Annotated in this window: 188 protein-coding genes, 3 pseudogenes, 1 riboswitch and 1 other annotated feature (1 of these 193 only partly in view); of the genes and pseudogenes, 165 read left to right on the top strand and 26 right to left on the bottom strand. The window is 36.9% G+C overall.

The window, feature by feature from the left end:
- Positions 1-703 precede the first annotated feature (703 nt).
- On the bottom strand, positions 704-2,371 hold the full coding sequence (rnjA, locus tag BN1243_RS05695; RefSeq protein ID WP_062105266.1) for a ribonuclease J1: 1,668 nt from the start codon (positions 2,369-2,371) through the stop codon (positions 704-706).
- Positions 2,368-2,586 carry a DNA-dependent RNA polymerase subunit epsilon gene (locus BN1243_RS05690; protein ID WP_062105265.1) on the bottom strand — a complete coding sequence of 73 codons (219 nt, stop codon included), beginning with the start codon at positions 2,584-2,586 and terminating at the stop codon, positions 2,368-2,370. The genes rnjA and BN1243_RS05690 overlap by 4 nt, the downstream gene beginning before the upstream one ends.
- A 464-nt stretch (positions 2,587-3,050) precedes the next feature.
- On the opposite strand from BN1243_RS05690, the gene BN1243_RS05685 reads away from it, so the two are divergent.
- Complete coding sequence (locus tag BN1243_RS05685; protein ID WP_062105264.1) at positions 3,051-3,824, top strand: Cof-type HAD-IIB family hydrolase; 774 nt, start codon at positions 3,051-3,053, stop codon at positions 3,822-3,824.
- A gap of 114 nt (positions 3,825-3,938) precedes the next feature.
- Here BN1243_RS05685 and def read toward each other — a convergent pair whose 3' ends face one another.
- Entirely contained in the window at positions 3,939-4,496 is a 558-nt protein-coding gene (gene def / locus BN1243_RS05680; RefSeq protein WP_062105263.1) for a peptide deformylase, read from the bottom strand.
- A 126-nt stretch (positions 4,497-4,622) separates the two neighbouring features.
- On the opposite strand from def, the gene BN1243_RS05675 reads away from it, so the two are divergent.
- The 10 genes from BN1243_RS05675 to BN1243_RS05630 all read left to right on the top strand — a co-directional run bounded on the left by BN1243_RS05675 (position 4,623) and on the right by BN1243_RS05630 (position 13,595).
- The gene (locus BN1243_RS05675) at positions 4,623-5,279 is read left to right on the top strand and encodes a YkyA family protein (protein WP_062105262.1); all 657 of its coding nucleotides are present in this window, start codon (positions 4,623-4,625) and stop codon (positions 5,277-5,279) included.
- Between the two features lie 384 nt (positions 5,280-5,663).
- A complete protein-coding gene (pdhA, locus tag BN1243_RS05670) occupies positions 5,664-6,773 on the top strand; it encodes a pyruvate dehydrogenase (acetyl-transferring) E1 component subunit alpha (RefSeq protein WP_062105261.1) in 1,110 nt (369 codons plus the stop codon).
- Between the two features lie 3 nt (positions 6,774-6,776).
- The gene (locus BN1243_RS05665) at positions 6,777-7,754 is read left to right on the top strand and encodes an alpha-ketoacid dehydrogenase subunit beta (RefSeq protein WP_062105260.1); all 978 of its coding nucleotides are present in this window, start codon (positions 6,777-6,779) and stop codon (positions 7,752-7,754) included.
- Positions 7,755-7,806: 52 nt separating this feature from the next.
- Entirely contained in the window at positions 7,807-9,093 is a 1,287-nt protein-coding gene (locus tag BN1243_RS05660) for a dihydrolipoamide acetyltransferase family protein (protein ID WP_062105259.1), read from the top strand.
- Between the two features lie 2 nt (positions 9,094-9,095).
- Positions 9,096-10,508, top strand: a complete 1,413-nt coding sequence (gene lpdA / locus BN1243_RS05655; RefSeq protein WP_062105258.1) for a dihydrolipoyl dehydrogenase — start codon at positions 9,096-9,098, stop codon at positions 10,506-10,508.
- Positions 10,509-10,706: 198 nt separating this feature from the next.
- Entirely contained in the window at positions 10,707-10,958 is a 252-nt protein-coding gene (locus BN1243_RS05650) for a hypothetical protein (RefSeq protein WP_062105257.1), read from the top strand.
- 48 nt (positions 10,959-11,006) lie between these two features.
- Positions 11,007-11,864: a polysaccharide deacetylase family protein gene (locus BN1243_RS05645; protein WP_062105256.1), complete on the top strand. Its 858-nt coding sequence runs from the start codon at positions 11,007-11,009 to the stop codon at positions 11,862-11,864.
- Positions 11,865-11,988: 124 nt separating this feature from the next.
- Positions 11,989-12,267 carry a UPF0223 family protein gene (locus tag BN1243_RS05640; protein WP_062105255.1) on the top strand — a complete coding sequence of 93 codons (279 nt, stop codon included), beginning with the start codon at positions 11,989-11,991 and terminating at the stop codon, positions 12,265-12,267.
- A gap of 172 nt (positions 12,268-12,439) precedes the next feature.
- Entirely contained in the window at positions 12,440-12,634 is a 195-nt protein-coding gene (locus BN1243_RS05635) for a hypothetical protein (protein ID WP_062105254.1), read from the top strand.
- Positions 12,635-12,791: 157 nt separating this feature from the next.
- The gene (locus BN1243_RS05630; RefSeq protein ID WP_062105253.1) at positions 12,792-13,595 is read left to right on the top strand and encodes an inositol monophosphatase family protein; all 804 of its coding nucleotides are present in this window, start codon (positions 12,792-12,794) and stop codon (positions 13,593-13,595) included.
- 48 nt (positions 13,596-13,643) lie between these two features.
- Here the strand turns inward: BN1243_RS05630 and BN1243_RS05625 are convergent, their stop codons facing one another.
- A complete protein-coding gene (locus tag BN1243_RS05625) occupies positions 13,644-13,823 on the bottom strand; it encodes a YlaF family protein (protein WP_062105252.1) in 180 nt (59 codons plus the stop codon).
- A 128-nt stretch (positions 13,824-13,951) separates the two neighbouring features.
- Between BN1243_RS05625 and typA the strand changes: the two genes are divergently transcribed.
- Both typA and BN1243_RS05615 read left to right on the top strand, forming a co-directional pair.
- Positions 13,952-15,793, top strand: a complete 1,842-nt coding sequence (gene typA, locus BN1243_RS05620; protein WP_062105251.1) for a translational GTPase TypA — start codon at positions 13,952-13,954, stop codon at positions 15,791-15,793.
- A gap of 193 nt (positions 15,794-15,986) precedes the next feature.
- The gene (locus BN1243_RS05615; protein WP_084782295.1) at positions 15,987-16,250 is read left to right on the top strand and encodes a YlaH-like family protein; all 264 of its coding nucleotides are present in this window, start codon (positions 15,987-15,989) and stop codon (positions 16,248-16,250) included.
- Between the two features lie 45 nt (positions 16,251-16,295).
- Here BN1243_RS05615 and BN1243_RS05610 read toward each other — a convergent pair whose 3' ends face one another.
- Positions 16,296-16,496 (bottom strand): YlaI family protein, encoded by a 201-nt coding sequence (locus tag BN1243_RS05610; RefSeq protein WP_062105250.1) that lies wholly within the window; start codon positions 16,494-16,496, stop codon positions 16,296-16,298.
- 65 nt (positions 16,497-16,561) lie between these two features.
- Complete coding sequence (locus BN1243_RS05605; RefSeq protein WP_062105249.1) at positions 16,562-17,167, bottom strand: YhcN/YlaJ family sporulation lipoprotein; 606 nt, start codon at positions 17,165-17,167, stop codon at positions 16,562-16,564.
- Positions 17,168-17,357: 190 nt separating this feature from the next.
- Here BN1243_RS05605 and BN1243_RS05600 point away from each other — a divergent pair, with 190 nt between their 5' ends.
- Positions 17,358-18,638 (top strand): PhoH family protein, encoded by a 1,281-nt coding sequence (locus BN1243_RS05600; RefSeq protein ID WP_407638879.1) that lies wholly within the window; start codon positions 17,358-17,360, stop codon positions 18,636-18,638.
- On the opposite strand, the gene BN1243_RS05595 is transcribed toward BN1243_RS05600, so the two are convergent.
- From BN1243_RS05595 to BN1243_RS21335, 7 genes are all read right to left on the bottom strand, one after another.
- A complete protein-coding gene (locus BN1243_RS05595) occupies positions 18,621-20,171 on the bottom strand; it encodes a recombinase family protein (RefSeq protein WP_407638847.1) in 1,551 nt (516 codons plus the stop codon). The genes BN1243_RS05600 and BN1243_RS05595 overlap by 18 nt on opposite strands.
- Before the next feature lie 73 nt (positions 20,172-20,244).
- Positions 20,245-20,853 carry a hypothetical protein gene (locus tag BN1243_RS05590; RefSeq protein ID WP_062105247.1) on the bottom strand — a complete coding sequence of 203 codons (609 nt, stop codon included), beginning with the start codon at positions 20,851-20,853 and terminating at the stop codon, positions 20,245-20,247.
- A complete protein-coding gene (locus tag BN1243_RS05585; RefSeq protein WP_062105246.1) occupies positions 20,850-21,440 on the bottom strand; it encodes a hypothetical protein in 591 nt (196 codons plus the stop codon). Before BN1243_RS05585 ends, BN1243_RS05590 begins: the two co-directional genes overlap by 4 nt.
- A complete protein-coding gene (locus BN1243_RS05580) occupies positions 21,388-22,587 on the bottom strand; it encodes a hypothetical protein (RefSeq protein WP_062105245.1) in 1,200 nt (399 codons plus the stop codon). Before BN1243_RS05580 ends, BN1243_RS05585 begins: the two co-directional genes overlap by 53 nt.
- 29 nt (positions 22,588-22,616) lie before the next feature.
- Positions 22,617-23,201, bottom strand: coding sequence for an ImmA/IrrE family metallo-endopeptidase (locus BN1243_RS05575; RefSeq protein ID WP_062105244.1), 585 nt, complete (start codon positions 23,199-23,201; stop codon positions 22,617-22,619).
- Positions 23,202-23,262: 61 nt separating this feature from the next.
- Complete coding sequence (locus tag BN1243_RS05570; protein ID WP_062105243.1) at positions 23,263-24,147, bottom strand: DUF4352 domain-containing protein; 885 nt, start codon at positions 24,145-24,147, stop codon at positions 23,263-23,265.
- A 102-nt stretch (positions 24,148-24,249) separates the two neighbouring features.
- A complete protein-coding gene (locus BN1243_RS21335; protein ID WP_069201767.1) occupies positions 24,250-24,756 on the bottom strand; it encodes a helix-turn-helix domain-containing protein in 507 nt (168 codons plus the stop codon).
- Positions 24,757-24,923: 167 nt separating this feature from the next.
- On the opposite strand from BN1243_RS21335, the gene BN1243_RS05560 reads away from it, so the two are divergent.
- The 42 genes and pseudogenes from BN1243_RS05560 to BN1243_RS05370 all read left to right on the top strand — a co-directional run bounded on the left by BN1243_RS05560 (position 24,924) and on the right by BN1243_RS05370 (position 52,488).
- Positions 24,924-25,175, top strand: coding sequence for a helix-turn-helix domain-containing protein (locus BN1243_RS05560; protein WP_062105242.1), 252 nt, complete (start codon positions 24,924-24,926; stop codon positions 25,173-25,175).
- Between the two features lie 81 nt (positions 25,176-25,256).
- Positions 25,257-25,559 (top strand): hypothetical protein, encoded by a 303-nt coding sequence (locus tag BN1243_RS05555; protein WP_062105241.1) that lies wholly within the window; start codon positions 25,257-25,259, stop codon positions 25,557-25,559.
- A gap of 15 nt (positions 25,560-25,574) precedes the next feature.
- Entirely contained in the window at positions 25,575-25,841 is a 267-nt protein-coding gene (locus BN1243_RS05550; protein ID WP_062105240.1) for an ORF6C domain-containing protein, read from the top strand.
- 52 nt (positions 25,842-25,893) lie between these two features.
- A complete protein-coding gene (locus tag BN1243_RS22280; RefSeq protein WP_195892073.1) occupies positions 25,894-26,067 on the top strand; it encodes a hypothetical protein in 174 nt (57 codons plus the stop codon).
- Between the two features lie 148 nt (positions 26,068-26,215).
- Positions 26,216-26,476, top strand: coding sequence for a helix-turn-helix domain-containing protein (locus tag BN1243_RS05540; RefSeq protein ID WP_062105238.1), 261 nt, complete (start codon positions 26,216-26,218; stop codon positions 26,474-26,476).
- Between the two features lie 453 nt (positions 26,477-26,929).
- Entirely contained in the window at positions 26,930-27,979 is a 1,050-nt protein-coding gene (locus BN1243_RS22275) for a hypothetical protein (protein WP_062105236.1), read from the top strand.
- Positions 27,980-28,013: 34 nt separating this feature from the next.
- Positions 28,014-28,760 carry an ATP-binding protein gene (locus BN1243_RS05525; protein WP_062105235.1) on the top strand — a complete coding sequence of 249 codons (747 nt, stop codon included), beginning with the start codon at positions 28,014-28,016 and terminating at the stop codon, positions 28,758-28,760.
- Positions 28,761-28,763: 3 nt separating this feature from the next.
- Positions 28,764-28,943: a hypothetical protein gene (locus BN1243_RS05520; protein WP_062105234.1), complete on the top strand. Its 180-nt coding sequence runs from the start codon at positions 28,764-28,766 to the stop codon at positions 28,941-28,943.
- Positions 28,940-29,317 (top strand): YopX family protein, encoded by a 378-nt coding sequence (locus BN1243_RS05515; protein WP_062105233.1) that lies wholly within the window; start codon positions 28,940-28,942, stop codon positions 29,315-29,317. Before BN1243_RS05520 ends, BN1243_RS05515 begins: the two co-directional genes overlap by 4 nt.
- Positions 29,311-29,625, top strand: a pseudogene (gene ssb, locus BN1243_RS05510) (single-stranded DNA-binding protein); the annotation flags it as partial. The gene BN1243_RS05515 and the pseudogene ssb, both read left to right, overlap by 7 nt.
- A gap of 269 nt (positions 29,626-29,894) precedes the next feature.
- On the top strand, positions 29,895-30,131 hold the full coding sequence (locus BN1243_RS05505) for a DUF3310 domain-containing protein (protein ID WP_230200107.1): 237 nt from the start codon (positions 29,895-29,897) through the stop codon (positions 30,129-30,131).
- The gene (locus BN1243_RS05500; RefSeq protein WP_062105230.1) at positions 30,115-30,420 is read left to right on the top strand and encodes a hypothetical protein; all 306 of its coding nucleotides are present in this window, start codon (positions 30,115-30,117) and stop codon (positions 30,418-30,420) included. The genes BN1243_RS05505 and BN1243_RS05500 overlap by 17 nt, the downstream gene beginning before the upstream one ends.
- Positions 30,383-30,868, top strand: a complete 486-nt coding sequence (locus BN1243_RS05495; RefSeq protein ID WP_062105229.1) for a hypothetical protein — start codon at positions 30,383-30,385, stop codon at positions 30,866-30,868. The genes BN1243_RS05500 and BN1243_RS05495 overlap by 38 nt, the downstream gene beginning before the upstream one ends.
- Positions 30,868-31,173, top strand: coding sequence for a MazG-like family protein (locus BN1243_RS05490; RefSeq protein WP_062105228.1), 306 nt, complete (start codon positions 30,868-30,870; stop codon positions 31,171-31,173). Before BN1243_RS05495 ends, BN1243_RS05490 begins: the two co-directional genes overlap by 1 nt.
- A 141-nt stretch (positions 31,174-31,314) precedes the next feature.
- A pseudogene (locus BN1243_RS05485) lies at positions 31,315-32,547 on the top strand (DNA cytosine methyltransferase); the annotation flags it as partial.
- 36 nt (positions 32,548-32,583) lie between these two features.
- On the top strand, positions 32,584-32,775 hold the full coding sequence (locus BN1243_RS05480; protein ID WP_062105226.1) for a hypothetical protein: 192 nt from the start codon (positions 32,584-32,586) through the stop codon (positions 32,773-32,775).
- Between the two features lie 39 nt (positions 32,776-32,814).
- Positions 32,815-33,390 (top strand): hypothetical protein, encoded by a 576-nt coding sequence (locus BN1243_RS05475; protein WP_062105225.1) that lies wholly within the window; start codon positions 32,815-32,817, stop codon positions 33,388-33,390.
- A gap of 119 nt (positions 33,391-33,509) precedes the next feature.
- A complete protein-coding gene (locus tag BN1243_RS05470; protein ID WP_062105224.1) occupies positions 33,510-33,731 on the top strand; it encodes a hypothetical protein in 222 nt (73 codons plus the stop codon).
- On the top strand, positions 33,718-33,849 hold the full coding sequence (locus BN1243_RS22830) for a hypothetical protein (RefSeq protein ID WP_268258062.1): 132 nt from the start codon (positions 33,718-33,720) through the stop codon (positions 33,847-33,849). The genes BN1243_RS05470 and BN1243_RS22830 overlap by 14 nt, the downstream gene beginning before the upstream one ends.
- Before the next feature lie 178 nt (positions 33,850-34,027).
- Entirely contained in the window at positions 34,028-34,204 is a 177-nt protein-coding gene (locus BN1243_RS21330; RefSeq protein ID WP_230200106.1) for a hypothetical protein, read from the top strand.
- Between the two features lie 99 nt (positions 34,205-34,303).
- Entirely contained in the window at positions 34,304-34,477 is a 174-nt protein-coding gene (locus BN1243_RS22270) for a hypothetical protein (RefSeq protein WP_195892072.1), read from the top strand.
- Positions 34,478-34,496: 19 nt separating this feature from the next.
- Positions 34,497-34,949 (top strand): ArpU family phage packaging/lysis transcriptional regulator, encoded by a 453-nt coding sequence (locus BN1243_RS05465; RefSeq protein ID WP_062105223.1) that lies wholly within the window; start codon positions 34,497-34,499, stop codon positions 34,947-34,949.
- On the top strand, positions 34,946-35,488 hold the full coding sequence (locus BN1243_RS05460; protein ID WP_062105222.1) for a site-specific integrase: 543 nt from the start codon (positions 34,946-34,948) through the stop codon (positions 35,486-35,488). The genes BN1243_RS05465 and BN1243_RS05460 overlap by 4 nt, the downstream gene beginning before the upstream one ends.
- 342 nt (positions 35,489-35,830) lie before the next feature.
- Positions 35,831-36,154 (top strand): HNH endonuclease, encoded by a 324-nt coding sequence (locus tag BN1243_RS05455; RefSeq protein WP_062105221.1) that lies wholly within the window; start codon positions 35,831-35,833, stop codon positions 36,152-36,154.
- A 4-nt stretch (positions 36,155-36,158) separates the two neighbouring features.
- Positions 36,159-36,371: a hypothetical protein gene (locus BN1243_RS05450; protein WP_062105220.1), complete on the top strand. Its 213-nt coding sequence runs from the start codon at positions 36,159-36,161 to the stop codon at positions 36,369-36,371.
- A gap of 87 nt (positions 36,372-36,458) precedes the next feature.
- Entirely contained in the window at positions 36,459-36,788 is a 330-nt protein-coding gene (locus BN1243_RS05445) for a P27 family phage terminase small subunit (RefSeq protein ID WP_062110434.1), read from the top strand.
- A gap of 1 nt (position 36,789) precedes the next feature.
- A complete protein-coding gene (locus tag BN1243_RS05440; RefSeq protein WP_062105219.1) occupies positions 36,790-38,430 on the top strand; it encodes a terminase TerL endonuclease subunit in 1,641 nt (546 codons plus the stop codon).
- 19 nt (positions 38,431-38,449) lie between these two features.
- Positions 38,450-39,595, top strand: a complete 1,146-nt coding sequence (locus tag BN1243_RS05435) for a phage portal protein (RefSeq protein WP_069201765.1) — start codon at positions 38,450-38,452, stop codon at positions 39,593-39,595.
- Complete coding sequence (locus tag BN1243_RS05430) at positions 39,596-40,318, top strand: head maturation protease, ClpP-related (protein ID WP_062105218.1); 723 nt, start codon at positions 39,596-39,598, stop codon at positions 40,316-40,318. It begins immediately after the preceding gene.
- An 18-nt stretch (positions 40,319-40,336) separates the two neighbouring features.
- Positions 40,337-41,500: a phage major capsid protein gene (locus BN1243_RS05425; protein WP_062105217.1), complete on the top strand. Its 1,164-nt coding sequence runs from the start codon at positions 40,337-40,339 to the stop codon at positions 41,498-41,500.
- A 51-nt stretch (positions 41,501-41,551) separates the two neighbouring features.
- On the top strand, positions 41,552-41,791 hold the full coding sequence (locus BN1243_RS05420) for a hypothetical protein (RefSeq protein WP_062110431.1): 240 nt from the start codon (positions 41,552-41,554) through the stop codon (positions 41,789-41,791).
- Positions 41,784-42,152: a head-tail adaptor protein gene (locus BN1243_RS05415; RefSeq protein ID WP_062105216.1), complete on the top strand. Its 369-nt coding sequence runs from the start codon at positions 41,784-41,786 to the stop codon at positions 42,150-42,152. Before BN1243_RS05420 ends, BN1243_RS05415 begins: the two co-directional genes overlap by 8 nt.
- 26 nt (positions 42,153-42,178) lie before the next feature.
- Positions 42,179-42,556, top strand: a complete 378-nt coding sequence (locus BN1243_RS05410) for a hypothetical protein (RefSeq protein WP_230200105.1) — start codon at positions 42,179-42,181, stop codon at positions 42,554-42,556.
- Positions 42,543-42,926 (top strand): gp17 family tail completion protein, encoded by a 384-nt coding sequence (locus BN1243_RS05405; protein WP_062105214.1) that lies wholly within the window; start codon positions 42,543-42,545, stop codon positions 42,924-42,926. Before BN1243_RS05410 ends, BN1243_RS05405 begins: the two co-directional genes overlap by 14 nt.
- Before the next feature lie 12 nt (positions 42,927-42,938).
- Entirely contained in the window at positions 42,939-43,547 is a 609-nt protein-coding gene (locus tag BN1243_RS05400) for a major tail protein (RefSeq protein ID WP_062105213.1), read from the top strand.
- Positions 43,547-43,741, top strand: a complete 195-nt coding sequence (locus BN1243_RS05395; protein ID WP_062105212.1) for a hypothetical protein — start codon at positions 43,547-43,549, stop codon at positions 43,739-43,741. Before BN1243_RS05400 ends, BN1243_RS05395 begins: the two co-directional genes overlap by 1 nt.
- Positions 43,742-43,771: 30 nt before the next feature.
- Positions 43,772-44,119: a phage tail assembly chaperone G gene (gene gpG / locus BN1243_RS05390; RefSeq protein ID WP_062105211.1), complete on the top strand. Its 348-nt coding sequence runs from the start codon at positions 43,772-43,774 to the stop codon at positions 44,117-44,119.
- 38 nt (positions 44,120-44,157) lie between these two features.
- Positions 44,158-44,304, top strand: coding sequence for a phage tail assembly chaperone GT (gene gpGT, locus BN1243_RS22460; protein ID WP_230200104.1), 147 nt, complete (start codon positions 44,158-44,160; stop codon positions 44,302-44,304).
- 33 nt (positions 44,305-44,337) lie between these two features.
- A complete protein-coding gene (locus BN1243_RS05385) occupies positions 44,338-48,252 on the top strand; it encodes a hypothetical protein (protein ID WP_062105210.1) in 3,915 nt (1,304 codons plus the stop codon).
- Entirely contained in the window at positions 48,252-48,959 is a 708-nt protein-coding gene (locus BN1243_RS05380) for a phage tail family protein (RefSeq protein ID WP_062105209.1), read from the top strand. The genes BN1243_RS05385 and BN1243_RS05380 overlap by 1 nt, the downstream gene beginning before the upstream one ends.
- A 2-nt stretch (positions 48,960-48,961) precedes the next feature.
- On the top strand, positions 48,962-50,620 hold the full coding sequence (locus BN1243_RS05375) for a phage tail spike protein (RefSeq protein ID WP_062105208.1): 1,659 nt from the start codon (positions 48,962-48,964) through the stop codon (positions 50,618-50,620).
- 2 nt (positions 50,621-50,622) lie between these two features.
- Complete coding sequence (locus BN1243_RS05370; protein WP_062105207.1) at positions 50,623-52,488, top strand: SGNH/GDSL hydrolase family protein; 1,866 nt, start codon at positions 50,623-50,625, stop codon at positions 52,486-52,488.
- 60 nt (positions 52,489-52,548) lie between these two features.
- Here BN1243_RS05370 and BN1243_RS05365 read toward each other — a convergent pair whose 3' ends face one another.
- Positions 52,549-52,764: a helix-turn-helix domain-containing protein gene (locus BN1243_RS05365; RefSeq protein WP_062105206.1), complete on the bottom strand. Its 216-nt coding sequence runs from the start codon at positions 52,762-52,764 to the stop codon at positions 52,549-52,551.
- Between the two features lie 107 nt (positions 52,765-52,871).
- On the opposite strand from BN1243_RS05365, the gene BN1243_RS05360 reads away from it, so the two are divergent.
- The 5 genes from BN1243_RS05360 (at position 52,872) to BN1243_RS05345 (ending at position 55,823) form a co-directional block, all read left to right on the top strand.
- Entirely contained in the window at positions 52,872-53,876 is a 1,005-nt protein-coding gene (locus BN1243_RS05360; protein WP_069201764.1) for a tyrosine-type recombinase/integrase, read from the top strand.
- 69 nt (positions 53,877-53,945) lie between these two features.
- Positions 53,946-54,128, top strand: a complete 183-nt coding sequence (locus BN1243_RS05355) for a hypothetical protein (RefSeq protein ID WP_062105205.1) — start codon at positions 53,946-53,948, stop codon at positions 54,126-54,128.
- Between the two features lie 76 nt (positions 54,129-54,204).
- Positions 54,205-54,289, top strand: a riboswitch (cyclic di-GMP riboswitch).
- Between the two features lie 27 nt (positions 54,290-54,316).
- Positions 54,317-54,442, top strand: coding sequence for an anti-repressor SinI family protein (locus BN1243_RS21535; protein ID WP_084781819.1), 126 nt, complete (start codon positions 54,317-54,319; stop codon positions 54,440-54,442).
- Positions 54,443-54,493: 51 nt separating this feature from the next.
- Complete coding sequence (locus BN1243_RS05350) at positions 54,494-54,889, top strand: phage holin family protein (protein WP_062105204.1); 396 nt, start codon at positions 54,494-54,496, stop codon at positions 54,887-54,889.
- Positions 54,890-54,929: 40 nt separating this feature from the next.
- Entirely contained in the window at positions 54,930-55,823 is an 894-nt protein-coding gene (locus tag BN1243_RS05345; RefSeq protein WP_062105203.1) for an N-acetylmuramoyl-L-alanine amidase, read from the top strand.
- A gap of 32 nt (positions 55,824-55,855) precedes the next feature.
- On the opposite strand, the gene BN1243_RS05340 is transcribed toward BN1243_RS05345, so the two are convergent.
- Both BN1243_RS05340 and BN1243_RS05335 read right to left on the bottom strand, forming a co-directional pair.
- Positions 55,856-56,107, bottom strand: coding sequence for a hypothetical protein (locus tag BN1243_RS05340; protein WP_062105202.1), 252 nt, complete (start codon positions 56,105-56,107; stop codon positions 55,856-55,858).
- Complete coding sequence (locus BN1243_RS05335; RefSeq protein ID WP_062105201.1) at positions 56,085-56,339, bottom strand: transcriptional regulator; 255 nt, start codon at positions 56,337-56,339, stop codon at positions 56,085-56,087. The genes BN1243_RS05340 and BN1243_RS05335 overlap by 23 nt, the downstream gene beginning before the upstream one ends.
- Before the next feature lie 325 nt (positions 56,340-56,664).
- On the opposite strand from BN1243_RS05335, the gene BN1243_RS05330 reads away from it, so the two are divergent.
- The 4 genes and pseudogenes from BN1243_RS05330 to BN1243_RS23120 all read left to right on the top strand — a co-directional run.
- A complete protein-coding gene (locus tag BN1243_RS05330; protein WP_062105200.1) occupies positions 56,665-56,862 on the top strand; it encodes a hypothetical protein in 198 nt (65 codons plus the stop codon).
- Between the two features lie 77 nt (positions 56,863-56,939).
- Complete coding sequence (locus BN1243_RS05325) at positions 56,940-57,995, top strand: FtsK/SpoIIIE domain-containing protein (protein WP_230200103.1); 1,056 nt, start codon at positions 56,940-56,942, stop codon at positions 57,993-57,995.
- Positions 57,985-58,626, top strand: coding sequence for a replication-relaxation family protein (locus tag BN1243_RS05320; protein ID WP_062105198.1), 642 nt, complete (start codon positions 57,985-57,987; stop codon positions 58,624-58,626). The genes BN1243_RS05325 and BN1243_RS05320 overlap by 11 nt, the downstream gene beginning before the upstream one ends.
- A 38-nt stretch (positions 58,627-58,664) precedes the next feature.
- A pseudogene (locus tag BN1243_RS23120) lies at positions 58,665-58,808 on the top strand (PhoH family protein); the annotation flags it as partial.
- A gap of 600 nt (positions 58,809-59,408) precedes the next feature.
- Here the strand turns inward: BN1243_RS23120 and BN1243_RS05310 are convergent.
- Positions 59,409-59,891 (bottom strand): hypothetical protein, encoded by a 483-nt coding sequence (locus BN1243_RS05310; protein ID WP_062110427.1) that lies wholly within the window; start codon positions 59,889-59,891, stop codon positions 59,409-59,411.
- Positions 59,892-60,167: 276 nt separating this feature from the next.
- On the opposite strand from BN1243_RS05310, the gene BN1243_RS05305 reads away from it, so the two are divergent.
- Together BN1243_RS05305 and BN1243_RS05300 are read left to right on the top strand one after the other, a co-directional pair.
- Positions 60,168-60,494 (top strand): Fpa/YlaN family protein, encoded by a 327-nt coding sequence (locus BN1243_RS05305; RefSeq protein ID WP_407638846.1) that lies wholly within the window; start codon positions 60,168-60,170, stop codon positions 60,492-60,494.
- A gap of 107 nt (positions 60,495-60,601) precedes the next feature.
- Positions 60,602-61,831 carry an FtsW/RodA/SpoVE family cell cycle protein gene (locus BN1243_RS05300; protein WP_062105195.1) on the top strand — a complete coding sequence of 410 codons (1,230 nt, stop codon included), beginning with the start codon at positions 60,602-60,604 and terminating at the stop codon, positions 61,829-61,831.
- An 83-nt stretch (positions 61,832-61,914) separates the two neighbouring features.
- Here BN1243_RS05300 and BN1243_RS05295 read toward each other — a convergent pair whose 3' ends face one another.
- Positions 61,915-62,862: a COX15/CtaA family protein gene (locus BN1243_RS05295; protein WP_062105194.1), complete on the bottom strand. Its 948-nt coding sequence runs from the start codon at positions 62,860-62,862 to the stop codon at positions 61,915-61,917.
- A 456-nt stretch (positions 62,863-63,318) separates the two neighbouring features.
- Between BN1243_RS05295 and cyoE the strand changes: the two genes are divergently transcribed.
- The 6 genes from cyoE to ctaG all read left to right on the top strand — a co-directional run bounded on the left by cyoE (position 63,319) and on the right by ctaG (position 69,541).
- The gene (gene cyoE / locus BN1243_RS05290) at positions 63,319-64,239 is read left to right on the top strand and encodes a heme o synthase (RefSeq protein ID WP_062105193.1); all 921 of its coding nucleotides are present in this window, start codon (positions 63,319-63,321) and stop codon (positions 64,237-64,239) included.
- 130 nt (positions 64,240-64,369) lie between these two features.
- Positions 64,370-65,437 (top strand): cytochrome c oxidase subunit II, encoded by a 1,068-nt coding sequence (gene coxB, locus BN1243_RS05285; RefSeq protein ID WP_062105192.1) that lies wholly within the window; start codon positions 64,370-64,372, stop codon positions 65,435-65,437.
- Positions 65,438-65,464: 27 nt separating this feature from the next.
- The gene (gene ctaD, locus BN1243_RS05280) at positions 65,465-67,333 is read left to right on the top strand and encodes a cytochrome c oxidase subunit I (RefSeq protein ID WP_062105191.1); all 1,869 of its coding nucleotides are present in this window, start codon (positions 65,465-65,467) and stop codon (positions 67,331-67,333) included.
- Positions 67,333-67,941 (top strand): cytochrome c oxidase subunit 3, encoded by a 609-nt coding sequence (locus BN1243_RS05275; RefSeq protein WP_062105190.1) that lies wholly within the window; start codon positions 67,333-67,335, stop codon positions 67,939-67,941. The genes ctaD and BN1243_RS05275 overlap by 1 nt, the downstream gene beginning before the upstream one ends.
- A 4-nt stretch (positions 67,942-67,945) precedes the next feature.
- Positions 67,946-68,266 (top strand): cytochrome c oxidase subunit IVB, encoded by a 321-nt coding sequence (gene ctaF / locus BN1243_RS05270; RefSeq protein ID WP_062105189.1) that lies wholly within the window; start codon positions 67,946-67,948, stop codon positions 68,264-68,266.
- A gap of 363 nt (positions 68,267-68,629) precedes the next feature.
- Positions 68,630-69,541, top strand: a complete 912-nt coding sequence (gene ctaG / locus BN1243_RS05265; protein ID WP_062105188.1) for a cytochrome c oxidase assembly factor CtaG — start codon at positions 68,630-68,632, stop codon at positions 69,539-69,541.
- A 113-nt stretch (positions 69,542-69,654) separates the two neighbouring features.
- Here the strand turns inward: ctaG and ytvI are convergent, their stop codons facing one another.
- The gene (gene ytvI / locus BN1243_RS05260) at positions 69,655-70,713 is read right to left on the bottom strand and encodes a sporulation integral membrane protein YtvI (RefSeq protein ID WP_062105187.1); all 1,059 of its coding nucleotides are present in this window, start codon (positions 70,711-70,713) and stop codon (positions 69,655-69,657) included.
- 122 nt (positions 70,714-70,835) lie between these two features.
- Positions 70,836-71,195, bottom strand: a complete 360-nt coding sequence (locus tag BN1243_RS05255; RefSeq protein WP_062105186.1) for a YugN family protein — start codon at positions 71,193-71,195, stop codon at positions 70,836-70,838.
- A 334-nt stretch (positions 71,196-71,529) separates the two neighbouring features.
- Here BN1243_RS05255 and BN1243_RS05250 point away from each other — a divergent pair, with 334 nt between their 5' ends.
- The 10 genes from BN1243_RS05250 to coaD all read left to right on the top strand — a co-directional run bounded on the left by BN1243_RS05250 (position 71,530) and on the right by coaD (position 78,180).
- On the top strand, positions 71,530-71,964 hold the full coding sequence (locus tag BN1243_RS05250; protein WP_062105185.1) for a CBS domain-containing protein: 435 nt from the start codon (positions 71,530-71,532) through the stop codon (positions 71,962-71,964).
- Positions 71,965-72,060: 96 nt separating this feature from the next.
- Positions 72,061-73,158: a CAP domain-containing protein gene (locus tag BN1243_RS05245; RefSeq protein WP_230200102.1), complete on the top strand. Its 1,098-nt coding sequence runs from the start codon at positions 72,061-72,063 to the stop codon at positions 73,156-73,158.
- Between the two features lie 107 nt (positions 73,159-73,265).
- Positions 73,266-73,667 (top strand): YlbD family protein, encoded by a 402-nt coding sequence (gene ylbD / locus BN1243_RS05240; protein ID WP_062105184.1) that lies wholly within the window; start codon positions 73,266-73,268, stop codon positions 73,665-73,667.
- 13 nt (positions 73,668-73,680) lie between these two features.
- Positions 73,681-73,917 carry a YlbE-like family protein gene (locus tag BN1243_RS05235; RefSeq protein ID WP_062105183.1) on the top strand — a complete coding sequence of 79 codons (237 nt, stop codon included), beginning with the start codon at positions 73,681-73,683 and terminating at the stop codon, positions 73,915-73,917.
- A 163-nt stretch (positions 73,918-74,080) separates the two neighbouring features.
- Positions 74,081-74,461, top strand: a complete 381-nt coding sequence (locus BN1243_RS05230; RefSeq protein ID WP_062105182.1) for a hypothetical protein — start codon at positions 74,081-74,083, stop codon at positions 74,459-74,461.
- A gap of 52 nt (positions 74,462-74,513) precedes the next feature.
- Positions 74,514-74,954 (top strand): YlbF/YmcA family competence regulator, encoded by a 441-nt coding sequence (locus BN1243_RS05225; RefSeq protein WP_062105181.1) that lies wholly within the window; start codon positions 74,514-74,516, stop codon positions 74,952-74,954.
- 27 nt (positions 74,955-74,981) lie between these two features.
- Positions 74,982-75,257: a YlbG family protein gene (locus BN1243_RS05220; protein ID WP_062105180.1), complete on the top strand. Its 276-nt coding sequence runs from the start codon at positions 74,982-74,984 to the stop codon at positions 75,255-75,257.
- A 177-nt stretch (positions 75,258-75,434) separates the two neighbouring features.
- A complete protein-coding gene (locus BN1243_RS05215; protein WP_062105179.1) occupies positions 75,435-76,823 on the top strand; it encodes a hypothetical protein in 1,389 nt (462 codons plus the stop codon).
- A gap of 305 nt (positions 76,824-77,128) precedes the next feature.
- The gene (gene rsmD, locus BN1243_RS05210) at positions 77,129-77,704 is read left to right on the top strand and encodes a 16S rRNA (guanine(966)-N(2))-methyltransferase RsmD (RefSeq protein ID WP_062105178.1); all 576 of its coding nucleotides are present in this window, start codon (positions 77,129-77,131) and stop codon (positions 77,702-77,704) included.
- Positions 77,701-78,180: a pantetheine-phosphate adenylyltransferase gene (coaD, locus tag BN1243_RS05205; RefSeq protein WP_062105177.1), complete on the top strand. Its 480-nt coding sequence runs from the start codon at positions 77,701-77,703 to the stop codon at positions 78,178-78,180. The genes rsmD and coaD overlap by 4 nt, the downstream gene beginning before the upstream one ends.
- Before the next feature lie 14 nt (positions 78,181-78,194).
- Here coaD and ylbJ read toward each other — a convergent pair whose 3' ends face one another.
- A complete protein-coding gene (gene ylbJ, locus BN1243_RS05200; protein WP_230200101.1) occupies positions 78,195-79,421 on the bottom strand; it encodes a sporulation integral membrane protein YlbJ in 1,227 nt (408 codons plus the stop codon).
- A gap of 89 nt (positions 79,422-79,510) precedes the next feature.
- On the opposite strand from ylbJ, the gene BN1243_RS05195 reads away from it, so the two are divergent.
- Positions 79,511-80,293, top strand: coding sequence for a patatin-like phospholipase family protein (locus BN1243_RS05195; protein ID WP_062105176.1), 783 nt, complete (start codon positions 79,511-79,513; stop codon positions 80,291-80,293).
- A gap of 29 nt (positions 80,294-80,322) precedes the next feature.
- Here BN1243_RS05195 and BN1243_RS05190 read toward each other — a convergent pair whose 3' ends face one another.
- Positions 80,323-81,534 carry a nucleotidyltransferase gene (locus BN1243_RS05190; RefSeq protein WP_062105175.1) on the bottom strand — a complete coding sequence of 404 codons (1,212 nt, stop codon included), beginning with the start codon at positions 81,532-81,534 and terminating at the stop codon, positions 80,323-80,325.
- Positions 81,535-81,805: 271 nt separating this feature from the next.
- On the opposite strand from BN1243_RS05190, the gene BN1243_RS05185 reads away from it, so the two are divergent.
- The 3 genes from BN1243_RS05185 to BN1243_RS05175 all read left to right on the top strand — a co-directional run bounded on the left by BN1243_RS05185 (position 81,806) and on the right by BN1243_RS05175 (position 83,213).
- Positions 81,806-82,348 (top strand): YceD family protein, encoded by a 543-nt coding sequence (locus BN1243_RS05185; RefSeq protein ID WP_062105174.1) that lies wholly within the window; start codon positions 81,806-81,808, stop codon positions 82,346-82,348.
- Positions 82,349-82,382: 34 nt separating this feature from the next.
- Complete coding sequence (rpmF, locus tag BN1243_RS05180) at positions 82,383-82,553, top strand: 50S ribosomal protein L32 (protein ID WP_062105173.1); 171 nt, start codon at positions 82,383-82,385, stop codon at positions 82,551-82,553.
- Between the two features lie 114 nt (positions 82,554-82,667).
- Positions 82,668-83,213: an RsfA family transcriptional regulator gene (locus BN1243_RS05175; protein WP_062105172.1), complete on the top strand. Its 546-nt coding sequence runs from the start codon at positions 82,668-82,670 to the stop codon at positions 83,211-83,213.
- A gap of 57 nt (positions 83,214-83,270) precedes the next feature.
- Here the strand turns inward: BN1243_RS05175 and BN1243_RS05170 are convergent, their stop codons facing one another.
- Positions 83,271-83,708 (bottom strand): DUF4064 domain-containing protein, encoded by a 438-nt coding sequence (locus BN1243_RS05170; RefSeq protein ID WP_062105171.1) that lies wholly within the window; start codon positions 83,706-83,708, stop codon positions 83,271-83,273.
- A gap of 341 nt (positions 83,709-84,049) precedes the next feature.
- Here BN1243_RS05170 and BN1243_RS05165 point away from each other — a divergent pair, with 341 nt between their 5' ends.
- The 43 genes from BN1243_RS05165 to pyrE all read left to right on the top strand — a co-directional run bounded on the left by BN1243_RS05165 (position 84,050) and on the right by pyrE (position 129,212).
- The gene (locus tag BN1243_RS05165) at positions 84,050-84,967 is read left to right on the top strand and encodes a 2-dehydropantoate 2-reductase (protein ID WP_084781817.1); all 918 of its coding nucleotides are present in this window, start codon (positions 84,050-84,052) and stop codon (positions 84,965-84,967) included.
- Positions 84,960-85,355, top strand: a complete 396-nt coding sequence (locus BN1243_RS05160) for a DUF3397 domain-containing protein (RefSeq protein WP_062105169.1) — start codon at positions 84,960-84,962, stop codon at positions 85,353-85,355. The genes BN1243_RS05165 and BN1243_RS05160 overlap by 8 nt, the downstream gene beginning before the upstream one ends.
- Positions 85,356-85,448: 93 nt before the next feature.
- Positions 85,449-87,077, top strand: a complete 1,629-nt coding sequence (gene bshC, locus BN1243_RS05155; protein ID WP_062105168.1) for a bacillithiol biosynthesis cysteine-adding enzyme BshC — start codon at positions 85,449-85,451, stop codon at positions 87,075-87,077.
- 138 nt (positions 87,078-87,215) lie between these two features.
- Entirely contained in the window at positions 87,216-87,647 is a 432-nt protein-coding gene (mraZ, locus tag BN1243_RS05150; protein WP_062105167.1) for a division/cell wall cluster transcriptional repressor MraZ, read from the top strand.
- Positions 87,648-87,821: 174 nt separating this feature from the next.
- Entirely contained in the window at positions 87,822-88,754 is a 933-nt protein-coding gene (rsmH, locus tag BN1243_RS05145; RefSeq protein ID WP_062105166.1) for a 16S rRNA (cytosine(1402)-N(4))-methyltransferase RsmH, read from the top strand.
- A 27-nt stretch (positions 88,755-88,781) separates the two neighbouring features.
- A complete protein-coding gene (ftsL, locus tag BN1243_RS05140) occupies positions 88,782-89,141 on the top strand; it encodes a cell division protein FtsL (protein WP_062105165.1) in 360 nt (119 codons plus the stop codon).
- Complete coding sequence (locus BN1243_RS05135; protein ID WP_062105164.1) at positions 89,138-91,345, top strand: penicillin-binding transpeptidase domain-containing protein; 2,208 nt, start codon at positions 89,138-89,140, stop codon at positions 91,343-91,345. The genes ftsL and BN1243_RS05135 overlap by 4 nt, the downstream gene beginning before the upstream one ends.
- Before the next feature lie 277 nt (positions 91,346-91,622).
- Positions 91,623-93,491 (top strand): stage V sporulation protein D, encoded by a 1,869-nt coding sequence (locus BN1243_RS05130; RefSeq protein WP_062110422.1) that lies wholly within the window; start codon positions 91,623-91,625, stop codon positions 93,489-93,491.
- Between the two features lie 163 nt (positions 93,492-93,654).
- Positions 93,655-95,112, top strand: coding sequence for a UDP-N-acetylmuramoyl-L-alanyl-D-glutamate--2,6-diaminopimelate ligase (locus BN1243_RS05125; protein WP_062105163.1), 1,458 nt, complete (start codon positions 93,655-93,657; stop codon positions 95,110-95,112).
- A gap of 134 nt (positions 95,113-95,246) precedes the next feature.
- Positions 95,247-96,221 (top strand): phospho-N-acetylmuramoyl-pentapeptide-transferase, encoded by a 975-nt coding sequence (gene mraY, locus BN1243_RS05120; RefSeq protein WP_062105162.1) that lies wholly within the window; start codon positions 95,247-95,249, stop codon positions 96,219-96,221.
- Position 96,222: 1 nt separating this feature from the next.
- Positions 96,223-97,584 carry a UDP-N-acetylmuramoyl-L-alanine--D-glutamate ligase gene (gene murD, locus BN1243_RS05115; RefSeq protein WP_062105161.1) on the top strand — a complete coding sequence of 454 codons (1,362 nt, stop codon included), beginning with the start codon at positions 96,223-96,225 and terminating at the stop codon, positions 97,582-97,584.
- 89 nt (positions 97,585-97,673) lie between these two features.
- Positions 97,674-98,774, top strand: a complete 1,101-nt coding sequence (spoVE, locus tag BN1243_RS05110; protein ID WP_062105160.1) for a stage V sporulation protein E — start codon at positions 97,674-97,676, stop codon at positions 98,772-98,774.
- A gap of 208 nt (positions 98,775-98,982) precedes the next feature.
- A complete protein-coding gene (gene murG, locus BN1243_RS05105) occupies positions 98,983-100,086 on the top strand; it encodes an undecaprenyldiphospho-muramoylpentapeptide beta-N-acetylglucosaminyltransferase (protein WP_062105159.1) in 1,104 nt (367 codons plus the stop codon).
- A 75-nt stretch (positions 100,087-100,161) separates the two neighbouring features.
- A complete protein-coding gene (locus BN1243_RS05100; protein ID WP_062105158.1) occupies positions 100,162-100,941 on the top strand; it encodes a cell division protein FtsQ/DivIB in 780 nt (259 codons plus the stop codon).
- Positions 100,919-101,626 (top strand): DUF881 domain-containing protein, encoded by a 708-nt coding sequence (locus BN1243_RS05095; protein WP_062105157.1) that lies wholly within the window; start codon positions 100,919-100,921, stop codon positions 101,624-101,626. Before BN1243_RS05100 ends, BN1243_RS05095 begins: the two co-directional genes overlap by 23 nt.
- On the top strand, positions 101,623-102,348 hold the full coding sequence (locus tag BN1243_RS05090) for a DUF881 domain-containing protein (RefSeq protein ID WP_062105156.1): 726 nt from the start codon (positions 101,623-101,625) through the stop codon (positions 102,346-102,348). Before BN1243_RS05095 ends, BN1243_RS05090 begins: the two co-directional genes overlap by 4 nt.
- On the top strand, positions 102,349-102,705 hold the full coding sequence (locus BN1243_RS05085; protein WP_062105155.1) for a small basic family protein: 357 nt from the start codon (positions 102,349-102,351) through the stop codon (positions 102,703-102,705).
- A gap of 133 nt (positions 102,706-102,838) precedes the next feature.
- Positions 102,839-104,116 carry a cell division protein FtsA gene (ftsA, locus tag BN1243_RS05080; RefSeq protein ID WP_062105154.1) on the top strand — a complete coding sequence of 426 codons (1,278 nt, stop codon included), beginning with the start codon at positions 102,839-102,841 and terminating at the stop codon, positions 104,114-104,116.
- Between the two features lie 36 nt (positions 104,117-104,152).
- Positions 104,153-105,289: a cell division protein FtsZ gene (ftsZ, locus tag BN1243_RS05075; protein ID WP_062105153.1), complete on the top strand. Its 1,137-nt coding sequence runs from the start codon at positions 104,153-104,155 to the stop codon at positions 105,287-105,289.
- Positions 105,290-105,557: 268 nt separating this feature from the next.
- Entirely contained in the window at positions 105,558-106,481 is a 924-nt protein-coding gene (gene spoIIGA, locus BN1243_RS05070; RefSeq protein WP_062105152.1) for a sigma-E processing peptidase SpoIIGA, read from the top strand.
- A gap of 41 nt (positions 106,482-106,522) precedes the next feature.
- Positions 106,523-107,242: an RNA polymerase sporulation sigma factor SigE gene (gene sigE / locus BN1243_RS05065; protein ID WP_062105151.1), complete on the top strand. Its 720-nt coding sequence runs from the start codon at positions 106,523-106,525 to the stop codon at positions 107,240-107,242.
- Between the two features lie 154 nt (positions 107,243-107,396).
- Positions 107,397-108,173, top strand: a complete 777-nt coding sequence (gene sigG, locus BN1243_RS05060) for an RNA polymerase sporulation sigma factor SigG (RefSeq protein ID WP_062105150.1) — start codon at positions 107,397-107,399, stop codon at positions 108,171-108,173.
- A gap of 139 nt (positions 108,174-108,312) precedes the next feature.
- Positions 108,313-108,588 (top strand): YlmC/YmxH family sporulation protein, encoded by a 276-nt coding sequence (locus BN1243_RS05055; RefSeq protein ID WP_062105149.1) that lies wholly within the window; start codon positions 108,313-108,315, stop codon positions 108,586-108,588.
- Positions 108,589-108,701: 113 nt separating this feature from the next.
- Positions 108,702-109,373 carry a YggS family pyridoxal phosphate-dependent enzyme gene (locus BN1243_RS05050; RefSeq protein ID WP_062110420.1) on the top strand — a complete coding sequence of 224 codons (672 nt, stop codon included), beginning with the start codon at positions 108,702-108,704 and terminating at the stop codon, positions 109,371-109,373.
- A gap of 17 nt (positions 109,374-109,390) precedes the next feature.
- On the top strand, positions 109,391-109,837 hold the full coding sequence (locus tag BN1243_RS05045; protein WP_062105148.1) for a cell division protein SepF: 447 nt from the start codon (positions 109,391-109,393) through the stop codon (positions 109,835-109,837).
- Positions 109,838-109,841: 4 nt separating this feature from the next.
- Positions 109,842-110,102 (top strand): YggT family protein, encoded by a 261-nt coding sequence (locus tag BN1243_RS05040; protein WP_062105147.1) that lies wholly within the window; start codon positions 109,842-109,844, stop codon positions 110,100-110,102.
- Positions 110,103-110,128: 26 nt separating this feature from the next.
- Positions 110,129-110,905, top strand: a complete 777-nt coding sequence (locus tag BN1243_RS05035; protein ID WP_062105146.1) for a YlmH family RNA-binding protein — start codon at positions 110,129-110,131, stop codon at positions 110,903-110,905.
- A 92-nt stretch (positions 110,906-110,997) separates the two neighbouring features.
- Positions 110,998-111,507 (top strand): DivIVA domain-containing protein, encoded by a 510-nt coding sequence (locus BN1243_RS05030; RefSeq protein WP_062105145.1) that lies wholly within the window; start codon positions 110,998-111,000, stop codon positions 111,505-111,507.
- A gap of 55 nt (positions 111,508-111,562) precedes the next feature.
- Positions 111,563-111,791 (top strand) — a binding site (T-box leader).
- A 51-nt stretch (positions 111,792-111,842) separates the two neighbouring features.
- Positions 111,843-114,602, top strand: a complete 2,760-nt coding sequence (gene ileS / locus BN1243_RS05025; RefSeq protein ID WP_062110418.1) for an isoleucine--tRNA ligase — start codon at positions 111,843-111,845, stop codon at positions 114,600-114,602.
- A 367-nt stretch (positions 114,603-114,969) separates the two neighbouring features.
- Positions 114,970-115,293, top strand: a complete 324-nt coding sequence (locus tag BN1243_RS05020) for a hypothetical protein (protein WP_062105144.1) — start codon at positions 114,970-114,972, stop codon at positions 115,291-115,293.
- A gap of 398 nt (positions 115,294-115,691) precedes the next feature.
- Positions 115,692-116,609: an RpnC/YadD family protein gene (locus BN1243_RS05015; RefSeq protein WP_062105143.1), complete on the top strand. Its 918-nt coding sequence runs from the start codon at positions 115,692-115,694 to the stop codon at positions 116,607-116,609.
- Positions 116,610-116,920: 311 nt separating this feature from the next.
- Positions 116,921-117,301: a hypothetical protein gene (locus tag BN1243_RS05010; RefSeq protein WP_062105142.1), complete on the top strand. Its 381-nt coding sequence runs from the start codon at positions 116,921-116,923 to the stop codon at positions 117,299-117,301.
- A 142-nt stretch (positions 117,302-117,443) separates the two neighbouring features.
- A complete protein-coding gene (gene lspA, locus BN1243_RS05005) occupies positions 117,444-117,920 on the top strand; it encodes a signal peptidase II (RefSeq protein WP_062105141.1) in 477 nt (158 codons plus the stop codon).
- Complete coding sequence (locus BN1243_RS05000) at positions 117,907-118,815, top strand: RluA family pseudouridine synthase (RefSeq protein ID WP_062105140.1); 909 nt, start codon at positions 117,907-117,909, stop codon at positions 118,813-118,815. Before lspA ends, BN1243_RS05000 begins: the two co-directional genes overlap by 14 nt.
- Positions 118,816-118,985: 170 nt before the next feature.
- Positions 118,986-119,522 carry a bifunctional pyr operon transcriptional regulator/uracil phosphoribosyltransferase PyrR gene (pyrR, locus tag BN1243_RS04995; RefSeq protein ID WP_062105139.1) on the top strand — a complete coding sequence of 179 codons (537 nt, stop codon included), beginning with the start codon at positions 118,986-118,988 and terminating at the stop codon, positions 119,520-119,522.
- A gap of 187 nt (positions 119,523-119,709) precedes the next feature.
- On the top strand, positions 119,710-120,606 hold the full coding sequence (locus BN1243_RS04990; protein ID WP_062105138.1) for an aspartate carbamoyltransferase catalytic subunit: 897 nt from the start codon (positions 119,710-119,712) through the stop codon (positions 120,604-120,606).
- 1 nt (position 120,607) lies between these two features.
- Positions 120,608-121,885, top strand: a complete 1,278-nt coding sequence (locus tag BN1243_RS04985) for a dihydroorotase (RefSeq protein WP_062105137.1) — start codon at positions 120,608-120,610, stop codon at positions 121,883-121,885.
- A complete protein-coding gene (locus BN1243_RS04980; RefSeq protein WP_062105136.1) occupies positions 121,882-122,973 on the top strand; it encodes a carbamoyl phosphate synthase small subunit in 1,092 nt (363 codons plus the stop codon). Before BN1243_RS04985 ends, BN1243_RS04980 begins: the two co-directional genes overlap by 4 nt.
- A complete protein-coding gene (gene carB, locus BN1243_RS04975; RefSeq protein WP_062105135.1) occupies positions 122,966-126,178 on the top strand; it encodes a carbamoyl-phosphate synthase large subunit in 3,213 nt (1,070 codons plus the stop codon). The genes BN1243_RS04980 and carB overlap by 8 nt, the downstream gene beginning before the upstream one ends.
- Positions 126,175-126,957 carry a dihydroorotate dehydrogenase electron transfer subunit gene (locus tag BN1243_RS04970; RefSeq protein WP_062105134.1) on the top strand — a complete coding sequence of 261 codons (783 nt, stop codon included), beginning with the start codon at positions 126,175-126,177 and terminating at the stop codon, positions 126,955-126,957. The genes carB and BN1243_RS04970 overlap by 4 nt, the downstream gene beginning before the upstream one ends.
- Positions 126,954-127,895 (top strand): dihydroorotate dehydrogenase, encoded by a 942-nt coding sequence (locus BN1243_RS04965; protein WP_062105133.1) that lies wholly within the window; start codon positions 126,954-126,956, stop codon positions 127,893-127,895. The genes BN1243_RS04970 and BN1243_RS04965 overlap by 4 nt, the downstream gene beginning before the upstream one ends.
- The gene (gene pyrF, locus BN1243_RS04960; RefSeq protein ID WP_062105132.1) at positions 127,867-128,580 is read left to right on the top strand and encodes an orotidine-5'-phosphate decarboxylase; all 714 of its coding nucleotides are present in this window, start codon (positions 127,867-127,869) and stop codon (positions 128,578-128,580) included. The genes BN1243_RS04965 and pyrF overlap by 29 nt, the downstream gene beginning before the upstream one ends.
- Positions 128,577-129,212, top strand: a complete 636-nt coding sequence (pyrE, locus tag BN1243_RS04955; protein WP_062105131.1) for an orotate phosphoribosyltransferase — start codon at positions 128,577-128,579, stop codon at positions 129,210-129,212. Before pyrF ends, pyrE begins: the two co-directional genes overlap by 4 nt.
- Positions 129,213-129,394: 182 nt before the next feature.
- On the opposite strand, the gene BN1243_RS04950 is transcribed toward pyrE, so the two are convergent.
- Positions 129,395-129,940 (bottom strand): S26 family signal peptidase, encoded by a 546-nt coding sequence (locus tag BN1243_RS04950; protein WP_062105130.1) that lies wholly within the window; start codon positions 129,938-129,940, stop codon positions 129,395-129,397.
- A 42-nt stretch (positions 129,941-129,982) separates the two neighbouring features.
- Here BN1243_RS04950 and BN1243_RS21970 point away from each other — a divergent pair, with 42 nt between their 5' ends.
- Positions 129,983-130,132 (top strand): hypothetical protein, encoded by a 150-nt coding sequence (locus BN1243_RS21970; RefSeq protein WP_154669799.1) that lies wholly within the window; start codon positions 129,983-129,985, stop codon positions 130,130-130,132.
- A 468-nt stretch (positions 130,133-130,600) separates the two neighbouring features.
- Here the strand turns inward: BN1243_RS21970 and BN1243_RS04945 are convergent, their stop codons facing one another.
- Positions 130,601-132,310: an Rqc2 family fibronectin-binding protein gene (locus BN1243_RS04945; protein ID WP_062105129.1), complete on the bottom strand. Its 1,710-nt coding sequence runs from the start codon at positions 132,308-132,310 to the stop codon at positions 130,601-130,603.
- Positions 132,311-132,446: 136 nt separating this feature from the next.
- On the opposite strand from BN1243_RS04945, the gene BN1243_RS04940 reads away from it, so the two are divergent.
- The 14 genes from BN1243_RS04940 (at position 132,447) to spoVM (ending at position 147,702) form a co-directional block, all read left to right on the top strand.
- Complete coding sequence (locus BN1243_RS04940; protein ID WP_062105128.1) at positions 132,447-135,116, top strand: calcium-translocating P-type ATPase, SERCA-type; 2,670 nt, start codon at positions 132,447-132,449, stop codon at positions 135,114-135,116.
- Between the two features lie 200 nt (positions 135,117-135,316).
- Complete coding sequence (remA, locus tag BN1243_RS04935; RefSeq protein WP_062105127.1) at positions 135,317-135,577, top strand: extracellular matrix/biofilm regulator RemA; 261 nt, start codon at positions 135,317-135,319, stop codon at positions 135,575-135,577.
- Between the two features lie 12 nt (positions 135,578-135,589).
- A complete protein-coding gene (gmk, locus tag BN1243_RS04930) occupies positions 135,590-136,204 on the top strand; it encodes a guanylate kinase (protein WP_062105126.1) in 615 nt (204 codons plus the stop codon).
- A gap of 1 nt (position 136,205) precedes the next feature.
- Positions 136,206-136,397 carry a DNA-directed RNA polymerase subunit omega gene (rpoZ, locus tag BN1243_RS04925; RefSeq protein WP_062105125.1) on the top strand — a complete coding sequence of 64 codons (192 nt, stop codon included), beginning with the start codon at positions 136,206-136,208 and terminating at the stop codon, positions 136,395-136,397.
- Positions 136,398-136,527: 130 nt separating this feature from the next.
- The gene (coaBC, locus tag BN1243_RS04920) at positions 136,528-137,733 is read left to right on the top strand and encodes a bifunctional phosphopantothenoylcysteine decarboxylase/phosphopantothenate--cysteine ligase CoaBC (RefSeq protein ID WP_062105124.1); all 1,206 of its coding nucleotides are present in this window, start codon (positions 136,528-136,530) and stop codon (positions 137,731-137,733) included.
- Positions 137,730-140,135, top strand: coding sequence for a primosomal protein N' (gene priA, locus BN1243_RS04915; RefSeq protein ID WP_062105123.1), 2,406 nt, complete (start codon positions 137,730-137,732; stop codon positions 140,133-140,135). Before coaBC ends, priA begins: the two co-directional genes overlap by 4 nt.
- Before the next feature lie 47 nt (positions 140,136-140,182).
- Complete coding sequence (gene fmt / locus BN1243_RS04910; protein ID WP_062105122.1) at positions 140,183-141,136, top strand: methionyl-tRNA formyltransferase; 954 nt, start codon at positions 140,183-140,185, stop codon at positions 141,134-141,136.
- Entirely contained in the window at positions 141,129-142,469 is a 1,341-nt protein-coding gene (rsmB, locus tag BN1243_RS04905) for a 16S rRNA (cytosine(967)-C(5))-methyltransferase RsmB (protein ID WP_062105121.1), read from the top strand. The genes fmt and rsmB overlap by 8 nt, the downstream gene beginning before the upstream one ends.
- A gap of 123 nt (positions 142,470-142,592) precedes the next feature.
- On the top strand, positions 142,593-143,351 hold the full coding sequence (locus tag BN1243_RS04900) for a Stp1/IreP family PP2C-type Ser/Thr phosphatase (protein ID WP_062105120.1): 759 nt from the start codon (positions 142,593-142,595) through the stop codon (positions 143,349-143,351).
- The gene (pknB, locus tag BN1243_RS04895) at positions 143,345-145,303 is read left to right on the top strand and encodes a Stk1 family PASTA domain-containing Ser/Thr kinase (protein ID WP_062105119.1); all 1,959 of its coding nucleotides are present in this window, start codon (positions 143,345-143,347) and stop codon (positions 145,301-145,303) included. The genes BN1243_RS04900 and pknB overlap by 7 nt, the downstream gene beginning before the upstream one ends.
- A gap of 18 nt (positions 145,304-145,321) precedes the next feature.
- Positions 145,322-146,203 carry a ribosome small subunit-dependent GTPase A gene (rsgA, locus tag BN1243_RS04890; RefSeq protein ID WP_062105118.1) on the top strand — a complete coding sequence of 294 codons (882 nt, stop codon included), beginning with the start codon at positions 145,322-145,324 and terminating at the stop codon, positions 146,201-146,203.
- Positions 146,204-146,207: 4 nt separating this feature from the next.
- On the top strand, positions 146,208-146,858 hold the full coding sequence (gene rpe / locus BN1243_RS04885) for a ribulose-phosphate 3-epimerase (RefSeq protein WP_062105117.1): 651 nt from the start codon (positions 146,208-146,210) through the stop codon (positions 146,856-146,858).
- A gap of 5 nt (positions 146,859-146,863) precedes the next feature.
- Positions 146,864-147,520 carry a thiamine diphosphokinase gene (locus tag BN1243_RS04880; protein ID WP_062105116.1) on the top strand — a complete coding sequence of 219 codons (657 nt, stop codon included), beginning with the start codon at positions 146,864-146,866 and terminating at the stop codon, positions 147,518-147,520.
- Between the two features lie 101 nt (positions 147,521-147,621).
- Positions 147,622-147,702 (top strand): stage V sporulation protein SpoVM, encoded by an 81-nt coding sequence (gene spoVM / locus BN1243_RS04875; RefSeq protein ID WP_062105115.1) that lies wholly within the window; start codon positions 147,622-147,624, stop codon positions 147,700-147,702.
- 169 nt (positions 147,703-147,871) lie between these two features.
- On the opposite strand, the gene rpmB is transcribed toward spoVM, so the two are convergent.
- Complete coding sequence (rpmB, locus tag BN1243_RS04870; protein WP_062105114.1) at positions 147,872-148,060, bottom strand: 50S ribosomal protein L28; 189 nt, start codon at positions 148,058-148,060, stop codon at positions 147,872-147,874.
- 269 nt (positions 148,061-148,329) lie between these two features.
- Here rpmB and BN1243_RS04865 point away from each other — a divergent pair, with 269 nt between their 5' ends.
- From BN1243_RS04865 to trmD, 20 genes are all read left to right on the top strand, one after another.
- Positions 148,330-148,692 carry an Asp23/Gls24 family envelope stress response protein gene (locus BN1243_RS04865; protein ID WP_062105113.1) on the top strand — a complete coding sequence of 121 codons (363 nt, stop codon included), beginning with the start codon at positions 148,330-148,332 and terminating at the stop codon, positions 148,690-148,692.
- Between the two features lie 17 nt (positions 148,693-148,709).
- Positions 148,710-150,377 carry a DAK2 domain-containing protein gene (locus BN1243_RS04860; RefSeq protein ID WP_062105112.1) on the top strand — a complete coding sequence of 556 codons (1,668 nt, stop codon included), beginning with the start codon at positions 148,710-148,712 and terminating at the stop codon, positions 150,375-150,377.
- Between the two features lie 169 nt (positions 150,378-150,546).
- Positions 150,547-151,209, top strand: coding sequence for an L-serine ammonia-lyase, iron-sulfur-dependent subunit beta (gene sdaAB / locus BN1243_RS04855; RefSeq protein ID WP_062105111.1), 663 nt, complete (start codon positions 150,547-150,549; stop codon positions 151,207-151,209).
- A 31-nt stretch (positions 151,210-151,240) separates the two neighbouring features.
- Entirely contained in the window at positions 151,241-152,128 is an 888-nt protein-coding gene (sdaAA, locus tag BN1243_RS04850) for an L-serine ammonia-lyase, iron-sulfur-dependent, subunit alpha (RefSeq protein ID WP_062105110.1), read from the top strand.
- Complete coding sequence (recG, locus tag BN1243_RS04845; protein ID WP_062105109.1) at positions 152,121-154,169, top strand: ATP-dependent DNA helicase RecG; 2,049 nt, start codon at positions 152,121-152,123, stop codon at positions 154,167-154,169. Before sdaAA ends, recG begins: the two co-directional genes overlap by 8 nt.
- 100 nt (positions 154,170-154,269) lie before the next feature.
- Positions 154,270-154,854, top strand: a complete 585-nt coding sequence (fapR, locus tag BN1243_RS04840) for a transcription factor FapR (RefSeq protein WP_062110417.1) — start codon at positions 154,270-154,272, stop codon at positions 154,852-154,854.
- Positions 154,851-155,840: a phosphate acyltransferase PlsX gene (gene plsX, locus BN1243_RS04835; RefSeq protein WP_062105108.1), complete on the top strand. Its 990-nt coding sequence runs from the start codon at positions 154,851-154,853 to the stop codon at positions 155,838-155,840. The genes fapR and plsX overlap by 4 nt, the downstream gene beginning before the upstream one ends.
- A 13-nt stretch (positions 155,841-155,853) precedes the next feature.
- The gene (gene fabD / locus BN1243_RS04830; RefSeq protein WP_062105107.1) at positions 155,854-156,801 is read left to right on the top strand and encodes an ACP S-malonyltransferase; all 948 of its coding nucleotides are present in this window, start codon (positions 155,854-155,856) and stop codon (positions 156,799-156,801) included.
- Positions 156,798-157,541 (top strand): 3-oxoacyl-[acyl-carrier-protein] reductase, encoded by a 744-nt coding sequence (gene fabG / locus BN1243_RS04825; RefSeq protein ID WP_062105106.1) that lies wholly within the window; start codon positions 156,798-156,800, stop codon positions 157,539-157,541. The genes fabD and fabG overlap by 4 nt, the downstream gene beginning before the upstream one ends.
- 77 nt (positions 157,542-157,618) lie before the next feature.
- A complete protein-coding gene (locus BN1243_RS04820; RefSeq protein ID WP_062105105.1) occupies positions 157,619-157,852 on the top strand; it encodes an acyl carrier protein in 234 nt (77 codons plus the stop codon).
- Positions 157,853-157,927: 75 nt separating this feature from the next.
- Positions 157,928-158,653, top strand: coding sequence for a ribonuclease III (gene rnc / locus BN1243_RS04815; RefSeq protein WP_062105104.1), 726 nt, complete (start codon positions 157,928-157,930; stop codon positions 158,651-158,653).
- Between the two features lie 50 nt (positions 158,654-158,703).
- Positions 158,704-162,273, top strand: a complete 3,570-nt coding sequence (smc, locus tag BN1243_RS04810) for a chromosome segregation protein SMC (RefSeq protein WP_062105103.1) — start codon at positions 158,704-158,706, stop codon at positions 162,271-162,273.
- Positions 162,274-162,289: 16 nt separating this feature from the next.
- On the top strand, positions 162,290-163,285 hold the full coding sequence (gene ftsY, locus BN1243_RS04805; RefSeq protein ID WP_062105102.1) for a signal recognition particle-docking protein FtsY: 996 nt from the start codon (positions 162,290-162,292) through the stop codon (positions 163,283-163,285).
- 105 nt (positions 163,286-163,390) lie between these two features.
- Entirely contained in the window at positions 163,391-163,723 is a 333-nt protein-coding gene (locus BN1243_RS04800) for a putative DNA-binding protein (RefSeq protein ID WP_062110414.1), read from the top strand.
- 11 nt (positions 163,724-163,734) lie between these two features.
- Positions 163,735-165,081 (top strand): signal recognition particle protein, encoded by a 1,347-nt coding sequence (gene ffh, locus BN1243_RS04795; RefSeq protein ID WP_062105101.1) that lies wholly within the window; start codon positions 163,735-163,737, stop codon positions 165,079-165,081.
- A 93-nt stretch (positions 165,082-165,174) separates the two neighbouring features.
- Positions 165,175-165,447 (top strand): 30S ribosomal protein S16, encoded by a 273-nt coding sequence (rpsP, locus tag BN1243_RS04790; RefSeq protein WP_062105100.1) that lies wholly within the window; start codon positions 165,175-165,177, stop codon positions 165,445-165,447.
- A gap of 11 nt (positions 165,448-165,458) precedes the next feature.
- Positions 165,459-165,692 carry a KH domain-containing protein gene (locus BN1243_RS04785; RefSeq protein WP_062105099.1) on the top strand — a complete coding sequence of 78 codons (234 nt, stop codon included), beginning with the start codon at positions 165,459-165,461 and terminating at the stop codon, positions 165,690-165,692.
- Between the two features lie 95 nt (positions 165,693-165,787).
- A complete protein-coding gene (locus BN1243_RS04780; protein ID WP_062105098.1) occupies positions 165,788-166,180 on the top strand; it encodes a YlqD family protein in 393 nt (130 codons plus the stop codon).
- A gap of 5 nt (positions 166,181-166,185) precedes the next feature.
- The gene (rimM, locus tag BN1243_RS04775; protein WP_062105097.1) at positions 166,186-166,704 is read left to right on the top strand and encodes a ribosome maturation factor RimM; all 519 of its coding nucleotides are present in this window, start codon (positions 166,186-166,188) and stop codon (positions 166,702-166,704) included.
- On the top strand, positions 166,704-167,135 hold the 5' portion of the coding sequence (gene trmD, locus BN1243_RS04770) for a tRNA (guanosine(37)-N1)-methyltransferase TrmD (RefSeq protein ID WP_062105096.1). The gene runs 276 nt beyond the window's last position; the window shows 432 of its 708 coding nt (coding positions 1-432); the start codon lies at positions 166,704-166,706; the stop codon falls past the right edge of the window. The genes rimM and trmD overlap by 1 nt, the downstream gene beginning before the upstream one ends.

The raw sequence follows: 167,135 nt of genomic DNA, 5'->3' as shown, positions 1-167,135 counted from the left end.
AACGAAAAGCGTAAGCGCCCGTTAAGCGACGTACAAACTTTTTAAGCTTCTGACGAGATAAAGGAAACACGGCGAGGAACGAGCCGATGTTGACTTATCGTAGGAAGAAACTGAAAGTTTGCAAGTCGCTGGGCGCTGGAGCTAGCCAACGAAAAGCGTAAGCGCCCGTTTAGCGACGTACAAACTTTTATAATAAGGATGAACGGCTAAAAACGCGCCATCCTGGCGCAACGCCGTTCTGACCAACGTCCTGTTGGCCCGAGATAAAGGAAACACGGTGAGTCCGATAGGACGAACTGATGTTGACTTATCGTAGGAAGAAGCTGAAAGTTTACAAGTCGCTGGGCGCTGGAGCTAGCCAGCGAAAAGGGGCTGTCCTATAAGTCCCTCGAATAAAACAGGAGGAGAAAAATGACACTTTTTTCTCCTCCTGTTTTTGTGTTTTTTTTGCTTATTACCTGAAAATAGCTGGCGAATGCTAGCTATTTTCAGGAGATTGTGAGCCAAGGCCACAATTCCGAATTCAGTGTGGACCTTTTCAAGACCCCGTAAGTCGCACAGCGACTGAGGAGGCTCAAGCCATGCCCGCGGAAAGCGAGTGCCTTCTGCGGAAATCAACACCCTCGTTTAAAACAACTAAAAAAGGGGCAGCCAAAAAGGGAAGTGATCTTCCACTTTTTGGACAGTCCCTTTTCATTTCTTATTATACTTCCATAATAATCGGCAAAATCATCGGTCTTCTTTTTGTTTTTTCATATAGGAATGGATTGAGTGTGTCAATAATTTCATTTTTTATTTCTGACCATTGAGTTGTTTTTCGATCCATAACAATATTTAGATGTTTTGTAATAAGATTTTGGGCTTCATTAATCAAATCACCAGATTCCCTCATATAAACAAATCCACGTGAAATAATATCTGGTCCAGCGGATATTTTATGGTTGTCCATATCGATGGAGACAACGACAACAACTAAACCTTCTTCAGATAATATTTTTCTGTCACGTAATACGATATTGCCAATGTCGCCTATTCCGCTACCATCTATATACACAGATCCTGAAGGGATTTTACCGACAACTTCAGCAGATTGACTAGTAAGAGCAAGTACTTCTCCATTATCCATGACAAAGCAATTTTCTTCAGGAACTCCGCATTCGACAGCTAACTGTGCGTGTTTTTTTTGCATACGGAACTCACCGTGAATAGGCATGAAGAATTTAGGATTCATTAGTCTAAGCATTAGTTTTTGCTCTTGTTGCCCTCCATGACCGGATGTGTGAATATTATTCAGTGATCCACCTATAACATCTGCTCCTGCTTTATATAGAAGGTTGATTGTTCTATTTACACTAATTGTGTTTCCAGGAATAGGTGATGAAGAGAAAACAACGGTATCACCTGGTTGAATCTGGATTTGACGATGTGTTCCATTCGCGATCCTAGATAAAGCTGCCATTGGTTCACCTTGGCTACCTGTACAAAGGATGGTTACTTGATTTGCTGGCAAACGATTAAGTTGTTGCGGACTAATAAAAGTTTCTTTCGGCGCTCGTATATAGCCTAATTCTTGTCCAATTTCAATCGCGGCATCCATACTTCTACCAAAAACAGCTACTTTCCGACCGTGTGCTACTGCAGCATCGGTCACCTGTTGCAGACGGTGGATGTTTGAAGCAAAAGTGGCGAAAATAATACGCCCATCTACTTTGCGGAAAATATCCTGAATACTATCCCCAACGCGACTCTCTGACATTGTAAAATGGGGAACCTCTGCATTAGTACTATCTGAAAGTAGACATAGTACTCCTTCTTTACCAATTTCAGCCATCTTTGTCAGGTTAGCAGGTTCACCTACTGGAGTAAAATCAAATTTAAAATCACCAGTATGAACAATATTTCCGGGTGGTGTTTTTACGACAATTCCATAGGAATCTGGGATACTGTGCGTTGTCCTAAAAAATGTAACAGATGTTTTACGAAACTTTATTATATCATCTTCTTTAATTTCAATGATTTTAGTATGTCGTAATAGACCATGTTCCTCAAGCTTGTTTCTAAGCAAGCCAATCGCTAACTTTCCAGCATATATAGGAATATTTACTTGGCGTAATAGATAAGGAATTCCTCCGATATGATCTTCATGACCATGAGTAACAAATAATCCCTTGATTTTATCAATATTTTTTTCCAAATACGTATAGTCGGGGATTACATAGTCGATACCTAGAAGTTCGTCTTCGGGAAATTTAATACCGGCATCAATTAAAATAATTTCATCTTGAAATTGGACAGCGTAAGTGTTTTTGCCAATTTCGCCGAGGCCACCTAAGGCAAAGACGGCAGTTTGATCATTTTTTACAAATTTCATGATTCATTAATCTCCTGTAGTTTAAAGTGTTCACTTTGTTTTTCATACTCAAGATAGGGACCTTCTAAAGGTTGAATAAACTCAATATTAAACGATTGATTTTTTAGCTTTTGGCGGACATCACGTTCGCTTTCAGCCTCCATATACACTGATTTAGTGTTTTCGCGAACGGGAGTTTCATCTTTGTTTTCTTGATAGTAAATTTTGAAAATCATGTTTCATCTCTCCTTGTTTCCATTTCATTATATATGTTTTTTTGTAAAGATCCCTATGTATTTGAAAAAAGCGCAAGCGACCTTACGGGTAAAAGCAAGCAACGCCTGTACTAGGACATCTATCTTTCGGAGCTAGATTCGGCACTAGCCAAAAAAAATTACTTTTTATTTCTAATAAAGAATAAGCCCTCCGGTTGTCAGAGGGGCTAGATTGAATGAAAAAATAGGACGTCAAGCGATCGTTTTTTTTCTAAGCAAATCGTTCCACCGTTTTAAAAGCTTTTTCCGTAGCTTATTAAACATTGTGGATCACTCCTTGATTCTATTTTAACCGATAGAGAAAGAAAGTAAAAGCAACTTATCGCTAAAGCACTTCTTTTGTGCATTTTATATGTTTATTATATGCTTTTCGTGAAGACCTATTATGACTCTATAATAGAAATACTTGGAAGTAGGTGGATGCGTTGAATAAAATCGTGTTTTTTGATATAGATGGTACTTTATTAGATTCTGAAAAAAAATTACCTTCTTCTACTAAAGAAGCAATTAAAAGCTTGCAAAAAAAAGGCGTATATACTGCTTTAGCTACTGGAAGAGCCCCGTTTATGGTTCAATCTTTACTAAAAGAATTAAATATTGCGTCATATGTTTGTTTCAATGGCCAGTATGTTATGTTTGAAAATGAAGTTGTTCATGCTCATCGGCTCGATTCTAATGAATTGAAAGAGTTGGAGCAGGAGGCCGCTAAGCATAATCATCCAGTTGTTTATATGACAGAATCAACTCTAAAAGCAAATGTGGAATATGATAGTAGAATTGCAGAAAGTCTAGGGACATTACACCTGGATCATCCAGAGTATGCTCCTGGTTTTTACGAAGAATCTGATGTTTATCAAGCTCTACTCTTTGCAAGAGAAGAAGAAGCAGGTTATATTAAAAATTTTGAGGAACATCAATCCTTTATAAGGTGGCATAAAGAATCAATGGATGTCATCCCAAAAGGCGGATCAAAAGCCGAAGGGATTAAAAAGGTAATTAAGCGACTTGGAATTCAAATAAATGATGTTTATGCTTTCGGAGATGCCTTGAATGATATTGAAATGCTACAGTTTGTTGGAACTGGAATTGCCATGGGGAATGCACTTGATGTTGTGAAAGAACATGCGGATGTAATTACAACAAATGTGGAAAAAGATGGGATTTTAAATGGTCTAAAAAAGGTTGGATTGCTAGAGTAAACATAAAAAGGCTGTCGAGAGAACGGATGTAGACGTATCTTTCGACAGCTTTTTTAGGAATTAAAAAGTGAATAGTGTGCATCATAAAAAAGATGTGTTGTTTTCTTTATTATGCTAATTTTCAACCGCGATAGCATTTTCTGGTAAATGAAAAGGATTCTCTTTATTTATATGATCGTAAAACATTACACCGTTTAAATGATCTAGCTCATGTTGAAAAACGATAGCAGGTAATCCTTTAAGTCGCAATTTCACTTCTTTTTCCGAGAGGGCATCATAGGCTTTGATCGTAACCCTTGCATGTCGTAAAACGTATCCAGGGACATCGCGATCCACAGATAAACAGCCCTCTCCCGATGTTAAATAAGATTTTTCAACAGAATGGCTTACAATTTTCGGATTAACTAAAGCGTACTGATATAATCTTTCATCATCGTCTTCAAGATAAATAACAAACATTCTTTTTGGAATATTTATTTGAGGCGCTGCAAGTCCGACTCCAGCCCGCAAATCATATTTTTCGCTTAATTCAGGGTCTTGACTATTTATTAAGAACTCTTGCATTTCTTTTATAATATTAATGTCTTGCTCCGTAAGAGGAGTTTTGACCTCGTGTGCAACCTGTCTTAAGACGGGATGACCCTCCCGGACGATATCTTTCATTAAAATCATCTAACCACTCCTCATAACTCGAGTTTATAAAAAAGTATACAAAATTATCTTATTTATTCTTTCGAATGTTGTCAAATCTCATGAAGAAAGGTATAGTTTTTTATGGGAGAATATAGGAGGGGTTTGATGAAAAAACAAATCTACGGTCTATTAATGATTATTTTGATTATGATGATGACGGCTTGTTCATCACCCGAAGACAATATTTATCAAATAATCGAAGAAACTGCCGTAAAGGAAGTAGACTTTGAGAAACAGCAAGAGCCGATGAAAGAACTGGAGATAAAGGAAAAAGAATTGTTCGATCAAATTATGGAACTTGGAATGAAAGAACTTGATGAAATCCAACAGCTTGCGGATGATGCTCTTGCTAATCTTGACGAAAGAGAAAAACTTTTGACAAAAGAGCAAGAAGCGATTAATCAGTCTAAAGAAGAGTTCGAAAAGGCTAGTACTGAAATAAGTAAAATCAAAGATGATAAATTAAAGAATGAGGCCTTAGAATTAGACAAGTTAATGAAGACAAGATTTAATGCTTATGAAAGTTTAAATGAAGCCTATTTAAATGGATTAGCTGAGGATCGTAAAATTTATGATATGGTGAAAAAGGAAGATTTGAAGCTGGAGGATTTGGAAAAACAAATTGAAGCCTCCAATAAAGCATATGAAGCTGTACTTATTTCTAATGAAGAGTTCAATGAAGCTACAGAAAAATTCAATGCAGCAAAGTTAGATTTTTACAAAGCAGCAGGTTTCAAAATTTCAACTAGCAACGAAGAGTAAACAGGGGAAACGATTGGCGCGTTTCCTTTTTCACTATGGGCATAATAGGGTAATGTATAACAGCTATAGCAATTTTCTTTTTTTTATAAAACAGAGTAGTGGAATTTATTAGTACAGTTTATTTTTCCTTTTTATGAACACTCCCTGCTAATGCAAATTAATTGACGAATTTCACGAATTCATGTACCCTAAATAAGTAAAAGTTGTTTTACTATTTTTTAAAAATAGATTGATACAGTTAACATTTATCAATTAAAAAGGTTTTCTGTTTTCTTTTCGAGAAATGTGGAAAACTTGTACTGTTATCAAATCCGGAATATGGATGATACTCAACAAATGATTAATCCATTCCAAAATAATAAATAGAAAGGATAGGTGGCTTCAATGGCTTCAAAGAAGACACAATTCGATGCGGAAAAGACGCTCGAAAAAATTGAAAGTCAATTTGAAATGATCCAGATTTTGAATGAAAAAGGCGAGGTTGTAAATCCTGACCTAATGCCAGATTTATCTGATGATGAATTAGTAGAATTAATGCGCCGCATGGTGTTTACAAGAATTCTGGATCAAAGAAGTATCTCTCTTAATAGACAGGGGCGACTTGGCTTCTATGCACCTACAGCAGGACAAGAGGCATCTCAAATCGCATCTCATTTTGCCCTTGATAAAGAAGATTTCATTTTACCTGGCTACCGTGATGTTCCACAAATCGTTTGGCATGGTCTGCCATTATATAAAGCTTTCCTATTCTCGCGAGGCCATTTTGTTGGTAATCAGATACCTGAAGGTGTTCATATTGCACCACCTCAAATTATTATCGGCGCTCAATATGTTCAAGCCGCGGGTATTGCGCTTGGCATGAAAAAACGTAATAAAAAAGCAGTCGCTGTTACATATACAGGTGATGGCGGAACATCCCAAGGTGATTTCTATGAAGGAATTAACTTTGCTGGTGCATATGGTGCACAAGCTATCTTCATAGTACAAAACAACCAATTTGCGATCTCTACTCCTCGTGAAGTTCAAACCGCTGCAAAAACATTAGCACAAAAAGCAGTAAGTGCCGGAATTCCTGGAGTTTTAGTTGATGGAATGGATCCACTTGCTGTTTATGCTGTTGTGAAAGAAGCACGCGAAAGAGCAATTAATGGTGGAGGCCCTACACTAATTGAAACTATGTGTTACCGTTACGGACCACATACGATGGCTGGTGACGACCCAACGCGTTACCGTACTTCTGATACAGATAACGAATGGGAGAAAAAAGATCCACTTGTGAGATTCCGGAATTATTTAACTGAAAAAGGTATTTGGACTGAGGAAAAAGAAAACGAAGTAATCGAGCAAGCTAAAGAAGAAATTAAGCAAGCGATCAAGCTAGCTGACGATACACCTAAACAAAAGGTTACAGACTTAATTTCTAATATGTTTGAAGAGCTTCCTCAAAATTTAAAGGAGCAATTTGAAATTTATACTGAGAAGGAGTCGAAGTAAGCCATGGCGCAAATGACTATGATTCAAGCTATCACAGATGCCCTTCGTACGGAATTACGCAACGATGAAAACGTACTTGTATTTGGAGAAGATGTCGGCGTAAATGGTGGAGTTTTCCGTGCTACTGAAGGACTTCAAAAAGAATTTGGTGAAGACCGAGTATTTGATACACCTCTTGCCGAATCAGGTATTGGTGGACTTGCGATCGGTTTAGCTACTCAAGGTTATAGACCAGTTCCTGAAATTCAATTTTTTGGTTTTATTTATGAAGTAATGGACTCTGTTAATGGTCAAATGGCTAGATGGAGATATCGTACTGGAAATACTTATAATGCACCTATAACAATTCGTTCACCATTTGGCGGTGGTGTTCATACACCTGAATTGCATGCTGATAGTCTTGAAGGACTAGTAGCACAACAACCGGGATTAAAAGTAGTTATACCATCAACTCCATATGATGCTAAAGGGCTTTTAATCTCAGCTATTCGGGATAATGACCCAGTTATTTTTCTTGAACATATGAAATTATATCGTTCATTCCGTCAAGAAGTTCCTGAAGAAGAGTACACAATTCCTCTAGGTAAAGCAGAAGTTAAGAGAGAAGGAAGCGACTTAACAATCGTTACTTATGGAGCGATGGTACATGAATCATTAAAAGCTGCTGAGGAACTTGAAAAAGAGGGCCATTCAGTTGAAGTTATTGATCTTCGTACTATTAGCCCAATTGATGTAGAGACAATTATTGCTTCTGTGGAAAAAACAAATCGCGCTATTGTTGTACAAGAAGCGCAAAAACAAGCAGGAATTGCTGCTAATATTGTTTCTGAAATTACAGAGCGTGCCATTTTGAGTCTAGAAGCACCGGTACTTAGAGTTACAGCACCTGATACTGTATATCCATTCTCTCAAGCTGAAGCTGTATGGCTTCCTAATCATAAAGACATCATTGAAACAGCTAAAAAAGTACTTGAATTTTAATAAGTAATTTTACTATCAAGATTATCATGAATTAAACAGGAGGGTGAAGATCGTGTCATTTGAATTTAAAATGCCAGACATCGGAGAAGGAATTCATGAAGGCGATATTGTTAAATGGTTTGTAAAGCCAGGTGACAAGGTTGAGGAAGACGACGTATTATGCGAGGTCCAAAATGATAAAGCTGTAGTTGAAATTCCATCACCAGTTACAGGAACTGTAGAAGAAGTTCTTGTTGAGGAAGGAACAACCGCTACTGTTGGTCAAGTTCTAATCAAATTTGACGCTCCTGGATATGAAGATCTTCAATTTAAAGGAGATCACGCTGAAGAGGAAACAACTAAGACTGAAGAAAAAGTAGAAACAAAACCTGAAGCAGCTGCTTCCCAAGAAGCTCAATCTGCTGAAGAAGTTGATTCTAATGATCGTGTTATTGCGATGCCTTCGGTTAGAAAGTATGCAAGAGAAAAAGGTGTTAACATTCATCAAGTAACTGGCAGTGGCAAGAATAGCAGAGTATTAAAAGAGGATATTGATGCATTCTTAAGTGGTGGTACAACTGCTGCTAAAACTGCAGAAGCTGCTCCTGCACAAGAAACAGCGAAGGCTACTGGACCAGTTGCTATTCCTGAAGGTGAATTCCCTGAAACTCGTGAAAAAATGAGTGGAATACGTAAAGCTATTGCAAAGGCTATGGTTAACTCCAAGCATACTGCACCACATGTTACTTTGATGGATGAAATAGAAGTGTCAAAACTTGTTGCTCACCGTAAGAAATTCAAAGAAGTTGCTGCAGAAAAAGGTATTAAGCTTACATTCCTTCCATATGTAGTAAAAGCACTTGTAAGTGCACTTCGTGAATATCCGGCTCTTAACACATCATTAGATGATGCAGCGGGAGAAATTATTCATAAGCATTATTACAACATTGGTATAGCTGCAGATACAGAAAAAGGCTTATTAGTTCCAGTTGTTAAAAATGCCGATGCAAAATCTGTCTTCAGCATTTCAAACGAAATTAATGAATTGGCTGTAAAAGCACGCGATGGAAAACTAGCACCAAATGAAATGAAAGGTGCTTCATGTACTATTTCAAATATCGGTTCTGCTGGTGGACAATGGTTTACACCAGTCATTAATCATCCTGAAGTAGCTATTCTTGGTATTGGTAGAATCGCTGAAAAAGCAGTTGTTTCAAATGGAGAAATCATTGCGGCCCCTGTCTTAGCACTATCACTAAGCTTCGACCACAGAATGATCGATGGAGCAACAGCGCAAAATGCAATGAATCACATTAAACGTTTGCTAAATGATCCTGAACTTTTATTAATGGAGGGGTAATAATGGTAGTAGGAGATTTTCCAATTGAAACAGATACAATTGTCATCGGAGCAGGACCTGGTGGATATGTAGCAGCTATTAGAGCTGCTCAGCTAGGTCAAAAGGTAACTATTGTAGAAAAGGGTGAACTAGGGGGAGTATGCCTAAACGTTGGTTGTATCCCATCCAAAGCTTTAATTGCCGCTAGTCATCGTTATGAAACAGCTAAAGAATCTGCAGAGTTCGGTATTACTGCTGAAAACGTTACTGTTGACTTTTCTAAAGTTCAAGAGTGGAAAGGCAGCGTAGTTAATAAATTAACTGGCGGAGTTGGTGGTTTATTAAAAGGTAATAAAGTTGATATCGTTAAAGGTGAAGCATACTTTGTTGATGCTAATACACTTCGAGTTATGGATGACAATTCAGCTCAAACTTATACTTTTAAAAATGCGATTATTGCTACTGGCTCTCGTCCAATTGAAATTCCAACATTTAAGTTTTCGAACCGAGTAATCAATTCTACTGGTGCACTTAATTTGCCGGAATTACCGAAAAAACTTGTAGTAATTGGTGGCGGAGTAATTGGAGTTGAACTTGGAACTGCGTATGCTAATTTTGGTACTGAAGTAACTGTTCTTGAAGGTAGTGCAGAACTATTTGCAGGTGCATTTGAAAAGCAAATGTCTAATCTTGTTGCTCGCACTCTTAAAAATAAAGGTGCGGAAATAGTTACAAATGCACTAGCAAAAGGTGTGGAAGAAAAAGAAGATGGTGTAGTTGTTACTTATGAAGCTAAAGGTGAAACTAAAACAATCGAAGCTGATTATGTACTTGTAACAGTTGGCCGCCGTCCTAATACAGATGAATTAGGTTTGGAACAAGTCGGTGTTGAAGTGACTGACCGTGGTGTCATTAAAACTGACAAACAATGCCGCACGAACGTTTCAAGTATTTATGCTATTGGTGACATTGTGGAAGGCCCGCAACTTGCTCATAAGGCTTCTTATGAAGCTAAAATTGCCGCTGAAGCGATATCAGGCCATACATCTGAAATTGATTATCTAGGAATTCCAGCAGTTGTATTCTCTGAACCGGAATTAGCAACAGTTGGTTATACTGAAAAACAAGCTAAAGATGAAGGTTTAGATATAATAGCTGCCAAATTCCCGTTTGCGGCTAATGGTCGTGCTTTATCTCTTAATAGTACAGATGGTTTCATGAAGCTTATTACTCGCAAGGAAGATGGCTTAGTAATCGGTGCTCAAATTGCTGGAGCAAGTGCTTCTGATATGATTTCAGAGCTTGGCCTAGCTATTGAAGCTGGTATGACAGCTGAAGATATTGCGATGACGATTCATGCTCACCCAACATTGGGAGAAATTACGATGGAAGCAGCAGAGGTTGCATTAGGTACGCCTATCCATATTGTTAAATAAGTTTTTATAATTTAGGAGGCTTTTTCCTGTTGCCAATGGCTCTTGGAAAAAGCCTCCTTTTCTTTTTTTTATGTTAACATCGATTCTCCTTAAGGACTCATCATGTTTCACGTTAGAACGCCTTGCGCTTTTCTGTTTTGTTTCGGCTTATAACTGCATACTATCAATAGAAAAGCCTGTAAAAGGAATGATGTTCGAATGATAGTAAAAACTTATGTAGCTACAATCATTCAGTTAATGTTTTGGAGCGGTTTCCATTTAGCTCAATGGCTATCTGGAAAGGATCATGTTGTGTCAAGAATATTGATATTTGCAGCTTTCTTTTATTTGGCATTTATTATTACGAAGAAAATTGTAGAGTCGAATCGAAGGACATTTATTGTTACACTTTTAAGTATTTTTGCATACGGGTTAATTAACTTAACCCTTCAATTAATATTTGTAGGTTAATATAAAAAGTCTTTATATAGCGGCGGATTTATTTCGGGAGGTACTTGAATGAGAACGCTTATTATTATACTTATTGCAAGCTTCACTTTAGCGGGATGTGGGGATCAAAAGCCACCTAGTATCCCAAAAAATAATCAGGAATCATCAGCTCTTAACACGGATGATCACACGAAGGATATGGACAGGCAAGAAGAAAAAGTAGAGCCGGAACAAGAAATAGATAATAATGCGGAAAAAAATGAAGAGTTAGAAGCAGGGACAGTGGAGCCGAAATATATGGTGAATGATGTATATTCCATTGTACCTATTTCCGATGCGAACCCTAAAGTAGTGTTACTAACAATTGATGATGCTCCTGATCAATATGCATTGGAAATGGCGAAAACACTTAAAAAGTTAGACGCCTCTGCCATTTTTTTCGTGAATGGGCATTTGATTGACACATCAGAAAAGGAGAAAATTATAAAAGAAATATATGAACTGGGTTTTGAAATAGGAAACCATACATATTCTCATGCTGATTTAACGACTCTATCTGCAAAGGAACAAGAAAAGGAAATTTTATCGGTTAATGAGAAAATAGAAGTGCTTACAGGTGAACGACCAAAGTTCTTTCGCGCTCCATTTGGCAAAAATACGGATGTAAGTAAAAAGATTGCTGAAAACGAACAAATGCTGTTGATGAATTGGTCCTTCGGATATGATTGGAATAAGGAGTACATGACAAAAGAGAGCATTGCAGATATTATGGTGAATACGGAATTATTAGTGAATGGTGCTAATCTTCTTATGCATGATAGAGAGTGGACTAATGCTGCATTAGAGGAAATTGTGATTGGTTTAAGAGAAAAGGGGTATGAAACTGTTGATCCGAGTTTAATAAAAACTCAAAGAGATCCGGAATGAAGTCTCCCTGATATATTGAGATAGTCTAAAAAGGCTTTTTAAAATAATAATAAGAAAATAAAAGGCAGAATATGAAGTATCTTGGAAACAGATACTATTATTAGAATAAAAGGGGTGAGGTATTTTGGAATATCAATATCCGTTTTCGATGGATTGGTCTAGCGATGAAGTGATAGAGGTGATTCAATTTTTTCAAATCGTTGAAAAGGCTTATGAAATGGGAATTAATCGAGATGAGTTAATGCAATCTTATCGGAAGTTTAAAATGATTGTGCCAAGTATTGCAGAAGAGAAAAAATATGGACGTGAATTTGAAGAAGCCAGTGGGTATTCCTTGTATAAAACTATACAGAAGGCTAAAAGCTCGCAATCAAATGAGCTCATCCGAATGAGATCAGAATAATGTTTATTTTTGTATAATATAGGGTAAAAAAGAGAAAGTGCTTTTTTCGACAAATTTCCAGTATATGGGTATACACACATATTTGTTCCTCATGTCATAATGTCACATACATTATAATAAGTCATTCCCGAAAGTTGAAAAATGAATAAATCACTAAAGGGGTGTTTCTTCTGTGAAACAAGTGAAGCATGCATATCGAAGAAAAAACCTAAATAACCAAAGACTTGCTGTACTTCGCTTGGAACTAAATTATGAGTTAGCTGTTCTATATGAAGCATTGCAAGAAGGAAATGAAGACAAAAAGTCTAGTTCAAAACGTAAACTTGAGAAACTAAGGGAAGAATTGCTTAAATTGAATGCTCTATGATTAGAGGATATAGTTACTTTAAATAACTGGAAAACGAGTTCCCGTTCATTTTATACAACGGGAGTTCGTTCTTTGTTAAGCGGATTCACTTTACTTGAAATGGCTTAAAGTTTAATCTATTGATAACTATATGTGGTTTTGGATGGAGGAAAAAGCGTTGAATAATTGGATTCATATTGATCAACATGTAAAACAATGGTTAAAGGAAGCAAGAAATGCAATATTAACCTCATTACAAACAAAATTAGCGATTGATACGAAAGCTAATGCAAATGATCTTGTAACAAATGTAGATAAAGAAACAGAGCAATTTTTTGTACATAACATTCATAGTCATTATCCTACCCATAGGATCATTGGAGAAGAAGGGTTTGGAGATATTATAGAAACTTTAGATGGGATTGTTTGGCTCATCGATCCAATTGACGGGACTATGAATTTTGTTCACCAAAAAAGGAACTTTTTTATTTCTATTGGTATTTATGAAAATGGTGTCGGTAAGCTTGGATACCTTTATGATGTTATTCTAGATGAGTTATACTACGCGATAGCTGGTGAAGGAGCTTATTTTAATGATGTAAAGCTTCCTTTACTTCAAGAGGGACGTATTGAAGAAGCTATTATTGGATTAAATCCATTTTGGATTGGAAGCGTTTCTAAAGTGGGAAATGATTCTTCTAAAGCTTTCATCTCTTTGTTAAATGATGTACGTGGGACAAGATCATATGGTTCTGCTGCGATGGAACTAGCATATGTTGCATCAGGAAGGATGGATGCGTATATAAGCATGAGTCTTTCACCATGGGACTATGCTGCAGGGAAAATTATTATAGAGGAGCTGGGGGGGATTGTCACCAATATTGCTGGGGAGGAGATTAATATCCTCGAAAAAAGTTCGATCCTCGCTGCAAGACCTGGTGTTCATGGGGTTATTCTTGACCGATATTTAAAAAACTTATAACAAAAAAGGCTAAACCATCTAATAAATAGTTTAGCCTTTTTATTATAACTAACGTTCTTGTCGCAATTTTTTCTTCGACTTAAATCCGTACATCATTGCAACACATAAAAGTATAAAACAAATAATCATTCCTAAAGAGCTATTCTCTGCAAAAAATATCCCAATTCCAACGATGGACAAGGCTGCAATAGTAGCAAGAATAAAAAAATTCCATTTGATTCCGTTCACATTATCCCCTCCAAATATTATTGTACAAAAAATAATAGAAAATCACCAGTGTATGTGATACAATAGTTCAGTTAATCCTAATTAAAAAGAATACCCTTCTTTTTTAAATAGGTAAGGAGGAAGCTTTTTTGAACTTAAGAGAAGATATTAGAAATATCGCGATCATTGCTCACGTTGACCATGGAAAAACAACATTGGTCGATCAGCTGCTAAGACAATCTGGAACATTTCGAACGAACGAACATGTAGAAGAACGAGCCATGGATTCCAATGCTATCGAAAGAGAACGTGGAATCACAATATTGGCTAAAAATACAGCTATCCAATATAAAGATACAAAAATCAATATTCTGGACACACCTGGACATGCCGATTTTGGTGGAGAAGTGGAAAGAATTTTGAAAATGGTAGACGGTGTACTTCTCGTTGTTGATGCTTTTGAAGGCTGTATGCCACAAACGCGATTTGTTTTGAAAAAGGCGCTTGAGCAAAATTTAACACCTATTGTTGTTGTAAATAAAATTGACCGAGATTTTGCAAGACCTGAGGAAGTGGTTGACGAAGTTCTTGAATTGTTTATTGAACTTGATGCAAATGATGAACAACTTGAATTTCCGGTTATATTTGCTTCTGGCATCAACGGAACGGCAAGTGAAGATCCTGACCCTGCCAAACAAGATGAAAATATGGAAGTTTTGTACGAAACAATTTTAAAGACTATACCTGCTCCTGTTAATAATCAAGATGATCCATTACAATTTCAAGTGTCATTACTTGATTATAATGATTATGTAGGAAGAATTGGTATCGGTAGAATTTTCAGAGGTACGATGCATGTTGGACAACATGTTGCTCTCCTTAGAAGAGATGGTTCGATTAAACAATTCCGAGTAACTAAAATCTTTGGTTTCTTCGGCTTGAAAAAAGTAGAAATTGAAGAAGCTTATGCAGGTGACTTAATTGCTGTTTCAGGTATGGAAGATATTGACGTAGGCGATACAGTTTGCCCAGTTGATCATCAGGAGCCATTACCACCACTTCATATCGACGAACCAACATTACAAATGACTTTCCTTGTTAATAATAGTCCGTTCGCAGGACGAGAAGGAAAATATATTACGTCCCGTAAAATTGAAGAGCGTCTAAGAAGCCAACTTGAAACTGATGTAAGCTTACGTGTAGATAATACTGATTCACCAGATGCTTGGATTGTTTCTGGACGTGGGGAATTACATTTATCGATTTTAATTGAAAATATGCGACGTGAAGGTTATGAACTTCAAGTGTCTAAACCGCAAGTAATCATTAAAGATATTGATGGAGTAAAGTCTGAGCCAATTGAACGTGTTCAAATTGATATTCCAGAAGAATCTGCAGGTGGTGTTATCGAGTCCCTTGGTTCTAGAAAAGGGGAAATGTTGGACATGGTGAACAATGGTAATGGACAAGTTCGCATGATATTCAATGTTCCTGCTCGTGGCCTAATTGGTTATACGACTGAATTCATGACATTAACAAGAGGTTACGGGATATTAAACCATACTTTTGATAGCTATAAGCCAATGGAAAAAGGAAGAGTTGGCGGAAGAAGACAAGGTGTACTAGTTTCGATGGAAACAGGAAAAGCTTCGACTTATGGGATCATGCAAGTAGAAGATCGTGGAACCATTTTTGTCGAACCAGGTACAGAGATTTATGAAGGTATGATTGTTGGTGAGCATACTAGAGAAAATGATATTACTGTAAATATAACAAAAACAAAGCATGCGACAAACGTTAGATCTGCCAATAAAGACCAAACCTCTGTCATTAAAAAGCCGAGGATCATGTCATTAGAAGAAGCATTAGAATATTTGGATGATGATGAGTATTGCGAGGTCACTCCTGCTTCTATTCGATTACGAAAACAAATATTGAATAAAAACGAACGTGAAAAATTAGCGAAAAAGAAAAAATTTGCTGAGATGTAAAAATATGCTTAACATGATGAATATGTTATGATGAACCCGAAGGTAATTACTTCGGGTTTTAAACCCTTTATAGAATTTTAAGGGAGAGGGAATAGTGAGCAACATTTTTAATATAGGATTCATATTAGCACAAGTAAAGACAGATCAATATGCATTGGACCATTTTTCTCCAACACTAAAGTTTTATTATACGATGACGAATAACGCTTCCGTTTCCAATTGGTTGCTCTGGATTACCATTACGGCTTTAGCTATTTTAGTTTATAAACTGGGTTTTGCTAAAAAATTGCCATTATTAAAATCAGCAATCATTTATTTGTTTTTAATTGTCGGATGTTTATTTTTATCTTTCTTAGCAATTTTCTTGCCGATTACAGAAAGTCTAATGGTTGCAGCTTTGATTTTAATTATCTATAAGGTTAGATTAAACAAAGAACGGAAGTCTGGAACGATTTAAATAAGACCCGTACCAATAAAGAATGGTACGGGTCTTATTTTGATTTTAAAAATCGTCGACTTTTGCATGGTGATGGTATAAACGAAAGTTTCCCGTTGAATGTCTAGCCTCCGTTTTTTCCTTTATACGATCACTACATGCACTACACATGAAAGTATGAATCGGCCGATTGCGTAGTTTCTTCGCGGCAGGCGAATCATCTTCAAGCACCATCTGTCGATCACAAATCACACATTGAACTTTCATTCGATCACCCCTAGTGAAATAAAATAGGAAAGTTATTTCACCTTAACTAAAAGTATACCATGATTTTACTGTTTATCAGTATTGGAGTGTTCTTTTTGTTTTTGATTTAAATCTTGTTCATTTTGATTATTCATTTGATCTTTTGAGTCCTGCACAGAATCTTCAGGAGTAGCTCCTCCTTCAGGGGGCGGTAAATCAGGAATAATCCGTCCAACTATATCTGCTAGCTCATTCATAATTCCTCTAATGGGCTTACCTGACTGCATGTCATCCTGAACTTCTTTTAATCTTGCGTTCAAATCTGGATCAGCAACGACAATTGCACCAGCTCCGTGAGGATCATGTTTTAAACTTTCGGATACGGAATATTTTATTGTTCCAACCTGTGACCTTTCAACGTTTGCATCAATATCGATCCCTACTACGGCCATATTTCCAACAACAACTGCTGTTGCCCCGTTTACATTTGGAATATCAGAGGCAAGATTGGCCAAATGTTGAGCTCTTTCTTCATCTGAATAATCATTTTTGTCGTTTGTGTCGATATGACTGTTTTTAACTGAAACACCTTGTGGCAATACATCAGAATCATTCATGTTAGGATTAACATTATTTTGATTGTTGCAAGCCGACAACAGTATGATGAATATCGCCATTATAAAAATGCGCATATAAAGCCCTCCCTTAGTAAACTGATCTTAGCTTTGTTCTTATTTTTTGATTTATCTTCTATCTTTATGCAGGTATTCATATATTTCATTAAAAGTGAACTCTGATTCAATATTAGGTAACACTAGCTGCTATTGAGACTCATAAGCTATAAAAAAGGAGCAGGAGGCATCAATTTTGGGCAAAATTTATGTGTTAGATACTAATGTCTTGCTACAAGATCCAAATGCACTCTTTTCTTTTGAAGACAATGATATTGTGATTCCAGCTGTAGTATTAGAAGAAGTGGACTCAAAGAAGAGGTATATGAATGAAGTTGGAAGAAACGCAAGGCAAATTGCAAAAATGATTGATGGCTTCAGAGAAAAGGGAAAGCTCCATGAAAATATTGTACTTGATAATGGAGGCACTTTAAGAATTGAATTAAATCACCGTTCTTTTAAGCAATTACAGGAAATATTTATAGAAAAAACAAACGATAATCGGATTTTAGCAGTAGCAAAAAATATTGCTCTTGAAGAAGAAGCAAAAAGTAACGGAAGACCTGTTATTCTCGTTAGTAAAGATGCTCTTTTAAGAGTAAAAGCAGATGCCTTGGGATTAGAAGCCGAAGATTTTCTGAGTGATCGTGTTGTAGAGCTGGATCATATATATACAGGTGTACAAGAGCTGCCTATGAGCATTAGCAAAATTGGGCTGTTTTATGAACAAGGAATAATATCTTTGCCAAGTAATGCAAACCAAAAGTTCTATCCGAATCAATTTCTTATCGTCAAAGATGAACTTGGTAGTTCTACATCGGCTTTAGGGATTGTTGATGAATCGGGAATGAACTTAAAAAAGTTGTCTAACCAGAAAGAGTCGATTTGGGGTATCAAACCAAGAAACTCAAGACAAACAATGGCTGCCGAACTTTTATTTAGAAGGGACATTTCTCTTGTTACGCTAATTGGTAAGGCTGGAACAGGAAAAACACTTCTAACACTTGCTGCTGGTCTAATGCAAACGGAGGACCTTCGGAATTATAAAAAAATGTTTGTAGCAAGACCGATTATTCCTGTGGGCAAGGATATAGGCTTTTTACCAGGAGAAAAACAAGAGAAACTAAGACCGTGGATGCAGCCAATATATGATAATCTTGAGTACTTGTTTAATACAAAAAAGCCTGGAGAACTCGATGCTATTTTGGCAGGGATGAGCACGATCGAGGTCGAGGCGTTAACGTATATTCGTGGCCGAAGTATTCCAGATCAATTTATCATCATCGATGAAGCACAAAACTTAACAAAACACGAAGCAAAAACAATTTTGACAAGGGTAGGCGAAGGTAGCAAAATTATATTCATGGGGGATCCTGAGCAAATTGATCACCCTTATCTTGATGAATCTAACTACTTATCTGGTATACATAGATCAATTGCTGAAAGCCCGCATGTCGCAGGGCTTTCTTTTTATTCAGTATTTAAGGTATAATTGAATTACAAACTCATCTTGTCTTTTATGTGTTTCGTCACGATAGAAAGTCGCTTTTTCAAGAATGGACTTGAGAAGGCGATTTTTTTTAGTTGCATTTTCAGTCTTTCTGTATGCTTCGATAGCTGCCTTAATCGCAGGTACGTATTCAGTATAATTTTTAATTTGTTCAATTTCTTTTTGGAGATCTTCCTCCAAAAGCGATAGCTCATTTTCAAGTTTTCTAATTCGCTCACCAACACTTTTTTGACGATCTAGGAACGTTTCCACGGTATAAATACCTTGCTCCAATAAATCATGTAGGTTGTCCTTTTGCGTAGTAAGATTTTTTAATTCCTGCTTTTTATTGTTTATCGCTTTCTCTTTAAGGAAGATCAAGGAATTTGATTCTTTCTTTTTTTCGAACATATCCTCATTAAGTTTAAAATCATCAACAATCTGCTCTAACCCTTCAAGAATTCTTTCTTCAACAAGAGGAAAGGTAGCAGACCTCTGTTTTCCTTGACACGCAACATTTTGACAATGTATATAGGCATTCGGTCGCTTAGGAGGCTTAGTGTATTTCATAGTCATTCCGCAAATTGAACATTTTAATAATCCCGCAAGAGTATTTTTTAATTCATTATCCTGAGGGACTGATGGATTATACCGATGTTTAATGACATCCTGCACGTTTTCAAAAAGATCTTCCGAAATAATGGCTTCATGAGAATTTTCATTCACAACCCACTTTTCCTGCGGCAATTTCTTAGGAACGTACTTCCCATCTATTTTTACATTTTTTTGTTTTCCCCAAACAATTTTCCCTATATAAACTTCGTTTGTTAATATTTGACGTATGGTAGCTGTTCCCCAAGAGTCTTTCCCCATTGGAGACTTGATGCCAAGTTTCTGCAATTCTATAGCAATTCTTTTTCTGCCCCAACCGTTCAAAGTCAATTCGAAAATCTTTTTAACTATCCAAGCTGTATCAGGATCGGGATATAATTTTAAATGTTTGTCTCTTTTGTAACCAAATGGGGGCCTGTTAGCGATGTGCCGACCTTCAGTGGCACTTTGCCTACGACCACGCATTAAGCGTTTATTTGTCGTTTTTAGCTCTTCTCGAGCGAATAATGATTTTATACCAAATACCAATTCCCAAGACTCTGATTCAGGATCGTAGACTTCACTAGGGGTAATTATTTTTGTACCAGACAATCGGAATGTACGATCAATGGCACCTTGGTCAGACATATCACCCCTGCCAAGTCGGTCAAGATCCATTACTAGGACGGCATTAACACGCCTAGACTCAACTTCTCGTAGTAATCTTTGCATAACTGGTCGTTCGCTGATATACTCACCGGATACTACATCTTCGTTTAAAATATCAAGAATGGTAAAATTATTTCTTTTGGCGAGATCTAACAACTGTCTTCTATGTCGCTCCAGAGTATCGTACATATCTCCAATTTCAGCTGCTTTTTTTTCTTCTTCAATATCTTTACGACTTTTGCGAAGATAGATAAAGATATTTCTCAAACAAATCACCTTTTTTTTATGAATTAATGATAAAATTAAAAGTCCTTCAATAAGGACTTTATAATCAAAAGTATAACATTTTTTATTTTAATTGATTTATTCCATTCTCTATTTGCATCAACAATATTATTGTATTTTCTTTATCTTCTACTTTAGTTAGTAATAATTCAAGGTAATTATGTATTGATTTTTGTCTTCTCCAGTTTGCAATATTTTCTAAGTAATCCTTTTCAGGGATTTCTTTTAATGCGGAATCCAGAATAGAAAAATCTATTTTAATAAAGTAGATGAACAACATTTCTTTAATGCGGCTTGGATCTTTATGTAAAATTTCCGCAATTTTTTCGACAGGGGTCGATTTAAATATTTCTGCAATCTCTGAATAAATCCTCAAGTTATTTTTTGACTCATCTTTGATTATAGAAAGCAGTTTTTCTTCATGCTCTTTAATTTCTTTCTGGTTTTTTCTGTCGCCTAGAAAGAAAATTAAGAAAGCAACAAAACCTGATAAAGTACTACCAATGAGCGCGAAAGAGGACTTAATGAGAATGTCCACTATATTAATGTTATCTTGATCAATAATTAAGTTTTTATTGATTATAATTTGGATAAGTACAAAACTGATCGTTAAAGAAATAAAAAAAAGAATAATTGCAATTGTAAATACAGCGTTTGTAAGAAGTTTTTTCATATGGAACTTAGCCCTCTAGACAAGGAGCGGAAAATATATTCTTCCAATCTTTCTAACTCGTTATCTAACGGTTGTTTTGCAAGCCTATTCATCTCAAATATCTCCTTTAGAGTAGGGGAACCTAATTTTGCCTCCCCCGATTGTGAAGACTTGATATCAGAGGAGGCTTGATCTTTTAAACGATTCTTCACTTCTTTTAAATAAGGCTGTTTGATTTCAAAAATAACTTTTACATTATCTAAAAACTCTTTCTTTTCCATATCACCATCAAAATAACAATTATAACATTTGAAATTTTTAATTTCCTCATCAGATAATATATTGGTTTCTTCGCATTCACTGCATTCATACCTATACATCCTCTTTAAGGGACCATCTGACGCGGAGAATGCAATAAAAAGATTAATTACATCTTTTGGATCATGTGCAAACTTATAAGAAAAACGATACGGATTTAAATTATTGGCTCCTAGTCTTATTTCTTGATTAAGAAATAATTCAATTTGTGGAGAAATTTCATAAAAGGGAATTATTTCATTCAGATAAGGTATCTTGGAATAAATATTTGCTAATTCTTGAATGAACATAATCTTCTTTTAACCTCCTTTTTTCAGATGGACTATTGTAATAATGAATTTCGATAGATCCATACTTTTCTCTTAAAAATATTTCTACAAACTCAAAGTCTTTTCCTGCTGGAATTTTAAAATTTCCTTCATCAAACTTCCAATAACAAGCAAGTTCACTAACTTCCTTATATTCATGAATCAAATCCTTTAAATTCCAATAAACTTTGGAATTGTAAATAGGGTCTTTTTTTGGATTCCTCGTTGAAGATTTGATAAAGTTTTTATCTAAAAAGGTAAAAGCAAATATAAACCCATTATAAAACTCTGTAGGGTCTAAGTGAAGTGACAAGTCTTGATAAAAAGCTGACTTTACCCTATCAGCATATAGTTCAGGTTCTGACATTTTTAATTCATCTTGCAAAAAGAGTGATATTTTTTGATTTACTACTTCCTCAGTTAGTTTATCCTTCATATGTTCCTTAATTACATTTTCTGCCCTTTCAGATTCTTCTTTAAATATATTATAAAGTAATGACAATACGGTAGACTCATTGTAATCATTAACAACAATATCACCATCAAGCGAGTTTATAAAATTTTTCACTTGAGATAAAACACTGGTTAAATTAGTTGTGCTTTTTGATAAATAATGTCTCCTCATTCTTATTTGCAGTAGTGAATTATCAAAATCGATAACACATGGCACATAAAAATTCGTTTCTTCTTCGCTAGCACCTAGTTTTATAGTCTCCTGCCTATAAAGGAGCAAAATTTTATTTCCTTCGATTCTAATAGAAATAAGTTTCTCTTTTGGTTCTACAACTGCATTAAGATGTCTGTTTAATTGAGGCTCACCATCAAATCTACTAATAAGTTCTTCTGCATCAATTTCACTTTCAATAGGAAATATGTATATATGATCTTGAACATCGAATATTAGTTTTTCGAATAAATCGTTATCGATGTTAGCATCTATATCAGGAAATTCTTCCATGTATTGATTTAATAGTGCTGCGATCTTATCCCAACTATTCCCAACTACCTCCGATGCGCGTAGTTTTTTCATATAATCTTCAATATGGGTTGGTAAAACATCACTTAATATATTTTTTATTTCGAAATTCCTTAAAATAGATGTTCTATAAAGTCGTAATAAATCAGGCATTTACATTCTCCTTTTTATAAAATTGAAATTTAGACATACCACTCCACACTTCCCAATTTCCCTTTAAACGCCATTAACGCATCGACGCGACGATTGAAAATTAATTCCAATCTATACTGTGCAAACGACTCAGATACTACAAAATAATCCGCAATATCACTTATTAACACCGCTTGATCATACGCAAAAGTAAATACATTTCTCATAAATTGAGCTGGCATGAGCAGATAGGCGGCCATTCTCTTAGCTTGGTTTTCAACTTTCGCAATTTCAAATTGGCTTGAGCTTAATTGCGATTGGTAATGGCTATAGATGTGACAAAACTCTTCTGCAAGAATAAGTTTCTTTTCCACAGCTTCTAAGCCAGGTTTCAAGTAAATTGTCCCGCGTCTGTTTTTTGTACTTGGAATGGAGAACGCTTTCAAATGATTGATAGACTCATATTCCACTTGGTCAACAAACTCACTTTCCAGTGGCTTCACTCTAATACCGTATTTCCAACATATATCATACAAATCAATTTCATCAGGGTTATTATAGGAAAAATGAGAGAGAACCTTATTTGCTCGTTCTTCCCAATAATCGGAATTCATATATGTGTTTTCTAGTTGCAATTAAATCACTTCCGTCATTAATTGATTGGAGGAAAGCCCCGTGAAAGGCTTTCCTTATCATTTATTCTACTTCAATCTTCCACATTGCTTTTGTTTCTGTCATAAAATCTGAGTAGTATACTTCGTATGGTCCTTTACCTGAAACACCATAGGCACCACGGCCAGAAACATTTTTTCCGGGCTGTAATGTCTCAGTTAAATAATCAATTGGATATGTCTCCATTTTGGTTCCTTCAGCATCGTAAATTTCAAAGTCATATGCATCAAAGAACAGTTCTTCATCTTTAGCATTTTGAACAGTCATGTTAATAATTAATACTTTTTCTGGATCCTCATCCGCAAATTCATTTCTTTCATCCGTGTAACTTGCATCAGTTAATGTGATAACAGTTCCTTCAATATCAACTTTATCACCTAGGTTGAAAGTGCCAAGATCTTGACCCTCTGCATCCCAATCAATTGGTTCTGTAATTTCAGCAATCGTATAGCCAGTTAGATCTGAAAAAAGAATAGTAGGTTCATTATCCTTAAAATACTTGGAGTGTTTATAAATTTCACGAATAAATGCATCAAAAATAGGTGCTGTAATCGTATTTTCAAGTGTATCGCCGTCAGAGTTATTGAATACTATTTTAATAGTGTTATCATCCGACATTTCAGCCTTATTAATGACAATTTCACCATTTTCATCTTCTTCAGCTAATCCTTCTAAGAATAGCTCAAACTGCTTTTTGGATAGATTGATTTTTTCCCAGTCTTCAGCTGATAAAGATTCAAAGTCTTTACCTTCCAAAGCCTCAAGTCCTGTTCCTTCATTATTGCTTTCAGATTGAGATTCACCTTGTCTAGGTTCTTCAACCTTACTCGCTGGTTTCCCGTCATTGCCACATGCCCCAAGAAATAAAGCCATGACACTTACCAGAGATATTAACCACCTTTTCTTCACTTCAAAAACCCCCTACATATGTAATGGTAAAATATAACTATAACTTATATATAAATAAACACGATCGGAATAGATCGTGGTGTTCAATTGCAATACATTTGTTTAATCGTCTAATTCTCCAAAACCATCATCGAGATCATCTTCATCATCTTCTTGCAATATCTTTTTCATTTTATAAAGTTTGAGAAGTTCTTTGATTTTTTTCTCTGGATTTGTTGCTAAATCATGAAAAAGGATAGGATGTTTTTTTAGTTCTTCCAAAATAACAAAATCCTCAAAAGATAAGTCCTTGTTTGTACTAAGTACATAATTTTGATGTTTCATTGCTAAATCTATCTGTTCTTGAGGAATCCTTAAAGGTTTCATTGAATAGCTTATTTTCGAGATATTCAAGTTAGGATCGTCTGTTCTTCCTAATAAATAGTCAGTTGTTACATTATATAACTCACTAATTGCTACCAACATTTCTGGATCAGGTGAACGAGAACCGTTTTCATAACCTGAAAGAGTATTACTTCTTATACCTAATTTGTCAGCTACAAACTTTTGCAAGTAACCATGTTCTTCTCTTAACTTTTTTAATCGTTTAGGTAATATTCCATTACTCACTCTCAACATTTCCCCTCATAAACCTTTATATAAAGCATTGTATCGCATATCATGATTTTTTAATTAAAAGATCGCGAAAAGTGATAAAAAGAGTTGACATTCGCAAAACGCGATGATATATTATATTTAACAGATCGCAAATTGAGAACTGGAAGAAGGTGAAGGATATGGCTAACATCAATAAAATCACAAACAATTTAAAAGCTTTGAGAGAAGAAAGAGGGATTAAACAAAAGTTTATAGCAGAGAAACTTGGTATAACTCCAAATTATTACTCTCAAATAGAAAATTGTCACAGACCACCGCAATTAGAACACCTATTAATATTGCGTGATCTATTTAATGTAAGTCTAGATGATATTTTTTTTAATGGGGAAATCGCAAATTGCGATAAAGTTGAAGCTAAAGTAGTTAGCTAACTAACCACACAATATCGTCATAAATCTACAAACGAAATGTGCCTAGATAAAGATGGTATCGCCCATTTAGGAGGTGACAAAATGTCTACCAACACAATAGATCTTGAAAAACTCAAAGAACAATACGGCGATGAGCTTGCAGAAAAGTTAAAATACCATTTGAATTTGTACTCTGAAAGGAATTGGAAGTGGAAATTCGAAGTAGTGAAAGAATCAGATCACTTCATAACATTTGCACTAGCCAATTACGGTGCTTGCCACGTATTCGAAATAGCTAAATCAAGTAAGCGAATTACTGATAACTACATTATCGGTTCGCTTGATTGCGAGAAAATCCTAGGAATTATAAATAGCGTAGGTTCATTTTATGAAACACCAAAATAGAAAAGGAGGGCGTCTATGCACAACGGATTAAACAAGGGAGAGCAACGCCGTATTCAAAAATGCATCGCTTCCAGAGTTTATGATTTATGTCCGAATGCCAAAGAGCAACCAAAGTATTTCAGAGCTATTTATCATTCCATTAAACAACGCTTTTCTGTTTCCAGCTATAAAGAAATCCATAGAAATCAGATCTTTGCAGCGATCCGTTATGTAGAAAACTGGAAACCAACAGCTCATTCCCTAAGCGAGAATAGGGGTGTTAAATATGCTAGCAACAAATAGGGTTGTCCACCATGGTGCTGCGCATATGGATATAAAGAAGGGGGAGGACAACATGGATTCCAAAGAATTTAAATTCGGCAATTCCACTGTGATCATCCATTCTCCACTTGTCCATATGAGCAAAACAGAAAGACAAGAGTGGTACGACCGCGAATGGAAAAACGGCAATAAAGTATTGAAAGGAATTGTCGACGCTGTTCAGGAATGTCTGCAAAGCTCTCATTGAGCTTTTGCCTGGTACAAATTGGACAAGCTCTCAATCTCTTAATCCTAGTTTACTAGCTCCTGATATTACTTGTCTGTTCTGTTTGTGAACAAGTGCAGAAAGTGAACAAATTGTTCTGTTTAGAACATTTAAGGGAGGTGATAGGGAAGTGAATATTGGGGCTGTATTAAAAAAAGCTCGTTTGCATGCAGGATTGAGCCAGGAAGAAATCGCAGAAGAACTGTACCTACCAAGAAGTACTATTTCAAAGTTAGAGAATAACAAAATATCGCTAAAAGCTGAAGATTTAATTCGATGGTGCCACGTTACACAAGCTCAAGAATTAATGGTTGCTTTACTTTGCGGAATAGATATTCCAACGATCATTAGTAATTTATCAACATTGTTAGGGGTAATATTATGGGTTTGAGCAAAAATCTTTTACAACAAGACCACTTACATAAAGCTACGCGTGAATCTGTTTGTATTGTAAGTTGTTTACATACTCTTAGATCAGCATACAAAAATTCAGATTTCAAGACGGCCCAAACCATGACAGAAAACATCTCCAGGTCTGTTAATGAATTAAAAAAGCTTAATGATGAAATAGAAAAGCAACTTCAACAGGATTTAATAAAGTCACTTATATAAGGAGGCGTTAGGGTTGGATTTCTTCGATTTATGGTTAGTCGCTTGCGGATCACTCATTCTAGGTATGATGGTCGGTAACGCATTAAAAAAGGACACAAAAAAAGCAGTAAAATGAGCTGCCACTCAAACTACTGCTATACATCCTTGTTATTGCTATAATACCATATTTTATAGCAAAAATGAATACAAATGTCCAAGTATAAAGCCATCAAATGAAGGAGCGATCGGGGTAATGGATAATACGTTAAATGCTTCGGGGTTTGTGATCCAGCCCCGACTCCAATTTGAAAACTTGATAGACAAAATACTGTATCAACATTTTTTAGATGTTGCTAACTATCAAAAAAGCAGGAATTGTGAGAGAGGACAAACGATAATCTCCATCAATAAATTATCTTTAGAAACGGGATGGCCACGCGGATTGATCAGAGGATCCGTAAACAGATTAGTGAAATTGTCCTACATTTCTATCACAACTTTGAAACAGAAAAAAGGTACTTTAGTTACCATAACAGACTATGATTTAATCCAAAACATTGCAAATTATAGCAAAAAAAATAACCAACAGGATAACCAACAAGATGACCAACAAGGCAACCAACAGGATAACCAACAGGAGAGACTTGAAAAATCAAGCGAGAGTAAGGTTACTGGTAGCGAAGAAATTTCTGATAACCAACAAGATGACCAACAAGGCAACCAACAGGATAACCAACAGGTTAACCTTACCTTAACAGAATATATAAACAGCATTATAAACATCAATAAAACATTAAAAGAATATGTCGCCGATGTTTCAGTAAAAAACAAAAATTTGTCAAGTGAAGAGGATATAAAGACTTTTGTTGATTTCGCAGAGCGAACCAACGCTCTCCCTAAAGGATTACCGATTAATATTTTAACAACTTACTTTGATTGTATTCGACGAACTAGAAGAACATGTATAATCTCTGCAAATATTTTAGTGAATTTTATTGAAAAAACGAATAAGTACACCGTTGATCAACTTCATTACGCTTTATGGACACACTGTGAAAAGCATAGTGAAAAGGGAGAGAAATATACACTTGGCATCTTAAGAAATACCGATGTACACGAAGCGAAACGCGGATTGATGAAATTAAACAATAAAGGAGTTGCTAGTATTGCAGGATCTAGGTCATATGCTTCAGCAGTTGGTGAAAGACCATCCAGCACTAGCAAAGAGGTTGAAAGACTCGAAGCACTTGCAAGAGAAAAAGGTTTACACGGAGCGATACGAGACCCTAACTTCGATTTCTGAATCTTGCCCATATAGAACCTGCGATAGTTCCGGATTGATATGGATCAAAGATCATCAAGAAAAAACTGAATTTATGCGAGAATGCGAATGTAAAAAGATAAAACTTTTACGGAAAAAGCTACATAACGCTAAGCTTCCAGAGGAATTTAGAGAAGCAACCGTAAAATCATTCGAAATTGATATATATGACTTGCAGGAATCGAAGGAAAGGGCCACTTCGGCAAAACTAATTGCAGGAAACTTCGTGAAAAAATTCGACAAAATGCTAGAACAAGGGAAAGGTCTTTACTTATACAGCTCCATAAAAGGCAGCGGAAAAACGCGATTAGCTGCAAGCATACTTAATGCGGTAGTGAAAGTTCATGATAATCAAAATAAGCCCATTAGTGTTTATTACTCTTCAACAGCTGATTTGTTGGCAGAAATCAAAAAGACGTTTGATAAAGATTCGAATATCAAAACATCGGATTTAATCGATAGCGTAAAAAATGTTGATTTACTTGTCTTGGATGATATCGGGGTTGAAAAAGTCGGTGATTGGGTTGAAGAGACTTTTACAAGAGTACTGGATTATCGACTGCAAAATTTAAAAGTAACGATTTTTACTAGCAATCTAGAAATCGCTCACTTAGATATAAAATATCCAAACGGCAGGATCAGTAGCAGAATTGAGAAAATGACCTATCCTGTAAAAATGCCTGAAGAAAAAATACGAAGTAAACTAGCGCAAAAAGAAAATGAAGAGTTGCTAGAAATATTGCTGGATGATGGGAGGGATTAGAAAATGTGTGACCGATGCAATGGAACACATGTAGTGCACAACACAGCAGGGAGCATGGCATTTATAAACACATGCCCCGAATGTGGACCTAAATCAGTTGAACAACTAGAAGCTGAGAGCAGAGAGAATAAGAGAAGGTTACAAGAGGCTAGGAGATTGCTAGGGATGGAGGAGACGGCATGAGAGAGATTAAGTTTAGGCAATTTGTATGGAATGAAGATGATGGGCCAAGTGCAGGTGTGATGTTGAGTTGGGATGAATTGCTCCAAGAAAAGGATGAATCGTTATCAGTTATTTTCAAAAATACATTTTCTAATGCGAGTCCATTAATGCAATACACCGGATTCAAGGACAAGAACGGCACGGAGATTTTTGAAAAAGATATCGTTCGCGTAAATAACGAATGGATAGCAGATGTTGAGTTCCAACTGGGGTGTTTTATGCTCGGTGATGATGCGTTGTTAGTAGCCGTTGAAAATAACTGTGAGGTAATAGGTAATGTCTTTCAAGACCCTGAATTACTAGTTGTAACGGAAGGTGAGGGGACATCATGCTAAACAGAGTCGTCCTAGTAGGACGTTTAACCAAAAATGTAGATTTGCGATACACCCCAAATGGCGTTGCGGTAGCTAACTTCACATTGGCTGTGAATAGGCCGTTTAAACAGGATGGAGAGCAAAAGGCAGACTTCATCAATGTTCAAGTTTGGCGAAAACCTGCTGAGAATGTAGCCAATTACCTTAAAAAAGGCTCGCTATGTGGAGTCGATGGACGCATTCAAACCCGGAACTATGAGGGACAGGACGGTAAGCGCGTATACGTTACAGAAGTTGTTGCTGATAGCGTGCAGTTCTTGGAACCAAAACGAGACGGACAAGCCCAATCAAACTATCAGGCTAGCAATCAAGATGATCCGTTTCAGGGGGATGCAGTGGATATCAACTCGGATGACCTGCCGTTTTAGCAAAAATCGAACAGTGTATGAGAGGTGAAAAATAGTGAGTACTGTATCGCCTTTGATTACCTCTGGACCAGGTAGATTACGAGGATCTTAAAAGAGAGTTAGCTATACATCGATGCAGGGCGGTAGATACGGATAGCGACTTAAATGTTTGGTTTTAGGAGGGAATGGGAGTGGGCGACAACGTTAATCAACCTAAACATTATACAACTGGGAATATCGAGGTAATAGAAATTATCAAGGACATTCTAACAGCTGAAATGTATGAGGGTTATTGTGTGGGCAATGTGCAAAAATACATTGCCCGGTACCGCAATAAAGGCGGAGTGGAGGACTTAAAGAAAGCGGCCGTTTACTTAGATTGGGGAATAAAGGTGGCAGAGGAAAGAGAAAATGGCAATCGTGCGTGATGATCATGTCGTTAAAAGTATGGAAACGAGATACCTGACATACGCACCAGGCGAAAGTTACATTGCATGTCAAGATGTAGATTTCGGATGGACGATGAAAAAAACATTGGAATTTGAAAAGCTTTGGCGTAAAGGAAAGACTCTGCACGAGATGAGCAAACACTTTCGTAGACCACCAGTAGAAATTCTCATGATTGCAGTAGATAGAGCAATGTTAGGGCATATAGAGGAACGGGAAGGAGGCTTACTCGGTGAATGTTTATCAAAAGCGCTTGGACATACTCGATGAAATTACAAGACTTAGTAAAGCACACCCTCATTCAAACAATAAGTGTAACGGCTGTGATTTATGTGATCAGATAAGGCTATTGGGCATCGAATACGAAACGTTGAACAAGCATGAGAGAAACAGAAGAAAAGGCATTTCAATGGAAAACGAAACACCGATAGCCGAATCAATATCGTTCCACTTTTCAGAAGAGGAATTGAAAATTATCGAGGGAAACGGACTTACGCGCGACAGGGTTAGAACGCGGATATTAAGAGAAGGTTGGAGCAGGGAAAAGGCGATTAATACTCCAATCACTCGAATGAGTCCAGATGAAGCAACCAAATACAGGAAATTAGCAAAAGAAAACGGAGTAGCGATGGCAACATTCTACTACAGGATTAAGAAAGGTATGAGTCCCGAAATGGCAGCTACAACAAAAGCAAAGAATACACGGAGGATTGTATGATGAATCTAGATCAGTTAACAAAAGCTATTAAAGTTTGGGCTGAAAATAGAAATTTACATTCAGCAGATCCAAGTAAGCAAATGTTGAAACTCATGGAGGAAGTTGGAGAACTTGCTCAAGGGTTTGCGAAAAACAATGGTCGTCAAGTGGTTGATTCCATTGGTGATATATATGTTGTATTAACAATACTTTCTATGCAAATTGGTATGAATATTGAGGATTGCGTCGAGGTCTCATACAACGAAATCAAAGATCGCAATGGAAAAATGATAAACGGAGTTTTTGTAAAAGAAGAAGATTTATAAAAAGGCGGTGTATCCATGAAAAAATGTATCGAGTGCAAAACAAGCATTGCTAGATATTGGGATAAGCACCTATGCGAAGACTGTTTCAGAAAGATACTTTCACAGAAAATTCGTGATGAAAAATGAAATACACGGAAAAATGCAGGAAATGCCATGCATAAAGCAAATCATCCAGACACAGAACATTATCTTGAATCCGTTTGGAATATAGAGCCAAGAGAGGTCGTAAAAGGACGCAAGGTAGGATTATGTTGGTTTTCTCCCGATTGCAGACACTTTTCTAAAGCCAAAGGCGGTAAGCCTGTTAGCAAAGAAGTGAGAGGCTTGGCGTGGGTAGCGATCAATTGGGCTATTAGGGTAAGACCAAGGGTGATCATGTTGGAGAATGTTGAAGAATTTAAAACATGGGGACCATTAAAACTAAACGAAAAAAACGAATGGGTACCGGATCCTGATAAAAAAGGCATGACATTTCAGTCGTTTGTAAAATCTTTTAAAGCATTGGGGTATAAAGTGGCCACTAAAGAATTGAGAGCTTGCGATTATGGAGCACCCACTACTAGAAAAAGATTCTTCATGATTGCTAGATGTGATGGAAAACCAATTGTTTGGCCGTCTACTACTCATGGAGAATCGGATGAAGTAAATGTTCAGTTAGGTCTGAAAAAACCATATAGAACTGCAGGAGACATTATTGATTGGTCAATACCGTGCCCATCAATATTTGATAGAAAAAAGCCCCTTGCAGAAAACACTCAAAAGCGCATAGCTAGAGGTATAAAGAAATTTATCATCGATAATCCTAATCCCTTTATCGTAAAAGATCAAGCTGTGTTTATTCAACACTATTACACACATCAAGGAAAAGAGACCAGAGCAAGCGGACTTGACGAACCATTAGCGACCATACCTACTGCAAATCGTTTCGGATTGGTTACAGCTTTTATTGCACAACATTATAAAAGTTCTACTGGGCACGAGTTAAAACAGCCGCTTGGAACTATAACAACAGTAAATAAGGCTAGTTTGGTACAAGCATTTTTGATCAAGTATTATGGTCAAGGAGTTGGCCAATCATTAAACGAACCCATTCACACGTTACCGACCAAGGATAGATTTGGACTTGTAACCGTTGCGGGACAGGAATATCAGATTACAGATATTGGAATGAGGATGCTGCAACCTAGAGAATTATTCAATGCGCAAGGATTCCCCAGCGATTACATTATTGAGCGAGATTTTGAAGGAAATAAGTATCCGAAAACAGAGCAAGTTGCAAGAGTGGGAAATTCAGTTCCTCCACCATTTGCAGAAGCGTTAGTGAGAGCTAATTTACCGGAACTTTGCAACACAGAATTGAAACTTGCTAGGTGAGAATTGAAAGAAATTGTGTAATAGGAGGGTTGAAAATTGGAACCAAACTATGTAATTCGAGTGTTAAAAAACCACAGGAATAATCTTGAGGATAGATTAGACGAAATAGCGGAGGGCGAGTACAATCATCATTCCAAAGAACAAGTTGAGATTTTTAAACGGAGAATCATCGCAAATATTAAGGATACATCTGATGCAATAAAGCTGTTATCAGAGAAAAATATTTAATGCACATTCCGAAAGAAATTGTGGCATAGGAGGGTGAAGGTGAAAGCGAAGAATATAGTAAGTGCATTGGCAAAAAGGCATGGAGCAACCGATGTTAATACAGCAGGGAAAGAGTGGGCCTTTTTCGAAGAATTAAGGGCAGGCACAGGATACAGAACATTTGATTATAAAAAAGGAAAAGTAAAACCTTTCAACCCCGAACAGCGATTTGACGCTTGGGCAATCAATCTTTACCCATCGAAACAGCACGAAAGAATTGTTTATGAGATAAAAGTAAGCCGTTCAGACTTCCTAAGTGAAATAAGCAATCCTGACAAGAGACAACAAGCATTGGCGTTATCAAATTACTTTTATTTTGCCACACCAAAAGGATTGATTTCAGTCGATGAAATTCCAGGGGAGTGCGGACTAATTGAAGTCAACGATGACCTTAGTTCAAGGATTAAAAAGAAAGCACCTTATCGGGATACAGACGTTTTGACGTGGCAATTCCTTTGCTCAATTGCGAGAAGGGCATGTGTGGCAGAAAAGCAGGTAAATGATTTACAAAAACAGATTCGTGAAGATTACTTGAAAAGAAACACTAAAGCAGATAAAGCGTTCGTTGGAAATTAGATTCCTTTCAGTAGCAATATGAAAAGGGGGATTCGTGAAAATATGGTTCGTGGAGTTTGTATAAATGATGATCAGTCAATTGTTTATATATGCAAGGATTGTCGGAAGGAGTGGAGTCGGTGGGAGTGAAAACATATCCAGAAATGAACGAAATGATTAAGGATATTTTCTCAAAATCAGATGACTTTGGAAGTCAATATGCTGCAGCTAGAATCGTAGAGTTAGAGAATGAAAACAAGCGGTTACTCGCCACTCTGAGAGAAATCAGCAAATGGGATGTAAGGATTGTTAGCCTAATGGCTCAGAAGGGATTGGAGGTGAATAATTATGACACGCGATGAACTCATTGAAGAGTTAGTAAGACGAACTGGCATTGATGAAAATGTATTAAGGTTAAAAAGCGATTTGGAACTTGAAGACCTTTATGATGAGCGAGTATTAAAAAAAGGAATGATCTGAATGATCGAGTATATTTGCAATGAATGTAGAATTACAGAATTACTGTTTGAAATCATTCCCCGAAAAGTTTGTCCAGAATGCAGGAAGTACTTTGAAGTGATAGAACACGAAGAATAAAAAAAGCCAGGATTTCTCCTGACGACCTAGTTTTATTTTACCATAAAATGGGGGGGTTCTGGTGGAAAAGCAAATAAATGTTGCTCATATAGAATTAGATAAAAACGCAACTTACTACGTTAGAGACGGGCAATTAATAAAAGTCGACGATCTCCCAAGGGGTTTTGGTACCCAAACTATCGTGTGGAGAGATGGAGAACCAAAATGCTTTGATATAAAATACACATCTCAAGGATAACTAATTGAATACTGGATGCCAAGCGGAAGAACCGGGGCACCAATTGAACGATCTTCGTTCTTTTGGTGTCCTTTTTTTGTAAAAGGAAGGAGGGGAATTATGAACAAGGACTTGAAGGATCAGCTGAGAGAATGGGAAAAAAAGCAACAGAAAAACCGAAAACCTAGGAAATCCACGAAAGAAAGATTTTCAGAGTCAGATTTAAAGAGCCTCATGGGGGTTAACAGACCTATTTACGGAAGGGGCAAGGGTGGAGCCATTAGACAAAAATAAATTTGGGGGGTTGATAGTAATGAATCAGTTTGATTTCCAATTATCTGCTATTGATCGTAAAGCCACTAAAGAAGAAGTTGAAAAAGCTTTAGAAAAATACAGAATCATGCTGTTGACTCAAGAACTCAATCAACTTCCAAAAGTTACTCAAAGTTTTTCACTCATTCCACCAACTAATACGAATGCTTTCCATTCTTCAACAGAACAGGCAGCTATAAACAACGCCAATTATGAATTAGAAAGAAATAAATACATCAAGAGAGTCACGCTAGCAGTAAATCGTTTAGGCTTTAAAGAAAGAGCTATTCTCATTAAGAGATATATGACCGTTGATGATGTATTTGATTACGAGGTGTACAGTGAATTGAATATGAGTGAACGTTCCTATCACCGATACAAATCTAGAGCCTTTTATAAATTAGCCTTTGCTCTTGGCATTGAAGTATATGTGGAAGAGGTGGCAGGAGCATGAACTTCGTTCAACCGATTAGAGATCCAGAAGTTATTAGAGAAGTTAAGCGACATTTAAAGGAACAAAATGAACGAAATTATATGTTATTTGTAGTAGGTATTAATTCAGGTTTGCGAATTTCTGATATCTTACCTCTACGAGTATCAGATGCCAGAAGATCATATTTCAAAATAACTGAAATGAAAACAAAAAAAGATAAGTATTTGGATATGACTCCGCAACTGCAGAGGGAATTAAAACAATACATTATTGGAAAAGAAGATCATGAATTTCTCTTTAAAAGCAGAGAAGGTATTAATAAGCCTATCGGTAGAAGCATGGCTTATAAGATACTAAGAAGTGCTGCTGAGCATGTAGGGTTAATTGACATCGGGACGCACACCTTAAGAAAAACATTCGGATACCATTTGTATAAGCAAACCGGAGACGTAGCTTTACTTCAGAAGATACTTAATCATTCTGATCCAGCTTTCACATTACGCTATATCGGAATTGACCAAGACGCTATGAACAAGGCAATAAAAGAGTTTAGAATATGAAGCCATCCATTTAATTGGAGGCTTTTATTTTTATTTACTCTTATTAGTTATCCATAATAAAGCAATGTGGAATTCATTTTAGTGATATGTAATTAAACCAGTGGCATCAATGGTTCTAGCCTTACGGCTAGTTCAACACAATATAAGATATGGGTAACTGTAAGGGGGATAAATAGAGTGGCAGAAAAATGGCAGACTTTTGGCAGAATGATGGCAGGATATTCCGTAAAAAGGCTGATAAGATAGTAGTATCGAAAAATATAACAAAACGAAGCAAAGGCACTGCACTCCAATTTTGGGTGCCTTTTTTATTTTCTTAAAAGGAGAGTAGAGTAAGGATCAATGGAATACAAAACACCTGAACAGAAAAAAAAGTTTTATCGTTCATCAGCTTGGCAAGAGTTAAGACAGCAAGCTTTGAGTCGCGACAACTACGAATGTCAATGGTGTAAAAAGGAAGGAAAGGTTACTATTGATTCCATCAAAGAATATGGTCAACGCAAAGAGATAGTCCTAAACGTTGACCATAAATATCCTATTGAACATTATCCTCAACTTGCTCTTGTATTGGATAACTTAGAAACACTTTGCGTTTATCATCACAATGTAAAGGAAGGAAGGATCTTCAAACGAAAGAAACCCAAATGGGATGATGAAAGGTGGTAGTGAAATGGAAAAGAAGTTTGTAGTAGAAGTATTAGAGGCAGCTAAGGAAAGGTTACATGGAGATAATAAATGGATAAACAAACAAATTCAAGAGTTATACGAGCAAGCTGATCAATTAGATTCAAGAGAAACAGAAAATAAAGCAAAAATTAAGGAATTAGACGAGGCTATTTCCCAAATAAAAGGACCAGCAGGTACCCCCCCTCGAATGCTTTAGTCAATTAAAGTAAACCCGGGGACCGGGCAGGGGGCTCGATTGTCCAGATTTTTTCAGAAAAATTCGCGTATAGGGGGGTGGGTGCTTTTGACGAGGTCTCTAAGAATCGATGTCGGCATAGATAAAATAAAGGATCACTTGATGTCTAATATAGATACAAGCAATCCCGTTGAAGTAGAAAAAGTCGGTAGGTACTTACGGCATATTGAGGTATATAGAAGAATGGATCGGACTGTAAAAAAAGAAGGGGTTTCCATCACTGTAAAAAACGGCAGTCAGATTTTTGTGAAGTCCCACCCTCTACTTGCCGAAATGAATAAAGTGAATTCATCGATTATGAACATAGAACGTACATTTAATTTTATTGATGACAATAATGATAGGAAACCAAAGTATTCAGCAAATGATTTGATATAAAATGAAAATTAATAAACACGTCAAATACTATATGAACCAATACGAAACTGGCAAAATCAAAGTCAGTAAGTATCTGGTTCTTTTATTTTCTTATCTGAAAAAATATGTTCTTAATCGTGATGATATTTATTTTGATACAGAAATGCATGAAAAATATATTGCATTTACTGAAAAAAACTATTTCACCTTAATGCCTTTCCAAAAATTTATAACAGCTTTTGTTTTTCTATATTACAAGGATGGAGGACACCCGTTTTTTGAGCAGTTCTTTTTATATAAAGCAAGAGGAGCTGGAAAGAACGGGTTAATATCATCTTTAGTAAACTTTTTTATTAGTGATTTACACGGCATACAAAACTATAATGTTTCCATCGTCGCTAACAGTGAAGAACAAGCAATGACATCATTTAATGAGGTTTACAATGTCGTTAAAACATCGGCTAACAATGAAGTGTTGGAATCATTATTCCATGCAAAAAGATCAGAAATTGTTAGTAGAACCAATGGCAGTAAGATTAAATATCACACATCTAATGCTAAGACTAAAGATAGTTTGCGTGATGGTTGCGTTATTTATGATGAGGTCCATGAATATGCCGATTCCGCGATTGTAGATGTTTTCTCTTCTGGATTAGGAAAGGTTAGACATTCAAGAGAATTCTTTATTACCACTGACGGATTTGTTCGCGGCGGCTACCTAGACGAATTGAAAGAAAGAGCCATTCGAGTTTTAAATGGCGAAGCTTTGGAGGACCCATTATTTGTATTTATGGCCACATTGGATGATGAAGAGGAAATGGATGATTACTCCAATTGGCAAAAAGCAAATCCAATGTTTCATGAGCCGATGAGCGAGTATGCTAAGGACCTTTTCCGGAAAGTCAAAACTCAGTACATTACTTTAGGTAATTCCAAACCATCTGCAAGAATCCGATTCATGACTAAACGAATGAATTGCCCGGCAACCGATCTAGAAACTTCTGTAGCAACTTGGGAAGAAATTGAAGCTACTAGCAGAGAATTAATTGATTTAAAACATCGAAGCTGCGTTGGTGGATTAGACTTTGCATCTGTTAGAGACTTCGTTGCTGTAGGTTTGTTATTTAAAAACGGAGATGACTATATTTGGAAAAGCCACTCGTTTGTAAATAGGAATTTTCTAAGAAGGGTGAACCTTGAGGCACCTATTGAGGATTGGGCAGAAGAAGGATTTCTAACGATAGTGGACGAGCCTGTAATCAATATTAAGCATATCGTTAATTGGTTTGTGAAAATGCGGGAGTTCTATGGGCTAACTACAATTGTTGCTGATACCTTTAGATTGGATTTGGTCAAGACGGCTCTTGAAGCAGAGGGTTTCGAAATTATGTATGTTAGGACAAAAGGGATTGAAGCCTTGCTTGCCCCAAGAGTTGAAACTATTTTCGCGGAACGTAGGGTTATTTTTGGCAATAACCCATTAATGCGATGGTATACCTGGAACGTTAAAGTAATTACGGATCCTAAAGGAAATCGTACCTATGGTAAAAAAGATGAAATCAGAAGAAAAACCGACGGGTTCCAAGCATTCATTCATGCCCTTTATCGGGATGATTTAATCGATGAAGAAATGGACTTTATATTAGATGAGATTGAGTTTTAGAAAAATTAATTGAAAGGCGGTGATTATACTGGGGTTCCTGTGGTTTGGCAGTAAAGAAGAAATTGAAATCATGGATGATATTGAACTCTATGAGGATAAAGCTAGAAAAACAGCGCTCAAGCGATTGGCAATCGAATCAGTTATAGGAATGATTTCTAGGACCATTATTCAATCAGAATTCCGTATTAAGCAAAATAAAAAGTACTTAAAAAATGAAATGTATTACCGATTTAATGTAAAACCTAATGTAAATCAGTCCGCAGCTACGTTCTGGAATCAAGTGATAAATAAACTTATTTATAATGGTGAATGTTTGATCATCAAAACGGATACGGACGATCTTCTAGTAGCAGACAATTATACGAGGGCTGAATTTGCCATTTATCAAGATTCTTTTAGAAATGTTATCGTCAAAGGGTATGAGTTTAAAAGAACTTATAAACGTGAGGAAGTTCTGTTTTTTGAATATGGAAATGACAAACTATCAAAACTGATTGATAGTCTTTTTTATGATTACGGGGAATTACTAGGCAGATTGATAGAATTCCAGTTGCGAAAACATCAAATTAGATCCACCGTAGATGTTGATTCAGCTTTTGGCAAAGGTCAAGAAGCAACTTCTAAATTACAGAGATTCATCGATCGTACTTATAAGGCGATTAAAGAAAAGGCCATAGCTATTATCCCTCAACAAAAGGGACTTACGTACACAGAGCATTCATCAAAGCAAAACACTTCTGGTACGAGTGTTGATGAAATTAATAAAATCACCAATGGATTTATGGACCAGGTCGCCAATGCTGTCGGAATGCCTCTTCCTTTATTACGGGGAGATATGGCTGATATTGAAAAAATCACTAGAAATTATATGAAGTTTTGCATTGATCCTATACTAAAGATTTTGGAAGTTGAAATGAACATGCAGTTTATTTCCCAAAGCGACTTTACGAATGATAAAAAAATTATTGTAAGACGTGTTGCTTATAGGGATATGTTTGATTTAGCGGTTGCGGTGGATAAATTAAGATCTTCTAGTGTGGTGGATGGTAATGAGTTGAGAGACGCTCTTGGTCTCGATCCTTCAGATGATCCGATTATGGATGAGTTCATTTTAACTAAAAACTATCAGAAAGCCAAGGAAGCTCTTGAAGGAGGTGAGGAATGAGTGAATAAATTCGATTTGAATAAAATCCTAAATATCAGACAAAAGTTTGAAATCACTAATCAAGCTGAGAAAGGCTTGAAATTATCTATTTATGGATTTATTGGCGGATGGAGGAATAGCGCTGAAAATATACTGTCGCAGATTGAACATGCCGATGTGAAAGAAATCCATGTGCATATTAACAGTGGTGGCGGATCGGCATTTGATGGTATTGCGATTGGTAACATCCTCAAAAACCATAAAGCAAAAGTTATTATTCATATTGATGGTTGGGCAGCAAGTGCAGCATCAATAATAGCGATGGCTGGCGATGAAATTATAATGCCAAGTAATACTATGATGATGATTCACCAAGCAAGTACGTTTGAATACGGGAATGCAGAAGTATTTGAAAAGACAGCTAAGGATTTGCGGAAAGTAGATAAGGCTGTAACGGCATCCTATCGAAAACGATTTGTAGGCAGTGATGATGAACTCTCTACATTGCTAAAAGAAGAAACATGGCTCAATGCTGATGAAGCTGTTGCCCTTGGATTTGCAGATATCATCGCGGATGAAATTGAAATTGTAGAGCCAGATGGAGACGATGAAGAATTTGAAAATAATAAAGATAAATTAGTTGCTAAATATGCAGCCAATGCCCAACAAAATAAACCAAACCCAAAAGAGCCTGAACAAGAACCTGTTAAACCAAAACAGAACTTGAGCAGACTCTTTTTATAATTTAGGAGGAATGAAATAATGACTATTCGATTTAATAATTTTGAAGAAAAGAAATTAGCATTTGCAAATGCTATGCAAAACGGAACAGAAGAGGAACAAAAAACTGCACTTAACAATATGCTTGAATCGCTTGCGACAGATGTAAAAGCGGATATCATGACTCAGGTACATTCCACAATGAGCGATAATGCAGTACTTCAAGGTCGTGGGCAGAACGTTTTAACTAGCGAGGAAACAAAATTCTTCAATGCCGTTATTGAAGAAGGAGGATTTAAGGATACGGATACTCTTCCGAAAACCACGCAAGAAAGAGTATTTGAGGATATTGTTGAAGCTCATCCTCTGCTAGATGCTATTGGTATTCAAAATTTAGGAGCCGTAACTGAATTTATTTATGGTGATCCAGAAGGCATGGCGGTGTGGGGTCCATTATTCGGAGAAATCAAAGGGCAACTGAACGCTACGTTCCGCAAAGAGAAAATTGAACAGCTCAAATTAACAGCATTCATTCCAATTGCAAAAGATATGTTGAAACTAGGACCTGCATGGGTTGAACGTTATGTACGGACGATTTTAGTTGAAGCAATGAAGGTTGGTTTAGAACGTGGATATGTTGCTGGTCGCGGACTAACTCAAAATGAACCTATCGGCTTATTAAAAAATGTTGATAAAGACACTGGGGCTGTAACGGATAAAACGAGTGCAGGTATTTTAACATTCAAACCTGGGCGCACTACGATCAATGAATTAAAAGGCGTTATGGAAAAATTGTCAATCCGTCCAGTTGGAAAAAACGAAGAAGAAAAAGTTCGTGACGTTGCCGGGAAAGTAGTAATGGTTATGAACCCTTTTAACAGTTTTGGTATTCGCGCTAATGCCACAACTTTAAATGCGAATGGAGTATATGTGACAAACTTGCCATTCAATCCAATACAAACAACATCAGTTTTCGTACCGCAAGGGAAAGTACTGTTTTTTGTTAAAGGCGAATACATTGCTGCAATCGGCGGAGAAATGGATACGAAAAGGTATACAGAAACACTGGCACTCGAAGATGCAGACGTGTTTATTTCAAAACAATTCGCAACTGGTAAACCAAAAGATAATTTTGCTGCTCAAGTATATGATTTAGACCTAGATATTTCCAATGATCCGGATCCATCCGAACCGGAAGGAGCATGAGAGGTGATCTAATTGATCACAGATGAAATAATAAAAGAATTCAAAGACCGTATGCATATATCTCATTCAAGTGAGGATGACAATCTAAAAAGGTTGTTGTCCTTTTCTGTTGCTTATATAAAAGAAAAATGCGGAAACTTTGATATTAACGAAAACGAACGGGCTAAAGAACTTGTCTTTGAACGAACTCGTTATCTTTATAATGATGCCGTTGAGTTTTTCGAAGATAATTTCCTAAGTGATATTATTAGCCTTGGGATTGTGCTGGCGGAGGATGATACCGTTGATTAAGTTTGAATATAAAAAGCCAAGAAAAAACAGCGGTGATTTTCGCACCCCTGTTATTTTTTATGAGTACGTTCCAAACGATGGTCCAGAACCTGGTGAAAAGAAACGTAAGGTCCTGTATGAATGTATGGCTGACATTGATCGGGTTTGGATGAAGGACCTAGAACAAGCGAAAGCAAACGGTACTATTGAAGATTTGACGGTCACGATAAGGGACCCCTTATCAACGTACAGACCTACCAACAAGCATTATATAGAAATTGATGATATTGATTACAGGGGCAAGCATTATAACGTCAAATCTGTACAGCCTGATTTAACTAGAAGGGATTTCATTACGATCATCGCGGGGTTGGAAAAATGAGTGTCAAAACCAGGGGATTAAATCAAATGTTAAAGGAATTGGAAATGAGATTTGGTGAACAAGGAATGCGAAGAATAAGCGATCAAGCATTAGAGGATGCAGCCAAAGAGTTTGTAAAAGAACTAATCTCTCAATTTCAGTCTTTTAAAGATACTGGTGGTTCAATTGACGAAATTACGATATCAGATATTTATGTGGAAAATGGCGTTCGTACGATTAGAATTCACTGGAAAGGTCCAAAGGGCCGTTATCGCATCATTCATTTAAACGAGTGGGGAACCATAAAAAACCCTAATCCAGCAGGTAAGGGCAAAATCGCTAAAGCAATGAAGAGCAGTGAAAAAGCCTATCGAGATGCCGTAAAGAAAGCAATTAAGGAGCACATTATTTATGGACGTGCTTGACATTGTTTATAAAACTCTTATCGCAGATGATTATATAAAAAGCCTAGCTAATAGTCGGATTAAATTTTATGAATATCCCGAAACGGGTGATGTAGACAATCCATTCATCATTATTGATCCCATGGATGATGGCACCCCTATCGACTTTGCGGATAACACTTGGACTAAATTGGAATTTTTAGTTCAGATAGATGTCTGGACTTTGGACAGAAAAACTACTCTAAATCTAGCAAATTCGATTCGCGATGTGTTATGGAAGGAATTGAAATTCCATCAAATCAAAGGCCCCAACGAGTATGACAGCGGTATTTATAGAAATGCCAACAGATACAGAGGATCTTTATATAGGGAAGATTTTAATAATTTATAGGAGTGATGAATAGTGGCAGAAGAAAAAATATACCGTGCAGCTACGGGTGTGGATGAATTTTATTATGGTGAAGTAGGAGATAAATTAGTAGCTGACTATATTGAAAGAGTTAAATTTCTTCAAAATGTCAATGTTGAAATGGCGCAAGAAATTGTTCGGGCGTATGGTGATAACAAAACCGCTGAGATGGCCGTGTCTAGTGGTGATGTTTCTGTAACTTCTCAATTCCACACAATACCTATCGAGGATAAACAGAAATTACTAGGGTTAGAAGTTGTTGAAGGATTGACAGCTATGGGCAGTGGAGATAATCCTCCATATGTAGCCGTAGTTTTTGCAAAGACATATGAAGATGGATCCAAAGAATACGTTGGATTGCCGAAAGGAATTTTCACTCGCCCTAACATCGAAGGTCAAACAAAAGAAGACAGTGTTGAGTTTTCCAGTGAGGAAATCGAAGCGCAGTTTATGGATCGGAAAGTGGACGGATTTGAAAAGGAAAAATCCGTCATTTTTGCTCGTGATAAAAAGGGAGAAACTACGAACCGAGATGCTTTATTCCTGAAAGTATTTGGTAAACCTTATCCATCCGGCACTCCATCTGAACCGGAGGGGGCATAATGTCTAAGATAGACCAAAAGCAAAAATACATTGTTGTATCGGATTTTAAAGACCTGCAAGATAAAGGTAAAATTTATTTTGCAGGGGATCCCTTTCCAAAACCTGCAAATAAAAAGATATCAGTTGCTAGGATTAAAGAATTGTCATCTACAAAAAACAAAATTGGAAAAGTACTAATTAAAGAGCAAGATTAACTTCTTGCTCTTTTTTATGGAGGTAACTACATGGCAAATTTAAAGAGAAACATGATTGAATTGGTAGAAGAGGTTAAAGAAGGTGAGATCGTCACTAAGAAATATTTGACTCCTGTATTCATTCCGTTTGCTGTTGTATATGAAGCTATGGATTTGATGAATGAATCAGAGAACGAAAAAACATCCGAGAGAGACCTCATGGACAAAATGATGACATTTGTTGCTGATAGGGTCTATGGTGGTCAATTTACTAAAGAAGATTTAATGAATAAATTGCACGCACCTGATGCAATTGGCACACTCCAGGATCAAGTCATGTTTATTGCACAAGGTCAGCAAAATGATGAAACAAAAAAATTCTTGGCGAAGAAAGGTTAACGGATGAGGACTTTTCTTTCGCAAAACAAAAACAATACATGGACAAACTCATCCTTGATTTAATGAAACAGGGAAAAGATATAAATGAAGTGCTGAATATGCCTTTCCATTTCATCGTTGAACTTTTAAGAGAAAAGAATAAGCCTAAACAAGAAAAATCCTTAATCGCTGCATTTGGCGGTTAAGGATTTTTTATTACGAAAGAAAGGAGGTAAAACGTGGAAAAGTTAAAAGGTTTATCCATTGAACTTGATCTCGAAACGATGAAGGTCAATAGTGGCCTAACAGATCTTAAGTCTAAATTAAAAAGAGTCAACAGTGAAATGAAGTTGAATTTGTCTGCTTTCGACCGTTCAGAGCGTTCAGTTAAAAAATATGAAACCCAATTATATGGATTAAACAGAAGGTTAGAAGCACAAAAAATCGCTACTGAAAGTGCAAAGAAAGCATATGAAAAAATGGTCGAGGCACATGGTGAAGGATCGAAGGAAGCTGATAAAGCGGCCGCAAATTATAATTATGAGGCAGCAACGCTACGAGATTTAGAAAGACGCGTTGAGAGCACCAAGCAAGCATTCCAAGACTTTAGAAAAGAGCAAGAAATAGCGAATTCTAACTGGACAAAATCTGGTGATGCTCTGATCAATTTTGGCAACGAGTTAGATGTTGTTAGTAGCAAAGCAAAAAGTACTGGAAAAACACTTACAACATATATCACTACCCCTATTGCAGGGTTGATCGGCACTGTTACTACCATGGGATTTAAAAGAGCAGCAGACCTAGAACAAGTTGATTTCATGCTTAATAACATCTTAAAAAGTGAAGAGAAAGCAAAAGGTGTAATGGAGAGAGTAACTGATCTAGTCACAGGTACTTCATTCGGGCTTGCAGAAATCGCTAATCCAGTTGCTTTAATGATGTCATCGAATGCTAAGGAAACCGAAGCTTTACTTTATGCAAATGTAGCTATGGAATTATCAGCAATGAAAAACGATGACCAACTCGTTACTCAATTGTCAAACGTATTCCAAGGAGCTTTATTAAGCGGGAAAATTGACGGAACGATGATTAATCAGTTTGCTACTGCTGGAATTGATATCCTTTCAGTACTCGGCAACAAATGGGGACTGAAAAAGGAAGAAGTCAGAAAGAAAATCCAAAAAGATGGAGTCGACATCAACGAAGTTCTAAATGAGGTTTCGGAAGGAATCCTAAAAGGTACATCCGGTATGCACGGTGATACGATCGCTGCAGGAGGAATGATCGAAAAATCAGGGGAAACCTTGATGGGTAAATGGAAAAACTTTAAAGCATCAATTTCTCAAGTCGGTGCTAGGATGGTACTTGATCATGGGATCTTCGATGGTGTAAAAACCATGCTTGACGAGTTAAGGGACCTATTTAAAAACTCGGATGATTTATTTAAACCGATTTTTCAAGGTCTAGGATCAGCTTTAGAGAAGATTGTGTCTTTTGCCATGATTACAGTAAAGTGGATTAAAGACATGGACGCAGACACGAAAAATCTAATTGGTAAATTCATCGGTTTTTCGGCTGTCATTGGTCCTGTTCTAGTAGGATTGGGTACTTTCGGAGGGATTGTTGCCAAATTATCAAAGTCACTTGGTGGCTTTTTTAAGTTTATCGGAAAATCTAAGGTCTTAGTAAAGTTTGGATCAATCGCCGGAAAAGGGGCAAAGAATCTCGGATTGTTAGCAAGAATTGCTGCAGGATTAACAAATCCAATTGGGCTAGTCATTACTGCTCTAACCTTACTAACAACTGGATTCATCATTGCTTATAAAAGGTCAGAAAAATTCAGAGGTTTTGTCCAAGAGTTAGGCATTAAATTAAAGGAAGTATTTGGGCAACTACGAGATTATATTCAACCAGGCATCGATGCGGTAGTAGGCTTTTTTAATGAGATTAAGGCAAAGATATCTGATTTTGCAGGTTCTGAAGGCGGTCAACTTTCGAAGGCTTTTAAAAATATCGGTAAAGGTTTGTCGACTGCTTTTCAATGGTATGCCGAGGTCATCGGAACAGTTTTTGAGAAAATAAAAACTGTAATTGTATTCGTTATGCCTTTTGTGGAGCACATCATTAAGTCTACATGGTCAGGTATTAAGAGTATAATTTCTGGTGCTTTAGATTTTATATTAGGCGCTATTAAAGCTTTTTCAGGATTATTCACTGGCGACTTCTCTAAAATGTGGGAAGGCCTTAAACAGATGTTCCAAGGTGCTACAAGCATCATATGGGGAATTATTAAATCCTCATTACTGGGGCAAATAATGGGCTTAACTATTAATTTTGTTAAAGGTTTTGTATCCCACATTACAGATATGTGGGAGTTAGTCACCGTTAAATTTACTAATGCAATCGATTGGATCAAAGAAAAATGGTCGTCCATTATTACCTTTTTCGCGAAAGTAGTTAAAGGAATAAAAGTTATATGGTCGTCTGTAACTGGATTTTTTGGAGAAATCTGGCGGAAAGTGACCGATAAATTCAACGCTGGTATAGATTATATTACAACCTTAATCTCGCCCATGATTGATTTTTTCATCAGTATGTGGGGGCCTGCAGAAGAGGCGACAAATACATTATGGGGAAACATAGCCTCTTTTTTGAGAAGAACTTGGGAAAATATAAAGACAATTGCAGGATCCTATTGGGAAATCATTAAAAACATAATCCTTGGACCCATATTACTTTTAATAAACTTAGTAACCGGGGATATGGAAGAGTTCAGGTCCAATCTTACAGCAATTTGGGAGAATATCTCAGGCGCAGCTGCTGATTATTGGTCTGCTTTTAAAGATATTATAATTTCATATATTGAATTGGTTATTGAAAACGCTCGACTGTTAATAACAGGATTTTTCGAATTCGTTTCAGGCTATTGGAAAGCTATAAAGGATACAACGGCAAATGTATGGCAAGAGATAGCGAATCTGATTGACAATTCGTTGCTATTTATTCAGCAATCTATTAGTTCGATTATGAACTTTTTGTTCGACTTCTTTTATAACGGTTGGATGAAAATTGAAGATTTATGGGTAAAAGCAATTGGGTTTATTCTTGGCGAGAACAATAATGGATTCCAGACAATCAAAGAAAATATATCTCAGATAATGAACTCTATTTGGCTTCTCCTCGAAGTAATATGGGATACCATTCGTGAAACGATCGAAAACGCAATTGGTATTATTAAATCCATAATTCACGGGGATTTTTCGGAAATAGGATTTTTTATCAATAACCAAATGAATATGATCTGGAATCATATAAAGTTCGTCTGGGGCGAAGTCGTAAATATATTTAAAAACTCAATAGAATTTATTAAAACTTTCGCGTCCACTAAATTTCAGGAATTTAAAAACATTGTTAGTAAAACGTGGAAGGACATAAAGACTAGCGTTAAGACGACAATTGATGAAGTTTTGGCAAATGTAAAGAACAAATTCGAAGATCTGAAAAATTCCGGTCGAAACAAGATGAATGAAACACATAACCAGATCGTTGAGGTTTGGAATAAAATCAAAACATTCCTCAAAAATATCGACCTTAAACAAATCGGTAAAGATATAATCCAAGGTCTTATCAATGGAATTACATCTAAGATAACAGCTGTAACAAATGCAGTAAAAAGTGTAACAAGCGCCATAACAGGAAAAATCAAGAGTATACTTGATATCCATTCACCTTCAAGAGTTCTTGAAAAACTCGGTATTCATACTGGGGAAGGACTTGAGCTTGGAATATTAGGCACAGTTAAAAACGTAGCCAAAGCAGCAGGAAAAATGGCCATGGCTGCAATTCCTGAAGCAAATGAATTAAATGTTTCTACTGCTACAGATGCAATGAAGCTATTAGCATTATCCGGAAAGGGCGGCGGCGAAGAAGGTCCAAAAGGCGCGCCAACTACGCCAACTAAAGGTGGGAATAACGATGAGTTGTTGCTTGCTATCCTTCAACAAAATGAGTACTTGCAAAGGACAAATGAATTGTTATTGCAACTTTTGGAGAAAAAGACAGATATTTACCTAAAAGATAGACAAGTCGGCGAAGTATTAGACGAAGAACAAGCTAGGCGTACTGGAATGTTTGGAAGGAGGGTGGCCTATTAATGTTCACAGGTATTGAATTTAACGGAAAACATAGTTATAAAGATTTCGGTTTGACTATATCTGATAGAGAAATAGGCAACCCTTCAAAGATTAAGAACACTGAAAGGGTACCCTATTCAGATATAGTTTATGATTTTAGCGAAATATATGGAGGTCAAGAATATAGTGAGAGAATCCTTAAGTATACCTTTGAAATAGCCTATCGAGATAAATCCAAAGATTATTACTTTTATGAAACAGAGGTCATAAATTGGCTAATGTCCACCAATCAAAAAGGAATGTTAAAAGATGACTTAATACCTGGTTATTACTTTTTAGCTGAAATAGAGGACGGACCTAGCAGTAATTTTAAATGGGTCGGTGGCTCGCTTCAGGTAGAATTTACTGCATATCCCTTTAAAATTAGTGAACTTGATGAAGGTAACGACATCTGGGACGAGTTTAACTTTCTTCTTGATTACGCTCAAAAAACTAAATTTAAGGTGAATGGTACTTTACACGTTACCTTATATAACCCTGGTACACGCACAGCCAAGCCTGTGATCAAAGCTACAGAACCGATGACCATGCTAATGGGTAATAAAACATTCAACATTCCTGCAGGAGAGTCGCAATCCTATGACTTCTTACTTCGGGAACCTAAAAACAAGATTACTATAACCGGTAACGGGGAAATATCCTTTCATTTTCGAAAGGAGTTGATCTAAATTTGTATAAAATAACTTTAATCAACGATGGTGCAGAATTAGTTATACACCATCCAGATTTCAATGACTTAAAAGTTATCGACGGTAAAATAAAACAAATCGAGAATGCTGCAGACAGTTTTAGTTTCACGATATTACCCAACAATCCAGGATACGGTTTAATACGTCCGTTAAAAACTCTTATCACAGTCGAAAACATGTTGACTGAAAAGATTGAGTTTGACGGGCGTATTTTAGCACCAACAGACGCCATGAGCGACACAGGTGTTTTTGCCAAGTCCTTTATATGTGAATCTGAATTAGGCTACTTAAATGACTCTTGCCAACGTCATGGTGAATATCACGATATGACGGTGCGGGAGTTTTTTGAGGTTATGATCAAAAATCATAATTCAGATATCGCTCATGATGACATAGATAAAAAGTTTGTGCTTGGTAATGTAACAGTCACTAATAGCACAGATAACGTTTATAGGTACTTGGGGTATGATAACACCTTTGACAGTATAGATGACAAGCTTATTAGTCGTCTTGGTGGGGTAATAAAGGCCCGTAAAGAAAATGGTGTCCGTTATCTGGATTACCTTGCAGAAACTGTTGAGATCAAACAGACAGAAATAAGACTAGCCAAGAATCTTAAGAGCATTACAAAAGAAGTTGATCCTTCCGAAATAATTACAAGATTAATACCTTTAGGAATGTCATTAGAATCAGAAGATGAAGGAGCAACAGATGTTAGCCAAGCAAGATTAACAATTGCATCTGTTAACGGCGGGAAGGACTACCTGGAAGATGAAGAGGCAAGGTCTAATTTCAGCGTAGTAACCAGAAGTAAGATTTGGGATGATATCACAAAACCTTCCATTCTAATGACACGTGGACAGCAGTATTTGCAAGAAAATAATCGTGTCAAAGTAAAATATTTCGTTTCTGCTCTCGATCTGTCCCTACTAAGAAAGGATCCAGATAGCTTTGAAGTTGGATATTACTATCCAGTTATTAACCCCGTTATGGGAATTAATGAAACTTTGAAAGTGATTGGAAAAACTATAGACATCATTAATCCGAATCAGAACGATTTGACAATTGGAGATAAATTCAAGACAACTGCTCAATACAACTATGAAGCTAATAAAGCTCAACAAAATGTAGTTGAGTTACAGCAGACCGTCTCTAGGCAAAGCAACAAAATCGGAACCTTAACTGTTGACTTAACCAGTGCAAAAACAGAATTAGAAGCCACAAAACAGCGACTAGAAAACTACGAGAATATCACAGACGAGGACATTATTAGCATATCTAACTCTATTGAAAGCGTCGTAGGCTCAATCGAGAGATTGGAGCAAATGATTGAAGATATCCCTGGTGCAGATATTGGCTTAGCATGGTTTGACCAAGATGGATTAATGTCGAGTTCTGATTTCGCCAAGCTATATGATATCTCTAAATCTGTAACGAACAATAATCCTAACTTTCCTTTTTATGATTTCGGAGTCTATATATCATATGCATTTCAAGAGTTTGATAAAAATCAAGCTGAAGGATCTGCTCAGAGGAATGGCTATTATTACTTAGTTCAATTACTAGAGGTAATGGCCAGAAAGATAGATAACTATGAATTTAGATTATCGAAATTAGAACAACCAGAAGGTGGTGCTTAAATATGCCAATTCCACAGATTATTAGAAATTTGGCTAATAAAGTTAGAAATGAAATTTACGGTAAAGATGTTCGCGAGGCATTGGCGCAAAGTATGGAAGTAACGGGAGAAACAGCGGACACAGCGAAAAAGACAGCCGATGAACAATTAGAGCGTGTCGATCGATTAATTAAAGAAAATCCGCAACCTTCTGAGGTCGTAGATGCGAGAGGAAATCACCCCCTTTTGGGTGACAGATTAGATTCGTTTACGTCGCAATTGGCAGATAAAGCGAATGAAGATGAGGTTAGAAAAAAGGCTGAACCGATTACCGTAAATGATTTTGACAGTGAAACTCTTGGTATAATTCAAGATGGTGCAGGTGGAACACCTATTAATGTTTTATCGACACCAAAAAGTCACTCCGTTACGGTAGAATCAACTACTTTTTTACAATCAAGCGGAACTAACTTATTTAACAAAGAAACTGCTTCGGTAGGTAAAGCAATATATACGACAGGTGAAATTATTGATAGTGCAGATTATTTTTTAAGCGATTTTATTCCTATTAAACCTAGTACGACCTATATTGCGAAGTCTATGGGTAGTAGAGTTTTTTATAGCGATAATAGGCAGTATGTATCTGGTGAATCTTATTCAGTTGGAAATAAAACAACGACACCAAACAACGCTTTCTTCATTCGTTTTGCTTTCGACAAGTATTCTGCAACGCTTGAAAATCAAATGTTTGTTGAAGGTTCAACGTTACCCAGTGAATATATACCATACGGTATTTATAAAAATGTATCGTTTAGAAATTTAGAATTTAGTCCCAATGCTTTTGATTTTGTAGAAGCTAAGAAGGTAGCAAGAAGTGTTGTAACACCAACCAATACAACATTTTTATACGTGTCGTTACGAAACTTATTCAATAAGAGTGATGTGGAAGTTAATAAAAGTATTACAGCAGGTGGGGTAATATCTGATAACACAGATTACGTTTTAAGTGGCTTTATTCCAGTTGTAGCAGGTAAAAAATATACTGCAAAATCAATGGCAAGCAGAGCTTTTTATAATCACAATAAAGTTTACGTTTCAGGAGAATCATACGCTAGTGGAAATACAACAACCATTCCAAATGGCGTGAGTTATATACGTTTTTGTTTTCCGAAAACAGATGCGACATTAGAGGATCAAATGTTTGTCGAAGGAGAAACATTGCCAAATGAGTATGTACCGTACACTAAGAAACAAGCAGTTACCTTTACAGACGATTATCAATTTGAGATTCCAAGTAGACTAAAAGGCAAGAAATGGAACGCTTTAGGCGATAGTATCACCAATGGGTTACAAGTAACGTCTTATCACCAACAAATCGCAAGTAAAACGGGTTGTATCGTTAGAAATTATGGCATATCAAGTAGTACGGTTGCCGATTACGGAAATTGGGAAATAAACCCAATGGTTTTACGTTATCAGGATATGGATGACGATGCGGATATTATCACTGTATTTGGTGGGGTTAACGATGCTGGGTCGGGAGTGCCGATTGGTTCGATTGATAGTACGGATATTAAGACATTTATGGGAGCTTATAATGTATTGTTGTCTGGCTTAATTGCTAAGTACCCAACTAATTTAATTGCAACCTTTACACCACTACAACAAACAGATTCTCCAAGAAACACCAAACAGATTGCAAATGCTGTTAAAGAAGTGTCTGCAAAATGGGGTATTCCTTGTTTAGACTTATATAGTATGAGTGGGTTTAATAGTGCGAATATGGATTACTATACATTAGATAAATTACATCCTAACACGTTAGGTCATTCAGTCATCGCTGGGAAGATGTTGTCATTCTTAGAAAATAACTTACCTATTACAGCGTAATTGGACTCTTTTGCGACGTAGTGAATATTTAAAACAGCAGTAAAAAAAGAGCAACCATTTTTATTTTGGCTGCTCTTTTCTTAGTTCCAAGACATCAGTTATTTCACAATCTAGAATTTCACATATTTTCGCGAGGTTTTCTAAAGGAATCCTCTTCGTTTGGTTATTACACATTTCACTAATAGAAGGATGTCTGATTCCTGTCATCCTCGAAAATTCGCGATGGGAAAGCTTTTTATCTTCAAGTATTTCATTGAGTTTTATATGTATGTACAAAATATCAACTCCTTTTTTGTTACGTTTAATATAACACGTTGACACGTTAAATGTAACATGTTATATTATTTGTAACGTAAAACGTAACAGTTGAGGAGGATATCACTATGATCAATGATGTAGCAAGACTCATGATGGACTTGAATGTTGTAACCAGCATTGTTGCCCCTGACATAGACGAAGTTAAATTGATGCATAGACTTGAAGAAGTCCTTAGCAATTATGAAATTAAAAGAAAAACAGAATTAGACATCGAAGATGACACATCAGAAAAAGTCGATATGTTTTTGTCAGCTAAACAAATAGAAGGATTAAGTGGATTAACTTTGGAAGGGTATATGCTTGAGCTAAGGCTGTTCTGTAAGTTTGTTAAAAAAGGAGTAGTCCAGATAACCACTTCCGATATCCGAGCTTACCTTGCATCAAATAAAAAATGGCAACCTGGTACAGTTGATAGGAAACTGTCGGTTATAAAAAGTTTTTTCGGATGGCTAGTTGAAGAAGAGTTATTACTAAGAAACCCATCTTCTAAAATAAAATCACCTAAAAAGCCAAAACGTCTTTTGAAGGCTTTAACTGTAGATGAGTTGGAAATGGTTAGAGAATCGTGTGAAACATATAGGGAACGGGCTTTAGTTGAAGTTTTATATTCAACGGGTTGTAGGTTATCTGAAATCGCTAATATGAAGATTAGCGACATTAATTACCAAGATAAAAGTGCAACCATAATTGGGAAAGGAGATGAGGAACGAAGGGTTTACTTAACTTTCAAGGCTCTCCACCATCTAAACAATTATCTAAACACTCGAAAAGAACCACTTGAAGGTGATAGCGATTATGTATTTATCAGGGAAAGAAGGCCGTTCAATCAATTAACAGGCAGGAGTATTCAGAGAGCTATTGATAAAATTGAAAACAGAGCGAAACTGTCTAAAAAGCTAACTCCTCATACATTTAGGCATACAAAAGCATCACTAATGATGGAGAATGGAGCAGAATTAGCCGACGTGCAACACATTTTAGGACACAAAAATCCTAGCACTACTTTAATTTATGCTCACGTATCAGAGGAAAGAAAAAGACAAGCTCATAAAAGGTATCATGCCCAGTAAAGAATTCTTATTTTAGAAGGAATTCCCTTCTCAATATCGTATATAGGTATTAAGGAGGGGGAGGGATCTGTGAAAAAATACTCAGTATTCGTCTTGTTTAAAAACGGGCGACCTGTGGAGATTGAGACAGATACTAATCTTAAAATGGTCATGCCTGTAGAGATCAACGGTGGGAAATTTTTAATTACCGAAGATCAGATAGTTTTAAATGCTGACCAAATCGACATTATTAACATCTATGAAAATAATTGAAGCATCTCATTTGGAGGTGCTTATTTTATAGGTAAGAAGAAGGGTTCCCTCCTTTTGTGTCGAATCATTAATATAACCTAGAAAAAGGCAAATCAATCGAAAGGTTGAGACGCAAAGCTACAGGTCTAAGGTTATAAAACTATGATGGCTGAGCTACCTAAAATACATGCTATTTTAGGAGGTTTGCGGTGATTAATAGTAAAAAGGAATTGGATAAAGAATGGGTTGAGCTAATAAAAGAAGCGTTAGCCATGGGGATACCCACCGAAATGATTAGAGAATTTTTAAGAAGTGACAAAAAAATAATGTTTTAACGGAGCATCTCACTATGAGGTGCTCTTTTAGTTTTTAAAAAGGAGGATATCATGGAAAACATTTTGAAATTCATCGTTGCATTTTTCGGGGCCGCTGCCTCATTTTTATTTGGAGGGTGGTCGCCATTGATACAGATTCTAGTTGTATTCAACGTTATTGATTATGTTATGGGGGTGACGGTAGCAGCTTATCTAGGTCAGCTAAGTAGCAAAATTGGATTTAAAGGTATTGCTAGAAAAGTACTTATTTTGTTGCTTGTCGCTGTAGCACATGCAATTGATACAATCATGGGAGATAACCACTTCATTCGAGATGCGGTTATCTTCTTTTATTTAGCCAATGAACTACTAAGTATCTTGGAAACAGTCGGAAAAACAAACTTACCAATTCCTGATGTACTTAAAAAAGCTGTAGAAACACTTAATAAAAAGGGGAGTAACGAGTAAATCGTTGCTCTTTTTCTAATTTAAAAGGAGGAAAATAATCATGCCTAAAATCATACAGAAAATTATTCCGAAATCACAAACGAGACAACGTCCAGGATACGCGATGACTCCGAAATATATCACGGTACACAACACGGCAAATGCTTCGAAGGGAGCTAATGCTGAAATGCATGCAAGATACTTACTTAACGGGGCAGGTGGACGTACAGCAAGCTGGCACTTTACAGTCGATGACAAGGAAATCTATCAGCATTTACCATTAAATGAAAATGGATGGCACGCAGGCGATGGTAATGGCGCGGGCAATCGCCAATCTATCGGAATTGAAATCTGCGAAAATAGCGATGGCAATTTCGAGCAAGCTGTTAAAAACGCGCAATGGCTTATTTCAAAGTTAATAAAAGATCACAACATCCCGAAAGGTAACATATTGACCCATAAACACTGGTCAGGCAAAAATTGTCCGCATAAATTACTCACAGGGTGGGCGCATTTCATCGGAGGTATTGGCGCGGTAGAAGTTGCGAAAGAAGTGTCCAAACCTAAAGAGGAAAATAAGCCGTCAAAAACAGCGACAGAATATAAAGGTAATTCTATTGTTGACTATCTAAACAGTAAGAAAATCGATTCATCTTTTTCTAATCGTAAAAAGCTTGCAACACAGTATGGCGTTAAAAACTATAAGGGTACTGCAGCTCAAAACATTGAACTATTAAATAAGATGAAGGGCGGATCTGCTCCTAAGGTTGAGGAGCCAGCCAATCCGAAGCCTAAAGGTGATCAGAAGACTAATTCTATTGTAGATTACCTAAAATCGATCAAAGTAGTTTCATCCTATGCCAACCGAAAAAAATTAGCAGCAAAACACGGAATTAAAAATTACCGAGGAACTGCTACACAGAATTCGCAATTGCTTAAAAAGTTACGTGGATAATAAAAAGAGCCCTCACTATGTGGGGGCTTTTATCAAAACGGAAGAATATCATCCATTTTCTTAATCATTTTCAAATGGTAATCCTTATCAATTTCTTTGATCTTGTCTGTAATATCCACACCATCCACAGTTACCTCCTGAATACCTGCAACATCGGGAAATTCGTACCTCTTTCGATTAACTACCTTATATACACTCATTATTGGATCCTGATTATACTTAACCTCCACATCTACATAAATCAAAAACGAACCTCCGTCTTTATCCAGAAATATTATTTTCACTTGCTTGATCATCCTGATCAATCCTTTCGTAAAAATCGGTAATGCTGCAGTCAAGTCTACTTTTCAGAAGATCCTCTAACACATACGCTTTATCAAAGGGAATAAGACTATGCCCCGTTTCATAATTTCTGAGCTGGGCAACACTAACTTTTAATTTTCCGGCAATAAACTTTTTTTGCAAACCACTTTCCGATATCAACTCACCAATATTACTTCTCAACTTAATTAACATATTCATCACCTAAGTACATATTCGTGATTATTTAATTATTCCCTTTCCAAAATTAAATTATTGAGTACAAGCAATTAAATTGATGCGTGTGCATAGGCTATTATCACGATAGCAAAACAGTTGAAAAACAATATCGTAACGAATTCAAATGTTTTAAAATGCACTTTCGTAACAGTATCTACTCATTTAGAAAAGTGCACTTGTACAAGGAGAAAGATTGAATTGATAAGAAAGTAAAAACCTGTTAAGAGAGAGCGAAGCGAACGATTGAGGAGGGGAGGGAAAGGGCGAAAGGGAGGGGAACCGATTTAAAAAAGGGAAAGGAATGAAAAAAATGCTATTTGAACCAATTATGTTAATTGGTGGAGCATCGATTATAGGTGTAGCCATGCTCGATAAGCTTGCTGAAGAATATGGATTCCCTTGGTTGGGAACTATCGTTAGACTAATTTTGCCTTTCGCTGGTTATGCAACTGGGATTTATTTCATTGAAACAAATTTATTGCTGAAGTGGTTACTATGAGTTTCTGGGATAAATTGAAAGCTAGAAAAAAGTTAATCGACACCTTCAGATCAGGAAAGATACATCTAAATTACAAAATGTCAGATGGAACAATAAGAAAGGTATTTCCTAAAATCCATTCATTAAAGATTAGTAATGAAATATTAGAATACGTATTTACTTTACCTAATGGATTAAACCCCAAATTATTAAAAGAGAACTATTTTGTGTTCTTGCAGCACTTTGGTAAATCAATTGAGCTTGAAGGGGAATTTAAAAAGTATGTCCTAACTGTTTATCAGCAAGCTATGACTTCTGAGCTAACCTATAACTTCGAAGAATTCAAAGAAAGCCTAAAAGAACATCGTTTGGGAATTATTGCAGGATTGGACCGTTACGGAAAATATGTATCATTTGATCTGCTAAAACAACCTCATATTTTAATAGCGGGTGAAACTGGTTCAGGTAAATCTACTCAGTTACGTTCCATATTAACCACCTTAATTAAAACAAAGAAACCATCGGAATTGGAATTGTACCTTGCAGATTGCAAGAAATCAGAGTTTCATATATTCCGCAAGGTGGAGCATGTCCAATGCGTGCTCAGTAGTCCTAGAGAAATAAAGAGGATGCTTGGACATATAAAACAAGAATTAGACGAGAGAAGTGATCTAACCGAAGTATTTGAGGTTGACCACATTGATAATGTTCCAGTAGAGCATAAACGTCCTTATATTGTTGTCTGTATAGATGAGTTTGTCATGTTAAGGAAGGATGAAGGAATCATGGATATACTAACTGAAATTGTGGCCATCGGAAGAACTCTTGGAGTGTTTGCTATTTTGTCTATGCAACGTCCAAATGCTCAAGTATTAGACACGACTATTAGGGCTAATTTGACCGTTAGCATGGGATTTAAGTTGAGGGATAAGGTGGAAGCAAGAATCGTTAATACACCCAACGCAGAGAAGATAGAAACAAGCGGAAGGTTTATTATGAACAGTGATAAACTATATGAACTTCAAGCCCCATATTTGAAGCAGGATGAAGCTAAAAGATTACTAAATCTATTTATGGTCTCTAAAGAAGCGAAAGAAGTTAATCAAGAAGAACAACCTATAACTGAAAAGGATGTGTTTCTCGATGTTAACTAAGCGTGATATAGCGATTATAAGCAACTTAAATAAATTTAGAGTAATGGATCGTGACTCAATAGCGGAACTACATTTCTCCAACCTCAAAAATCCATCATATGCCGCTAACAATGTTTTATTGAGACTTCTAAGAGAAGGTCATATAAGCCGTTCTACGACTTTTATTCCGTATGTATACTTTGGGTCAGAAGTTCAGATGAAAAGGGACAGTGCGAAAATAGGTCACTTTCTAGCCATTTTGGAAGTGTATAAAGAGATCAGACGGCTGGGACAGTTGGATACATTTCTGGTCGAGCCAAAGTTCGGGAAAAAAGGAATGGCAGAACCTGATATTTATTGTGAATACCGAAAAACACCTTTCTTTATCGAAGTGCAAAAAAGCATTTACTCCGAAAAACAGATGCAGGATAAATTAAACCGCTATGTTGATTTGTTTGAGAGTAAAGTTATAAATCCATTTCCAAGAATTTTAATATTATCAGAACAACGATATGCTATTGATGATTATCCATTTAAAATATTCCAATCCCATAGCTTTACTTATTTCTTAAGTACATTAAAACAACAAACTGAATTGAATTGTACTAAAGTAAAAAAAGAGCGAGGAGGAGTAAAAATTAAAATTGGATGATGAGAATAGCATATAATAGAAGAAAGAAAAACAACTGTATACCACATAGGTACATAGATGAATACAATAATGGCCTTACCTATATTTTGGAAAGTTTCAAGGATCAGCCGATGGCGGGACATGTCAAACTGATCAAAGGGGAAAGATCCCAACTTGCTCAAATCGCTGCAGATCTACTATAAAAAAGACGGATGGTATTAAGAGGTCACTAAATAGTCCGTGTCTCAATGCCATTGGTTCCTTTTTTTCCACGAACAAGGACATAATAAAGTGTTTCATGTCCCATAGTTGCCGTTTTTATCCCTGAAAGGGGCATGATGAAGCATCTCATGTCCCGTAGCATCCTTAATTCCCTCGGACGGGACTTGATAAACCACATATTAAGTTCCTAATTGAATTTTTGCTGATGGAATATAACTCGTTTTCTAATGAACAAACTTTTATGAATGATTCTGACGAGATATAGGAATTACGAATATGGGAACCTAAAAAATGGACACGAGTACGATACTGCATCGTCTATGGGTCTTTTTGGCATGGAGATTCAGGAGCCACAACCATATTCGCTGTAAACCTCAAGTGAATATTGAAGCTCATGAACGAGAAGGAGCAAGAAATAGACAAAGAAAGGCTTTTCTGTTCAATTTTGAACAGAAAAGCCTTTCTTTTTATTTAATAAACCATTAGGCTACGAAAAACTTTTTCAGTGACCTCTATTAACCATCCGTCTCTTTTAAATAAACGAAGTTTCACTTTTTTTGCTTTTAAAAGCTCATCACAGTTTAATCCACCCGAAACGCTTTCACATTTTTAATCGGTTCTTCAAGGTTAGAACCATCAGGATAAAGAATATGTACTGGCCCATCTTCAAGGCGTTTTCCTTTAAGAGAATACTGGGCAATTATATTATACCCATCATGCAATGGTACAGAGATTTCACCAGAGTTAGTTTCAAACACAAGCGTTTTTGCATCCTCATTTGGCTCAGCATTTTTTAAAAAGGGCTCCAATTTGATACCAAATGTACCAATCTTCATTTTCATTCTCTCTGATTGGCGCTTAGGTTGCGAGTTTGGAAGTATTGCACCCTCCTTAACAGTACGATCCCAATGTTTGGAAACATGGGGTTGCTCAACTTCAGTTTCTTCCCCGTTATTATCGTTAGAAAAGTATATATCTAAATCAATTCGGCGGTCATCAAAGATCCAAGAACCGACATCAAGTGTGATTGGGAATTTCACCTTACCCTTAATCATCATGATCATGCTCACTACTATTTCCCCCTTTTCTTTTAGTGTAAATGATGCGAACGACCGTGACAATTGTAAAGCATCTTAAACAATGTGAAAACTTTTCGAAATCCTCTTTATTATGGACTACTAAGTCCTTTTGCTCTTGCAATTTATAGAGTTTAGATGTAAACTTTACAGATAGTATTGTCTATTTATTTAAAATCATTTTCTATTTCCTTGCCTAGTGTAGGACAGGCGAGTTTTAGGAAGTTGTCAAAGGTTATAGACTGGAATTTTATAAAAATTTAAATGGTTGTCAGGGCATCGCTTTTCATATGGATAAGGGGGATTAATGTGGTGTCAGATACGAAAATTGATCATCGTGAAAAAGCCTATGCATTGTTGAAATCAGACGCTGAAAAGATTTTGCGTTTAATTCAAGTGCAAATGGACAATTTAACAATGCCGCAATGCCCTTTATACGAGGAAGTGCTTGATACACAAATGTTTGGGTTATCCCGCGAAATAGACTTTGCTGTTCGCTTGGGACTAGTTGATGCTAAGTATGGGAAAGAATTAATGGATTCCCTTGAAAGACAGCTATCTACACTTCATGAAGCTTCCATGAAACAATAAGGGCTAACTAATCCATTTAAAATGAAACTCAAACAGTTCACCGAAATTGTTTGAGTTTTTTTAACCTTGGGACCATGGTAAACCAATACATAGATTGGAAGAGTTTTATGTTTAAAAAAATCATGAAATCTTATGATTATTCTATAATTATAATATACATTTTACTTTCGGTGTTTGGGCTTATTATGATTTATAGTTCAAGCATGGTTTGGGCCGTACAACGGTATAATTATCCTGCCGATTACTTTTACGAAAAACAGAAAATAAATCTGTTAATTGCCTTCGTTGTTTTTCTTTTTTTCGCTATATTCCCCTATAAGGCCTTCCGCAATAAAAAGTTTTTAATAGTGATGACATGTGGTGCGGTCTTTGGATTAATCGCTGTAGAGATTATTGGGCATACATCAAACAATGCACAAAGCTGGATTAAGCTAGGGTTGAGAACTATCCAGCCGTCTGAATTTGTTAAAATGAGTGTCATTATTTATTTATCAGCGGTATATGCAAATAAACAAAAGTATATTGACCAATTAAATATCGGTGTTTTACCTCCTGTTTTCTATCTTATTCTTGTCTGTTTTTTAATTAAAATTGAGCCTGATAATGGAACGGCACTCATAACGTTTTTAATTGGAATAGTCATCATTATTTGTTCGGGAATGAGATTTAAAACGATTGCAAAATTGGTTACACTCGGTCTTGGATTAGTTGCTGTGTTATCCCCGTTTATTTACTTTAAATTCGATTCGTTTTTTACTAAAGGAAATATGGGGCGTATAACCGGGTATCTCGATCCATTTGGTACTTACAATCAAGAAGGATATCATCTCGTCAATTCCTATTTAGCCATTGGTTCTGGGGGATTGAAGGGCGTAGGATTAGGACAAGGAATTCAGAAATACGGGTATCTACCGGAGGCCCATACTGATTTTATTATGGCCGTTATTGCTGAAGAACTCGGTGTATTTGGAGTGGCGTTTGTCATTATCGGACTTGCTTATTTAGTCCTTCGCGGTATTTATATCGGCGTTAAATCCCGTGACCCCTTTGGAAGTATGTTGGCTATTGGGATAGCAGCGATGATCGGCATTCAAGCCTTTATAAATTTAGGTGGCATGTCCGGTCTCATTCCGATAACAGGTGTTACTCTACCGTTTATTAGTTACGGAGGGTCGTCGATTGTAATTTTATCAATTGCAATGGGGTTGTTAGTTAATATATCGATGTTTACTAATTTTGATGAAAAATATAAAACAGATAAGAAAAAAGATCATCCTGATTCAGCTACAGTTCAAAAAAAATTTCAACGGCCACAAAGCATGAGAATTCATCAATAAAAAAACTTGCACAATTAAGTGCAAGTTTTTTTATTAGATAAGAAAAGGCTAAGTACGGAAGGACTAGCAAGCATTCATTCTGCTTAAAAAATAATATTTATAGATGTCTTGTTTCCAGACTTTTTAGTTATGGCTTTATTATTCCGCGTTAGTAACATAATAAAATAGCATAACAGTCCAAATAGAAAGGATATAAACACTGCATGAGCTAAAGCTACATAGAGATTAGCACCAGTAAAGATTATGCTAGCACCTGATAGAGCCTGAAGGAAAACTAATGAAAATGCGATGATCCATCCCCAATACATAACTTTTTGGTGTTTGTAATGCTTTATTGCGATAATCATCACATACCCAATCCATAAAAAGATGAGAATGGCAGCTGTACGATGACCCATTTGAATCCATTGATAAATATTGGACGGTAAGGAGATTGCTCCATTATCACAGAAAGGAAAATCTTTACATACTAAACTTGATTCCGTGTGTCTTACAAGCGCTCCAGTGTAAACAACTAAATAACTATAGATCGTTAACCCGATAATATGGAATTTCATTCTTTTGTCAATAACCAACTTCTGCGTATCAAACTTCTTGTCCACTTCAAAAATAAGCATTGTTAGTAATAAAACTGCGGCAAATGATATTAATGAAATTCCGAAGTGTAGTGCTAGAACAAAGTCAGACTGTGGCCAAATAACTGCGGCGGCGCCAATTAAGGCTTGCAAAATTAAAAATCCGATAGACAAGGAAGCGAGTAATTTCGTTTCTCTTATATGCCCAATTGCTTTCCAAGCCCAAATAGCCATAATCAAAACCATAAAACCTGCTGCACCAGACACAAGGCGATGGGAAGCTTCAATAATAAGTTCAGGTGTAATTTCAGAAGGGATTAATTTCCCGTCACAAAGGGGCCATGATCTCCCACAACCCATTCCTGAATCCGTTTTGGTTACTAATGCTCCTCCGATTAGAACGCCAAGCATGACGAGTGTAGTTAAAACAGAAAACCATTTTAAATGACGACTCAAAACTTCACCTTCTTATATTAAGATAACATTTTATAGTTCATATCCGATACTACCTAATCAATTACTAAAAAACAACTGAAAAAATTGTTACAAACCTGCTATAATTAGTTCTTACTGTTGAAAGTAAGGCTTGAATTTGATAAAAATAGATAGACAATTACTAAATAACATTAAATTTGCCATAAATTAGACATAAAACAGCCTGCAAATTGTTCCCAATTTCGTGGAATATATGTTTTAATATTCAATTGGGAGAAGAAATAGGCCGATTTTTTTCTATATGGAAGTCGAAATGTTACAATATGTTGACAAGTTGCGTGAATTCTTTTGAAAAAGGATCAAAAAAGGAAAATAAGTGAACAAATACTGAAACTTCAGCTAAAACCAAGAAAAGTTATCGAAAATGCATTATAGTTGTATATGGAAATCTATTTTTTATAGAGAGGAGGATACGGAATGGGAGACGGTCGAACAATAGCTTCACTTGATGAAGCAGTTGACACACCTACAACAACCACTAGATGGAAAGACTTTACATCGTTGATTAAAATTGGGATAGTGAATTCAAATTTAATTACAACCTTTACTGGATTGTGGCTTGCCTTTGTCTATACAAATCAACATTTTTTAGATTCGTTAGACATTGTTCTTTTCACATTACTTGGTTCATCCATGATCATAGCTGGTTCATGTGCACTAAATAATTACATAGATAGAGATATCGATCCAATAATGGAAAGGACAAAAGGCAGGCCAACAGTAACTGGTAAAATAAGTGGATCAAAAGTTCTATTACTCGGTTTTCTATTGGTTGGCATAGGATTACTTTTCTTATTTTTAACAAATATAACGACTGGAATAATGGGAATAATCGGTGTATTTAGTTATGTCGTTCTTTACAGCATGTGGTCCAAAAGGCTATATGTAAGTAACACAGTTATCGGAAGTCTCTCAGGTGCGATTCCGCCCTTGATTGGCTGGACAGCAGTTGATCCTACATTGCCACCAATGGCCTGGATGCTATTCTTATTAATGTTTATTTGGCAGCCTCCTCATTTTTATGCATTAGCTATGAGAAGGGTTGAGGAATATAGAGCAGCCGGAATTCCAATGCTCCCTGTTGTGAAAGGTTTTGCAGTTACAAAACGTCATATTATGATTTGGGTCGCTTTGCTTTTACCAATTCCTTTTTTCATGCAATCATTGGGAATCCTTTTTGTCATACTAGCGACTGCATTGAATATTGGATGGTTAGTATTGGGTATTATGGGATATAAGAAAAAGGATGATATGAAATGGGCAACGAGTATGTTTGTTTACTCTTTGAACTATTTAACAATCCTGTTTACTTCAATGGTTATTTTTACGGTAATATAGAAGATCTTGTACTATAGGGATCATGTAATTTTATTTAGGGAATTCTTTCTTATTTATAAGAAATCCATATACTTTAAAGGCAGAATTAATTGCCGAAGATCATTATACGAAAGAGGGGTTTGATTACATTATGAAACATTGGCTGCGAAAATGGCGCCTCGTTTCGATTTTCGCGATGTTAGCGCTTGTCCTATCAGGATGCGGTAAGCCATTTCTCTCCGCGTTACAACCGGCAGGGGATGTGGCGAAACAACAATATGACTTAATTCTATTTAGTCTTGGAGTCATGACTCTCGTTATCATTGTAGTCGTGATCCTATTCACGATTGTTGTGGTACGTTTCCGCCGCAAAAGCGATAGCGAAATTCCAAAACAAGTTGAGGGCAGTCATACACTTGAAATTGTTTGGACTGTTATTCCAATTTTAATCATTTTAGTCATTGCAGTTCCTACTGTTGCTGTTACATTTGCTCAAGGTGATGTTTCAGCTATAGGGAAGAAGGATAAAGACGGCAACCCTGAGAATTTAGTTGTCAACGTACGCGCTCATCTATATTGGTGGGAATTTGAATATCCTGATTTAGGAATTGTTACAAGTCAAGATTTGGTCATTCCTACTGAAGAAAAGGTTTATTTCCAAATTCAATCTGCGGACGTAAAGCACTCCTTCTGGATTCCACCACTTGGAGGTAAACTTGATGCCAACCCTGATAACGTCAATAAGTTTTTCTTAGATGTGAAACAGGATAAAGCAGATAATGTAAACGAAATATTTTACGGGAAATGTGCTGAGCTCTGCGGTCCATCACATGCTTATATGGACTTTAAAGTAAAAGCACTTTCTAAGGACGATTTCAATCAGTGGGTAGATGATATGAAGAATGCTAGTGCTCCTGAACCTACTACAGACTTAGCAAGAAAAGGTGAGGAAGTATTTAATAATAGTTGTATGTCGTGTCACGCTATTTCTCCAACTGAAGATAATAGACTTGCTCCAAACTTAACGAATTTTGGGGAAAGAGAAGCCGTAGCTGGTATCTTGGACCATAATGAAGATGAATTAAAAAGATGGATTCGTGAAGGTAAGAAAATTAAACCAGGAAATGAAATGCCTGAATTTAATGAAAAGATGATTAGCAATGAAGAACTAGATGCTTTAGCAGCTTATTTAATGGAATTAAAAGTGCAAAACAAGTAAGAATGGCTGAAAAAAGGAGGTTAAATCGTGAGTACAATGGCTCAAAAACGGGGCTTAGGTTCTATTATTTGGGACTACATGACGACTGTAGACCATAAGAAGATCGGTGTATTATATATTGCCGGAGGCGGATTCTTCTTTCTTATAGGCGGTATTGAAGCATTGATCATCCGTATTCAACTAGCAGTTCCAGATAGTGGTTTTGTTAGTGCCCAAATATTTAATGAAATGATGACGATGCACGGAACGACAATGATATTTTTAGCGGCGATGCCGATATTGATAGGGTTTATGAACCTGATCATGCCGCTACAAATAGGAGCGCGTGACGTAGCTTTTCCATTTCTTAATGCTTTAGGTTTTTGGTTGTTTATGTTAGGTGGTTTGCTTTTGAATACTTCGTGGTTTTTAGGAGGGGCACCTGATGCAGGCTGGACGTCTTATGCATCGTTGGCGATGAACTCACCTAGTCATGGAGTTGACTTTTATGTAACAGGGATTCAAATCTCTGGATTTGGTACGCTAATGGGCGGGATTAACTTCCTCGTAACGATTATTAATATGCGTGCTCCTGGTATGACATATATGAGAATGCCAATGTTTAGTTGGACAACATTTGTTATTTCAGCTTTAATTTTATTTGCTTTTCCACCGCTAACAATTGGATTGTTCCTATTAACATTCGATAGAATGTTTGGAGCGAATTTCTTTAATGTTGCGGCAGGTGGTAATACAATTATTTTCGAACACTTTTTCTGGATCTTTGGACACCCAGAAGTTTATATTTTAATTTTGCCGGCCTTTGGAATTTTTTCGGAGATTTTCGCTACTTTTTCAAGGAAGCGTCTGTTCGGTTATTCCTCAATGGTGTTCGCAACAGTATTAATCGGATTTTTTGGTTTCATGGTATGGGCTCACCATATGTTTACTGTTGGGCTTGGTAATATTGCCAATGCTATCTTTGCAGTAGCATCAATGGCGATTGGTGTACCAACTGGAATAAAAATATTTAACTGGATATTCACTATGTGGGGTGGAAGTATAAAGTTTACAACACCTATGCTTTATGCAGCTGGTTTCATTCCATCATTCGTTATGGGTGGGGTAACAGGTATCATGGTTGCAGTCGCTCCTGCTGACTATCAATTCCATGACACTTACTTTGTAGTAGCTCACTTCCACTATGTTATTGTCGGAGGAGTAGTGTTCGCTATTTTGGCGGCTACCCATTTCTACTGGCCTAAAATGTTTGGAACGATGTTAAATGAAGCACTAGGTAAAATCACTTGGGCCTTGTTCTTTATTGGTTTCCATTTAACATTCTTTATTCAACATTTCTTAGGTTTAATGGGGATGCCACGAAGAATCGCTTCATATGGTGAGGGGCAAGGGCTTGAGCTTGGAAACTTGATCAGTTCTATCGGAGCCGCATTTATGGCTGCTGGAGTTCTAATTTTGCTTTATAATATTATTGCAACATCAGTTAAAAACCAAAAAGTTGGTAACGATCCATGGGGCGATGGCCGTACTATAGAATGGGCACTACCTTCACCACCGCCATTCTATAACTTTAAGCAGCTACCGTTAGTTCGTGGCGTTGACACGTATTGGATTGAAAAAATGGAAGGTAAAAAGGAATTAACACCTGCTGAACCAGTCGGTGACATTCATATGCCAAATGGTTCCATTCTTCCTGTGTTTATTTCTCTTGGTTTTGTTATCGCGTCTTATGGTGCAATTTACCGTAATGAACATGCATGGGGAGATCCAGTATTGATTGCTGGTCTTGTAGTAGCTTTCGGCTCTATGATGCTTAGATCATTGAAAGATGACCATGGATTTCATATTCCAAAGTCTGAGCTAATCGATGAGAAGGATAAGGGGGTTAAGGCATAATGCATGTTGAAGAAAAATATACAGCAAAAACATGGCCTGAGGCACCCGAAAGAGGTACTCTTGAAGCGAAAAACAAATTTTTAGGTTTCTGGTTTTTCCTTGGTGGTGAGACTGTTTTATTCGCCTCATTATTTGCCACTTATTTAGCTCTAAAAGATTCAGCTGTTGCAAAAGAGATTTTCGGACTGGAACTAGCCTTTATTATGACAATGGTATTACTTACAAGCTCGATTACTAGTGTATATGCTATGTATCATATGAAAAACTTCCATTTCAAGAAAATGCAGGCATGGTTGTTTATTACTGTCGCTCTAGGGTTAGTCTTTCTTGGCTTGGAAATTTATGAATTTTGGCATTATACAACTGGTTTGGATTTTGGGTATAAGACAAGCGCTTTTAGTTCCGCTTTTTATACTCTAGTTGGTTTCCACGGTGGGCACGTTGTATTTGGGCTTGGTTGGATTATTGCACTAATGGTTCGTAATGCTAAAAGAGGTTTGAGCCTTTACAATGCGCCAAAATTCTATGTAGCAAGCCTTTATTGGCACTTTATTGATGTCGTATGGGTATTTATCTTCACTGTCGTATATCTAATGGGGATGGTGTGATAATATGGGTAATGAACAATTAAATTCAACTAAATATGAATATCGTCGTAAGAGAAATGCAGAGGAAATGCGTCATCAAGTCATTTCCTTTGCAATCTCAATCTTTTTGACACTATGTGCTTTTGGATCGGTCTATGCTGGGTTTGATAAATGGTTTGTTGTTCCATTTATTCTTTTACTAGCAATCGTTCAAGTAATTTTTCAGCTCTATTACTTTATGCATATGAGTCATAAAGGACATGAGGCACCACAGCTTTTCATATTCGGCGGAGTTATCATCGGATTCGCCACAATCCTAGCATTCATGACAATCGTTTGGTGGTAAATAGAAAAGCGAAAGCGCCTGTTCAGCGACGTACAAACTTAAAGTCTTCTGACGAGATAAAGGAAACACGGTGAGACCAAAAGGCGAACCGATGTTGACTTATCGTAGGAAGAAGACGTAAGTTTGCAAGTCGCTAGGCGCTGTAGCTGGCCAATAGAAAAGCGAAAGCGCCTGTCCAGCGGCGTAAGTTTGCAAGTCGCTAGGTGCTGTAGATAGCCAAAAGAAAAGCTCAATAGAACGAGAAAGCCAGCCATTTGGGCTGGCTTTTTCATTGTTCATCAATATGTCAATTGCACACGTTGAACTATCAATTTTGGAAACGTATAATGAAGGTTAGGAAGTAATCCAAAAGAGGTGAAAAGTATGCCTTTAGGTATATTTGGATTCCGTGCTTTGTGGAGTCCTTATTTTTTGATATTCGTACTGCTTATGATCGCAGCTTACTTTTTTATTACAGTTAAACTGCGACATAAATACTCAGATAGTGAACCGTTAAAACGTGGTCAAGCCATTCTTTTTGTCATTTCTATGGTTCTTCTTTATGTGATAAAAGGTGCTCCAGTTGATTTAATGGCTCATATTATGTTTACCTTTCATATGGTTCAAATGGCTTTTCTTTATCTAGTGATTCCTCCTATGTTGATTATGAGTGTCCCTAATTGGGTCTGGAAAAAGGTCATTAATGTTAGTTGGTTTAAACCGATCTTCCGATTCATGACTAAACCGCTAATGGCACTTATATTATTTAATGGAATATTTTCTATGTATCACATACCATCCGTTTTAGATACAGTCAAACTTAACTTTTTCGTTCATGCAGGCTATACGATCGTTTTATTTATCTTTTCCATGTTTCTTTGGTGGCCATTGGTTAATAAACTTCCAGACGAGTACCAACTACATGGCTTGAAGAAAGTTGGATATATTCTTGCAGACGGGATATTACTATTACCTTCTTGTGGAATGATTATGTTTGCCCCTGCAGCTATGTATGAAACTTATACAAATGGTGAGATGTGGTTAAAAGCGATGGAACTTTGTGTGCCAGGAAGTACTTTATCCGGACTTTCTATAAGTGGTCCAGAGTTGTTTACTAATGTACCTGCAAGAGTGGATCAGCAAACCGGTGCTGTTATTATGAAGGTTCTTCAAGAAATAGTGTTAGGTATCTTTTTAGTAAAGGTCTTTTTTGAATGGTATGAGAAGGAGAAGCGGGAAGGTGACGAAATTACGAAAGCTGCTTTGCTTCAAAGTAACCCTCGTCATGTAGAGTAGTTTTTGTATATTCATTTAAAAGCGTTTATTCAAAGTAATCTTGAATAAACGCTTTTACTTTGTTTAATTAAGGAGACTTTATACATTGATAAGCAATGCGCTTCCGTTTTTTCTTATATCTTGAAGTTAATTTTTATAATATCAGCTTCACGTGCGGACTTAAATAGAATTAGTAATGTAGGTCCAATGATAATGCCTAGTATTCCAAGCAGCTTCAACCCTAAGTACATTGATATTAATGTTGCTAGTGGAGATAAACCAAGATGTTGTCCCATAACCTTTGGTTCAACAGTCCTTCTAATAATGAGTAAAATTACTGCTAAAATAGCAAGCTTTGTTCCCATAGCGATATTTCCAGTCATAAGATGATACAATGACCACGGGGCTAAAATAACGATGGAGCCAATTATAGGAATTAAATCGATTATCCAGATAATTAGCGACATAATTACCGCAACTTTTGGTGCAATTATAAACAATCCAATTAGTGACGCAGCTAATATGATAAGACTTACAAGAAATTGAGCTTTAAAAAAACCAAATACAACTGATGATAATCTTGAAGTCATAAACGTTACTTTTTCCGATGTTTGCTCAGTCATATATTTATAAATGCCTGTTTTTAGTTTAGGAAGATCGAGCATAAATAAAAATAATGCAATTAAATAAACGAGAAAACTAACTAAATAATTCGGGATATAAGATAAAAACGCACTAATTTTCTCGATATTTACATATTGCTTTAAACTGGCTATTAGAGATTCAAACAGAGTGTTGACCTCTTCAGTAAAAGCATTGACAACTTCGGCAGGGAAATCTTGTGCCGCCTTTTCAAAGTGTTCCTCATATTGATGCCACATTTCTGTCACGTTGTTAATATAAATTGGGGCATCCTCAATAAATTTGATTCCCTGTGCAACCACTTTTGTAACAACAAAAAAGGTAACCAATGCCAAGAGAAGAGTAAAAACGGTAAATACTAGAGTAATTGCTAACTGGCGATTTAATTTAAGTTTTCTGTGAATGATTTGAACGATTGGTTCTAACATTATAGCTGTTAAGATGGCAACTATTAGAGGGATCGATATAGGTAAAATAAAGTAAAACAATAAAGCGCCGATGATAATAAATAGTCCGATCATGAAATATTTCTTTTTAATAAGCCTATTCAAAATGGGAACTCCTCTCTATACACAGTGTTCTAAGCTTTATTATATAAGCAGGTGTTAAGAATACACAATTTAAAACAAAATGAGCACGAGCAATAATCTTCCGCTCGTGCTCATTTTCATTATTAGTCTGCAAAGATTGAAGCTTCTTTATAAATCTTGTTCAGCATTTGTTTGCATTGATTTACAAGATGATCTGGAAAGTGCTCATCTTCCCCATATTCAATTCCATGGGGATAATAGTATTTACCAAGAATCGGTTTCATTAGTTGGATATAAGCATCATGTGCGCCCACATCTCCGCTTGTTGCATAACCTTGGACTCTTAAGTAATATGTACCTTCTCTAATTTCAAATTTGTAGTCATAAGTAACTCGCTCGTAGTCCCATTGGCCTGCTCTAACCATGGAATTTTCTTTCATTACTTCATCTAAACGGTTCAAATCAATATGTAATGTTTCAATTTGAGTATCTTCAAATCTCATGGTCATGTCCCTCCTTAGTTTTCAGCCTAGTTTTTGTTATGTTCATGAATACATGCATAAGTACGATAAGTGAAAGCATTGCTAAAAAGAGTATAAGGTCAAATTGGAAAACTTCAGACTCCAAATAAGCTTATAAATAGCATGCCTCTATCTTCCTTTTTAATAATAGTCGAAAAAGCTTGGACTTGCAATGAAATGAAATATTCATTTTTAAAATCGTTGATTATTTCGTATAGTTTTTGAACGACTTGTGAAAGATAGAGTGAAAACTACTTTTAATTGCTTCATACTTGGATGCAAAAAAAGCTGAAAAGTAATGGGAGGATGAGGAAAAATGACACAAATTCGCGATATTATGACTTCAAACGTACAAACATGCTCTATGAGTGACAGTATTGAGGAAGTTGCCATGAAGATGAAAAATGATAATGTAGGCGTTATTCCCATTGTTGAAAATCGCCAATTAAAAGGGTTAATAACCGACAGAGATATCGTTTTACGTTGTATAGCGGAAAAAACCTCTATTTCAGCTAAAGTAAGTGAAATTATGAGTAACCAACTTATTACAGTCACTCCAGAAACCCCTACTCAAGAAGCCGCTAGAATAATGGCGAAAGAACAAATTCGTCGCCTGCCTGTTGTAGAAGATGGAGAACTTGTAGGAATTGTGGCACTAGCAGATTTAGCGGTTAGGGATTTGACAGATGATCAAGCGAAAATTGCACTTTCTGAAATATCGGAACCAGATGAGAATCAACCTTTTCATTAAAAATCTATTGCATTCGTTCAAAACCCTGGTGATTCAGGGTTTTTTTATTTTCTAATGTAGCATAGAAATGATAATATAGGGTAAATATGGTTTAAATTGAATGATATAAATAATATTATTTATGGAGGAGGAATAGGACTGCGTACATTTATCCGTATAACGATTTTAACAACTGTCATTTTTTTTATTATGATTTATTATTATTCTGTTCCTCAAGATCATTCAAAGCCACTGAAAGATGATAATCATTCAATACCACCTAAAATTGATTATTTTATAAATGATGAACAATCGGATGAGACAACACGTCCGAAAGAGGGACTTTCGGTATACATTGGTAAAAAGAGTAAAACTCTAGTAGAGGATTATGGAGAACCTCAAAGAATAGATATTTCTGCCTATGGTTATGAATGGTGGATTTATAAAAGCTTTTATGGTACTTATATGCAAGTTGGTGTTTTAAATGATTCGGTCGTCACAATCTATGCTATTGGCAATCAATTGAATGTTTCTCCTTATAAAATTGGTCAATCCATTGAAGATATCTTTCGGACGACAATCTTAGAAACAGAAATATTAGTATCTAAGGATGGTGGAACCTATCGATTCGAGTTATCGGAAGAAGATTTAAACCTTCGCCCACTTGTCCAATTGGGTGAGATTTTCGTTCAATTGTCGATTGATAAATTTTCAGGAACTTTATCGAGTATTCGATTCTATGATAAGAATACATTAATTACGCAAAAACCATATGAATTGGTGTATCATGGCGATTTATTAGAGCCAGCGGATTTAGATATTCAGGAATGGAAAGAAATTGAAAATGGGGCAGAGCAACAAATATTTGATATTACGAATGTGATTCGAAATCGTTTGGGATTAAATGCTTTGGAATGGGATGATAAATTAAGCAAGGTCGCCTATGATCATAGTAAAGATATGTTTGAAAACAGTTACCTCTCCCACGAATCACCTGAATTTGGATCTCTTGAGGAAAGATTGCAAGAAGAGGAAATTGAATATCAGACTGTAGCTGAAAACATTGCTGAGAAATATATGGATGGTCCCGCTGTAGTAGAGGGATGGTTAAACTCTGATGGACACCGGAAAACTTTATTGGATGAAAACTATTCCAAACTAGGTGTTGGTGTTTTTGGAAAATACTATACTCAAAACTTTATTCAAGAGAAATAAAATAAAAGGCCTTTTCCCAAGGTCTTTTTTTCATTTACTTTTGTCACATGTATCCACTCATTTCATAACCTATATATAGGATTAGTAAAGAGTAGAGGTGATTAACGATGGAAAGAAAAAGTCTGCATCCCTCAGTAGAGCAATTTAAAGAATTTATACAAAAGCACCCTGGATTAATTAAAAATGTCCGTAATGAAGAATATACATGGCAAGAGCTGTATGAAGATTGGTATTTACTTGGAGAAGATGATCCAAAATGGGCGAATTATCAGGGGAAAGAGGGAGTCGGAACTGAGGAAAATCAATCTGATAGTAAATTAAGCTTGAATCAGATTACAAAAATTTTCAAAAATATGGATATTAACCAAGTCCAAGGGCATATACAGCAACTTAGTCAGGCGATTGGAGCAATACAAGGTGTCATAGGGCAATTCCAAGGACAGGAAAGTCAAAAAGCTAGCAGTCAACCACAAACAAATAATCATCCTTTTTCCTTCAGGAAAGATTAGGAAAGGAGTATCAATGAGACAAGAGGTTATGCAATATATTTATTCCAAAAATGAACTTAAGCAGTTTTTAAGGGAACAACCTTATTGGTATAGAAAATTATCAAGGGAACCTACTTCATTGGAAGAATTTGAAATAGCTTCTTTACACTACTTTAAGAAAACAATTCCTCATCGTGTGGAAAAGTTTTCCAACAGCCTACATATGGCTTCCATGATGATGAATATGTTACAGACATTAAATAATACATGATCATAGGAGTGGAGCTAAACCCGGAAAATAGGGATGAAAGAGAACGTCCTTTAATTAAGTTTTAATTTTTACTTCACTCTTTTTTCACTTGTACGAATGATTGCAACAATTTTTATGGATAACCCTCTTTCTTTAGTGAAAACTAAGAAAGAGGAGTGATTTTATGGTTAGAATGATCATCATAATTATAGTATCCCTTATCATCGTTACAGGATGTGTCAATAAAATACCTGAACCAGAGACAATCATTGTAGAAGCTTCAGAGGTGCAAAAAGATCATTCACTTTTTTCTTTCCGGCATATGATTCAGGGCAATGATGTTAAAATTGAGTGTATTGTTCCGACCGTTTCTTTTAATAAAAACGATGATCAAGCTGCTAAAATCAGGTTATATATTGATAATCGGTTTTACAATGAATATGATACCGCTGCATTCGTCGTTAAAAATGTACAAGCAGGTCCGCATAACTTTAGGATGGAGGTAGTATCATTAGAAAATCAATCATTAGGCCTATCTCGTAATTTTCTTGTAACAATTCCGTAGAAAAGTCGCAACTCTGTTAAAAACATGTTAAAATACGATTGGAGGTGAGCACATGCTTGCTACAATCGAGAGTATTCAAATAATTGAAAAAGCTGAATGGCTTGGCAAACAAATCATAAAGTCTGAGATTGCCGAGAATTACAGATTTTATTATAATAAATTGCAAAAAGATCAAGATACACAACGGAGAATCCGTGAATTTACTAAAATGAAGGATCTATATGAAGATGTCCAAAGGTTCGGGCGGTTTCATCCAGATTACAAAGAAATTATGGTAAAAACACGTGAATATAAAAGAGAAATGGATCTTGATGAAAACGTTGCTAATTTTAGAAGAGCAGAAAATGAGTTGCAATCGTTGTTAGATGAAATTAGCGTGTTAATTGCTAGATCTGTATCAGAAAATATAAAGGTTCCTACAGGAAATCCCTTCTTTGAAACTGGTTCTTCATGTAGTGGGGGGTGTGGATCTGGTGGTAGTTGCGGCTGTTAGTTACAAAGCGTATAAAGGGGAAAAAGAATGTTTAGTAATAGACAAGGGGTTATTGTTTGGTTATTCAGCTTAAAAAACGCGAAAGCTTTAAGGCGTTTTGGAAATATCCACTATGTATCTCGCCGAATGAAGTATGTTGTCCTGTATTGTTCACAGGAGGAAGCTAATGGGCTTGCCGAAAAGTTGGCTGCTATGCCATTTGTTAAAAAGGTAGAATTATCATACAAGCCTTTTTTAAAAACAGAGTACGAAAATTCCAAACCTGATAAAGCAAAGGAATATGATTATCGGGTTGGCTTATAGAACGATTAGGCTGTCACTTAAAACGACCTCCCATATGGGACAAGTCTTTTAAGATGTGACAGTTTTTTGTTGTAATTGTACAGGAAGAAGGATAATTGCAATTGCAAGAAGATATCGGCTAGATTTTGTCCAATTTGTGCCGATATAATTAGTAGTATAGCTTAAGGAGAAGTTAAATTGAAAAAGATCTTTTTTTTATTCGTGATCTTAATCGGCTTAGTAGGAAGCTTACTAGTGTACCAATGGAATGTTTATTCTTCGGGGAAAAATAATGATGAAACTAATGCAACACAAAACTTTCGGATTCAACATCGAAAAGGAATGTTCCATATTGAGCAGACATTATCAAATCTAAATGACCAAAATTATAAAATCATACAACCAAAGAATATAGAAGATATCCAATGTTTTACTAACGATGAAACGAGTTGCTTTCAAGGATCTGCGAATGTAGAAGTGAAAAATGGTGAACTTAAATTTACATATTCTATAAAGGCACCTAACAAATCAGAAAGCTTTTTGTGGGAACTTCCGTATATAAAACTTAAGGATGTGCAACTCTCATCTACACATATTCAATTAAATGAATTTGATTGGCGAGATGGAGAATGGGTTAGTGAAGCAGATCGACAAGTTCGAAAAAAAATGAATTTACTTGACTATTATGTTTTTGATCAAACACCCAATGTTCCAGCATTATATTGGCAATCGAAACAACTTGAAAAAATTGAGGTGAATCAAAATCTTGTTATATTTACCTCTCCAGAGTTAAAAAAGTCGCTCGATTTTAAAAGAATGGATGTAGAGAAGTTAAACAAGCAACAGAAATATGTTGTCATTACAGATGAGCATAAAGAAACTGTTTCTGGTCGTCTCCATATTATGAATAAGCCGAGTAATAAGGAAGCACTGGAAAGAGAATTAATGTTAGTTGATTTAGAAAGCAGTTATTCTTTTGCAAAAAATGAAAAATGGCTGCAGGAATTAATAGTTGCCATTATGAACGATTCTCCCCCAAAAGGAGAAAAAGCAAAAAAAATGTTTACGGAATGGAGTAATACCCTTACGAAAGAACAAATAAAGTTATGGAAGGATTTATTTCAATCGATTCCTGAAGGAAAATTAGATAGTGTTATGCTGGATGAAGTTCTTAGCGAGGCAACTGGACACAAAGTCATTTTTTTCGTCTCCAATGCTAATGAGCAAAATCCTTTTTCTCCAATTATTTTTTATGATAGTAGAGATGTCTTTGTTAAGGACGTTCAATTAACTGATATTTATATTTCTCATGTAAAGGACAAGTCTATAATTGAATTACTACCGCTGTTAAAAGCATTAAATTATAGTACGCATATAAAAGATCAGACTTTCATAGCTGAAAAGGGAGCAATCCAATATCAGTTTTATCCAGATAAACGATACTTTGACTTGAATGGTGATCGTTATGGTTCGAAAAATCCTGTGATTGTTACAAAAAATGGTCAAAGCTTTATCGAATTATATTTAATCGAAACATTATTCAATGTTGAAATAGTGGAAGAGGAAGGAAAGATAAGTATTGAATAAATAAAAAAATACCCTGCATTATAAAAATGCAGGGTCCTTCTATGCCGTCTAACGGTTTAGAAGGCAAAAAGGGAGAGGAGAAACCGGAGGAAGAACTTAAGGGGAATGTAAGTCTTCTCCGCGGTTGGCAACAACATCTTTTGATGCTGTTATGTTTATTATCTCCTTAGATAATATTGATTATACGTATGAATTCTAGAAAAATAATAGAATCAAGAAGATTCCAGATAAATGATTCAATGTTGAATAAGTAATTTAACTTATGATAGGATATATGAGAAAAAACGACAAAAAATGGTGACGTCATGCGAGTTATTTCAGGGATTTATAAAGGTAGACAGCTTAAAGCTGTGCCAGGACGTGGGACAAGACCAACTACGGACAAGGTTAAAGAGACAATTTTTAATATGATAGGTCCTTTCTTTTCTGAAGGAACGGTATTGGATTTATTTGCAGGTAGCGGTGCGCTAGGAATAGAAGCGTTGAGTCGAGGAATAGATAAAGGAATTTTTGTGGACAAGGATATGAAAGCAATCCAAACAATAAAAACGAACATCCAATTATGCAACCTTGACGATAAGAGTGAAATCTATCGTAATGACGCCGAACGTGCCTTACATGCAATTAGTAAGAGAAATATACAGTTTGACTATATTTTTCTAGATCCTCCATACCATAAACAAAAATTAGAGTCATTATTAGAACAGATTGAAATGAATCAGTTGCTTAAACCCGAGGGAGCAATTGTGTGTGAACATGACTCAAATGTAGTTCTCCCTATCCAAATTGGTTGTTTGGAACAATGGAAACAAGGGGATTATGGCGCAACAGGATTATCCATTTATAAACTAAAGGGGATAGAAAAGGGGGATACGCCATGACAAATATAGCAGTTTGTCCAGGCAGTTTTGATCCTGTAACGCTGGGACATATGGATATTATTCAGCGTGGAGCTAAAGTATTTGAAGAGGTACGTGTTGTAGTTTTAAATAACTCTGCAAAAAAATCGTTGTTTTCAGTTGAAGAACGGATTCAGCTATTGAAAGAAGTAACAAAAGGAATTCCAAATGTTCAAGTAGATTCATTTGATGGCCTCCTCGTTGATTATGCAGCAGCTGTTAATGCAAAAGCGATCATTAGGGGGTTAAGAGCTGTTTCAGATTTTGAATACGAAATGCAAATAACTTCGATGAACAGGGTTTTGAATGAAAAAATTGAAACATTTTTCATTATGACGAATAATCAATATTCGTTTCTAAGCTCAAGCATCGTAAAAGAAGTCGCAAAATACCACGGGAATATTTCCGAACTAGTTCCATTTGAAGTAGAATTAGCATTAAAAGAGAAATTTAAATAAAAAGAGAATGGATTTCATTTTATGAAGTCCATTCTCTTTTTATATATGATTAAATAAAGAATTAATGATGAAATAGTCAAAATGGGTCCAACTTTAAGTAGGAACTGCAATATTCCTGTCCACCATTCATTTGTTCCAAGGAAAGTCACTGGGATGGCTGTAGGTTCGGAGTCTATATGAAAGTGTCGGACAAATGGCTGCCATAGAACAAAAGCAAATAGACCGGAGAGAAAACCATGCATTATACGCGCGAAAAAAAACGGTTTAAATTTAATATCTGTTTCAGCTAAAATACTAGCTGCCTGGGCATGGACGCTAAAGCCATTAAATCCTAGAATAAAACTTACAATAATTGCCTGTTGTAAAATAGTGGAATCTTGAATTTTACTTGTTAATTGACTACCCAATGTAATTTCAAAGATTCCAGCAATCAACGGCGTTCCAAACTCCTTAGGTAAATTAAAAAGTAGCAGTATATTTTCAATCATAGCTGCTAATAAAGGAGTGATCTCAAGGTGGTAAAGAATTTTATTCAATACAGAAAAGAGAATAATGAAACCACCAATCATTAATAAGGTGTTTATTGAGGAAACAACCGCATCGCCTAATAATTTCCCTATTGGCCTATTATTTTTTAGTCGGGTTTGATGAAGCTGAGAAAAAGCTTCTCTTATATTTATTAATTTGCTTGATTTCCGATATTGACTTTGTTTTTCTTTTCTCCCGTAAAATCTCATAATGAGCCCAACCGAAAAATTTCCTAAATAGTGAGCGATCGCTAAAAGAAAGCCTAATCGTGGATTATGAAAAAAACCGACAGAAATGGCTGCAAAAATAAAGAGCGGGCTTGAAGAATTTGTAAACGAGACTAGTCTCTCAGCCTCTATTTTCGTAATTTGATTTTCTTGTCTAAGTCTGGCAGTTATCTTTGCTCCAGCAGGAAATCCAGTTGCCATCCCCATCGCCCAAGCAAATCCACCAACTCCAGGAACTCTAAATAAAGGCCTCATTAACGGCTCTAGTATGACTCCCATAAATCTTACAACTCCAAAACTAATTAACAGTTCAGAGACAACAAAAAATGGGAATAAAGATGGGAATACGATCCCCCACCACATGTTTAACCCACGGACAGAAGCATCAAGAGATTCTTCCGGAAGAATGATCATCGAGACGGCGATTAAAGCTGCACTAAAAGCCAGTAAGATAGTTTTTAATTTTGATATATTTACATAACTCAATCGGTTTACCCCCTGTCCAACACCCACACAATCAATATACTCATAAAATTGCTAATTAGACCATAAGATGTTGCAGGAGGCGGTCAAAAATGGTGCCTAAAATTGGTTTAGCCTTAGGTTCGGGTGGTGCAAGGGGATTTGCCCATTTAGGTGTTTTAAAAGCGTTAGAAGACCATCATATTCCTGTGAGTATGATTGCTGGAAGTAGTATGGGAGCATTAGTTGGCTGTTTATATGCATTTGGTCATGATCTTCATCAGTTAATTAAATTATCGACCTCCTTTCGTAGAAATTTCTATTTTGATTTTACTATTCCTAAGATGGGATTTATTGAAGGAAAAAGGGTCAAACACTTAATTCAGCTCTTTACGCATAACAAAAACCTCGAACAGCTTAAAATGCCAATTTGTGTTGTTGCTACTGACTTACAAACAGGGGAAAAAGTTGAATTTATGACTGGTAATATTGCAGAAATTGTGAGGGCTAGTATAGCGATTCCAGGGATATTTACACCTGAGAAAATTGATGGTCGGCTTTTAGTCGATGGAGGTGTTGTAGATAAGGTACCGGTTGTCTCCGTTCGTAAAATGGGGGCGGATATAGTGATTGGGTCTGATGTTGCAAGAGTAAATAAGAAAGCAGAAATCTCAACAGTCTATGATGTTATCATGCAGAGCATTGACATATTACAAACGGAGGTAGGGGTTGCAAGAGAAATCGATACAGATATTATGATTCGGCCTCAAGTAGAAGAATATAGTGCGAGAGCATTTAAAAATATTGAAGAAATTATTTCGAGAGGAGAGGAGGAGACGGTAAAAATGATTCCTGATATTAAAAAAGCTATATCTAGTTTTTATAAAGAAAAATAAAAAATCGGGGATATACATCCCCAGAGAATTTACGGGTAAATAATAGGTGGTTGCTCAAATTCTAGTGCGCGCAATTTTGAACGAAAAGGCTCTTTTAATGCATGCGCATATATATCAGTAGCTTTAATATCAAGTGATAGCATGTCATTATCTTGACTTGAAATTTTGGAAATAAGTGTAATAGGTAAGTCCTTTTTTATTTTCCTCAAATATTCTCTTCCATTATTAGTCATTCCAAGTAATCTTATGTATTCGGGGGTTTGCCTGATCATTTGTATAGTCTGTTTTTGAGTGTTATTTAAAATGTGGACACAAACCCGTTGTAACCTTGTCCAAGTATACCGTTTTGTTTTAATTTGTTGCATAAAAGTAGTGAAATTTTCCGATGTGCGGGCAGCTTTTAATAAACGGTTCTCTAGTCCTTCCTCTACTTCGTAAATAGCTTCCAATTCCTTATCGTTCATCGATAATAATTTATATTGTAAGAATGGCCAGTAATGTTCCCAAGTATGATATTGACTAAATTCCTTTTTATAATTGTGTAATTCTTGAAATGTTTGCGAAGGAATAAAAGCATTGATGGCTTCCAATGATTTATTTTGTTGAATAGCCATTCGAATCGAAGTTGCACTAGCAATATTTGACTGATTGAAGAAGGTATCATGATAATTAGCGTTTTTTCTTTTGACAGTATAAAGTTTGATAGAAGGATTTATGACAGAAGCTGCTGATATGTAATAAAATCCGAGAATATTATTTGGTTTTGATAGGTCAATAGTGTCGTGTTTTGGATTAAGCTTTTTAAATGCCTCTGAAAGTGCCTTCGGATAACTCATCCCTGTTTTAATAAAGCTCCGTATAAAATCCTCATAATCGTCTTTATGATTTTCTATAAAATCATAAGTTTGGTAAAAAGTTGTAATATCCCCAGACTCACTTCCGAAGCAAATTTTCTTGCACTTCATTGCATTTAATATAAATACTGCCCCGAAAGCGAATATTTCCGCTTTTTGAATAGTAAAAGCGTAGGGGAGTTCAATAACTAGATCAACCCCTAATTGTAAAGCCATTTTAGTGCGCGCCCATTTGGAAACGAGAGCGGGTTCGCCTCTCTGCAGAAAGTTACCACTCATGATGGCGATCACAATATCGGAGTCGGTGATTTTTTTTGCCATTTGTAACTGATATTGATGCCCGTTATGGAAGGGGTTATATTCGGCAACGATTCCAACACTATCCATTGTTTTACCTCCACCTAGAATAAGAATAATTGTACCTTATCATAACTTATTCATTTGAAAAACAAAACTCAAACAATGTCTCGTGTTATTATTAACAATAAAAATATTATGTAAACATAAAGAATTCATTTCCTTAGTTAAAAGGAAGATAATAGGGTAATATGAAAATGTGGATAAGTTTTCTACATTATTTGTTGTAGTGTAAAGAACATATATTGACAAACACTTTACTGAAAGCTATAATTACTTTTGTTGCCAAGAGGTGATGACAATGAAATGGACAGTTGCTCAATTACAAAAATTTCGCAATCAAAATGTGAATATTGATCAGACTGTTGATGTCTCAGAAAATCTATTGAAAAGAGATCCAGAAATTAGAGCAGTTACACCTATACAAGTCACTGGTACGATGGACGTAAACCGTGAAAAGGTTGAATTTCATCTTCACTTAACAGGTACATTGACTTTGCCGTGTGCCCGGACTCTTGTAGATACAGAATATCCAATTGATATCCATTCATCTGAAGTGTTTTTATTAATGCCAGATGACCGTAAACTGGATGATGATGAGGAAGATATCCACGAGCCAATAAGAGGTGTGGTGGATTTAAATCCTGTTATTGAAGAACTATTGATAGTTGAAGTTCCACTCCAGGTTTTTTCCGATGAAGCATTAAAAGAGGATGTACAAACAGGTAAAGATTGGACAGTCATGACTGAAGAGCAATATCAGCTTGAAAAGCAAAATGCAGAAAAACCGATTGATCCCCGTCTAGCGGGGCTGAAAGATGTTCTGAAAGACAAGGATCATTGACATTAATAGTGACTATTTTAAGGAGGTGTGAATGATGGCAGTACCAGCTAGAAGAACTTCAAAAACAGTTAAAAGAAAACGCCGCACTCATTTTAAATTACAAGTCCCAGGTATGGTTGCATGTCCAAACTGCGGAGAAATGAAACTTGCACACCGTGTTTGCAAAGAGTGTGGAACATATAAAGGGAAAGAAGTAGCAAAATAAAAAAACGTGAAGAGGTAACATCTCTTCACGTTTTTTTTATTTTGCTTATATCTAAACTATATTCTATCTTTCGGTTTCCAGGCATATACTTACAAAAAAGTAGGGGTGATCAAAATGACAACTTCACGACAGGATGCCTGGACTCCAGATGAAGATTTTATACTTGCTGAATTAGTCCTTGCCCATATTCGGGAGGGAAGCACCCAGCTTAAAGCCTTTGAAGAGGCGGGGATAAAGCTGAAAAGGACTTCTGCCGCATGTGGATTTCGTTGGAATTCTAATATTAGAAAACAATATAAAAAGGGAATCGATTTTGCGAAAAAGCAAAGAAAGGAAAGTAAGAAGCAAAGTACTACAGCTTCGAGTGAACAAAATAATGAAGATAATGTGAAAGTTGAGCAAAATGCAGATTCTTCCATTCTTCCAGAAGTAACTAATATTTTCGAAAAGATCGAAAGTGAACTAAAATTAGTGGATCAGTATAAGAATGAAAATAGTAAATTGAAATCGGAAACGGAAATTTTACAACAGGAAAAATTGGAAGTGGAAAAACGATTGGAAACAGTGTCGAAGGAATATCAGCAATTGAGGGAGGATTATCATTCATTGATGTCGCTTCTAGATAAAGCACGTAAAATGGCTATTGAATTAACTGAATAAATATCAAGGGAAAAGGAGCCATAAATTACTTATATGGCTCCTTTTCATGGAATGCGATTAAAAGTTTGTTTGTATATCGCTTGGTTCTACAGGTGCCTTTCTTACAAAACACATAATACCAGCGATTAAAAAGAGTAGTGCCGCAAGGAATCCACTTCCCATTGAAATGAGTCCTACTAAAATAGCTCCAATGATGAACAACCATCCAGCAGCTTTTGGTTTTTTATTTCCTTTGACGAAAATAACACCAATTATACCAGCGATAACACCTAGAATAGCTGCGACGATGATAGCTCCCCCTAACCCAGAGAAAAAGGTGATAACCGCGTCCACCTCTTCATACGAAAGAGTGGGGTCATTAGCGATTTCCAGCATCATCTCACTTTTAAATTCCTCTGATTTAAAAAGTACTAAAAAGAACAATCCAAATAAAAATCCTAATGCACTTAAAATAATACCGATAATACCTAATGTGATTTCTCCAGTTCTTTTCAAACGATTCCCTCCTAAGAATAAGTTACACTTTATTGTACGATTATAAATCGAAATAGTTTCATATTTTCTTTTTTCGATTTTTTGCTCGTTCATTCCAGAAGGATATCAAACAAGAGGATTTTCTGCAAGGTCCTTTTTAACTCTTATATAGATGACACTGACTGAGTCACTAATCCAATTTCCCCCCCCCCATTGTGACTTCCTTCCTGTAGGATAAGTTGCTATATATATAAAGAAAATCCATACGAGAGAAAGAATTCTTTTATCCTAGTTTGTTCGCAAAAAGATACCTGGCGTGAAATAATTTTGTTACAATAAAAATATATTTTACTATTTTTGATATGGGTGATGACGTGAAAATTGGAATTATCGGTGGTGGAGCAGTCGGTCTTTTGTTTGGAGCGTATTATAGCTCTAAATATACTGTAACGATTTTCTCGCGTACGAAAGAGCAGTCTGATGTATTAAATTCGAAGGGAATCATCTTAACAAGGCAGAATAATAGGGAAATCTGTAATGTTGCAGCAAGATCACATGACGAGCAAATATCTGAGCAAAATATGGTCATCGTAGCAGTCAAACAATATGATCTAGATTCTATTCTCCCTATTCTGTTAAATACTCCAAAGCAATGTCCACTCCTCTTCATTCAGAACGGAATGGGTCATTTAGATTTTTTTGAAAAGCTGCCTCATGAAACGATCTTTGTCGGAACTGTCGAACATGGAGCTAAACGAGAGACCGCAAATGAAGTTAACCACACGGGTATAGGTGTTACAAATATAGCACTCTATCGAGGAAGACAGGAAGTGATTGATTTATTTCCGATTGTCGATCACACGTTTTTTCCAATTCAATTTGTTGATCAGGTAGATGAGATGTTACAAGCAAAGCTAATAGCTAACGCTGTAATTAACCCTTTAACTGCAGTATTGAGCGTGAAAAACGGAGAATTAATTAAAAATACATATTTTTTTGCTTTATTTCAAAAACTTCATAAAGAAATAATCTCTGTTTTACCTAATGTTGATGAAAGAGAGTCTTTTAGAAAAGTCGAGGCGATTTGTACGAATACTAAAGAAAATTGGTCATCCATGTATAAAGATATAAATGGTGGAGGAAAAACCGAAATTGATTCGATTTTAGGGTATGTCCTTAATCTAGGCGAGGAGCAGGGCAGAATATTGCCGTTAGCTAAAATTCTTTATACAATGATTAAAGGATTGGAACAGGAAAGGGGCATAAAAAGTGATGGCTAACTTTTTCTCCTCTTTAGCAGCCGTTTTTATTATTGCTCCCGCTCTTTTTTATATTCTGATTTTCCTTGTTGTAAAGAAAACTAGCGGAAACCAACGTAAAGCAAGAGGATATGCAATCAATTTAACTACTTTTATTTTAATTTTTTCTGTACATTATCTTATTTTAGCGATCTGGTCTAAATCATTGATTGGGCTCATTCTCTTAATCATGCTTTCAGTTGGAATTCTATTTGTGCTAACTTATTGGAAAAAGCGAGGGGAAATTATTTACCCTAATGTCCTCGTTGGATATTGGAGATTGACCTTTTTGCTGTTCTCGGTTTGTTATATTTGTTTATTTATTTACGGTCTATGTAAAAGCATCCTTGAAGCAGTGAAGATAACGTGAAGGATTGTTATAGGCAAGAAAATATCATTTCACTGGCGAATTTGCTATACTTTATCTGATTATTTAAGAAATGCACGGAAAGGAAGTTAATCTATGGATATTGAAAGCATTGTCATTCCTGCAACGAACGACTTTGCTTCTCTTTATATAGCACAAAAAGAACCTGTAAAAGGTTTTTTTCATTATGATATAACGGAGAACACTGTTTTTGAAAAAAGGGTTTCGGATCTTTTGAAAAGGAATTTTGATCGAGAAGGACTTGCTAAATGTATAGAGGCATACATGAAGCCATTTCCTTCTTCGGAACAAACAAAAAGATCTTTACAAAAGTTACGTTGTGAAAATTCTACTGTTGTGATTGGTGGTCAACAAGCGGGGTTATTAACAGGACCTTTATATACAATACATAAAATTATTTCTATAATTAAGCTTGCTGAGCAACAAGAGGAACAATTAGGAATTCCAGTCGTTCCAGTATTTTGGATTGCTGGTGAAGATCATGATTTTTTAGAGATTAATCATGTTTATGTAGAAGTTGGTAAGGAAATGGAGAAAATTAATTTTCCAAGAAATCCTAACTTAAAGCATATGGCATCTGATATTCATTATGATAAAGAAGTCATGAGCCAATGGATTGATACAGTATTTCTTCATTTTGGTGAACGGAGCTATACGAAGGAAATGTTGGACACCTTACATACTGCTGTTGCAGCATGTCAAACAGTTACAGAGTTTTTCTCTTATTTGATTATGTCCTTGTTTAAAGAGTATGGAGTCTTAATTATTGATTCAGCTGATCCTAATTTAAGAACGTTAGAAGAACCTTTTTTTTATAAGCTAATTGAGCAGGCTGCTCCTATTACTAAATCCGTCTTTGCCCAACAAGACATAATTAGCGGATTTGGCTTTAACAATATGATTGAAATCAATAACGGCGCAGCCAATTTATTTTACTATAAGGACAATGAGCGTATTCTGCTTAATTATAATTCGGAAGAAGGTATATTTGAATCTGGGAAAGGCCATTTTCAAATTCGAAAAGAAGACTTATTGCAAGTATTGCAAAGTGAACCAGAACGATTAAGTAATAATGTAGTAACGAGGCCCCTTATGCAAGAATGGCTGTTTCCGACGCTTGCATTCATTGCAGGTCCTGGAGAAATTGCATATTGGGGCGAATTGAAGCAGGCGTTCGAATTATTGAAGATGGAGATGCCTCCTCTTATTCCAAGAATGAATATGACCTTCTTAGAATCTGCGGTTGAAAGGGACATTAATGAACTAAACCTTTCCCTCGATGAAATTCTTAAAGGTGGAGTAGCGGGAAAAAGGGAAAAATATTTAAAGGCGAATGCAGATGAGCTGCTGGGAAGTCAGCTTGATGAAATTTCCGCTACATTGGATGAGAAATATCAAGCTATTTTAAAACGACTGGAAGCTTCAGATCGCGGATTATTGCCACTTGCTCAAAAAAATTTGGACTTCCACATAAAGCAAATTGAATTTCTAAAGCAAAAGGCAAATTGGGCGTTAGAACAAAAACATCAAAGTGAATTAGAGAAATATAATCGAATTGAAAGATCACTTAGACCGAATGGAAGTCCTCAAGAAAGAGTATGGAACATTTATTATTATTTAAATATTAGTGGAGAAGATTTCATTCGAAGGCTTATGAGTTTGCAGTTTGTCTTTGATGGCAAGCATAAAATTATTAAAATATAACCAAAATCCCTTCCTTAATTAGGAAGGGATTTTTTGTTTACATGGCATTTTCAAGATTTTTTTAATCGAGATGTAAAAAGTGGTGGTAGAAGGTGGGGGAATGTGGTAAATTAAATATAGAAAGTGGGGGCATGTATCATGTTCATGGGAGAATATCAACATAACATTGATGCAAAAGGTCGTTTGATCATCCCGGCTAAGTTTCGCGATGGTCTAGGAGAGACATTTGTCATTACTAGAGGTCTTGATCAATGTTTATTTGGTTACCCTCTTAATGAATGGCGTCAATTAGAAGAAAAGTTGAAATTATTGCCCATGACAAAGAAGGATGCTCGTGCTTTTACAAGGTTTTTTTTCTCAGGAGCGGTTGAATGTGAATTGGATAAACAAGGCAGAGTTAATTTGCCTTCTTCACTGCTCGGATATTCCAAGCTAGTAAAGGAATGTGTCATTTTAGGCGTATCGAACAGAATTGAGATTTGGAATAAGGAATTATGGGAAGAATACTTTGCAGAATCAGAAGAATCATTTTCTGACATTGCGGAGAACATGATCGATTTTGATATATAGATAAGAAAAGCGCAAGCGCCCGTTTAGCGACGTACAAGCTTTTTAAGCTTCTGACGAGCCGATGTTGACTTATCGTAGGAAGAAGCTGAAAATATGCTAGTCGCTGGGCGCTGGAGCTAGACCAAGCACTATCTAATAAAGAAAGTCATAACGCGGGAAAGGTGAAGTAATCCCATGTTTAATCACACAACAGTAATGTTAAACGAAGCTTTTGAAGGATTGAACATTGATCCAGATGGTCTTTACGTAGACTGTACTCTAGGTGGTGGAGGCCACACGGAGAAAATACTCTCACAATTGTCCGATAAGGGGCGTTTAATCGCCTTTGATCAGGATGAAACAGCAATTGCAAGTGTAAAGATTCGTTTATCAAATCATCTAGAGAAGTTAACGATTATACAAAGTAATTTTCGAAATCTTAGTGAAGAATTGGAGAAAATAGGCATATCCAAAGTTGATGGTGTTCTTTATGATTTGGGTGTTTCCTCGCCGCAACTTGATACTCCCGAGAGAGGATTTAGTTATCATCATGATGCCCCTCTTGATATGAGAATGGATCTTACTGGAGATGTATCGGCTTATGATGTAGTCAATCATTGGCCGTATGAAGAATTAGTAAAGATATTTTTCAAATATGGAGAAGAGAAATTTTCAAAACAAATTGCGCGGAAAATAGAGGCTGCAAGAGAAAAAGCCCCTATTGAAACAACTGGACAGTTAGTTGAACTAATTAAAGATGGAATTCCTGCCCCTGCAAGAAGAAAAGGTGGACATCCTGCAAAACGCATTTTCCAAGCAATTCGAATCGCTGTAAATGATGAACTTCATGTCTTTGAATCATCGTTAAACCAGGCGATTGATTTACTTAACCCAGGTGGAAGGATCTGTGTCATTACCTTCCATTCACTTGAGGATCGTATTTGTAAAAGTGTTTTTAAATCAGCTAGTGAAGGGCCTGAATTACCCCCAGGAATGCCTGTTATACCTCAAGGTTACGAACCAATATTGAAATTGGTTACAAGAAAACCCGTTATACCATCAGATGAAGAATTAGCTAATAATAATCGTGCGAGATCAGCGAAATTAAGAATTGCAGAGAAACTATAAAATAGAATTGGACGGAGGGAGATTTATTTGAGTAATTTAGCACGTAAGCATCAGCCCCATTTTCAAACGATTCAAAAGCCTGAAACAGAAGTTATCAAAGTAAAGCGTCATGCCAGAATTACTCCTGGCGAAAAAATTCTTGCTCTACTGCTTATTGCTTTTATTGGGATAATGGCCGTTCAAATTATCTCTGCTCAATCAAAGATTTATGAAGTGAATAAAGGTATTGAGGATGTTAAAAAAGAGATTCAAGAACAGCAGATATTTAATGGTAATTTAGAAATGCAAATAAGCGATATGAGTAAATATGAAAGAATTGGGGAAAAGGCAAAAGATCTAGGCTTAAATTTAGATGAAGATAATGTCAGGGTTGTTGAGAAAAAATGATTACGAATAAAAAGAATAGAAATATAGGAGCAGCGATCTTTTTTATTTTATTTAGTCTGCTCTTTTTTGTTTTGATGATTAGATTTATAACCATTCAATATACTGGTGAAGCTGAGGGTAAGGAGTTAGCTGCAAAAGCAGCAGAGTTATATTTGCATGAAGGGGTATTAAAGGCACATCGGGGTCATATTTATGATCAAAATGGTCAAGTGATTGCCGAAGATACTGATTCATATACGTTAGTTGCAGTGTTGGATGAAAAATTAACAAACGATAAAGATAAACCGCGACATGTAGTCGATCCTAAAGAGACGGCGACGCAACTTGCTGAGCTTATTGATATGAGTGAAGCTGATATTTACGAACGATTAACGAAAGATCGTAAACAAGTTGAATTTGGAGCGGCGGGTAAAGACTTACCTTATAACGTTAAACAAAAAATTGAGGACCTTAAATTACCTGGAATTACCTTTATTAAAGATACAAAACGCTTTTATCCTAACGGTATTTTCGCTTCGCATTTAATAGGTTACGCTCAAAAGCCGGACCCAGATGAAAAAAATAAACAACCCGTTATTGAGGGAAAGATGGGTTTGGAACAGAGTTATAATGATTTATTAACTGGAAAAGATGGCTCCATACAGTATGAGGGCGATATATGGAATTATATTTTGCCGAACTCGGAAAAACATGTAAAAGAGCCGGAAAATGGCCAAGATATTTATTTAACTCTAGATAAAAAGATTCAAACCTTTCTTGAAGATGCGATGACAAAGGTCGATGAACAGTATAAGCCGGAAAATATTATGGCGATTGTAGCAGACCCGAAAACAGGAAGAATTCTTGCGATGGGACAGCGCCCCACTTTCCATCCAGATACGAGAGAAGGCATTGAGCAATCGTGGCATAATGAGATTATCGAAACAACGTTTGAGCCAGGATCCACGATGAAAATATTTTCATTGGCTGCTGCAGTCGATAAAGGTGTATTTAACCCTAATGATAAATTTCCTTCGGGACAATATCGTGTGGACAGTAAAAGCCCACCGATCAATGATCATAATAATGGTGTTGGTTGGGGACCAATTACTTATTTAGAAGGAGTTCAACGATCTTCTAATGTTGGGTTTGCCTATTTACTAGAAAAAATGGGAACAGAAACATGGCGTGAGTATATGGATAAGTTCAAGTTTGGGATGAAAACAAACATTGCTCTACCAAATGAAGTCCCAGGAAAAATTTTGTATAATTACCCAATCGAAAAAGTAACAAGTGTTTACGGTCAAGGAACGACGGTAACAGCTATGCAAATGGTTCAGGCAATGACGGCTATTGCGAATGATGGAGTTATGATGAAACCGTATGTCGTTGATAAAATAGTGAATCCAAATGATGGAACTGTCAAAGAAACGAAGCCAGAAGTGGCAGGTAAACCAATTAGTAAAGAAACAGCGAGAGAAGTCATTGATATCCTTGAAACAGTTATCACGGGTGAACATGGAACTGGCGAACGGTATAAGATTGATGGCTATCAAGTAGCGGGAAAGACGGGTACGGCACAAATCTCTGATCCAAAAGGCGGTTATTTAGAAGGGCATAACAATTATATTTTTTCGTTTCTCGGACTTGCTCCAGCGGAAGATCCACAATTAATTATGTATGTAATGGTTCAACAACCGAAGCTGAATGTAGAGGATAACGAGAACGGAAGTGTTCCTGTATCGATGATCTTTAACACAGTCATGAAAAGTAGCTTACAATACTTAAATATAGAACCTGAGAAAATCCCTGAAGCAAAAACCATTAATCTTTCAGATTATAAAACAACGAATAGCGAAGTGGCTCTGAAAGATTTAAAGGAGAAAAAAATGGTTCCTGTATTGATAGGGACAGGAGGTAATGTGGCAGCACAGCTACCTGCATCTGAATCGCAAATAATCGAGGGTGAAAAAGTGTTTTTGCGGACAGAAGGGAAAATCACTTTACCTGACTTAACAGGTTGGTCAAAACGGGAAGTGTTGAATTACGCTGAATTAGCTGGTATTAAGGTTGATATTGTTGGTCAAGGTTATGTGTATAAACAAAGCCTTAAACCAAAAACAATTATCCAAGCTGGGGAACAACTTACCGTTAATTTTGAGACTCCAAAAGAAAGTTTGAATAAACTTAAACAATCCAAAGAGAATGATGAGCCAGTAGATTGAAAAAAGGCTGCCATGTGGGAGACCTCTTAGCAGTTGTGCTATGAGTTCTCCCCAACTTCATATTGCCATTTGTATTTCACGTACGGAATATGCGGTTTTATAATGATATAGTTATTGTCGAGCGGCTTGATATTCATATATCACCGCTCTTTTCTTTCCTCTTCCTATCGTTCTATCGAATCAGGATCTCGCATATAGTTTGAACGAGCCCTAGAAAGAGGAGGTCCTTTTTTTGAAACGAGTATCGGCAGTAACAGTTAGAAAAAGACTGTCATTTATGTTGTTGGCAGGCCTGCTAATATTTTTTATTATTGATATTAGATTAGGGTATGTTCAATTTGGTATGGGGAAAGAATTAACAGATCTTGCAAGAGATTCGTGGAGCCGAAATATTCCATTCGAACCAGAACGTGGGAAAATTGTCGACAGGAATGGGGTTTCGATCGCGGAAAACAAAAGTGCGCCTACTGTTTACGTGATTCCAAGGCAAATCGAGGATCCCGCATCGACATCTGAAAAACTAGCAGCAACACTTAATGCATCAAAAGAAAATATATATCAACGATTAGTAAAAAAATCTTCTATAGAAAGAATTCCTGAAGGAAGAAAAATTTCATTTGACAAAGCAAGAGAAATACAAGCACTAGGTTTAAAGGGAGTCTATATTGCTGAGGATTCTAAACGACATTATCCTTTCGGGAGTTACCTTTCACATGTATTAGGTTTTACAGGAATCGATAACCAGGGACTAATGGGATTGGAATTATACTATGATGAAGAACTCAGTGGTGAAAAAGGTTCTGTTCAATTTTTTTCAGATGCAAAAGGAAGAAGACTTCCTGATATGTCAGATGAATTTGACCCACCTGTTGATGGATATGACTTAAAGCTAACGATTGATACAAAAATTCAATCGATTATTGAACGAGAATTGGACAATGCTGAAGCTTTATATAATCCAGATGGAATTATTTCGGTTGCCATGAATCCAAAGAACGGAGAAATTTTAGGTATGGCTAGTCGTCCATCTTTTGATCCTGCTGATTTCCGGGAGGTTCCACAAGAAATCTATAACCGGAATCTTCCGATCTGGAGCACATACGAACCAGGGTCTACATTTAAAATCATTACACTTGCTGCAGCTCTGGAGGAAGGCAAGGTTGATTTAGAGGAAGATCATTTTCATGACCCAGGATTCGTAAAAGTTGGCGGCGCCACTTTAAGATGCTGGAAAAAAGGTGGACATGGTAGCCAATCTTTTTTAGAAGTTGTTGAGAATTCTTGTAACCCAGGATTTGTAGAACTCGGCCAAAGGTTAGGTAAGGAAAAGTTGTTCCAATATATCCGTAATTTTGGATTTGGACAAAAAACAGGTATCGATTTAGCAGGTGAGGGGACTGGGATTTTATTTAAAGTGGATCAAGTCGGACCTGTAGAACTTGCTACAACAGCTTTTGGACAGGGAGTATCTGTTACACCAATACAACAAGTTGCTGCAGTAGCGGCAGCGGTTAATGGGGGTACCCTTTATCAACCTTATATTGTTAAAGAGTTAATTGACCCAAGCACTGGAGAAGTCGTTATGAGAAAAACTCCTGTTGAGAAAAGAAAGGTCATTTCGGAATCTACATCTAAGGAACTCCGTCATGCGCTTGAGAGTGTTGTTGCCCAAGGAACAGGTGGAAATGCATTTATCGAATCGTACCGTGTTGGTGGGAAGACAGGTACTGCTCAAAAAGCAAAGGATGGAAAATATCTAGAAAATAACCATGTTGTTTCATTTATCGGATTTGCGCCCGCAGACGACCCGGAAATTGTTGTCTATACAGCAGTCGATAATCCGAAAGGCACCGTACAATTTGGGGGGACAGTTGCCGCACCTATCGTTGGAAAAATCTTAGAAGATTCTCTTCGCGCGTTGGATGTTAAACCGAGAGAAAATCAAATTGAAAAAGAGAAAAAGTGGAACGACCCAGTAATGATTTCTGTACCAGACTTAAAAGGAATGACAGTGAAAGAAATTCAGCAGCAAATGTATAATTTACAATTAAAGGCAAGTGGAGAAGGAACTACTGTCGTACAGCAAAGTCCTGAACCTGGTGTAAAGGTCGAAGCAGGCTCCCCAGTAAGGGTTTATTTAAAATAAGTTCCGGAGCGGCATGAAAATAAATGCCGCTCCTTTCATGAACAAATAATTAAACAAAAAAATTATTGATTCGTCATAGCTTCATCTTCAAATATTATGTAGAATAGATTAGAATGTTATAGTTGCTTAAGAACACCGTTTTGTTTAGAGAGGATTGATAAATGTGAAATTGCATACACTGTTTGAGTCTTATCCTATAATAAAATTACCTAATTCTAATCCAGAGATTACTGGAATTGCGAATAATCATGTACATATAGCACCAGGGAATTTGTTTGTTTGTATATCAGGTTATAAAGTAGATGGACATAATTTTGCAAAAGATGCGGTTAAAAACGGTGCAGTTGCTGTTGTTGCAGAGAAAGATTTAGATTTAGGTGTTCCTGTCATTAAAGTGAAAGATACAAAAAAAGCAATGGCCATTTTAGCAGATGCTTTTTATGATCATCCGACACAAAAGCTCCATTTAATCGGGATTACCGGCACAAATGGTAAAACGACAACTAGTTATTTAATTAATTCGATTTTTAAGGACTCAGAGCATATAACAGGATTAATTGGAACTCTGTCCGTGAATATCGCCAATCAAGTACACGAAACGAAAAATACGACTCCTGATAGTCTGGCACTTCAGTCAATCTTCCACAAAATGAGGGAGAACGATGTGGAAACAGCTGTCATGGAGGTTTCTTCGCATGCATTGGTACAGGGGAGGGTGAATGGTTGTGATTTTGATGTCGCGGTGTTTACTAATTTAACACAAGATCATCTTGATTTTCACCACACAATGGAAGAATACAAGAGTGCAAAAGCTCTTCTATTTTCAAAACTAGGCAATGTTTATAAAAAAAATCAACTAAAATTTGCAGTCCTTAATGCAGATGATCCGGCTTCTAATTTATTCGCTACAGAAACATCTGCACATGTCGTCACATATGGAATTGATTCTGAAGCAGATTTTACAGCTAGCGATGTTAAATTAGGACATAATGGAGCTTCATTTACTCTTCAGTATCCAGATGGTGCGAAAAACATCACTCTTAAATTGACAGGGAGATTTAACGTTTATAATGCACTTGCATCTATTGCAGCAGCTTATGTATCGAATCTTCCAATTGATACAATCATTCAATCCATTGAAAAGGCTACTGGAGTACCAGGCCGATTTGAATTAGTTGACGGTGGGCAAGACTTCTCTGTAATTGTAGACTATGCTCATACGCCGGATAGTTTGGAAAATGTATTAAAAACAATTAAACAATTTGCAAAAAAACGGATTTATTGCGTAGTGGGGTGTGGGGGAGACAGAGACCCATCAAAACGTCCAATAATGGCTAAAATTGCATGCCAATATGCATCAAATCCCATTTTCACTTCAGATAATCCTCGTAGTGAAGATCCGCTAGCTATATTGGATGATATGGAAAAAGGCGTAATCGGCAGTAACTATGAGATTATTGCCGATCGGAAAGAAGCGATTCATAAAGCAATCCAAGCATCAGAACATGGAGATGTCGTTTTAATAGCTGGTAAAGGTCATGAAACGTATCAAATTATTGGGGAAAAAGTATATGATTTCGATGATCGACTAGTAGCGTTAGCAGCAATAAAGACAAAATAAATATTTTTTGAAAAAAGAAGAATATATTTGGAGAATGAAAACATGAAACAATTTATAAAACGAGAATGTAAATATTTAGAGTTAGACAAATTGTATATAAGTAAGAAACAAGAAGAATTGGAGAGCGGAGAGTAATGATGGAAAAAGTAGTTTTATTTACAGTTATAATGAGTTTCCTGATTACCGTGTTGCTTTCTCCAATATTTATCCCTTTTTTACGAAGGCTTAAATTTGGGCAAAGCATTCGGGAAGAAGGTCCGAAATCACATCAAAAGAAAAGTGGAACCCCTACAATGGGGGGGATTTTAATCGTCCTATCAATCATGATTAGTGTAATTGTAATGATATGGAAATATTCAAGTCCAGGCTGGGAAATATATTTACTTTTATTAGTTACAATCGGATATGGCCTGCTTGGATTTCTTGATGACTTTATAAAAATTGCGCTAAAACGAAATTTGGGTTTAACATCGAGACAAAAGTTAGTTGGCCAAATCGTGATTGCCATTATCTTTTATATTATATTAAGAATGAATGATCTTTCTACCGCTATTACTATCCCAATGACAAACTTTAGTTTCGACTTAGGATGGATTTATGCGTTGTTTATTATTTTTTGGCTTGTTGGCTTTTCTAATGCAGTCAATTTGACAGATGGACTTGATGGATTGCTTTCAGGAACAGCTGCCATCGCATTTGGTGCTTTTGCCATTATCGCTTGGAGTCAATCACAATTTGACATTGCTGTTTTTGCTGTTGCAGTTGTTGGAGCGGTACTAGGATTTTTAGTATTTAATGCACATCCGGCAAAAGTATTTATGGGTGATACAGGGTCACTTGCACTAGGAGGGGCGATAGCTGCTATCTCGATCTTATTAAAGGTAGAAATAATTCTTCTAGTAATTGGAGCTGTTTTTGTTATTGAAACTTTGTCAGTTATATTACAAGTAGCTTCATTCAAAACAACTGGTAAGAGGATTTTCAAAATGAGTCCTTTACACCACCATTATGAACTTTCTGGCTGGTCGGAATGGCGTGTCGTAGTAACATTTTGGACGGTTGGGCTTGTATGTGCGATTCTAGGAATTTATATAGAGGTGTGGTTATAGAGTGAAAAATATAAATGATTACGACTATAAAAAAGTACTTGTTTTAGGTCTTGCAAAAAGTGGTGTTGTTGCTGCTTCTATCTTACACCGATTAGGGGCATTTGTAACTGTCAATGATTATAAGCCATTTAACGAAAATCCCGATGCTCAAGGACTACTTGAGCAGGGGATTAAGGTCATTTGTGGAAGCCACCCAGTTGAACTACTTGATGAGGGGTTTGAACTTATAGTAAAAAACCCGGGGATTCCTTATTCCAATCCGCTAGTAAAAGGGGCGGTCGAAATGGGATTGCCAATTATCACTGAAATCGAGCTTGCTTATCAAATTTCAGAAGCAGAAATGATTGGGATTACCGGAACAAATGGAAAAACAACGACAACAACGTTGATTTATGAAATGCTGGAAAAGGCGAAATGCCAGCCGTTAATTGCGGGTAATATTGGTACCGTTGCGTCTGAAGTTGCTGAGAAGGCGACAAAGGATCAAACGATGGTTGTTGAGCTATCATCCTTTCAGTTAAAAGGGATACAGACTTTCCGCCCACATGTTGGAATTATTACGAATTTGTATGAAGCGCATTTAGACTATCATGAGGATTGGGATGATTATGCACGTTCAAAAATTAATATTACGGTTAATCAGACAAAGGATGACTTTCTGATAGTAAATGCTGACCAACCCGCTCTTATGGAAATGGTTTCTTTTACAAAGGCGAGGATAATTCCTTTCTCCACAAAAGGATATATTGAAAACGGGGCGTCCATAAAAGAGGGAAAAGTCTTTTTTATGGGCGAACCGATTATGGATATAAGCCAAATCGCTCTACCGGGTGCGCATAATTTAGAAAATATCCTTTCCGCGATTGCAGCTGTTAAATTGAAGGGCGTCGATAATCAGTCAATTATTGCTGTATTGTCTTCTTTTTCTGGAGTGAAACACAGAACGCAGTTTGTTGCGGAAGTCGAAGGAAGAAAGTTTTACAATGATTCCAAGGCAACGAATATACTTGCAGCTTCAAGTGCGTTAAAAGCATTTGATCAACCACTAATTCTTTTGGCAGGGGGATTAGATCGTGGTAACGAGTTTACGGACCTTATTCCATCTTTAACAGGGGTAAAAGCACTTATTTTATTTGGGCAAACAGCGCCAAAACTAGAGACAGCTGGACGAGAAGCAGGAATAGAAACAATTATTCATGTCCATAATGTGGAAGAAGCTGTTCCAACGGCATACGAATTATCGAACCCTGGTGATGTTGTTTTACTTTCACCGGCATGTGCAAGTTGGGATCAATATAAAACATTTGAGGTTCGTGGTGATATTTTCATTGAGGCAGTGCATAAACTGGAAAAGAGGAGCTAATTTTTTCGGAGAATACACCAATAGGCAAATCACATCGCGAATAACTCTGAATTAAAGCTCTAAATTTGAGTATCAAGAGGTGTTGTGAATTGCCTTTCAAAAAAACGGCTCCTGACTTTATATTAATTCTTTCCACAACGATTCTTTTAGCCATCGGACTTATTATGGTTTATAGTGCTAGCGCAATATGGGCCGATTATAAATTTTCTGATTCATTTTTTTTCGCAAAGCGGCAGCTGCTCTTTGCTTGTCTAGGAATTATCGCTATGTTTGTAATTATGAACGTTGATTATTGGATACTTAAAAAATGGGCCAAGCCTTTACTCATCATCTGTTTTGTCCTACTAGTGATCGTTCTTATTCCCGGGATCGGAGTAGAACGTAATGGATCAAGAAGCTGGCTAGGAGTTGGGGCGTTTTCAATTCAGCCTTCCGAATTTATCAAATTAGCGATCATTGCTTTTTTGGCCAAGTTTTTGTCAGAACATCAACGCCATATTACAACAGTTAAGAAGGGACTATTACCATCTTTATCACTTGTTTTTCTCGCTTTTGGAATGATCATGTTACAGCCAGACCTTGGAACGGGTACAGTGATGTTAGGGACATGCGTTGTCATGATCTTTATTGCAGGAGCAAGAATTTTTCATTTTGTTGTCCTTGGGTTGTTCGGTGTAGCAGGCTTCGTCGGCCTTATCATATCAGCACCATATAGGATGGCAAGGATCACCTCCTTTCTTGACCCTTGGGAAGACCCGTTAAAGACTGGGTTTCAAATTATACAATCTCTTTATGCAATTGGTCCAGGGGGATTATTTGGTCTCGGCCTTGGGGAAAGTAGACAAAAATTTTTCTATTTACCTGAACCGCAAACGGATTTTATCTTTGCGATTTTAGCGGAAGAGCTTGGTTTTATCGGAGGTAGTTTAGTCTTATTGCTATTCGCTCTCCTATTATGGAGAGGTATTCGAGTAGCATTAGGAGCCCCTGATTTATTTGGAAGTTTTTTAGCAGTCGGAATTATTTCTATGATTGCCATTCAAGTGATGATTAATATCGGCGTCGTTACGGGATTAATGCCTGTTACAGGTATAACATTACCGTTTCTAAGTTATGGAGGTTCATCGCTTACGTTAATGTTAATGGCAGTCGGAATTTTATTAAATATTAGTCGATATTCGCGATTATAACAAAGGCTCCTTTTGGAGTCTTTTTCCTTTTATAATACAATCTCAGTGATTTTAGAGATAAAATAATTAACCATCTATGAACCAACAAAAAATTCCTGTTACATTTATACAACATTCTATGAAGAACCCTTTATTATTAAGTAAAATATAGTAAGATAGTGAAAGAGTTTATTTAAAAAAATAGATCAATTAAGACTGAGGTGGGAATATGAAAATAATAGTAACTGGTGGTGGAACAGGAGGCCATATCTATCCAGCACTTGCTTTAATAAAATCAATTAAGCAGCAACATCCGGAAACGGAATTTTTATATGTAGGCACAGAAAAAGGATTGGAAGCCGACATCGTTCCTCGTGAAAATATTCCCTTCGAAGCTATTCAAATTACGGGGTTTAAACGATCCCTCTCACTGGAAAATTTCAAAACGATCATGCGTTTTATAAAAGGGGTTAACATAAGCAAACGGATCATAAAGCAGTTTAAACCAGATGTTGTGATCGGGACTGGAGGATATGTTTGCGGACCTGTTGTTTATGCTGCAGCAAAAAAGAAAGTACCGTCAGTTATTCATGAGCAAAATAGCGTACCGGGTTTAACGAATAAGTTTTTAAGCCGTTATGTTCATAAGGTAGCGGTTTGTTTTAAGGAAGTAGAGACTTTTTTTCCTAAAGATAAAGTAGTTTTAACAGGGAATCCACGTGCCTCTGAAGTGATGGATGCAAAAACCGAGGGGGTTTTGGAGTCATTTAACTTAAAAACGGGAATTCCTACCGTTCTTATAACAGGTGGAAGTAGAGGGGCAAGACCTATTAATGATGCTGTGGTGAAATCACTTTCTCAACTATCGTACAAACCATATCAAGTCATTTATGTTACTGGCCAAACTCATTATAAAGACGTCAAAAAGGAAGCGGAACTTGTAGGAAGCCATCGAAATATTGCAATCATACCATTTATACATGATATGCAGAAAGTACTGCCATCTATTGATGTTGTTGTTGGAAGGGCTGGTGCAACATCCCTCGCTGAAATAACAGCACTTGGAATCCCGTCAATCTTAATACCAAGCCCCTACGTAACTAACAATCATCAAGAGAAAAACGCAGAAGCGCTCGTCTCACATGGAGCGGCTTTAATGTTGACAGAAAAAGACTTATCGAGCAGTCGTTTAGTGGAGTCACTGGATGTTATAATGCTAGATAATGAAAAACGGAGAACGATGGGGGAAGCTGCAAAAAAGCTAGGAATGCCAGATGCTGCTGACAAGCTGTCGAAAATACTATTCGATCTCGGCAACCATTCAAAGTATTAACTATAGCTTAACGATCATACTTTCCGATTAATTACAGTAGTTCACTTATTTGAAGATCTAAAAGGGGTAATGCTTATGCAGAGAGGGAAGATTTTATCCCTTGAGGACAGGGTCCCAAAAATAAAAGAGTATAGAAGGCGTAAGGCCAACCGTAGGCTAATTTTTCTTTTATCTTTATTCTTTTTGTTAATTGTTTTAGTTGTTTACTTTCAATCTCCACTTAGTCATGTTAAACAAATTAATATTGAAGGTCATCAAATAATGACAACAGAAGAGTTGGAAAATGCATCTGGTATAAAAATTGGAGAAAATTTATGGAAAATCAATAAAAATGAAATAACAAATAAGATATTGGAACAGCAGGCAATTAAAGAGGCTAGTGTAAAACTGGCATTTCCCAATGTTATCAATATTAATGTAAAGGAATATTCTAGCATTGCTTTATTTGTAGAAGAGCAACATTACTACCCTTTATTGGAAAATGGGAATGTGCTAGTAAGAGAACAACCTTTGCCTTTAAATGCACCCATTGTAACTGGGTTTAAGCAGGATGATGTTTTGGAGGAGCTCTCAAAGCAATTAAAGCAAATTCCATCGGACATATTAAATTCTATTTCAGAGATTCACTATGATCCAACAAAGACAGATAAATACCATATTTATTTATTTATGAATGATGGCTATGAAGTTACCGCAACAATTCCGACCCTATCAGAAAAAATAATTCATTATCCAGCTATCATCGGCCAATTAGACCCCGATGTAAAGGGAGTAATTGATTTCGAAGTTGGGTCTTACTTTAAGGCTTATGAAACAAAGGGAGAGGATATGAATGAAAAGGAGGATGAAAGGTAGATATGTGATCTTTTCTTTAGTTTTTTTTGTTTTTGGTTTCATTCTTGCATTCTCCTACAGTCAATCCGCCAAAGATGAAGATCCTTCACCAGTTATTACGGACAGGCAATACATAATGGAGAATAATTTAAGGAATCAATTAATCTCCATTCAAGATCGTAACAGAGATTTGCAAAAAGAGCTTTATGAAAAGCAAGAATCTGTCCGACAAAAAGAAAAGGAATTATCTCAGGAAGAAGAAACATATATGAACTTAGCGAAAGATGCAGAGAAGTTTAGAATGTTTCTAGGAAAAGTGAAAGTGAAGGGACCAGGAGTAGAAGTAGTTCTAGAAGATGGGGATTATCAGCAAAATGAAGATGTTAATAATTATCTTGTTCATGAGCATCATGTTTACAAAGTTGTGAATGAGCTGCTTGTCGCAGGAGCATCCGCTGTTGCAATCAATGGGCAAAGATTAAATCATGACTCTTATATTGTCTGTACGGGTCCTGTTATAACAGTAGATGGTAATCCTTTTCCAGCTCCATTTAAAATAACCGCGATTGGTGATACCGATATACTCACTTCAGCGTTAACATTAAGGGGCGGAGTACGAGATCAACTTGTCAACGATAATATTATCTTTTCAATTGAAAAGAAAAAGCAAATATTATTGGACCCAGTATTAGGTGAATCATCATGAAAAATAAAACAAAAATTTATTTTACGATCATTACCTTCATCGTTGGCTTCATGATCGCGATTCAATTTCAAACTGTGCAAAAACCAAGTTCTAGAGAGTTATCAGATGCTTGGCAGCTTCGAGAGTCTATTAATAATGAAATGGATTTGCAAGCTAAGCTCCTTAAGGAAATTCGATATCATGATCAAAAAATCCAGGATTATAATTTTGAAAACATTGGTAACAAAGAGAACGTACTGGAACAAACTATTTTAGAATTGAAAAAAGAAGCTGGGCTGACAGAATTAAACGCACCTGGACTAGTTTTAACTATTGATAGTATTGATACAGGGATGATCATTGATCCCAATCCTTCGTCTATATCACCAGTCATATTACAAAGATTAATTAATGAATTGAATATGTATGGGGCGAAACATCTTTCTATTGATGGCGAAAGATATATTAATACAACAGTTATTCGTGATATTAATGGAGAAACGAAAGTAGGCACTCATGCGCTTCGCTCGCTTCCATTTCGCATTCACGTCATAGTCGAAAGTATGGAAGTGGCGGAAAAAATGTATAACCGCCTGCAAATATCACCAGTTCTTGACGACTTTTTCATCGATAACTTACAATTAAATGTTTCTAAACCAGAAGAATCAGTCACTGTTCCCGCATATGTGGATCCAATTGTTATAAGAGATATTGAGCCAGTGGAAGAAAAAGGAGAGGGATAAATGTTACTTCCTATTATTGGACTCCTCATAGGGATATTGTTAGGATTGCTAACGGATATAAAAATACCTGATGAATATACCAATTATTTGTCTATTGCAGTATTAGCTGCACTGGATACATTGTTTGGTGGCATAAGAGCATATTTGCAAAATTTATATGATAATCGTGTGTTTGTATCTGGTTTTTTCTTTAATATTATACTTGCTGCAAGTTTAGCTTTTCTAGGAGTTCATCTTGGTGTAGACTTGTATTTAGCAGCTGTTTTTGCTTTTGGTGTCAGGTTATTTCAAAATATAGCTGTAATTCGAAGAATCTTGCTTAATAAATGGGTAAATGCTAGAGAAAATTCCAAATAAATAGTATGATAAACAGGAAATTTCAAATAGATGACGAATTATCTTATTAATGAAGCAAAATTCAAGGATGATCATAAATGAATGAAATAGAAAATAGTAAATTAACTAGAATTTTACAAGGGGGTACCATAGTATGAACAATGAAATTTTTGTCAGCCTAGATATTGGTACATCCACTGTTAAGGTCATTATTGGGGAAATGTCCAATCATTCACTCAATGTGATTGGAGTAGGGACAGCAAAATCCGAAGGGCTTAGGAAAGGATCCATTGTTGATATTGATAAAACTGTTCATTCAATTCGAAAAGCAGTTGAGCAGGCCGAAAGAATGATTGGAATGCAGATCAAGCAAGTCATTGTCGGGATTGCTGGAAACCAGGTTGGCCTTCAGCCTTGTCATGGAGTCGTTGCCGTTTCAAGCGAAAACAGGGAAATAACCAATGAAGATGTTTCAAGAGTAATTGATGCAGCAGAAGTTGTCTCCATTCCCCCCGAAAGGGAAATTATCAATATTCTACCTCTACAATTTATTGTTGATGGCCTAGATGAAATTACCGATCCGCGAGGAATGATCGGAGTACGCCTAGAAATGGAAGGTATTATCATAACAGGATCTAAAACGAACTTACATAATACACTCCGCTGCGTTGAGAAGGCAGGTCTTGAGATTGTTGATATTGTTCTACAACCGATTGCTGCTGCTTCCGCTGCTCTATCAAAAGATGAAGAAAGTTTAGGCACTGCTTTAATTGATATAGGTGGCGGCTCTACTGGACTTACAGTTTTTGAGAACGGCTATATCAAAGGTACTACCGTTATTCCCGTTGGCGGAGATAACATTACAAAAGATTTATCAATTGGCCTTAGGACAGCAACTGAGGATGCTGAGAAAATTAAAAGAAAACATGGTCATGCTTATTACAATGATGCTTCAGAAGATGAAGTTTTCAGTGTACCTATTATAGGAAGTGATCAACATCAGCAATTTAATCAATTAGAGTTGTCTGATATAATAGAAGCTAGAGTTCAAGAAATATTTGAACTTATTCAAAGAGAGTTAGTCCAAATGAATGTGTCTGACTTACCTGGTGGTTTCGTACTAACGGGTGGAGTAGCCAATATGCCTGGGGTAATGGAATTAGCCCAAGATATTTTTCAAAACCGAGTTAGAGTCGCAATCCCAGATTATATTGGAGTACGCGAGACACAATATACTACCGCTGTTGGCTTAATAAAATACGCTTATAAGAATGCAAGATTAGAAGGAAGAGAGATTGGATCAGAGCCAGTTCAATATGAAGCGATCGAAAAAAGACCAGTAAAAGCTGTACAAAATAAAAAGAATGAAATACATCCAGATGAAAAGATTGCCACAAAAGTTAAAAAGTTTTTTGGAAGCTTTTTCGAGTAGGCATCCCAGTCATTAAACAAAATAGGAGGATATGCCATGTTGGATTTCGACACTAATTTAGATTCGTTAGCAACCATAAAAGTAGTTGGGGTAGGTGGAGGCGGTAATAACGCTGTGAACAGAATGATTGAGCATGATGTTCAAGGTGTGGAGTTTATTGCCGTAAATACAGATGCACAGGCACTTAATCTATCGAAAGCAGAAACAAAAATGCAAATTGGCGCCAAGCTTACGAGAGGTCTTGGGGCAGGAGCTAATCCAGAAGTAGGTAAAAAGGCTGCTGAAGAAAGTAAAGAACAAATTGAAGAAGCACTAAAAGGTGCTGATATGGTATTTGTTACGGCAGGTATGGGTGGCGGAACAGGTACAGGTGCAGCACCTGTTATTGCAAAAATCGCTAAGGATCTTGGTGCTTTAACGGTTGGAGTTGTAACAAGACCATTTACTTTCGAAGGTAGAAAACGTTCAAACCAAGCTAGTGGCGGAATAGGTGCCATGAAGGAAGCGGTAGATACTTTAATTGTCATTCCAAATGATAGACTATTGGAGATTGTTGATAAAAGTACTCCTATGCTTGAAGCTTTCAGAGAGGCTGATAATGTTCTACGACAAGGTGTGCAAGGGATCTCAGATCTAATTGCTGTTCCAGGATTAATCAACCTCGACTTTGCTGATGTTAAAACGATCATGACGGATAAAGGCTCTGCGTTAATGGGAATCGGGGTAGCCGGAGGAGAAAACAGGGCAGCAGAAGCAGCGAAAAAAGCTATTTCTTCACCACTTCTCGAAACATCAATTGATGGAGCTCAAGGGGTTTTGATGAATATTTCTGGTGGAAGTAACCTCAGTCTTTACGAGGTGCAAGAAGCAGCTGATATAGTTGCTTCCGCAACTGACCAAGAAGTAAATATGATTTTTGGTTCCGTCATTAATGAGGATCTAAAAGATGAAATTATCGTGACTGTAATTGCTACTGGTTTTGATGAAGCAGTTGTTCAGCCAAAGAAAACTAGGCCTGTTTTAGGACAAGTGAAACAACCGGTAAACCAGGCTTCACATAATACTCGTGAGCATAAAAGAGAGGAAGCTGAACCAGTCCGTACTGGAGGGCAATCTGTCGAGGATACTTTAGATATTCCGACATTTTTGAGAAATAGAAATAGAAGAAGATAATAATGTAGCGATATCTTTTCTATAAAGATAAAATGCTAAACAAAAAAGTACTCCACACGCAAAATGCTTGTGGAGTACTTTTTATATGTAAGCATCCTTCTTTTTGACATACTTCGAACAAAAGAGTGAAAACTTCCATATTTTCCGTTACAGGATGTGACACAATCCCAATTATTTGTGTTCTATACTGTTAATTAACAAGCGAAAAAATAGGACAAGCATAGGATGAGTCTTTTTCTCTACATAGAAATTGAAGAGGGGGAGGGTATTGGTCGTATACTTGGATATTATTTGGATTTTGAACTTTTTAGTGGACAGTTTCCTCTTATGGGCAACCGCCATCTTTTTAAAAAGACGTATTCATCCTATGAGAATTCTACTTGGGGGATTATTGGGATCTTTATTAATACTACTTGCGATCACACCCGTCTCCACCTGGGCGAGTCATCCTCTAACAAAAGCCGTTTTTTCTGTTTTAATGGTATTGATTGCCTTTGGCTATAAAAGGATGTCTACTTATATATCAACCTTATTTACATTTTATTTTTCTACATTTTTGATGGGAGGCATTTTAATTGGTGTCCATTTTTTCCTAACCTTTAACTTGGAACTAAAATCAATCGTGATACTAGAAAGCATTCGAGGGTATGGAGATCCAATTAGCTGGCTGTTTATTATGGGAGCATTTCCGGTTGCATGGTACTTTTCGAAAAAAAGATTAGATGGTCTTACTATGACTAATATTCAATATGATGTTCTTTATGATGTTTCGATTAAAATTAATGGAATTTTAATCGAAATAAAAGGACTCATCGATAGTGGGAATCAACTTTATGATCCGATTTCAAGAAAGCCTGTCATAATCGTTTCTGTTGTACCAATTAAGGATGAGGTTCCAGATGAGATTTTATTGGTGGCCGACGAAAACAATGATTTGTTTACGGCAACAGCACAACTCCCTGTTGAATGGAGTGATCTCATGCGCTTAATTCCTGCCAAAACTTTAGGAAACAATAATCAATTACTTTGTGCATTTAAACCGGAATTTATTTCTGTGAAAGATCCCAATGGAAGGGAAGCTCAAAAAGACGCTTTACTCGTATTCACGACACAAAAATTGTCAAGTGATGATGCTTTTCAGTGCATATTACACCCTAAAATGGCTGTTGATCTAGTACACTCGGCATCTTAAATAGATTTGCTTCATCTAGAAAAGTAAAAGGAGGATTATTTTTGAAACGACTTCGATTACGCATTCAATATTACTGGTATCGCTTCCTAACAAAAATCGGTCTAAAATCTGATGAAGTTTTTTATATAGGTGGCAGTGAAGCTTTACCTCCCCCATTATCGAAAGATGAGGAAGAAGTTTTACTTGAGAAACTGCCTAATGGTGATAAAGCTGCTCGATCGATCTTAATTGAAAGAAATCTTCGTCTCGTTGTCTATATCGCAAGGAAATTCGAAAATACTGGAATTAATATTGAAGATTTAATTAGTATAGGAACCATTGGCTTAATAAAAGCTGTCAACACTTTCAATCCTGAAAAGAAGATCAAACTTGCAACCTATGCATCTCGTTGTATTGAAAATGAAATTCTAATGTATTTACGGAGGAATAATAAAACAAGATCCGAAGTTTCATTTGATGAGCCTTTGAATATCGATTGGGACGGTAATGAATTATTATTATCTGATGTATTAGGGACAGAGGAAGACATCATAACGAAAGATCTAGAAGCAAATGTTGATAAAAAATTACTATTATCTGCACTGACAAAATTATCAGATCGTGAAAAACAAATCATGGAGTTGAGATTTGGATTAAATGGGGAAGAAGAGAAGACGCAAAAGGATGTAGCAGATCATTTAGGTATTTCTCAATCCTATATTTCACGACTTGAAAAAAGGATTATTAAAAGATTAAGAAAGGAGTTTAATAAAATGGTTTAATAAAAATTTTAGCACTAGCAAATACCTAAAATAACCAGGATTAGTAAGGGGTAGGGTGCTTTTAAAGATAAAACCATGGAAAAACCTCATGCATAGATTTTTCTCTCACGGAGATACTTATTTTGTACAACAGCTCCTGCAAGGAGGGAAAAAGTTGAAGCGAAATAAGGTAGAGATATGCGGTGTGGATACTTCCAAGCTCCCTGTACTCAAAAACGAAGAAATGCGGGAACTTTTAAAACAAATGCAGGACGGGGATCTCTCAGCCCGAGAAAAGCTAGTAAATGGTAACTTGCGGCTTGTTTTAAGTGTTATTCAACGCTTTAACAACAGAGGGGAATATGTGGATGATTTATTCCAAGTTGGGTGCATCGGCTTAATGAAATCAATTGATAATTTTGATTTAAGTCAAAATGTAAGATTCTCAACATATGCCGTTCCGATGATTATTGGAGAAATCAGGCGCTATTTAAGGGATAATAATCCGATTCGAGTTTCCAGATCACTGCGTGATATTGCCTATAAGGCATTGCATGTACGTGAACGATTGATGGCGAAAACATCTCGTGAACCTACAGCAGAAGAAATTGCAAAAGAACTAGATATTCCACATGAAGAAGTTGTTTTTGCGATGGATGCTATTCAGGATCCAGTTTCATTATTTGAACCTATTTATAACGATGGTGGAGACCCAATTTTTGTTATGGATCAATTGAGTGACGAAAAAAATCGGGATAGTCAATGGATCGAAGAAATTGCCCTTCATGATGGTTTACAAAGATTGAATGAAAGAGAAAAAATGATTATTAGAAAACGTTTCTTTCAAGGGAAAACTCAAATGGAAGTTGCCGAGGAAATCGGGATTTCCCAAGCTCAAGTTTCCAGATTGGAAAAAGCAGCGATCAAACAAATGAATAAGAATATTCAGTAATAATGTACTTAACAAAAAGAGCTTAATTTCTTGCAAATTCATTTAGCAAGAAATTAAGCTCTTTTTCTCTTATCAATAAAGCTGGATTGCTTCGCATATATATATGATTATATATATATTCTTGAAAGTGGGGATTGCGATGGTTCGAATATCAGAATTTCAAATGAAAGACGTAGTCAATATTTCAGATGGCAGAAGACTTGGAAATGTAGCTGATATTGAAATAAATTTAGATAATGGAAAAATTGAAACAATTATTATTGGATTCTCGGGAAAACTTCTTGGTTTTTTTGGAAAAGAAGAAGAAATTATTATTCCGTGGAATCAAATTGTGAAAGTTGGCGAGGATGTTATTCTCGTTCGCCATCAAGGTCATCAATATATGCAACAACAATTGAATAGCCCTAAAAGTTAATATAACTTATCGTCAGCAGTCATTTATGGTACACTATACTAAAATATTCTTTTCCATGTTATCATAAAATTTGGAGAAATATGTTAATATTAATGATTATGGGAGTTTTTTCTGTGAAAGTAAAAGAAAATTTAACAGTTATTCAAGAGCAGATTAACTCTGCATGTGTTAAAGTTAATAGAAATCTTGAAGATATTACGATTATTGCCGTTACTAAATATGTATCCGCTGAAAGAGCTATAGAAGCAGTTGATGCAGGAATTAAGCATTTAGGTGAAAATAGAGACGATGGCCTGCTTTCCAAATGGAACATACTGGGGAACAGGCCGATATGGCATTACATTGGAAGCCTACAAACAAGAAAAGTTAAAAACGTCATTGATAAGGTTTCATTTATTCATTCCTTGGACAGGCATTCTCTAGCCAAGGAAATAAATAAGCGTGCAACAGGTAAAATTAAATGTTTTGTTCAAGTCAATGTTTCAGGTGAGGAATCTAAACACGGTATACAACCAAAGGATACACTGCAATTTATTAAAGAATTGCAGGTTTATCCTAATTTACTTGTTGTTGGCCTTATGACGATGGCACCATTGACAGACGATGAACAGCTCCTCCGCAGTTGCTTCCGCCAACTAAGGACATTGCGTGATGAAATAAAAGTGATGGAGCTCCCGCATGCACCGTGTGCAGAATTATCAATGGGGATGTCGAATGATTATAAGATTGCCATAGAGGAAGGCGCAACTTTTATAAGAATCGGAACTGCACTAGTAGGTGAATAAATTTAGGAGGTTTATTTATGGGGCTAAAGTCCAAATTCAAAAACTTCTTTCTTCTTGAAGATGAGGAATATGAATATGTTGAAGAGCCAGTAAAAGAAACATTTACAGAACAGGAAAATAAAGCTCCTGCAACTCGAAAACAGAATGTAGTGAGTATACAGAGTGTCCAAAATCAAAAGTCATCTAAAGTGATATTAATTGAGCCAAGAGTATATGCGGAAGCACAGGAAGTCGCAGATCATTTAGTGAATCGCAGAGCAGTTATTGTCAATTTGCAAAGTATTCATCATGATCAGGCGCTCCGCATTGTTGACTTTTTAAGCGGCGCTGTTTATGCATTGGGTGGGGATATTCAGAGGATCGGAAAAGACATCTTCTTATGTACACCTGATAATGTTGAAGTTTCGGGAAATATCTCAGAACTACTAAATAATCATGATTACGATGATACGAGGTGGACTTAATAATATGAATTTTGTCGTTGGCATTATTGCGCAAATTATCACTCTTTATTCATGGGCTCTTATTATCTATATATTAATGAGTTGGTTTCCTAATGCCCGTGAAACAAGTATTGGCCAGTTTCTTGCCAGGATCTGTGAACCATATTTAGAACCATTCAGAAGGTTTATTCCACCGATTGGGATGATTGATATTTCGCCATTGGCTGCTTTTTTTGTCCTAAATTTAGCTGCCTCAGGTGTTGGTGAATTAGCTAGATGGTTTTAATAAAATAATGAGCGTGGAGTGGAAATATGTCTGTCTTATACCAGCATTTTCGCCCCGAAGAAAAGGAATTTGTTGATCAAGTGTTGGAATGGAAGCAATATGTGGAGCAAACGTATTCTCCAAAATTGACCGACTTTTTGGATCCAAGAAAACAATATATTCTTCGTTCTATATTAGGGGAAAACAACGAGGTTAAGTACGAACTATATGGTGGAGCAGATCGGGCCGAGAGTAAACGAGCATTGCTTTATCCCGACTACTATCATTCGGAAATCCAAGATTTTCAGGTTGGTTTATACGAAATTGATTATCCCAAGAAGTTTCTCAAGCTTGATCATCGGATGGTTTTAGGGTCGATCATGTCATTAGGATTAAAACGTGAAAAATTTGGGGATATTATTTTTCATAAAGATATTATTCAATTTTTTATGGCTAAAGAAATGGAAGACTTTGTTTTATTCCAATTGAATCAAATTGGAAAAGCAAAGGTTTCGATAAAAAAACGAAATTTAGATCAAGTTTTACCATCAGACGAAGAATGGAAGGAATACGAAACAACAGCAAGTTCATTACGTCTTGACGTGATTTTGGCTGCCGCGTTTAATATATCCAGAAGTAAAGCACAAGACTTCATTCAGCAGTCACGGACAAAAGTAAATTGGCAAATAACCGAGCAGCTTGCTTTTGAATGTGATGAAGGAGACGTAATCTCCGCCAGGGGACTTGGAAGATGTTCTTTATTAGAAATAAAAGGAAAGACAAAAAAGGATAAACTTCGAGTAACATTAGGATTACTTAAGTAGAAGTAAAAATTTAAAAGATTCTAGCCAATATACGTCGAAATTTTGTATAATATGAATAGACATGTTGGATAGATGATAGTGGAGGTGGGCATATGGCTCTAACACCTGTAGATATACATAATAAGGAATTTGGCAGGGGATTCCGCGGGTATGATGAAGATGAAGTCAATGAGTTTCTGAACCAGGTCATAAAAGAGTTCGAAATCATTATCCGTGAAAAAAAGGAATTGGAAGATAAATTATCTTCTATGGACGAACGCCTTGGACATTTCAGCACAATTGAAGACACTTTACATAAATCAATTGTTGTTGCCCAGGAAGCTGCAGAAGAAGTAAAAAGCAATGCTCAAAAGGAAGCTAAATTAATCATCCGCGAAGCTGAAAAAAATGCGGATCGAATTGTCAATGAGGCATTGTCAAAAGCCCGTAAGATTGCTCTTGAAATTGAAGACTTGAAAAAACAATCGAAAGTATTCAGAACAAGATTTAAAATGTTAGTTGAAGCCCAACTTGATTTGCTTGACAATGATGATTGGGACAAGCTAATGGAATACGACGTAGACTCAACTGATATGCCTGTTCTAAAAGAAATAAGTAAGTGATATTGACGAAGCTTCATTAATTGACATATAATGATGCTTAATTCATTATTTTTATATGTAAATGATGACAGGGAAAGTACATTTTCACTATGTTAGCAGCGATTCAGGGATGGTGGAAGCCTGAAACGATAGGAAAATCGAAGATCACCCTCGAGTTCTTGACTTGAAAGCTTTTTAGCAAGTAAATGATAGCGTACATTCCTCGATACGGAAATCAAAGCGGACAACAAGATTGTTGTCAATTCGGGTGGTACCGCGGGAAATTATACCTTCTCGTCCCTTTTCAGGGATGGGAAGGTTTTTTAATGTTTATTAGAAAGCAAGGAGGAAAATCAGTGGATTATAAAGATACATTGCTTATGCCAAAAACAGAATTTCCAATGAGAGGAAATTTACCTAAGAGAGAACCAGAAATACAAGCACGTTGGGAAGAACAAGAAATTTATAAAAAGGTTCAGGAAAGAACAAAAGATCGTCCGCTTTATGTTTTGCATGATGGACCACCATATGCAAACGGAAACTTGCATATGGGGCACGCGTTAAATAAAACTCTCAAAGATTTTATTGTTCGCTATAAATCAATGAGTGGCTATTGTGCACCATATGTACCTGGTTGGGATACACATGGTTTGCCGATTGAGCAGGCTTTGACAAATAAAGGTGTCAAGCGGAAGGAAATGTCAGTTAAGGAGTTTAGGGAGCTTTGTGCAAAATACGCTTATGAACAAATTGACAATCAAAGAACCGAATTTAAACGTCTTGGTGTTCGTGGGGATTGGGATAATCCGTATATCACCCTTAAACCAGAATTTGAAGCGCAACAAATTTTAGTATTTGGTGAAATGGCGAAGAAAGGCTATATCTATAAAGGGAAAAAACCAGTTTATTGGTCCCCTTCAAGTGAATCTGCCTTAGCAGAGGCTGAAATTGAATATCAAGATAAACGTTCTGCATCGATTTACGTAAGTTTTGCAGTTACGGACGGAAAAGGTGTCTTGGAAGAAGGGACGAATATTGTCATCTGGACAACAACACCTTGGACAATTCCTGCAAACCTCGCCATTTCTGTTCACCCAGATTTGAATTATGTAGTTGTTGAAACGGCTGGGGATAAATATCTTGTTGGAGAAGCTTTATTAGAATCTGTCAAGCAAACAGTTGGTTGGGAAGATGTAAAAATCCTTAACTCTTTAAAAGGATCTGAATTAGAGTATGTTGTAACGAAACATCCAATTTACGACCGTTCATCTCTAGTAATTTTAGGGGAACATGTTACAACGGAATCTGGTACAGGTTGCGTTCATACAGCCCCAGGTCATGGGGAAGATGACTTCTATGTCGGACAAAAATATGGTCTTGACGTCCTTTGTCCTGTCGATGATAAAGGGGTTATGACAGAAGAAGCACCAGGATTTTCCGGTCTATTTTATGATCAAGCGAACAAACCAATTACTGAAAAATTGAAAGAAGTAGGTGCATTATTGCATCTTGAGTTCTTTACCCATTCATACCCACACGATTGGCGGACGAAGAAACCAGTTATTTTCCGAGCCACTGCGCAATGGTTTGCTTCGATTAAGGATTTCCGTGACGATCTTCTAGAAGCGATCAAAGAAGTCAAATGGGTTCCAGGATGGGGTGAAACTCGACTCTTTAATATGGTAAGAGATCGCGGTGATTGGTGTATTTCCCGCCAGCGAGTCTGGGGAGTACCAATTCCTGTCTTTTATGCGGAAAATGGGGAAGAAATTATTACGGATGAAACGATCCAACATGTCGCAGCTTTATTTAGAGAACACGGATCAAATATTTGGTTTGAAAAAGAAGCGAAAGAACTTCTTCCAGAAGGATTTACACATCCGGGCAGTCCTAATGGAAATTTCACAAAAGAAACAGATATTATGGATGTTTGGTTTGACTCAGGCTCGACTCACCAAGCTGTGTTAGTTGAGCGCGATGATTTACAACGACCAGCCGATCTTTATTTAGAAGGCTCTGACCAATATCGCGGTTGGTTTAACTCATCTTTAACAACTTCCGTAGCTGTTACAGGTAAGGCACCTTATAAAGGCGTTTTAAGCCATGGGTTTGTTAATGATGGTGAAGGCCGCAAAATGAGTAAGTCGATCGGGAACGTGATTGTTCCTGCTAAGATTGCGAACCAGTATGGCGCTGAAATTATTCGACTATGGGTTTCTTCCGTTGATTATCAGGCTGATGTTCGAATCTCCGATGAAATTTTAAAACAAGTAAGTGAAGTCTATCGGAAGATAAGAAATACTTTCCGCTTCTTACTTGGGAATTTGGCTGACTTTAACCCAGAAACGGATGCTATAGAGTACAATCAGCTTCGAGAAGTGGATCAGTTCTTACTTGTTCGTTTAAATCGTTTAGTTAAAAAAGTTCGCAATGCTTTTGAAAACTATGACTTTATGACGATTTATCATGAAGTAAATAATTTCTGTACACTTGATTTAAGTTCGTTTTATATGGATTTTGCAAAAGATGTTCTTTACATTGAAGCTAAGGACAATTATGAACGTCGTGCGATGCAGACAGTCATGTATGAAAGTGTCGTAACACTTTCAAAACTGCTATCGCCAATTTTACCGCATACCGCTGATGAAGTTTGGTCGTTTATTCCTGGTGTTAGTGAAGAGAGCGTCCAGCTAACCGATATTCCTGACTATAAGGAATTAGAAAATGCCGATGAGCTTGAAGTAAAATGGTCTAAGTTCCTAGAGCTTCGTGATGATGTTTTAAAAGCTTTGGAAGAAGCGCGAAATAAAAAGATCATCGGTAAATCATTAACAGCAAAAGTAACATTATATGTTAATGACGAAACAAAAGCTTTATTGGATAGTCTTAAAGAAAGTATGAAACAGTTGTTTATCGTTTCCGGCTTTGAAGTCGCTGGCTCGATAGAACAAGCTCCAGAAGACACTTTGAAACTTGAACATGCAGCGATCGTCGTTGAAAAGGCAGAAGGCGAAACATGTGAAAGATGCTGGGTTGTTACACCAGATGTTGGTGCGGATAGTGACCATCCGACACTTTGCCCGCGTTGTGCTGCGGTTGTAAAGGAAAATTATTAATAAGCAAAGAACCCCTCATGGTAGATTCACAAGTGATCTACCATGAGGGGTTCTTTCTTTTGCGGAATTTATTTCTGCAAGTAATCCTTTATACCGAAGCACATAATGAATGTTTAAATCTGTTTATTCCGTTGTTTAAACACTTTTTATGGAAGTTTCAGAAAGGGTGAAACCCTTTGTAATATATTTCCGTCTTGTATTGCAAAGGGAAAATGTAGGCGCTGTAAATAAAGAAGGTATTTTCTCATAAACATGAAAAAGGTAAGAGCAGTAAAATGATTTTCATAAAATTGTTTCTCATAGAGTTATATTTTGTATTTGTACAATTTTATGTTTGGAGAGGGAACTTTGTTATAGGGGGTAGATTATGAGATTACCGTTCATTTTATTTCTATCAATTATGATGTTAACGGGTTGCGGTCAAACAGTCACGGAGAAAGTAGGAGATGACCCTGTGAACGGTTCGGGAAATGATATTTATTCGGTTCAGGAAACACTATTAAAGCTAGCTGAGCAGGGGGAGTTGGATATTTTTGCAGTTGGAATAGATGATAGGGACATTAAGAATAAGAAACTTAATGTTTACCTCACTCAAGAAGCATACGAAAAATGCAAAGATGTTATTCTTCAATACATTCAAGAAGATGATGTTAATTTTTCTATAGGTGAATTCGAGCTTATAGAGCAGTAATTATGAGGGTCTTTATTAATTCCATTCTTAAATTGCAGAAAAGGGAAGAGTGGAAATTATTCGTAAAATCTAGTAAACAAATAAAGTCCTGTCCATCAGTCTGTTAATGATTTAATGAACTGGGGGTAACGGCACAGATTCCCTCTTAGAGGCTCCGAATGATCTACTAGGAGGGGACTTTTTTGTAAATTGTAGCATAGAAATCGCATATGTAGAAGAAATATATTGGGCAACAAAAAAGAAATATATGGGGTCAATACATAAAAATATTTATGAAAAAAGAAAAATGGCTCATATTTTTATATTAGCAATTCATACGATTTATCTTTCCGATCTAGAAGGAAGATCATAGCATTTGTCGAATTTTGTATATAGAACAAAGAAAGGTGTTGATATGATTGGCTCATCAGGTTCCAAAATACGATCAACTTTGGAAGGAAGTGATTACCGAGTTATTTGAAGATTTTTTATTGTTTTTTGCACCAGATTTGTATGAAGAGATTGATTTTTCCAATCCTCCAGAATTTCTCGAACAAGAACTTAAAACTATTTTCCCAGAAGCTGATAGTAATGACAGGGTAGCAGATAAATTGGTTAGAGTCCAGTTGAACGGCGGGGAAAAGCAACTTGTTTATATCCACATTGAAATTCAAGGAGGCTACAAAAAGATTTTCCCGAAGCGTATGTTTCAATCCTTTTACCGCATACTAGATTATTACGATCAAAAAGTTTATGCGCTTGCCTTGCAAACTGGGGAAAGAGCTAAATATAATCAGGACCGTTTTCACTACGAATTTTTTGGAACGGAACTCACCTACCGCTATAACTCCTACGAAATTGCCATACAAGATGAATCCACGTTACTTCAGTCAGATAATCCCTTTGCTCTTGCCATTTTAGCCGGACTGTATATGATCAAAAGTAAAAAGGATGTTCATCTGAAATCTCAGTATAAAAGGAGATTGATGAGATTACTTTTACAGGATAAAATGATAAATAAGGAATATATTCGGAACTTGCTAATTTTTATTGATCACATTCTTCGATTGCCAGAAGAAGAGGAGATAAAAGTAATCGATGAAATCGAACCCATATTGGAAAAGGAGGACAGATTGATGGGACTTTCTTTAGAGGATACGTCGTTTGCCAAGTTTTTTCGGAAAGAGGGATTTGAAGAGGGACTAGAAAAAGGCAGGGAAAAGGAAAAGGTAGAAATTGCTGTGAAACTACTCATAAAAGGAGATTCGATCGAAGAAGTTGTTACTATTACGGGCTTACCGGAGCAAAAAGTGGAAGAATTAAAAGAGAAGATCTAGGTCTCCGAAAACACTCTCATAAAAGGTGCCTGATCCCCAGTCTATTAATGCATTATGACTAAGGGACAGGCACTACTTTTATGAAGAGGCGATAATAAAAAGTTAAAGCGATTGTCAAAACCCCTATATTCAATTGGTCATATCATTTATAAAAATTTTAATAAAGATGTTGCCTAATTAAGGATAACCCTTTCAGTCATATACTGAAAATAAAGGTTATCCTTTCTCTTTTATACTAGAAATACCGAAGCGAAGATTAATGAAACTAATACATAGAGTTTTTCGTCTAATCACAAAAGGGAGTGTTAAGAATGAAGACAATCAGTCTAGTAGTTGTTTCCGCAGTTTTTTTATTAGGGCTATTCGCTTGTTCTAACGAAACAGGAAATAATGGCCAAAGTGTTGGTAATACAAGCGAACAGAACAATATGAAGGATGTCAGAGAAAATGTTTGGGGGCAATTGTCCTCTCAGCAAAAGGAACAAATTGAAGACAGTTGGCAGGATGCAAAGGTGTCTAAAATCACTTTGACTAAAACGATGATGACTCTGGTTGAGGATAAATCATATGAAGGGAAAGAAGTGTATTTGATTGACTTTCCGACAAAAGAAAAGTCTAGATTACCTAATAATTTGATTGTTTATGCTGATTTGGATACGTTCGACTATATTGGCGATGGTCTCGTAGATTAAAATACAAATTTAAGCTGAACGGAATGTGTTTTTACAAAAGGCAATTATGAAATTTATTTAAATGAGTGGAAAAGTTCATACCACTCCTGTTTGTATGCTAAAATACTAAAGAAATGACTCACTTTGAATCGGGGGTTAGGATGTGGCGTTTTACTTAGTGGCCTTATTTATTATTGCGCTTGATCAGTTTACAAAATGGTTGATTGTTCGAAATATGATTCCAGGAGAAAGCATTCCGATCATTCACAACTTCTTTTACATAACTTCGCATAGAAACCGCGGAGCTGCTTGGGGGATTTTGCAAGACCAAATGTGGCTCTTTTATATCATTACGGTCGTTGTTGTGATTGCCATTATTTATTATCTGGAAAAACATGCTAAAGGTAAATTTCTATTTCAACTTAGTCTATGTTTTATATTAGGCGGAGCAATTGGTAATTTTATCGACCGTTTATTTCGAAAAGAAGTTGTCGATTTTATAGATACATACATTTTTTCGTATGATTTTCCGATTTTTAATGTCGCTGATTCAGCCCTTACGATTGGAGTAGGACTTATGTTTATTCAGCTCATATTAGAAAGTAAGGAAGACAAGGAGAAAGCAAATGAAGCAAATTAATCATTATATAACTGCGGAGCAAAAAGGTGAACGTTTAGATAAGGTTATTACAGCCTTGAATAACGAATGGTCACGCTCCCAAGTTCAGCAATGGATCCGTGATGGAATTGTCGAAGTAAATGGGAAGAAGGAAAAAGCCAACTATAAATGTGGTGAAAATGATCATTTACTTATTTCAATACCAGAGCCAGAGCCGTTAGATGTACTGCCTGAAAAGATGGACTTAGATATTTATTACGAGGATGAAGATGTGATCGTCGTTAACAAGCCGAAAGGAATGGTTGTCCACCCTGCACCTGGACATTCCACAGGAACACTTGTTAATGGTTTAATGGCCCATTGTCACGATTTGTCTGGAATTAATGGTGTTTTACGCCCCGGAATTGTTCACCGTATTGATAAAGACACATCTGGTTTATTAATGGTGGCGAAAAATGATTATGCCCACGAGCATCTTGTTAATCAATTAGTAGAAAAAAGTGTGACTCGTAAATACTTCGCCCTTGTTCACGGTGTCATTCCCCATGATCATGGAACAATTGATGCGCCTATTGCCCGCGATAAAGATGACAGGCAAAACATGACAGTCGTAGATGGCGGAAAGCATGCCGTGACTCATTTCCAAGTTTTGGAACGTTTAGATCCATATACATTTGTTGAGTGTGTATTAGAAACGGGCCGAACACACCAGATTCGCGTTCATATGAAATATATTGGATACCCACTTGTAGGAGATCCAAAATATGGCCCTCGTAAAACTTTAGATATGGGTGGACAAGTTCTCCATGCAGGTATACTTGGGTTTATCCATCCGAGAAAAGAAGAGTACATGGAGTTTTCGGCTCCGCTACCAGATTACTATCACGACCTTTTGGAAAAGTTAAGAAGAAAATGATTGACAAGAAATGCATAAAGGACTATAGTATTTGTAGTTACATATGAACCTTTAATTTAGTCCTGTGAGGCTATGAAGGGATACAAAACCAGTTTTGAGATTTTGGATTCGTATACCCTCATGCCTTTCGGTGTGAGGGTTTTTCATTTCTTCAAAAGAGGTGAACCATCGTGGAAAAAACAGTCGTTTTAGATGAAAAAGCAATTCAAAGAGCATTGACTAGAATTGCTCACGAAATCATCGAAAGAAACAAAGGGATTGAAAATTGTATATTAGTTGGGATCAAAACAAGAGGTATCCACATAGCTAATCGTCTAGCTAAGAGAATTGAGCAGATTGAAGGGCAAGCAATCCCCGTTGGTGAATTGGATATAACTCTTTATCGTGATGACCTGACATATAAAACTGAAGATGCGGAACCTGAAGTGAAAGACTCCGATTTACCAGTTAATATTACCGAGAAAAAAGTGATCCTTGCTGATGATGTATTGTACACAGGCCGGACAGTGAGAGCCGCGATGGATGCACTTGTTGATTTTGGTCGTCCTTCTGCTGTTCAACTTGCTGTATTGGTTGATAGAGGACATCGCGAATTACCGATTCGAGCTGATTTTATCGGGAAAAATATTCCAACTTCAAGTCAAGAGCGAATAGTCGTTGAATTGATGGAAGTAGATGACCTAGATCAAGTTAGTATTCAAAAATAAAATATTCCCTTTTAAAGACAGTCCTGTGAGACTGGCAAAGGGAGGTAAATAGGAAGCTGTCTCTAGCTGCTTATTTTTAGTACCCTCTTTGTCACGAAACGGACGAAGAGGGTATTTTTTTAGAAAAGTGGAAGTGCCAGTTGGCTGGGCGCTGGAACTAACATAAAAAATAGGGAGCTGAGAAAGCATGAAACATCTATTGTCAATGAATCAATTAACAACAGATGAAATAATGGAAATACTGCATCTGGCGGAATCATTTTCCAAAGGTGATGAGTGGTCTCCTACTAAAAGAACTTTTGCCGCGAATCTTTTTTTCGAACCAAGTACAAGAACGAAATCCAGTTTCGAAATGGCAGAGCGGAAAATTGGCCTGGATGTGATTCCTTTTGAAGCTGGTTTCTCGAGCACGCTTAAAGGTGAAACACTCTATGACACAGTTAAAACTTTGGAATCAATCGGAGTGAATATTGCCGTCATTCGTCATGAACAAGAGGCGTACTATAATGAATTAATTGACAAAATAAATATACCCATTGTTAATGGCGGCGATGGCTGTGGTCAACATCCAACTCAATGTTTGCTCGACCTTTTTACAATCAAGCAGGAATTTGGAACATTTAACGGCTTGAAAGTAGCCATTGTTGGGGACTTAAATCATAGCCGGGTTGCCAAATCTAATATAGACGCACTTACTGCTCTAGGTGCTGACGTCATCTTTTCCGGACCTTCTGAATGGTTTTTAAATGATCAGGAACAGGCTAAGCGCAATTTTCAAATTGACGAGATCATCGATTCTGTTGATGTATTGATGCTCTTGAGAATCCAACATGAGCGGCATTTAAGCCTTACCGCGATTACGGCCGAACAGTATCATCAAGAATATGGCTTAACGGTAGAGCGTGAAAAGAGAATGAAGCAAAGCGGTATTATCATGCACCCTGCTCCAGTTAACCGCAATGTGGAAATAGCGGATCAGCTCGTAGAATGTGAGCGATCAAGAATTTTTAAACAAATGGAAAATGGGGTCTATGTACGAATGGCTGTTTTAAGGAAATTACTAGAATTACAGGAGGGTAACTAATATGAACTGGTTAATCAAAAATGCAAGTCTAGTAGATGCAACTAAAACAATAGATGTAAGAATAAATGATGGGAAAATTACTGAAATAGGCAATGATCTTATCGAACATGGTGAAAAAGAATTCGATGCAACTGGATTGGTCATTTCACCAGGTTTCATCGACTTACATATCCACTTACGTGAACCCGGAGGAGAACATAAAGAAACGATTGAAACGGGTACACTTGCAGCTGTAAGAGGCGGCTTTACGACGGTTGCTGCAATGCCAAATACAAACCCAGTTCCAGATAATGCTGAACAAATGAGCTGGCTTGTTAATGAATGTAAAACAAGAGGAAATGCCCATGTTTTACCGTATGCATCGATTACGGTAAAGCAAAAGGGCGAGGAGCTAGTCGATTTTGCGGCACTAAAACAAGCAGGAGCTTTTGCATTCACCGATGATGGGGTTGGAATTCAAGAAGCTGGGATGATGCATGAAGCAATGAAACAAGCAGCCGCGCTTGATATGGCGATTGTTGCTCATTGTGAGGATAATTCGCTTATATATGGAGGAGCTGTTCATGATGGAGAGTTTTCTAAAAAATCCGGGATTCCGGGAATTCCTTCTATCTGTGAATCTGTTCAGATTGCAAGAGACGTGCTTTTAGCAGAAGCAACAAATTGCCATTATCATGTTTGCCATATTAGTACGAAAGAGTCTGTCCGGACAGTGAGAGATGCGAAAAGGGCGGGAATTCGTGTGACGGCTGAAGTATCTCCGCATCATTTACTGCTTAGTGAAGATGATATTCCAGGTGCTGACACTAACTTTAAAATGAATCCCCCATTACGAGGGAAAGCTGATCGTGAAGCGCTAATCGAGGGTCTTCTTGATGGAACGATTGATTTTATCGCAACAGATCACGCACCACACGCCATAGAAGAAAAAGCAAGAGGAATGGAAAAAGCGCCTTTCGGAATTGTCGGTTTAGAAACAGCTTTTCCACTTCTGTATACGCATTTTGTCCAAAAAGGAATATTCAGCTTAGAGGAACTTATTCATTGGTTGACACTAAAACCTGCTCAAACTTTTGGATTGGAAAGCGGGACTTTGGAAGTTGGAAAAATAGCCGACATCACTTTACTTGACCTCAATCAGGAAAAAGAAATTGATCCAGCTAAATTTGCTTCAAAAGGAAAAAACACACCATTTGCTCGTTGGAATTGTCAAGGCTGGCCAGTAGCTACCTTTGTAAATGGTGAATTGCAGTGGACTGAAAGGAATGATGAGAAATGAAACGAAAACTTGTATTAGAAGATGGAACTGTGTTCTTGGGAGATGCGTTCGGAAGTAAAAAAGAAACGATAGGTGAAGTAGTCTTTAACACAAGTATGAGTGGCTATCAAGAAATTATATCCGACCCTTCTAATTATGGACAAATCATCACTTTCAGTTATCCGTTGATTGGCAATTATGGTATTAACCGCGATGATTTTGAAAGCATTCAGCCTGTTATTAAAGGGATAATAGTTAAAGAAGCATGTGACACCCCTTCTAATTGGCGCTCCAATTTGTCATTGGAAGAATTTATGAAGCAAAAGGATATTCCGGGCATATCGGGCATTGATACGAGAATGTTGACGAGATTGATAAGGGAAAAAGGTGCGATGAAAGGGATTATTTGTAGTGCAGAAGAAAAAACAGAAGCGATTCTTAACAGACTTCAAGCAACTACTTTCCCAGGGGATGAGGTTAAACAAGTTTCCAGCACAAAACCATTTCCAAGCCCAGGACGCGGAAAGAATGTCGTAGTAGTCGATTTTGGTCTCAAGAATGGTATTTTAAGAGAGTTAACAGAACGTGGATGCGATATAACAGTTGTACCGTTTACAACATCTGCACAAGATATTCTAACATTAAGACCAGATGGAATTCTGCTTTCCAATGGCCCTGGAAACCCAGAACACGTTGCACAAGTTTGCAAAATGATTCAAGAGGTGCAAAAAGAGGTTCCATTGTTTGGGATTGGTCTAGGTCACCAATTATTTGCCATGGCTAATGGCTCGAAAGTGGAGAAAATGCATTCTGGACACCGTGGAACAAGTTATCCTGTTAAAGATTTAGCAACAGGTAAAATCATTTTCACATCGCAAAATCATGGATTTGAAGTAAGTGAAAAATCGGTCGATACAAATACTTTGACGATCACACACCGAGCGGTAAATGGGAATTCCATCGAAGGGCTCAAACATCAAAAATTACCAGCTTTTTCAGTCCAATATGAACCTGAAGCATCTCCAGGATCCGAAGATGCAAAAGTAGCTTTCGATCAGTTTATGAACATTATGGACCAACAACAAGAAAGGGTGGAACAACATGCCTAAAAGAACAGATATTCAAAGTATTCTCGTCATTGGATCAGGTCCAATAGTCATTGGACAGGCAGCAGAATTTGATTATGCAGGAACGCAAGCTTGTCTCGCTCTTAAAGAAGAAGGCTACCGCGTTATCTTAATTAACTCCAACCCGGCGACAATCATGACTGATACTGAAATTGCAGATGCCGTTTATATCGAGCCGATTACACTGGAATTCGTAGCAAGAATCATTCGCAAAGAAAGACCAGATGCGATTTTACCTACTTTAGGCGGTCAAACTGGATTGAATATGGCAATGCAGCTCTCTAAAGCGGGTATTTTAGAAGAATGTGGTGTAGAGATACTTGGTACGAAACTTTCGGCTATTGAACAAGCTGAAGACCGCGATCAATTTAGAGCGTTGATGAATGAACTGAATGAACCTGTTCCAGATAGTGATATAATACATACGGTTGAAGAAGCAATTTCCTTCGCTGAAAAGATTGGTTATCCGATTATCGTAAGACCAGCCTATACTTTAGGCGGGACTGGTGGAGGAATATGTGAAGATTTAGAGGAGCTAAAAGAAATTGTTGCGAGCGGACTGAAAAATAGTCCTGTCCATCAATGCTTAGTAGAAAAAAGCATCGCTGGATATAAAGAAATTGAGTACGAAGTAATGCGAGATGCAAACGACAATGCGATCGTGATTTGTAATATGGAAAATATTGACCCTGTTGGCGTCCATACGGGTGATTCGATTGTCGTTGCTCCTTGTCAGACACTAAGTGACAGAGAACTACAATTAATGCGTAATACTTCATTAAAGTTAATTCGTGCGCTAGGGATCGAAGGTGGTTGTAATGTTCAGCTAGCTTTGGATCCATATAGTTTCCAATATTATATAATCGAAGTTAACCCGAGGGTTAGTCGCTCATCTGCCCTTGCATCGAAAGCAACTGGTTTCCCAATCGCGAAATTAGCAGCAAAAATTGCAGCAGGATATACATTGGATGAAATTATGAATCCCGTAACAGGCCAAACATATGCCTGCTTTGAACCAGCAATCGATTATATCGTAACGAAAATTCCGAGATGGCCTTTTGATAAATTCGAGTCAGCTAATCGTCGCTTAGGCACACAAATGAAGGCAACTGGTGAAGTTATGGCGATTGGAAGAACATTTGAAGAATCATTGTTAAAAGCGGTTCGTTCCTTAGAATCTGGAATCTTCCATCTTGACCATCCAGAGAGTAATGCTGATCGAGAATTTATTAAAAAGCAAATGGAAAGACCAACTGATGAACGTCTATTTTTTATCGGTGAAGCACTACGACAAGGAATTACTATCGAAGAACTTCATGAGTGGAGCAAGATTGATTTATACTTCCTCCATAAATTGAACAAAATCATTCAAATCGAAGATACAATCTCGAAAAATCCATTTGACGTAGAATGGGGAAGAAAAGCGAAAATTTCTGGATTCAGTGACCATACGATTGCTAAATTGTGGAATACTACAGAAAAAGAACTTTATGAGTGGCGTAAAGCAGAGGGAATTATACCTGTCTATAAAAAGGTTGATACATGTGCTGGCGAGTTTGAAGCCGAAACACCATATTTTTACGGAACGTATGAATGGGAGAATGAATCAATCAGAACAGATAAGAAAAGTGTGGTTGTACTTGGTTCAGGTCCAATTCGAATTGGCCAAGGTGTAGAATTTGATTATGCGACCGTTCATAGTGTGTGGGCGATACAAGAAGCAGGATATGAAGCGATCATCATTAATAACAACCCAGAAACTGTGTCAACTGATTTCAGTATTTCTGATAAGTTGTACTTTGAACCGTTAACGATTGAAGATGTCATGCATATTATCGATTTGGAACAGCCTGAAGGAGTTGTTGTTCAATTTGGCGGACAAACAGCGATTAACCTTGCTGCAGCTCTTGAGGAACGTGGTGTGAGGATTCTTGGAACTTCCCTTGAAAGCTTGGATCGGGCTGAAAATCGTGATAAATTTGAACAGGCATTAGAAATCCTAAATATTCCACAACCAAAAGGTAAGACGGCTTTCTCTGTCGAAGAAGCGGTAAAAATTGCAACCGAAATCGGTTATCCGGTTTTAGTTCGTCCTTCCTATGTACTTGGTGGAAGAGCGATGGAGATTGTGTATGAAGAAAAAGAACTGCTCCATTATATGAAAAACGCTGTGAAGATTAATCCAGAACATCCTGTCTTAGTCGACCGCTATTTAGTCGGAAAAGAAATTGAAGTGGATGCTATTTCTGACGGAGAAAACGTTTTGATCCCGGGCATTATGGAACATATTGAACGAGCTGGAGTCCATTCTGGCGACTCAATTGCTGTCTATCCGCCTCAAAATATTAGCCCAGAAATGAAAGAAAAGATTGTTGATTATACAATCCGACTCGCTCGCGGTCTGGAAATTGTCGGTTTACTTAATATTCAATATGTTATCTCGCAAAATGAATTGTATGTCATTGAAGTTAACCCGCGGTCAAGTCGTACAGTTCCTTTCTTGAGCAAAATTACTCACATTCCAATGGCGAATTTGGCTACGAAAGTGATTTTGGGTGAAACCCTTCCTTCATTGGGCTATGAAACAGGTATTGCCCCTGAACAATCAGGAGTGTTTGTCAAAGTTCCGGTCTTTTCCTTTGCGAAATTAAGAAGAGTGGATATTACGCTCGGACCAGAAATGAAATCAACTGGTGAAGTTATGGGCAAAGATAAGACAATGGAAAAAGCCCTGTATAAAGGATTGGTTGCTTCGGGAATGGAAATTAAGACTTACGGAACGGTTTTAGTCACCGTTGCAGATAAAGATAAAGAAGAAGCTCGCAAACTTGCGAAAAGATTTTCATCAATCGGATATCGAATTCTTGCTACGAGCGGAACAGCAAAGATGATTGCAAATGATGGAATTCCTGTTGAAGTCGTTGGAAAAATTGGTTCAGAAGGTCGAACACTTATTGATGTTATCCGTAAAGGCGAAGCTCAAATTGTCATCAATACATTAACAAAAGGAAAACAACCAGAACGGGATGGATTTAGAATTAGAAGAGAATCTGTTGAAAACGGTATTGCTTGCTTAACGTCTCTGGATACAGCAGAGGCTATCCTTGGTGTATTGGAATCAATGGTATTCTCGGCTGAACCAATGGCTGAAGGGAATATTGAAAGAAATGAGGCGATTCAAGCTTGATCCAACAAGAAATGATGCGAGTCGTGTCTCAGAAAATGATCGCAAAAAATAACTATGAACTTACTTTAGAAGGTAAACTGGTTAATCAAATGGATCAGCCCGGTCAATTTGTCCATATTCGGACAAATCCGGGGCTCGATCCTCTTTTACGGAGACCCATTAGTATCGCAAACATTGATCAGGACAAGGAACAGTTTACTGTTATTTATCGGGCCGAGGGAAAGGGAACAGAAATTATTTCGAGCCGTGAAGAAAATAATTTAGTGGATGTACTTGGTCCATTAGGAAATGGATTTCCTCTACGTGAGGCAAGAGAAGGTGAAACAGCCTTACTTGTAGGCGGCGGAATCGGAGTCCCTCCGTTATATGAACTTACGAAACAGTTGAATAAGCAGGGTGTTAAAACGATTCATGTGCTAGGTTTCCAATCAGCAGATGTTGCTTTTTACGAAGAGAATTTTTTACAATATGGTGAAACGTATGTAGCAACAGTTGATGGTACAAAGGGTATCAAAGGATTTGTCACAGATGTTATTGATCAATATCACCTTAATCCAGATATACTGTATGCCTGTGGGCCAACTCCAATGTTAAATGCTTTGCAACAACGTTTTCACGACAAAAAAGGATTTTTATCATTAGAACAAAGAATGGGTTGCGGAATTGGAGCTTGTTTCGCCTGTGTTTGTCATGTCAACGAACCAGTCGGTGGCAAAGATTACGTCAAAGTATGTAGTGATGGCCCTGTGTTTCCAATTGGAAAGGTGGTTTTAACATGAATCGCTTAAATATTGAACTGCCTGGTCTTTCATTAAAAAACCCGGTTATGCCAGCTTCTGGATGTTTCGGTTTTGGAAAAGAATTCAGTCAGTTATTTGATTTGAATAAATTAGGCTCGATCATGATTAAAGCGACAACGTTGGAAGCGAGATTTGGTAATCCTACTCCAAGAGTGGCAGAAACAGCTGCAGGAATGTTAAACGCAATTGGACTGCAAAATCCAGGCCTTGAAGGGGTTTTAGCTAATGAGCTACCATGGTTAGAGCAGTTTGATTTACCTATCATTGCAAATGTCGCAGGTTCCGAAACTGAAGATTATGTGGAAGTTGCTAAACATATTTCTAAAGCTCCCAATGTTCATGCCCTTGAATTGAATATTTCTTGCCCTAACGTTAAGAAAGGCGGGATCGCTTTTGGAACAGTGCCAGAAGTAGCAGCTGAACTAACCAAAAGAGTCAAGGATGTATCTTCTGTTCCTGTCTATGTCAAACTTTCTCCGAATGTAGCGGATATTGTCGGAATGGCTCAAGCTGTTGAGGAAGCTGGTGCAGATGGTTTAACGATGATAAACACACTGCTTGGAATGCGGATTGATTTGAAGAGTGGAAAGCCGATCTTGGCAAATAAAAGTGGTGGTTTATCAGGGCCTTCTATAAAACCTGTAGCTATCCGCATGATTTATGAAGTAAGTCAAAAAGTGGAGATCCCCATTATTGGAATGGGTGGAATCGCGACAGTTGATGATATTATCGAATTTTTCTATGCTGGAGCAAGTGCAGTAGCTGTAGGAACAATGAACTTTACCGATCCATTTATTTGTCCGCGCTTGATTGACGAACTACCTGGAAAGCTAGACGAATTACACGTGTCCCATATTACGGAATTGATTGGAAGGAGCTGGAAGAAGGATGTTGCCAAAGCCAATCATCGCCCTTGATTTTCCGGGAAGAACAGAAACGGAAACTTTTTTGAAACAATTTCATGAAGAATCGCTATTTGTTAAAGTGGGAATGGAATTATTTTACAAGGAAGGTCCTGTTTTATTGGAGTTGTTGAAGGAATTAGGCCATGAGATTTTTCTCGATTTAAAACTACACGATATTCCCAACACTGTTTATAGTTCGATGAAAATCCTTGCTAGTCTAAATGTAGATTTAGTCAATGTCCATGCAGCTGGCGGTTCAGAAATGATGAGAGTTGCCAGGGAAGGATTAGAGGAAGGAACCCCCTCTGGAAAATCGAGACCGAAAATTATTGCCGTTACCCAATTGACTAGTACAGGTGAAGAACAAATGCGGAATGAGCAACTAATTCATTGCGGACTGAAAGAATCTGTTCTTCATTATGCTCAATTGACTCATTCATCTGGTTTAGATGGTGTCGTTTGTTCTGCTTTGGAGGCTGGAGCCATTCGTGATGTAACGAGTAGCGATTTTTTACGAGTAACACCAGGAATTCGACTATCAGGTGATTCAGTTGATGATCAAAAAAGAGTTGTCACGCCGCGGCAAGCAAGTGACATAGGTTCCACTCATATTGTAGTAGGACGCTCGATTACAAAAGCTAAAGACCCTCTTGGAGCTTATTTGAAAGTAAAATCAGAATGGGAGATGGAATCGTGACAACATTAGCGGAAAAAATTGCAGAACAACTATTAGATATTGAGGCTGTTTCTTTAAAACCGAACGATCCCTTTACATGGTCATCAGGCATTAAATCGCCCATTTATTGTGATAACCGTTTAACACTTTCTTACCCTTCATTGAGAAAAGAAATTGCAAGAGGACTGGCGGAAATAATTAAAGAACACTTTTCCGAAGCAGAAGCGATTGCAGGAACTGCAACAGCAGGAATCCCTCATGCTGCTTGGGTTAGTGACGAACTTGAACTGCCAATGTGCTATGTCCGTTCTTCCGCGAAGAGCCATGGGAAAGGTAACCAAATTGAAGGAAGAGTTACTAAAGGTCAAAAAGTCGTTGTTGTAGAAGATTTAATCTCTACCGGAGGCAGTGCGATAACAGCCGCTCAAGCACTTCTTGCTGAGGGTGTTGAAGTCCTTGGAATTGTCTCGATTTTTACATATGAGTTGGATAAAGGTAAAACGAGGCTGGAAGAGGCTGGTTTAACGGCTTATTCGTTAACTGGATATTCCACATTGATTCAAAACGCTTTACAAAAAGGCATCATTGAAGAAAATGATCTAGAAACATTAAAGAGCTGGCGCGAAAATCCAGAGGTGTGGAAAGTCGAATAAAGTGATACATCCTTTATTGGGATAGCTAAAAAATAGGTACCCAATAAAGGATTCTTATAAATACAATATTTTTATGAACTGACAGCCTGTAATAGCTCAATAATATCTTGGAAACTTATAATATCTAACTTCGGCGAAATATTAAATTTGTTAATTTATTCGATATCTTTATTAAGTTTTATTTATTTACATAGTATACCAATCACTTTTCCCTCAATAATTTTTTTCTGGATTGGTTCAAAAGTGGGACTTCTCCACCAATTATCTCCTGCTAAAAAATAACTGTCATTATCTATAAGAATATTATCCATAGTAAATGTATCTATTTTTTCACTAGTTATTCCTCCCGCCCATCTATACTCATGTCCGTAAAATGTATTCAATTTGCGATTGTTTATATAAACTTGCCCCTTTTTTATTTCTAATTCTTCTTTAGGTAATGCTAAGACACGGGCTATGGAAAGTCCCTGTTTGTCTTCAAAATAAACTATATCTCCACGTTGTATTTCATTATTTATATAGAAGCTAGTATCGACGACGACAAAGTTAGGGAAATTTCCATCCCTTTGAAAGCTATCGGCATAAACTCTGACTTCAATCATATTTTCTTCTAGACTATCAACACAATTTGTTGGGTTTTGAATACTGTATTCATCAGTTAGGGGATCTTTTGTTGAACAACCAACAAAAATGAACCCTGAAAGAATAATAAAAAATACAATTCTCATACATTTCACCTCCTAAAGAGCCAATCTGTTGAAATTTCATTAATGGAGAAAAATCAAGACATATTATCTAAGGTACAAATAATAACAGACGGTACAGTTGTAAAGGAAGTTAAATTAAATGATGTTAAAGAAAATATAGATATAGATCCACAATTATTTATTATAGATAAAACAAAAGGGACAGAATGGTAGAAGGTTAGGGAAACAAGAAAATCCACTTTCATATATATTATGTAATATTATCGCGTGAGATAAGTGTAATAATGATCAGTAGTAATATTCGGATTGCACACAAAAATCGTTCTCTCTTTTGATGTTGTGTGTTAACTTCATTTTACTGAATGGGACGATTTTTTTGTACCTTTTGTAGATATATATGTTATTAATATTCGCTTCATTTTAAGCACGTTGATTGGAGCAGAAGGCGCGAGACTCCTGCGGGAATAACATGGACCTTGAGACCCCGTAAGTTGCACAGCGACTGAGGAGGCTCAAGCCATGCCCGCAGAAAGCGAGTGCCTTCTGCGGAAATCAACACCCTCGTTTAAAGCCACTAAAATAAGGGTAAAGGTAAGTGACTTTCCACTTTTTGGATAACCCCAACTGTCATTTTGTACAATAGACTATCTAAAATTAAAGAATACTTTATTACTCTGTCAATTAATTCTGCAGCATTCCCCTCACACGATCCTGATTTGGCGTCACATAAACTGTCTGCTGGTTATCATAGATAACAAACCCAGGCTTTGCACCGCTCGGTTTTTTTACATGCCTAATTTTCGTAAAATCAACAGGAACGGAAGCAGAGTTTTTTGCCTTACTGAAGTAGGCCGCAAGCATCGCAGCTTCCATAATCGTTTCATCTGTAGGTTCTTTTGAACGAATAACAACATGCGACCCTGGTATATCTTTCGTGTGAAGCCAAATTTCATCACGGGCTGCTAGTTTATTCGTTAAATAATCATTTTGTTTATTGTTTTTTCCGACGTAAATTTCGGTACCATCACTTGCTTGATAAGCTTCAATCGACGGCTTAACGTTCGCCTTTTTTCTTTGTTTTGATTTTTGACGAGACCGTAAATAACCTTCCTCTTCTAGCTCTTCACGAATTTCTTCTAAATCTCGTGGGGAAGCTGAAGAAATTTGTTGTAACAGCCTATCAAAATACTCAATTTCATCCTTTGTTTTTTCGATTTGCTCTTTTACAACTTGAACTGCGTTTTTTGCCTTCTGATACTTCGTGAAGAAAGCTTGGGCATTTTCGGAAGGTGTTTTACGGGAATCTAAAGGAATGGTGACTTCTCCATAATTTTCATCATAATAATTTGGAACTGAAATTACCTGCATCCCTTTTTTTACTAAATGCATATTCGCTGTCAGTAGCTCACCAAGGAGTTGGTGCTGATCCGCATTTTCGGCTTCTTTCAACGTTCTCTCCAATTTCCCTAATTTCACTTCATTTTTTTCTTTCTCATTTTTCATAAGTCTTTCCAAATCATGCGCTTGCTGTTTAACTCTATCACGATCCGCTTTACCAAAATAGAAACGGTCTAACAATTCGCTTAAAGAACTATAGGATTTCGCCTCTCCTTTAGGTGCAGTGAGTGGGAAAAGGTAAAAATCTTCTTTATTCGATACCGTAATAGTTGGTTGATAGTCATGCTGGTTCATTCGATCCATAAAATCAATAAACGTCTTCGGAAGCGTTTCGCGGTTAGCGAGTCCTGAATGATAAACAATTTCTTTAGCTAGCACTGGTGAAACACCCGAAAAATTTTCAACAAGTTGCTTATCTAATTTTCCAGTATTGAAATCTAACGCTCTCAGTACATCTTCTTCTGTAACGTTCAAAGGATTTTTCTTATTTTGTGCTGGTGGGAAAATGTACTTTGTTCCTGGTAAAATACTCCGATAGCTATTAAGGGCTGAAGGAATATGTTTAATGCTGTCAATAATTGTATCTTGTTCTTCGTTGATCAAGATAATATTGCTGTGCCTGCCCATAATTTCTATAACTAGCGTCTTGTAACTAATATCTCCTAATTCATCTCGACCTTTAAGTCGAATCATGATAATCCGATCCATTTCAAATTGTTCAATCTTTTCAATGATCGCCCCTTCTAAATGTTTTCTCAAAATCATACAAAACATAGGAGGGTCTGTTGGATTATCAAACGTATCAGTTGTTAATTGAATTCTTGCGTAGCTAGGATGAGCTGAAATCAAAAGCTTATAATTCTTCCTCTCAGCTCTAACAACCATAACAATTTCATTTTTATAAGGTTGGTGAATTTTTCCGATCCGACCGTCGCGAAGTGTATCGGATAGTTCAGACACCATTGCCCGGGTAAAAAAACCATCAAAAGGCATTTTGGAACATCCTCTTCAAATTTATTTCGAAACTTCTTTGCTTGGACAAAATTATATCATGAAATCCGTTCTTGATGAATAAGCTTGCTACTACATGGACAACTTCTATATGTCGGGGAAAGAGAGTGATGAGTGCGTGAAGTTTCATGAAATGAAGGCAAGAGAGGTTGAAGAGTCTTTAAATACACATTCGAAACAAGGATTATCTGAAAAAGCTGTAGAAACGAGAAGAAAACAGTTCGGTTGGAATGAATTATCTGAAGGTGAAAAGCAATCTGCCATTCTATTGTTCTTTAATCAATTTAAAGATTTTATGGTATTAGTATTGTTGGGAGCAACACTCGTTTCAGGAATACTCGGTGAATACATCGATGCGATTACAATTATGGCTATTGTTCTACTAAATGGCATACTTGGTTTTATTCAAGAGAGAAAAGCCGAAAAGTCATTAGAAGCTTTAAAAAATTTATCTGCTCCACAAGTTACTGTGCTTCGGGATGGTCATTGGATAAAAATTAATTCTAGAGAAATTGTTCCTGGAGATGTACTAAGATTTGCTAGCGGTGATCGGATGGGAGCGGATGTTAGGCTCATTCAGGCGAATAATCTCGAGCTAGAAGAATCAGCCTTGACTGGTGAATCTATCCCGACGGTAAAAAATACTGAGCCGATCAACGATCCCTCTCCAAACTTAGGCGATTTAAACAATATGGCTTTCAAGGGAACGCTTGTAACTCGCGGGAATGGAATTGGGATTGTCACTGCGACTGGGATGAAGACAGCAATGGGTGAAATCGCTCATATGATCCAAACTGCCACGACAATCATTACCCCCTTGCAGAGAAGACTCCAACAACTTGGCAAAATACTAATTACAGTCGCATTAGCTTTAACTTTGCTAGTAGTTGTACTTGGTATTATGCGTGGGCATGACGTGTTTGAAATGTTCCTTGCTGGGGTTTCATTAGCGGTAGCGGCTATTCCTGAAGGTTTACCAGCGATTGTAACAGTTGCTCTATCACTTGGTGTCCAGAGGATGATTAAGAAAAAGGCTATTGTTCGGAAATTACCAGCTGTCGAAACTCTCGGCTGTGCGACAGTTATTTGTTCAGATAAAACAGGAACGATGACGCAAAATAAAATGACGGTTACTCGATTATGGAGTGGCGGTAAAACTTTTAAACTGGAAGGCGATAATCATGAACATTTCTACCTGGAAGATAAAAGTATCGAGCCTAATCGGGAAAAGTCAATAAAACAATTACTTACTTTTGGTGTATTGTGTAATCATGCCGAACTAATGATTCACGATGATGAGTGGATTGTTGATGGCGATCCAACAGAAGGAGCATTACTCACATCTGCACTAAAGGGAGGTATTCAGCGAGAAGATTTACTGAAGCAGTTTACAATCGAAAAAGAATATCCTTTCGATTCCTCAAGGAAAATGATGAGTGTCATCGTAAAAGATGAGCATGGAAAAAAATATATTATTACTAAAGGTGCTCCCGATGTATTGGTCGGTAATTGTGAATCGATTCTTTGGGATGAAAAAAAGAGATTACTAGATACAAGGATAGGAAACGAAATTCAAACGGCAGTGAATCATTTATCAGCACAAGCGTTACGTACTATTGCTATTGCATTTAAGCCTTTTAACGGTTCTTTCTATCCAGATGAGGAAAAAGAAGTTGAGAGAGGTCTAACATTTATTGGGTTACAAGGAATGATGGATCCGCCTCGTCCTGAGGTAAAGGATGCGGTTGCGGAATGTAAAGTGGCAGGCATTAAAACCGTAATGATTACAGGAGATCACAAGGCAACAGCTTGTGCGATTGCTGAACAGCTTGGCATTTTAGGGAAAAATGATAAAGTGATGGATGGTCATGATTTAAATCAATTATCTGTTGAAGAGCTTGAGGAAGTTGTGGAAGATGTATCTGTATTTGCTCGTGTTACACCCGAACATAAACTTAAAATTGTCAAAGCACTGCAAAATCAAGGTCATATCGTAGCGATGACTGGAGATGGAATTAACGATGCCCCGGCCATTAAGGCCGCCGATATTGGGATTGCAATGGGGATAACCGGTACAGACGTTGCGAAGGAAGCATCATCACTCATTTTAATGGATGATAATTTCGCAACAATCAAGTCAGCCATTCAAGAGGGGCGCAATATTTATGAAAACATTCGAAAGTTTATTCGATATTTATTAGCTTCCAATGTTGGTGAAATTTTAGTGATGTTATTTGCTATGTTAATGTCATTACCACTTCCACTCGTGCCTATTCAAATTCTATGGGTGAATCTTGTTACCGATGGATTACCAGCTATGGCACTAGGTCTTGATCAAGCAGAAGAAAATGTTATGAAAAGAAAGCCTCGAGCAGTTAATGAAGGGGTCTTTTCCAGAAAACTTGGCTGGAAAATTATCTCGAGGGGATTCCTAATCGGAATAGCAACATTGATTGCCTTCATTGTTGTATATTATCGGGATCCTAGTAATCTTCCATACGCTCAAACGGTTGCATTTGCAACATTGATTATGGCACAACTTATCCATGTATTTGACTGTAGAAGTGAAATATCAGTATTTGCAAGAAACCCATTTGAAAATAAATATCTAAATTTGGCAGTATTGTCTTCCTTTGCACTAATGTTTGTTGTTATTTACATGCCTGCTTTTCAACCGATTTTCCATACCGTTCCAATTATTCCAGCAGATTGGCTTCTAATAACCGCAATGAGTGCCTTGCCAACTTTTTTACTTGCTGGATCATTTATTATAAGAAAAAAGAAATAGTTTATGATATAATTTTAAAGGCAATAGACTTTAGTCTATTCCTTTTTCTTTTTTTAAAAGAAAAAAGTGAGGTCCCGTACACATTAATTTTATGTTAAAATTTTGTTTTGAGGATTGTGTTCGAAACGGAGACGAGGAAAGAATGATACATAGATGTATATAAATCGTGTAAAAAACCGATAGATGACTGGGGGAGCACTATGCAAACGAAGCTCTTAAATATAGGATTTGGAAATATTGTATCAGCCAATCGAATTATCTCGATCGTAAGGCCCGAGTCAGCGCCGATCAAAAGAATTATTCAAGATGCCCGAGAACGGGCGACGTTGATAGATGCTACATACGGAAGAAGAACTCGTGCTGTAATAATAATGGATAGTGAGCATGTCATTCTGTCAGCTGTTCAACCTGAAACAGTGGCCCAAAGATTATTTGGGAAGGATGACAATGAGGAAGGGTAGGAATGGAGAATTATGAAAGAGAAAGGTTTACTAATAGTACTCTCAGGCCCATCAGGTGTCGGAAAAGGAACAGTGAGAAAAGCAATCTTTTCTCGTCCTGATGCACGATATGAATATTCCATTTCTGCTACAACGAGAGCACCACGAGCTGGTGAAAAGGATGGGATCGACTACTTTTTTAAAAGTCGAGAAGAATTTGAACAACTGATCAGTCAAGATAAATTACTGGAATATGCAGAATATGTCGGTAATTATTATGGAACACCTCTCGATTATGTTAAGCAAACGTTAGAATCGGGAAAAGATGTATTCTTAGAGATTGAAGTCCAAGGAGCGAGACAAGTACGGGAGAAAATTCCTGAAGGTTTATTTATCTTTCTGATGCCTCCAAGCTTAGGTGAGCTAGAAAGCAGAATAAAAGGTAGGGGTACAGAAACTGTGGAACTTATCCTCAACCGTATGGAGGCTGCTCGGAAAGAGATAGAATTAATGAATCTTTATGATTACATTGTAGAAAATGATAATGTTGACAATGCTGTTGATCGAATTAATGCGATCGTGCTAGCGGAACATTGTCGCAGCGAGCGAATTGCATCGAAATATATTAAAATGTTGGAGGCTGAATAATATGCTTTATCCTTCTATCGATAAGTTGATGGATGTCATTGATTCAAAATACTCACTTGTATCAGTTGCCGCAAAACGGGCCCGTAATATGCAAATTGAAAAAAATCAACAACTTGAGGAATATCGTTCTCATAAATTTGTTGGGAAGGCGCTAGAAGAAATTTATATGGGTGCCCTAAAGATTAAAGAATAAAACTATTGTTAAAAGAAAAGACAACTCAGTTTAAATGGGTTGTCTTTTCTTTTCTAGATCGTAGATAATAGAGGAAGAGACTAAACGCCCAAAAGGGATCATGAATTTTATAATAGGGGTGTAATACGAAATGAAGAAAAATTTATTATTATGTGTTACTGGTGGGATTGCTGTATATAAAGCCGCTGCACTTACGAGTAAACTTGTCCAAAGTGATTTTAATGTCAAAGTAGTGATGAGTGACTCTGCGACAAAATTTGTATCTCCCCTTACATTTCAAGCGTTATCGCGAAATGAAGTATATACTGATACATTTATCGAAAATAACCCGCAAGTAATTGCTCACATTGATGTAGCAGATTGGGCAGATCTCGTGTTAGTCGCACCTGCTACAGCGAACACTATAGGGAAGTTAGCGAACGGAATTGCTGATAATATGATTACGACCACATTGTTAGCGACAACAGCACCTGTCTGGATAGCACCAGCAATGAATGTCCATATGTACAATCATCCAGCGGTTCAAAAGAATATCGACACTCTTCATCAATTAGGTCACCGTTTTATTGAACCATCCGAAGGTTATTTAGCATGTGGTTATATAGGAAAAGGAAGATTGGAAGAACCTGAAACAATCGTACGGTTAGTTCAGCGTTATTTTGAAAACACAGATCTGCTGCTTAAAGGAAGAACAGTATTAGTTACTGCTGGACCAACAAGAGAAAAGATCGATCCCGTACGTTATTTAACGAATCGATCAACTGGAAAAATGGGATATGCTCTTGCTGAAGAGGCTGCAAAGTTGGGAGCGGAAGTAATTCTTGTGTCTGGTGCTAATACAATATCGGTGCCTAATGGAGTAAATTTAATTCCGATCGAAAGGGCTCAAGAAATGTATACCGAAGTAATGAAACATTTTAGTGAGGCTGACATTGTCATAAAAAATGCAGCGGTTGCAGATTATCGCCCTGTGCAAGTTTATGATCAAAAGCTAAAAAAGAAAGATGGTCCTCTTGTCATTGAGTTTGAACGGACAAACGATATATTACAAGAGCTTGGTCAGAAGAAAGATAAACAGTTTCTTGTTGGATTTGCTGCTGAAACTGAACAGGTTGATAAGTATGCTCTTGAAAAACTAAAAAGAAAAAACGCGGATATGATTGTTGCAAATGATGTATCAGCCCAAGGTGCGGGTTTTGGTGGCGATACTAATATTGTGACAATCTATCATAAAGATAACACATTGAAAAAACTTCCGTTGCTGAGCAAAAGTGAAGTGGCGAAAGAAATTTTATTGGAGATTATAAGGAAGTTGGGAGAAGGAAATAAGCAATGAAGATTGCCGAAGTGATTGTAGATGTACCTGCTCTTGGAACGGATAAGGAATTTGATTATCTAATCCCTGATAAATGGCTTGGAGTTATCGAACCCGGAATGAGGGTGGCTGTTCCATTCGGTCCCCGCACGATTCAAGGTTTCGTAACACAGATTAAAGAAAGTAGCTCTTTTGATAAATTAAGGGAATTAAAAGAACCTTTAGATTTGACACCTGTTTTGAACAAAGAACTATTAGAGTTAGGTAATTGGTTGGCGGAGGAAACTCTTTCCTTTAAAATTTCTGCCTATCATGCGATGCTCCCAGCTGCAATGAAATCGAAGTACGAAAAACGGATACGGCGGATAAATATGAAGGATAATCCTTTTCTAGATCAGCTTTTTGAAGGGGAAATTGAACTTTCTTGGAAAGAGGCTGAACACAAGGGAGTACTTCGTGCACTTCATGAAGAAATAAAAATGGGAAATGCGGAAGTGATTTACCTTGTTAAAAATCGTGCTGAAAAGAAAATAGTGAAATACTATTTTTCAACGATGAGTGACAAAGAGCTAAAAGAGCTCCTGCATACTGTAAGGGCAAATGCTTTTACTCAAATCAGACTTTTAAAGTTTTTGCTAAATCATCAGAATGAAAGATACACAGCCAACGATTTAATTGAAAACTGTGAGTGCTCCCACTCTACCATTAAGAACTTTGTTCAAAAAGGGATATTAATCGAAAGTCAAAATGAAGTATACCGTGATCCCTTCTCTCATAAAGAGTTTGCAACTACGGAGCCTTTGCCGTTAACTGATCAGCAAAGAAAAGCAATTGCTCCAATTTTGACGACAATTGAGGATGAGGAATATCAAACATTTCTGCTATACGGAGTAACTGGAAGTGGAAAAACTGAAATTTACCTTCAATCAATTCAAATGGTACTGGAAAAAGGACAAGAAGCTATTGTACTTGTACCGGAAATTTCCCTAACGCCACAGATGGTGGACAGGTTTAAAGGCCGATTTGGAGATGATGTTGCTGTCCTTCATAGCGGTTTATCTGTTGGAGAGAAATATGATGAATGGCGAAAAGTTCAAAGAAAGGAAGCAAAAGTAGTAGTTGGAGCTCGGTCAGCCATTTTTGCTCCCTTTGAAAACTTAGGTATCATCATTATTGATGAAGAGCATGAATCAAGCTATAAACAAGAAGAACTACCAAGATATCATGCAAGAGACGTAGCAATATATAGAGCAAAACAACATCAATGCCCTGTCATTCTTGGAAGTGCGACACCTTCCCTTGAAACATTTGCTAGAGCACAAAAAGGAGTCTATCAACAGCTAACTCTTTCAAAGCGGATGAATGATATGGCATTACCTTTTGTCTCCATTGTGGATATGCGTGAAGAAATGCGAAATGGAAACCGTTCTATGTTTTCGACAGAGTTATTTGAAAAGTTAAAGGACCGATTGGCCAAAAAAGAACAAACCATTTTATTTTTGAATAAAAGGGGGCATTCTTCGTTTTTATTGTGCCGTGACTGTGGGTTTGTCATGCAATGTCCACATTGTGATATTTCGCTTACTTATCATCGACATACTAGTGAGATGAAATGTCATTATTGTGGATTTAATACTCAAGTTCCGAAGACATGTCCCGAATGCTTAAGTAAACATATTCGCTATTTTGGTACAGGGACCCAAAAAGTAGAGGAAGAGTTGAATCAGGTCCTTCCAGAAGCTAGGATCATCAGGATGGATATCGATACAACTAGTAGAAAAGGAGCGCATGAAAAACTGCTTGATCATTTTAAATCAGGACAAGCTGATATATTATTAGGGACACAAATGATTGCGAAAGGACTAGATTTTCCTAATATTACGCTTGTAGGAGTTTTAAGTGCTGATACGATGTTAAATTTACCTGATTTTCGATCTGGCGAAAAGACTTTTCAGTTATTAACTCAAGTGAGTGGTAGGGCAGGAAGGCATGAATTATCAGGAGAAGTAGTCATTCAAACATATACACCAGACCATTACAGTGTAGAGTTAGCTGGAAAGCAAGATTATGATCAGTTTTATAAAAAAGAAATGGTGTTAAGAAAAATTGGCTCATATCCGCCATTTTACTATTTAACATTAGTGACAGTAAGTCATGAAGATTTAATGAAAGCTGTCGCAACGACAGAAAAAATAACGAAACATATCAGGTCTCAAGTTTCACATGATGCGATTATATTAGGGCCTGTTGCCTCCTCTATCCCTCGGATCAATGATAGATATCGTTATCAATGTTTGATAAAATACAAACATGAACCAAACTTAAAACCTGCACTGAAAAAAGTGCTTGAACATTATCAACAGCAATTTCAGAAAGAAGGTTTGACCATTTCAATAGATGTTCATCCTTATACAATGTTATAAATAAAGTATAGTAAATTATATAAGTTAAATGGAAAGTAGTGAAAAAAATGACTAGAGTCGTTTTTATGGGAACACCTGATTTTTCAGTCCCCGTTCTTCGAAGACTAATAAATGATGGATTTGAGATTGTTGCGGTCGTTACACAGCCAGATCGCCCAGTCGGAAGAAAAAAACAGTTAACTCCGCCGCCAGTTAAAGTAGAGGCTGAACGACATGGAATAAAAATTATGCAACCAGAAAAAATTCGTGACCCCGAACAAGCTCAGGAAATTATTAATCTAAACCCTGATTTAATTGTTACGGCAGCATACGGGCAAATACTCCCTGAAGCGGTATTAGAAACACCAAAATATGGGTGTATTAATGTCCATGCATCATTATTACCTGAACTTAGAGGTGGAGCCCCTATCCATTATGCAATTATGCAGGGCAAAGTAAAAACAGGAATTACTATTATGTATATGGTCAAAAAACTTGATGCTGGGGATATTATTAGCCAAGTAGAAATTCCAATAGACGATCAAGATGATGTGGGCAGTTTGCATGATAAACTGAGTATTGCTGGTGCACAGTTACTCTCGGATACTCTTCCAAAATTACTTGAAGGCAGTATTGAGGGTAAACCACAGGATGATGAACAAGCAACATTTGCCTATAACATTACTAGAGAGCAGGAAGAAATTCATTGGAACCAGGCAGGCGAAATCATTTTTAATCAAATTAGAGGCTTGTCACCATGGCCAGTTGCTTATACAAAATGGAATGGTACAATATTAAAAATTTGGAAAGCAGAAAAATGTTTAGTTGAAGGCGCTGAAGAACCCGGAGCGGTTATTCGTATAGAGAAAGAAAGTTTTACAATTGCAACAGAGAATCAAATGGGAATCAAGGTTTTGGAGATTCAACCTGCTGGAAAGAAAAAAATGTCTGCTGAACAATTTTTACGAGGCGCAGGTTCTACATTAGAAATTGGAGATAAGTTAGGTAATTATAATGAATAAAACGATAATAACAGTTCGAGAAGCTGCTCTCGATGTGTTGGAAAAGATTGACAAACAACAGTCTTATAGCAATTTACTATTAAATCAAGTTATTCAAAAAGGGAAAATAAAAGGGCCTGATATTGGTTTGCTGACAGAAATCGTCTATGGCACGATCCAAAGAAAAATGACTCTTGATTATTATTTACAGCCTTTCCTTCGAAAAAAGCCAGAAAACTGGGTCTTAAATCTGCTGCGTTTATCACTCTATCAAATGGTATATTTAGACAAGATTCCTGAACGAGCCATTTTTTATGAGGCAGTTGAAATAGCAAAGAAAAGAGGGCATAAAGGTATAGCAAGTTTTGTAACTGGAATTTTACGGCGGATTCAAAGGGAAGGAATACGCTCGTTAGATCTAATTGAGGATCCACTTGAAAAACTCGCTATTTCAACAAGTCATCCGCTCTGGTTAGTGAAGAGATGGCATGAACAACTTGGTCTTCAAAAAACAGAAGAAATGTGCAAACATAATTTGCATGCGCCAGTACAGGCGGCAAGAGTAAATCTTCATAAAGCATCAAAAGAAGAGGTCATACGATTACTCTCTGAAGAAGGATTTAATGTAGAAGAAAGTTCTATCGTCCCAGAGGCGATCAGAGTCTTAAGGGGCAATATTGCACATTCAGATGTATATAAGAAAGGTTATGTCAGTATCCAAGATGAAAGCTCTATGGCTGTTGGTCATGCGCTGACAATTAGCCCAAATTTAAAAGTTTTAGATGCCTGTGCTGCTCCGGGAGGAAAAACAGGGCATATAGCAGAATTACTTAAGGGAACAGGAAGAGTCATAGCACTTGATTTGCATCCACATAAGATTAAATTAATTCAAGAGAATGCGGATCGGCTTGGTTTAGCAAATATTGACGCTCAAGTAATGGATAGTAGAGAATTAAGCAGAAAGTTTAAGTCCGAATCTTTTGATCGGATCTTGGTAGATGCACCTTGTTCAGGTCTCGGGGTTCTGCGCAGAAAGCCAGACATTAAATATACGAAAAATGAACAAGACGTATTGTCTTTAAGCAAAGTACAGCTTAATATTTTAAATGAATCAGCAGATTTACTGAAAAAAGGTGGAATACTTGTTTACAGTACTTGTACAGTTGACCAAGATGAAAATTTTGGTGTAGTCCATCATTTTCTTGAGCAACATAGCGATTTTGAACCACAACCACTTCAATTGCCAGTTACACTCTCAAAATTTGTAGGATCTAGTTCTCATACTTTACAAATTCTGCCGCAAGATTTTGGCGGGGATGGTTTTTTCATCGCAAGTTTTAAAAAGAAAGATTAATAAGCAATATTAGCCTAGATTATTTTAGAGGATTAGAAAATTTGTCTAGTGTTGGATCTTGCTCCAGTGTCCAGAAAGTTACTAGGGCGCTTGTGCTTTTCCAATTTAAAGAGGAGAAGAGATATGAAAGCGATCTTTAAAACAGACCAGGGAAAAATTCGGCCTCATAACGAAGATAATGGTGGTGTGTTTTTCAATCATTCTGGAAATTGCTTAGCTATAGTGGCAGACGGAATGGGAGGGCACAACGCTGGGGAAGTAGCTAGTGGGATGGCAGTAGAAATGCTGAAGGAACTATGGGAAAACACAACAGAATTTCAAACACCTGAACAAGCTGAAGAGTGGTTTCGCAACAGTGTAGCCATAGTGAATAAAAAAATCTTCGAACATTCCCAAGATCATCAAGAATGTGAGGGGATGGGAACAACTTTAGTTGCTGCTATTTGTACAAGTATATTCGCCACGATTGTGAATATTGGTGATAGTCGCTGCTATCTATTAAATGATACTGGTTTTAAACAATTGACTGAGGATCATTCACTTGTTAATGAATTAGTTAAAGCAGGTCAGATTTCACCTGAAGATGCAGAATTTCATCCTAGAAAAAATATGCTTTTAAAAGCGATGGGGACCGAACCAGAAACAGATTTGGATATTATTACGATTACGTTTGAAATCCCTGATAAACTTCTGCTTTGCTCAGATGGTTTATCTAATAAAGTTTCTGCTAAGGAAATGGAAGAAATAGTGAAAAACCACACCGATAGTTTAGATAAGGTTGATATGTTAATCAAACTTGCCAATGACTATGGTGGTGAAGATAATATTTCCATCGCCATTATCGAAGCACACGCTGAAAGCAGGTGCAATAAACAATGTTAGTTGGAAAAAGAGTCAGCGGCCGCTATAAAGTATTACGATTAATTGGCGGAGGCGGAATGGCCAATGTGTACTTGGCTCATGATATGATTCTTGATCGGGATGTTGCAATAAAAACTTTACGTCTTGATTACGTAAATGAGGATGAATTTATCCGCCGATTTCAAAGGGAAGCCCAGTCAGCCACGAGTTTAACCCATGAGAATATTGTTAGTATCTATGATGTTGGAGAAGAAAACGATATTTATTACATTGTTATGGAATACGTGGATGGCATGACCTTAAAGCAATACATACAGAATTATCATCCCATCCCAATAGAGAAAACGATCGATATCATGAAACAGTTAACATCAGCTGTTGCCCATGCCCATCAGAACCATATTGTACACAGAGATATTAAGCCGCAAAATATATTAATTGATCATCGTGGGAACGTCATGATTACGGATTTTGGAATCGCCATGGCTTTAAGTGCAACTTCTATCACTCAGACTAACTCCGTTTTAGGATCTGTCCATTATTTGTCACCAGAACAAGCTCGAGGAGGCATGGCAACAAAAAAATCGGATATATATTCTTTAGGAATTGTTATGTTTGAGTTATTAACAGGCAGGCTCCCTTTTTCTGGTGAATCAGCCATTTCCATTGCGCTTAAACATCTTCAGTCTGATACGCCTTCACCAAAGAGATGGGATCCAAGCATCCCACAAAGCGTTGAAAACATTGTTCTGAAGGCGACGGCAAAAGATCCGTTTATCCGCTATGAAAGTGCTGAAGAGATGCAAAGTGATTTAGAAACAGCTTTGGATCCGAATCGGGTAAATGAAGGGAAATTTGTTATTCCCGAAGATAATGACGCAACGAAAGCTATCCCTATTATTACGTCGGAAAATTATCCAGGCACAGATGATCATACGATAACGCATCAGAAAGAGGCGCCTGTTAGCAAACAAGAAAAACAGGCTCCAAAAAAGAAGAAACGGAAGAAATGGCCGTGGATCGTAGGGATACTAGGTCTATTTTTTATTCTTGCTTTAGTCTTCTTTATGATAGTATTACCGGCCCTTCGGGAGGCGCAAAATGTGACCATTCCCGATGTTACGGATGAAGAACTTGAAGATGCTACGGTAGAACTTCTAAAGTATGGTCTTGAAATCGGGGAAGTGCAGGAAGAGCCAAGTTCAGAAATTGCCGAAGGGAAAGTAATTAAGACAAGCCCTAGAGCTAACAAGGAAGTGAAAAAGGGCGAAAAAATAAACATTTTTGTTAGTAGTGGAAAAGAGAAAGTCACACTTAGTGATTATACATCAAGACAATATGATGAAGTTGTAAGATTATTGACAAATGAAGGATTTAAAGAACCTCTAAAAGAGGAAAAATATGATGCATCTGCACCAGGGACAATTATAGAACAATCTCCAGCACCTAATTCTGAAGTGGTTCCTGATGAGACAACGATATCCTTTGTAGTTAGTAAAGGTGAAGAGAAAATTGAGCTAAAAGACTTACGTGGCAATAATTTAAAGGGTCTAGAAAATTATGAAGAATCTACTGGACTCGTCATCGTAATTAAAGAAGAATATAACGATGATGTAGCTGAAGGATTAGTTATTTCACAAGATCCCGCTCCGGGAAAGATGCTTTCCAAAGGTGACAAAGTGACTGTTGTTCTATCGAAGGGCCAAGAAATTATTCCACCCAAAACTGTCACAGTGCCAATTACAATCCCTTATGAACCAGCTGAAGAGGAAGAACAACAAAAAATTGTCATTTTAATCGATGATTTCAATCATAGCATGACAGAACCAGCTGAAGAACCATTTATGATTGAAGAAACGATCGTTAAAGAGTTACAGTTTACTATTGAAAAAGGAAAAAAGGCATACTATAAAGTTGTCAGGGACGATAAGGTGATTATTGAAGATGAGATCGATTATCCTGAGAACGAATAATGTGAAGGGAACGGTGGCATGTCAGAAGGAATAATTATAAAAGCTTTAAGCGGGTTTTATTATGTATCATCAGGTGATGAGGTCATACAATGCAGAGGAAGAGGGATTTTTCGAAAAAATAATATTACCCCACTAGTAGGTGATCATGTACTTTTTCAGGCAGATAATGATAAAGAAGGCTATATTATGGATATTAAAGAGCGGAGAAACGAACTGAATCGCCCGCCTATTGCCAATATTGATCAAACAATATTAATTTTTTCTGCAAAAGAACCAGAGTTTAACTCGGCATTATTAGATCGGTTTCTTGTTGTTATTGAATTTAAACAAATACAACCGGTTATTTGTATTACGAAATCTGACTTACTTACATCTGAGCAACAGATAGATCTTCAACGTGAATTACAAGTATACCGTTCTATTGGATATGAAGTAATCTTACTTTCTGCTCATACGGAAGAAGGGATTGAACAACTTAGACCGTTACTGGCTGGCAAAACGAGTGTTTTTGCTGGCCAATCCGGTGTAGGAAAATCATCCCTTTTAAATGCTTTGCTTCCTAACTTACAGCTGAAAACTAATGAAATTTCTACACATCTTGGGCGGGGAAAACATACTACAAGGCATGTAGAGTTTTTAGAAATTGAACAAGGACTAGTTGCAGATACACCTGGTTTTAGTTCACTTGATTTTACTAATATTGATATGGAAGATTTAGCAGATACTTTTTTGGAAATAAGGGATACAAGTGAAAATTGTAAATTTCGTGGCTGTCTGCATGTAAATGAGCCGAAATGTGCAGTTAAAGGGGCTGTAGCTTCAGGGAATATTGCGCAAGATCGCTATGAACACTATTTGCAGTTTTTAGGAGAAATTAAAGAAAGAAAGCCGAGGTATTAAACATATGAAAATTGCACCTTCCATATTAGCGGCGGATTTTTCTATGCTTGGAAAAGAAGTTCAGGAGGTTGAGGCTTATGGAGCAGATTATATTCATATTGATGTGATGGATGGACATTTTGTTCCGAATATAACAATGGGGCCATCAGTCGTAAAAGCTATTAAAAAGATAACGAATCTTCCTCTTGATGTTCATTTAATGATTGAAACTCCCGATCGTTATATTAAAGATTTTGCTGATGCTGGTGCTGATATCATTACAGTCCATGTAGAAGCAACCCCGCATCTTCACCGAACGATTCAAGAAATTCGTAAACTTGGTGTTAAACCAGGTGTTGTGTTAAACCCGGCTACACCTGTATCTATGGTTACGAACATTTTGGAAGATATTGATATGGTTTTATTAATGACAGTTAATCCAGGATTTGGCGGTCAAAAATTTATCGAATCAGTACTTCCTAAAATTCAAGAACTAAGATCGATGATTGAATCAAAAGGACTGTCTGTAGATATCGAAGTTGATGGAGGAATAGATGCTCAAACTGTAAAAAGTTGTAAAGAAGCTGGAGCAAATGTATTTGTTGCTGGCTCTGCAATTTTTGGTCAACCTAACCGTAAGGCAGCTATTGATGAAATTCGATTACAGTTAGGGTGAATTTAATGAGCAAAAAGAAAACCATCCATATTGTGGCAGGGGGACCAGAAACACTAATACCAAACCTAGCCTCGTATAAAGGTGAGGATATTATCTGGGTAGGGGTTGACCGAGGTGTCTATTATCTTCTAAAGAGAGCTATTATACCAACGCTTTCTGTTGGCGATTTTGATTCTGTTACATCTGATGAATGGGAAAAAATTCAACAATATGTTCCAGAAATCAATCGATTCATCCCTGAAAAGGATGAATCAGATATGGAGCTTGCGCTAATGTGGACAATGAAGCAATCCCCATCTTTAGTAAGAGTATTTGGAGCAACTGGCGGAAGAATGGATCATTTTTTAACAAACATATTTATGTTAACAAATTATCAAACATCTAATTCACTCACAATCGAAATCATTGATATTCAAAATGAAATGATGATTTTTTACCCGGGAGTACATAAAGTAAGCAGAAGTATTGAGAAAAAATATATCTCATTTATTCCCTTAAGTGCAGAGGTAGCTAGCCTAAATTTATCTGGATTTAAGTACGTCCTAACCGATAGAAATATAAAATTTGGTACATCATTATGCATCAGCAATGAACTTATACAAGAAACTGGTACTTTTTCTTTTGAAAAAGGCATATTAATGATGATAAGAAGTACCGATTAACAAATGGCCCATTTTTTTATGGGCAAGTACTTATCCATAAACAACGAATATAATATGACTGGGCGTGTGCAGGTACTTTTTTAGGTTAGGAGGGAATTTAAGTGAGATTCTATACTATTAAACTCCCGAGGTTTTTGGGCGGAATTGTAAGGGCAATGCTGGGTGCATTTAAAAAAGGGTGAACTCCTTGCCGTCTATAGATGAGCCCGTCATTAAAACAGCTGGAGATCAGATGTCAGCTTTACGAGGATCTTAAAATGAAAAAAGGCACCTAATTTATAGGCGCCTTTTTTATTTCCGGTTTTTAGAGGAAATTTTAGCTTGCAGTTGTTTAAATAAAGAAAGCTTCAATTACACACGTTCAACTTTTCCGGACTTAAGAGCTCTTGCTGAAACCCAAACACGTTTTGGTTTACCGTCAACAAGAATTCTAGCTTTTTGAAGATTGGCTTTCCACGTACGTTTATTCGCATTCATGGCGTGTGAACGTTTGTTTCCTGTTCTTGTTTTGCGGCCGGTTATTACACATTGTTTTGCCATCTATATTCCCTCCCGTCGCTGAAGTTCGACTAACGGCTAAGTTTTAACTTCATTTTTGCCTAAGATACTTTAATAATTTATCATACATAAAATTAGATTGCAATACATCTTTACTTGACATCTGTTATCTCCAGTTTAATAATCAAACTGAAGATAACTTTTAAAAATGATTCCATTATAGTAAAATATTCTTATCTATGTTGTGAATGTGATAACAAAGGAAAAAGTATTTTCCATGGATGATTTCGACTAAATAAGGAGGAATTTGCATGTCCATCGAATTGAAAAATGAATATGGCCACATTGATATAACTAATGAAGTTATTGCAACTATTGCGGGAGGAGCCGCTGTTGATTGTTATGGAATTGTTGGAATGGCTTCGAAAAATCAAATTAAAGATGGTCTAACCGATATTTTACGACGGGAAAACTTTACACGCGGTATCATCGTCCGCAAGGAAGATCAGACTTTACACATAGATATGTATATTATCGTAAGCTATGGAACGAAAATTTCGGAAGTTGCTCATAACGTACAATCAAAAGTTAAATACACTCTAGAACAAACCATTGGGATAGCTGCTGATACGGTTAATATTTATGTTCAAGGGGTCCGGGTAACTAATCCGTAGTGAGGAGGATGAAATTCGTGTCAATTTCAACACTAGACGGAAATCAATTTGCAGAAATGATTATAAAAGGGGCCAATCACTTGGCTGCTAATGCTCAAATGGTTGACGCACTTAATGTATTTCCTGTACCTGATGGCGACACGGGTACAAACATGAATCTGTCTATGACTTCAGGTTCAAAAGAAGTTCAAAAAAATAAGCAGGATCATATTGGAAAAGTAGCGACTGCTCTTTCAAAAGGATTATTAATGGGAGCACGCGGAAATTCTGGCGTTATCCTCTCTCAATTATTCCGTGGATTTGCTAAGGATATTGAGCAAAAGCCGATTTTGAATGCTGCAGAATTCGCTCATGCCTTTGAAGCAGGTGTTTCAACAGCCTATAAAGCAGTTATGAAGCCGGTCGAAGGAACTATTTTGACGGTGGCGAAAGATTCTGCTAGGAAGGCAGGAGAAGTAGCCAAACATAAGACTGATATCGTTTCAATTATGGAAGCTGTTTTAAAGGAAGCAAAGGCTTCACTTGCGCGTACACCTGAATTACTTCCCGTTTTAAAAGAAGTCGGTGTAGTAGATAGTGGTGGCCAGGGGCTAGTTTGTGTTTATGAAGGATTCCTTGCATCACTTAAAGGTGAGGAGCTTCCAGACGCACCTGTATTGGAGCCGACAATGGATGAACTTGTAAGTGCACAACATCATCAAAGTGTTCAAAGTTATTTGAATACTGAAGATATCAAGTTTGGATATTGCACTGAATTTATGGTGAGATTCGAAAAAAACAAGAAACCATTTTTGGAACAAACCTTCCAACAGGATTTGAGTGAATACGGAGATTCCTTACTTGTCATTGCAGATGATGAAGTTGTAAAAGTACACATTCATTCAGAACAACCTGGAGACGTACTTTCGTATGGGCAACAGTATGGCAGTCTCATTAATATGAAGATAGAAAATATGAGAGAGCAACATAGCTCAATTATTGAAGCAGACAAAACCCATCACAATGTTTCTAAAAAGCCGACAGAAAAACAACCATTTGCCATTATTGCTGTATCTATGGGATCTGGTATTGCGCAACTTTTCAAAAGTGTCGGTGCTGCAGAGGTCATTGAAGGTGGCCAAACAATGAATCCTAGTACAGAAGATATAATGAATGCTATTCAGGCTGCTAATGCAGAAAAGATTATATTACTTCCAAATAATAAGAATATAATTATGGCTGCTGAACAGGCTGCAGAAATAGCTGATATGGAAGTTTTTGTAGTCCCAACTAAAACGGTTCCCCAAGGTCTTGCAGCAACATTAGCTTTTAATCCGAATGTTTCGTTAGCAGAAAATGGCGAAAATATGACAGAAGCGATGTCAGAGGTGAAAACGGGACAAGTAACGTACGCTGTCCGGGACACTGTTATTGATGGTATATCTATTGAAAAAGATGATTATATGGGTATTAATGAAGGGAAAATTGTAGTAGCTGCTAAAGAATTAAGCTTAGCTGCCCGCGATCTATTGGATAAAATGATTGATGAGGATTCTGAAATACTGACAATCCTTTATGGCGAGGATACGGATTCAAAAGAAGTAGATGAACTTTCGGCTTATTTAAACGAGCAATATGAAAATCTTGAAGTTGAAGTCCATAGTGGAAAACAACCATTATATCCATACATTTTTTCAGTAGAATAATTAAGGAAACTTATACCTTTAATAAGTTGAATGAATATAATAATTAAGAAATAGAAGGGGTATACCCCTTCTATTTCCATATCAAATGCTTTCCTCAAGTGTAGTACCAGAATTGTGTTTTTAACCTGTAAACGGAGTTTATGCTTTTATTAATTGGAGGGAAATACCAATGAAGTATAAGAGTGTTTTCGATATCATTGGTCCTGTGATGATTGGCCCATCTAGTTCCCATACTGCGGGTGCAGCAAGGATTGGACGAGTGGCTAGGAGTTTATTTGGAAGAGAACCGAAATGGGCAAAAATATTTTTATATGAGTCGTTTGCGAAAACATACAGAGGACATGGTACCGATGTCGCCATTGTTGGAGGATTACTTGACTTTGATACGGATGATGAGCGAATTATTGAAGCCTTGAATATTGCAAAAGAACGAAATATGAATATCGAATTTATTGAGGAAGCTGCTAACGTAGATCATCCAAATACAGCTCGCATTTTGATGGGGGATGAAGACGGAGAATTAGAGCTAGTTGGTATCTCAATTGGTGGAGGAAAAATTGAAATTACCGAATTAAATGGATTCGAATTAAAATTATCAGGTCACCATCCAGCCATCTTAGTTGTCCATGATGATCGTTATGGAGCAATAGCCGCTGTCTCGAACATTTTAAGTAAACATGAAATAAATATCGGTCATATGGAGGTCTCAAGAAAAGAAAAAGGAAAAATGGCTCTTATGACTATCGAAGTAGACCAAAATATCGATCCATCCATTATTGATGAAATCAGCCAACTACCCAATATTACGAAAGTGGCTAGAGTGGTCGACTAAGTGGGACCATATATGAGAGGGAGTGGTTGTTATGTTTAAAAATGTTGCTGAATTAGTCCAAATGGCAGAAGAACAAAGTAAGCTAATTTCAGAAATTATGATAGAGCAAGAGATAGCAGTATCAGGCCGGACTAGAGATTCAATAATGCAACAAATGGACAAAAATCTTATTGTTATGGAAGCTGCTCTTGAGCGCGGATTAAATGGGGTAACATCGCACTCTGGATTAACCGGAGGAGATGCTGTTTTGCTACAAAAATATATCGAAAAAGGGAATTTTCTTTCCGGAGAATTGATTCTTGACGCGGTTAGTAAAGCGATGGCAACAAATGAAGTAAATGCGGCGATGGGCACTATTTGTGCTACACCAACAGCGGGATCTGCAGGAGTTGTTCCAGGAACATTGTTCGCCATAAAGAATAAACTCAATCCGACTAGGGAACAAATGATTCGTTATTTATTTACATCTGGAGCATTCGGATATGTCGTTGCTAATAATGCATCGATTTCAGGTGCAGCTGGTGGATGTCAAGCAGAAATCGGCTCAGCTAGCGGAATGGCGGCAGCGGCGATTGTTGAAATGGCTGGTGGGACGCCTGCTCAAAGTGCTGAAGCAATGGCGATTACATTGAAAAATATGCTGGGTTTAGTATGTGACCCTGTTGCGGGGCTTGTAGAAGTACCATGTGTTAAACGAAATGCAATGGGAGCATCGAACGCAATGATTGCAGCGGATATGGCTTTAGCAGGTATTAAAAGTCGAATTCCATGTGATGAGGTAATTGAAGCTATGTATAGAATTGGCCAACAAATGCCAAGTACACTAAGAGAAACTGGGGAAGGGGGATTAGCAGCCACTCCGACGGGAAGAAAACTAGCAGAAAAGATATTCGGGAGTGCCGCTTTACGACGTGAATAATTCTCTTGAGAGACCAACAACAGTATTAAAAGGGATTGGTGATGAGACGGCACAAATGCTTGCAGATATGGAAATTTGTAATGTGTTTGATCTGCTTAATCACCTCCCTTATCGGTATGAAGATGTCAGACTTCGAGATCTAAGTGAGGTCGGACACGATGAAAAAATAACGATAGAAGGTAAAGTTCACAGTGAGCCTTCTGTCATGTATTACGGAAAGAGGAAAAATAGATTAGTCATTCACATGCTGGTTGGTCAGTATTTAGTGAAGGCCATATTTTTTAATCGTGCCTATTTAAAAGGAAAACTTTCTCCAGGAGATTCGATTATCGTTTCCGGCAAATGGGATAAGCATCGGGCCACAATAACGGGTCAAGATATCAAAATTGGCCAAAATGATGAAACAAAGGATTTTGAACCGGTTTACTCTACAAAGGGTGCGCTTACCGTTAAGGCCCTACGGAAATTTATTGGCCAAGCTTACCAAGAATTCGGAGACTTTATAGAGGAGAATTTACCGGCTAGCCTCTTGGAAAAATATAAGCTTCCCAGTAAAAGAGAAGCTTTATTCAAAATTCACTTTCCCAATTCCCTTGATGATGTGAAGCAAGCTAGACGAAGGTTTATTTATGAGGAATTTTTTTTATTTCAGTTAAAGATGCAAGCTTTTAGGAAACAGGAAAGGGAACAATCAAGAGGTATCCAACAAAACTACGATTTAAATCAATTAAGAGCTTTTATTTCTTCACTCCCATTTGAACTAACAGACTCGCAAAAAAAAGTTGTAAATGAAATTTGTGCTGATATGAAATCTAAGCATAAAATGAACCGCTTATTACAGGGAGATGTTGGTTCGGGAAAGACGATCGTTGCCGCTATTGTCTTATATGCAAGTGTTACTGCAGGGTATCAAGGCGCTTTGATGGTGCCAACAGAAATTTTAGCAGAACAACATTTCTCCTCTCTTACAAGCCTCTTTAAAAATACAGAAGTTAAGATTGAACTTTTGACAAGCTCAGTCAAAGGGAAAAAGCGTTTAGAAATAGTAGAAAGTTTGGCACTCGGAGAAATTGATATTTTGATAGGTACACACGCTTTAATTCAGAAAGATGTTGTTTTTCATAAGCTCGGTCTTGTCATTACAGATGAACAACATCGGTTTGGAGTAGAGCAACGACGGATTTTGCGTGAAAAAGGTGAAACACCTGATGTCTTATTTATGACAGCGACACCTATTCCAAGAACATTAGCGATTACAGTTTTTGGAGAAATGGATGTTTCCAGTATTAATGAAATGCCTTCTGGTCGAAAAAAAATAAAAACTAATTGGGCAAAACATAATATGTTAGATCAAGTTCTTGACTTTGTAGAAAAAGAACTTGTAAAAGGCAGACAAGCTTATATTATCTGTCCTTTAATTGAGGAATCAGATAAATTAGATGTTCAAAATGCTATTGATATTTATAATTTATTAACTCATCATTATCGTGGAAAATTCCATATCGGTTTAATGCACGGAAAACTGCCCTCCCAAGAGAAAGAAGCAGTTATGAGGGATTTTAGTTTAAATCAAATCCAAATACTTGTTTCTACAACGGTTGTAGAGGTTGGAGTAAACGTCCCTAATGCAACGGTAATGGTTGTATATGATGCGGAACGGTTCGGACTTTCTCAGTTGCATCAGCTTAGGGGGAGAGTAGGACGAGGAGAGGAACAATCATATTGCATTTTATTGGCTGATCCAAAGACCGAAATTGGAAAAGAAAGAATGCGAATAATGACAGAAACAAATGACGGATTTTTGCTAAGTGAACGTGATTTAGAATTGCGAGGACCAGGTGATTTTTTTGGTAAGAAACAAAGTGGGCTGCCCGAATTTAAAATGGCAGACATGGTCCATGATTATAGAGCATTAGAGACAGCAAAAAAAGATGCTTCTTTCTTAATTAATGCAGATGCCTTTTGGGAAAGTAATGAATACGAACCACTTCGTAGATACTTATGCGATAGCGGGGTATTGTCTGGTGAAAAATTAGATTAGTGGTACAGAAGGAGTAGCGTTATAGTTGCGCATCACTCCTTCTTTTTATATACTACTGTTAATACCTAGTCTTAATATCATGATTGGTGTTGATAAAAAAATGAGGCCTACGAAGAAAGAGCGCCAAAGACTTTTACAAGAGACGATTCAAGAAAATCCATTTATTACCGATGAGGACTTAGCAGGGAAGTTTTCCGTTAGTGTTCAAACTATTAGACTGGACAGAATGGAACTTTCTATTCCTGAATTAAGAGAAAGAATTAAACATGTTGCCGAAAAACATGTTGAAGATGAAGTTAAAGCGTTACCCATTGATGAGGTAATTGGGGACATCATTGATATTGAGCTGGATCAGTCGGCTATTTCCATATTTGATGTGAAAAAAGAGCATACTTTTAAACGAAATTCCATAGCAAGGGGACACCATCTTTTCGCTCAGGCCAATTCCTTAGCTGTTGCCGTCATAAACGATGAGCTTGCTTTAACAGTTAAGGTCAATATTCATTTTACTAGACCAGTAAAGGCTGGTGAGAGAGTGGTAGCTAAAGCAAAAGTTAAGAAACAATCTTGGTCACAAGATCGAACAATTGTAGGTGTAAAAAGCTATGTGGATCAGGAACTTGTGTTTAAAGGTGAATTTGAAATGTTTAGATCCAGTCCAACAATAGAAGGAGATAAATCATGAAAATAGCCATTGATGCAATGGGGGGCGACAATGCACCAAAAGAAATTGTTTTAGGTGTGAATCGGGCCTCTCAAGAGTTTGCCGATACAGAATTTATTTTATATGGAAAAGAGTCTAACATTAAAGAATTTTTAACAGATAATGGACGTGTTCGCGTTATTCATACTGATGAAAAAATTGAGTCTACGGACGAGCCTGTAAAGGCTGTTCGTAGAAAAAAAACAGCTTCTATGGTTATGATGGCACAGGCCGTGAAAAATGGAGAAGCTGATGCCTGTATTTCTGCTGGAAATACAGGTGCACTTATGGCCGCTGGTTTGTTTGTTGTTGGGAGAATTAAAGGGATCGATCGTCCGGCACTTGCTCCTACATTACCTACTTTAGATGGACAAGGATTTGTTTTTCTTGATGTTGGTGCAAACGCGGATGCCAAGCCTGAGCACTTGTTACAATATGCTATTATGGGAAATATTTATGCGCAACAAGTTCGAAAGCTTAAAAGTCCGCGGGTTGCTCTTCTGAATATTGGCACTGAGGAAAATAAAGGAAACGATTTGACGAAAAAAACATTTGAATTATTACAGTCAGCAAACCTTAATTTTGTCGGGAACATTGAGTCCAGGGATATTTTAGAGGGTCACGCAGACGTTGTCGTCACTGATGGTTTTACTGGAAACGTTGTTTTGAAAACAATTGAAGGAACAGCATCTGGTCTTTTTTCCATGCTAAAAGCGACATTAACAAGCGGATTTAAAAATAAGTTGGCCGCAGGAATGATTAAATCTGATCTTGGCCAAATAAAAAATAAAATGGATTATACCGAGTATGGAGGAGCTTGTTTATTTGGACTTGCTTCACCTGTTATCAAAGCGCATGGTTCTTCCAACGCAAATGCTATTTATCATGCGATCCGTCAAACTCGTGAGATGATTAAACATGATATATCAACAACAATCGGAAATGCATTAGACGTAAATAACGAATAGGGGAGATGAGAGTATGGGGAAAATTGCTTTTGTTTTTCCTGGCCAGGGGTCACAAACAGTAGGAATGGGATTAACAGTTTATGAAAAAAATGAAGTGGCAAAAAAAATATTTGACAATGCGGATGAGCGGCTAGGTCGCAGTTTAAGTTCCATTATTTTTAATGGTCCATTAGAAGAATTGACAAAAACAAATAATGCACAACCAGCATTATTAACAACGAGCATTGCACTTTGGCAAATGCTTCATGATGCTGGAATTACACCTAATTATACAGCTGGACATAGTCTTGGTGAATATACAGCGTTAGTAGCTAGTGGTGTAATCGAGTTTTCAGATGCAGTTTACATAGTTTCAAAACGAGGAGAATATATGGAAGATGCAGTACCAAACGGTGAAGGGACTATGGCGGCTGTATTAGGATTAGATCGTGAAGACCTTCAGAATATATGTGAGGTGGTAACGGCAACTGGGGAGTCTGTCCAACTTGCTAATTTGAATTGTCCTGGCCAGATTGTTATTTCTGGTACAGTAGCGGGTGTGGAGAAGGCTGGTATACAAGCAAAAGAAAAAGGTGCTAAACGGGTACTGCCTCTTCAAGTAAGTGGACCGTTTCATTCAGCATTAATGAAACCAGCTGCAGAAAGATTTTCAACTATACTTGAGGAAATCCGGATTGACAATGCAAATATACCAGTAATTGCCAATGTCACAGCACAACCTGAAAAAGAAAAAGATAAAATTCAAGAACTTTTAGTAAAACAGCTTTATTCCCCTGTGTTATGGGAAGATTCCGTAAGAAAAATGATTGAATTGGGCGTTGATACATTTGTCGAAATTGGACCGGGAAAAGTACTGTCGGGCTTGATTCGGAAAATAGATAGGAATGTAACAACTTTTTCTGTTCAAGATGAACAAACATGCGAAGAAACAATTAAAGCATTAAAGGGGGAAGAGGGATGAAACTAGAGGGGAAAGTAGCCATTGTTACTGGAGCTTCCAGGGGAATAGGCAAGGAAATTGCTATTTTTTTGGCTAAAGAAGGCGCGAATGTTGTCGTAAATTATTCTGGCAGTGAAGCAAAGGCAAAAGCAACGATGGATGAGATTATCAGTCTTGGAAGAAAAGCAATGATTTATCAATGTGATGTATCTAATATGACAGATGTCCAAGAAATGGTTAAGGAAACCGTTCATGAATTCGGTAAATTGGACATTCTAGTAAATAATGCAGGGATTACTCGAGATAATTTATTAATGAGAATGAAGGAAGATGAATGGGATGATGTGCTAAACATCAACCTGAAGGGCGTATTTAATTGTATTAAAGCTGTTTCAAGACAAATGATGAAGCAAAGATTTGGAAGAATTATTAATATCTCTTCTGTTGTTGGTGCTAGTGGGAACCCTGGGCAAGCAAATTATTCAGCTGCAAAGGCAGGGGTGTTTGGATTAACGAAAACATCCGCTATGGAATTAGCTTCAAGAGGTATTACGGTAAACGCAATTGCACCAGGATTTATTAGAACCGATATGACGGATGAACTTCCGGAAGAAACTAAGGAAGCAATGCTGAAACAAATTCCGCTTGGAACGTTTGGAGAAGTTGCAGATATTGCGAATTTGGCCGTATTCCTCTCATCAGATGAATCAAAATATATTACAGGCCAAACTTTACATGTTAATGGCGGCATGTATATGTAATAGAACTAAAATTTTTCCAAGGGCTTGTTTAAATTTAATTGTGAATACTTTATAATACTTGAGGGGAGGTGAGTTGAATGGCAAATACAGTGGAACGTGTAACAAAGATTATCGTTGATCGATTAGGTGCTGAAGAATCAAAGGTAACTCTAGAGGCTTCTTTTAAAGATGACTTAGGAGCTGACTCCTTGGATGTAGTAGAACTAGTCATGGAATTGGAAGATGAATTCGATATGGAAATTTCTGATGATGACGCAGAAAAAATTGCAACAGTTGGCGATGCTGTCAATTACATAGAAAGCAAAGCTTAAGTTTTTAATGAACAACGTCCCGTCGCCAGTCGGCGGGACTTTTCTACGTTAAATACTACAACAAGGTGATGAACCATGAGTAAATCTAATCGAAACAAAAAAGCAGAGTCTATAAGAAACAGTTTAAATGCCTTTCAATCAAAAATAGGAATTTCCTTCAATAATGAACAATTATTAGTGCAAGCTTTTACCCATTCATCCTATGTGAATGAGCATCGAAAAAGGCCTTACGAAGATAACGAACGACTGGAATTTTTAGGGGACGCTGTCTTAGAATTGACGATTTCTCAGTATTTATATAAAAAATTCCCGACTATGAGTGAAGGTGAATTGACCAAACTACGAGCATCTATTGTCTGTGAGCCTGCTCTCGTTAACTTTGCCAATGAATTAGATTTTGGTTCGGTAGTTTTGCTTGGCAAAGGTGAAGAACTTACAGGTGGTCGTACTCGTCCAGCACTACTAGCGGATGCGTTTGAGGCTTTTATTGGTGCGTTATACCTTGACCAAGGACTAGATACAGTTGTTGCTTTTCTTGATAAAGTGGTCTATCCAAAAGTAGATTCTGGTGCTTTTTCGCATGTGATGGATTTTAAGAGTCAATTACAGGAGTTTGTCCAAAGGGATGGAGCAGGTTCGCTTGAGTATAAAATTATTAGTGAAGAAGGACCAGCTCATCATCGCCTTTTTGTTTCACAAGTTATTTTAGAAGAAGAAATTCTTGGGACTGGCTCTGGACATTCAAAAAAAGAAGCTGAACAGCATGCCGCGCAAATGGCACTCGCAAAGCTAAAACAATAATAAAGCTTTTACTATTTTCAGTATACTTTCAAGATAGGGGGGGAATTATTATGTTCCTTAAGCAACTAGATATCATTGGCTTCAAATCATTTGCCGAAAAAGTCACAATTGAATTCGTCCCTGGTGTTACAGCGGTTGTTGGACCAAATGGAAGTGGTAAAAGTAATATTACAGATGCAATTCGCTGGGTATTAGGTGAACAATCCGCAAAGTCACTACGTGGAGGGAAAATGGAGGATATTATCTTTGCAGGCAGTGATTCTAGAAAACCCTTGAATTATGCTGAAGTTGCATTAACGCTAAATAACGAAGACAGCAGACTTCCGATTGAATACAATGAAGTTTGTGTAGCTAGAAGGGTATTTCGATCAGGGGAAAGCGAATATTTATTAAACAACCAAAGTTGTCGTCTTAAAGATATTATTGATTTATTCATGGATTCTGGACTGGGAAAAGAAGCTTTTTCAATCATCAGTCAAGGGAAAATCGAAGAAATACTCAATAGTAAGCCCGAGGAAAGAAGAGTTATTTTTGAGGAAGCTGCTGGGGTATTAAAATATAAGACCCGGAAAAAGAAAGCAGAGTCAAAGCTTCTGGAAACAACAGAAAACTTAAATAGGGTAAAAGATATATTACACGAATTAGAAGGGCAAATTGAGCCTTTAAAAATACAAGCATCCATTGCGAATGATTTTCTCCAAAAGGAAAAAGATTTGAAAATACATGAAATTGCTCTTACTGCTCATGAAATTGGAATGCTCCATGAAGGTTGGGAACAATCAAAGAACGAATTGTGTCAATTAGTAAAAAGAGAGCAAGATCTATCTCATAACCTGCATCAAATGGAACTAGATTTGAAAAACGATCGAATGAATCTTGCTACTCTTGATGAGAAAATAGCTGAATTACAGTCGCAATTACTTACAGCTACAAAGGAATTAGAGAAGCTTCAAGGAAGACTGGAACTGCAAAAAGAAAGAAAAAATAATGCTACTCTTAATTCTGAGCAATTGAAAAAATCGGTTAGTGATGCGGTTTTGAAAATTGAGCAGTTGAAACAAAAACGACAAAAGGCAGAATCAGAATTAGCTTTAAAAGAAGAGGAAGCTCATACATTAAAAAAATCACTAGATAAGAAAAAGAAACAAGTTCATGAGCTAAATGGAACGATAGAAGAAACAATTGAATCGCTAAAAAGTGATTATATTGATGTGTTAAATGAACAGGCTTCAGCAAAAAATGAACTAAAATATTTACAACAACAACTAAATCAACAAATGGTTAGAAATAATCGGCTTGATGAAGAAAATAAAAAGTATATTGAACAACGAAATGAATGCTTAAAACTGTATGAGACTAAGCGAAGCGAATTGGATGAGATTGAAAAGGCAATAGAAAATCAACTTGCTCTTTATCAAGAATCTCAAAAAAAGGTCCAGACTTTGAGTGAAGAATTTGATATGAAAAGCTCCTTGCTTCAAAAGGCACAGCAGTTTATACAGAAAACAGAATCCAGAAAAGAAACATTAGAAGAAATGGAAGAGGATTATACTGGTTTTTACCACGGGGTTAAAGAAATACTCAAAGCTAAAAATGACGAACTTGAAGGCATTGAAGGGGCGATTGCTGAACTTATTCAAGTTCCTAAAGAGTATGCTCAAGCGATTGAAATAGCGCTTGGAGGTGCAATGCAACATATTGTGGTGAGATCCGAAGGGAACGCTAGAAACGCGATTGCCTTTTTAAAAAAGAAGCAACTTGGCAGAGCCACTTTTTTACCTTTAGATGTTATAAAAGGGAAAGGTCTACAGCTAAGTCAAAAGACAATATTAGCTTCTAATTCTGCATTTGTTGGTATAGCAGCAGAGCTTGTTCAGTATAAGGAAAAACATAGCCAGGCGGTTCAAAGTTTATTAGGCAATATTGTCATTGCAAAAGATCTTCCAGGCGCTAATCAATTAGCTAAGTTGCTTCAATATCGTTTGCGTATTGTGACATTAGATGGAGATGTAGTAAACCCTGGAGGATCAATGACTGGGGGAGCATCTAAACAAAAAACAACCTCATTGCTTGGGCGTAAGTCAGAACTTGAAGATTTAAAGAAAAATTTAGAGGATATGAGATCTAAAACGAATGCACTTGAAAAGGAGTGGCATTTGATAAAATATCAATTGTCCGAAGAAGAAGAAAAACTTGAAAGCATTAAAGAAAAAGGTCAAGACTTAAGAATTCAGAAAAACGATACACAGACAGCTTTTGCCCAAATTGAAATCAATAAAAAAAATATTGATGATAGACTCTCTCTCTATGATTTTGAAACAAATGAGTTGAAAAACGAAAAAAATAAAATTAGTGATAGAATTCATGCCCTTGATGAAGTCATCGCTAAATGTGATAAGAGTATCAAATCATTAAATAAACGGATCGAAGAATTAACTGCGAAACGGAATAGTGAAAGACAATCAAAAGAATCGTTGGAAAAGGAAATTGCTGAATTGTCTTCTAAACGAGCAGTTGTGAAGGAACAATTATCTTCTACAAAGAAACAAATAGAGAGCCTTTTAGCTGAATACGATGAGATTAAGGCGCATAAAGAATCGTTAGAAGAGGATTTGAATTGGCTACAAGGTGAGATGTCAGGCCACCAAACAAATGAAATCGAATTGGCAGAGCAAATTAATTCTCAGAAGGAAAATAAAGATACAATCGAAAAGACGTTGTCACTAAAAAGAGAAGAGCGATTTGAACTTCAAATTCGTATTGAACAAAAGGAAGCTAATGTTAAAGAACAGCAACGACTTTATAATGGGATTAGTAATGCATTAAGAAGTGAAGAAGTAAAAAGTAATCGGTTAGAAGTGGAACTTGATAATCTTCTTCAGAAGTTGCGTGAAGAGTATTCGTTAACGTATGAAGGCGCAAAGGCCCAATATCCACTGTTGCTTTCAGTTGAGGATACGAGGAAAAAAGTAAAATTGCTTAAAATTGAAATCGCGGAGCTTGGTTCGGTAAACCTTGGTGCAATTGAGGAATACGAAAGAATTAATGAAAGATATTGCTTCCTAACAGAGCAAGAAGAAGATTTAACCGAAGCAAAAACTCATTTATTTCAGGTAATGGCAGAAATGGACGAAGAAATGAAAAAACGCTTCAGCCTTACTTTTAATGAAATTCAAGGGCAGTTTACTGGAGTTTTTGTGGCACTCTTTGGAGGTGGAAAAGCTAAATTAGAGCTCACTAACCCCGACGATCTTTTAAATACGGGAGTAGATATTATCGCACAGCCCCCTGGAAAGAAACTCCAAAACTTAAGTCTATTATCAGGTGGCGAACGTTCGCTGACAGCCATTGCATTGCTTTTTTCTATTTTAAAAATTCGCCCTGTACCTTTTTGTGTATTGGATGAAGTCGAAGCGGCATTAGATGAAGCAAATGTTGAACGCTTTAGCCATTATTTACGAGCGTTTAGTTCGGAAACGCAATTTATCGTAATCACTCATCGACAAGGAACAATGCAAGGCGCAGACGTATTATACGGGGTAACTATGCAAGAGTCAGGGGTTTCCAAAATTGTTTCAGTTAAGTTGGAAAATGTAAGAGAAGAAGCACATATAAAATGAAATGAGGTAATGGCAGTTGAGTTTCTTTAAAAAGTTGAAAGAAAAATTCACTTCATCTACTGACAATGTTTCGGACAAATTTAAGAGTGGTTTAACAAAAACAAGGGATCAATTTACTGGGAAAGTAAACGATCTTGTTGCACGCTATCGTAAAGTTGATGAGGATTTTTTCGAAGAACTGGAAGAAATCCTTATCCAAGCAGATACAGGATTCGAAACTGTTATGGATCTTGTAGATGAGCTGAAGATGGAAGTTAAAAAGAGAAATATCAAAAATCCTGAAGAATTGCAGCCTGTTATTTCTGAGAAACTTGTAGAGATTTATGAAGCAGGTGAAGACGGGACATCAAATTTAACTCTAAAAGAGGATGGTCTTTCTGTCATTCTATTTGTTGGGGTTAACGGAGTAGGCAAGACGACGACGATTGGGAAACTGGCTCATCAACTTATTCAAGATGGGAAAAAGGTTATGCTAGCTGCTGGAGATACATTTAGAGCGGGTGCAATTGATCAATTAGAGGTTTGGGGTGACCGTGTCGGGGCGGAAGTCATTAAACATGGTGAAGGTTCGGATCCTGCTGCTGTTATGTATGATGCACTACAAGCAGCAAAATCTCGTAAGGTAGATGTTTTACTATGTGATACAGCTGGCCGTTTGCAAAATAAAGTGAATTTGATGAATGAATTAGAGAAGGTAAAAAGGGTTATCGAACGTGAAGTTCCAGATGCGCCTCATGAAGTTTTGCTTGTATTAGATGCAACAACAGGTCAAAACGCATTGATTCAAGCTAAGACTTTTAAAGAAGTAGTAAATGTTAGTGGAATTGTCCTATCGAAGCTTGATGGAACAGCAAAAGGTGGAATTGTATTAGCTATTCGGAACGAGTTGCAAATTCCAGTTAAATTTGTTGGGTTAGGTGAACAAATGGATGATCTTCAAGAGTTTGATCCAGAAAAATATGTGTATGGTCTTTTTTCGGATCTCATAGAGAAATCAGAAGAAGCTCAATAGGAAATGTTGTGAAACAGATGAATAGTGTGCTTGACTTTTAATTTTCATAAATGTATCATTTATCTGTAAAGGTTTTTAACTTAACAAGGCGGGATTAGCATGACAATGCTTGAAAAAACTACACGTTTTAATTTTTTATTTGATTTTTATCAAGCTCTCTTGACACCAAAGCAGCGAAACTATATGTCTCTTTATTATTTGGATGACTATTCGTTAGGTGAAATTGCGGAGGAATTTGAGATTAGCCGTCAAGCCGTTTACGATAATATTAAACGGACAGAAACAATGTTGGAAGAGTATGAAGAAAAATTAAATCTGTTTTCTAAATTTCAGGAACGAAATAAAATTATCAAGCAAATGCAGCTTTTTTTAGCGGAGGAAAAGCCTGATAAAGATAAGCTAATACAATATTTGAATTTGCTTGAAGAATTAGATTAGGGGGCGGCAATATGGCATTTGAAGGTTTAGCCGACCGATTGCAAGAAACGATGCAAAAGATTCGCGGCAAAGGGAAAGTGTCAGAGGCCGATGTCAAAGCAATGACGCGGGAAATACGACTAGCTCTACTTGCGGCAGACGTTAACCTCAAGGTCGTCAAACAATTTGTTCAGAAGGTAAGTGAAAGAGCTGTTGGACAGGAAGTAATGAAAAGTTTAACACCTGGTCAACAAGTTATTAAAGTTGTCAAAGAAGAGCTTACTGAAATAATGGGTGGAGAACAAAGTAAGATCGCTGTTTCTAATCGTCCTCCTACTGTCATTATGATGGTAGGTTTACAAGGTGCCGGTAAAACGACAACGACTGGAAAGTTGGCGAATTTGCTTCGGAAAAAGCAAAACAGAAATCCATTATTAGTTGCGGCAGATATTTATCGACCAGCAGCGATTAAGCAGTTAGAAACTCTAGGAAAGCAATTAAGTCTTCCTGTTTTCTCAATGGGAGATCAGATAAGTCCCGTTGAAATTGCGAAAAAAGCGATTGAAAAAGCAAAGGAAGAACACCATGATTATGTCTTGATCGATACTGCAGGTCGGCTTCATATCGATGGCGAGCTAATGGAAGAATTAAAGAATATAAAAGAAGCGACAAAACCAGATGAGATTTTTCTCGTTGTTGATGCTATGACAGGTCAGGATGCTGTTAATGTTGCGGAAAGTTTTAATGATCAGCTAGAAGTAACAGGAGTTGTTTTAACTAAACTCGATGGTGATACAAGGGGTGGGGCAGCCTTATCCATCCGTACTGTCACTGAAAAGCCAATTAAATTTGTTGGTATGGGTGAAAAAATGGATGCACTTGAACCTTTTCATCCTGAAAGAATGGCTTCAAGAATCCTTGGTATGGGGGACATGCTTTCTTTAATTGAGAAGGCAGAGGCTTCTGTAGATGAAGAAAAGGCTAAGGAATTGGAGCAGAAACTACGCACAGCTTCCCTAGATTTTGATGATTTTCTCGAACAATTAGAGCAAATGAAAAATATGGGGCCGCTTGATGAGTTATTAAAGATGATGCCTGGTGCAAATAAGATTAAGGGTATGAACAATCTTCAGGTTGATGATAAACAAATAGGCCGTGTTGAAGCAATTATCCGTTCCATGACAACAGCGGAGAAGCAACATCCAGACATAATTAATTCTGGTCGCAGGCGTCGAATTGCGAAAGGAAGCGGAACAACAATCCAAGAAGTGAACCGACTATTAAAGCAATTTGAAGAAATGAAAAAGATGATGAAACAAATGTCTGGCATGCAACAAAAAGGAAAAAAGAAGCGTGGCTTCAAACTCCCTTTTATGTAAAAAATGTAATGTTAAGATAAAATACTTTACAACCAATTATTCATTTGGTAATATAATTTCTTGTGTGAAACTATTCGGAGGTGCAAGTTAAAAATGGCAGTTAAAATTCGTTTAAAACGTATGGGAGCAAAAAAATCTCCTTTCTATCGTATCGTTGCAGCAGATGCACGTTCACCACGTGATGGTCGTATTATTGAAGAGATTGGAACATACAATCCAGTAGCCCAACCTCATCAAGTAACTATTAATGAAGAAGTAGCTCTTAAATGGCTACAAAATGGCGCAAAACCGTCAGATACAGTACGTAATCTGTTCTCTAAACAAGGGATTCTAGAAAAATTCCATAACGCTAAAAACGGGAAATAATTGAGGCGCAAATGGAAAAGTTAATTTTGTCGATTGTCAAGCCCATTGTTGATTTTCCGGATCAAGTCAAGGTGGATGCTAAGGAAGAAGAGCGGCGGATCACCTATCACCTTTCTGTTCATGAGCAAGATATCGGAAAAGTGATTGGGAAAAATGGTAGGGTCGCTAAATCCATCAGGACAGTTGTCTATGCAGCAGCAGGGTTAAAACAACAAAAGAAGGTATATTTGGAAATCGACGAATAGGGAGGAGAAATACCTCCCTTTTTATATGGAAAAGAAGTATCTATTGATTTTGTATAAAACAATACATAAATAAACGCGACTCGGAGGATGATAAAATGAAAATTCTCCAGACAGTATCTGTTAAACAAGTATTAACTGAAACAAGTAAACAAAAATTACTTTTAAGGTACAGCCAAAACAAACAACAGCTTGAAAAAGAATGTGACCAACTAATTTTCGAAATGAAAAAGCTTGAAAGAAGCCGAAAATACCCTTCAGGTGGATTAAAGACTCAATTTGATAAAGAGATTGATTTACGGAAAGAAAAGATGAAGCTGATAGAATTTCAAATAGAGCAACTTAATATACTGCCAATTGGAAGCGAATTACAAGATCAAGATTTTCAGGCTTTAATTGAGATAAAAGTTGGCGATAATTGGGATGAAATCATAAAAGGAAAAACAGTTGTCGTTACAGACGGCATCATTACTGAAATAAGGGAAAGGTGAAAAAGATGGAAAGATGGTTTAATGTAGGGAAAATTGTTAATACGCATGGTATAAATGGAGAAGTTAGAGTGATTTCCAGAACGGATTTTCCTGAAAAAAGGTATGCGAAGGGCAACCATCTTTCACTTTTTTTGAAAGGGAACAAAGAACCGATTACGTTGACTGTTAAAAGTCATCGTAAACATAAAAACTTTGATTTGCTTTCCTTTGAAGGTTATTCAAATATCAATGATGTTGAAAGTTGGAAAAATAGCATATTGAAAGTATCAGCAGATCAACTAGAAGAACTACCAGAAGGAGAATATTATTTTCATGAGATAATCGGCTGCACGGTGATTACAGAAGATGGTAGTCCGATTGGAATTGTAAATGATATTCTTACGCCCGGAGCAAACGATGTTTGGGTTGTACAAGGGAAGGACGGAAAAGAATTTCTAATTCCGTATATTGACGATGTAGTGCTAAAAGTTTCTAAGGCGGATAAAACGATCGTTATTAACCTAATGGAAGGGTTGCTTGATTAATGAGGATCGATGTTTTAACTTTGTTTCCTGAAATGTTTACAGGTGTTCTAGGCTCTTCTATTTTAAAAAAGGCTGCTGAAAAACAAGCTGTTTCATACCATATAGAAGATTTTCGACGTTTTTCAGATAATAAACATAAAGCGGTAGATGATTATCCATATGGTGGAGGGGCTGGTATGGTATTAAAACCGCAGCCTATTTTTGATGCGGTTGACCATTTGACCCAAAATACTACTACATCGCCAAGAGTAATTCTACTTTGTCCACAAGGTTCCCGTTTTGATCAAAAAAAAGCCGAGGAATTGTCACAAGAAGAGCACTTAGTTTTCATATGCGGACATTATGAAGGATATGATGAACGTATTCGAGAATATCTTGTAACGGATGAAATATCCATTGGAGACTATGTTCTAACTGGCGGAGAGCTTGGA

Origin of the sequence: Bacillus niameyensis (assembly GCF_001375535.1) — a bacterium.
GTDB classification, from domain to species: Bacteria; Bacillota; Bacilli; order Bacillales; family Bacillaceae_C; genus Lederbergia; species Lederbergia niameyensis.
The sequence above is the reverse complement of the archived record's forward strand: the minus strand, read 5'-3'. Positions and strand labels throughout refer to the sequence as shown.

Coding starts and splice junctions, on each gene's coding strand:
- BN1243_RS05460 (WP_062105222.1), top strand. CDS start 34,946: ATGAACTTCGTTCAACCGATTAGAGATCCAGAAGTTATTAGAGAAGTT.
- BN1243_RS05335 (WP_062105201.1), bottom strand. CDS start 56,339: ATGTTAATTAAGTTGAGAAGTAATATTGGTGAGTTGATATCGGAAAGT.
- BN1243_RS05030 (WP_062105145.1), top strand. CDS start 110,998: ATGGCTCTAACACCTGTAGATATACATAATAAGGAATTTGGCAGGGGA.
- BN1243_RS05465 (WP_062105223.1), top strand. CDS start 34,497: ATGAATCAGTTTGATTTCCAATTATCTGCTATTGATCGTAAAGCCACT.
- fapR (WP_062110417.1), top strand. CDS start 154,270: ATGAGGCCTACGAAGAAAGAGCGCCAAAGACTTTTACAAGAGACGATT.
- BN1243_RS05330 (WP_062105200.1), top strand. CDS start 56,665: ATGAAAAAAATGCTATTTGAACCAATTATGTTAATTGGTGGAGCATCG.
- BN1243_RS05310 (WP_062110427.1), bottom strand. CDS start 59,891: ATGATCATGATGATTAAGGGTAAGGTGAAATTCCCAATCACACTTGAT.
- BN1243_RS05175 (WP_062105172.1), top strand. CDS start 82,668: ATGACAACTTCACGACAGGATGCCTGGACTCCAGATGAAGATTTTATA.
- BN1243_RS22275 (WP_062105236.1), top strand. CDS start 26,930: ATGGATAATACGTTAAATGCTTCGGGGTTTGTGATCCAGCCCCGACTC.
- BN1243_RS05350 (WP_062105204.1), top strand. CDS start 54,494: ATGGAAAACATTTTGAAATTCATCGTTGCATTTTTCGGGGCCGCTGCC.
- BN1243_RS05500 (WP_062105230.1), top strand. CDS start 30,115: ATGGCAATCGTGCGTGATGATCATGTCGTTAAAAGTATGGAAACGAGA.
- rsmH (WP_062105166.1), top strand. CDS start 87,822: ATGTTTAATCACACAACAGTAATGTTAAACGAAGCTTTTGAAGGATTG.
- ylbD (WP_062105184.1), top strand. CDS start 73,266: ATGGAAAGAAAAAGTCTGCATCCCTCAGTAGAGCAATTTAAAGAATTT.
- BN1243_RS04950 (WP_062105130.1), bottom strand. CDS start 129,940: ATGAGAATTGTATTTTTTATTATTCTTTCAGGGTTCATTTTTGTTGGT.
- BN1243_RS05275 (WP_062105190.1), top strand. CDS start 67,333: ATGCATGTTGAAGAAAAATATACAGCAAAAACATGGCCTGAGGCACCC.
- rsmD (WP_062105178.1), top strand. CDS start 77,129: ATGCGAGTTATTTCAGGGATTTATAAAGGTAGACAGCTTAAAGCTGTG.
- BN1243_RS05615 (WP_084782295.1), top strand. CDS start 15,987: ATGACGAATAACGCTTCCGTTTCCAATTGGTTGCTCTGGATTACCATT.
- BN1243_RS05555 (WP_062105241.1), top strand. CDS start 25,257: ATGTCTACCAACACAATAGATCTTGAAAAACTCAAAGAACAATACGGC.
- BN1243_RS04820 (WP_062105105.1), top strand. CDS start 157,619: ATGGCAAATACAGTGGAACGTGTAACAAAGATTATCGTTGATCGATTA.
- BN1243_RS05235 (WP_062105183.1), top strand. CDS start 73,681: ATGAGACAAGAGGTTATGCAATATATTTATTCCAAAAATGAACTTAAG.
- bshC (WP_062105168.1), top strand. CDS start 85,449: ATGGATATTGAAAGCATTGTCATTCCTGCAACGAACGACTTTGCTTCT.
- gpG (WP_062105211.1), top strand. CDS start 43,772: ATGGCAAATTTAAAGAGAAACATGATTGAATTGGTAGAAGAGGTTAAA.
- BN1243_RS05345 (WP_062105203.1), top strand. CDS start 54,930: ATGCCTAAAATCATACAGAAAATTATTCCGAAATCACAAACGAGACAA.
- coaBC (WP_062105124.1), top strand. CDS start 136,528: ATGAAGAAAAATTTATTATTATGTGTTACTGGTGGGATTGCTGTATAT.
- BN1243_RS05035 (WP_062105146.1), top strand. CDS start 110,129: ATGTCTGTCTTATACCAGCATTTTCGCCCCGAAGAAAAGGAATTTGTT.
- fabD (WP_062105107.1), top strand. CDS start 155,854: ATGGGGAAAATTGCTTTTGTTTTTCCTGGCCAGGGGTCACAAACAGTA.
- BN1243_RS05425 (WP_062105217.1), top strand. CDS start 40,337: ATGACTATTCGATTTAATAATTTTGAAGAAAAGAAATTAGCATTTGCA.
- pknB (WP_062105119.1), top strand. CDS start 143,345: ATGTTAGTTGGAAAAAGAGTCAGCGGCCGCTATAAAGTATTACGATTA.
- BN1243_RS05095 (WP_062105157.1), top strand. CDS start 100,919: ATGAAAAGGAGGATGAAAGGTAGATATGTGATCTTTTCTTTAGTTTTT.
- fmt (WP_062105122.1), top strand. CDS start 140,183: ATGACTAGAGTCGTTTTTATGGGAACACCTGATTTTTCAGTCCCCGTT.
- BN1243_RS05325 (WP_230200103.1), top strand. CDS start 56,940: ATGTCAGATGGAACAATAAGAAAGGTATTTCCTAAAATCCATTCATTA.
- BN1243_RS05580 (WP_062105245.1), bottom strand. CDS start 22,587: ATGCCTGATTTATTACGACTTTATAGAACATCTATTTTAAGGAATTTC.
- BN1243_RS05665 (WP_062105260.1), top strand. CDS start 6,777: ATGGCGCAAATGACTATGATTCAAGCTATCACAGATGCCCTTCGTACG.
- BN1243_RS05190 (WP_062105175.1), bottom strand. CDS start 81,534: ATGGATAGTGTTGGAATCGTTGCCGAATATAACCCCTTCCATAACGGG.
- BN1243_RS05255 (WP_062105186.1), bottom strand. CDS start 71,195: ATGAGATTTGAAGATACTCAAATTGAAACATTACATATTGATTTGAAC.
- BN1243_RS05220 (WP_062105180.1), top strand. CDS start 74,982: ATGTTTAGTAATAGACAAGGGGTTATTGTTTGGTTATTCAGCTTAAAA.
- BN1243_RS04780 (WP_062105098.1), top strand. CDS start 165,788: ATGAAAATTCTCCAGACAGTATCTGTTAAACAAGTATTAACTGAAACA.
- BN1243_RS05645 (WP_062105256.1), top strand. CDS start 11,007: ATGAGAACGCTTATTATTATACTTATTGCAAGCTTCACTTTAGCGGGA.
- BN1243_RS04800 (WP_062110414.1), top strand. CDS start 163,391: ATGCTTGAAAAAACTACACGTTTTAATTTTTTATTTGATTTTTATCAA.
- BN1243_RS04945 (WP_062105129.1), bottom strand. CDS start 132,310: ATGCCTTTTGATGGTTTTTTTACCCGGGCAATGGTGTCTGAACTATCC.
- mraZ (WP_062105167.1), top strand. CDS start 87,216: ATGTTCATGGGAGAATATCAACATAACATTGATGCAAAAGGTCGTTTG.
- BN1243_RS05405 (WP_062105214.1), top strand. CDS start 42,543: ATGGACGTGCTTGACATTGTTTATAAAACTCTTATCGCAGATGATTAT.
- BN1243_RS05675 (WP_062105262.1), top strand. CDS start 4,623: ATGAAAAAACAAATCTACGGTCTATTAATGATTATTTTGATTATGATG.
- cyoE (WP_062105193.1), top strand. CDS start 63,319: ATGGGAGACGGTCGAACAATAGCTTCACTTGATGAAGCAGTTGACACA.
- BN1243_RS04900 (WP_062105120.1), top strand. CDS start 142,593: ATGAAAGCGATCTTTAAAACAGACCAGGGAAAAATTCGGCCTCATAAC.
- BN1243_RS05320 (WP_062105198.1), top strand. CDS start 57,985: ATGTTAACTAAGCGTGATATAGCGATTATAAGCAACTTAAATAAATTT.
- ctaG (WP_062105188.1), top strand. CDS start 68,630: ATGCCTTTAGGTATATTTGGATTCCGTGCTTTGTGGAGTCCTTATTTT.
- BN1243_RS05160 (WP_062105169.1), top strand. CDS start 84,960: ATGGCTAACTTTTTCTCCTCTTTAGCAGCCGTTTTTATTATTGCTCCC.
- BN1243_RS05300 (WP_062105195.1), top strand. CDS start 60,602: ATGTTTAAAAAAATCATGAAATCTTATGATTATTCTATAATTATAATA.
- BN1243_RS05225 (WP_062105181.1), top strand. CDS start 74,514: ATGCTTGCTACAATCGAGAGTATTCAAATAATTGAAAAAGCTGAATGG.
- sdaAB (WP_062105111.1), top strand. CDS start 150,547: ATGAAGTATAAGAGTGTTTTCGATATCATTGGTCCTGTGATGATTGGC.
- rpmF (WP_062105173.1), top strand. CDS start 82,383: ATGGCAGTACCAGCTAGAAGAACTTCAAAAACAGTTAAAAGAAAACGC.
- BN1243_RS05010 (WP_062105142.1), top strand. CDS start 116,921: ATGAAGACAATCAGTCTAGTAGTTGTTTCCGCAGTTTTTTTATTAGGG.
- rpmB (WP_062105114.1), bottom strand. CDS start 148,060: ATGGCAAAACAATGTGTAATAACCGGCCGCAAAACAAGAACAGGAAAC.
- ftsA (WP_062105154.1), top strand. CDS start 102,839: ATGAACAATGAAATTTTTGTCAGCCTAGATATTGGTACATCCACTGTT.
- BN1243_RS05020 (WP_062105144.1), top strand. CDS start 114,970: ATGAGATTACCGTTCATTTTATTTCTATCAATTATGATGTTAACGGGT.
- BN1243_RS05305 (WP_407638846.1), top strand. CDS start 60,168: ATGGTTGTCAGGGCATCGCTTTTCATATGGATAAGGGGGATTAATGTG.
- gmk (WP_062105126.1), top strand. CDS start 135,590: ATGAAAGAGAAAGGTTTACTAATAGTACTCTCAGGCCCATCAGGTGTC.
- BN1243_RS22280 (WP_195892073.1), top strand. CDS start 25,894: ATGGATTCCAAAGAATTTAAATTCGGCAATTCCACTGTGATCATCCAT.
- rimM (WP_062105097.1), top strand. CDS start 166,186: ATGGAAAGATGGTTTAATGTAGGGAAAATTGTTAATACGCATGGTATA.
- BN1243_RS05420 (WP_062110431.1), top strand. CDS start 41,552: ATGCATATATCTCATTCAAGTGAGGATGACAATCTAAAAAGGTTGTTG.
- rnc (WP_062105104.1), top strand. CDS start 157,928: ATGAGTAAATCTAATCGAAACAAAAAAGCAGAGTCTATAAGAAACAGT.
- BN1243_RS05455 (WP_062105221.1), top strand. CDS start 35,831: ATGGAATACAAAACACCTGAACAGAAAAAAAAGTTTTATCGTTCATCA.
- gpGT (WP_230200104.1), top strand. CDS start 44,158: ATGGACAAACTCATCCTTGATTTAATGAAACAGGGAAAAGATATAAAT.
- BN1243_RS05440 (WP_062105219.1), top strand. CDS start 36,790: ATGAAAATTAATAAACACGTCAAATACTATATGAACCAATACGAAACT.
- BN1243_RS05195 (WP_062105176.1), top strand. CDS start 79,511: ATGGTGCCTAAAATTGGTTTAGCCTTAGGTTCGGGTGGTGCAAGGGGA.
- coxB (WP_062105192.1), top strand. CDS start 64,370: ATGAAACATTGGCTGCGAAAATGGCGCCTCGTTTCGATTTTCGCGATG.
- BN1243_RS21970 (WP_154669799.1), top strand. CDS start 129,983: ATGGAGAAAAATCAAGACATATTATCTAAGGTACAAATAATAACAGAC.
- BN1243_RS05520 (WP_062105234.1), top strand. CDS start 28,764: ATGTGTGACCGATGCAATGGAACACATGTAGTGCACAACACAGCAGGG.
- sdaAA (WP_062105110.1), top strand. CDS start 151,241: ATGTTTAAAAATGTTGCTGAATTAGTCCAAATGGCAGAAGAACAAAGT.
- BN1243_RS05590 (WP_062105247.1), bottom strand. CDS start 20,853: ATGAAAAAACTTCTTACAAACGCTGTATTTACAATTGCAATTATTCTT.
- BN1243_RS04985 (WP_062105137.1), top strand. CDS start 120,608: ATGAACTGGTTAATCAAAAATGCAAGTCTAGTAGATGCAACTAAAACA.
- pdhA (WP_062105261.1), top strand. CDS start 5,664: ATGGCTTCAAAGAAGACACAATTCGATGCGGAAAAGACGCTCGAAAAA.
- ftsZ (WP_062105153.1), top strand. CDS start 104,153: ATGTTGGATTTCGACACTAATTTAGATTCGTTAGCAACCATAAAAGTA.
- BN1243_RS05380 (WP_062105209.1), top strand. CDS start 48,252: ATGTTCACAGGTATTGAATTTAACGGAAAACATAGTTATAAAGATTTC.
- murG (WP_062105159.1), top strand. CDS start 98,983: ATGAAAATAATAGTAACTGGTGGTGGAACAGGAGGCCATATCTATCCA.
- rnjA (WP_062105266.1), bottom strand. CDS start 2,371: ATGAAATTTGTAAAAAATGATCAAACTGCCGTCTTTGCCTTAGGTGGC.
- BN1243_RS04785 (WP_062105099.1), top strand. CDS start 165,459: ATGGAAAAGTTAATTTTGTCGATTGTCAAGCCCATTGTTGATTTTCCG.
- BN1243_RS05040 (WP_062105147.1), top strand. CDS start 109,842: ATGAATTTTGTCGTTGGCATTATTGCGCAAATTATCACTCTTTATTCA.
- rpe (WP_062105117.1), top strand. CDS start 146,208: ATGAAAATTGCACCTTCCATATTAGCGGCGGATTTTTCTATGCTTGGA.
- plsX (WP_062105108.1), top strand. CDS start 154,851: ATGAAAATAGCCATTGATGCAATGGGGGGCGACAATGCACCAAAAGAA.
- BN1243_RS05585 (WP_062105246.1), bottom strand. CDS start 21,440: ATGTTCATTCAAGAATTAGCAAATATTTATTCCAAGATACCTTATCTG.
- BN1243_RS05650 (WP_062105257.1), top strand. CDS start 10,707: ATGATAGTAAAAACTTATGTAGCTACAATCATTCAGTTAATGTTTTGG.
- rpoZ (WP_062105125.1), top strand. CDS start 136,206: ATGCTTTATCCTTCTATCGATAAGTTGATGGATGTCATTGATTCAAAA.
- BN1243_RS04980 (WP_062105136.1), top strand. CDS start 121,882: ATGAAACGAAAACTTGTATTAGAAGATGGAACTGTGTTCTTGGGAGAT.
- BN1243_RS05450 (WP_062105220.1), top strand. CDS start 36,159: ATGGAAAAGAAGTTTGTAGTAGAAGTATTAGAGGCAGCTAAGGAAAGG.
- ffh (WP_062105101.1), top strand. CDS start 163,735: ATGGCATTTGAAGGTTTAGCCGACCGATTGCAAGAAACGATGCAAAAG.
- BN1243_RS04865 (WP_062105113.1), top strand. CDS start 148,330: ATGTCCATCGAATTGAAAAATGAATATGGCCACATTGATATAACTAAT.
- BN1243_RS05560 (WP_062105242.1), top strand. CDS start 24,924: ATGGCTAACATCAATAAAATCACAAACAATTTAAAAGCTTTGAGAGAA.
- BN1243_RS05360 (WP_069201764.1), top strand. CDS start 52,872: ATGATCAATGATGTAGCAAGACTCATGATGGACTTGAATGTTGTAACC.
- BN1243_RS05230 (WP_062105182.1), top strand. CDS start 74,081: ATGGTTAGAATGATCATCATAATTATAGTATCCCTTATCATCGTTACA.
- BN1243_RS05000 (WP_062105140.1), top strand. CDS start 117,907: ATGAAGCAAATTAATCATTATATAACTGCGGAGCAAAAAGGTGAACGT.
- BN1243_RS05490 (WP_062105228.1), top strand. CDS start 30,868: ATGAATCTAGATCAGTTAACAAAAGCTATTAAAGTTTGGGCTGAAAAT.
- mraY (WP_062105162.1), top strand. CDS start 95,247: ATGATGGAAAAAGTAGTTTTATTTACAGTTATAATGAGTTTCCTGATT.
- BN1243_RS05515 (WP_062105233.1), top strand. CDS start 28,940: ATGAGAGAGATTAAGTTTAGGCAATTTGTATGGAATGAAGATGATGGG.
- carB (WP_062105135.1), top strand. CDS start 122,966: ATGCCTAAAAGAACAGATATTCAAAGTATTCTCGTCATTGGATCAGGT.
- smc (WP_062105103.1), top strand. CDS start 158,704: ATGTTCCTTAAGCAACTAGATATCATTGGCTTCAAATCATTTGCCGAA.
- BN1243_RS05045 (WP_062105148.1), top strand. CDS start 109,391: ATGGGGCTAAAGTCCAAATTCAAAAACTTCTTTCTTCTTGAAGATGAG.
- BN1243_RS05090 (WP_062105156.1), top strand. CDS start 101,623: ATGAAAAATAAAACAAAAATTTATTTTACGATCATTACCTTCATCGTT.
- BN1243_RS05410 (WP_230200105.1), top strand. CDS start 42,179: ATGTTAAAGGAATTGGAAATGAGATTTGGTGAACAAGGAATGCGAAGA.
- BN1243_RS05370 (WP_062105207.1), top strand. CDS start 50,623: ATGCCAATTCCACAGATTATTAGAAATTTGGCTAATAAAGTTAGAAAT.
- BN1243_RS05085 (WP_062105155.1), top strand. CDS start 102,349: ATGTTACTTCCTATTATTGGACTCCTCATAGGGATATTGTTAGGATTG.
- BN1243_RS05135 (WP_062105164.1), top strand. CDS start 89,138: ATGATTACGAATAAAAAGAATAGAAATATAGGAGCAGCGATCTTTTTT.
- BN1243_RS22270 (WP_195892072.1), top strand. CDS start 34,304: ATGAACAAGGACTTGAAGGATCAGCTGAGAGAATGGGAAAAAAAGCAA.
- BN1243_RS05690 (WP_062105265.1), bottom strand. CDS start 2,586: ATGATTTTCAAAATTTACTATCAAGAAAACAAAGATGAAACTCCCGTT.
- priA (WP_062105123.1), top strand. CDS start 137,730: ATGAAGATTGCCGAAGTGATTGTAGATGTACCTGCTCTTGGAACGGAT.
- lpdA (WP_062105258.1), top strand. CDS start 9,096: ATGGTAGTAGGAGATTTTCCAATTGAAACAGATACAATTGTCATCGGA.
- BN1243_RS04965 (WP_062105133.1), top strand. CDS start 126,954: ATGAATCGCTTAAATATTGAACTGCCTGGTCTTTCATTAAAAAACCCG.
- BN1243_RS05055 (WP_062105149.1), top strand. CDS start 108,313: ATGGTTCGAATATCAGAATTTCAAATGAAAGACGTAGTCAATATTTCA.
- coaD (WP_062105177.1), top strand. CDS start 77,701: ATGACAAATATAGCAGTTTGTCCAGGCAGTTTTGATCCTGTAACGCTG.
- def (WP_062105263.1), bottom strand. CDS start 4,496: ATGATTTTAATGAAAGATATCGTCCGGGAGGGTCATCCCGTCTTAAGA.
- BN1243_RS05165 (WP_084781817.1), top strand. CDS start 84,050: ATGGGTGATGACGTGAAAATTGGAATTATCGGTGGTGGAGCAGTCGGT.
- BN1243_RS05395 (WP_062105212.1), top strand. CDS start 43,547: ATGTCTAAGATAGACCAAAAGCAAAAATACATTGTTGTATCGGATTTT.
- pyrF (WP_062105132.1), top strand. CDS start 127,867: ATGTTGCCAAAGCCAATCATCGCCCTTGATTTTCCGGGAAGAACAGAA.
- BN1243_RS05550 (WP_062105240.1), top strand. CDS start 25,575: ATGCACAACGGATTAAACAAGGGAGAGCAACGCCGTATTCAAAAATGC.
- rsgA (WP_062105118.1), top strand. CDS start 145,322: ATGTCAGAAGGAATAATTATAAAAGCTTTAAGCGGGTTTTATTATGTA.
- BN1243_RS05100 (WP_062105158.1), top strand. CDS start 100,162: ATGCAGAGAGGGAAGATTTTATCCCTTGAGGACAGGGTCCCAAAAATA.
- rpsP (WP_062105100.1), top strand. CDS start 165,175: ATGGCAGTTAAAATTCGTTTAAAACGTATGGGAGCAAAAAAATCTCCT.
- ctaF (WP_062105189.1), top strand. CDS start 67,946: ATGGGTAATGAACAATTAAATTCAACTAAATATGAATATCGTCGTAAG.
- rsmB (WP_062105121.1), top strand. CDS start 141,129: ATGAATAAAACGATAATAACAGTTCGAGAAGCTGCTCTCGATGTGTTG.
- BN1243_RS05250 (WP_062105185.1), top strand. CDS start 71,530: ATGACACAAATTCGCGATATTATGACTTCAAACGTACAAACATGCTCT.
- BN1243_RS04990 (WP_062105138.1), top strand. CDS start 119,710: ATGAAACATCTATTGTCAATGAATCAATTAACAACAGATGAAATAATG.
- fabG (WP_062105106.1), top strand. CDS start 156,798: ATGAAACTAGAGGGGAAAGTAGCCATTGTTACTGGAGCTTCCAGGGGA.
- BN1243_RS05605 (WP_062105249.1), bottom strand. CDS start 17,167: ATGCGCATTTTTATAATGGCGATATTCATCATACTGTTGTCGGCTTGC.
- BN1243_RS05185 (WP_062105174.1), top strand. CDS start 81,806: ATGAAATGGACAGTTGCTCAATTACAAAAATTTCGCAATCAAAATGTG.
- BN1243_RS05130 (WP_062110422.1), top strand. CDS start 91,623: ATGTTGTTGGCAGGCCTGCTAATATTTTTTATTATTGATATTAGATTA.
- BN1243_RS04880 (WP_062105116.1), top strand. CDS start 146,864: ATGAGCAAAAAGAAAACCATCCATATTGTGGCAGGGGGACCAGAAACA.
- BN1243_RS05610 (WP_062105250.1), bottom strand. CDS start 16,496: ATGAAAGTTCAATGTGTGATTTGTGATCGACAGATGGTGCTTGAAGAT.
- BN1243_RS22830 (WP_268258062.1), top strand. CDS start 33,718: ATGACACGCGATGAACTCATTGAAGAGTTAGTAAGACGAACTGGCATT.
- remA (WP_062105127.1), top strand. CDS start 135,317: ATGCAAACGAAGCTCTTAAATATAGGATTTGGAAATATTGTATCAGCC.